Origin of the sequence: Parasphingorhabdus sp. (assembly GCF_039977335.1) — a bacterium.
Lineage (GTDB): Bacteria > Pseudomonadota > Alphaproteobacteria > Sphingomonadales > Sphingomonadaceae > Parasphingorhabdus.
Genome location: NZ_JBDWDI010000003.1, coordinates 1 through 228142, shown reverse-complemented (window position 1 = coordinate 228142; position 228142 = coordinate 1). Strand labels below are relative to the sequence as shown.

Genomic DNA, 228142 nt, shown 5'->3' with positions numbered 1-228142 from the left:
AAAAGGATGCAAAGATTACCGCCAAGCGACCACTGAAATTCTGGGCGCATGGCTGGGGCGTCGCGAGCTCCGTGCCGGGCGAAACAGCCTTTGACGTCATGGCGACAATTGCAGATTGGGGCTTGCCACTGTCGCCACTGGTCAAGCGGTTCGAGACGCTGGAGCAAATGCTCGATCACTATCGCCATATCGAAACGGAACGCGCCGATTTGCCTTATGATATTGACGGGGTGGTCTACAAGGTCGACCGGCTTGATTGGCAGCAACGGCTCGGTTTTGTTGCCAAAGCGCCGCGCTGGGCTTTGGCGCATAAATTTCCGGCGGAGCAGGCGCAGACGACGCTGGAAAGCATCGATATTCAAGTCGGGCGCACCGGCAAACTAACCCCCGTCGGGCGGCTTAAACCGGTGACAGTTGGCGGTGTAGTTGTTTCCAATGTGACGCTCCACAACCGTGATGAGATCGAACGGCTCGGGGTACGTCCCGGCGACCGCGTGCTGGTTCAGCGCGCCGGCGATGTGATACCGCAAGTGGCTGAAAATCTGACGCGCGATGAAGAGCGCGAACCCTATATTTTTCCCGACCATTGCCCGAAATGTAATAGCGAGGCCGTCGCGGAAGAGGGCGAAGTGGATGTCCGTTGCACCGGCGGCCTGATCTGCCCGGCGCAGCGTTTCCAACGGCTGGCCCATTTCGCTTCACGTCCCGCGCTAGATATTGATGGACTCGGTGAGAAGAGCATTGCAGAATTTATCGAGGCCGGTTTTCTTGAAAGCCCGGCAGATATATTCCGGCTGCATCAGCATCGTGATGCCATTCTGGCGCGGGATGGCTGGCAGGACAAGTCTGTGGATAATCTGTTGGCGGCTGTGGAAACGAAACGCGCCGCCAATGCCGCACGCATGTTGTTCGGTCTGGGCATTCGCCATATAGGCGCGGTTTCAGCACGTGATTTGATGAAGAAAGTGACGCGGCTGGAGGAAATCGGGGTGCTGGCGGAGGCCATTGAAGCAGAGCGTTCTGGCATCGAAAAGCTACCCGGTGAAGAGGAAAAGAAATACCGGCAGCGCATTGATGCCGCGGTTTCGGAGGTCATCGCAATTGATGGCGTGGGGGCCGCCGTGGGGCATTCGCTCGCCGATTTCTTCCATGAGCCACATAATCGGGAAGTTTGGAAAGACCTGCTGAAAGAAGTCAAGCCGCCCGATTATATCGTTGAAACCCGGGACAGCGCCGTGGCCGGCAAGACGGTTGTCTTCACAGGCAAGTTGGAGACGATGAGCCGCGATGAGGCCAAGGCACAAGCCGAAGCTTTAGGGGCTAAGGCTTCGGGTTCGGTCAGCGCAAAGACCGACTTGCTTGTCGCCGGACCTGGCGCCGGATCAAAAATGAAGAAAGCCGCCGAACTCGGTATCGAAGTGATCGACGAAGCGGCATGGGCGGATATTGTGAAAGCGGCGGGATAAGCCGAATATTACGGAGTTAGAAGTGGCTAAGAAACAGGGATTATTAAAGCAGCTCGCCAAAGATCTGGAGGCACCGCCCGAGGTGCGCCGCTTTGGCAGCGGTTGGTTGGCCGGCTTTTTTGCGGTCCTGATGGCGATTGCCGGTCTGGGCATGGTCATCGCACTACGCTTCCCCGAATGGTTTGCGACGCCGGAACTGCAAGCGGTCAAGGATTGGACGGGTTTTCGCGGGGTGGTGCACCTGCTTTTGTTGGGGTCTTACGCGCTGGCGTTGCTGAGCTTGCTATTGCGCCCGCGCAAGGCGTTGGGTTTTGTCGCGCTGGCAATTGGTATTACCGCAGCATTTCTTGGCGGTGCCAATGTGCAGCCGGAAGATACAAAAAGCTGGGGCATTTTCTTTGGTCTCGATTTCTTTGTTGTCAATTTGGTGGTCACCGGCCTGATGTTCGCGCCGCTCGAGCGAATATTACCGCATAAACGGGCACAGCGATTATTCCGGATCGAATGGCGGGAGGATCTGTTCTACTATCTGATCAGTTCTATGATGGTGCAGGCTTTGACCTTTCTGGCGCTGGCGCCGTCCAACGTCGTGGTCGCTAATACAAATAGCTGGGACGCGTTTCGCGCGATGGTCGCCTCCATCCCGTGGATTATGCAATTTGTGATCGTGTTGGTGCTGACCGATCTGGTGCAATATTTCTTCCACCGCACTTTCCATCGTTTTCCGTTTCTATGGGGCTTTCACGCGGTGCATCATTCGGCCAAGTCAATGGACTGGCTGGCCGGTGCGCGGATGCATTTTATCGAAATCATATTGCTGCGCGGAATAACCTCGCTGCCGATGATGACATTGGGTTTCAGTCCGTCCGTGCTCCAGGCCTACATCGCCTTCGTCTATATCTACTCTTCACTTTTGCACGCGAATATCAAAGGCGATTTCAACTGGCTTGGCCATTGGATCGCAACACCGCGTTTTCACCACTGGCATCATGGATTGGAGCGAGAAGCCTTTGATGTGAATTTCGCGATCCATTTTCCTTGGATTGATAAGCTATTTGGAACATTCTATCTGCCGCCATCCAAATGGCCGGAGGGATATGGCATACCGGAAGATGTGCCCAAGGGTTACATGAAGCAGTTCGCTTACCCGATAACGCGCAAAAAGCCGGAATATTAGGCGCAATTTGTAGCGAAGTTCTCTAAGAAATATTTAAGCAGAATGAATAGGGCGACTGACGATTTACCCCCGCACGTCAGTCGCCCTGGCCCCACCCGAACTGGTCGGCAGGTCCGTTAGCTGGGGATTAAAAAGGGCGACTGACGGAGTTTCCCCCATCCGTCAGCCACCCTGATCCCCACCCCAAACTCATTGCATCGCCTTATTCGCGGTTTCTTTGGCTGCGAGCTCTTTCACGCCATAACCGCCGGTCTTGTTCTCCGGGAACAGCGGCCAGGCTAGCTGCTGACCAAGAGTGGCCGGTGCAAGATTTTCAATTCCATAGCTTTTCGGATAGCGGCGCGTAATTTTTGCCGTTCCGAAAAGAATATCCCAGAAGAACAGGAGATTGCCGTAATTGCCTTTGTAATTTGTCGCGCCGTCTTCCATATGGCGTCCGTGATGGGCATGGTGGGTTGCGGGTGTCGAGATGGTTCTCTCCACCAGCCACATCACAGGTGAAAGCCATTTGATTTTGTACAGCGGTGCATCCCATGCGACGTCGCTATGCGCTCCAACAATGACTGCCATTTTTACGATGATGTATCCGACATAGACCCAGCCTAATCCCAGATAGATAAGTACGCCTGAGCACCAGATGCTCGGCATGAGTAGATAGTAAAACAGATTATTCCGGTAAACGAGGCGGACACTCATATATTTCGCATTATGATGCGCCCGATGAAGATTGTAGAGAAACGGAATTTGGTGCGACAGACGATGCATCCAATATTGGGTCATATCGTCAAAGATCAGAAACAGCCCGATAGCAACAAGGATCGGGATGCCAGTCAGTGCACCAGCCCATTGCGGTGCCGCTGCGCCCATAAGAAATTGCGCGGAAATAATTATCATTGGTTGTGTGAAAATCAGCAGTACGGCGGACCCGATAATCTCCACCATCGCGTCGTCAAAATTCTGTTCTGGCTTGGAAAATAGCTTCGTGCGAAAAAGCTCTAGCGCACCGAAAAGCGCGAAGATCGCTATTATCGCAAAAACTTCTGGCCGCATTATCAACCCTTTGACAGAAACATAACTTGCTCTGGTTTCATTTGTAACAGATAGCGGATTTTATAAATGCTAAGAGGTTTGCAATTGGGTGAATCGCGCCAAAATTCCAAGTCAACGTTCGCTGCCGCCGGGTTTGTCTCGGTGCTGCCGGATGATGTGCGTCGCCGCTTGTTGAGCCAAGGACGTGTCCGTCGATTTGCAAAGGGCGAACTCATCCTGCAACGCGGTGATACGGCTCGGGAATTTTGGTACATCGAAAGCGGCGTTGTGCAGATTGGTCGTTACTCGGCCGATGGAAAGCTGACCCTTTTCGCATTATTGGGCCCCGGCGAGAGTTTTGGCGAGCAGGGCTTTCTAGGTGAATTTCCCCGCATGGTGGATGCAATTGCCGGCAATGAAACGAGATTGATTGAGATAGGTGAGGCGGAATTGCTGGCGGCTATTGAGTCCGATTCTAGCGTTGCGCGTATCATGCTGAAAGCCATGGCTAATATGGTCCAGCAAGCCTTTGACCTTATTGATGCAGGACGAAATTTGTCCACGGTCGAGCGTGTTTCGCAGGCTTTGCTTCAACTGCGTAGCGAAGAAGACAGCGATGTCGCGATACCGGTGACACAGCAGGAATTGTCTGAACTGGTCGGGGTTTCTCGCATTTCGCTGGGTAAGGCTCTTGGGAAGTTGGAGACTGCCGGTGTTATAGAGCGCCGCTATGGAGGGATTATCGTGCAGGACTGGGACGCGCTTCTCGGTTCGTCGGATAGCTAGTTCTCTGGCTCCGTTTCCAGAAACCAGCGCATTACTCCGCCCTGAAAAGGGGTCCAGATACCCGTTCTGATGCCAGCCTGGCGCAGTACATCGCTCGTCCAGCTATTGCAGGTGTAGAAGGCGTTATAGTGCCCGCGAGATTTGTAAAACAGGTCATATTTTCCATAGCCTGATGATGGAATGGGCCCGCCAGCCTCGTCAAACGCAAACCGTGCTTTTATGGTCTCCACGATCTTGCGATATTCCGCCTCGCTGACTTTAATGCCGCGCCGATAATGGGGGTAAGCCTGTGGATAGTTCAGGTGATAAACATGCAGCAACACCTCATCGCTGCCAAATATTGCGCTGGCGGCATCGCTGAACCGCAGATCCTGCCATTGTTCCGTGTTGCGATAGACACCTTCATGGCCCCAGCCGACTAATATATGGCTGCCATAGACTGTTGGGTCTTTCAGATGCTCAGGGCGGATCAGGACACTCCAGTCAAAGACGTCACTGCGGATCGGCATGATGATGCCGGTATGTAGGCCATTGGTTTCTATGAATAATTCTATGCCATCATCTGAACTTTTCCAGAATTGATTGGCCGGCAAAATACTACCGAACAGAGCGGCTATCAAATATAGCATGACCACTGCCAGGAAGCCGGTGGCAATGCGTTTGGGCCATTTCATTCGATAAGTTGCCATTGAAACCTTTTCTGCTGTAGGATGCGACCATGTTGACAGCCCCCGACCCAGAATCCCATGTCTATGACAAGCCGCCAGCGCACGCAAATGCCGACTGGACAATAGACCAGAACTGGTCTGCTTATAGTGCAGAAGACCATGCCACTTGGGACACGCTTTTTGCGCGTCAGCGGGAGATGTTGCCGGGCCGCGCGGCGCAGGCATTTCTCGACGGGGTCGATATATTGCATCTTTCAAAGCCCGGTATTCCCGATTTTGAGGAACTCAACCGGATATTGATGGATGCGACTGGCTGGCAAGTTGTGGCAGTACCGGGACTGGTGCCTGACGACGTATTTTTCGATCATCTTGCCAATCGCCGCTTCGTGTCCGGGAATTTCATAAGGCGTCCGGATCAGCTCGATTATTTGCAAGAGCCAGATATTTTTCATGATGTTTTCGGCCATGTCCCGATGCTCGCCGATCAACGGTTTGCGGACTATATGGAAGCATATGGACGCGGCGGTTTAAGGGCATTGAAGTTCGGCACGCTGAAGCAATTGGCGCGGCTCTATTGGTATACAGTCGAATTTGGGCTCATTCAGGAACCCGAGGGCCTGCGTATCTATGGGGCAGGTATTGTCTCCAGCTTTGGCGAAAGCGTTTTTGCGCTGGATAGTGACAGCCCCAATCGCATCTTGTTCGATCTGGAACGGGTCTTGCGCACCGAGTATCGGATAGACGATTTTCAGCAAAATTACTTTGTCATTCCCAGCCTCGACGAGTTGCTGCGCGTCACAGTCGAAACCGATTTCAAACCGGTTTATGAGAAAATTGCTGATATGCCAGATATCGCCATCGCCGATATAGTTGAGGGTGACGAAGTGCTGACCCATGGCCAGCAGGATCACCCCAGTGCGCGGTCAGACAAAGCGGTCATCGTTTAATCGATCAACACTCGCCAAAATAATCTGATGCCAAAGGGGAACGGATAATCCTGTGGGTTTTTGCCGGGCCATATTCGCGGGCTTTGACCAGCGTTAGGCAAGGCCATTCATTCTCCACGCGACTATGATGTGGGCGAAAGCCTTCCCGGATATAGGCATGCAAAACATCTTGCCGTTGCGCTTTCAACAGTCCTGCCAGAATCAAAACCGTATTCGAGGCAGCGGCGGCGGCGATTTGAGGTGCCAGAGCAATCAGCGGACCAGCCAATATATTCGCAATGATCAAGTCATAAGGCGCGCGCTGGCCAATGGCGGGGTCGTCAAGACCATTGCTGGTTTCGAGCCTAATCGCGCGTTGTGCATCACCGATCGCAATAGCATTGGCCGCAGCATTTTCGGCGCTGACCTGAACAGCAATCGGATCAATATCGCTGGCTAGGATTTTGGCGCTTGGCCAGAGGTGGCGGGCCGCAAAAGCGAGCAGGCCGGTACCGGTACCGACATCGATGATATTATCATAGTGTTGGCCAAGCCGCTTCAACCGGTCCAGGCTTTCCAAGCAGCCCATGGTTGTTTCATGATGGCCGGTGCCAAAGGCCTGGCCGGCGTCAATACAGATATTCTGGACTGCTTTATCATCCAGCGGCTGACTGTTAGATGTGTGCACATAAAAACGGCCAGCACGCAGAGGTTCAAGACCTTGCTGGCTCATCGTTACCCAGTCTTCATCTTCCAGTTTTTCGATTGTCGGTTTGGTTCCGGACAGCTTGGCCGACGGCGACAATTCGGAGATGCTTTTTAGGAACGCAGCATCGAGCTTAGCATCACAGTAAACCTCAATCAGCCAATCATCTGGCGTTTCGGGATCTGCTTCACGCGTAACAATGGTCGGCACGCTGTCGGTTGAGCTCAGGAACAGATTGTCCTCCGCCAAGCTGTCTGCCTCTTCGCGCGTGCAGGGGAGGGTGACTTTCCAAGTGTCAGTCAAATTGAAACCTCGGTTTGAGAGGTTGCGCTCCTAGGCATTGGCCATCTCCAGCGCTTCATTTGCTTCCATCCAAGCCGCTTCATTCTGTTCAAGTTCGTCTTGCACAGTAGCCCGCAATTTCATCAATTCGGTCATTGTCAGATCCGTATAGTCTTGCTCCGCACTGGCCGGATCGAACATAGCCCGATCAATGCCGGATAATTTTTTGCCTAGCGTCTCGATTTTCTTTTCGGCGGTGCTGGCAGTTTTCCGCAGTTCTGATTGTTGCTTGCGCCGTTCAGCGGCCAAGCGACGTTCTTCTTTGCGGTTGCCGCCGCTGCCGCCGCCAGCAGCCGGTTTCGCCTCCTGATTTCGCCCGAGAACAAAATCGGTATAATCGTTGAGCGATCCGGAAAATTCTCCTGCCTTGCCGCTATCGACCATGACCAGACGGTCGGCGGTCAGCTCCAGCATATGGCGATCATGGCTAACCAGGATCACGGCACCCGTATATTCATTCAAAGCATGAACCAAGGCTTCGCGGGCATCGACGTCCAGATGGTTTGTTGGTTCATCAAGGATCAACAGATGCGGCGCATCGCGGGTGATCAAAGCAAGCGCTAGCCGCGCCCTTTCACCGCCGGAAAATTTGCCGACTTTCATCGTCGCCTTGTCGCCGGAAAAGCCGAACCGGCCCAATTGCGCGCGGACCGCGCCTGGCTTTGCGTCCTTCATCAGGCGCGTCATATGTTCCAGCGCCGTGTCGGTCGTATCCAATTCTTCCACCTGATACTGGGTGAAATAGCCAACGGTTAATTTGCCGGACTTGTTCATTGCACCCGCTTTGGGTGCCAACTGACTGGCCAGCAAGCGGGCGAGGGTGGTTTTTCCGTTGCCGTTCCGTCCTAACAAGGCGGTGCGATCATCTGGATCGAGGCGCAGGTTCAGACCGGATAAGATTATGTTATCACCATAGCCGACAGCAGCATCGTCGAGCGTGATCAGTGGCGGTTTTAATTCTGCCGGGCTAGGGAAGTGAAAACTCAGGGATGGGTCTTCAACGGCTGCTGCAATTGGCTCCATCCGGGACAGTGCTTTGACACGGCTTTGCGCCTGCTTCGCGCTATGGGCCTTTGCACCCCAACGATCAACAAAGGCTTGCAGTTTTTCCCGCTGGGCGACTTGCTTTTCCCGGGACGCGGCCATTTGTGCCTGACGCTCGGCGCGCTGTTTTTCAAACGCATCATAGCCGCCGGGATAGAGCGTGGTCTTTCCACCTTGCAGATGCAGGATATGATCGACCACATTATTGAGCAGATCCCGCTCATGGCTAATCACCAAAATTGTTGCTTGATAGCTGGTCAGGAAATTTTCCAGCCACAAAGTTGCTTCCAAGTCGAGGTGGTTTGACGGCTCATCAAGCAACAGCAATTCGGGCTGCGAAAATAACAGAGCCGCCAGCGCCACGCGCATCCGCCAGCCGCCGGAAAAACTGTCCATCGGTTGTTGCTGTGCCGTCTCATCAAAGCCCAGACCGATCAAGATTTTTGCCGCACGAGCAGGTGCGCTATGTGCTTCAATCATATTGAGGCGCTCGTGGATTTCGCCAATACGGTGGGGATCGTCGGCCGTTTCCGCTTCCGTCAATAGCGTGGCCCGTTCCGTGTCAGCAGCCAATACCGTCTCTAGCGGTGTTTCTGCGCCAGCCGGTGCTTCCTGCGCAATGTAACCCATGCGCGCGCCTTTGGGCATATCCACGCTGCCATCATCCGGTTCAAGCAGTCCAGCGACCACCTTCATCAAAGTGGACTTGCCGGCCCCGTTGCGGCCGATCATCCCCACGCGCGCGCCGGGGGGCAGGGCGGCAGTGGCCCCGTCCAGAATGACTGCGCCGCCGAGACGCACCGTAATATTGCTAAAATTAAGCATGGGCGCTCGTTAGCGGAGCTTTGAGGATTCGGCTAGTGAGAGTGAAATTGATGGGTTTCGGGCTGTCCTTTGCGCTTTCCAGTATTTGAGAAAGTTCGCCTCACAAAGAACGCGGAAACCCCTAAGCTGTCAACGGCCGTAAGCGCTAAAACCGCTCAATATATCTTATCTTGCGGATGGCGTTATCGTTGGAAGCTTCAACCACACAGTTTCGACCATCAGCTTTCGCTTCATACAGGGCATGATCGGCACGCCTCAACGCCATGGCGAAGCTTTCTTTGTCCGCCATAATAGCGATACCAAAGCTCGCTGTAACGTTGTTCTTTTCCCCCATTTCTGGGTGATCAATCATGCCTACTGACAATCTAAGATGCTGGGCGACGATCAAGCGATCTGCAGAACTCATTTCGTCTAATATCACCACAAACTCCTCACCACCAATGCGTGCCACTTTGCCGAGCTCGCCTGTAATTCGTTGTAAGATAGATGCTGCGCGTTTCAGAACTTCATCGCCCGTCTCATGACCGTAGCTATCATTCACTGATTTAAACTCATCTAGGTCGATGATAATAACTGCACGATCAGGCGCGCGTTCATTGGAGAGTTCCTTGATGATATACTGATCCAATCCGCGCCGGTTCATAAGCCCAGTCAGTGGATCAACAGTTGCCGCAAGTTGAAGCTTTTGAATGATGTCATATCCCACAACGATCAACATGACGACACCGCAAACCAAGCCGAGAAATGCACTGGAGGCGTGCAACAGCATAGCAAAAGCAGAACTCTGATAGTTTGCAGCCGTATGACCTGCGTCCAAAACACCGTAAACGAGATATGGGCGCAAGAAATATGTAGAGCATAATATTGCGATTGAGATGAACATGATGTTTTCTAGTGCACCGCTGCGCTTCTTCCAAAGCAAGGGCAATGCGCAAAAAAGTATTAGTCCTGCGGTAGCTGATGAAAAGACGGAACGCAGAATGATGTCGTTTTGTATGAAGCTGAACCAGAACAAAGGGACCAAGCCTGCGCCTACGATCCCGCCTATTCGCATCAATGGATAAGTGGATTTGTGACGGTCAAAAATACCTAGCACAACCGCTATACTGAAACACCAGAATAAGGCTTTGGAGATGACGTCCGAGATCACAGGGTCCAAAAACGAGCGACTGATGTCCATCAAAAACGCAGCAAGGCCGCTGAGATAGGCCAATGCCAGCCAGCCCGCCATGCGCTGTTTTCGATCACGTAAATAGATAACTGCGAATACACATGAAAACAGGCCCAATATTACAATCATTAGGCCGCGAAAGACGAGATCTGTTTCTATCATGTACCTCTTAGACGGGTAAAAGGTCTAACAGTTAAGGGCTGTTAGGTGCTCCGTTGAAACGATCGCCACATTGGCGTGTTGGTTTAACGGAGGTGTCTTAGCAGTCATTCGAGAGCCCTATGTCCAATCCTGCGCCAAAGGCGGACGTCCGAAAAATGCTAGTTTTGCGCCAGCCAGATCATATGATGCGCGCCGCGTTTGCCACGCGCACGCACCGGCGCTTCCTCCACCGCAAAGCCAACATCGGTTAATCTCCGTGTGAACTTTGCGTCCGGCGCTGAGGACCAGACGGCCAATATGCCGCCCGGACGCAGCGCCTTTTGGGCGGCTATTAAACCGGCGCTGTTATATAGTCTGTCGTTTGACGCATGGGTGATCCCTTCCGGACCATTGTCTACATCCAGCAGGATCGCATCATAAAACCCATGATTGTGAGAAATCAGGTCGAACACATCTGCGGTTTCGATGGTGACACGCGGATCAGACAGGCTGCCGTCAAATATCGCCGCCATCGGTCCCCGCGCCCATTTTACGACGGCGGGCACCAGTTCTGCCACGACGACTTCCGCCGTTGCACCCAATAAAGGTAATGCGGCGCGCAGGGTAAAGCCCATACCGAGCCCGCCGATCAATAGGCGCGCGGCCGTTCGGTCGGACAGACGTTCGCAGGGCAGGGTGGCGAGCGCTTCTTCCGAACCGCTGAGCCGGCTGTTCATCAGCTCGTTGCTACCCAGCATGATCGAAAATTCCTGACCGCGTTGGAAAAGCCGAAGTTCGCCTCCGCTATTTGGGATATTCGCTGTGTCTAACAATATGCGCGGTGTCACCGGACGAAGCTCGCGCCATTGGCATCGAGCACGGCGCCCGTCATCGACGGCGGCGCGTCGAGCGCGCAATATTTGGCCATGGAAGCAATTTCCTCTGGCTGGGCCACGCGGCCGAGCGGGATATCCTTGAGTAGCTTGTCGCCGCCCCGGCTTTCCAGATAATCCTCGGCCATTCCGGTCATGGTAAAGCCAGGGCAGATGGCAAAGGCCAAAATCTCTTCGCTGGCATAGGCGCGGGCGATGGTCTTGGTCATCGCGACCATTCCGCCTTTTGACGCGGCATAATGCCAGTGATCGGGGCTGTCGCCGCGATAGGCCGCGCGGCTGGCGACATTGACAATCCGTCCCGAAATCTCCCTTTCCTGAAAATGGCGTACAGCTAACCGGCAAAGCTGCGCCGAAGCGGTGAGATTGATTTGCATGGTGCGATTCCAGCTTTCCAGCCAGTCCGAATCGCTGCCCGCAATCGGATTGGGATCAAAGATACCGGCGTTGTTGATGAGAACATCAATGCGGCCATCCAGCCGGTCGAGGGCATCCTGCCATAATTGCGTGACTTCATCTGAGCTCGCAAAATCCGATTTCAGCAGGCCAGCCTCGCCAGATGTGCTGTGGCCCACCACCACAGCATCGTCGCGGTCAAAACTGTCCAATATCGCCTTGCCAATGCCGCGGCTGGCGCCGGTTACCAAAACATGTGTTTTTGCATCTGTCATGCTTTGCACGAATAGGGCCAGCGCAGCCAAAGGTCCAACAAGAGATGCTAAAAGGCTCATAATTTTGACAGTGCTTTTGCGATTTGCACAAGCGAAGCGCCAGTTTGCATCCAAAAACCGGACAGGTGGGGCATAAAAACCCCGCTATCCTGTTTGCATGCGGCCACGTTTTCGCTAAAGCACTGGTTCGTTTACAAAGACTCCAACATAGCTTGGGTCCGTGATCAGGGGACAAAAATTGGTTGAGCCATCAAACCGGCCGTTATCGCCGCATTTGGGAATTTATAAATGGGGGCCGGCGATGCTGGTCTCTATCCTTCACCGCGCTACAGGTGACGCCCTGGCTTTGCTCGGCGCACCGATATTGGTGTGGTGGTTGTACAGCATCTCCGCTGGACCAGAATCTTATGAGTTTTTCGTTGGTATCATGACGACCATTCCCGGCTTCATCGTGATGATCGGTATGACCTTTGCCCTGTTCGAACATACATATTCCGGCCTTCGGCACTTCGTGCTTGATGCCGGTGCAGGTTATGAACTCCAGACGAACAAACTCTGGTCGGCTGCTGTGCCAGTGCTGGCGCTGCTTTCGACCGCTGCGCTCTGGTTTTTCATCTCTTCAAAGCTGATTGGATAAAACGATGGGATCAGGAACAAATATCGGTAAGGTTCGCGGTCTTGGCTCTGCTCAGGAAGGCGCGCATCACTGGATCATTCAGCGGGTTACCGCCGTCGGTAATCTCGCGCTGATCGCATGGCTGCTCATCTCGTTGTTGAGATTGCCCAATTACGAACATGAACTGTTGATCGGCTGGCTGTCCTCGCCGCTGGTTGCGGTTCCGATGATGTTGATGCTGGTTAGTATCTTCTGGCACTTACGGCTTGGACTGCAGGTTTTGATTGAGGATTATGTCCCCGATCATGGCTTGAAATTCGGCCTCATCATCTTGCTTAACTTTTTCGCCATTGGTGGAGCAGCGCTAGGAATTTTCGCTGTCGCCAAGGTCGCCTTTACCGGAGTGGTCGCCTAATGACTGACACAGATTCAAAACCCGCTTACAAGATTATTGACCATACGTTCGACACGGTCGTCGTGGGTGCCGGTGGATCCGGTTTGCGCGCCACTATGGGTTCTGCTGAAGCCGGCCTGAAAACCGCTTGTATTACCAAGGTTTTCCCAACCCGTTCACATACCGTTGCGGCGCAGGGCGGCATTGCTGCATCACTGGGTAACAACACCCCGGATCATTGGTCTTGGCATATGTACGATACCGTAAAGGGTTCTGACTGGCTCGGTGACCAGGACGCGATTGAATATCTCGTTCGGGAAGCGCCGCAAGCGGTGTACGAACTGGAACATGCTGGTGTGCCTTTCTCACGCAATGAAGATGGCACTATCTACCAACGCCCTTTTGGCGGCCATATGCAGAATATGGGCGACGGTCCTCCGGTACAGCGTACATGTGCGGCGGCTGACCGAACTGGTCACGCGATGCTTCACGCGCTCTATCAGCAGAGCCTGAAATATGACGCCGATTTCTTCATTGAATATTTCGCGATCGACCTGATCATGGAAGATGGCGAGTGTCGCGGTGTGATCGCTATTTGCCTGGAAGATGGTTCTATCCATCGTTTCCGCGCACATGCGGTTGTTCTGGCGACCGGTGGTTCAGGCCGCTGCTACTATAGCGCAACCTCCGCGCACGCCTGTACAGGTGACGGCGGCGGCATGGCGCTGCGTGCCGGTTTGCCTCTGCAGGATATGGAATTTGTCCAGTTTCACCCGACCGGCATTTACGGGGCAGGCGTGCTAATTACCGAAGGCGCGCGCGGAGAGGGCGGATATCTAACCAACTCGGAAGGTGAGCGTTTCATGGAACGCTATGCACCAAGCGCAAAAGATCTCGCTTCTCGTGACGTGGTCTCCCGCTGCATGGCAACCGAAATTCGTGAAGGTCGCGGTGTCGGGCCAGAGAAAGATCATATCTATCTCCATCTCGATCATATCGCGCCTGATGTGCTGGCGGAACGCCTGCCGGGCATTACCGAAACCGGTAAGATTTTCGCTGGTGTTGATCTGACACGTCAGGCGCTGCCGGTGGTACCGACTGTGCATTACAATATGGGCGGCATACCTTGTAACTATCATGGTGAAGTGGTGAATCCAACCAAGGATGATCCTGATGCTGTGGTGCCGGGTCTGTATTCCGTTGGTGAGGCGGCCTGTGTGTCGGTTCATGGTGCGAACCGTTTGGGTTCCAACTCCCTGATCGATCTCGTGGTCTTTGGCCGTGCAACTGGTCTGCGTCTGAAAGAAAAACTGAAGCCCGGCACATCACATAGACCATTGCCGAAAAATTCTGCCGATCTGTCTCTGTCTCGCTTGGACCATTTCCGTTATGCTAAAGGTGGTACAACAACTGCTGCACTGCGTATGGAAATGCAGAAAACAATGCAGAAAAACTGTGCTGTGTTCCGCGATGATGAATTGCTGGCCGAAGGCGTTAAAGAAATGCGCGCGGTGAATAAGAAAATGGCCGACGTCAGCGTGACTGACCGTTCGCTCATCTGGAATACCGATCTCATCGAAACTCTGGAGCTTGATAACCTGATGGCGCAGGCTGTCGTGACGATGGAAAGCGCTGCAAACCGTAAGGAAAGTCGCGGTGCGCATATGCAGGAAGATTATGAAGACCGGAATGATAAGGAATGGATGAAGCATACGGTTGCGACATTTGATGGCTGGGGCGGCCCTGATAAGGCGCGCGGTACCGGCAAAGTCGATATCAACTATCGTCCGGTCCATGACTTTACGCTGACCGATGAAGCGGAATATGTGAAGCCGAAGAAGCGAGTTTATTAATTATATCAGGCTATTTATTCTGACTTTCTAAGATCATCTCTATCCATTTTATCGGAGGTTCCCCCGACCATGTCCAATGAAGAACAGATTGAGTATTGGAATGACAATGCCGGCGTGAAGTGGACGGAGCAGCAGGACGTCATGGATGTTTTGCTGGCGCCGGTAACGTCTCTGTTAATGGATGCAGCCGCGATTGCGCCGGGTGAGCGCGTTTTGGATATTGGTTGCGGTACCGGAGAAACCTCGTTGATTGCGATGGATGCTGGCGCTGATGTAACGGGCGTAGATGTGTCCGAACCTATGCTGGAACTGGCACGGTCACGGGCGAACGGTCGCGGGACACTCTTGTTGGCTGATGCTTCCGAATATCAGGCGGATGAAGGTTTCGATCTCATCATGTCGCGCTTTGGTGTGATGTTCTTTGAAGATCCGGTGGCTGCTTTCACCAATATCAAAGCCAATCTGAAGCCAGGTGGCCGGATGGTCTTTGCCTGTTGGCAGAGTCCGAAGGTCAATCTGTGGGTGATGGTTCCGATGGGCGCGATCAAGCCCCTATTGCCGGAAGCACCGGAAACAGACTCGCATGCACCTGGTCCTTTTGCTTTTGCCGAAGCGGAGCGGCTGAAAGGCATATTGACCGAGGCGGGTTTTGACGAGGTTTCGATGACACCTCATTCTGTTGAGATTTGCATGTCGCAATCGAGCGGCGTTGACGGTGCAGTCTATTTTTCATCACAAATCGGCCCGGCTTCACGCGCTCTGGGAGAGGTTGATGATGAACTGAAGGCCCGGCTTTTGGTTGCCTTGAAGGAGGCCTTAGAGCCTCATGATAATGATGGCCGGGTTGCTTTGCCCGGCGGCATTTGGATTGTGCGGGCGAGCTAAGCAACCGGCCTTCCGGTAACCATTCTCGAAACCGGCTTTTGTACCAGTAAGATCAGGTTATGGGCGGGCAGGGACTTTGCAACCCCGTTCCAGTCCAATGCCTTTCAGAAAACCGCGCCGAACAACACCAGCATAGACCGCCTTGTTATATTTACGCTCATCGCCCGCCGCGCCCGATACTTCGCGCACAATTCCCCGGAACGGGATCAATCCGCCCAACAATCCACCACCGACACGGCCCGCGGTTTCTTCGCGCTTTTCGGCTCTGGATTTATCGACTTTCTCGTTCACATCGGCCGCCAGCACGGCATTCAGCTCCTTGATTTCCTTGATGATCGCGGAGCAACGGCGCAAGCCGTTGAGAGAATAGGGATCATCCTGAATGGCAATAAGCTTGGCGGGAATTTTGGTTTTTTTAAGGCCAACATCTTTGGCTGGTGTGGTTGCTGCATCCCGCGCATGTTCTTCAGCTGTTTCATCCGGATCGGCTCTTTGTGCCTGTGCTGGGGTCAATAGGAAAAGCAGAGCTGCTGCTGACGTTGTCGCTAATTTTGCAATATGTTTCATCATTTTTCCCTGTTTGTCTTCAAGCCCGATAGCGCAAATTTTCCCGACCCAATTGATCAACGGACGTCACGCCCATCAGTTTCATGTCCCGTTCAATCTCAGCTTGCAACAAGCCGAGGCTGCGTTCAACCCCTGCCTGACCAGCGGCTGCCAGCGCATAGAGATAGAGCCGTCCGCCGGAACAGGCTTTGGCCCCGACACTGAGCGCTTTCAGAACATGGCTGCCACGGGTGATGCCGCCATCGCAAATGACATCTATCTTGTCGCCGACCGCATCGCAGATCTCGGCTAGTTGATCAAAAGGTGCCCGCGACCCGTCCAATTGCCGCCCGCCATGGTTTGAAACCATGATCGCGGTTGCGCCAATATCGACGGCGCGTTTGGCGTCCTCTACTGACATAATGCCCTTCAAGCAAAACTCGCCGCCCCAATCCTTGCGGATATCTTCGGCCATGCTCCAATCTAGCGATTGATCAAGCATGGTCGAGAAATATTCCGCCACCGATAAGGCAACATTTGTTCCTTCAGCTACATGGTCTTTTAGGTTCGAAAGCTCAAAATTCTCGCGAAACATATAATTGAGTGCCCAGGCCGGTTTGGTCGCGTAACTCAGAAAGCTAGCGGGTGTGATTTTGGGGGGGCTGGTGAATCCGGAACGCAAACAGCGTTCGCGATTGCCGCCGACGATAGTATCGACGGTTAAAGTAATCGCATCAAATTTCGCGGCCTTGCAACGCTCGACCATCGATTTGTTGAGACCCTTGTCCTTGTGGACATAGAGCTGGAACATTTTGGGCGTGCTGATGCTCTCGCCAATTTCTTCGATGCTGACTGTGGCCAGAGACGAGATACCGAAGAAAGTCCCGAATTTCTCGGCGGCCCGCGCGACGCCGCGTTCGCCTTGCCAGTGGAACAGGCGTTGCAAGGCGGTGGGGGAAAGGAACAGGGGCATAGCCATTTTCTGACCCATGACGGTTGTGCTCATGTCGATAGTCTCGACCCCGGCAAGGACATTGGGTACAAGGTCGCACGCTTCATAAGCGGCTGTGTTGCGGCGGCGTGTGACTTCATCGTCGGCGGCACCGTCAATATAGTCAAAGATCGGAAAAGGCAGTCGTTTTTTGGCCAGCGAACGGAAGTCGTTCACATTGTGGCAATCAATCAATGTGTTAATTCGTCGCACGTAAGCCTCGATTCGTCGCTCGGGTGGAAGAGCATGGGGTTTATGATTAGAGCAATGGCTGCGGCTTGCAATAGCTGCGGTCAGGTAAATACAGGGATTTAGAGGGAAAATTCACAATGACTGAAACCGCCGAAGATATTCAACCGCCGGAGCAACCGGTAAGACCGGAACGATCACCTGGCGCCAAATTCCTGTTGGTCCTGCTCACCGGCTTCCTGCTTGCGATCCCGCTATTCGCAAGCTGGCTGCTGATTTATGACCGTCAAACCCAAAGCGAACAAGCCGAACAATCCATCGTTACCGGTTGGGGTGGCAAGCAGGTATTTGCTGGACCTAAAATCGTCCTTCCTTACAAGGCGAAAGTTCAGGAATCAGTCGAGCAGGACGGCAAGACCGTTACTCGCACCAATGTTGTTACGCGCGAACTTTATATCTCGCCCGAAGTCATGACCTTTGATAGCGATATTCAAACTGAGGTCAAAAGCCGCTCCATCTATGAAGTTGTGATCTACAACACCAATGTGACAGGTTCTGCTTCCTTCAAATTGCCGGAGGATTTCAATCGGTCCGGTATCGATCCAGCGGATATTGATTTTGCCCGTGCTGAAATTCGTTTCGGCCTTTCCGATGCACGCGGACTTTCTGCGGACAACAAGTTGACCGTTGATGGTCAGCCTCTCGTCTTGCAACCCGGTAAAGGCCTTGGTGAAACCGGCAATACCGGTTTCTTTTCATGGCTCGATGCAACCGCGCTGGCCGACGGCGAAATGGCGGTTAAATTTGACGTCAAATTCCGCGGAACCGAAAGCCTGACAATGGTGCCGGATGCCGGGCAGACCAACTGGTCCGTCACATCCAAATGGCCACACCCCAGCTTTACTGGCGGCTTCCTGCCCGACAATGAAGTGACGGAGAAAGGTTTTACCGCGAAATATGGTATCTCCAATCTGGCGCTCGGCAGCTCGTTGACGTCTACGCAGGCTGGACAGCAGGTTTATCCGCAAAATACTAACCGGTCTTTCGATTCTTATGGCGGTGGCGGCGCGGAAAATGCGTCCAGCGTGACGGTGAATTTGATCCAGCCGGTTGATCTTTATGATCAGGTAAGCCGGGCGACCAAATATGGCTTCCTGTTCATCGGATTTACCTTTGTCGCGTTTCTATTGTTCGACCTGATTGGCGGCGTGCGTATCTCGTCTGTCCAATATATATTGGTTGGCGTGGCATTGGTGCTGTTCTTCATCCTGTTACTCGCCTTTGCCGAAATTATAGGCTTTGCCTTGGCCTACATTGCGGCTTCGGTGGCGACGATCGGATTGATCACGGCCTATGCTGCATCGGTGCTGTCCAGTTGGCGACGGGCATCGACAATCGGTGGACTACTGGCCGCGCTCTATGGCGTGATCTATATCCTGCTGAGCTTGGAGGCTTATTCCCTGCTTATCGGATCGTTGTTGATCTTTGCCGCTCTGGCCGGAGTGATGTTTGTCACCCGCCGGCTGGATTGGTCGCGTAGTTTGCAGAAGACGTCTGCAAACTAAGCAATTCGACTAGCGAACCGCGCCGCGTGCGAATGTATCGCATGCGGCCGGATCGCCAGTTTGCATTCCTTTTTTGAGCCACGCCATACGCTGTTCTGAGCTGCCATGGGTAAACATGCTTTCCACCGGACGTCGTCCTGATCCTCGCATCAATGTATCATCTCCAATGGCATGAGCGGCAGTCAGGCCTTCCTCAACATCGCCTGGTTCCATACGATTGGCATTCTGGGCTGCCCAAACGCCAGCGTAGCAATCTGCCTGTAATTCCATCCGGACCTGAAGCGCATTGCCCTCCGCCTTGCTGGCGCGGGCTTGTTGCTGACGAACCTGACTGGAAACGCCACTTAACGTTTGGATATGGTGGCCGACTTCATGTGCAATTACATAGGCTTTGGCGAAATCGCCCTTTGCGCCCATTTTTGTCTCCAGTTCATTGAAGAATGACGTATCAAGATAAATGCCTTGATCGGCGGGGCAATAGAAAGGTCCGGCGGCGGAACTGGCTGAGCCGCAGCCATTGGAACTGACGCCGCCTTGATAGAAGTTGATTGTTGTCGGCTGATATCGAGACCCATTGGCCTGGAACAATTTTGCCCATGTCTGCTCGGTAGAGGCCAGGACCTGACCAGCAAAGCGTTCTTCCTGCGTATCATATGCTACGGCGTCGCCAGAGCCTCCGGCTTGCGTTCCGCCTCCGCCCGTCAACATGCTCGCGCCGCCGCCGAAATACATGAAAGCTAGCGCCGCACCGCCAATGAGAAGGATTGTGCCGCAGCCCATTTTCCGTCCCAGCAACATCGGCAGGAAACTGAGCAACAAGCCCAGTCCGCCACCTCCACCGCCGCCACCAAAACCTCTGCGGCCGCCGCCACTCCCGTGGTCGCGGGCATTTTTGCTGGGATCCAGATCATCTAAACGCATGGCTTCTTCTCCTGTTGGTTCCAATTTGCCTGAATCGGACAAAAGCGCAAGGACCGCGCAATAGTTTTACAAAAAGCCGTTGCAGTCACTTGTGACTGTTTTAAGGTCGCCCAAAGGAGAAAATGGATGTTTCTAAAAGGCAAAACTGCGCTGGTTACGGGTTCCACCTCTGGCATTGGCGGCGGATATGCAAAGGCGCTGGCTGCCGAGGGGGCGGCTGTTATGATCAACGGGTTTGGCGATGAAGGCGAAATCGAAGCATTGCGGCAAGAACTGGAAAGCCTCAGTGGAACCAAAGCCGCCTATAGCAATGCCGATATGATGAAGCCCGAAGAAATCCGGCAAATGGCAGCGGACTGCGCTGATCAATTGGGTGCGGTTGATATTCTCGTCAACAATGCAGGCATCCAGCATGTCGCACCCGTCGATGAATTTCCCGAAGACAAGTGGTATGCGATTATGGAAATCATCTGCAACAGTGCTTTTCACACCACCAAAGCCGTTTTGCCAGGCATGAAGGAACGGGGATGGGGCCGGATAATCAATACCGGGTCGATGCATAGCAAGGTCGCGAGCCCTTATAAGTCGGCCTATAATGCGGCTAAACATGCGATTGCGGGCTTTAGTAAAACAGTGGCACTGGAAGTGGCGCAACAAGGGATCACGGTGAACACAATTTCCCCCGGCTATACTTGGACGCCGCTGATTGAAGGGCAAATCCCCGATACTATGGAGGTGAGGGGGCTTTCTCGCGAAGAGGTGATCAACGATGTCTTGCTAGCTGGGCAGCCGAGCAAGGAATTTGTCCAGATCGATCAAATTGCTGCCCTGGCTGTGTTTCTGTGCAAGGATGAAGCAAGTGCGATTACCGGCGCGAATATCTCGATTGATGGCGGCTGGACCGCACAATGATGAGAGTCATGGTCAGAACTGGTTTGGCGTTGGCCTTAGCAGTATCGCCACAAATGCTGATTGCAAAAGATACTCCGCATCCGGAATCGCGATGGCGTGATCTGGCGACGACGGCAGATCAGAAGCGATTGGATGATTGGAAGCAAGCTCTAAAGGTCGGTCGCGATGGCGCCGTACAGGGTGGGGAAGGCAACAAGCTAGCCTCACGAGATCCGTTGTTCGAAGAGGATGCGGCTCTACCAGACAGCATAATTCCAGCCGGACTTTATGCCTGTTCGGTTACAAAATTGGATGGCGATCCTACCGGCGGTTTGCCGTATATTGCTTATCCTGCATTTCGATGCAGAGTGACCGTTGACGGCGATCGTCGGCATTTCACCAAGTTAACAGGGTCACAGCGAACCATCGGCTGGCTTTACGAAGCGGGGACGCGCCACTCGATTTATCTCGGTTCGTTAATCTATGGGTATGAGAACGCATTGATCCCATACGGGAAGACAGCTGAACGGGATCAGGTATCGGTGGTCCAGCGGATCGGTCCAAACCACTGGCGCATGGTCTTTCCCTTTCCCTATTATGAATCTAAGGCCGACGTAATGGAACTCGTACCGATAGCCGAATAAAATTATACCTGACAAGCGGTTGCTTAGGGGTTAGGCTCCGGGCAATCACATAATAGCTCGGGGATAGTGATGCGTAGATTTTCAAAAGTCGCTTTGGCGGCTACCACTTCTGTTTTGTTTTGTACACAGGCGCAAGCCGATCCTTTAAAGGATGCCATAAAGGCGGACTTGCCATCCTTGATGGAAATTTACCGCGATCTACATGCTAATCCTGAGCTCAGTGGAGAAGAGGTGAAGACCGCAGCAAAGCTAGCTGCAGAAGCCAAGCGTCTTGGTTTTGATGTTACGGAAAAAGTGGGCGGCACTGGCGTTGTAGCCGTGATGAAAAATGGCGATGGTCCGACAGTAATGATCCGCGCGGATATGGACGGCCTTCCACTGGTAGAAAAAACCGGATTACCATTTGCTTCTAAAGTCATGGCGAAAACCCGCCAAGGCGTTGACACGGGCGTTATGCATGCCTGTGGTCACGACACCCATATGACTGGTTGGGTCGGCACGGCCCGGCAATTGTCCGCGCGCAAAGATGAATGGTCAGGGACATTGGTGATGATCCTGCAGCCGGCCGAAGAAACTGGCGAGGGCGCAAAGGCGATGTTGGAAGACGGTCTCTACACGCGTTTCCCGAAACCCGAATATGTACTGGCATTTCATGATGCCGCAGGCGCGCCAGCGGGCTTTATCGGTTATGCTCCGGGCTATGCTCTGGCCAATGTCGACAGCGTGGATATTGAAGTCAAAGGTGTTGGCGGCCATGGAGCCTATCCGCACACAACCAAAGACCCTATCGTGGTCGCCTCGCGTATTGTTGGCGCTCTGCAAACATTGGTCAGCCGAGAAATTGATCCGCAAGATCCTGCTGTGGTTACGGTTGGCAGTTTTCAGGCCGGCTTCAAACATAACATCATTCCTGACAAGGCGAACTTATTGCTGACGGTGCGCAGCTATTCGGACGAGACACGCGCGAAACTACTTGAGGGGATCAAGCGTATTGCAAAAGGCGAGGCAGTTACCGCTGGTCTTCCGGACGACAAAATGCCGGTCATTCGCGTTCGCGATGATGAGTTTACCCCTTCCACTTACAACAGCCCGGAATTTAGCATGGAAATGGCAAAGCTGTTTGAAACGCGCTTTGGCAAGGAGCGGGTTGTGCAATCGAAGCCAGTGATGGGCGGCGAGGATTTTAGCCGTTTTCGTCGTGCTGATGAATCGATTAAGAGCATGATATTCTGGGTTGGCGGCGTGCCGATGGATGAATATCAAGCCGCAAAAAAAACGGGTACAAAACTGCCATCTCTCCACAGTCCACTCTGGGCACCAGATGCCGAAAAAGTTGTCGCCACTGGTGCGGAAGCCCTTACGTCAGCGGCGCTTGAATTGATGAAGAAAGGGGGCTGAACCAGTGCTATCCGTGAAGGCAATCAACATGATTGGATTTGCGGGTGCTATGTTGATTGCCAATGCCTCTCCGGCGGAGAGGATCGAGGAGGTTGACGCATCCTATTTTGAGGGGCGCTGGGCCTTTGCGGAAGAGGCCTGCAATCTACCTACCAACTGGACACTGCTGGCTGGCGGAAATTTTGTTTCGGAAGATCTGACCGGAATTTGGCAATGGGATGCGGGGCAGCTTACATTTAACCTGACCGATTTTGCTGTCGATGAAGAAACCGGAGAGGCAGGTGGTCGTTTCCAGATGGAGGGACCTGTTTCCATATCCGGGCAAGATCAATTTACACTGAAGATTGAACCCGATGATTATATCATGAAGAGATGCGAATAGCTCAACTGTTTGCCAAAGTGACGCTTAACGGAATTGTTCTTTGGTTCAGTGAAGGATCATGACTACCTCTTTTGTCTTCCACCGGGAGGTGTAAGATCGATAGGGTTGCCTTTGCTACCAGGCCTACCGGATTTCGAAGCTCCAGAATTGGCAGTTACACCTGCATAAGAGCGCTTTCTAGAAGTTCCGGTGACTTCCCCAGCTGTGGACTGGTATTCACGTTCCTTTTCATCCGTATTCCCTGAATCTGATTCATCATCATCAGAGTAAGTTACGGGTTGTCCAAAAACAAACGGCTCTTCCTCATCGTCGCTGTCGGCATACCAAGAGTCTGCTGAAGCGGACTGATTACTGGGTTTGGGATCGGATGCTTTTTGAACAACGGGCTGGCTTGACTTGTCGTCGTCTACAGGAGCGATGAAATAAATCAGCACACCTGTGGAAACTACAAAAAGAACGGCTTGTTTGATCATTTGGAATATCCAATCGCAATGAATTAACGGGGATTTCTAGCGACTGTGGATTAAGATATGCTTACTTATAGCGCTTTTGGATCACACAAAAAATCCGTCGGAGCGGCAAGGCTCCGACGGATAGATTTTCCTCCCCAGGAAACTGTTTGTGAATCGACCTAAATTCGGATCAGATTTACATCTTGCTACCTATTAACGGACGTTAGAGCCAAGGAAATTTACAAAAATTTGTGTAAATATAGGCAGATTTTCGATTTTTCGTTGTAAATTTGTAAATTAATTTACATAGCCATAAATCATGGCAGATAGGAAATTTTTTGCGGGAGCATCGATCAAGCGTTTAAGACGCGGGGCTGGAATGACCCAGGTCGCATTAGCGGATGCCCTGGATATTTCGGCCAGCTACCTCAATCTGATCGAACGAAACCAGCGCCCTCTGAGTGCTCGATTGATGCTTTTACTTGCGGATCGATTTGATTTTGATCCGCGTCAGTTGGTTACTGATGAACCCGGTGGCGGATTGGATGGAATAAGCAGGCGTCTTGCGGACCCAATGTTTGATGACCTGTCAATTGATCGATCTGAACTGGACGATTGGTTAGCAATGGCACCAAACACGGTAGAAGCCTTTGTCAGGCTTTTCGATAATCGATCGCGGAACCAAGGCGCTGGTGATCAGGAAACGGTGGATTCCACTCAGCTTGTGCGGAAGGAAGTGGAGCGATGGCGGAACCATTTCGCAGATCTTGATGCAATGGCGGAAACTCTGGCAGATGAGCTGCGTTTGGGTGCTGGGGATCTTTATGGCGCAATCACCGAACGACTGCGGGTAAAACATCAACTCGCTGTCAGAATCCTTCCAGAGACGGTGATGCCAGATTTGTTGAGGCGCCTGGACTTGCACGCACGGCAGTTGCAGTTGTCGGAAATGCTGGATCCTGCCTCTCGTACCTTCCAGGCTGCAATTTTGCTCGCTGAGATAGAGGCTCGGTCGGAGATTGATGCGTTAATTTCGGGTGTTGATGTTCAAGATAACGCGGCAAAACGTCTCTATCACCGACATCTATCGAGCTATTTTGCAGCCGCTTTGATCATGCCTTATGCTCGCTTTCTAAAGGCATGCGAACAAACAGGTTATCAATTGCCGCTATTGCAAAGGCGCTTTGGTGCCAGTTTTGAGCAAGTTGCGCATCGTTTGACTACATTACAGCGCGTGGGCGCGCGTGGCTTGCCATTTTTCATGATAAGAATTGATCGGTCAGGCTTGGTCTCAAAACGCTTTGCTGGAGCCAGCAATGCATCGCTGGCTGAAAGCCTGCATCGCTGCCCATTGTGGTACGTCCATAGAGCGTTTGAACGACCATTGGAGGTACAGTCTCAATTGGTCGCATTGGAAGACGGATCAACTTGGTTTACTTTATCTCGCGCTGTCCAAGGCGTTGGCTCGGGAGCTGGCGGCTTTGCTGCAGAATTTGCAATCGGTCTGGGAATTTCTGCAGAGCTTGCATCGCCCTTGTTCGATGCCCGAGGTGTCGATCTATCTTCCGAAAATGCTGATCTCATTGGCCTAGGATGCCCAGCCTGTACACGGCCCCAATGTTCACAGCGATCAGCACCGCCTAAAAACAGGACATTGCAATTTGATGGACGAGAGATGGGACTAGCGCCCTACAGTTTTGTGGCGGACTAGCGTTTATCTGTCGGAAAATTGAACAATTTTTATGAAATCGTGGCGTTTTTCCTGAAATAAGTTGTAAAATTAACCGACAGCTTACTAATTTTGATTATCGCGAGCGGGCATAAACGAAAGTCTGCGCACTCGATGATTAGGTTGTTTAAACATTATATTCCATATCCGCTCCTTTTTCTGGGGCTTTTGGATCTATGTTTGCTTGTTTTTGCGGCAGAAATCAGCTGGATTTTTCGCGCTAGCCAAATCGGGATGGCCGCTGGTTCGATTTTTGATCGCCCCGCGCCGATTCTCAGTTTCGCACTCGCGTTGGAAGTCGCGCTGGTTGCTGTTGGTGTTTACGGAACGGAAGCTCTTCAATCGTTGAGATTTGCTGGCGCGCGGATATTGGTCGCCATCTCTCTCGGCGTCATTTTCTTGTCGATCATGGCTTTCATACTGCCTGGCATAACGCTTTGGCGATCCAACTCCTTATATGCGATGCTTCTTTCGATCTTCCTGCTGATGGCGGTGCGGATCATTTTGGGCAAGATATTGGACAGTAACGTTTTCAAGCGTCGACTGCTTATTCTTGGCGCTGGTCCTCGTGCAGAACGTATCGCCCAACTTTCGCGCAAGCCGGAAAGCGGTTTCATTGTCAGCGGCTTTGTAGATATGAACGAAGGTCCTGCGATAGTGGGCACTGCGGTCAAGCGGTCTGATATTTCGAATTTACCGCAGCATGTGATTGACTTGGAGGTCAGCGAAGTTGTTCTAGCGCTTGAAGAGCGTCGCAATTCCTTACCTGTTGCAGATCTATTGATTGTCAAAACGACCGGTGTCCACGTGAATGACATGTCGAGTTTTCTCGAGCGGGAAACAGGACGGGTAGATCTCGACAGCGTGAATCCCAGCTGGTTTATTTTTTCAGATGGCTTCTCGTCAGGACGGCGAATTTCGACAGCCTTTAAGCGGGGCTTTGATGTTTTTCTAAGTCTACTGCTGTTGCTATTCACAGGACCTATCATCCTGATTTTTGCAACTTTGATAATGTTGGAGAGCAGAGGCGGAGCCTTTTTCAAGCAGGAAAGGGTCGGGCTTTATGGACAAAAGTTCAACATCCTCAAATTGCGTTCAATGCGCGCAGATGCTGAAATCGCTGGCCAAGCTGTTTGGGCAAGCGAAAATGATCCGCGCATTACCAAGGTTGGAAATTTTATTCGCAAAGTCCGCATTGACGAACTGCCTCAAGCATGGAGTGTTTTGAAGGGCGAAATGAGCTTTGTTGGACCCCGTCCAGAGCGTCCACAATTTGTCGATAATCTGCAAACTAAAATGCCATATTATACGGAACGTCATATGGTGAAGCCGGGCATTACAGGTTGGGCGCAAATCAACTATCCCTATGGAGCTTCCATTGAAGATAGCCGCCATAAGTTAGAATATGATCTTTATTACGCGAAAAATTATACGCCGTTTCTCGACATATTGATCTTGCTGCAAACCATTCGGGTTGTCCTTTGGCCCGAGGGGGCACGCTGAGATGTTCGCAATGTTGACTGAGATCAGTATTTTTGGGCATGGTTTGGCGGCTGCACTATTTGCGGCGCTGACTATCTGGCAATTTCAACGCAACACGGATCGTAACAATACGCAAAGAACGCTTGTTGTGGCCCTTGCCTTAACAAGCTTCTGGGCTTTGAGCGTGGCAGTTGAAGGGGCATTCTCGCCAATCTCGAATTTCACCGAGTCTCTTAGAAATATGGGATGGCTGCTGTTCATGTTTGTCCTGTTGCGGAATGGTGAAGGGCGTGACGAACCAACTGCGGTAAAGGCTATCTACGTAGCATTGGCGCTGGTCTTGGTTAGCCAGATAGTGGTGGATTCCCTTATTCCGGTTTTTGTCGGCAGCCCCCGGCTCGTGAGCATGGCAGCCTACACAGCCCTGGTTCTGCGCATGCTATTTGCGGTTGGTGCTCTTGTGTTGGTACATAATCTCTATTCCATATCGGCCCGGGAAACGCGGTGGGGGCTCAGGCTCCCCATGGCATCTTTAGCGGCGATTTGGACTTATGACCTGAACCTCTTCACGATCACCTATTTAACGCAGCAATTCTCGGTGGAGCTTACTGCAATGCGCGGACCGGCAATGGCCTGTATCGCACCGATTTTGGCACTGGCCTCTATTCGCAATACCGAGTGGACGATCAAGCTATCCCGAAGCGTAGCGTTTCGATCTTTGTCGCTAGTGGCGATTGGCGGCTATCTTTTGATGATGGTCATTATCGCAGCGGCGCTTCAAATTATTGGCGGTGACTATGCCCGATTGGCTCAGATCAGCTTTTTGTTCGGAACGTCAGTCGCGGCTTTGGTGTTGCTGCCATCGGGGAAATTCCGTGCCTGGTTTAAAGTCAAAATGGCAAAAAACTTTTTCCAGCATCGTTATGATTATCGCGCTGAGTGGATAAGATTTACGGATACAATTGGGCGGCCGGGAAGCAACAGCGCGCCCTTTCATGAGCGGGTTGTAAAGGCGATCGCTGATATTACCGATTCTCCGGCAGGGATATTGCTTATGCCGGATGATTCCGGTCGTCTAACGCTGCAATCGCGGTGGAACTGGCAGACCATCCATGTGCCAGCGCGCGCTTGCACCTCGCGAACGGTGCCTTTCTTTGAGGAAACCGGGCATATTATCGAATTTGATGCTTTGCGTGCAGACGAAGTCGAAGAAATCGACCCTGGCGCAATTCCCGAATGGATGACCAATGACCCACAGACATGGGCAGCAGTTCCACTGGTGCATTTCGATCGGCTTGCCGGGATTGTTTTACTGGCGCGGCCCCGTGTGAACCGAACATTGGATTGGGAAGACCTGGATATGCTGCGCGTAGTGGGCCGGCAGGTGGCAAGCTATCTGTCAGAGGCGCGGAGCCAAGAATCCCTCTCAGAGGCGCAGCGCTTTGAAGAGTTTAATCGGCGGATGGCTTTCATCATGCACGATATCAAGAATCTCGTCAGCCAGCTAAGCCTGCTTGCGCGCAACGCAAAACGGCATGCCGATAATCCTGAATTTCAGACCGACATGATTGCAACCTTGCAGGATTCGGCAGATAAAATGAACGGTCTGTTGGAGCGCTTGTCCCAGCATAACAAGGCTAAGCCTGAAGAGCCCAAGCCTGTTAAAGTGGCAGCATTGCTTCAGTCCATCATTGAGAAGAAGCGGTTGCTGCACGCCATTGAAAGTACTCAGATTGAAGATCTGACCGCTATGGCAGATCCGGCGCGCGTGGATCAGATATTGGGGCATCTCATACAGAACGCGATTGATGCAAGCCCCGAAGGTCAGCCCATAATCCTGAACGCTCGCCGCCGCGACTTGAGTGTCGCCATTGAAGTATTGGATCGCGGGCAGGGCATGTCGAGCGAGTTTATTCGCAGCCAGCTCTTCAAGCCCTTTGCGTCGAGTAAGGACGGCGGTTTTGGAATTGGCGCATTTGAAGCGCGTTCATTGGCGATCGCAATGGGCGGGCGTTTGGAAGTTGAAAGTAAAGAGGGATCGGGCAGTCGCTTCACGTTGATATTGCCGCTTGCGAGCAAGCTGTCCGATGATGAACTAGCAGATGAAAGGGCCGCATAGCATGGCTGACAAGGGTAACAAACCGCTGGAAAAGCTGTTGATTGTCGAAGATGATCCGGGGCTGCAGAAGCAGTTAAAGTGGGCCTATGAAGACTTTGAGGTCATAATTGCCGGCGACCGAGAGACGGCGATTGATATGCTTCGTTCTGAGGAACCTGACGTGGTGACACTGGATCTGGGACTGCCGCCGGACCCCGATGGCACGACCGAAGGCTTCGCGACCATGGACGCCATATTGAGCCTGAAGCCTGACACGAAAATCATTGTCGCTTCCGGCCATGGTGAAAAAGATAGCGCATTACGTGCCATTGCCAGTGGAGCGTGGGATTTTTACCAGAAACCCGTTGATATTGACGAATTGGGTCTCATTGTTCGCCGTGCCTTTCACGTTCGCAAGCTGGAAGTGGAAAACTCAGCGCTTTCTGTGAAGCAGGATGGTAATCATCAGGTGCTCGGACAAATTATTACCGGCGCCCCTGAAATGCTTAAAGTCGCGCAGATGATTGAGCGGGTCGCCAATACCAATGCCTCTGTCATGCTGCTGGGAGCAAGTGGAACGGGCAAGGAGTTGCTGGCCAGAGGATTACATGATTCCAGTGACCGGAGAGAACAAGCTTTTGTTGCCATAAACTGTGCTGCTATCCCTGAAAATCTGCTGGAATCAGAGTTATTTGGTCATGAAAAAGGGGCCTTTACGGGCGCAATCAAGACGACCGAGGGCAAGATCGAGCAAGCCAATGGTGGAACATTGTTCCTCGATGAAGTGGGCGATATTCCGCTTCCGCTTCAGGTTAAATTACTTCGCTTCATTCAAGAGCGCGTTATTGAACGTATTGGCGGCCGAAAAGCAATTGCAGTGGACACCCGGATCGTTTGCGCCACGCATCAGAATCTTGACAAGATGATTGCGGATAACAGCTTTCGGGAAGATCTATATTATAGGCTTGCCGAGATTGTTATCAAAATACCGGCGCTGTCAGAGCGGTCTGGTGATGCCAGTCTATTGGCGCGTCATTTCCAGAAGAAATTTGCCGAAGAGATTAATCCTGCCGTTAAAGGCATCGCACCCGACGCGCTGGCCGCGCTGGAGGCTTGGAAATGGCCTGGAAATGTCAGGGAACTGGAAAACCGCATCAAGCGGGCTGTAATTATGGCCGACGGCAAGTTGATTGCCGCACAGGATTTGGATTTGGAAATCAGTGAGAATGATCCAGTCGACTTGTTAAACCTGAAGGCGGCAAGAGAGTCGGCAGATAGGGCCGCAATCATCCGCGCTATATCGCAAACGGATGGTAACATCTCCAATGCCGCCAAGCTCTTGGGTATCAGTCGGCCTACTCTGTATGATCTGTTGAAACAGTATAATTTGCAGCAGGCTAGCTAGGGTCATGCTGCCGCGGTTTTGGAATGTGCATAGGCACAAACTAAGGCTTTTGGCCTCTGCGGCGCTGCTGGCCGTTTCATTTGCTGGTCTATCGTCGGCAATTCAGGCCGCTAGCGAGCCGAACGAAACAGCACGGGAAGCCTTTGAAAAGGCGCAGGCATATCAATCCAGTGGCGATATCAGGTCAGCTCGCATCGAATTGTTAAACGCGATCAAGGCTGATCCGCAATGGATTGATGCGCGGGTATTACAGGCTGAAATTTTGTTGAAGCTGTTCGACGGCATTGGTGCGCAGGCGGAATTGGAGCGAGCGTTCGACTTAGGGCTCGATCCAACCCAAGTCCGTCATCTCTATGGTCATGCTTTTCAGCTTCAAGAGAATTGGAGCAAAGCCAAAGAACAGCTGTTTGCAGGTGATATACCAATCCAAAATCAAGCCTATGCAGCCCGGATAACCGGCCGATTGGCTTTGCAAACTGGCGATGATGCTTTGGCTACTCGGGCGTTCGATCATGCTATTGCATTGGACCCAAAGGATTCAGATCTTTGGGTTGATATTGCCCGCTTTCGGGCTGGTTCCGGGAATCAGGCCGGGGCGATTGCAGCGATTGATGAGGCAGTTGCGCTTGAACCCAATAACATTCGAGCGATCCAATATCGTGGAGAGCTTTTGCGGTTTCAATTCGGCCTTGGGGCAGCATTGCCATGGTTCGAGCGGGGATTGCAAATCGATCCCAATGATGTGTCATTGCTGACGGAATATGCCGCGACCTTAGGTGATATGGGGCGGATGACAGATATGTTGACCGTCGCACGAAAAATTATCTCGCTAGATGGTCGCAACGCGCGCGCTTTTTTCATGCAGTCGGTTTTGGCTGCACGGGCCGGCAAATATGATCTGGCGCGCATATTGATGCAGAAAACAGAGGGTGAACTTGATGATGTCCCGGCAGTTTTGCTGGTGCAAGCTATCATCGAGCATGGTCAAGCCAACTATAATGCCGCGATCGATAAATTTACGCGATTGGTCTCGATTCAACCCAATAATCGGCACGCGCAAAATTTGCTCGCTCGGTCATTATACCTCGCTGGCAATGCAAATGATGCGGTCCAAGCGCTAAACCAACAGGTCAATCGCAGCGGTGCAGATCCCTATGCGCTTTGGTTGACCGGCCGTGCCTTGGAGGCATTGGGCGACAGAGGTCGGGCGACTGGATTGCTTAATCGCGCTGCTCGCCATGAAGTCGGCCCGAAAACTGCTTTTGCGCCAAATGTTTCGATAGCCATTCTGCAGGCTGAGGCCAATCGGGCGCCCCGCAACGCCCGCGTGGTAATACCTTATATTCGCGCTCTGTATGACCGAGGAGATTTTGGCGAGGCTTTAGCAAGGGCCAAGCAACTGCAAGCCAGCAATCCCGGAGCCAGTGATGCACATATCTTGGTCGCCGACACGGCGATGGCCAGCAGAGATTATGATGAAGTTTTGGCAGCACTAGAAAAAGCTCGGGAAATTCATTTTTCTGAACCGGTTATGCTCCGTATGGTTGATGTACTTCGAGCACAGGGTGCAATGCAGCGGTCGGGAGAGATACTCGCACAATATTTAAGCTATAATCCTAACAATGTCGCCGGTTTGCGATGGATGGCCTATGAACATCTGGAAACTGAAAATTGGGAGGTCGCGAGGCGCATATTGGAAAGTCTCCGCCAGCGGATTGGTGATAATGATGCCCTGATCATGGCTGGATTGGCGCAAGCCTATACTGGATTGGGGCAGACGGAAAAGGCTATTAATGCTGGGCGTATTGCCTATCGCGTTCAGCCATCAAGTCCGGTTGTTAGCCATTTATATGGCCTTGCTCTTCTCGCCGATGGAGCTCGAAGCAAGGATGCCAAAGACTTGATCGAAAAAGCAGTGACAATTGTACCGGAAAACGCAAATTATCGTCGCAGCCTTGCGAAAGCAATTGCTGCCCTTGATCAAGATCGGACGTCGGGAAAGTCCTGAAGCCAGTTCAGGCGTTATTTTCGAGCAGCTCATCCAGCTTGATGTTCAGCCGCTTCATCTGGCGCTCTACCGGAGGCCAGACATTCTTGATGAAGTCGGCACGCTGCGCATCACGCAATTTGGTTTTTGCTCCGGCAGCTACAAACATGCCCACGCCGCGTTTTACCGTGACCAAGCCATCTTCCTGAAAGCCTTGATATGCTTTTGCCACCGTTAAAGGGTTGGCGCCTTGTTCCACCGCAAAGGCGCGGACAGAGGGTAGCATATCGCCTTCACTATATTCGCCATCAAGGATTGATTCGGAGATAATATCCCGCAATTTCAAATAAACTGGTTTGCTAGTAACATTCATACTGCTTCACTGCCATAATACAGCGATGCAGGCAAGTGATAAGTCTCATTTTTCTGCCATTTAATATCTTATGAAACCAACTAGCTTGATTGCTCGCTTTTCCATTTGGAAAGGATGGTCGTAAGTTCGGGGCGCGGACGCTCAGTAAGTTCGTCATCTGCCGTGCCTGCAAAAATGAAACCAGCAATGCGTTCAGGAGCCTTTCCAAACAAATTGCGGACATCGTCATTATAAGAGGGCCAACCCGTAATCCAGCCGCCGACAAAGCCGCGGGCATGGATCGCATGAATGATGTTCATACAAAATGCACCGCAACTAAGCTCTTGTTCCCAGAGCGGGATCTTGGTCGAGGATACAGGGGCGGAAAGTATGACGAGCAAAGCTGGTGCTTGGTTTGCCATCAACTGCAAGGCTTCCAGTTCCAAGCGTCCCGCATCGGGTTTCTCTACTTGATAGGCCTTGGTGAGTTCGGCTGCCAACATTTCACGCTGATGGCTATCCACCTGAATGACGCGCCAAGGAGCCAGCTTGCCATGGTCTGGTGTCCGAAGGGCGGTTGCAACAATATCTTCGATTTGTTGATCGTTGGGCCCCGGGTCGATCATATTGCGTGGTCGACCGGAACGGCGGGAGGGCAGGTAGCTGTTTAGGCTGGAAAGGTCATTGAACATCATTGTCATCTCGGGTTGGAGAAGTGCGATTGCAAGCCGCTTTTTGTTCACAAACTGGTCACAAGCGCAACAATATACTTCACACGCGACATTTTTTGACTAGGGTGCGGTTCAACTGAGCTGCGATAGACAGCTCGCACAACTATAAGGGAGGCCGATGTAATGGCTAGTGGGTATCAAGAATCTGGAGATGCAAGAGGTACCTTCCTCGGCCATCCCAAAGGGCTGTTTGTCCTATTTTTCGCCGAGATGTGGGAGCGTTTCTCCTACTACGGCATGCGGGCTTTGCTCATCTTCTATCTTGTCCAGCACTGGATGTTCTCTGACAGTGAAGCATCGGTAATCTATGGCGCATATACAGCCCTTGTTTATATCACTCCCGTTGTTGGTGGCTATCTTGCCGACCGATATTTGGGGCAACGTAAGGCGGTTGCCTTTGGAGCCTTGCTGCTGACCTTTGGCCATTTTCTGATGGCTTTTGAAGGAAGTGGAGGTCAAGACGACGCCGCACTCAATATTTTCTGGCTTGCATTGGCGTTTATCATTGTTGGCTCAGGCTTCCTGAAAGCGAATATCTCCGTGATCGTGGGGCAGCTTTATAGCCGCACTGATATCCGCCGGGATCCTGCTTATACCATATTCTATATGGGCATTAATCTTGGCGCTGCTCTAGGTGCCATTATCGCCGGTTGGCTGGGACAGACATATGGTTGGTCCTATGGTTTTGGAGCTGCTGGTATTGGCATGTTGCTTGGCCTGATCGTGTTTGTCTGGGGCAAACCGTTGTTGGTTGGTCGTGGCGAGTCTTCTGTTCCGGAGCGTCTTGAGAGCAAAGTGGGCGGGATTAAATTTGAATGGGTTCTCTATATATTGAGTTTTGCGACCGTCGGTTTGATCTGGTTCTTGATCCAATACCAGGCACTCGTGGGTTCGTTGCTTGGTATCGCGGGTGTGATTTTGGTGGCTTACGTGCTTTTTACAGCTGTAGTAAAATTAGCACCAGAAGATCGTGATCGCATTTTTGCTGCCATGTTCCTGATCTTTGGTTCCATCTTATTCTGGGCGCTTTTCGAGCAAGCAGGGTCTTCGCTCAATCTGTTTACGGACCGCAGTGTTGACAGAAATCTCTTCGGTATCGACGTGCCTGCATCGGTATTCCAGTCGATCAATGCAATCTACATTGTGCTTTTGGCGCCGGTCTTCGCAATTCTCTGGACGGCACTTGGACGACGCGGTCTGGAACCCTCCGCCCCAGCTAAATTCGGTCTGGGACTGATCCAGCTTGGTGCGGGCTTTCTGGTTCTGGTTGCGGGTGCTTTGGCAGCAGGAACCGGCAATCTCACGCCAGTTATTTTCATCTTCCTGATCTATCTGCTGCATACAACCGGAGAGCTTTGCCTTTCACCGGTCGGACTAAGCGCAATGAACCGGTTGGCACCGGCTCATATGGCTAGTCTGATAATGGGTACTTGGTTCTTTGCCTCAGCCACTGGCAACTTCGCGGCTGGCTTGATCGCTTCTGCTGTCGGTGCCGAAGGTGCAGGGCCTGATCGTGTGCTGGAAGTTTATTCCACAGTCGGTTGGGTTGCTGTTGGTGTTGGCGTTGGCGTGATTGTTATTTCGCCGCTCATTAAGAAGCTTATGCACCTTGATACATTGGCTGACGATACGATTGATGATGACCTAGAAGGTCAGCGCGAAATCGGTGAACCTGGTGCTGCCGGTATTCATCCGACGACGAAATCTTGAATGGATCAATTATAGCTTAGAGGTTGATTATGGAATGGAAGGGTTTGCTGGCAGTAGTTGCTGCCGGGGCGCTGGTTACGGGTTGTGCAGCCACGGCTGCTGAGACGGAAACAGCCAGTGCGTCGTCGGCGAGCAGTTCGAGCGAGAGTTCGGCCAAAATAGCTTTTCCTTCCACTTACAAAGCTTATGCGTCTGATAATATCGTCATCACAGGAGCGACGATATTTGACGGCGAGGGGCAGCGGATCGACAATGGTGTGATCTTCATGTCTGCTGGCAAGATTGTATCGGTCGGTGGACCGGAAACTGTGATACCCACAGACAGCACCATCATTGACGCCACTGGCAAATATGTGACGCCCGGTATTATCGATATCCATAGCCATTTGGGTGACTATCCTACGCCCAGTGTCGCTGCACATAGCGATGGCAATGAAGCGACCTCGCCGGTCACTCCAGAGGTTTGGGCAGAGCATAGTGTCTGGCCCCAAGATCCCGGTTTCTCTCGCGCTTTAGCCAATGGCGGGATCACTTCCCTGCAAATCCTTCCAGGGTCTGCCAATCTGTTTGGCGGCCGCGCGGTGACGCTTAAAAATGTCCCGGCCCGAACCGTACAGGCGATGAAGTTTCCCGGTGCGCCTTACGGCATGAAAATGGCCTGCGGCGAGAACCCGAAGCGGGTTTATGGCGGACGGAACCGGAAGCCTTCGACACGGATGGGTAGCCTGTCCCTGACGCGCCAGACCTGGATCAAGGCGCAGGATTATCGGAAGAAGCAACGCGGCGCGAAGCCGCCTAAGCGCGATCTGGCGATGGAAACGCTGACGGGTGTTCTGGACGGCGACATATTGGTGCATAATCATTGCTACCGCGCCGACGAACTCAATCAGATTATCGATATGTCCAAGGAATTCGGCTATAAAGTGACCGCATTTCACCATGCTGTTGAAAGCTATAAAATCGCCGATATTCTTGCAAAAGAGGAAATTTGTTCGGCGATCTGGGCGGACTGGTGGGGCTTTAAGATGGAAGCCTATGATGCGATCCCGGAAAATGCCGCCTTGTTGCAGCAAGCCGGGGCATGCGTTGTGATCCATTCCGATGATGAGAATCAGATCCAACGACTTAATCAGGAAGCCTCCAAGGCGCTGGCCGATGGCCGAGCCATGGGAATTGAGATTAGCGATGCGCAAGCCATTCAATGGATCACCTATAATCCTGCTAAAGCTATGGGCATTGCTGATAAGACAGGAAGTTTGAAGCCCGGCAAGATGGCTGATGTGGTCCTGTGGAATGACAACCCGCTCAGCGTCTATGCCCGTCCAGAGAAAGTCTGGATTGACGGCGCGATGCTATACGATGCGAATGATCCGGCCCGCAGACCGGTCAGTGACTTTGAGCTCGGCCAGCCGGGTGAGGGAGATGTGAAATGAAGCATTTAGCAACAATTCTCGTTTCGTCTCTCGCTCTCATGGCTTCTCCCGCCGCGGCCGAGACCGTCGCCATTACTGGTGGTAAGGTCGTTATTGGCGACGGCAGCGCGCCGATGGATGCTGGAACGGTGGTTATTAGTAATGGCCGTGTGGTCGCCGCTGGCACTAACGTAACTGTCCCAGCCAATGCACGCCGCATTGATGCGTCGGGCAAATGGGTGACACCTGGTATTTTCGCAGGTTTTAGTCGCATCGGTCTCGTTGAAGTGGGGGCCGTTCGCTCAACCAATGATACGCGCGCGGCTGACTCGGTTTTCTCGGCCGCACTTGACGTCCAATATGCGGTCAATCCATTTGCGGCCCCGGTGGCGGTAAATCGCGCGGCTGGCGTTACCCGTGCGGTCGTATCTCCCGGTACCTCCAATTCCATTTTTGGTGGCTATGGTGCGATTGTCGACTTGGGCAATGATAATGATCCGATCACTAAAGCGCGCGCTTTCCAATTTGTCGAACTGGGCGAAACCGGCCACAGCAGGGCAGGGGGAAGCCGTGCCGCGGCCCATATTTTGTTCCGGGCGATGTTGAATGAGGCACGCACCTATGCACGCAATCCGTCGCTATTTGATAGCGATCTGATGAAAGCGTCTGATGCCAAGGCCTTGCTGCCTGTGATCAATGGCAACATCCGGCTGCTGGTTCATGTTGAAAGCGCCAATGATATTTTGAAAGTTCTCGACCTGCGCAAAGACTTCCCATCGCTGAAGCTGGTGCTGGTCGGGGCCAATGAAGGGTGGCGTGTCGCCAATGAGATTGCGGCGGCGAAAGTACCGGTGCTCGCCTCTGCTCTCAGTGACTTGCCTTACAGTTTTGAAGACTTGTCGGCGACGCAATCCAATATTGGCCGTATGAAACGGGCCGGTGTTAACGTGGCCATCGGTATGATCAACGACCGTGATGCGCATCAGTTGCGCTATTCCATGCAATATGCTGGCAATCTGGTAGCGCTAAACAAGGTGCCGCGCGCAACCGGCCTAAGTTGGGACGAGGCATTTGCTGCGATAAGCTCTAAACCTGCGGAGATTATGGGCATGGGTTCGCAGCTCGGGTCGCTTAAGGCTGGCCGTAAAGGCGATGTGGTGATCTGGACGGGCGATCCGCTGGAGCTTTCGACACAGGTGGAAAGCGTTTTTATCGATGGAGTAGAGCAATCGCTTTCCAATCGTCAGGAACGTTTGCGGGAACGCTATCGTAATCCGACACCGGGCGCGTTGCCCAAGGCTTATGATCGGTAGAAGGGTTTTGTTTGAAGCTAATGGTTGACGCTGTCGCTTCTGTTTAAAGTTCACACGGTTCACAGGGTGTTTTCGCGGCTTCGCGCGAATAAACCGCAACACTCAAATGATCTCGAAAAAAGCAATGAGTGTTCCAAAGTTCACACAAATCACACGCGAGCCCGCATAAAATGCGTTCGCTCATTAGTCCGATAGATTATTCAAAATTTAGAAAGAACCGCGAGAAAAATATCACGGTTCCTCTCATGTAGGAAAGACGTTTCTCGACCGATTTAAAGCCGAACCATAGCCATCATCGCCTCGCCATAACGCGGACCAGACGTTCCACCAACCGGCGCTGCTTTTTCCAGCTCGTCAAGATCCGTATCGGTCAATGTGACGTCCACCGCCGCCATGCTGTCCTCCAGCGTCGCACGGCGTTTGGAACCCGGTATCGGGACAATGAAGTCACCCTGCGCCAACAGCCATGCCAGCGCGATTTGCGCAGGCGAGCAACCATGACGGCTTGCTACCTGTTTGACGACATCGACCATCTTGAGATTCTGGTCGAAATTCTCTTCCGAATAACGCGGGTCACGCAGGCGATAATCATCCGGATCCAAATCATCCCGGCTCGTAATCTGTCCGGTCAGGAAGCCGCGGCCCAAGGGGCTATAAGGCACAAAGCCAATGTTCAAATCCTGACAAAGTGGCAGGATTTCCTCCTCAATGCTGCGCTCCCATAGGGAATATTCCGATTGCAGCGCAGCGATTGGATGAACCGCATGGGCGCGCTTGATCGTGTCGGCTCCGGCTTCTGAAAGGCCGAGGTAGCGAACCTTGCCCTCTTCCACTAGCCGCGCCATCGCACCGACAGTATCTTCAATCGGCACATCGGGATCAACCCGGTGTTGGTAGAACAGGTCGATTACATCAATGCCCAATCGCTGAAGCGACGCATCACAGGCGCGGCGGACATTTTCGGGGGATGAATCGGTTCCAATCTTAGCCGGGTTTGTTAGGTCAAAACCAAATTTGGTGGTGATGATCAGGCGGTCGCGGCGCCCCTTGATTGCTTGGCCGAGCAGTTCTTCATTCTTATAGGGTCCGTAGACTTCGGCGGTGTCAAAGAACGTCACACCGAGTTCGATCGCGCGGTCCAGGGTTGCCAGGCTTTCGGTCATATCAGCCTGCCCATACATGCCGCTGCCAATGCCGAACATCGGCATACAGCCAAGGCCCAGGGCCGATACTTCGAGTTCCTTGCCGAGTTTGCGATACTTCATGGAATGGGTTCCTCTAACGCGTTTTCTGTTTGTCCAGATAGCCGAAAATCTCTCGTCTAATCTCCGGCGCGAAAATATAGAGCGCGATGATATTGGGGATGGCCATCAGGAAAAAGGCACTGTCGACCAGCTTAATGACTTGCCCCAATTCCAGCATCGCACCGATCGGCAGACATATAACATAGACAAACTTGTAAGACCAAATCGCCGCTTTGCTGTGTCCGAACAGATAGCACCAAGCTTGCTGGCCGTAAAAGCCCCAAGCGCAGAGCGTGGAAAACCCGAACAGAAAAACCGCGACTGCGAGCAGGTAGGGGAACCAGTCGGCGACCGTGGCGAAAGCGGCGGACGTGATTTCGATGCCTTCAACATCACCAACATAGGTGCCCGCAACAACCATCGCAATGGCGCCAAGGGAGCAGATCACCACCGTATCGATAAACGGTTCGAGCAGAGCGACGAGACCTTCGGATGCGGGTTCATCCGTGCGTGCCTGGGTATGGGCGATGACCGCAGAACCAATCCCAGCCTCGGATGAATAGACGGCCCGGCGCATACCGACGACAAAAGCACCAATGGCTCCGCCAGCGGCCGCTTCTCCGGTAAAGGCATCGGAAATAATCAAGCCAATGGCTGCGGGAACTTGGTCAAAATTGATCGCGAGTATGGCGAATACACCGCCGAGATAGACGAGGCCCATGGCCGGGACGACAGACGCGGTGACACGCGCAAGCCAACCCACGCCATTGATAACAACCAGCCCAACCAGAGCCGCCATGATGATCCCGTAGATCAGTGGTTCGGTGAAACCGGTGACATGGGCAACCTGTGCATAGCTCTGGTTGACCTGGATCAGGGGGATAGCTCCGAACAGCGCCAGAAACGCATAGATGCCGCCAATGATCAGGCCAACTTTGGCAAAACCTTTGGCCGCAAGCCCGTTTTTAAGCGTGTACATCGGTCCGCCGCGAACATCGCCATTGGGCTGAACCTCGCGATATTTGAGGCCGAGCGTCACTTCTGCACATTTCAGGGTCATCGCAACCCAGCCGATGATGAACATCCAGAAGGCCGCACCGGGACCGCCGGTGGATAGCGCGATCGCGACGCCAGCAATATTCCCAAGACCCACTGTGCCCGACAAGGCCGTTGTCAGCGCAGCAAAGGGTGACATGTTACCCGGTTGGTCAGGGCTGGTGAATTTGCCCCGCAGTGCCCGGAAACCCGCACCCATTCCGCGCAGATTGATGAAACCCAGATAGGCGGTAAAAAATACCATTGGGATCGCCAGCCAGAGCACGACCAGCTCAATATCAATGCCAAATATATGCGTTTTGTAGAAAACCAAGTCCGACAAACGGTCAATCAGGCCATTAAGAATATCGATCATTTTACGCGTGTGCCCCTGTTTCGGCTTTATACCATAGGGGGCAGACGCTAAGGCTTAACAAACCGCAATGCCAACCCTAATTTGGCGTACGCAGAAATTGGAGAACAAGTCGCGCTATGACGAAGAAATTTTTTGGGACGGACGGCATACGCGGACTGACCAACCAGCGCCCGATGACCGCCGAAATCGCGATGAAGGTCGGGCAGGCTGCGGGTCGGCATTTTCTGCGCGGGGAACATCGTCATCGGGTCGTAATCGGCAAAGATACGCGGCTTTCCGGCTATATGATGGAAAACGCTCTGGTCGCGGGCTTTACCAGTGTCGGTATGGATGTTGTGCAGGTTGGTCCGATGCCAACACCAGCGGTTGCGCTGCTAACACGGTCAATGCGGGCGGATCTCGGTGTTATGATTTCGGCCAGCCACAATCCCTATTATGACAATGGCATCAAATTATTCGGTCCCGATGGTTTCAAATTGTCTGATGAGGATGAATTGAAAATTGAAGGCTATCTGTCCGAAGATGCCAAATTGGCGCCGGCAGAGGATATTGGCCGGGCCAAACGTTTCGAGGATGCACGCGGGCGTTATATTCATGCGATCAAGATGTCGCTCCCCGATCATATCCGGCTCGACGGTCTAAAGATGGTGGTGGATTGCGCCAATGGTGCTGCCTATCAGGTGGCGCCATCGGCTTTCTGGGAATTGGGCGCGGAAGTCATCACCATTGGTGTTGATCCCGATGGTAAGAATATCAATCACAAATGCGGTTCCACCGATGTCGCGGCCCTACAGGAAAGCGTTGTGGCCAGCGGCGCGCATATCGGCATTGCGCTCGATGGTGATGCTGATCGCCTCATCGTTGTGGATGAGAAGGGTCAGATTGTTGATGGCGATCAGCTAATGGCCCTGATCGGTTCCAGCTGGAGCCGCAATGGCTTGCTTCGCGGCAATGGCATTGTTGCGACGGTGATGTCTAATTTGGGACTGGAACGCTTTCTGGCGTCCGAGAAATTGGATTTGGTGCGTTCCAAAGTGGGTGACCGCTACGTGCTCGAAGAGATGAAAAAGGGTGGTTACAATGTAGGCGGAGAACAATCCGGCCATATGATCCTGCTTGATCATGGAACAACTGGAGACGGTACCATCGCCGCCCTGCAGGTTTTGCGCGAATTGGTCGAAAGTGGAAAGCCTGCGAGCGAGCTTTTACATTTGTTCGATCCGGTCCCGCAATTGCTCAAAAATGTCCGTTATTCCAGCGGAGCTCCGTTGGATGACGAGAGCGTGAAGTCGGTCATTGCCGAAGCAGAGAAAGAATTGAACGGCACGGGCAGGCTCGTCATTCGCGCCTCAGGTACAGAACCACTGATCCGTGTGATGGCAGAAGGAGACAATAGCGATCAGGTCAATCAAGTTGTCGACCGCATCTGCGATGTGGTCGCAGAGGTTGCGTCCTGATGCTTGATATGCGCCCTGATTGTGAAAGCTGCGGCAAGGATTTGCCTGCTGAGGAAAATGGCGCGCATATCTGTTCGTTCGAATGTACCTTTTGCGATGACTGCAATAGGATGACGCATAAGGGAACATGCCCCAATTGCGGTGGTATCCTGCTTCCAAGGCCAACGCGGTCATTGGAATTGTTGAAGAAATTTCCCGCCTCAACTGAGCGGAAATATAAGGGATGACGGGTGTTTAGCGTGATATTTTTGGCGATCATCATCATGGTACTCTTCATCCCGATCGCGGTAGGGTTAGCCTTGTTCATCATCGTGCCAGACTGGTTTCAGAAAAACCGGACAGCGGTGATCATTGGTATCGGAATAGCCGATTTCCTCCTATTTGCCGCAGTCGTCTTGCTGCTATTCGCCGTATGAAGACAGGTTGCCCGCGCGTCCTGTCCATTGCTGGATCTGACAGCGGCGGCGGGGCAGGGATACAGGCCGATATTCGGACGATCACCAATCTCGGTGGTCACGCGATGACCGCGATAACTGCCGTGACTGCGCAAAATAGCGCGGGCGTTACCGCAGTTGAACTGATGACGCCCGATATGGTGCTGGCGCAAATCTGGGCGGTGATGGATGATTTTGATGCTGATGTGATTAAAATCGGGATGCTGGGATCGCCGGAAATTGCTCTGGCGGTTGCTGGTTTCTTGAAATCACTGCGCAATAAACCGGTGATCTTTGACCCAGTCATGGTGGCAACCAGTGGCGCTACACTGGCCGATGATCGCACGATCGCGGCATTTGAGAAGATCATTCCGCTGAGCAGCCTTGTCACGCCCAATCTTGACGAAATGGAGCGTCTCGGCGGGGAGGAAGCCATCTCCCGTTATGAGGTGCCGTTTCTGGTCAAAGGCGGCCATGGGGAGGATGAGACTTTGATTGATAGGCTGATCGGCGCCGATGGCGAGATCGAGAGCTGGGAAGGCAGCCGGATTGATACGCGTCATAGCCATGGAACCGGCTGCACCTTGTCCTCAGCCATCGCGACCTATCTGGCGCATGGAGATGAGCCAATCGCCGCGATTGGCAAAGCGCGCGATTATGTCAGAGCAAGTCTCGAGGCGGCACCGGGCTTTGGCACTGGACATGGCCCAATGGGCGTGCCCAAGATATGACGGCGAAATATATAGCCGGTGTTGATGAAGCGGGCAGGGGACCTCTTGCTGGACCGGTGGTTGCAGCAGCTGTGATTTTGCCGGATGGACATGATATCAAAGGGCTGGATGATAGTAAGAAGCTGACCGCGAAAAAGCGCGCCGTTCTTGAAGCTAAAATATTAGAAAAAACGATATATTACATATCATTATGTGATGAATCTGAGATTGATTCTATCAATATATTGCAAGCGACTATGCTGGCTATGACGCGTGCTGCTGACGGCTTGTCACAAAAGCCCGATCACATATTGGTCGACGGCAACCGCTTACCGAAATGGGACCATGATGCGGAGGCCGTAATCGGTGGCGATGCCATCCATCCCTGCATTTCAGCAGCCTCGATACTCGCCAAGGAACATCGTGACAGGATGATGATTGCGGCTGCGGAGCAATATCCCGAATATGGCTGGGAGCGGAACAAGGGTTATGGCACAGCGGAGCATATGGCGGCACTCAGGGAATATGGGCCTACGCCTTTGCACCGCAAAAGCTTTGCGCCTGTCGCTCAGTTTTCCTTGCTTTAAGCGGGCTGTTTGACCGCAGTCTTGGCCTTTTCTTGAACCCACTCGCCATTTTCATCCTTGGTATAGCGCGGTGCCCATTTGACATTCCACACCAGTCCCATTTTCTCCCACAGGCGAATGATGTTGGCGCACAGGTCAAATTCCCACCACACCACGCCGGAGGTGGCAGAGCGGGGATGCTGATGGTGGTTATTATGCCAGCCATCACCCATGGTCAGGATGTTGACGAGCAGGTTATTCTTGGCCGTGCCATGACCATGAAAGCGTTGTGATCCAAATAGATGGCAGATGCTGTTCACGCTCTGCAAGACGGTGAGCACCGCGAAAATCCGCAACAATCCGGCAATCAAGATCGTCCCGATAATCGCCTCTGGACCAGCAAAGGCCAAGGCCCAGAGTGTAGGGAAAACAATCGCTGAGACAAAATACCAGAACCAGCGCGTCCGATGCGCGAACATGACGATTTCGTCATCGACCAGACCTTTGCCATATATGCTGAGATCGGTTGTCGTCCGGTCAAACAGCCAGCCGACATGGCTATGATGGAATTTCATGAAGCCTTTTAGCGGTTTGCCATAGCCGTCAAAATGTGGGCTATGCGCATCGCCGACCTTGTCGGTCATCGCATGATGGCGGCGGTGATTGGCTGCCCAGTGCAGGGCAGAACCCTGCGCTGCAGATTGGGTCAATATCGCGATAAATATCCCCATCGGCTTGGATGTCTCAAAGGCGCGATGCGAGAAATAGCGGTGATAGCCCACAATACAGCCAACCATGGAAAGGAAATAGCCGACCAGAAAGGCGGACCATTCCACCCAGCCGGAACCATAGGCAAACATCCAATAGATGGCTGCGATAGAACCACCGATTTTGGTGGTGGAGAGAATGGCATGTTCCCGCAGCTTTGCGCGGGCCGCCTTGCCGCCATATTTTGCGCCAAAAGGCACGGTCACCGCGTCCTTTTCGGCCTGTAACAGCCCTTGTTCGCTGTCATTGGTTTTTGCTTTGAAGAGATCATTCTGGGAAGCTGGTTTTACAGTATCGCCCGTGTTTTTTGATTTGGTATCAACAGTCATTATGCGCCCCCGCATGATCAAATATAGGCATCAGTTCAAATAATGGGTCGATATAACCATATTTTGCGGAACCCGGCAAACAAGTTAACCACTGCGAAACCAAAATTTTCGGTTAGTCTTTGTGAAATACGATGATTTTATTTTTTTCACATTTGAGTTCGAGAGCGAGTCCTTTGGGACACACCACTAGGGATTGAGTCCGTGATACAGGCCAAGACTCCATATCTGGTGGCGGACTCGTTTCGTTCTCTTTTTCAATCTCTCGTTAACCATAAAGATACGGCTTTAACCTAGGTTAACGGCCTTGACCGATGGCTGCTGAGGACTCACCCTGAGCGCAACTTCAGTCAAAAAGGCGAAATATTCATGGGTATCATTGAGCGTATCGACACGCCCAAAACAAAAGCAAAGGCAAAGACGAGCAAGGCAAAAAAGCCAGCAGTCGACCTGCCGCTCAATCAGATTCTGAAGATGGATTGTGTGGAGGCGATGAAGTCTTTGCCGGATGAATCGGTTGATATGGTATTTGCTGATCCACCGTATAATCTGCAGCTGGGCGGTGATCTTTATCGGCCCGAGGGCGGGCAAGTGGATGCCGTTGATGACGCCTGGGACCAGTTTGATAGTTTTGCGATCTATGACGCCTTTACAAAGGCTTGGCTGAAAGAAGCACGGCGCATATTGAAGCCCAATGGTTCATTGTGGGTGATTGGCAGCTACCATAATATCTTCCGCGTTGGCGCTTCTCTGCAGGACTTGGGCTATTGGATCCTCAACGATATAATCTGGCGGAAGGCCAATCCGATGCCCAATTTCAAGGGCACGCGCTTTACCAACGCGCATGAAACGCTGATCTGGGCGTCGAAAAGCGAAAAAGCCAAATATACTTTCAACTATCGCGCGATGAAGAATCTCAATGACGAGCTGCAAATGCGCAGTGACTGGGTGATGCCGATTTGCGGCGGGCAGGAACGACTGAAACGCAATGGCGTGAAGGCCCATCCGACCCAGAAGCCAGAAGCTTTGCTGTACCGTGTGATGCTGGCAACGACCAATAAGGGCGATGTCGTGCTCGATCCGTTTTTTGGCACCGGAACCACTGGCGCGGTGGCAAAACGGTTGGGTCGCAACTGGATTGGCTGCGAAAAAGAAGATAACTATTGCGACGTAGCGGAAGAACGCATTGAAGCGGCGCTGCCACTGGATGAAAGTGAACTGAAAACCATGCAATCGCCTAAGGCCAAACCGCGGGTGGCTTTTGGCACATTGGTTGAAACCGGTTATCTGAAGCCAGGTACGGAATTGTGCAGCAAGAACCGCAAGTTCAAAGCGAAAGTACGGGCCGATGGTTCGCTGCTGTGGAACGGGCATGAAGGCTCTATCCATAAAATCGGTGCAACAGTGCAGGATGCGCCCAGCTGTAACGGCTGGACCTATTGGTATTATGACGATGGCAAAGAGTTGCGGCAGGTGGACAATCTGCGGCAAACCTATTTGCTGGCAACGGAGCCATAGGATCGTCTCATGGCGGATATTGGTTCGGATGCGAAAATCTACCTGAAACCCGTTGGGTTTCTCGATAGTCCGCAATATTTTGATGATCAAAATAAGCGTTTAAACAACAGCTTGCTATGGTTTTCTCAAGTTGAATATTCGATATTTGAGGAAGACAAAGCGCCGATCCGGAACCTGGTTCCGGTGGAGCTGTGGGACAAGATTGCCTCGCGATTGCCAGAGCCTCTGCAAGAGCGCGCTACAGCATTGTTTGCAAATCTGGCCAAGGCTCATGCACCGCTGCAATGCGGAGAGCGGGTGCTGCGCTTTGACCAGCCCCATGTGATGGGCATCCTCAACATGACGCCGGATAGTTTTTCCGATGGCGGTAAACATGATGGCGATCCACAAATAGCGGCAGATGCTGGTTTCGATATGGCGACCACAGGCGCATCGATCCTCGACATAGGTGGCGAGTCCACGCGGCCCGGTGCTGAAACCGTCTGGGAAGGCGACGAAATTAAGCGTGTTGTGCCGATCATCGAGAAACTCACTCAATGTGGCGCGGCGCTGTCCATCGACACGCGCAAGGCAGCGGTCATGGAAGCGGCGATTGCGGCAGGCGCGCATATTATCAATGATGTCTCAGCTCTACTGTACGACAAACGCTCACTGGAAGTCGCAGGCGTATCGGGCAGACCGGTGGTACTCATGCACGCCCCATCCAGCGGCAAGGACCCGCATAAGGGCGAGGGTTATGGAAATGTTGTCACCCACACGTTCGACTGGCTGGAACAGCGCATAGCCGATGTCGTGGAAGCCGGTTTTGAGCGCGAAAAGATCATCATCGATCCCGGCCTGGGCTTCGGCAAGTCGCTGTCCGACAATCTGGCCCTGATGAACAATATTGCCCTGTTCCACGCTCTTGGTCAGCCACTACTCATCGGCGCCAGCCGCAAACGGATGATCGGGGCGCTATCCAAGGAAGCGCCGGTGGACCAGCGTCTGGGCGGCTCCGTCGCCTTCGCGCACCATGCGATCCAGCACGGCGCACAGATCGTTCGGGTCCATGACGTTCCAGAAACCGTGCAGGCGGCGCAAGTTTGGCGCGGAATGCGCGATGCCGGGGTAACGGCGCGGGTTTAGTATTTTTCAGTGCGGCGATATCTGCAACGCGGAAATCGATCAAAATACCGGCCCATTACCAGCCCTCTGAGGCGTTTATATTCTCGTTGATCGCAACCGCATTAATCGGGATGATGACGCGGTTGGAGGATTTGATATCATTGCCGACTACGCTCGCATCCAACAGTTGAATGCCGGTGGCTGAGTGCATGGAGATCCATTTGCCCTGTACCGTAATCGCAACGGTCTCTTGCTCGACCGTCTTGGCTTCAATCGAACAGGTTGCGAGGCTTGTCGAAGAGATCAAGGTTGAGATAACATGGCGAGAAAGCAATGAAACAAGTCGGTCTTTGTACTGTTCCTGTGATAGACTGTCGATTTCACCGGCTGGTAGTTTTGTAAATGCTGCATCGGTGGGCGCCAATAATGTAAAGAGAGACTTTTCTTGCAAAACAATATCGAGACTGCTGGCTTTCAGCAGGGAATTTAAGATGTTGAACGATCCATCCGGCGCCCTGTGCTCTGTCATATGAGCGCGTTCTGGGTCCGGCGGATTCTTAAAAATTGTTCGGGATAAGATGGCCAGTGATTGATCCTGCGATTGGGGTGATCTCATAGCGTTCTATTGGTCTCCTAATTTTCGTATATTGAAAATTACGAGAGAAACCCGTTTGCGGATGCAAATTTTCTTTAATCGGGTGCTACAGAAGATCAAAGTGAATCAATTTTGTCTCAATAGCTCTTTGCGATCTATGAATCCTTTGGATGATCGCAACCATCCCGTTATGGCTTTTTCTCCATTCGTTTCATTTCCAGACCAACGGCCCAACGGCGCTGAAAACCTTTCCAATGATCCGATTGTTCGGCGTCAGCCATTTTCCCGTTCAGCTGCTCACCAAAGCCGATGGGCCAATTACTGTCATTGGAGTCTGCAGTTGGCACGTTCAGATAATCCGCCTTGGATGCATCACCTTTCAAGGTCATATCGAGAAAGGCCGTTACAAAATGTTGGTTGATGGCATTTAGCCGATCACTTCGCCAGACCGGCTCTTTCAGAAATTCTGCTGTTGTGAAATTACCGTCTGCTTCGAGATCAAAATCATTCCCAACAATATTATGCCGCGCTTCACGATAGACCAACATATAGCGATCCGATCCGGTCATATTCTCGAACAGCCACTTCACGCCCTCTTCATAATTGACCACATCATCCTGATTTCCAGCAATGACCAGAACCGGTTTATTGATCTTTCCAATACTATCTGCCGTCCATGCCCGGCTATCCGGTTGTCCGCCCCAGGGTGAAAATGTAACCAACGATTTGATCGGCAAGGGTTTCTCTAAGGCCTCTTCCATCACCGTTCTGGCGGTTGCGGGAATATTAGACATCGGATCATTTGCAAAATCATAGGGCGCACCCGCAGACGCAATGGCCCCATATCCACCCATGGAATAGCCGATCAGCCCCACATTTCCAGAATCAATTTGCGCTGCGTAAGTGTGTGATCCTGATTGTGCATCATCCAATATCTGGGTCAGAATTTGGCGTTGGTCGAGGGTTCTGTCCACAAGCACATTTCCAAAAGACAACAGGAATGACGTGACGCCATCTATAGGCATGTCCGCGTGATTGATCGAAGCGACGATATAGCCATGTGATGCAATTTGTTCTGCCAGATTGCTAAACTGCGTATCCCACCCACCAAAGCCGTGGGACATCAGGACGAGCGGATATTTCTGACCTGCAATGGCCTCAGCATCCGGCACTGCCACGCCCTGCGCGGAAATGGTTACCGGGTCTTTGCCCGGTGGCCGCATGACATGACTATATTGGGCTGTATCGCCATTTCCGGTTTTGGCAGGATACCAGAATCGAACCGACAGTTCCCGGTCCGTATCGGTCAAGTTCCCCGAAATCGCGCCCCAAGTTGTAATTTTGGTGCGATCTTCAAGTGCAAATTTTTTGACGCTTGTGCCGATGGCATATTCACCATGCCGCCCTAGTTCCGGTGCTTCACCCGTTTGTCCGGCATGGATGGTTGGCGAGGCAACATAAGCGGCTGCCCCAGCGCCGACCAGAGTGATTCCCAAAGCTATCGCTGCAATTTTTCTCTTTCTCAACGGGCATTCCTTCTAATTTTCAGGACCTCATAGCAAGAAAACAGGCCGGTGGTTTGGGTTACGGACGCTAGCGGACATGTGGGTGGCTGCTAATCCGCCAATTCCACCTGACGTACATCATAGCCGGCTTTATTCAGATCAGCGATCAATCCGTCCAGTTGCTCTTTGTCTTTTGCTTCGCACTCAATGTCGGTGATCAGGCCTTTGGCGGGCAGGTTGGTGAACACGCGCTGGTGATAGACTTCGATGATATTGACTTCATGCTCGGCAAATTGCTTCACGACATTATAGAGCGCACCGGGCTGATCGCGCAGATGCAGGCGCAGGCGGGCAAGGCGGCCGGAGCGGGCCAGATCGCGGAGCAGCACGTTGGCAAGCAGGCGCGTGTCGATATTACCGCCGCATAGGACGAGGCCGACTTTCTCACCGGCAAATTTTTCCTTATTGCCGAGCAGAGCGGCAAGGCCCGCAGCGCCAGCGCCCTCGACAACGGTTTTCTCTATCTGGAGTAGCAGGCTAACCGCGCCTTCCAGTTGCGCTTCGCCGACCAGCAGGATCTCATCGACGTATTTCTGGATGACAGCCGCTGTGAATTCCGATGGATTGCGCACGGCAATACCCTCGGCCAGCGTGTCGCCGCCAGCGGTCACGTCCTTGCCGTTTAACTTGCCGTACATGCTCGGATAAAGCGCTGCCTGTACGCCGGTCATCTTGATGTCAGGATTAATCGCACGAGCGGCCGTTGCCATGCCGGCAAATAGCCCGCCGCCGCCGATCGGGATGATCAGGCGGTTAAGATCAGGCACGGCTTCGAGCATCTCGATTGCCACGGTGCCCTGACCGGCAGCAACGCGCGGATCATCAAAGGCGTGGATATAAGTCAGGCCCCGTTGTGCAGCGAGTTCCATCGCATGCGAATAGGCTTCGTCATAATTGCCGCCCGCCATGACAATCTCTGCACCATGGCCACGCGTTTGTTCTACTTTGACCATGGGAGTGGTGGTCGGCATGACGATAGTCGCCGGGATGCTAAGGTTTCTGGCGTTATAAGCGAGCCCCTGTGCATGGTTCCCTGCCGAAGCCGCAATGACGCCAGCGGCGCGTTTGTCTTCGTCCATCAGGAGCAAGGCATTGAGCGCACCGCGTTCTTTATAAGCGGCGGTAAATTGCAAGTTTTCGAACTTCAGATAGACTTCCGCACCTGCCATCTCGGACAAGGTGATGCTTTTCAGCGTAGGTGTTTGCACGACCCGATCCCTTATGCGGGCATGGGCGGCTGTGACATCATCATAGTTGAACGTCGGGAGCGGTGCGGTGTTTTCTTCTGTCATAGTGCCAAGGCCCCTAACGCATCTGGTCAATCAGGGAAACAATGATTATGCGAGTAACCTATGGCAAAAATTGCATTTATCGGAATTGGCGTGATGGGCGGTCCCATGGCAGCGCATTTGACTCGTGCTGGACATGATCTGACAGTTTATAATCGTACCAAATCCAAAGCGGAGAAATGGGTCGCGGAGCATGGTGGAGCTTTTGCCCATAGCCCGGCCGAGGCGGCCAAAGATGCCCAGATTGTAATCAGCTGTGTCGGCAATGATGATGACCTGAGTTCGGTTACAATGGGCCGCGACGGTGCCTTTGGCGCGATGCAAAGTGGCAGCCTGTTCATAGATCATACAACGGTATCGGCACAGATTGCGCGGCAATTATCTGTCGAGGCGCAGGGGCGCGGCATCCATGTCGTGGATGCGCCAGTTTCTGGCGGACAGGCTGGAGCAGAAAATGGCAAACTGTCGATCATGTGCGGCGGCGGCAAAGAAGCTTTCGCAGCAGCAGAGATCATCATGAACGTCTATGCTGCGCGTATCGTGCATGTCGGCGGACCAGGAGCGGGGCAAACGACCAAGATGTGCAATCAAATAGCGATTGCCGGGGTTTTGGAGGGGCTGTCTGAAGCCTTGCGTTTTGCACAGGCGAGCAAGCTGGATCTCGACAAAGTATATGACGCGATCTCTGGTGGTGCGGCGCAAAGCTGGCAGATGGACAATCGTTGGGCCACGATGGCCAAAGATGAATTTGACTTTGGTTTTGCGGTCGACTGGATGCGTAAGGATCTCGGCCTGGCGCTGGAAGAAGCACGGACCAACGGATCGACCTTGCCAGTGGCGGCCTTAGTCGATCAATTTTATGCTGAGGTGCAGGTGGCCGGTGGTGGTCGGCATGATACCAGCTCGCTGGTGTCGCGATTGCCCAAAAGCAGGGCTTAAATTTGAGGTTTAGGGGATAGTAATGCGTATTTTTTCGATAGTGAAGGCCGGTACGGCTTTATGTGCAGGCGTTTTATTTGCGAGCTTACCAGCGCAGGCTGATAGCTTGATTGAAAATGTTAACGGCATGACCCTCAATGAAGAGGGCAAGGTCATACGTTTCGCCGCGATGGTGATTGACGATGACGGACGCGTAAAGGAATTGCTGGATCGCAAGGACAAGCGCCCAAAGGATCTTGATTTCCAATTTGATGGCAAGGGCAAAACCTTAATACCCGGCTTTGTTGATGCGCATGGCCATGTCATGGGATTGGGTTTCGCCGCGCTAACGCTCGACCTTTCGAGCACAAAGTCTCTCGCTGAAGCGCAGCAGGCACTGCGCGGATATGCTGAGAAATATCCCAATCGTCCGTGGATCATAGGGCGCGGATGGAATCAGGAGACATGGGGACTTGGCCGTTTCCCCACCGCCGCGGATATTGATGCGATTGTTCCAGGCCGTCCGGTCTTTCTGGAGCGTGTCGATGGGCATGCGGCCTGGGTTAATAGCGCTGGTATGAAAGCGGCTGGCATTACCGCCGCAACAAAAGCTCCATCCGGCGGTGCGATCGAGAAATCTGGCGGTAAGCCTACGGGTATTTTCGTTGATAAAGCGCAGAATCTATTTGCAAAGAGCATCCCGGCACCCCGGCCAATTGAAAATGATCTGGCGCTGATGAAAGCACAGGAAATATTACTATCCCAAGGTGTGACCACAATCGCCGACATGGGAACATCCATGCAGCATTGGCAGAGTTTCCGGCGGGCAGGAGATAAGGGGCAGCTAAAAGTTCGGATCATCTCTTATGCGGGTGAAATTGACAATATGATTGCTATCGGCGGGCCGGGGCCATCGCCTTGGCTTTACGAGGACCATCTCAAACTCGCGGGCGTAAAACTTTATATTGACGGGGCTCTGGGGTCGCGCGGTGCGTTGTTGAAGCAACCTTATGCCGACAAGCCGTCTGAGAAAGGTCTAGCATTGCTGACGTCGGCGCAGCTCAAAAATAAGATGAGCCGCGCGGCCATGGATGGTTTTCAGACCGCTGTTCATGCCATTGGCGATCAGGCGAATGAAGAATTATTGTCCGCCATTGAAGAATTACAATATACCTTCAAAGGTGACCGGCGTTGGCGGATAGAGCACGCGCAAATTGTTGATCCGGTTGATTTGCCCAGAATAGCCAAGACGGGAACGATTGCCTCGATGCAGCCTGTCCATCAAACTTCGGATCGGCTGATGGCAGAAGCGCGTTTGGGACCGGATCGTCTGGATGGTGCTTATGCTTGGCGCTCGATACTCGAATCGGGCGCAAAATTGGCCTTTGGTACCGATGTACCAGTCGAATCCTCTAACCCATTTCCTGGCCTGGCTGCTGCCATTACCCGAGAAGATGCAAATGGTCAGCCCTTTGGCGGTTGGCTGCCAGCCGAGAAGCTAACACGTGAACAGGCATGGCAAGCCTATACAGTTGATGCCGCTTATGCCGCTTTTGCGGAGGATAGAATTGGCAGTTTAACCAAGGGGAAACGCGCAGATTTCCTTATAATTAGCGACGATTTGATGTTAGCGACGCCGCAAGTGATCCGGAATATCACTGTCGAGCAGACTTGGGTTGGTGGACGGCCTGTTTATGTCACAGAAAAGCAATGATTATCAAAACACCGCGCTATTCAATTAGCTCATCTGTTTTTACGGTTTAATACTTGCCTTTGGCGCAATCCAAACGTAAGTAGAAATTGATAACGGATGCTAATAATAAAGAGTCGTGCAACGTTGTTATCCCTATCGGGGATGCAAACCGAGTTTTGGAATGCTTCCTTGATAAACGTAAATATTCTGATTGGAGTATATAATGAAGTTCACTAAATTGGCCGCTTCCGTAGCAGCCGTTTCCCTCATGACTGCCCCCGCAATGGCTCAGGCTGTTCAGAGCACAGCTCCAGTTGCAGAACGCATCGGCGCTACCGCTGATACCGAAGCACAGAAGCTTGAAGGTAGCACCGGCATCATCATCGGCGTTTTGGCTGCTGCAGCTGTGATCGCTGGCATCATCATCATTGCTGATGATGACGACGATGATCCAACAAGCCCCTGAGGCCTGACAAGATATTCTTAAAAAGCGGGGCGTTTTTCGTCCCGTTTTTTTTTATCCTTTTGATTCAGTTTCCGCAGCAAACCAGACTTTGGTGGTCGTGATTTTTACATCATGGTAAATTACCTTTTCATGTCGGATGACTGGAGGCATATTAGGGTTACTGATTCTTAAACAGATAACTTAAGGCTCTCATTTGTGACTGCACCGGTTCGCTTCCCCCGCTTTTTCGTAACAAACCCGAGTCCGTGCCCCTATCTGCCGGGTAAAAGCGAGCGGAAGGTTTTTACGGAGTTAAGCGGTCCGCATACCGATGAATTGAATGATGCCTTGGGTCGTATCGGATTTCGCCGTAGTCAAAATGTCGCTTACCGGCCCAGTTGTTTGGATTGTAAAGCCTGCGTTTCGGTCCGCGTGGTTGTGGATGAGTTCGCGCCCAATAGCACCCAACGCAAATTGCTCCGCCGCAATCAGGATCTCGTTGTGGAAGCTTGCGAACCGTGGGCAACCGAAGAGCAATTCTCTCTATTGCAAAAATATCTCTCTAAACGGCATCCCGGTGGCGGTATGACCGAGATGGATGAGATGGACTATTCCGACATGATCGAACAGTCACCGGTCAAAAGCTATGTCGTTGAGTATCGCGAACCTACCGTAGATGGTGTGAAAGGCCGTTTGGTCGGAGCCTGCTTGACCGATCAACAAGGTGACGGCTTGTCGATGATTTATAGTTTCTTTGATGCGGATCACCCCGACCGCGCTGGTCTTGGCAATTTCATTATCATGGATCATATTCTGCGTGCGCGCAAAGCGGGCTTGCCGTTTGTATATCTCGGCTATTGGGTCAACGGATCGAGCCGTATGGAGTATAAGGTCCGGTTCCAGCCGCTGGAACAGCTGGGGCCTGATGGATGGCGGCGTTTTGATCCAAAGGTTGATCTGAAAAAGTCCGTCTAATCAGACAGCTCCTTATTAAAACCTTTTGAGAGCATTATGTCTCAAACAAAAACCGCCGATCATCTCTGATCAGCGGTTTTTTTTAATTTCATCATTGGCCAATCAATCGCAATAGAGACAGCATTCTTGCTGGCAGCCTTTAACGGGTGCCGGAACGTGCCGCTTTGGTTTTGGCTTCCACACTCTTTTGGGAGCCGGTTTCCAGCGTTTCTTTGCTGGCTTGGCCTTGGTGTAGATAACTTCCTCATCGATATAGGTCGTTGTGGTTGTTGTAGTTACCGGCGCCGATTGGATAACAATCGTTGTAACCGTAGGTTGAGCCTGCTGATAATAATAAGCCGGATAATAATATCCACCCTGCCACCCGCTTGGGTAGCGTTGCTGCGTCCGGTATCGAGGTTGAGGCGCCCGTGAATATTGTTGCCGCTCCCGATAGTCCTGACCATATTTCTTCATTAGCTTCCGGCATCGATCGGTACCTTGATCAATAGCTGCGCCGGCCAATGCGCCAACGCCGCCGCCAATTAGGGATCCCCCAAGCCGGTTTCCGCGTCCGGCAATTCGGTTGCCAGCCAGTGCACCAATGGCACCGCCAACGACAGCTCCACCAATGCCACTACTTTTTTTGCAACGTTCCAGATAAGCCAATTCATCATCACGACCATCATAGCGCTCGGTGTAATAGCGAGGCGCATCATAGTCGGTACCAGCGCTTACCGGTCCTTCGATACTCCAATGCGGTCCGTCAGCATAGCTGGCGCCGACTTGTGACGCCTCGCCGTTCCCAATGAATGTACCGGAATATTGGCCTTCATAAGCCCTGCCTTCGGCATCGCGATATGTGCCCTGCCAGTCCCCTTGATAGCTGCCATCCTCTTGATAAGCACCGTTCCAATCGCCCTGATAGGTTGATGAACCACCATAGGCACCAGACGGTGTAGCGACAACCTGATCATCATTCATCAGGATGCTGGTGTCATAAGTTGCCTGACCGGCGCGATAGCCATCATTGTAGCCGTGATTATAGCGATCCCAGTTGAGGTCACTAACGCTGTCATAAACCACACCGCGGCGATCGGTTAGCACCGCATCATTATAATAACGTGACCAGCCATAGCCATGAGATGGCCGTCTGAGACCGTAATTGGCATAGTTGGAGATAAAGAAACTGGGCCGAATGAAGGTACGAGGCAAACGGAAACCACGATGCGGACGCTTATAGCCGCGTCGATCTCTCATACGTCCCATACGGACTTTGGCGCCATCGCGTAAATGCCGGCCGCCCAGCTGTGTGGCCATCTTTTTTGCGCCCTCCACGTCAGAGGCAAGCGCTGCCGGAGATGCGAAGGAGATGTCCACAGGTGTGGTGCTGTTGCTAGGCAACGATTCGATGGCTGCAGAAGCCGCTGCCGGCACCATGGCCATTGCACCAGCCAAGCCAGCAAATAAAAGGGTCTTCATGGTTAACAACTCCCTGTTCTGGACCACGCAATTGGCGCGCTCCACCGTATAATGGTTAACCAATAGTTACCATTTCTGCAGTTGTTTGGCCATTAGCAGCCTGTAAAATAGGGATGTTTTTGAAGACTGTCTCGAAATGGGGCAATATGGTTTATACGCTGTTAACCAAGGTTGTTAGAGACGGCTGCGATCAAATTTGTCATGCCGGTTTCGTCCTCTACCGAAAATCGGTCGGGCAGGGGGCTGTCGAGATCAAGCACAGCTATGACCTTGCCATCTTTGCAAACCGGTACGACAAGCTCGCTGCGACTGTCGGCATCGCAGGCGATATGACCGGGGAAACTATGGACGTCGGCGACTCTCTGCACCTGATTGGTGGCGGCTGCCGCTCCGCAAACACCTTTGCCCATCGCAATCCGGATACAGGCGCTTTTGCCCTGAAACGGACCGAGCACGAGTTCATCGCCCAATAGGCGGTAGAAACCGGCCCAATTGAGATCAGGTACATATTGCCAGATAAGGGCAGAGACATTGGCCATATTGGCGATGGCATCAGGCTCTCCGTCCGTCAGCGCGCGGGCGGCAGAGATCAAGTCCTGATATAATATGTCCGGTGACTGATCTTGAGAAATCGAGAAATCATGCATGGAAAATCCGCTATCAGCTTTTGGGAGGGGGGTTCAAGCCAATTCCCAAAGAAGAATAGGTTTAAGTATCTTTGCTTCGAATAGGTTCAAGCACTTTTGGTAGCGTTTTTTGGTTCAACCACGCGCGGACAGTCTCGGCAAAAAGCGCCGGGTCTTCGCCGCACCACCCATGCCCCATGCCCGGAACCCGCATGGAACGACAATTCTTCATGGCGCTTTGAAAGAAGGGCAGATCATCAAGGATCATGGGATGCTCTTTCGTACCTGCTAACAGTAAAGTCGGCGTTGCGATCTCCGAAATTTGCTTTCTCACATCAAACTCAACGGCCAGTTTTCCCACTTTGCGCATTGTTTTTGGAGTGGCGTTTGCCCGGCCTTCTGTATCGGATGCCAAACTATAGTCATCGAGCCCCATCATTTTGATCATCTTCTTGCGAAACCACCGAAACCTCATGAGTGGCGAAGAGAGGGTCGTTGCTAAAATCATCAACTTTGGATTAGGCATCGAACCCGCATGAACACCGCTAATCATCGCACGTTTTATAAGATCTGGATGCCGGATGAGCAGGTGTAAGCTTGCATATCCACCAAAGGAAAGGCCGATCAAATGTACTGGGCGATCTTCAAATAGCGTTCGGATCAGATCGGCGATATCGTCCGCTGCTTGCTCCAACGACGTAAGACAGCGATCGGCGCTTTTACCATGGCCTGGAAGATCCGGGATGATACTATGAAATTCCGGTAGCATGTCTGCGATGTCGAGCCACATCCGTCCGGTAAAACTGCCGCCGTGCAGAAAGACGATCGGTGGTCCGTCAGGATTGCCCCGTACTCTATGACGCAGTTTCATTTTTTGTCTCCCAAAAATTCAAGAACCGTGGAGTAAAACAGATCAGCATTTTCAATATGGATCATGTGCCCGCCCGGCATTGCCATTAACTGCGAATTGGGGATGCCTTGGAGTAACAAATTCGCCCCCTCATGGGTCGATTTGTTGCGTTCACCGATAATGATTAGTGTCGGGGCGTTGATGTCTGGAAAATGGCGACGGCTGTCATATTGCATGGCCGCGTCCAGACCAGCCTTAATGCCCTGTGCAGTCATTGATCCAATTTGGTCGCGAAGATGGTGCTTCACCTGCTCCGGTTCCGACAGGCCAGAAAGCCAGGCTAGCCGCTTCGGACTGATATGACTCATGATCGCTTTGGCAATCCGCGCTGTAAATATACTTATTGGCGACTGCAAAACCGTTGGTACTGCTTCAGCAAGCACCAAAGCGCGCACTTTTTCAGGATGACGGGTGGCCAGTTCCAAGGCGACCATGCCGCCGAGCGAATGGCCGACAAGAGCAAAGCGATTGGGCAAGAGCGGCTCTATGCTATCGGCATAGCGCTCTACCGTCGGGTTGGAAATGCACATGGATGTGCCGTGGCCGGGAAGGTCAGGCTTTATGCCGCCAATATCTGTCGGCCACGTGCTGCCAGAAAGGCCCGCACCGTGCAGCCAAACAATATCGTCGGCGTTTTGATTGCTGCTTTCGTCATCACCAGTGGTGACCATAGATTATCCGCTTTCGTCACTATGAACCCTGCTAGGATGTCCTTATGACGGTGCGGTTTCTATATGCATCAGCGGCTGGCAAGCCAAGTGGTATTTTATTCCACTCGACCCGTTTTCATAGCTTATGTCCGGACCGGCGGAGCAACCAGACGCGGATTGGCTTTGGTTGTATAGCCGTCAAAAAATTTCAGCTGTTCGCCGTTTCCAAGGTCACCACCGGAACAGTTGAGTAGTTTGTTGATGCAGTTCGCTGTCCACTTGTCCATGATCGTATCATCCCATGCACCAAACCAATCCGAGTGAAAGGTCGATCCCGGCGTATGAGGCATCATTCCGGCCATGCGATCTGACGAGAAATGCCATGTTTCAGTCATCGGATCCATATTCCCTGTGCGGTCCAGCGTATCGTCGGTTGTGTACCAAGCGCCTAAGGTAAATGTCGGAATAACATAGGGATGGGTATCAGGACATTTCGCATAGCCCCAGTTCCCGTAAGATGGTTGCGCCATATGAGAGCGATGGTCTGGGCTATCCAGATTGACACCATCCCAGCAAGGTGGTGCCGACAATAGCGCTCCCAATTGTGCTCCGGAAGGACAATTGACCGCTGCCTCGGGAATATTGGCATAGGTACCCGATTTTGCACCGTCACCTTGACAATTCAGGTGAAACTTCGAGCTTTTTGCTGGATCCTGCATATTATAGCCAAAGACATAGCGCAGCCCGCGGGGCAGGGCGATACATGCTTTCCCCATGCGTTGACATTCTGGATCATCGTCCGGGCGGCGCTTGTAATAGATGGAAACATAGTCGGGCATGACAACTTGGCCTTGGCCGTTCATCATTGACGGTATCCAATAAGCCGACCGGTTCAGCATGTTATTACAGGTGCTTTCGCCAGTGGTTCTCAAGGATTCATAAGTTGAGTTAGCATCCGCTTTGGTATTGCCGAAAAACGTATGCAGATGGGATTTTCCAGATTCACCAGGATAGACAATCGGATCGTCATAAGCATTGTGACTTGGCATGCAGAGAAAACGGAAAGCGCCCACTACGTCAGGAGCGGCGCTGACAGGCACATTGCCATGGCCCCAGGATGGCTGGAGATAGTCTGCAATATTAAAATTGCTGGGAATAGATGGCAAACCCTCCAGCGAGCCCGATGGGATTGGCGCAGGCGTAGGGGTTGGTGCTGGCGCTGGAGCTGGTGCAGGAGTTGGTGTCGGCGCCGGTGTCGGTGCGGGGGTTGGTGACGGCGTTGGGGTTGGTGCCGAGGTAGTAGAATTAGGCAACGTCACGCTGCTGTCGCTATTCCCACCCGAACCGGACTTACAGCCGGACAGGCTCACCAGAGCAATGGTAAGGACCAAAAACATGGGGTTTGGTTGCCGTGGGGCAAATATGCTTTTCGAATTTTTCATGATGGGGGTCATTACGCATGACCATTTAATCGGTGCTGTTGACCTATAGTTAACCGATATTAAGCATCAGATGTAACGCCCTGTAAATAGGCTGAATCTGAGAGCTTTGAGGTCGAACGGTAATCTGGAGCGTCGAGCGGTGGGGCGTCAATCAGTCCAAACTTGGCTTCCCGCGCATCTTCTTCACGCTGGATTTCCTCTTTTTGGAATCCACCCTGCGGGCTTTGGCTGCTCGGCTTGGACGAGTCTTTATACGATGGGCATCACGTTGATGCGATTCAACGAGCATGTCCTCAACCCGCTTGCGTGCTTCAGCGCGATTAGCTTCACGGGTGCGATGTTCGCGCACCGTGATAATCAATTCACCACCACTGGTCATTTTACGTCCGGCCAGTTCGCGTAATTTTCGAAACGCAAATGGGGGTAGGCCCAGAGCATATATATTAACGCGCATCTGTACAGCTGTCTCGACCTTGTTAACATTCTGGCCGCCGGGGCCAGATGCTGCGAGGAAGGTTTCGCTTATTGCGCTGTCAGGAATATCGAAGGCCATTGCCGGTTCTTAGTAGATTAGGAACGAGCGGCATAGAGCCTGTCCTGTTAAAGATATTAAACCAATCCTGCTCACATAAGTGAAGTGATTTGCATCGAATTCCATCAAAAAAGCATCCGAAAAGCTATTTTCGCGTTGTTTTGATGGAAAAAAGTTAATTTTTTTTCGAAGGATCTCAGAGTCCTGAAACGACTCATTTCTGCGGCTTACAGAGTCATAGCCCCTACTGCGACTCGTGCTTAATCCTAGATTAATCTAAAATTAACCTTTTACGTTCATCTGTCTTATGGTTAATAAATGATCGAGGGGCTTCGGGAGTGTACCCGTTGCTGGTGCGTAAATTAAGAAAAGGGGCTGCCCAATGCGTGTGCTGCTGATTGAAGATGAGCCAACAACTGCAAAAGCAATTGAGCTGATGCTGACGACCGAAGGCTTTAATGTATACACAACCGATTTGGGCGAAGAAGGCCTCGATCTGGGTAAGCTTTATGATTACGATATCATATGTCTCGACCTTAACCTGCCAGATATGCATGGTTATGATGTTTTGAAAAAACTGCGTGTCGCCAAAGTGCAGACACCTGTTCTCATTCTTTCCGGTATCAGCGAAATGGACAGCAAAGTGCGCTCCTTTGGTTTCGGTGCCGACGATTATGTGACCAAGCCTTTCCATCGCGAAGAGCTGGTTGCCCGTATTCACGCTGTTGTGCGCCGCTCCAAAGGCCATTCACAATCGGTTATCCGTACCGGCAAGCTTGCCGTGAACCTTGATGCCAAGACGGTTGAAGTCGACGGCAACCGTGTTCACCTGACCGGTAAAGAATATGCGATGCTTGAGCTGCTCTCCCTGCGTAAGGGCACGACGCTCACCAAGGAAATGTTCCTCAACCATCTCTATGGCGGGATGGATGAACCGGAACTCAAAATTATCGACGTGTTTATTTGTAAGTTGCGTAAAAAGCTGGCTCTGGCCTGCGGTGGCGAAAATTACATCGAAACTGTTTGGGGCCGCGGCTATGTTCTTCGCGATATGGAAGAAGAAGCCGGACATGAGGCTCAAGTCGCTTAAGACATTTCTGATCACTACCCAAAAAACAATCGGCGGGGCCCATCGGGTTCCGCCGTTTTTTGTTGTGGCAGATTATTGGGGGAGCGCTGTGTCTAGATACCAGCGCTGGTCGCCTTCCAGCGCCAAAGCTGTGAGCTTCTCGGTATAATAAGCGCCGGTATCAATGCCGATCCGATTACCTTTTTCGACCACATCATCATTGATCGTGTGACCATAGACGATAACTTTCTCATGGGGTTCTTTGACAGACAGGAATTCCTCTCTAATCCACCGCAAGTCCTTTGGTTTCTGCTCGTCCAGAGATACGCCCGGACGAATACCAGCGTGTACAAAAGCATAATCGCCAACAATAATCTGGTTCTCAAAAGCTTTGATAAATTCGATATGATGGGCCGGGATCAGGTCTGGTAAGCGCTCGGCTAGGCCCGCATTATCGAGATCCATATAATCCCGCATGGTGATTTCATAGCTCAGGATAGTTTCTTTGCCGCCGATGCGGTTGAAAAAGCGAGTTGCTTTTTCATCTCCTGTTGCGGCTTTCAAATAGACTTCTTCATGGTTGCCCATCAGGAAACGGACATCGCCCAGCTCTTTTTTAAGCTGAATGGCTGTTTCTATCACGCCCGAGCTGTCCGGGCCGCGATCGACCAAGTCCCCGAGAAAGATGATTTCGCTACTGAAATCGCCGCGCTTGGCATCGTCATCTATGATCTTCTCGATCAACTGTTGCAGTAAATCGTTACGGCCATGGATATCACCAATGGCATAGACACGCCGCCCATCGGGAATACAGGCGGTGTCCAAAGGGCGGGTTTCCGTTTTTTTGCTAAATAGGCGCTTCAACATCGTGCCGACGAACTTTATTCCATTTCGTAAAAATTCAAGAGGCAGACGCTATTTCAGCGCCCGCCTCTTTGTCCATATAGTATTTATACCTGAATGGGTAATTTAGGAAATTCGCTTTTCCTAACTTTCTACAATGAAGCTGAGGCCAGCACTGGCTTCGAGCCGCTTGGTCAGTTTTTTGCCCATCAAAGCACCGGGCGTCCAGATACCGCCGCCATGTTTATTGCCATCCTGCGCGATACAAAGCGCCGCTTCAGCAATCATCTTGGAGGTTGAGCCATAGCCCGGGTCTTTATCGCCCTTTACGCAGAGGCTGGCGGTTTCACCATCGGCGGTTTCACCAAGGAATATGACGTCATAATAGCCGTTTTCACGCTCTTCTTTGGTCGGGCCCTCACCGGGCTTGGGTGCATCGTCGCCGCCCAGTGGATTGGCTTTTGCCAGCATTTCGGCAGCCTGTTTGCCCATTTCGCCGGGGCTGGTGACGACCATTTCATCATATCTGAAGTCTTCACTATAGGGAAAGTCGAGCAGGAAGTTGGTGCGGTGCACGTTCTTGGTGTTGATTGGTGCCATGATAAAAGGTGCAACCCAGCTATCCAGTGCCTTGTCCTTTTTGGGGATCATCATATTTGGCTGATCCGGTCCTTCAAAACCAGGTGTCAGGCCGAAGCTGCTAGCGAGAATTTTTACGAGACCTGGGTTTTTGGCGATGGCCTTCATCGTTTCTTTCAAGCTGGCCGCGGTTCCGCCGGAAAATGTACCTTCCATAGCGCGGACGCGTCCTTTGACGCGTGTGGCTGGCTTCCCAAAACGCTTATCCATTTCCTTCTGCAGTGCCAAAACGCCGAGGTCGAAGGGGATGGAGTCAAAACCACAGGAAAAACAAATCTGTGCGCCTGATTTTTCGGCTGCTTCCTGATGCTCGTCAATCTTTTCACGCATCCAGCCTGGTTCGCCGCAAAGATCGACATAGTGAGTGCCGTTTTTAACACAGGCTGCGACTAGGCCGTCACCATAGAGTTGATAGGGCCCAACGGTTGTTAGGATAACAGTCGCGCGACTAGCCATTGCGTCGATGGAGGCGGCGTCATCAGAATCGGCAACAACTAATGGTGTATCTTTCGGCGCATCAATAAGGTCGCGCACCTCTTCCAATTTTTCCTGGGACCGGCCGGCCATCGCCCATTTGGGAGCATCACCGCCGACACCATATTGTTTCGCCATATAGTCGGCGACCAGACGGCCTGTATAGCCGGTTGATCCGTAGATAATGACATCAAATTCGCGTGCATCGGCCATAAAGCCTCTCCTGATTTTCAGTTTTATTTCGAAACGATCTTATGAATTAGAGCTTTGGCAGAGTCACGCCTCTTTGCCCCATATATTTACCCGCACGCTCAGCATAGCTGGTTTCGCAAGGCTCATTGCCTTTCAGGAACAGAAACTGGCAGGCGCCTTCATTGGCATAGATTTTTGCGGGCAGGGGCGTGGTGTTGGAAAATTCCAGTGTCACATGGCCTTCCCAGCCCGGTTCAAGCGGTGTCACATTCACGATAATACCGCATCTTGCATAGGTTGATTTACCGAGACAGATGACCAGCACATCGCGCGGGATACGGAAATATTCGACCGTTCGGGCGAGGGCAAAGCTATTGGGTGGAATGATGCAGCAATCGGTTTTTCGGTCGACAAGACTGTCCGCATCAAAATTCTTGGGGTCTACAACAGCGCTGTTAACATTGGTAAAAATCTTGAACTCGTCGGCTACCCGCGCGTCATAACCATAAGAGGAAAGGCCATAGCTGATGCAGCCATCGCGCTTCTGGCCCTCCACGAAGGGTTCTATCATTCCGCTATGATTGGCTTCTTGGCGGATCCATCTGTCGGAAAGTATGCTCATGTCTCTCTGTATCTCCAGGGATTCGGCTGTTGGCGTTTGATGCTTCATGCCAGCAAGCTTAGGGTCGCACAACATTCCAGTTGACCGGACCATCGATGCCGCTAACTCGCCGCATATCCGATGCTCGCCACATCACCCATGGCTTGGTCGCATAATCGGGTGGGAAGAAATTGCCCTCTAGCCAGAATGTCCGACTAATGCCGCTGCTGATACTATATTCTTCCTCAAATTCCTTTGAGACGATGATGACGGCAGGCTTCCCGCTATGCCCTTCAATCTGGTTGAGGAAAGTATTGAGTTCACTCAGCACTAAGGCTCGCCCTGGACGGTCCTTGCAGCCATTTTCATAGGCCAGTCGGACAGCGGGCGGCAGGATATTTTCTTCTCGCGGAACGGTGGTTACGAACATCGTCGCCTGATCGCTGGCGAGGCGGCACAAGCTATATTCATGCACGGCACCATAGCGGATGCCTGCATCGCGTGCGCCTTTAATGTTGATAGCAAAGCTAGGATCGCGATTTTCCGCTCCATTGGTTGCCCGAATGTAAGCGAAATCAACACCGGTTGCGCCCGCGACATGCCATGTGATTGGACCATGGCTTGCATCCACCGAAATACCCTGAACCGGGTATTGATCGCGTGGAGGGGCCCAGCCAACGGCAATATTGCGCAAGACAAAGGCGATGACCAGCAAGACAATGATGATCAGACCGAACCGCAGTACGGTATTTTTCCTGTTCTGTGTGGACACCCTATTTCCCTGACGCGCTACTCAACTGGACGATTGGTTGTCTGCACCGATGCGCAGAGAATCGCCTAATTCTTGATATGCAATACACAGATCAAAGTGAAGAGGCGACGGGCGGTTTTAAAATCGACTTCTATTTTCCCATCCAGCCGTTCGGTGAGCAGTTCGGCGCCATGATCGTGCACGCCGCGCCGTGCCATGTCGATTGTCTCAATTTCCTGAGCAGTGGCTTTGCGAATAGCCTGATAATAGCTGTCGCAAATCGCGAAATAATCACGGATCGGGCGACGAAACCGGCCCAGTGCGAGGATCAGGGTTTCGAGTGGTTCGCTATCTTCACGTGCTATTGAAATAACGAGTCTGCCTTCCTGCACGCTAAGATGGAGTTTATAGGGGCCAACATAACCATCTTCATGCTCTCGCAAGGGCTTAAAGTGATTTTCTTCGATTAGGTCGAAGATCGCAATACGCCGTTCCTGCTCAATATCGGCATTGCGCCACAAGATGGTCGCTTCGTCGAGTTCGACATTTATGATACGCGGATCAGACATTCTGGCTCTGTTGCCGCAGCACTGTGACGAGAACAAGTTTTTTTGCAGTGCGGCACAAAACAAAGGCAGTTTATCCACAAGACTGTCCCCATCACTGTCCCCGCCTGATTTGAAAATTTACGTCAACGCTCTTGCCCTGAATCACTTCAAGGTTGATGGTGCGCGCATGGCTGAGTTAGTTCGTTTTGATGCAGTAGAAGAAGAATCGCAGCGCCTGCCGCGCAATGTCGAGGCTGAGGCTACCTTTTTGGGCGCGCTCCTGATCGATAACCGTGTGGCCGAGGACGTGCAGATTAAGCTGCGCCCTGAGCATTTCTACGAACCGCTCCATGGCCGCATCTATGAACAAGCCTTGAAACTGCTTGATCGCAACATGGTGGTCACACCGGTCACGCTGAAACCGTATTTTGAAGCGGATGAAGCGATGAAAGTGCTGGGCGGGCCATCCTATCTCGCCAAACTAACCGGCGATGGAGCCGGGTTGATTGGCGCGCGTGATTTTGCGGATCAGATTTATGATCTGGCGTTGTTGCGGGAGCTCGTCAACGTCGGGCGGACCTTGGTCGACAACGCGCTGGATACTAGCGAGACGGTTGATCCGAAAACCCAGATTGAGGAAGCGGAATCTTCTCTGTATCGGGTCTCTGAAGGCGAAGCGCAGGAAGGCGGGGTTAAATCTTTCCTTGCAGCCTCCACCGAAGCGCTGAACAATGTCGAACGTGCATTTAACAGCGGCGGCAAGGTGTCGGGGATCACTACTGGTCTGACCGACCTCAACGCCAAAATGGGCGGCCTGCACCGGTCGGACTTGCTGATATTGGCGGGACGTCCTGGCATGGGTAAGACCTCGCTCGCCACCAATATCGCGTTCAACGCCGCCAATCGCTATCGCCGCGATGTTGCGGATGGGATTGAGCCGGAAGATTCGCTCGGTGCTAAGACTGCCTTTTTCAGTCTGGAAATGTCCGCCGATCAGTTGGCGACCAGAATCCTGTCCGAGCAAGCGGAGATTAGCTCTGAAAAACTCCGCATGGGCGCGATTAGCCGCGATGAAATGCACCGACTGGCATTGGCTTCTCGAGAGTTGCAGGATTTGCCACTCTTTATTGATGATACACCGGGCTTGACCATTGCCGCCCTGCGCACCCGCGCTCGGCGTTTGCAGCGACGCAGCGGCATCAACCTTATCGTGGTCGATTATCTCCAGCTGCTGCAAGGCTCTGGCCGCGCTAATGACAACCGCGTCAATGAGATTTCAGAGATTAGCCGGGGCCTCAAAACCCTTGCGAAGGAGCTTAATTGTCCTGTGGTCGCGCTGTCCCAGCTTTCCCGGCAAGTGGAAAGCCGTGAAGACAAACGCCCGCAACTTTCAGATTTGCGTGAATCCGGCTCGATCGAGCAGGACGCCGATATTGTGATGTTCATCTTTCGCGATGAATATTATCACCTTGCCGTGAAGCCCGATGATCCGGACGAAAATTCGACCGAGGAACAGAAAGCCAAATATTTAGCTTGGGAAACCGACCATCAGAGTAAAGTCGGGAAAGCCACTGTGATTGTCGCTAAAAACCGGCAAGGTTCCACCGGCAATATCCAGCTAAGCTTCCTGAGCGAGTTTACCAAATTCGGTGATTTGGCTTATGGTGATGGGCCAGACGAATATTAGGCAGAAAAAGCGTCTTTAAGCGCTTTTGCGTTTTCTACTTGTTTCATCTTCTACAGTTTTTGGTTGCACAACCGGTATCTCCGTTATCGGGCGAACGGAGTCACTCGATCGCAAATCAGTACACGCGTTCAGGTCTTCCGCGCGCCCATAGAGGAAACCCTGAACCTGATCACATCCTTCGAGGCGTAATTCCTCCACCTGATCCTGCCGTTCAACGCCTTCTGCAGTGGTCGTCATGCCTAGGTTTTTAGCGAGTCCGATTACGGAGCGGATAATCGCTTTGCAATCCTCACGAGAGTCGATTTCGCTCACAAAGCAACGATCGATCTTGATTTTGTCGAAAGGAAAACTGCGGAGATAATTCAAAGAACTATAGCCGGTACCAAAATCGTCTAGCGATATCCTGATACCAAGATCACGTAATTGATGCAGCAGGCGAATATTGTCTTCGCTATCCTGCATCAATACGCTCTCGGTGATTTCGAGTTCCAGTCGATCAGGATCTAAACCGCTTCGGGCCAGAGCATTGACGATTGTTGAAACCAGGCTTGGGCTGCGCATCTGCGATGGTGAAAGATTAACCGCAACCGTCAGATTATCATCCCAAGTAGCCGCATCGTCTATCGCTTTGCGGATTATCCATTCACCCAATTGTATGATCATCCCGGTTTCTTCTGCCACCGAAATAAAATCATCCGGCATTACCGTACCACGTGAAGGATGTTTCCAACGCAGCAAAGCTTCATAGCCGGTTTTTTTTAGCGTATTGATATCTACCAACGGTTGATAATGCAGGTGCATCTCATGAAGGCCCAATGAAGCGCGCAAATCTAGCTCCAGTGCGCGGCGCTTCTCAGCGGCAATATCCATGCCTTCTTCGAAAAGGGTAACCCGATTGCGGCCCGCGCGCTTGGCGGAGTAAAGCGCGAGGTCGGCATATTTCAAGAGCTTGTCGGGATCATCAATTTCCGGCTTCCAATGAGCGACACCGATACTGACGCCGGTGACGATATTATGGTCATCTATGATGAATGGAATGCCGACTTCTTGTACGATCAAATCCGCAATTTCTTCGGCTCTCAAAGCTTGTTCGCCTGTCATCAACAAAGCGAATTCATCGCCACCCATGCGGGCCAGCAGATCTCCCGGTTGCGCCAGAGTTTCTAGTCTTCTGGATATTTTCTGGAGCAGTTTGTCACCTATGGGGTGTCCCAGCGTATCGTTGATGGCCTTAAAATGATCCAGGTCGAAAAAGGCTAGGGCAATTTTGTCGCCCGCTTTGGCTCTGTGGATTGTTCGATTGAGCGTATCATTAAAAAGCCGCCGGTTGGGCAGGTCAGTCAGGCCATCAAAATGGGCCATATAGCTGACTTTTTCTTCGGCCGCCTTTTGTGCGGTGATGTCAGCAATAACACCGCGCATCGCGATATTTCCACTGCGTTTCGTAGAATCGGTCGCACGCGCACTGATTGTCCACCAACGTTTTTCTCCCCTGACGTTAATGGCAACGGGTATATCTCGAAAGGAGCGGGTTTTGGTAATTTCATTGGTGAGATGCCAACGGTCTTCCTTATCGTCCAGAAGAGCTATTAACTGACTGCCTTCAAGCTCTTCCCTTGGCCGACCGGCAGCTTCGGTGAAGCGATCACAAACATCGATCAAAAATCCCTCTCTATCGATCGAAAATAGCCAATTTGCAGATTGTTCCTCAAAATCATTCAACAAAAGCTTTACAGTTTCGGCTGATTGGCGGCTTTCCTGGCGCGTCAGCAGTTGATTGACGAAGCCATTAAAAATATCCACACCGTTTTTGTAGAGGACCATGGCAAACATGGTCAGCAGAATGAGTGCAGCATAGCTGTCTATCCCACCCCTTGCGATCAGACCGACCGACAGGCAGGCATAGATGACAAGAGTCCAAGATTGCGATGCTTCGGAAAGATGGCGATAGGTAAGAGTGCCGGCGCTCAATTGACCTGCGCCGATCACAGCTAGTAACCCAAATTGAGTGCCATGCGCCAGTGTTAACAGGCAGGCAATGGCGATACCCCAAAGGAAAGCATAGATTGCTGCATTCAAAGTCAGTTGTTTTTTCAGACGCAACGCTTTGCCGCGGGAAATTGTCGCTTTTTGCGTCTGAGTACCTAGGCGTAACCGTTGGGCTGAGGCACCCGCCAAGAACAAAGCCCAACATATCAAAGTAACACTGTGGAGTTGTTCAAAAAACAAAGCCGCGATAACAAAGGCCGCTACGGCATTCGACAGAATCGCGGTTTTTATCGATTTACCATGCTCCGCAAGCTGCTCTCTGGTAACAAGATCACGGTCGGACTGTTCCAGATAGCGCAAGTTATTTTTTTGATCGACAAAGCCCCACATCGTTTCGCCCTTAGCGACAATATGTTTATAAATTGTTATTTTACATGACTTTACGATGCACGGATTATATTTTTATTACCATAATATTAGATAGGCCCGTCGTGAATATTTCACTCCACAGGACGCGGGATCCGCTTACCTTTGGTTCGGCTGGTAAGATGGAAGTTTTGGCAACGGTCGCAGCGATAAGGTCTAAGCGCGAAATTTGCACGCCGGGCAGCTAGAAATGCGTCTTGTTCTGATCCATAGCGCTTTTTCTTAGCACAAATACTTGCCCTTGTGCGCACTTAGAGCTCTCCGGCTGGGCAATTTTCATATGGTTTAGAAAATGGGATCGTTGGCACCATTTTCGTCTTCATCGGCAGATGGCAGTGGTGTGACATCTTCATGGATTCCGCACTCGGTTTTGTCCCAACCACGCCAGCGGCCTGCTCGAGGATCCTCACCGGGTTTGACTTTGGAAGTGCAGGGCGCACAGCCGACCGAGAGATAGCCTTGCTCTTCTAACGGATGGCGGGGCAGATCATGTTCTTCAAAATAGGCTTCGAGATCATCTTTGACCCAATCGCCAAGCGGATTGATTTTCAAACGGCCATCTTCGACTTCGAAGCGCGGCAGGTTTTTGCGGGTGACTGATTGAAAAGCTTTGCGACCGGAAATCCAGCTGTTCAGGCCAGATTTGGCACGCGCCAAAGGTTCTACTTTGCGGATTTCGCAGCAACCATCCGGGTCAAAGGACCAGCGCAGTTCATTCCCGTCCTTGGCCGCGAGAACGACCGGATCCGGCTTCACAACATTTGCATTCTGGATACCCAATGTCCTGATCAACGTTTCGCGATATTCTAGCGTTTCGGGAAACATTTTTAGCGTATCGACAAAGGTCACCGGAATGGAAGGATCAGCCTTCGCGACCAGATCCAGCAAAACAGCGCTTTCTGTGCCAAAGGAGGAAACCACGGCCACGGTGCCGAGATTACCTTCCTCGAACAGAGCTTTCAGCATGGCTGACGCGTGGACGCCTTCAAAGCGTGCATTGAGCGCATCGGCGTCCGCCTGTGTAAAATCAGGGCGAGCGTCGATCATGTCGATTTTGCGTGCTGGTTCACCCATGACGGCGCTTCCAAATAGGCGTGCGGCCATCTGTGGTGCTCTGATAAACCTCTTCATAGAGTTCCAGCGCCTTGTCCATGACCCTCGCATCTATCGGCGCATCGGGCGCAAACGCGTCAAAGCCGCAGCGGCGCATATAGGCGATTTGATCAACCAGTACGTCGCCGCTGGCGCGCAATTCGCCTGTATAGCCGGCCTCGCGCAAAATCTGTGCCGCAGAATAGCCACGACCATCACCAAAGGCCGGGAAATCGACCTCGATCAACGCCAGTCGGTCGAGCAGCGGGAGCAGCAGCCGAGCATCTTCGCCAGCTTCTATCCGCACGGCTGTGGCATTGGATTGATCCAGAAACGCATCGAGCGAAACGGCTGGTTCTTCGTGGAGTTCATCATCGCGAAAACGGATTGCCTCAACCATAAATAGCCTCCTTAAACGCTGCCATGCCGACACGGCGATAGGTGTCTATAAACCGTTCATCCTCCTGCCGTTCTTTCAGATACAAGTCGGTCACGGTTTCAATCGCGTCGATCACGCCGTCTTCGCTAAAGCCAGGGCCGGTGATTTTGGCGAGACTGGTATCCTCGGCAGCGGAACCGCCTAACAGCAACTGGTAATTTTCTGTACCTTTCCGGTCGACACCCAAGATACCGATATGCCCGGCATGATGGTGTCCACAGGCATTGATGCAGCCCGAAATTTTCAGCTTCAGCTCGCCCAATTCGCGTTGACGACCGAGATCAGCAAAACGTTCGCTGATCTTCTGCGCCAGTGGGATCGATCGCGCATTGGCAAGACTGCAATAATCGAGACCCGGGCAGGCGATGCTGTCGGTGATCAAGTCAAGATTGGCGGGAGCGAGGCCGGCTTCATCTAGTTTCTGCCAAAGGGCATAGAGATCACTCTTCTTTACATGCGGCAGGACAATATTCTGGCTATGTGTGACGCGCATTTCGTCAAAGCTATATTGCTCGGCGAGGTCGGCCATCAGATCAATCTGCGCCGATGATGCATCTCCGGGAATACCGCTTTTTGGCTTCAGACTGATGATCGCAATTGAATAACCAGCTTGCTTATGCACCACGGTGTTCTGATCAACCCAGAGGTTGAAATCCGGATCAGACAGATCAAGTTCATCGCTGGCATCGACTTCAAACGCCGGGTCGGCAAAATATTCCGAAATCCGCGCGAGTTCTTCCACTGGAGGATTCAGACCCAGCGTCTTCATATGAGCGAATTCTTCTTCGACCTGTTTTGTATATTCTTCCTTACCCAGTTCATGGACGAGGATCTTGATCCGCGCTTTATACTTGTTATCGCGCCGCCCGTAGCGGTTATAGACGCGCAGGCAAGCTTCGGCATAGCTGATCAGTTCATCCGCAGGCACAAAGTCCCGGATTTCAGGGGCAATCATCGGCGTCCGACCCATGCCGCCACCGACAAAGAATTTCGCACCAAGCTCACCGTCTTTATGAACGAGTTGGATGCCGATATCATGCAAGCGCATCGCCGCACGATCTTCGTCACTAGCAATGACCGCTATCTTGAACTTACGCGGCAGGTATGAAAATTCCGGGTGGAAACTTGACCATTGGCGTAGGATTTCTGCCCAAGGCCGCGGATCGGCAATTTCGTCGGCAGCCGCACCGGCATATTGGTCGGAAGAAATATTGCGAATGCAATTTCCGCTAGTCTGGATGGCGTGCATCTCCACCGACGCAAGGTCAGCAAGGATATCTGGCGCGTCTTCAAGCTTGATCCAGTTGTACTGAATATTCTGACGCGTGGTGAAATGACCGTAATCCCGGTCATATTTGCGTGCGATATGGCCCAGCATCCGCATCTGTTTGCTATTGAGCGTCCCATAGGGAATGGCGACGCGAAGCATGTAGGCGTGCAACTGCAGATAGAGGCCATTCATCAAGCGCAGCGGTTTAAACTGATCCTCAGTCAGTTCACCGGCAAGGCGGCGTTCTACTTGATCGCGAAATTCCGCAACCCGTGTATCGACCATCTGCTGGTCATATTTGTCATATTGATACATGTTTATATCACCCAGTTCCCAGCTTCTGGATCAGCTGGCTTTAGTGTTAAATCCGGTCTTACTGTTGGCCCCAGCGCGCGGACACGATCCTTGATATGGGCAGGGCGAGGGCCGTCGTCAGTCATTTCGGCCTCAATCGCGTAGGGGACATTGACCCGGCGCGCGGCTTCTTCTTCGTGCAAGATTGTTTCGAAGCTCTCGCCAACGTCCACGGCGTCTTCAACATGGCGGGACCAGTCGCTTCCGGTCCACCAGGTCACATCGCCTGTTTTCAGGTCATTTCCAGTTAGTATCTTCAAAATTCCACTCCTGCCATTTGGGCATATTCAAGAAACTTGTCTTCCGCATTGCCATAGCGCGCCACTTCACCGACGACTAAAAGAGCCGGGCTTTTGACATTTTCGCGGCGTACGAGATCACCCAGATCCGCAAGCAACGTTTGAAGCGCACGGAAATCATTGCGTGTGCCGTTTTCCAAAACCGCTACTGGTAAGTCAGGCGCTGCGCCGTCAGCAATTAATTTTTCGACAATCGCTTCAGCATTGGCAACACCCATATAGATAACTAGCGTGCGGCCTTTCCCGGCCAGTCCAGACCAGTTTTGATCCGATAAACCCTTGCATTGCCCTGCAACAAATGAAACGGCACTGGAAGCATCTCGGTGGGTGAGGGGCATTTTTGCCTGCGCCGCACAACCGAGAGCTGCACTAATACCGGGAACGATTTCGACTTGAACACCGGCTTTGATGCAGTCACCCGCTTCTTCACCGCCGCGTCCGAAAATGAATGGATCGCCGCCTTTAAGCCGGACCACTTTATGGCCTTTCTTTGCTTCAGCAATAAGCAGGGCATTTATAGCATCCTGCGCCATGCTGTGGCTGGACCGCTGTTTGGCAACCGAAATTCGTTTGGTCGTTTCCGGCGCCATGGCCAATATGTCCGCGCTGACCAATCCGTCATGTACGATAATATCGGCTTCAGACAAAAGACGAGCAGCACGTAGCGTCAATAGCTCTGGATCACCGGGGCCAGCGCCGACCAGATAAACAATGCCATGGCCAGATGGCGAACGTACGGCGGAGTGTTCAGAATTTTCCATAGGCTGGATATGCGCCGTTAAGACGCCGTGATCAAAGCAGAAGTTTTTTCAGCGGCCTAAGATATACTATTCGCTGCCATATTGTACTTTTGACTAATCTTCATCTTTCAAGCCAATGCCTATCGATGCACGGGTTTGCTCTGCTTCCATCGAAACGACCGGATAGGCGCAATAATCCGCCGCATAAAAGGCGCTTGGGCGATGATTGCCAGACAGCCCAATGCCGCCAAAAGGGGCCTCAGAAGAGGCGCCAACCGTCATCTTGTTCCAGTTGACAATACCGGCACGGCTATTGGACCAGAATTGATCATATTGTGTCGCGCTACCACCAATGAGCGCTGCAGACAGACCGTATCGGGTGTTGTTCGCCTCCGCGATGGCTTCTTCCAGATCGCCAACGCGAATGACTTGCAATATTGGCCCGAATAATTCGATATCAGGACGCTCTTCCATATCGGTGACGTCAATAATCCCGGGGGTCAGGAAGGGGCGTTCTCCAATTGGTCTAGCCATGTGCTTGATTGGGCGGCCACCATGAGTCATCAGTGCAAGGAAGCTCTCGGTAAGGCCGTCTGCAACGTCATTATCAATGACTGGGCCCATGAACGGCGCGGGTTTGCTGAACGGTTCATCGATAATCAAGCGATCCGCTATTCGCTTCACTTCCTTGACCACGCGATCATAAAGCTCGTCTTTCACGATCAACCGGCTTGCGGCAGAGCAGCGCTGTCCAGCTGAAAGAAATGCAGATTGTACCACCAATACGGCGGCGCTGTGTATATCGTCAGTGTCCCATACAATGATTGGATTATTGCCACCCATTTCCAGCGCGAGAATTTTATCTGGTCGCGTTGCAAATTGTCGATTGAGGGCGACACCGGTTTGAGCCGATCCGGTGAATAAAACGCCATCAATATCTTCGTTGGCGGTCAGTTTTTTGCCGACTTCGGGGCCGCCTTGCAGGATATTCAGCACTCCATCAGGCAGACCCGCTTTGGCAAATGTATCGGCTAAAAATTGTCCAACGGCGGGCGTTTTCTCGGACGGTTTGAAAACGACAACATTGCCCGCGATCAAGGCTGGTACGATATGACCGTTCGGCAGATGGGCCGGGAAATTATAGGGGCCAAGCACGGCCAGTACGCCATGTGGTTTGTGTCGCATTGCCGCCCGCATATTGGGTTGGCTAGGCAATTGCCGTTGTGCGGTGCGTTCCGCATAAGCTCTCACCGAAATGTCGACTTTGTTTATGACCGCTTCCGCTTCGGTTCTCGATTCCCATATTGGTTTGCCGGTTTCGCGGGCAATCAATTCGGCCAGCTCTTCTGACTGGCTTCTGATCCGATTGGCATAGCGTCGAACCGCTTCGATCCGTTTGGTAAGCGGCAGGGCTGCCCAAGTGGGCCACGCTTCGCGCGCTTTGGCTACGGCAACATCCGCATCGCCGGCTTTTCCAGTCCACAAGGTGGCGCCCGTTGCTGGTTCTATTGAGATAAGTTGTGTCAAAATCAATCCGTTACGAAACTGTTCTAATCTGGTCTGGTTGAGTCTTTTGTCCGTTGCACCCTAACTAGCTGATACAGCTTAAAAATCCAGTAACCATCGCGCTATTTCTCACATTGCAGGCCTATATGATGAGTTACGTTTTGTTACAAACCCCTAAGTGCCTGACCCATAATTCTTATTTGCTCAACCTTTCTGGTTAACGGCTGCCAATCATCATCCGTTGCGATAGCCTCCCAGATTGTCTCGACTTCTTCAATATGCAGAGAGCAGGGCAAGTCGGATTGCCAATAATCATTCTTTGACGGCCTATTGCGTATTCGTTTAGCCATCTCATTTGCAAAGACTTTGAATTCGTCGGACTTGTAATTTTGGTCATCGGGGAGGGCGTCTTGGCCCCAATCGAAAAAGAATTGATCAATCGTCACTGATTTCAAATTTAACGCCTGTTCGGCCGCGACGACGAGCGGTTTGTCGATATCGAAACCCTCGGACTTAACCCCCAATCGCCAGCAGAAATGCTCTGTAAAAGCTTCACCGTAGGACCTTGGGAAACCCTCCAGCGTGGCAACTAATGGATCGCTATCGCAAATCAGCCGCAAGGCGCTGGCCAATTGGGCGAGGTTCCAATGTAAAGCCTCTGGTTGCCGGGCAAAGCAATAAAGTCCTTCATGGTCAAAATAGGCGGCAGTGAAACCGGGCTCCCAATAGGGCGTGAAACGCCACGGCCCATAGTCGAAGCTTTCGCCCGTGATGTTGATGTTATCCGTGTTGAGGACGCCATGAACAAATCCTGCGGTCATATAGCTAGCGGCCAATTGCGCGGCTTTGGTGGCGACATTATGAAACAGCTCAATAGCTGGATTGTCCGTCTTAGCACCACCATAGAAATGGGTCAGGCAATAGTCGACCAACCTATGCATCAAATCTTCATTTCGTTCCGCCGCGATTCTTTGAAATGTACCGAAACGGATATGGCTGTGGCTGAGTCTGGTCATAACGGCGGATCGGGTCGGAGAGGGTTCATCACCGCGTTCCAGTTCTTCTCCTGTTTCAACCAGCGAAAAGGTTTTGGATGTTTCAACGCCCAAGGCTTCCAGCATTTCAGTAGCCAGAATTTCGCGAACGCCGCCTTTCAAAGTCAACTTTCCGTCACCCGAGCGGCTCCAAGGCGTTGTGCCGGAACCCTTGGTTGCCAAATCCATCAGGCGGTTCTCATGATCACGCATTTGGGCAAAGAGAAACCCGCGACCATCACCGATATCTGGATTATAGTTGCGAAATTGATGGCCGTGATAGCGCAGGGCAAGCGGCGGGTTTAAATTATCCGGCAAAGGGTTAAAGCGGCCAAAATGATTGAGCCACTCTTCCTCGTTCAAATCTGACAAGCCGATTGTCTGATCCCAGCGATCATTGCGAAAGCGCAGGATGTGCTCGGGAAATAGTGCGGCACTGACAGGATCGCCAATCTTTTCACCTAGGTCGGTTATTTTGATATCAGCACGATAAGAAGACTTGGCGGGTTCAGCTTGCGGTATATATGGCATTTATCGATAGTGGGGATTAATCGAGTACGCGGCAAGTCAGAACCGGGGGATGAATTGCAAATATGACCGACGAGAAAATCTATCAGGACCAGTATTGGGAATCCGATGACGGCCTGAAGCTTCACTATCGCGACTATCCATCAGCAGGTTCCAAAACGCCGATAATCTGTGTGCCGGGCCTGACACGGAACATCCGTGATTTCGAGCATCTTGGACAATGGATGAATGGTGACCGGCGTATCGTCATGATCAACCTTCGCGGGCGCGGCGATAGCGAGTATGCGAAGGACAGTGCTACCTATAGTCCGAAATCCTATGTCGCGGATATCGTGAAACTGATGGATGAAATTGCTTTGCCCAACGCAATTTTCTTCGGAACATCGCTCGGCGGTATTGTAACAATGCTTATGGGATCGATGCACCCAGATCGGGTTGCTGGTGCATTGTTGAATGACATTGGTCCCGAAATCGATCAGCGCGGGCTGGACCGGATAGGAGAGTCTGTCGGCCAAGGACGCAGCTTTGACACTTGGGCCCATGCCGCGCGCGACCTAGCGGAAACTAGCGGTCATATATATCCCGACTACAACTTAAAGGAATGGATTGGCTTTGCCAAAAAACTCTATCGGATGAACAGTTCCGGTCGGATCAAGCTCGATTATGATATGAAAATATCAGAGCCGTTTGAGAGCAAGGGCGGCGGCAACGAAGCGATATGGAAGATGCTTGAATCTTTGAAAGACCTACCCACACTTATCTTACGTGGAGAATTATCTGACTTGTTCAGCGACGCCACCGCAAGAAAAATGATGGAAATATTGGAGCAGGGCGAGTTCGTGACGATTGCGCGGGTTGGGCATGCACCTAGTTTGGAGGAACCGAGATCGCTTGACGCGATTGCCGCATTGCTCCAACGAGTCGATTGATTTTTCCACATTTGAAAACCCAATATAACTAATGAAATCTTCCAAAATCCTGCATTTGCACAGTACATTTAACCTTGGCGGCAAAGAGGCTCGCGCTGTTCGGTTGATGAACCACTTCGGCGCGCAAGCGGAGCATACGATATTGTCGGCCGAGCCGGACAGCCTGTCTGCTCGCGATGCGATTGACGCTAAGATCAAGGTTCACTTTCCTAAAGACGCACCGGCGCTAGCCGGGAAGCCATCGCTGAAGCGTTATCGTGAGCTGATCGCCTATTTCCGGAAATTCGATTTGATCCTGTCTTATAACTGGGGATCGATGGATGGTGTGATGGCGAGAACATTATTTTCTCGTGTCGAAGGACTGCCGCCACTTATCCACCATGAGGATGGCTTTAATGAAGATGAGCGCAAGAAGCTAAGTTGGAAACGCAACATGTTCCGGACCTTTGCTCTTGGGGGCAGTCAGGCCTTGGTGGTCCCGTCGGAAAGGCTGGAAAACATTGCGACATCGGTTTGGAAGCAACCGGCTGAAAAAATTCATCGTATCCCTAATGGCATTGATCTCAAGCGGTTTGAAAAGAAACCACAGCGGGGGGCTCTGCCTGGTTTCAAGAAGGGCAAGGACGATATCGTTGTAGGCACAGTTGCTGGATTGCGTGCGGTTAAAAACCTGCCGCGATTGGTGCGGGCTTGTGCAAAAGCGGGCGATAATGTGCGGCTTGTGATTGTGGGTGAGGGGCCTGATAAAGACAAAATATTACAGGAGGCTGAGCGCTGCGGAATGGCGGATCGGTTGCTGATGCCTGGTTTCCTGGCAGAACCCTCTCGTTATGTCGGTCTTTTTGATATTTTTGCACTGTCGTCCGACAGCGAACAATTCCCGATATCTCTTATCGAAGCTATGGCAGCGGGATGTCCGGTAGCGGCTACCGATGTCGGAGATATCAAATCTATGGTATGCCAGGCTAATCAGGGGTTTATAAAGCCCGTGGAAGACGAGGCTGCGTTCGCCGAAGCGCTGACGACATTGGTTCAGCACGAGCAGTTGCGTCAGGATATTGGCGCGCAAAACCGAATGAAGGCGCAGGCAGAATATAATGAAAGCAAGATGTTGGCACGCTATGCGTTGCTATATGGTCATGCGCTGGGAAGACCAAAATTTGCTTAGGATTATACGATTTAAAATAGTTTCATTATTTGCGGATTTTTTCGCACAATTTGCCATGTGCCGTCTATAAGGCGCGCTTGGGGTATATAGGAGAGTATAGTGTTTAAAGGGGTCAAGCCTATCCAATATGGCGGTCGTGAAGTCTGGCCGTTGATTGAGGGTGGCAAAGGGGTTGCTGCAACCAATCATGCCAGTTCCGGCGCATGGGCTGCTGCGGGCGGTATTGGCACCGTTTCTGCGGTCAATGCGGATAGCTATGATGCCGACGGCAATGTCATTCCGCAGATTTATCACGGTAAGACCCGCGGCGCTCGCCATGAAGAGCTGGTCAAATATGCCATAGATGGCGCGGTGGCACAGGTGACCAGGGCGTTTGAAATGTCCAATGGCAAGGGTGCGATTAACATCAATGTGCTTTGGGAAATGGGCGGCGCGCAGCAAGTTTTGCACGGCGTTTTGGAACAGACCAAAGGCATGGTGGCTGGCGTAACTTGTGGCGCAGGTATGCCTTATAAACTCTCAGAAATTGCGCAACAATATGGCGTGAGTTACCTACCAATCATCAGTTCAGCACGTGCTTTTCGCGCATTGTGGAAGCGGGCCTATCATAAGGTCTCCGACCTGATGGCGGCTGTGGTCTATGAAGATCCGTGGCTGGCAGGCGGACATAATGGTCTCAGCAACGCAGAAGATCCTCGCAAACCAGAAGATCCCTATCCACGCGTCAAAGCCTTGCGCGAAACAATGCGCGGCGAAGGCATTGCCGATAGTGTGCCGATTATCATGGCTGGCGGTGTCTGGGCGTTGAAGGACTGGAATAATTGGATCGACAATGACGAACTGGGGCAGATCGCCTTTCAGTTCGGCACCCGTCCGCTTCTTACCAAAGAAAGCCCGATCCCGGATAGCTGGAAAAACGAGCTGATCAAGATCAAGGAAGGCGATGTGCTGCTGCACAAATTCTCACCTACCGGATTTTATTCCTCTGCGGTGCGTAACGAGTTTCTCCGTAGTCTGGAAGCGCGGTCGGAACGTCAGATTCCTTATTCAACCGAAAAAGCGGGCGAGCATACGCATCAGCTGGATGTCGGTGTGAAGGGCAAGAATTTCTGGGTGACGCGCAATGATCTGTTGCGGGCGCGGGAATGGGATGGTCTTGGTTTTACCATGGCGCTGAAGACACCCGATAACACGATTGTATTTGCTACGCCCGAAGAAGCCAAGATGATCCGTAAGGATCAGGCGGATTGCATGGGCTGTCTGTCTCATTGCGGTTTCTCCGCCTGGAAAGACCATGATAATTTCAGCACGGGCCGGCTCGCCGATCCACGCAGCTTTTGTATTCAGAAGTCTTTACAGGAAATTGTTCACGGATCGCCGGTTGAAGAGCATTTAATGTTTGCGGGTCATGGCGCCTATAATTTTGGCAAAGACCCGTTTTATTCCAATGGCTTTGTACCCACCGTCAAGCAATTGGTCGACCGCATCCTGACCGGGGAATAGACATGGTTTAGTGCCGTTAACTTTATTGTTACCCTTTTCCGTTTACACGTGGATACGCACAGGAGGGTAGGCATGGCGCTCAAGTCGACAAGATACCGCAAAGTGGAACCGGCAGCATTGAATAGGCGCGCTACGCCGCGTCATGAAGTCTATGTTTCCAGCGCATCTTTGAAACGTAACGGCAACATGTCGATCGCTGCAACGCTGCTCGATATCTCGATCTACGGATGTAAGTTCGAAGCGGACGCCGTCTTTAAAGAAGGCGAAAAAGTAACGGTGACTGTGGACCGTCACGAGCCCGTTAAGGCTACCCTGGTATGGCAGAAAACAAAACAGGCTGGCTGCCGTTTTGCCAATGCACTCGACACGGAAATGCTGCGGACTTTAACGCTGGCATCCTAAGGCGCTGAGACTGCCGGTCAATTTTCAAAGTTCACAAGGTTCACACGTGTCTTCCCATTGGTCGTGCGACCGTGCTGCCTGCTATCATGACACTTTAAAGTTCACACACATCACACCCAATTAGATCGCTGGTGGTGTGGCAATACAGACCGTCGGAGCCGCAGCGTAACAATCAGAAAGAAAAGATTTAAATTGTCAAAGAGCCAAGCGATCCTTTAGCATTTTGTGAGGGTTGTAGGAAAGGGCGAGGCTGATGGACATAAGATTGGATGATCTCACAGGAAAGCCGGTTCAAGCGCTGCTCGCCGATCATCTTTCCGGCATGCAAAATAATTCACCGCCAGGCAGTGTGTACGCGCTCGATCTGTCTGGTTTGAAAGCACCCAATGTATCGGTCTGGACTGCCTGGGATGGAGAGCATCTGATGGGTATCGGTGCGCTCAAAGAGCTATCTGAAGCTGAGGGTGAAATAAAGTCCATGCGCACCGACTCAAGGAACCTTCGGAAAGGCGTCGGTTTGTCAATTCTCAACCACATAATTGAGGAAGCAAAACAGCGCGGATATAGACGGTTGAGTCTCGAAACCGGGTCAGGCGAAGAGTTTGAACCGGCTCTTCGTCTTTATCGCAAACGTGGTTTTGAGAACGGTGCTGTTTTTGGTGGCTATTCTTCTAGTGAATTCAATCAGTTTCTACATTTGACTTTATAGCAAACGGAGGCGGAAACATGTGGGAACGGATCTGTTGGAGCATATTAGCTCTTATCCATTTGCTGCCCTCCATCGCCTTCTTCGTTCCGTCTCTGATTACGCGCCTGTATGGCGTTGCCGCTGACAATGTGAATTTTGCTTTGTTACAGCATCGCGCCGCTCTGTTTTGTGTTGTGGGCATAGCCTGTATATGGGCAGCCGTCGATCCAGGCACACGCAAATTGACCTTTGTTCTGACGGCATTTTCAATGATCAGTTTTCTAGTGATCTTTGGCATTTACGGCCAACCAAGTGCATTGCGATCGATCGCCTTTGTTGATTTAATTGGCCTTCCATTTCTGGCTTATGTCGGCTGGCGGGCCTTTTCCGCCAGCTAGAACAAGGCATTAGCCTCTGATACTAACGAAGATGGTTACGGAATTTCAGTTTGTTTGACAGGTCTTGCATTTCTGGCAATAGCCACGACATGTCATCGCCATCACTATCTCAACGCATCATCGGCCGCCTGTTCCGCACGGGGTCACCTACACTTCAAAGACATGTGGCCGATATGGTCGCCAGAGCCTCTGAAGAGATTACCTATAATCGACTGGTCGAAAATGGCTTCAAGCCAAAAGCGATCATCGATGTGGGTGCCTTTAAAGGCGACTGGACCCGGTTAGCGAGCCGGACATTCGGGCCTATGCCAATGCTGATGGTTGAAGCGCAACCGGCGTTGCGAGCCGGATTGGATGATGTGATCCGCGATCTGCCGCATGTTAAATGTGAGTCAGCAGTGCTGGGGGCAACAGCCGGGCAGGACGTAACATTTTATGAAATGGGCACGGGTTCATCTTTTCTGCCAGAAGCCAGCGATGCCCCGCGAAACGAACTGAAGTTAGAAACCCGCACGCTGGATGATGTTGTCGACGAGCATCTTGAACCGACCAGTGATGTTTTCCTGAAAATTGATGTGCAGGGCGCCGAACTGCAGGTCTTGCAGGGCGCGAGCAAGCTTTTGGAGCGCACGGGCCTCATCCAGCTTGAGACCGCAATGCTGCAATATAACGAAGGCGCACCGCTCTTGCCGGAAGTTGTAACGTTTATGGCCGATCGCGGGTTTTTCCCAACCGAGGTGTCCGGTTTCAGCCGTCCATGCAATCACCTGGTTCAAATTGATCTTCTGTTCGCGCGCGCTGGATCAGTGCTGCGACCAGAATTTTTCAATTTTTAGCAATCGGTTTTCGGAAGTGATTAATCCCGTAACCCGAGTCCCAACGTGCTAGTCGAGATCCCATGCCCGCTCGCCGTGGCTGGCGATATCCAGTCCATCGCGTTCGTCATCCTCATTGACCCGCATTGGCAGGATGAAGCTGATGCCATAGCCAAGGATTGCGGTAGCAATTGCTGACCATATGGCGACAACACCAACGCCGATGAGCTGGGCAACAAACTGGCTGCCAAAGGCCATATCATCTGCATAGCCAGTTCCGCCAAAACTCTCGCTGATAAACAAGGCAAGCAAAAGGGTCCCCAGCATCCCGCCAACACCGTGAACCGCGAAAACGTCAAGACTGTCATCAATTTTGAAGCCATTTTTGACTAGGCCGACGGCGAAGAAACAGACCAAACCGGCCACTGCGCCGATAATCAGGGATGCTCCAGGGCCGACAAAACCGGCTGCTGGCGTAATGGTTGCAAGGCCGGCAATAGCGCCAGTTGCGACACCTACAGCTGTTGATTTACCTACTTTGATTCGCTCGATCAATATCCAGACAAGCGCCGCCATGGAGGCAGCAACATGGGTGTTTATGATTGCGGAGGATGCGTCGTCGGTAGCGGTCAAAGCCGAGCCGCCGTTAAAGCCGAACCAGCCAACCCAAAGCAAACCAGCACCAGCAACGGTGAGGGCAGGGCTATGGGGCAGCATAAGTGTTTTTGGCCAGCCTATGCGTTTGCCCATCATGATAGCGACAACTAACGCCGATACACCGGCCGTTGTATGAACAACAATGCCGCCTGCGAAATCGAGGACACCAAGCCCAGAGAGCCAGCCGCCGCCCCAAACCCAATGGGTGACAGGGGCATACACAACAAGAAGCCAGAGGGAACAGAAGGCGACAACCCAACCAAAACGGGCACGATCAACCCAAGCTCCGACCATCAGGGCGGGGGTGATAACGGCAAAGGTCATCTGGAACATAGCAAAGGCAGATTCTGGGATGGAAGTTCCTTCCCGAACATTACCAAGATTACCGAACATCCAATTGATACCATTGCCCAAAATGCCATTGGTTACTTCACCAAAAGCGAGCGTGTAGCCGACCACGACCCAAAGAACGGAAGCAATGCCTCCTACTGCCATGCACTGCACGAGCACCGAGAGAAAATTCTTGGATCGGACCAGACCACCGTAAAACAAAGCAAGACCAGGAAGTGTCATCATGAGAACAAGTGCTGTCGCCGTCAGCACCCAAGCGGTGTCTCCGGTATTGGCTACATCTGCTGCAGGATCGATAATATCCTGCGCGGTCGCCGGAACCGATGCCAAGGTCGCAGCTATGCTACCGGCGAGAAATTTACTCAGATGTTTCATGAAGTCCCCTGAAAACAATATTTTGTTACGCATATCCGCCTTAGCGAATCATATTTCGGGAGTTTTCTAGTCGAGAGCGGGAGTGGACTCAACCGCGAAGGCTTGTTTGTTCTACAGTAAATACCATGCTGAAATATAAGGTCTAGAAACTTGAGCCGATAAACTCAGGCCCAGCCTTCCAGCACCTGATCCGGTGGCCGATGTCCGTCGGCCCATACGCGGATATTGGCGATAACTCGTTCGCCCGATGCCTCGCGGCCCTCAAAGGTGGCGCTACCCATATGGGGTAACAGCACGATATTTTTTAACTTCAGTAAGCGCTCGTCGACTGCGGGTTCATGTGTATAGACGTCAAGCCCTGCACCGCTGATCTTCTCTTGCTGGAGGGCCTCGATCATCGCATTTTCATCGATCAGATCGCCGCGTGCTGTGTTGATCAAATAAGTGGAGGGCTTCATCATCGCGATCCGGTCGGCATTGATCAACTCGTGCGTCTCCGGCGTATGAGGGCAATGGATAGAGATAATGTCACAAGTCTGGATCAGTTCGTCGAGGTCACTAACATAGCTGGCATTTAGTGATTCTTCGACCGCTGGCGGCAATGGACGGCGATTATGATAGACAATCGACAAACCGAAACCGGATGCGCGCCGGGCCACGGCCTGACCAATGCGGCCCATACCGATAATGCCAAGTTTTTTGCCGCCAATGCAATGGCCCAGCATGCCGGAAGGCTTCCACCCCTCCCATTGGCCAGAGCGCATCAATTTCTCGCCCTCTGCCAAGCGGCGAGGAACAGACAGTATCAGTGCCATGGTCATGTCAGCCGTATCTTCGGTGAAAACGCCAGGCGTGTTGGTGACCAATATCTTACGCGCGCGTGCTGCTGCGAGATCAATATGATCAACACCGGCGCCAAAGCTCGCGATCAGTTTCAAGCGATCTGGCGCTCCGGCAATCATTTCCGCATCGATATGGTCAGTCACTGTTGGAACCAACACATCGCAGTCCGCCATGGCGGCGATCAAGTCATCGCGCGTAAAGGCGCGGTCGTTTAAATTTGGAACAACATCGAACAATTCTCCCATCCGATCATGAATGGCATCAGCCAATTCGCGAGTGACAATAACACGAGGCTTTGCGGGACGGGTTTGTTCGGTTTCGATTGTATCGGCCATAGGGCGCTTGCTATGCCTGAAATTTACATGAGGTCAAGCAGGTGGCGCTTGATGCTCTATTGGCTTTGTGGCTATGGCTATTCGGTGCCGGGGGAATCAACGAATATTGAAGTATGCGTAAATCTATAGTCAAAAACATATCGGTTTCTTTTCTGCTGGCTCTAGGCTTTGCTTTTGCGTCGCCGGCAATGGCGCAGCAGGAGCCACCTTATTGGGCATCCATTGATGAGCCCGAGGCGCGGATGCGCACGGGGCCGAGCACTGAATATCCGACAATGTGGATATATAAACGGGAGCGTCTCCCGATTAAAATTCTCGCACGGTACAAAGCATGGCGTAAGGTCGAAGACCCAGATGGCGCTCAGGGATGGATGCACGCGCGTCTTTTAAGTGCGACACAGACTGCGGTTGTGCTGGGAGAAAAAGGGCAGGCGCAGCCCTTGCGCTCTAACCCGCAGGCTGATGCTAAGGTGATCTGGCGGGTGGAACCTGGTGTTGTAGGGAAAATCACGCAATGTGAGAACGGGTGGTGTCTATTCGACGTCACCGGACGGCGTGGTTTTGTTGATCAAGATATGATTTGGGGTGACGAACCGCTGAAATAGAAGGACGTCATCCGCTTCTGGAAATCCGCCCCGTTTCATGGCGCTAATAGTGGTTAACAATAACTGTCTCAAAATGAAACGTCTCGTGCAGTAACGGCACGATAAACATGCTTTCTCAGGCTAACACTGTGTCAATTTTGGTAAATTTGTCTAAATTTTGCGGCTGTGCATTTGCCTAGAAGGTTAAAATTGTTTTAATAACCCCTTGGGTCGAAGGTGAGAATCAGTCTCGCATAGTTACAGGGCGAAAGCCGAATGACATACGGATCCGATATATAACATTCTTTGGGTGTTGTTGATGGTTACAGCTCTTGCTGTTTCAAATTTGGTTTCGCGTGAATTTTTGGGGGCAAAAATGAATATCAGTAAAAAGATTTTAACGACATCGGCTATGGCGTTAGCCGCAGCGACATTATCCGCTACATCTGCATCAGCGGAAGTGCTTATTTTTAACGCGAGCAACTATACCGCTGGCAATAACAAGCATGGTCTCTGGACCAACAACACAAATAGTGGTGCAGATCGCTTTTATGCCTTTCAGGCCGGCACGATCTTCACCGTTGATACCGACACTGGTACAGGTTCGCTGACAGGCACTGCGATTAATGGTTCCAATAACGTTGCCAACATTAACTTGCGGTTAGGCGGCTTTCTGGAAACGACACTGGGCTCTGCTTTTACTTATAAGCAACAAGGTGGTCTGGCTTATGATCCGGTGACGGACATGCAGGACGTTGACTTTTTCACAACTGCAAGCGGGTCGATTGATATTGACGGCTATTCCTACATGCTGCGGGCCAACCCTTTTGCGGGCGGCCATGCTTTCCAATATGGATTGGGTGCCAACGCTAAAAACGGTGCGTTTGGCGGATCATCATGGTTGCTCGTCGAAGGTGCCAATGGTGAGCAACCTCGGCACTGGGACGTGAACTTCAATCTGGCTGCTGTGCCAGAGCCTGCAACATGGGCATTCATGATCTTTGGTTTTGGCGCTGTTGGCGGTGCTCTACGCCGCAAGAAGAACCGGCAGACGGTCAACTTCGCTTAACAACCATAGCTGACGCAAACAAAAAGGGGCGGGAAGCATTGCTTTCCCGCCCCTTTTTGTTTGGTTTGAATACGCGTTAGTCAGCTAGTTCAATGGCTACTGCTGTCGCCTCGCCGCCACCGATGCACAAGGCTGCGACGCCTTTTTTCAAGCCATGCTTTTTCAAGGCAGCAACCAGAGTGACCATGATACGTGCACCGCTGGCACCGATCGGATGGCCAAGTGCTGTCGCCCCGCCGTTTACGTTGAGCTTGTCACGCGTAATGCCGATATCCTGCATGGCAAACATGGCGACGCAGGCAAAGGCTTCGTTCACTTCCCACAAATCCACGTCCGCAACATCCCATCCGGATTTTTTCAAAACCTTCTGGATCGCTGAAACTGGGGCGGTGGTGAACTTGGCCGGAGCATGAGCGTGCGCAGCATGCGCGACAATATGCGCGACGGGTTTCAGGCCCTTGGCTTCAGCTACGCTAGCGCGTGCCAATACCATTGCCGCTGCGCCGTCGGATATTGATGATGCGTTGGCGGCCGTGATTGTGCCGTCTTTTGCGAAGGCAGGCCGCAATTGTGGAATTTTGTCGGGATTACCTTTTAGGGGTTGTTCATCCTTATCAATGGTAACGCTTCCTTTACGGGTCTTCACCTCGACGGCGACCACCTCGTCGTTAAAAGCATCGCCTTCGACGGCAGATTTGGCCCGAGCAAGCGATTCAATCGCATATTCATCCTGTGCTTCACGCGTCAGTTGATATTCGCCAGCGGTCTCTTCGGCAAAGCTACCCATGGCCCGGCCTTTTTCATAGGCATCTTCTAGGCCATCGAGAAACATGTGATCCATAGCCTGTGCATGACCCAATCGCGCACCGCCGCGCATCTTGGGAAGCAGATAGGGCGCGTTGGTCATGCTTTCCATACCGCCAGTGACGATGATGTCCACCGAACCGGCGGACAAAGCTTCTGCGCCCATGATGGCCGTCTGCATGCCAGATCCGCACATTTTGTTGACGGTGGTGGCTTCCACCGATTCCGGCAAGCCGCCGAGTATCGCGGCCTGACGGGCAGGAGCCTGGCCTTGGCCCGCGGACAGAACATTGCCCATATAGATGCGCTCGACATCCGCGCCGTCAATACCGGCCCGCTCAACCGCAGCGCGAACCGCAACTGCGCCCAAATCCGGTGCACTAACATCGCCCAATGCGCCTTGCATGCCGCCCATTGGCGTGCGGGCGTAGGATAAGATGACGACGGGATCGGTTTGAGACATGCGGGTTACCTTTCAAAGGATATTGACGCTGCATTGGCAGCATATTTCATTTGCTCTTCACATAGGCGCGGCATTTCGCTTTTTCAATCGCAGCATTGATCAACAGGCCGCGCCATGCCAATCGGTAGTTTCGCGATTTATCGGAGCCGTTAGTGCCAGTCTTTGTCTTTCCCATTGCAGGCGCCATAATCGGCATCATCATTGGCAGCTTCCTTGCGACCATTGTCATTCGCTGGCCACAAGGGCAATCGGCAATGACCGGCCGGTCACGCTGTGATCATTGTGAGCAAACCGTGCGGGCCATCGATCTGGTTCCGGTTTTCAGTTATATTCTGCGCGCCGGAAAATGCGCGCATTGCGGTGCTGACATAAAATCTGATCATCTTGTGATTGAATTGGGTGCCGGACTGATCGGAGGATTGGCCTTATTTGTCGATCCGGGATTGGGCGGAATGCTAGGCGCCATATTCGGGTGGCTTTTGCTGACCTCGGCTGCCCTGGATGCGCAGCACCATTGGCTGCCCGACCGACTTACATTATTATTGGCAGTCAGTGGATTGGCAGCTTCGTTCTTTGACAATGACCCTGATCTATTCAGTCGGTTGATCGGAGGAATTGTGGGTTTTGGTTCGCTCTTTCTCATTGGATGGGCATACCGCCAACTGCGCGGACGAGAGGGACTGGGCGGGGGTGATCCAAAGCTTTTAGGTGCCATTGGATGCTGGCTTGGTTGGTCTGCGTTGCCGCTGGTTATGCTGGGGGCTGGTTTAATAGGATTACTGGCGGTTGCGGCTATGCGCGTACGCGGGCAGGCGGTAACCGCGAAAAGCGCTCTACCATTGGGCAGTTTCATGGCGATTTCTGCGTTTCCATTGTGGATTATGCTGGCGACATTGGAAACAAGTCTGCTTTAGGCAAATAGACAGCATAAAGACGGTTGCCAGCACAAAACCACTCCGCTAACAGGGCGTCGATTTTGCAAAAGCCAGTCTACGGCTATGCTTGTCGGCCCCTGTGGTGGAATTGGTAGACGCGCTGCACTCAAAATGCAGTTCCGCAAGGAGTGCCCGTTCGAGTCGGGCCAGGGGCACCATTTTTGGTATTTTCGACACATCTGTTGCTTAGTTGCAACGCTTTGGGCGCTTTCCTCGCAATAATAATAGTTACGATACTGTAAAGCACGAGAAGCTGTGGACTATTGTCATCGTTTCTATCAATGCGGACAACAGTTGGAGGGTAGATCTGGTTCGCTAGATTTCCGCGCTAATAAAGTTTTCGGGAGTAAATAATGAAGATCACTAAGTTTTTGACCGCTACCGCCGTAGGTGGTTTGATTTCCGCCGTTCCTGCCTATGCTCAGGACGCCCAAGACGAAGAAACCATTGATGACAATGTCATCATCGTGACAGCGACTAAACGCGAACAAACGCTGCAACAGACCCCGATTTCGGTCTCTGTAACGACTGGCGAAACACTCCAAAATGCTCAAATTCGTGATGTTCTTGATCTACAAACGGTAACCCCGTCACTGCGCGTCAGCCAGCTGCAGACATCATCCGCGTCGACGTTCATCATTCGTGGCTTTGGTAATGGCGATAATAACTTCGGCATTGAGCCGTCAGTTGGCGTCTTTATTGACGGCGTTTTCCGTTCACGTTCCGCCGCCGCATTGAGCGATCTTCCCAATGTTCAGCGGATTGAGGTGCTGAACGGACCGCAATCCACGCTGTTCGGTAAGAATGCATCCGCAGGCGTTATCTCCGTGATCACGCGTGAACCACAATTTGAATTTGGCGGCGCGGTTGAGGCCAGCTACGGTAATTTCAATTCAGTTGTCCTTAAGGCTGATGTAACTGGTCCTATCACCGAAAGCATCGCATTTTCTGTCGATGGCAGTTACAACCGCCGTGACGGCTACTCCAACATCGTCAATCTTGATGAAGAGCAGAATGATCGCAACCGTTGGTCTGCGCGTGGACAGTTGTTGATTGAAGCAACACCAGATTTGCGTATTCGCGCAATTGCAGACTATTCTCGTATCGACGAGGTTTGCTGTCAGGTGGCTACGGTTGTTTCCGGGCCAGTTACCGGTGCGATTAATGCAGTTGGTGGTCAGCTAAACACTGACTTCTTTAGTGATGAGGCGTTCCTGAACTTTGTTCCGACCAACGAAGTCGACAATTATGGCGGTTCGATACAAGTTGATTGGGACACTGGCCCGATCTCAGTAACCTCGATCACTTCCTATCGCGAACTGAAAAACTTCTTCCTGTCTGATATTGATTATACCAGCGCTTCCCTTGCGACGGAAACGCGTGATCAGGATGTCGAAACCTTCACCCAGGAAATTCGGATTACTTCGGATTTTGACGGTCCGATTAACTTCTTGCTGGGCGGTTATTATTTCGACGAGTCAATCGCACAGAACAGCGCGATCCAGAACGGTAGCGATATCCGCGATGTTTTCGAAATTCTCGCTGGCGGTAACCCTGCCGATGTACTGGCTGGTCTGCCATCCGTGTTTAACGGAGTAGAGGCTGGTCTCGGCTTGCCGCAAGAGAGCATCTTCAACACGCCGCTGCTGACGTCTGAGCAGTTCAGCATGGACAACACATCGTGGTCGATTTTTGGTACGGTTGACTTTGAACCACTTGACGGGCTCGTGTTCACCGGCGGGTTCAACTATACCGACGACTCAAAGGACTTCGCGCTCGCTCAGCAGTCTTTCGATCCGCTCGGTCAGGTCAATCTGGTTGATGCCTTCATTGTAGGAGCAACCGCAGGTGCGGTCACGACACGTGACCAATTCCAGGCACTGCCGGCTGCGAACCAGGCTGCGTTGCTTGCGGCGGCCACCGATCCAACTGTGAATCCGTTGATCGGTCTGGCTGGGTTCCAGTTCCAACCACCATTCTTGACCATTCCAAACGCTGTCGAAGATGGCCGGACACGGGATGACAAGTTTACCTATCTGTTGCGCGCTTCATACGAAATCTCTCCGGAGGTGAACGTCTATGCGAGCTATGCGACCGGTTTTAAAGCGAGCTCAATCAACCTCTCGCGCGATAGTCGTCCATCGAATGATGACTTTACCGCAGGGGTCGGAGGATCAACATTCGCTGCTCCATCGTCGCCAATTCTCGATGCTGGTCTGGCGTTGCCAAACTTGGTCACTGGTTCGCGCTTTGCTGGACCAGAAGAAGCCGAAGTCTATGAAGTCGGTATCAAGGCGCAATGGCCAGGCATTGGCGTCAACCTTGCTCTGTTTGACCAGACGATTGAAGGCTTCCAAAGTTTTGCATTTACCGGAACCGGTTTTGCGTTGCGCAATGCGGGTGAGCAATCTGTCCGTGGTTTTGAGCTGGATGTTAACGTCCAGCCGACCGATGGATTGGTGTTTACATTCGCGGCAACCCACCTTGACCCGCTGTTTGATGATTTCCCAGGCAGTGTTCTTGGAGATCTCACCGGTGCACGTCCTGGCGGAATCCCGGCATGGAGTATTGCAACCTCGGCGACTTACACGCATGAGTTCGGCGCTTCGGGCAATCGTCTGATCACTCGCGTAGATTACAACCATGAGAGTAACACGGATATCAACAACGGACTGCCAGAGTTCAACACCAACGTTGGCAATACCGAGATATTCCGACGCGAAGTTAATCTCGTGAATGCTTCAATGACGCTTGCTCTTGACAACGGTCTTGAAGTTGGCATCTATGGTCGCAACCTTTTCGACGACCGGTACATTGCGACCGTATTCGATGGTGTTGCACAGTCTGGCACCGTTTCAGGATATCCAAGCGCACCGCGCACTTACGGCGGTGTCGTCCGCTTCAAGTTCTAAGGGAAGCTTATTTCCTCTTAAAATTGAGCCCCGCCGGGAAACTGGCGGGGCTTTTTTTGTGTTTAATTTCCCTCGATTCCAGCAACAAAGGTGCAAAAATGTAATGTGTTGGTGCATTTTTATCATTTCTGTCTGGACTTAATCGATCGATTAGTTGAAGATTAGACCGTCTGGGGGGATGAGCAAAAGCTACACTCTCCAGAAAAATGGTTCGGGATTGGGAGAGAATGATGCGTAAATCGTTACTATTAGCAGCCACAGCTATATCTGCAGCGGCTTCACCAGCATGGGCGCAAGTCGAGGATGACATTGACGATAACGTCATTATCGTGACCGCACAGCGCCAGGCACAAAGCCTTCAAGAAGTGCCAATTGCCGTTTCTGCATTCGATTCCAAAGCGTTGGAAGCGCAGCAGATTGAGAATGCCTCGGATCTGCAGCTAACGTTGCCCAACGTTTCTTTCACCAAAAGCAACTTTACCGCGTCGAGCTTTACCATCCGCGGCATTGGCGATCTTTGCGTTGGTGTGACTTGCGATTCAGCCACCGCCATTCATTTGAACGATGCCCCATTGTTCAATACGCGCTTGTTCGAAACAGAATATTTTGATCTGGAGCGGGTTGAGGTTCTGCGTGGACCGCAAGGCACTCTTTTCGGCCGTAACGCGACATCCGGTGTTGTTAACGTCGTAACAGCCAAGCCAGAGCTGGGTGAATTTAAGGGTTCAGTCGAAGGTCAAGTCGGGAACTTCGAATCCTATCAAGTCAAAGCTATGATCAACGTGCCGCTGGGAGAGACTCTAGCCTTCCGTGCAGCTGGTTTTTATCAGAGTCGCGATGGTTATACGAAAAATTTGTTCAATGACACGCGGATTGACGGTCGTGACATGTATGCTGTGAGAGGCTCTCTCAAATGGGAGCCAACGCCCGATACGACTGTCAACTTGATGGCCTATTATTTCCGCGAAGACGATGATCGCCTTCGTATTCAGAAGCAACTCTGTCAGCGCGACCCCACTGGTGTTTTGGGTTGTCTGAATAACCGTCTGGATTTCGACAAAAATAACACCAACGCAAATTTTACAGGGACACTGGGGTCTAGCGAGTTTTTTGCAATCACTTTTGCAGGAACACCGCTTGAAGCTCTCGCGCCAAGCTTAGGCCTAGGCAGTCTTTACGGTCCCGACGGACACGCAAATTTTGACGAACCTGATGATGTGCGGGAAGTTCGCACTGACTTCACTCCAGAATATTTCACTGATGAACTTCAGCTACAAGCGCACATTGAGCACGACTTTGGACCAATCCAAGTATCGGTGACCGGCCTGTATCAAGAAACATCGGTAGACTCGCGGCAAGATTACAATCTCTCAATTCTTGGGCGTGATACATATGTAACCGCATTGAACACAATTTCAGCGGTGCCAACTTTTGCTCCGGTCGCTGCGGCAATTATACCGAATGGACCTGCTGGGCAGCTGTGTACGTCTGATACGGACACGATTGGACTGGGCTCTTTCGGTGGTAATAGTATTTGTGCTGATACCCCGATTTCTCTTGATCGTTCCAACCAAGACAATACGAGTTGGTCGATTGAAGGGATTGTTTCCAGTGATTTGGATGGTCCTTTCAACTTTCTTCTTGGTGGGATTTATGCAGAGAATAACTTGGGGCAAAACAGCTATTATGTGAACGCCTTTGCCATCGATTATATTGCTGGCGTTCTAGGCGCAGGTAATGGCGGCTTTTTGGGAACACCTTATTTTCGCAATAACACGCGGGAGTTTGAACTCGAATCCTATGGCATTTTCGGAGAGGTCTATTTTGATATAAGCGACACGCTGAAATTCACTGGTGGTTTGCGTTATAACAACGATAAAAAATTCGTAGAAGCCCGCTCGACACTAGCAAGCTTCTTGGTACCTTTTGGGCAAACGACAGACGCATTTGAATCACCATTTGTCGGTGCATTTGATGCAGATCCGGGCACTCCGGGTAACCAGATTGTCCAGCAACGTAGTGTTGGATTTGATGAAATCACCGGTCGTGCTGTTGTCGATTGGCAGTTTACTGACGACAACTTGCTCTATTTTTCATATTCTCGCGGTTACAAATCGGGTGGTATCAACCCGCCCCTGCAACCGATTTTCGCAGTGCCTGAATCCTTCGGATCTGAGCAGATTGATGCCTTCGAGATTGGTTCGAAAAATACCTTTGCTGGCGGAACATTCCAGCTGAATGCAACGGCCTTCTACTACAAATACAAAGATCTGCAGTTAAGCAGGATTATCGCCCGCACGGCGGTCAATGATACAATTGACGCTGATATTTACGGCGCGGAAATTGAAGCGGTTCTTCGTCCGGATCCAGATTGGCTAATCAACTTGGGCTTCAGTTATCTGAAGACTAAAGTGACTGGCGACGAGTTCTTCAGCAATCCGCGGGATCCCGGTGGTGGGCGGGCCGATGCGGTTATCATTAAAGATATCACAAACGGCGCGAACTGTGCGGTGGTACCGGGAACAGCCGGCAATGCGGCCGGGGCTAACGCTTTCGTCAACGCAATCAACCCCGGACTAGGGTTGCAAGGGACAACTGCATTTCCCGCCGACGGTAACATTGCCTCCACGGGTGCATTTAGCATTTGTGGAGTTCTTGAAGCGCAGGCGGCTGCAATTGGCGCAGGCTTTGATGCCGCTGGCATTCAGGTGCTTAGCCCTGGCGTACAAGTCAATCTGAAGGGCAACGATCTGCCACAGGCACCGAATGTGAAAGTCTCTGCCGGTATCCAATATACACATAACTTTGACAGCGGTTGGACTTTGGTACCGCGTGTTGATCTAGCCTATACCGGCGATCAGACGGGCAGCATCTTCAACGGTAATGTGAATAAAATCGAAGGGTTTACCCAAGCTAATGCATCGTTGCAGCTGAATGGTACGGACGACAAGTGGTTCGCAAGGCTGTTTGTTCAAAATATTTTCGATAGCAACTCGATCACCGGTCAGTATCTTACCGATGCGTCTTCGGGGTTATTCACGAATATCTTTACGCTCGACCCACGTCGTTATGGCATTGCGGCGGGCATTAAGTTCTAAAGAGATCGTCACGTGGGAGAAAGAGCCCTGCCAGGAAACTGGCGGGGCTTTTTTGTTGGTGAGGTGAGGGTGGCGCGCGCTTATCCTGAGTTTGTCGAAGGATTCTGTGGGTATGGGTTAGCGCGGCTCGCGGGATCATTGGTGGCTGTTGCTGTTGTGTCCAGCCACCCTCCTTTGTAGTCGGGATTTTTTCGGGCAATCATCCGCCGGATGATTGCTCTTACCGAAAAAATGGTGCCGAATATCCGACTCGAACGGATGACCTACCGCTTACAAGGCGGTTGCTCTACCAGCTGAGCTAATTCGGCGCTGGTTTAGTGGCCTTAGCCAATAACGAGCGCTCTTTGCTTCAAAAAACGCCAAAGGTCCAGCCCTCTTTTTGCGCTATTTCATCTGTCAGCTTTGGCGGGTGCCACAGTCTTGCGTCCTGGCTGGCATTTTTCATCCAGGCTGCCGTGATCATGGCGTCTGTACTATGATCATCATAGCGTTTCAATTTGGTGGGCAGTGGCGTTCCCAAAGCTTTCAGCGCTGCCTCCAGTCCGTCGCGTTCGCGTATCTTGCTTTTTCCTTTGGGCCGGCCAGCGGCCAGAGCCGCAATGGTGGTGTAGATTTCGACAATCATTGGCCCGCTATCTGGTACAGGATCAAAGGGCCAAACGGGAATCGCCCCGTTTAATTGGTGAAGCATCCGCATACCCGTCAGGCTGGACTTTCCCACTTGCGCGGCACCAACCAGATTGAAGCAACTGGCGCTATTGGCTTGTCTGGTTTCGCGCTGATATTGCTCAACCACACGCAACCGCCCGGCACCACCGGTAAAAAGATCACCAACATGATCACGGCTGTGGCGGAAATGACGACTGGCTTGCGGATGTTCCAGAAAGGAGAGTGCATTTAAATAAGGATCGGCAGCGGAGACGCGATCAACCGTTTGCCATAACTCAACGGCATGAGATGGACTGTCACTCCATTCCGGAAAATAACTTCCTGTGTCTTGAAAGGGCAGAGACATGGATAGGTCAAAGCCGATCAGCATATCCTGCTTTCTCGCTGCTATCTGAAACAGCCAGTCACGCACATCCTCACGAGACCATCTTGGATCAGGAGAGTGAAGGGCAGGCGGTCCATCTGGCCCTATAGTAGCGACCGCTATACCATTGGGTCGCTCGGTCTTGGCGCCGGACCAATCAACGCAGGTGAAATGGGAGAAGCGACGCATGGCTATCCCTATCTCATTCTATGCCCATAAGAAAAGGGTCATAAAAAAAGGGTGAGCCCAACGGACCCACCCTTAATCTTTGCAAATTCAGTTAACCTATTTTTTGGCAGCTGGCTTCCGTGCAGCAGGCGCTTTTGGTTTGCTCGCACGCAAATCTTCCAGCGTTTTTGCAGCTGCATCACGACCACCCAAGCCGAAGGCCAAGGCCGCAGCAATACCGCCGCCGATAACCAGAGCACCGAAGGCCATGTTAATGATGGAGTCTGCTAGGCCCATATATTTCAGGCCCATGGCGACGAAAAGAACGATGGTCGCATATTTGACAATCTGTCCACCCATGCCGCCTTCTGATGCACCGCTGACAATTTTCGACAGGATGTTAGCAATCATGAAGCCAAGGCCAATGATTACGCCGCCAAAGATAACCTTGCCGCCGAGTGCCAATACTTCGTTGAGAATATTGGTGAGTTCAGGGAATTGCAGCATACGGGTTGCTGCGATCGCCGCGAACAACATGATGGCAATGATCACAACCTTTGAAACCACGGAGGAAACCGTCGTCTTCTCAGGCAGGATACCCAGCGCATTCACCGAACGATCAACGCCAAGGCCAGGGAGCACTTCCTCAATCAGGCCGCCTACCCAGCGTGCAATCATGTAAGCAATGCCAAGCAGGATGGCTGCGCCGATAACCAGCGGAATAGAGGTGAAGATCGTGTTGAGCAGCGACGTTGCAGGACCGGTAATGGATGACATATTCAGCGCATCCAGAGCCAATATAGCGATCGGAATAATGATCAAAACATAGACAATCGTGCCAATGGTCTTGCTGATTGTGCTGTTACCGGTAACTTCTTCCGCACCGGCTTTGTTGGCCCATTTGTCCAAATTCACGGTCATCATAGCCGTTTCAACGATTTGCTTCACAATATTCGCGACAATTGAGCCGACGAAGAAAATGATGCCAGCACCGATAATGTTAGGGATGAAGCCCATCACGTCATCAAGCAATGTTTGCAGCGGTTCAATCACGCTGTTCAATCCGAATGTAGAAAGCACAGCAATAAGGCCGAAGAGCCAGATGAGCAGCGATACGATTTTGCCTAGTGACATCCCGATGGATTCACCGGAACCGGTATCGCGTTGCAGGAAGCTGATATTATCAACAAGCTTTGCAAAGGCCCATTTGGCGCCTTTCGCTACGATCCAGGTTAATAGAAGGATTATAAGAGCGACGCCGATCTTTTCCCCCCATTCCATCATGAGCTCGGTGTCGAGCGCATAGTTTCCTATTCTCAATCCATCCATTTTGTTTCCCCTATTGTGAACAATTTCAATTACGCCAAAAGGTTAACACGTTCGCTGCGTGAGATATAGGGTGGAGTAGCTCAATAATGGATGGAATATGTAATCATATGTAACGAGAGTTAGGGCGCGATATCGATGACAGCGCGTCCAATGACAGCGCGCTGTTCCAGAACCTTCAAGGCATCCGTTGCATCGTTCAGTGCAAAGCTGTGTGAAATATGAGGGCACATGACGCCCTGTTCTGCCAAATCTCTGAGCATTTTTTTACTATTTGCCGCCAATTTCGGATCGCGCCGCGCGCTTTCACCTGCGCGCAAGCCGATCAGGCTATAGCCTTTTATCAGCGCGTGGTTGGCCGGAAAGGATGGAATATCGCCGCTGGCAAAGCCGACTATTAGATAGCGACCACCCCAACTAATCGATCGGGTCGCGGTTATTGCAAGCTGTCCACCGACGGGATCAAACACGACGTCAACACCTTTGCCGCCAGTGAGCGCTTTCACTTCGGCGGCAAGATCTGGATTGACTGGGTCCAGACTATGATCGGCCCCAGCCTGTTCGATCGCTTTACGTTTTTCGTCGCTGGACCCGGTTGCGATGACCATGGCGCCCTTATGTTTTGCAAGTTTGACTGCTGCCATGCCAACGCCGCCGCTGGCGCCGAGGATAAGGATGCTCTCACCCTCCAGCAAAACAGCTTTATCATTCAACGCATGCCAAGCAGTGATTGCTGCGCCATGCCAGCAAGCCCCTTCGGCAAAGGATAACGCTGCCGGCAATGGCCGGACAGCGTTGCTGGGCAAGACAATCTGTTCTGCGAAGCTATTTCCTTTGCTGCCGCCCATGACGCGATCGCCGGTCGAGAAAGTTGTCACATCCGGCGCAACATCTATCACCTCACCGGCGACCTCCAGTCCCGGAATGAAAGGAGGGTCTGGACGAAATTGATATTTGCCATAAGTCATGAGCAAGTCAGGAAAGTTAAGGCCAGCCGCCTTGACGGCTATCCGGACCTCGCCGGCTTGCAGGGGTTTTGCCTCCACCTCTTCTATCCGGATGGAGTCCGGTCCAGTTAGAGCGGTACAAACTGCTGCTCGATAGGTGCTGCTCATGAGCCATTGGCTTTCACAACGTCCCGCGTGAAAGCGGCGATATCAAAGCGATTATCTCGGGTGTCATAACCACGGCGCACGATGACCAAATCAAGTGATGGAATGATTACGAGATATTGTCCGCGATTACCAAAGGCGGCAAATGTATCCTTCGGGACGCCAGCGGTTTTGTTCATCAACCAGAATGTAGCACCATAGCCAAATTCCCGATCTGGCTGCGGCCCAGATGGTGTGCTTACATATTCGCGCCAATTTTCGGGGAGAAGGCGCTCACCGTTCCACATACCATTGTTGAGATAGAGTAATCCTAAACGACCAAGATCGCGGGCGGTGGTCCAGACCTGGCTAGACAGAATGGGGTGCTCTTGCCAATCTGTCTCAGCATAAGTTCGCGTCATGCCAATTTTCTGGAAAAACTCATAAGGCTCAAAACGGCCAGAACGCGCGGCATAGACGGCCAGTAATGTGTCATTATTAGCATAACGAAACCGGCTGCCTGGAGGATAGAGTAGCGGCCAGTTTACAGCTCTTTGGGTAACTGTAGCACCGCCCATGTAGATAGGATCAGTGCGGTTGCCCGCCGTATCGCTGATCAAACCACTCGACATACGCATTAAATTATCGAGCGTTATGGCCTGACGCGGGTCAAAAACGCTCATCCATTCAATGATTTTCGCCGGTGCATTAACGTCTGAAAAACCTTCCTGAACGCTATGCCCTATCAACGTGCCAGCGATGGATTTGGCAACTGACCATGTGCGTTGCGCTGTATGCTGGTTATGGCCATTTTTATAGTATTCGGTCAGTATCTTATCATCTTTAATGACCAGAACGGCGCTGGTTTTTCCGCCATATTTGCTGTTGTCAGACGCTGCCAATGCCACTTGCCGTAAAGGCTCGGTAATATCAGACTGTTTGATCGCTGCACCGCGATCACCCATTGGCCAAGGCAATTCATCATTAAAAGTCCGCAGTGTTGGCGACCCATCCAGTTTTATCCCGGTAAAACCAATGGCCATACCTGTGCATCCAGTCCGGGGATTCCAAATCGCCAAACGTGGTGGCATGGCGTCGCTATAGGTCACGCGAACTTGCCGTTTCACTTGATCAATGTCAGTCGTCAATGTGGGTACAATCTTGGCGATGCGATCATAAATGCCGGTTAGTTCATCCGCCTCGATATCGGCGAGTTTCTTGCCGCCATTCCATAAACCGGAACAGATGAATTGCGCTTTGTATCCAGCTGCCAGTGCCTTATCATATTGGCTTGGTTCTTTGGGACTTTGCGCGAGCGCGAGAGGTGATGCTGTTATCAAGGATAAGAATAGTCCAGCAGACAAACCAGGGCGGATGTTGAACATTTAATTCCTCCAATCGGCATTTAAATAAGCCATGACCGATGTGAGCGGCTGTATATGACCGGGAAATTTCTGCGTTCCAAATGTGATATCCGGCTCACAGGCAAAGCGGAACACATTGACATAACCGGAATTGGCAAAAGGTAATATCCATTCCGTACTTTCTAGGGACATGGACTGAGACGTGACTAGCTTATTGTCTTTGCTATATTCAGCAACTTCGGTCGCCGCGTAAACATGTTCATTGCAGTCGATCAGAATGCGCGAGCGCAAATCCCTGACTTTGCTTTCCGATGTCTCTTCATCCTGAGTCATGATGATCTGAGAAATGGAAACGGCGGTATATCCATCTTCCTGCTTGATACTCGCTTTGTCAGCGAAGAAAATATCACTGCGATAGTCAGGTGCCTTATCTTCGATGATCTCATCGACGAGATACCAGTCCGGTGCAGCGGCTTTGGTTTTTGCGCAGGATGGTCCAGCGACGAGCAATGATGCAGTCAGCACTATTGAAGTCAGCGGTTTTCTAATCACTTTTATCACGCCGCAACTTCTCCCAATAGTCCAGCCGTTCTCTGATCTTATGCTCAAAACCGCGATCGACTGGCTCATAAAATAGCGCTGGTTCCATTTCTTCCGGCCAATAATTGTCACCGGAAAAACCCTCATCACTTTCATGGTCATAGCTATAGCTGTCGCCATAGCCGATATCTTTCATGAGCTTGGTGGGCGCATTGAGGATATTCTGTGGCGGCACCAAGGAACCTGTTTGTTTGGCTGACTTCCAGGCTGATTTCTGGGCTTTGTAGGCAGCGTTTGATTTGGGGGCGGTGGCGCAATAGAGGCACGCTTGAACAATTGCCAGTTCACCTTCCGGACTGCCCAGAAAATCATAAGCGTCCTTGGCCGCCAAAGCTTGCACCAATGCTTGTGGATCGGCCAGTCCGATATCTTCACTGGCAAAGCGGACGATACGACGCAGGACGTAAAGCGGCTGTTCGCCTGCTACCAGCATTCGCGCAAGATAATAAAGCGCTGCCTGAGGATCTGAACCGCGCAGAGATTTATGCAGTGCAGATATCAGGTTATAATGACCCTCGCGGTCCTTGTCATAGACGGCCATGCGCCTGTGAAGGAGCTTCGCCAATGCAGCGGAATCAAGTGGTTCGTCGATATTGAGCGAAAACAGCGTTTCAGCCTGATTGAGCAGGAAGCGTCCATCGCCATCAGCACTAGCGATTAACGCTTCGCGCGCGCCGTCCGTCACCGGCAGAGCGCTCTCAGTCAACGCTTCGGCCTTGGTCAAGAGCTGGCCCAGTGCGGCGCTGTCTAATCTATTGAGGATCAACACCTGCGTCCGGCTAAGCAGAGCAGCATTGAGTTCAAAGGATGGATTTTCCGTAGTCGCGCCAACTAATATCACTGTGCCTTTCTCGACATAGGGCAGAAAGCTATCCTGTTGAGAGCGGTTAAAGCGATGAATTTCATCCACAAACAGCAAGGTTTGCTTGCCGGTTCGTTGCCTTTGTTCAGCCTCCGCAAAAACCTTTTTGAGGTCAGCTACCCCAGAAAATACCGCCGATATTGCTTTGAAATGCAGATCTGTCTCATTGGCCAGTAAGCGCGCTAAACTGGTCTTACCTGTACCTGGCGGTCCCCAGAATATGATCGAAGACAGCTTGCCCGCAACGATCATGCGCTTAAGCGCACCGTCTTCTCCTACCAGATGATCCTGACCGACTACGGCATCAAGATTGCGCGGCCTGAGCTGCTCGGCCAGCGGCGCATTAGCGGTAAGCTGATCCCTTTCTTGCGCTGCATCATTTATGGTGAAGAAATCGTCCATTGCCCTTTCACTATGGCATTTTCTATCTTGAAGGCCAGCATGTTCCTGCACTCCTGCCAAATTTTGTTGTCAGCAAAGCTCATGATATGATGCCGGCGGAGAATAGGGAGGAAAACATGTCTGAAACAGTCGAAAATGTAACGGGAAGCGATAGCAGGCCGTCGACGCCTTGGCATTTATGGGTGGTTGGCATTATCGCGACACTCTGGAATTCCGGCGGTGCGTTGGATTACACCATGACGCAAACGCGCAATACATCTTATATGAGCAGCTTTACTCAGGAACAATTGGATTACTTCTATGCGTTTCCTGCTTGGGCTGATGCGGCGTGGGCACTTGGTGTGTGGGGCGCTTTTATTGGTTCGCTGCTGCTATTACTTCGCAGTCGCTACGCGATCATCGCATTTGGTCTTTCTCTGCTTGGGCTGCTGGGTTCCTCGATTTACCAGATGACGACAGATATGCCGGCCAGCCTGAGCACACCGGGCATATGGATTTTTACCGTTGTCATTTGGCTGTCGATCATTTTGCTAATTTGGTACGCACGGATGATGACCACCAAGGGTGTTTTGCGTTAAACCTATCTAACGAATAATGGCTTGTTTGATAGGGCTTTGGCCAGATTCACGCTGTCGAATGAGGCGGATATAGGTTTCTGCTACCGTGTGGTTAATCTGATCCCAGCTAAATTCGTCGGCGCGCTTTTCGCCGGCTGCACCGTGCGCTTTGCGGATTGCGTCATTCTCGCAATAGAGCTGCAGAACATCAGCAAAATCGCGGATGGCGCCGGGCGTGACCAGTCGTCCTGATTCCTTGTCTTTGACCAGGCTTTGGCTTCCTGTCGCTTTGGCTGCGACCACGGGAAGGCCGCAGGCCATGGCTTCCAGTGTGACATTGCCAAAAGTTTCGGTAACAGAAGGATTAAACAGAATATCCATACTGGCGACACCGCGGCCAAGATCAGAACCTTGTTGAAAACCGGCAAAGACGGCATCCGGTATTCTATCTTCAAACCACTGTTGGGCAGGGCCTTCACCGATGACCAGAACCCTGTGCTTAACGCCGCGACGGCGCAGCTCATCGATCGTGTCGGCAAAGACATCAAGTCCCTTTTCCATCACCAATCGGCCCAGAAAGCCGATGACCAATTCATCGTCGGCAATGCTAAGTGACTGCCTCCATGCGAAGTCGCAGCGGGCTGGGTTGAAAATTTCCTTGTCGACGCCGCGAGACCATATCCCGACATCATAGTTCATTCGCTGTTCCCGTAGAACCTGTGCCATCGATTCCGATGGTGCGACCAGTGCATCACAGCGACGGTAAAGACGGCGCAATATCGCCTCGATTACCGGCTCCAAAAAAGCCAGGTTATAATAGCGAGGATAGGTTTCAAAGCGTGTATGTACCGACGCCAGCACTGGAACATCATGGCTGCGCGCCCAGCTGACCATCCGATGACCGACTCGGTCGGGACTTGAAATCTGGATGATGTTGGGATTGAAATCGGCGAGATCACGCTTGGCACCACCCGAAATATGGGTGGGAAAACGATATTCTCCACGTCCGGGGAAAGCAAAGGATGGTACACTGATCAAATCGCCCGTTGGTTCAAAAGCGGGTGTATCGGTGGTCGGTGAATAGACCCGCACGGCAGCGCCCTGGCGCAATAGATATTCGGCCAGCCGGTTTAACGCTTGATTGGCGCCATCGCGTACGAAATTATAATTGCCGCTATATAAGGCAATGCGAAGGTCACTTATTTCCATCTGCGCCTTCAAGCATAATAAAACGGAAATTGCCAATATGAACTTGGGTGGGTAGCTGTTGTAAATGATTGAAACAAAGCTTGATAGTCTGCTCATTGGTACACCCAAACCGTTTCGCGAAGATGGTGAAATGAGCGCCATCGGCAAGCACGCTGTCACTGAAGCCATTGAACTCGGGCTTTTTGGACTAGCCGGTAATCAGGTGGCTGACCCCTTACATCATGGCGGGCGTGATAAAGCGGTGCATCTCTATCCGATTGAGCATTATTCTTTTTGGAAAGACAAATATCCGGACGTGGATATTCTAGATCGTCCTGGGGCTTTTGGCGAAAATCTAAGCTGTCGCGGAATGACGGAAGACAAATTATGTCTTGGCGATATTTTCCGTCTTGGTGAGGCATTGATCGAATGTAGTCACGCAAGACAGCCTTGCTGGAAACTCAATCATCATTTTGGGCGCCCAGATGTTTTGAAAACTGTGATCAAAACAACCAAATCCGGTAGTTATTTCAGGGTGCTGGAACCGGGCAAGGTCCGTGCCGACGATATGATGATCCAACAAGAGCATAAGCACCCTGATTGGCCGCTAGACCGGCTGTTCGATATGATAATCGGCGGCAAGAATAAAGGGCAGGGCGCCGAACTACGCATGCTATCCGATATGCCTGCACTGGCAGAAACATGGCGCAAACGCGCCGCCCAGTTGGCTGACACTCAGTCTGCGTGATGGACGGGCGCGATATCCGGATCAGGCGGCAACAGGCGTAGCTTTGTAACGCGCCGATCATCGGCTTCCAATATTTCCAGCCGCCAACCGCTGGGATGCTCAAGCGTTTCACCCGTTTTCGGAATATGGCCAGCCAATACGAAAGATAGGCCGCCAATGGTGTGAACATCCTCGTCAATTTCCGCCAGGGCCGGATCAATTTCTTCCCCGACATCATCCAGCTCCGCGCGAGCATCAGCTTCCCAAATACCGTCGTCTAGTGCTTTCAGCATGGGGACTGGTTCGTCATCATGCTCATCCTCGATATCACCGACAATCTCTTCGACGATATCTTCAATGGTAACTAAGCCTTCTGTTCCGTTATATTCATCAAATATGATAGCCAAGTGAGTACGCGTGGATCGCATTTCTGCGAGCAAATCCAAAACGCCCATAGATTCCGGTACAAACCGAGGTTGACGCAGATATGGCGTGATATCTGTGGACGGCTCTCCACCCTTGGCGACCAGCGCAAATATATCCTTGATGTGAACCATACCGATGATCGTATCGAGATTGTCCCGAAAGACTGGGATACGGCTATGACCATGTTCCGAGAAGATCTCGACATATTCGCTGAACGGCGCGCTTTCTTCAATGGCAATGATGTCGGCGCGAGGAACTGCGATATCGTCTACACGATGATCACTGAAATGTAGGAGATTACGGAGCATTTCCAGTTCGACCGGAGAAATGTCCGGGTCGCTCTTGTTGTCGGTGTCTCCATCGCTTTCATGTTCATCAATAACTTCTTCGAGTTGCGCGCGTAGCGAGTTATCCTCCGCTTCCCCGAAAACCATAGCTTTCAGGCTGCGCCATATTCGCCCCGGTTCGTCATCCTCGTTACGAGATGCAGATCGACTACTGGTCCCGTTGCTATTGCTTATGTTATCGTCTGGCATGTTCTTGTTCTTGGTCTCTTGTTATATGTGTTGATCGAGATAGGGATTAGCAATGTTCAAATTTTGTAGTGCTTTGACTTCCAATGTCTCCATAATCAGAGCATCCGCTTCTGTTTCATGATCATAGCCCAGTAAATGCAAAATTCCATGAACCAGTAAGTGGGATGCATGCTCTTCCATGGCAATGGATTTTTCTTCCGCTTCGTCGGCGCAGACATCGTGAGCCATTATGATATCACCAAGAAGCACTTCACCATCATCGCTGTTTGATAAAGATTCCAATAGGTCTTGCGGTACCAAAGGAAAGGAAAGCACATTGGTGGGCTTGTCTTTGCCACGATAGGCGGCATTGAGTTGCTGTACTTCATCGTTGTTCGACAATTTTATACTAATTTCTAGCGCAAAATTCTGTACTGCAAGCTCACCATAAGACGATGCGGAAAGAGCAGCATGTGCTGCCTGTTCGCTTCGTTTCTGCCAGTCCTTACCATCTTGCCATTCTGGGCCGGTATTGAGTTCAATCTGCAGCATCTTTGCCTTCATAGGCTTCGACAATTTTACCCACTAGTGGATGGCGGACGACGTCGGCAGCGCCAAATTTCACGGTGCTAACACTGTCGACATTTTCCAGTTTTCGTACGGCATCGGCAAGGCCGGAGGTCGCCCCGCCAGGTAAATCGACTTGCTTGGGGTCTCCGCAAATGACCATCCGGCTGTTCATGCCGAAACGCGTGAGGAACATCTTCATCTGTGCTGTCGTCGTATTCTGTGCTTCGTCCAATATCACAAAGGCATCGGCCAAGGTGCGGCCACGCATGAATGCGATGGGGGCAATCTCAATTTCGCCGCTTTCAATCCGTCGTTCGACCTGTTCAGCAGGCAAAGTATCATAAAGCGCATCGTAAAGCGGGCGAAGGAAAGGATCGACTTTCTCCTTCATGTCACCAGGCAGGAAGCCTATTTTTTCGCCGGCTTCAACCGCAGGGCGCGACAGGATCAGGCGATCGACCGACCCGGTAATCAACTGCGATACGGCCTGCGCCACTGCGAGATAGGTTTTGCCGGTCCCGGCAGGGCCTAGCGCAAAAATCATGTCGTCGCGGGCCAGCTTTTCCATATAGTCGGCTTGACGGACAGAACGCGGGAAGATTGTTTTCTTGCGCGTCTTGATCATCACTTTTGGCGGGGCTGAAATATCGGTTTTGCCAGACTTTTGCGTATCTTTGGGTTTTGGCGTCTTCGATACGCGGGGGTCGGCAACCATACCAATAATCGCTTCCACGACGGCTGCGTCAATTTCCTGACCTTCTTCCAGGCGATTATAAATACCGGTTAGAACATCACGCGCTTGGGTTGCAGCTTCCTCTTCACCTTCAATTTTCAGCCTGGTGCCTCGGGCTGCGATATAGACTCCTAATCGATTTTCGATGGCAACGATATTGCGATCAAATTCACCAAAAAGCTCTCCCAATATCTGGGGGTCATCAAATTCTACGTCCAGCGTTACCAGCTTGATTTTGTCTTCAGCAATGCTTTTTTTGGCCATTAAGCAGCTTCTCTCTGGGTTATTTTGCCCTGCAGACTATTTGGCCCCGCGCTTGCTATTGTCACATCTACCATATCGCCAATCGCTAATTCAGGGGCAATGATATGGACAGATTGTAGCCATGGCGTTTTACCCACGAGCTGTCCCTCAAGTTTGCCGTTGCGTTCTAGCAATATATCGGTGCGGCGACCGAGGGCTTGTTTGTTAAAATCATGTTGTTGCTCATTCAGCAAGGCCTGCAACCGCTGCAGTCGTTCGTTCATAACTTCTGGAGCAATTTGATCATCCATCACAGCTGCAGGTGTTCCAGGCCGTGGTGAATATTTGAACGAATAAGCCTGCGCATAATTGGCTTCGCGCACGACGGCCAGTGTCTCTTCAAAATCAGCATCTGTCTCGCCGGGGAAGCCGACGATGAAATCACCAGAAATGGCAATATCCGGCCTGACTTCGCGCATCCGCGATAATATATTGAGATAACTTTCGGTTGTGTGCGAACGGTTCATCGCTTTTAATATCCGATCACTGCCCGACTGCACTGGAAGATGCAGATAGGGCATCAACGCCGGTATCTCGCCATGGGCGGCAATGAGCGCTTCGGTCATGTCATTGGGATGACTGGTTGTATATCTGATGCGCTCTAAGCCATTAATTCCATCCAATGCGCGGATCAGGCCGTCGAGACCTTGCATCTGACCTTTGTCATCTTCGCTGGTCCAGGCGTTTACATTCTGACCCAGCAGGGTGATTTCCTTGACACCGCCATCGACAAGCGCCTGCGCTTCTTTGATAAGATCACCCCAGGGGCGAGAGATTTCGGCCCCGCGCGTATAGGGGACAACACAATAGGTGCAGAATTTGTCACACCCTTCTTGCACCGTCAAAAAGGCGGTCGGACGGGCTTGTTTCTTGCGGGTTGGCAGGACGTCGAATTTCGATGCCGCAGGCATATCTGTATCAAGCGCTTTTTTACCGGTTTTAGCGCGTTCAATCAGCTCTGGAAGCCGGTGATAGGCTTGCGGGCCAACGACAATATCGACACTGGGCGCGCGGCGTGAAATTTCTTTGCCTTCTGCCTGTGCAACACAGCCAGCCACTGTAATCATTGGGCTTTTGCCGTCTTTGCCACGCAAACGCCCGATATCGGAATAAACTTTTTCGGCAGCTTTCTCGCGAATATGACAGGTGTTCAGTACCACCAAATCAGCATCCTCGCCATCGGCAGCACTCGACATGCCCTGATCAATGAGCATCTCGGACATGCGTTCACCATCATAGACATTCATTTGGCAGCCGAATGATTTAACGCGAAATTTCTTGGGATCGGATTTGTTCATAGCCGCTGCCTATACAACGGGCTCTCCGGACAGGGAAGCGGAAAGCGCCTTGGCAATCCGCCGCTCTGCCTCTGCACAAATGGTCTTGCGGTCGCCAAAATCAGCAGGGTCGAAAGGTTCAAGAAAATGTAAAGTTGTCGGGATGATACCCAAGCGCGCAAACAGCCGTTTGGCATTGTCGACAGCGGATTCCTCGCCAACCCAGGCAATATCCCGGCTGACTCTACCGAAACTCAACAACATGGGCTGCACCATGGTTGGTTTTGGCGGCGGTGCCATGGCTTGAAATAATGATGGCTTAAATGGCAGCAAACTGTGTCCGTCCGTGGTCGTGCCTTCAGGAAACACAGTTATCGGATATTTTTCTTCAATGGCTTCCCGGATGATGCCGATTTGATCGCCCACCTGCATTCGGTCGGTCCGGGATACAAAAATCGTCTTGTTGATGCGGCATAACCAGCCAATGATAGGCCAACTTGCGATACCGTCTTGCGCCACAAATGTGCAGCCTGTGACGCCCGCAATGACAGGAATATCAAACCAACTGACATGGTTGGCTACGTAAAACACATCTTGCTTGAGCCGATTGCCTTCGGTTTTGATAAGTGCGCCGCAATTGGTGGCAACTAACCACAGAAAAAACCGCGGCCATGGCGAGGGCAGGCGGAAAAGCCGCCATAGATAATGCATCGGCAAACAAGCCGCCAAGCTCAATAATATGCCTATTACGCGTAACCCGATAAGCAGTGCCCCGAACACTGAAATTGCAAGCTGGTCAGTGTCAGCTCTTTCGGTCAGAGGATACGCCATAAAGTTCCATGCGATGGTCGACCAATCGGTAACCCAGTTTCTCCGCAATCACCTTTTGCAAGGCTTCAAGCTCGGGATCCACAAATTCTATCACTTTGCCGGTTTCAACATCAATGAGATGGTCGTGATGGGCTTCGGGAACAGCTTCATAACGTGCGCGTCCATCACCAAAGTCATGGCGATCAAGGATGCCGGCTTCTTCAAACAGGCGAACGGTACGATAGACTGTGGCTATTGAAATGCGAGAATCAACCGCGGAAGCACGTTCGTGCAATGTTTCTACATCGGGATGATCCTCTGCGTCAGAAATGACGCGGGCAATAACCCGGCGCTGGTCGGTTATCCGAAGGCCTTTTTCGGCACATAGCTTTTCAAGATCAATTTTGTCCGGCATTCGTTCCATCCCAGTTGTTGGATGATACTCTATTATCGGCAGATAATAAAGCAAAGGGAAAACTGCGATATTATCCGCAATTTTCCCATCGGTTATATCTATCGAAAACTGTTATTTAGCGTTTCTTCTTTTTTTTGCCCAAGCCAATGGCTTTGGCCAGTTCTCTGCGCTGTTCGGCATAGTTGGGAGCGACCATAGGATAGTTGCTGGGTAGCCCCCATTTCACGCGATACTCATCCGGTGTCATGCCGTAATGGGTCATTAAATGCCGTTTCAGCATTTTTAACTTTTTCCCATCTTCCAAACAGACAACATAATCAGGTTTGATCGATGATTTGATGGGAACTGCAGGATCCGGACGGGCCAGTTCAGCAGCTTTTCCGGACAAGCCGGATAGCGCACCATGTACATTGTTGATGATGAGCGGCAAGTCGGAAACAGCAACGCTGTTGTTACTGACATGTGCGGCAACAATATCTGAAGTGAGAGCAATTAGCGTCTCATTCAGAGCAATATCTTCCTCTGTCATAAATACCTCTTCGTGCGACCAATTATATGGTTTTGAGCAATTTTTTGCTGCGCGGCTATTTGCATGAGAGGCCGGAATTATCAACGATCAAACTATATGATGTGTTGATTTTACGTTGCTTTAAGAATCAGAGCGATTTCTTATAGGTAATAGCATCAAACTTTTCTTTGTTAGCGCCTGTATAATAAGCAGGACGAAGTCCAATTTTCTGGAAACCGATTTTTTGATACATGCTTTGGGCTGGATTGTTTGATCGCACCTCCAAAAACATCGCGCTAGTTCCATTTTCAACTGCATCTGTGATGAGCCTATTCAGGATCGTCATCCCAATACCTTTATTTTGATATTGTGGATCGACGGCAATCATCAATAGTTCTTCTTCGCCAGCAATCTCTCTGCTGATAGCAAACCCACAAGGCTGCTTTTCTATGCTGGCGATCATTAAAAGCGTGCCCGGCAGGGACAACATCGACCGGCATTGGTGTTCGTTCCAAGACTCCCCGTAAGTGCTGGAAAATGCTGTGTGCATAATCCGCATGACGAGCTTGAGCTGGTCATACCCGCCATATGCTAGCTCAATTTCATTGCCTAGCGCTGCTGGGATAACGTCATTTCCAGAATTGGGGTTGAGTTCGGACATCGTCTAGACTTGATGGGCCGGTTGTGCATCGGGTGCACGACCATAAACAGGTGCGGCGTCCAGATATTCATAACTGTCGGTCAGTTGGATGGATTTACTCGCGTCGGGCAAGATAGTGGAATAAGTAATGTCGCTAGTTAAGCTGGCCAAAGATTGTGCCGCCGAGCCCGCAAAATGATCTGCCTTTGCATGGCGTAGCGCGACCTCGGGAGAGAGCGAAAGAAGGTCGTCGACAGCGCTGCCGTCAGCGGAAAAATTCTGAACAAAATATTCCCCATGACCGCCGATCATTACCACAAAGACGGGGGCGGGATGTTTCATTTCAGCTAAAGCCTGTGCAGCGACGAGATGCAGACACTGATATCCGGAAATTTCCGCATGCCAAGCCATGGCCAAAGCTTTTGCGGCAGACAGACCGATGCGAACGCCGGTAAAGCTTCCCGGTCCGCAATTCACCATGATCTGATCCGCACGTCCCTTGTCAGGTAATTGAGCGATCATCGGTACGAGCTTCTCTGCATGGCCGCGTCCAATTTCTTCATATGCGCTGGCTATGGCTTCTCCGTCTGAAAACAAGGCGACCGAGCATGCCGTCGTTGCAGTATCTATAGCGAGAATATGGTTGCCCATGGGTCTGGCGCTAGTCTTCAGATAATCGCGTTGAATTTATCGAAATCGGGGCGCGGACTGCGGTCAAAGATCGTCGAGGGGTCGCCATAACCAAGGGTTGAGATGAAATTCGATTTCACACTTGGTTGATCTTCAAAAAAAGCTTGGTCTACTGCATCATTGTCAAAACCTGACATTGGGCCAGTGTCCAGCCCGATTGCGCGAGCCGCGAGAATGAAATAACCTCCCTGTAGTGAGCTGTTACGCATCGCATGAATTTTGCGGCCATCAGCATCGCCGGCAAACCAGCTTTTTGCATCATCGTGCGGGAACAGCTCGGGAAGATGTTCGTGAAAATCCCGATCCATACCAATGATTACCGAGGCAGGGGCCTTCAGAATCTTGTCTTTGTTACCTGGGCTTGAACAGTCCGCAAGGCGTTGTTTGGATTCTTCACTATGACACCACACCATTCGCGCTGGCAGCATATTCGCACTGGTTGGCCCCATTTTCATAAGATCCCAGATGGTGTGAAGTTGTTCTGCCGTGACGGGTTTGTCATGATAGCCGTTATAAGTGCGCGCGGTCCGAAAAAGTTGATCTAGTGCGGCATCATCAAGTGGCTGATTCATAATGTCCCCGTTTTTTTTTGTTTCGGTTGATAGCTTGGTTATGCGGCTCTGACTTCAACAACTTCCGGCACATAATGTTTCAGCAAAGACTCAATGCCATGTTTCAAGGTTGCCGTTGATGATGGGCATCCAGCGCAAGCGCCCTGCATTTTCAGGAATACCACACCGCGATTGAAGCCGCGATAAACGATATCGCCGCCATCATTCGCCACGGCCGGGCGAACGCGGGTTTCGATCAATTCCTTGATCTGAGCGACAATATCGGCATCTTCCGGGTCATCATGTACTTCTTCTTCGGGCGGAATATGAATTTCACCGGCCGATCCGGGTTTGAACAGCGGCAAGCCAGCAGAGAAATGATCGAGCAATATACTCAGCACCTGCGGTTTAACATCGGTCCATTCTGATCCGGGGCCAGCAGTAACAGAAACAAAGTCCGAACCGAAAAAGACGCCGGTGACATCGCCCAGCGTAAACAACGCCTCTGCAAGGGGCGAAATTTCAGCATCTTCCGGTGAAGCGAAATCTCTGGTTCCGTCAGTCATGACGGTTTGACCCATCAAAAATTTGAGCGTGGACGGGTTAGGGGTTTTTTCGGTTTCTATCAGCATAGTGGATATGTGGGAGTATTTGTCCGGGCTATCAAGGTCAAATTGCATTGCTGCCATCAAAATATACAGTCTTATCGATAAGTTTTTTGCATGGCTCTGACCGGCTTTATTCACTGGCCAGTAAGATATGCCCTGCTTATAACTGCATACATGAACAAACACACCCGCGCATTTGGCCGCCTTGTTACGACATTCACCCTCCTTGCTTCACTGACGCTTCCGTCGCAGATCGCAGCGCAGGCACCGGAGAGCACAACCGAGGTTAGTGCTGAACAACCTTGGTTGTACAAAGGCAGTGACGTTCCAATCGACAAGAGTTGGACTTTTGGAGTGCTGGATAATGGTCTGCGCTATGCGGTAAAAAATAACGGTGTGCCGCCAGGGCAGGTATCGATCCGCGTCCGGATCGATGTTGGTTCTTTGATGGAGCAAGATCATGAGCAGGGGTTTGCTCATTTTATGGAGCATTTATCTTTTCGCGGATCAACATATGTACCGGATGGAGAGGCCAAACGCGTTTGGCAGCGTCTAGGTGCCACTTTTGGCAGCGATAGCAATGCGGAAACAACTCCGACACAGACCGTTTATAAACTGGATTTACCCAATGCTAATCCCACTAGTCTGGATGAGAGCATTAAGATTATTTCCGGAATGGTCAGCGCACCCGGCCTCAACACCATAGCGGTAAATGCCGAACGACCTGTTGTCATGGCGGAATTGCAAGAAAGACAGGGGCCTCAGACCAAAGTCCAGGATGCTACAAGGAAGCTATTTTTTGCTGGCCAACGGCTTGCAAGCCGGGCACCGATTGGCACGCCTGAAGCGCTAGCAGCGGCAACCCCGCAGATGTTACAATTGTTCCACCAGCGCTGGTATCGTCCTGAAAATACGGTGATTGTCATTGCTGGTGATGGAGAACCAGCCGAATTTGAAGCGTTGATTAAAAAGCATTTTTCAAGTTGGAAAGGTGCTGGAGAAGCTGGTGTCGCCCCCGATTTTGGCGATCCTGACGATAGTGGAGATAGCAGCCGACTTGTCATTGAGCCCACTTTGCCGCGATATATATCTATGGCCGTGGTGCGCCCTTGGGAGCAGGTCGATGATACTATCGCGTATAATCAGCAGTTATTGATTGATCTGTTAGCATTGCAAATGATCAACCGTCGCTTAGAGGCACGGGCCCGAGCAGGCGGAAGCTATCTGCAGGCCAATGTTAATCAGGAAGATGTTAGTCGTTCTGTGGACGGCACTTTCGTAAACATAGTCCCTTTAAGTGATGACTGGGCTGCAGCCCTTAAAGACGTGCGCGGCGTAATTGCTGACGCTACTACTCAGGCGCCATCCGAACAGGATATTGCCAGAGAGATAGCCGAATTTGATGCGGCTCTTGCTATAGGTGCGGAAGGCTATGCTACTGAAGCGGCTCGCAAGCAGGCCGATGATATTGTCAATGCAGTGGATATTCGCGAAACCGTTGCAACACCGCAAACGGCGCTAGATGTCTTCCGGGCAATGCGGAATCTCTACACACCCCAGCGATTGCTGGAGTCTACACAAAAATTGTTCGAGGGTACCGCGACGCGGGCTTTGCTCACATCGCCAACGGTTGTGGATGAAGGAAAGACAAAGCTTGCGGCGGCTTTGAATGAAAAAGTCAGCGCGGCCAGTAATGCGCGAGTGAAGCAAGCAAATCTAAATTTTGATGATCTTCCGCGTATCGGCCGGGCAGGCAAAGTCAATTCATCTGAGAAAATTTCCCGGTTTGAAATCGAGAAGCTCATTCTTTCCAACGGTGTACGCGTCTTGCTTTTCCCCAACAAAGCTGAGCGGAACAAAATAATGGTCAATGCGCGCTTTGGCAGAGGATATAGCGGGCTAGATTCTAGTGAAGAAAACTTGGCCTGGTCCGGTGGCATGGCGCTAATGGCGAGTGGCATCGGCAAGCTCGGACAAGAAGAAATGGACGCAATCACCACTGGAAGACGGATTGGTCTCGGTTTTGAAATTGATGATGATGCTTATGAAATCAAGGCTGATACCAGAGCAGCCGATCTTGAGGACCAGCTTCATCTTATCGCAGCGAAATTGCAACATCCACGTTGGGACAAGGCGCCGGTAATTCGTGGACGTGCTGCGTCATTGATCGGCTATGATAGCTTTGCGGCCTCTCCCCAAGCTGTTTTACAACGGGACCTGGAGTGGTTGGTGCGGGGTAAGGATCCTCGTTGGAAAACTCCTGACAAGGACGATTTTAATGCTCTCACGCCCAAGAATTTTAAGAAATTCTGGAAACCAATATTGGCGAGTGGGCCGATCGAGTTGATGCTATTTGGTGATTTTGATCGTGATAAAGCAGTCAAATCCATACTGAAAACTTTCGGTGCGTTGAGAAAGCGCAAGCTTGATGACATGCCAGATGATATTACATCGCCAATGTTTCCGAAGCATAAGGCCGCTCCAGAAATACTGGTGCACAAGGGTGACGAAGAACGCGCGGCTGCTTTGATTGCATGGCCTACCGGCGGTGGACTGGAAAATATTAGAGAAAGTAGAAGGCTGGAAGTTCTGGTTTCCATCTTTAATGATCGGATGTTTGAGATATTGAGGTCCCAGGAAGGAGCAAGCTATAGTCCGCAAGTGATCAATAGCTGGCCAGTAGCTTTTCAAACTGGTGGCTATATTAGCGCTTCCAGCCAATTGACGCCCGGTAATATTGATCGGTTTTACGGAGTCGCAGAACTGATCGCGAAAGACCTACGAGAAAAGCCGGTTAGTTCGGATGAGTTGAAACGGATTGTAGAACCGCTTCGGCAACTTATAGCGCGCGCTAGCAGCGGTAACAGTTTCTGGATGAGTCAGTTGGAAGGTGCGAGCTATAATCCAAAAAAGTTCACAGTCCTAAGAACATTACTGAGCGATTACACAGTAATCACACCGGAAGAAGTGCAGCAACTTGCTCAGAAATATCTAAAGGACTCGACTGAATGGAAGCTTTTGGTCTTGCCGGAAGGGAATAAGAAAGCCGCGATCAAAAGTGACACGGCTTCCTCTATGCATTCCCGATAATTCCCATTTAGATGGCGTCTATTATCGCCAATAGCTGATCATTGGTGGGGCGTTTCTTGAAGTCACCTGATACCGATTTGGCAGTGATCTTGCCGTCTTGGTCAACGACGATAACAGAAGCATAGGGAACGCCTACCGCTTTGCCTTCGGTATATTGCGGGTCGCGTATATCGAATGCGTCAATTGTCGCGGAACCTTCGTCGGACAACAATGTATAATCAAGCATCTGGTTTTTGGAAAAACGATCCTGGCCTTCGACACTGTCATAGCTCACTCCGTATAAACTGTAGCCGCGCTCTTTGACGTCGCTGACAATCGCGTTGATGCCCTTTAATTGCGTCTGGCAGAATGGGCACCACTCAACAGATCGGGTGAAGACAAAAATGGCCGGTCCGTCTTCCAATATGGCTTCGAGCGTCTTCTCACCGTTACCAGTTTGAAACTTTGCGTTTAGCGGTGCGGTGGCTCCGACAGCCAAGCCCGCATCTATCGTTGGTACTGCGGCAATTTCATCTGTTGCCAATGGTTCCGCAGTTTCAGCGATCTCGCTGTCATCTGCTGGCGGTCCAGCTTCGGTGCAGGCAGCAAATGTGAGGGCAGGGGCTACAGCAAATAGTGAGGCAATCCGTTTCAAAATGAATACTCCTGATAGTTTATCTGCGCTATTCGTAAGGCAATGCTGAAAGGTTACAAATAAAACTATTCTTGTGGCGGAAACCGATCAAAACCTGGCATTTCATGGGCAACTTTCTCCCATCCAATCTGTTCCGCAAGCTGTATGTTCATTTCCGGGATATAAGCATCGGGCATATCCAGGGTAGCTGTTTGCACATCCACCATACCGGGCAATATGTTTGCGTTTTTATAAGCGATTCCTGTTCCGCAATTGGCACAGAATAACCGCTCTGCACCGCCTTGACCGGCAATTGTCTTTAGTTCGCCTTCGGCTACGGAAAACTCATCCTGATCAAGCATAATCCACGCTACAGAGGCTGCTCCGCTGCTTTTCTGGCAATCGCGGCAGTGGCAGATAAATTGGTTGACTGGTTCACCAGAAATTTCAAATCGTACCGATCCGCAATAACATCCACCCTCAGCCATCTAACCCTCCTCACATCGAAATATGGTACTATTTATAGCACATATTTGGACAAATCCGTGTCTTTGGCAACATCTGATAATTGTTCGTCGACATAGGCGGCATCCACGGTGATGGTCTGTCCTTTGCGATCCTCAGCATCAAAGCTGATATCTTCCAAGAGTTTTTCCATTACTGTCTGCAATCGCCGCGCACCGATATTTTCCACTGTCTCATTCACATTGGCGGCAATTTGCGCCAGCTTTTCAATAGCGTCCTTTGTGATGTCTATAGTGACTTCCTCGGTGCCCAATAGAGCAATATATTGTTTGGGCAGATTGGCCTTAGTTTCGGTAAGAATTCGAACGAAATCCTCCTCCGTCAGCGCGCGCAGTTCTACGCGTATAGGGAGCCGCCCCTGCAGTTCCGGTAGCATATCGCTGGGTTTAGAGATTGAGAACGCACCGGACGCAATGAACAATATATGATCGGTCTTCATTGGGCCATATTTGGTCGCAACCGTCGTGCCCTCAATCAGCGGCAACAGATCACGTTGCACACCTTCCCGGCTAACCGAACCACCGCGAACATCGCTGACCGCGATTTTGTCAATTTCGTCCAGGAAGACAATGCCATTGGACTCGGCGTCAGTAATTGCAGCTCTCGCAATATCGTCATCATCTAGGCGCTTGTCGGATTCTTCTTCAATCAATTTATCCCATGCATCGGCAACACGCATTTTGCGGCGTTTCATGGCATTTTGACCGAATGCTTTACCCATCATGTCCGACAGGTTGATCATACCAACCTGACCAGACATACCGGGTATATCCATCGGCGCGTTGGGCGTATCTTCCACTTCGATTTCGATCTCAGTATCATTCATATGATCATCGACGACCCGCTGGCGAAAGCTCTCGCGTGTTGCTTCGCTAGCATTTTCGCCACATAGCACGTCAAGTAATCGCTTCATTGCGGCATCTGTTGCCGCTTCGCGTACCGCAGACCTGCGACGTTCGCGTTCGAGACGAACGGCTTCTTCGGCCAGATCACGAGCAATTTGTTCGACATCGCGGCCGACATAACCAACTTCGGTAAATTTGGTGGCTTCAATCTTGATAAACGGAGCGTCGGCAAGTTTGGCCAGGCGCCGCGATATCTCGGTCTTACCGCAACCGGTGGGTCCGATCATCAGGATATTTTTTGGTGTCACTTCTTCACGTAATTCAGCAGGTAATTTCTGGCGCCGCCAACGATTGCGCAATGCTACCGCAACGGCTCGTTTAGCGTCTTTTTGACCTACAATATGTTCATCCAGTGCCTTCACAATGGCCTTGGGGGTGAGATTATCTAGCATGTTTAACCTTTGATGGAGTCAAATTTATAAGGGTTGAAGTTATGGTTTCTGGCCAAAGTTCAAATTTTATGTGTCGCTATCCAGCTTTTCCACTGTGACTTGATCGTTGGTGTAAACACAAACGTCTGCAGCTATCGCCATCGCTTTTTTGGAGAGCGTCTCGGCGTCTTTTTCATAGTCGATCAGGGCTCTGGCGGCGGCGAGTGCAAAATTGCCACCTGATCCGATGGCGGCAATGCCTTGAGTAGGTTCGAGTACGTCACCATTGCCGGTAAGGATCAACGTAACTTCCTTGTCTGCAACAATCATCATGGCTTCCAGATTGCGCAGATATTTGTCGGTGCGCCAATCTTTAGCTAGTTCGACCGCCGAGCGCATCAGTTGGCCATTATGACGTTCCAGTTTTGCTTCTAAGCGTTCGAATAAGGTAAATGCATCGGCAGTAGCGCCTGCAAAACCACCAATTACGGAGCCGTCATGAAGTTGTCGGACCTTGCGCGCATTGGGTTTCATGACCGTCTGCCCCATGGAAACCTGGCCATCGCCGATTACGATAACTTTGCCATTTTTGCGGACGGATAGGATTGTGGTGCCATGCCATTGCTGCATGCCATGCTGCTGATTTTCTGTCATAAACCGGATATGGGAAATCTGGTTACCAAGTGCAACCGCTACCATTCAGCTTTGCATCATTACCTTCACTTCTTCGCCATTATACATGCGGACATTCATGGCTTTGATAGTGATTTTAGTGATCATCGCATTGAAGGCGGTCATATGGGGTGTTTGGAAATGCGCGCTAAGATCTTTTTCACTGCGTCAGCGTTCGCTCAGATGGAAGATGGTTGGATCTGAAATGTCTTAGGCAAAGCATTAATGCAAGTAGCCTTCTTCATTTTGCATTTTGGTGGCCATCACAACCGAACTTGGAACATTATCATCGATATCTTTTCCGGAAACTTTGATTCATCCCAGAATAAATTTCATCGTGGAGCTCTCTTATTTCCGTCTGCATCACTCAAGCAGTTCCGATCGCCTAAGGCAAAAAAAATGGCGACCGAAAGGCCGCCATTTTAAATTCGTTTAGCACCTAAATTCAGGGGCTTGTTGGATCGTCGTCGCTGCCGTCAGCTGCGATGACAATGCCGCCGATTACGGCTGCAGCAGCTAGAACAGCAATGATGATGCCCGATCCGCCTTGAAGTTTGCTTTCTTCGTCTGCAGATGCATCAGCACGAACAGGTTGAGAAACTTTAGAAACTGGCTGAGCAGCCTGTGCGAACACAGGGGTAGCAACCAGAGCTGAGGCTGCAACTGCAGCCATACCAATTTTACCGAAACGCATAATTTGCTCCTTCAGGGTTTTCGCATTTCACTCAATACGAAGGGCGCACTGCCATAACAATTGTTTGAAATCAACAACATTTAGACGCTTTGTTCCGATTCTCAGGCATTGTTGCAAAGATCACACAATCGCTTTTTTGGCCCATTTCGGTTCAATATTCAATGCGGACAGCAGATTTCATAACTGTGCCATCTTATGACAACTTCACCGAATGGCGATTTTGCAATAGATTTTATGGATAACAATTTGTTAACAGTTTCGCATGAAGCAGAAATTGACTAGAAATCTCGTGTTGCACAACGAAGGTGCCAAGCATCCATTTCGACTATCTTTGCCATTGGAGGTTTTTGCTGTAGCGCAGGATGAGTCAGCAACATTAGAAGCTGAAGCGCCTACAAAAAAGTGGCTGAATGAAGACACGAGCTTGTTTTTGCTAAGCTTTTCGGCCTTTTTTACGGCATTTTATTTGTTCATATTCTAAGCTCAGTCGCAGCCTGCTTAATCGCAGGCGAGATGCAGCTGCCAGCCTAGCCATGCTGCAACCACGCACATACCAGCGACGAGTAGCAATTGCTCCGTGGTCGATACGCCAACAATACTTAGTCCCAGAGCTGCCAAAGCCCCAAGCACCATGCATCCGGAATTTACAACGTTATTGGCGGCTATCGTTCGGGCTGTTTCGCTGATATCAACAGTTGTGGTTAGAAAGGCGTAAAGCGGCACCACGAACATACCTCCAAAAACTGCTACACCAGCCAGTGTTCCCAAGAGCGCCCAAGCTCCATCATGCATCATGAAAGTTTGAAAAGTATAGAGATCGCCGTTTTCTAATCCCTCCCAACCGCGTGCTATGAAAAACAATATCAAGACGAAAACACCCATTGCGATAACGCTGAAGGGTGCATAGCGAGCGGATACTTGGCTTTTTAACAACCGGTTTATCAGGATAGATCCGACCGCAATACCGATTGAAAAGACGCCGAGAAACAGGCTGGCTACGGCAGGTGTTGCTGTCAGAACATTCTCAACAAGTGGTGGAAATTGAATGATCAAAACCGAACCTATGGTCCAGAAAAAGCTAATAGATACAATTGCGAGAAATAGTGGGCGAATATGAAGTGTTGCCGAGATTAATTTGATGGACGAGCGGACAAAGTTGAAATCGATTTTTTCGACTTCTTTTTGTGGTGGTGCACTGGGAAGAAACTGAGCACCGATGCGTCCGATCAACGCCACAAAAAATACCGAAATAACAGCTAGTTCCACACCATTGCCATTTCTATCGATGATGATGCCGCCCAATATTGTTCCCGCTAATATGGCGATATAAGTTCCAGCCTCTACCAACCCAGTGCCGGCCAGTACTTCATCTTTTTCGAGATGCTGCGGCAAAATGGCATATTTAATCGGCCCAAAGAAGGTTGATTGTAGGCCAAGCAGAAATAGTGCTGTGAGCATGATCGGGATAGATTGTATCCAAAGCCCGACACCACCGATGATAGCGATCGCTATTTCCAGGGTTTTGACGAGCCGCGTTATCCGGGCCTTATCATAATTATCGGCGAGTTGGCCTGCCAGCGAGGAGAATAAAAAAAACGGTAGGATAAATATCCCCGAGGCTAGAGCGTTAAATTGAAAATCTTGCGCTGGGTCTTTGTAAATCCCGTAGGTGACCAATATCACCATAGAAAATTTGAACAGATTATCGTTAAAAGCGCCAAGCAGCTGAGTAACAAAAAGCGGCCAAAAACGTTTCTTGGACAGTAGTCTTAGGGCTGATGACATGCTGGAGATTTCCTGTTGTTGAACATTGTCAGACAGGGGGAATAGAAGGTCGCCACCCTAACGATGCTGATCGAATGCGCAAGGCGCTGGATGTTCTAAAATTTCATTAGTAATTTCATCACTAGTATCAGGATCGCAAGGATGGCATTTAACTTTGCGCGAAACCTCGTTATGGCTGCGAGCAATATGTTGAATCTTCCAAATATTTTGACCCTTTCGCGGATTTTTACAGTACCATTTCTGGTAGCGCTGTTGTGGTGGCCGAATTGGAAACTGGGCTATCTACTGGCAACCGGGCTTTATGCCTTGATGGCAATTACAGACTATTTTGATGGCTATCTTGCCCGTTCTCAAGGAACAGTCTCGAAACTGGGGATATTTCTTGACCCAATTGCCGACAAAATCATGGTGGCTTCCGTGATTTTGATTCTTTGTGCCAGCGGGAATATAGAGGGCTATAATGTTATCGCAGCGCTTATTATATTGCTGCGGGAGATAGCAGTATCGGGGTTGCGTGAGTTTCTTGCTGGTCTCCAGGTTAGTGTGCCCGTTTCTCAGCTTGCGAAATGGAAGACGACATTCCAGCTTATTTCGCTGGGTGCATTGATACTGGCTGGTGGCTTGCCGCAATTCGCGTTTATCGAGATAGTTGGTATCTGGACGCTCTGGGCTGCTGCAATATTAACGCTTATCACGGGTTGGGATTATCTTCGGGTCGGTCTCAAGCATATGGATTAGATGACTGCCATCATGTCGCATCAGCTAAAAATTGTTTATTTCGCATGGGTCAGGGAACGGCTTGGCCGCGATCAGGATAATATCGATTGTCCGGAAAATGTTGAGACGGTGGGCCAGCTTCTCGAATTTATTCGAAGCGAAGATGTCGCCTATGAGGACGTTTTTGCTGATATCGAAAAGCTTCGATTCGCTCTGGATCAAGACTTTGTTGGACTGGACGCAGCGATAGATACAGCCAAGGAACTAGCTATATTCCCGCCGGTTACAGGCGGATGATTTCCATAACGGTCCAAGAAAATGACTTTGATTCCGGCGGGGAAATCAACCGACTATCGGCTTTAGGTGGTGGTGCGATATCCAGTTTTGTTGGGCAGGTTAGAGGTGACGAGCAGTTGCAGGCCTTGGAACTGGAACATTATCCAGCGATGACAGAAAATGCCCTGCAGAAAATAGCAGATAAGGCATCACAGCAATGGGTGATGCATGGCATTACGATCATTCACAGGGTAGGGCGATTGCAAGTGGGTGAGCAAATTGTCCTGGTTTGCACTTGCTCTGACCATCGGCAGGCTGCGATCGCGGCCTGCTCCTACATTATGGACCAATTGAAAACGGTCGCTCCGTTCTGGAAAAAAGAAATATTTCAGGATGGTACCGAAAACTGGGTTAAAGAGCGGCAGTCTGATCTTGACGCAGCAAAAAGCTGGTAGAGCTAAGCGGCGTTATTTTTTACCCAGTTTTGGCTTTGCCGCATAATCTCTGCCAATAGCTTAAACTCTTCCCTGCGCGGGCTGTTTTTACGCCAAACAAGAGCGATATCCCGAAACGCACGATCAGATTTAATCGGGCGTGCGATAATGTCCGTATGCGCTAGAATTCCACTGTCGATCGACATTTTTGGCAATAATGTCAGGCCAAGTGAGTTGTCGACCATTTGAACCAGAGTGTGAAGCGAAGTGCCCATCATTTGGGCTGATGCCCTTAATTCCGGGCGATTGCAGGCGGCAAGTGCATGGTCTTTCAAGCAATGGCCGTCTTCGAGCAGCAACAAGCGGTTCTCGTCAATAAAAGCCGGATCTACTCGTTTGGGAGGGTCTCTGGGGTCATCTTTTGGAAAGGCGATGAAAATCTCGTCGCTAAACAAGACTTCCGATTCTACGTCTCCGCAAGGGAAGGGAAGAGCCAACAAGACACAATCTACTTTGCCATGGCTGAGCGAATCGCAAGCAGCATGGCTGGTTTCTTCCTTCAAATAGAGTTTAAGCTCTGGTCGTTCTTTGCGCAGGCGGGGCAGGAGTTTGGGCAAAAGAAAGGGCGCAATTGTAGGAATGACGCTCATTCGAACATCTCCAACCAGCGGTTGCCCAGCGGAGCGCGCCATATCAGAAAGCTCCTCTGCTTCCCGAAGAATACGGTGTGATTTTTCAACCATCTGTTTGCCAAGTTCCGTAAAACGCACAACACGACGGGTGCGCTCCACTAGCATTACGTCGAGCAACGTTTCCAGTTCTTTGATGCCCGCGGACAAGGTTGATTGGGTGACATAACAGGCTTCTGCAGCCCGTCCGAAATGACCATGTTCTTCTAGCGCCACTAGATATTGCAGCTGTTTGAGCGTCGGGAGATAGCTTGACATCATTTAGTCCTTCGATGAATGGGCCCGCGGTAATTTAATATGGTGATAAATGCGAGTGCAAAAAGGACTGTTTTAAATGAGTTGCAAGAAAGGACTGGAAATATCGCTTCCCCAGTCTTAGTTTGTAATTTGTAAAATCGCCGGAGAAAAATATGTTTCGGGACTTAGGTAAATATCTGGACTCCATAAAAGCGCGTGATCCCGCCCCACGTTCTCGCTGGGAAGTATTACTTTATCCTGGCGTTTTGGCTGTGGGACTACACCGTATCTCTCATTGGCTGTTCAAAGGAGAACTGTATTTCTTCGCGCGTTTTGTGAATCATTTTTCCCGCCTCTTTACAGCCATAGATATCCACCCTGGCGCTAAAATTGGCCGCCATTTGTTCATCGATCATGGTTTCTCAGTTATCGGTGAAACCGCTGAAATTGGCGATAATGTAACAATCTATCAATGCGTGACTCTTGGCGGAACCAATCCCGCCAATGGAGTGGGTGGTAAACGTCACCCGACGATTGAGGATGATGCTATTTTGGGGTCTGGCGCGCAGATATTAGGGCCGATTACAGTCGGTAAAAGATCGCGTATCGGGGCCAATGCCGTGGTAACGCAGGATGTGCCTGAAGGTGCAACGATGGTGGGCGTAAGAGCTCGGCCAACACTGGTTCAGGTGGAGCAGTATCAGGAAGAATTCACGCCTTATGGAACGCCTTGCAGTGAGGTTTTCGATCCTTCGACGCAGAAGTTGGAAATTTTGCAGTGTGAAATGGAGCAGCTTCAAAAACGCATCGCAGCCTACGCAGAGGGCCGCGACAAGGCGGATGACGACAAATCGGAAAGCAAACGAGATAGCGCCTGATGCGCTCTGAAAATTCCAACGTTTCAACTTTTCCCAATAAGAATGCGCCACCCGTTCAAGTAGGGTTCGAACGGAAAGAAATGGAACGTATCCTCAATCTCTACGGACGAATGGTTGCGGCTGGTCATTGGCGTGACTATGCCATGGACATGGGCAAGGATGCAGCCATTTTTGCAGCCTTTCGCCGGACATCGGAACGACCGCAAATGCGGATCGAGAAACGACCAGCCGATCGCAGCAAGCAAGGTATGTGGTCACTGCACGGAGAGCATGGACAGATATTGAAGCGCGGCCATGATCTGGCTGGGGTGCTTGCCCCGATGGAGCGTAAGTTGATGAAGCTGGTCTCAGATTAGACCGCTTTGCTCCCAGATATTTCATCGCGATAGCTTCGTAAAAAAACTGCAATAAAAAAGACGTTTTTCCGAAACGTATTTCTCATAGAGCCGTCATCAATCATTCAAGACATTGTTTGGGGATTCTATAGATATGAATTTTAAATCCACTCTTATCACGAGCGCAGCAATATTAGCGCTGCTACCTAATCAGGCTTTTGCAGCCCAAATTTCCAGCGAAGAAGCGGCAGCGCTTTTGGAGCGTCTCAATCAACTCGAGCAGGAAGTTGTTAGTTTGCGTGCGCAGCTTGGTAATGTCGAAACCGTGCAGCAGAAGCAAAGCGAGCAAGCCGCAGCGGTCGAGAAAGTTGCTCAGGCCAAAGAGAAAACCAGCATCAAGTTTAAAGGTGCGCCTGAAATCAAAACTGATGATGGTTGGAGCTTCAAGCCACGGGGCCGCATTCTCTACGATTTCAACAATCTTTCATCTGTGCCCTCCACAATAAGTGTTCCCGGGGAAGGCTTCTCCAACGAAGCACGCCGTGTTCGTTTGGGTGTACAGGGAAAAATTCCTGGTGGTTTTGGGTATAAGTTCGAGGCTGATTTTTTGGATGGTGTTGAAATAACTGACGCCTATCTGGACTATAAGACTGGTGGTCTGACGGTAACGGTTGGTCAGCATAACAATTTCCAGTCGTTGGAAGAAATATCCAGCAGTAACGATACCAGCTTTATCGAACGTTCGGCCTTTACCGATGCATTTGGTTTCAAGCGTAAAGTCGGTGTTTCCGCAGCTTACAAGACCGGTGATCTGCTGCTGCAGGGCGGTGTATTTACGGACAACATCGATGATTTGAGCGATGGTAACGATAGTATTGGTCTTGACGGTCGGGTTGTTTTTGCGCCGAAACTGGGTGATGCCCAGCTTCACCTTGGGGGTTCCGTCCACTGGACCGATCTTGGAGATACCATTGATTCTGTTCGTTATCGCCAACGGCCATTGATCCACAGCGTGGATACTCGCTTCATCAATACCGGCAATATTTCCGCTGATGAGCAACTGACCTATGGTCTGGAAGCAGCGGTGATTTCCGGTCGATTCCATGCGGCTGCCGAAACCCATTGGGCAAAGGTCAGCCGACCGGGATTGGCTAATCCCACTTTCTTTGGTGGTTCCATTGAAGCCGGTTTGTTTCTTACTGATGACAAGCGGGAATATAAGGGCGGTGTTTTCAAAGGCGTGAAAGTTAACAATCCTGTCGGTTCTGGCGGTTCCGGAGCATGGCAAGTGAATGTGCGCTATGACCGGCTTGACCTCACTGACGCTGGAATCATTGGAGGCACGCAGGACGGTTACATGGCATCACTGATTTGGACGCCGGTCGACTATGTCCGATTCCTCGTAAATTACGGCCATCTGTCTTATGGTAATGCTCTGGGGATCGTGACCGGAGCACCTGATGATTACTCAGTCGATGTTATCGGAGCGCGGGCGCAGATTGCTTTTTAGAAACGTCATATAGAGCAAATGGAAAAGGCCGGTTTTGACCGGCCTTTTTTGTGTCCATAATGTCAGCAAAGCTAGACTAAGCGGCTTCCGTGTCCAGAGCATAGCCAGCAGACCGTACGGTACGGATGATATCCGGGCGCTGGTTCGCGTTTAAAGCTTTGCGCAGGCGCCGGATATGCACGTCGACGGTCCGCAGTTCAATATCGCTATCTTGCCCCCATACGCTGTCGAGCAGACGTTCGCGCGAGAATACCCAGTTGGGATGTTCCAGAAAATGGCGCAATAGACGGAACTCTGTCGGACCCAGCGGTATTGTATCGCCATCCCGCTTCACCTTATGGCCAACGGTGTCCATTTCCAGATCGCCGAAAGCAAGTTTTTCGCCGGCAAGGGCAGGGCGAACGCGCCGCAATACCGCCTTCACCCGCGCTATTAGCTCGCGAGGGCTAAATGGCTTTGTGATATAGTCATCTGCTCCGGTTTCTAGTCCGCGAATTTTATCTTCTTCTTCACCACGGGCGGTGAGCATGATGATCGGAATATTGGCTGTTTCCGGCGAACGCCGCAGGCGCCGGCATACTTCAATTCCGGATAGGTTTTCGATCATCCAATCCAGCAAGATGACGTCAGGGCGGTTTTCTTTGACTAGCAGCAGTGCTTCCTCGCCATCTGCTGTATGAATAACATCATATTCTTCTTTTTTGAAATTCCAGGACAAGAGCTCCGCTAGTGCGGCATCATCCTCAACGAGTAAAAGCCTTGCGTTAGACATTATTCGTTATCTCCGCTTGGTTCCTCCAATAGATCCGTTGGATTTTCGCCGCGATCACGTTCCGGCATGGGTTCGCCCTTGGCAGCAAAATAGACCATTTCTGCCACGTTGGTTGCATGATCGCCAATCCGTTCCAAATTTTTGGCAATGAACAAAAGATGAGCAGCTTCACCAATATCCTTTGGATTTTCAATCATATAGGTGATCACAGACCGGAATATGCTGGTGTAGAAATCATCAACAATTTGATCCCGTTCGCTGACTTCCAATGCCAGATCAGCATCACGCCGTGCAAAGGCTTCCAGAGAATCACGCACCAACTGAGAGGCGATGTTCGACATTGATGGTAACAGGGAGGCTGGCCCCAGTTTATGGGTGCTTGCGATGACCGGGACGCGTTTCGCAATATTCTTGGCATAGTCGCCAATCCGCTCAACGACGCCCGATATTTTGAACGTAGCGATCAACTCGCGTAAATCGTCGGCCATTGGTGCACGCAGGGCAATGGTCTGGAATGTCAGATCATCAATGCGTTGTTCCAGGTCGTCGATTAATTTGTCTTCCGCTACGACTTCTTCGGCCAGTTTCAGATCATGCTTTTCAAGTGCACGCATCGCCTTTGAAATAGCCTGCTCGCTGCGGCCGCCAATTTCTGCAACCATGCCGCGCAGTTCATTAATGTCGGTGTCAAAGGCTTTGACGGTATGTTCTGTGCCGGTATTTGACATCTTTCGGGTTCCTTCCCCTTGTGATCAGCTTAACCGTAGCGTCCGGTAATATAATCCCGCGTTTTTTCTTCGGTGGGATTGGTGAATATGTCAGATGTTACGCCATATTCCACGAGCGTTCCCAAATGGAAAAAGGCGGTGCGTTGCGACACACGGGCAGCTTGCTGCATGTTATGAGTCACAATAACGATAGCATATTTTCCGCGTAGCTCGTGGATCAACTCTTCAATCTTTGCTGTCGCGATGGGATCAAGCGCCGAACAGGGCTCGTCCATCAGGATCACCTCAGGATCAACTGCGATAGCGCGGGCAATACATAATCTTTGTTGCTGTCCACCGGACAAAGCGGTTCCGCTGTCCTGCAGTCGATCTTGCACTTCACCCCAAAGGCCCGCCCGCTGGAGCGACGTTTCAACAATATTGTCGAGTTCATCCTTGTTGCTCGCTAACCCATGAATACGGGGGCCATAAGCGATATTGTCATAAATGGACTTGGGGAAAGGATTCGGTTTTTGAAAAACCATTCCGACACGGGCTCGCAACTGCACAACATCCATTTGCGGTGCGTAAATATCTTCGCCTTCCAGCGTAATATCACCAGTGACCTTAGCGATAGGGATGGTGTCATTCATCCTGTTCAAGCAGCGCAAAAAGGTCGACTTTCCGCAGCCGGAAGGACCGATAAAAGCGGTGACATTGTCCATTGTAACATCAATGGAAACATCTTTAATCGCCTGTTTCTCTCCATAGAAGACATCCACATTGCGGGTGGTCATTTTCAACGGTCCATCACCAGCAGAAATGGCAGGGGCTGTAGATTCTGTCATGGTCGGACTTTCAATGGAATTGGCGCTGTCTGATAATTGGGTCATATCATCTACCAGCGGGTTTCAAAACGATTACGCAGATATATCGCAAGAGCGTTCATTGTGAGAAGGAACAGGAGCAATACGATAATCGCGGCCGAGGTTTTTTCTACGAACCCACGATTGACTTCATCGGACCACAGGAAAATCTGTACCGGTAGAACGGTTGCAGGTTCAACGATGCCACTGGGCGGGGTGGCGATGAACGCACGCATACCGATCATCAGGAGAGGCGCGGTTTCGCCTAAGGCGCGCGCCATACCGATGATGGTGCCGGTCAGGATGCCGGGCAGGGCAAGCGGAAGGACGTGATGGAAGACAACCTGCATCTGGCTGGCACCGATACCTAATGCGGCCTCACGAATGGAGGGCGGGACGGCTTTGACAGCGTTCCGTCCTGATATCACGATCACTGGCATAGTCATAAGGGCCAAAGTTAGGCCTCCGACCAAGGCTGCAGATCGCGGTAAGCCAAAGAGGTTCAGGAACACTGCCAAGCCAAGCAAACCAAAGATGATCGATGGCACTGCTGCGAGGTTGTTAATCGAAACTTCGATCAGGTCAGTAAAGCGGTTCTTGGGCGCATATTCTTCGAGGTAAAGCGCGGAAAGCACGCCAATGGGAAAGGCTATGATCAATGTAATGAACATGGTGATGAGCGAGCCTTTCAGCGCGCCCCATATCCCGACTTGCATAGGGTCGGTTGCGTCAGAATTACTCAGAAAATTCCAGTTAAACCCAGTGCTGAGTTGGTCCTCAAGTTCCGCAACTCTTTCTTCTGCAGAAGCGCTACCATCACCTTTATAGGCAACATCAATTTCTGATTCCGCTGGTAAATAGAGCGTAGTCTTTGTTTCGACTATTTCCGGATCATTCAATATTTCGGCGCTAACTGCTTGCCAGCCGCCAGCAGAGAAAAGCTCCGTGCCTTGCTCACCATATTGAATTTCAACACTGGTGTTTACAATATCGCGAACACCCAATGTTCTCAGATTGGCTGCTGCGTTTGCGCCCTCAAACTGACTGGCTGACGCGCCTCCGGTCATTGCCGGAAAATCTATTTCAACGGGCAATTCGGTCTGCGTAAAACCGCGCAGACCATTGCCAACCATTACGATCAACAAGAAAGCGAGAAAACCAGCTGATAATATGATCGCACCCAGACCCAAGGCCTTAAACCGACGCTCCGCTGCGTAGCGCTTGCGGATGCGCTTTTGCATGGCGTCGCCCTGCCAATCGGTCGGATTGCGCTCTTCGGCAAAGGCGGTGGTGCTATTCATAAGCTTCCCGATATTTTTTGACGACCCTGAGCGCGATCAGATTGAGCAGCAGAGTAACGATGAACAATACCAACCCAAGAGCAAAGGCGGCGAGGGTTTTTGGACTGTCAAACTCCTGGTCACCGGTCAGCAACTGGACAATCTGGGTGGTAACAGTGGTCACGCTGGAAAACGGGTTGGCTGTCATATTCGCGGCAAGACCGGCGGCCATGACCACAATCATCGTTTCACCAATTGCGCGGCTGACGGCTAACAGGACGCCGCCGACGACGCCCGGTAGAGCGGCAGGGATTAAGACTTTCTTGATGGTTTCACTTTTGGTGGCACCCATGGCGAGTGACCCATCACGCATCGCGCTGGGCACGGCGGCAATACTGTCATCAGCCATGGAAGAAACAAACGGGATGATCATGATACCCATTACGACACCAGCCGCTAAGGCTGATTCCGAAGAAGCGCTAGAAATGCCAATCGAAACTGCAAAGTCCCGCAAGGCAGGCGCAACGGTCAAGGCCGCAAAATAGCCATAAACAACGGTGGGAACGCCCGCGAGAACCTCCAATATTGGTTTCATCCAAGCGCGGAAGCTGGGTGCCGCGTATTGGGTAAGATAAATCGCACTCATTAAACCCAGAGGTATGGCGACAATCATGGCGATTATTGCCCCGATAAACACGGTGCCCCAGAATAAAGGAATGGCGCCAAAGCCGGTTTCGCCGCGCGGTCCAGCAACAGCTTTCGGGTTCCATTCGGTTCCGAACAGGAAGTCTATCGGCGATACCATCGAAAAGAACCGCGCCGACTCAAAAATCAGCGATGCAAATATACCGACAGTGGTAATTGTAGCGATAAGCGACGCGAACAGCAGCGTCATCATCGTGATGCGCTCAATCTTCGTCCGTGCTCTCAGTTCCGGTTTCAAACGAAGCCAAGCAAAAACACCGCAAGCAAAGACCAATAAAACAGCCGCAACCATTCCGATTGTTCGGTAATAGGATATGGCGGTTTTGTAGGGCTCAACCATCGATGTGGAGAGTGGATTGAATGCCTGGACTTGCTGGCCCGATGCGATGGACCGCGCCTCAGCCAGTATGGCACCTCGCGCGAATGGATCCTGTGGAAGTTGCTCTGCAGCAGGGCTGGTTAAAGCTGCATCGGTAATCAGCGCCGGGCTAGCGATGTTCCAAATGATCAGAAATAAAAGGGCGGGGCCGATCGCCCAAAGGGCGACATACCAGCCGTGATAATTGGGGAGCGAATGTACCTCTCCCCTTTTTGTGCTGTTCGCCGCAAAGCGATTCGCTTTTACGCGGCCGAAAAACCAAGCAATGCCGCCAAGGACAATGATGAGCAGGAAGAGAATAGAGCCTGTCACGGTAAAATAACTGATCCTTGGTTAGGAATATGTATCGCGGAATGCGAACGCTTTAAAAAAACCATTCGCATTCCGCTAGAAGTTTATTTCAGTTCAGTACCGGTCAAGACTGGAAGATTTTTTACAGTGTCAGCCATTTGCGTACGAACGTCATCAGGCGATGCGATCAGGCCGGCTTTCACAAGATAGCCTTCCGACCCACCTGCGTTGACGAATTCCGTCAGATATTCCTGCAGGCCAGGGATAACGCCGACATGCTGTTTTTTGGCATAAATATAAAGTGGACGCGCACCCGGATATTCACCCGATGCAATTGCAGCATATTCAGGCTCAACATCGGAAACAGCGACGCCGCGAACGGAATCGGTGTTTTCTTCGAGGAAGCTATAGCCAAAAATTCCGAGGCTGTTTGGATTGGCTTTTAGCTTCTGGACAATCAAATTATCATTTTCACCGGCGTCGATATAGGCACCATCAGCACGGACATCGTGGCAGATTGCATCATATTCGTCTTCGTTCGTGTCTTTTAGCGCTTTGGTCGTAGCGTCGGTCTTGCAGCCCACTTCCATGATTAGTTCGGTGAGCGCGTCGCGTGTACCGGATGTCGATGGGGGACCATATACGCTGATGGCAAGATTGGGGAGCGAAGGATCAATATCTGACCAATTTTTTACTTCATTCTTTTTGCCATAAGGCCGTTCAGCAATCGCTTCGTAAATCTGCGTTGGCGTCAATTTAATGGATGGACCTTCATTTGCTTGGGCAATCGCGATGCCGTCGATGCCGATTTGGACTTCGATCACATCAGTGACGCCATTTTCTTTGCACATCTCAAATTCGGTAGCCTTCATGCGGCGAGACGCATTGGCAATATCAGGCGTGTTGGCGCCAACACCCGCACAGAAGAGTTTCATTCCGCCGCCAGTGCCGGTTGATTCTAGAATAGGGGAAGTGTTTGCACCGTCAGCGCTAAACTGTTCAGCAACCGCTTTTGCAAAAGGGAAAACAGTTGAAGAACCGACAATCCGAACTTCACTGCGCGTACCGCCTTGTCCGCCGGATGCTTGGTCCTGACATGCTGCCAAAGCCAGAGTGGATACCGCCAAAAGAGCGACTTTTTTAAACATTTGCTGTCCCCGTTTTCTATGGAGTGTTGAAAAATTGGCCAAGAATCGCATGAGATTTTCGACCGGTTGAACAGCGTTTAAAAGTCGGCAGTGTCCTATTGATTACATATTTGTGACAGTTATATTACATTCGAGGTGCCAGCATTGTCACTTGGTGATTTGATGACGGGCAAGAAGACTGCCACGGTTGTACCAACCCCTTGTTCACTGGCGACTTCCATTCTGCCGCCATGCCGCTCTGTAATATGCTTTACGATCGCAAGGCCCAGCCCGGTTCCGCCAATGGATTTGCTACGCCCCTTGTCGACGCGGTAAAAACGTTCTGTCAGCCGCGGGATATGTTCTGCCGCTATGCCTTCGCCTTGATCGGTGACAGACAAGCGCAGCATCGAGCCGTTTCGATTAGGTTTAACCGTAACCGATACAGGGCTGCCTCGCCGTCCATATTTATAAGCATTGCTGACCAGATTATGGAGCAATTGGGAAAGCTGCGCATAATCACCTTGGACCATTGGCAAGTTGTCTGGCAGCGAAACGATAAAATTGTCGTCCTTCTTGTTACGCCCATTCAGGAAAACCGCTTTCACTTCCGCTACTAGGTCGGCCAGATTAATCGGCTCGGAAGGTAGTTGGTATTTTTCTGCTTCGATGCGGGAAAGCGACATCAGGTCTTCAACCAATCGCTGCATGCGATCGGCTTCCTGATACATGATTGTCAGGAATCGAGCGCGTGTGTCTTCATCTTTGCCAGCTTCCGGATTTTCCAGTGTTTCGATAAAACCTTTTATGGCGGCAAGAGGCGTCCGCAGTTCATGGCTGGCATTGGCAACAAAATCAGTACGCATCCGTTCAGCGGCATAACGACTACTTTGGTCCGACAGTTGGACAAGTTTTAGTCCGTCATTCAGCGCATGAATGCGCAATTCCCAGCGTTGATCGGCGCTGCCGACTCCGACCAACAAAATCGGCTCTCCTGTATGTTCGGCATTGGGATTGGCAAGCCGGTCTGCGGCGGCAGGGTGGCGAATGGCTACCCGCACGTCTTCGCCGATGATGTGATTGCCGAGAAAATTCTTGGCTGCCGGGTTGGCTGCCGCCACCTTGGCATTACGAATGAGCAAAATCGGGTCGGTAATCGGATCTATAACATCCTGATAGGCCTCGGCTCTTCCTTGGTACAATATGCGTTTCTTCTGACGTTCCAGCGCGCTGAAATCAGGCTGCGGCGGTGCATGATCCTCCAACGCAATAATGGCCAGGGCGACAACACCAAAAGCCGACATGATGATGATTTTGGTCAATGCAGGGGATGTTTGGGCAGCAAGAACCGATCCTCCGATGATGAAGAGAATCGCAAAAATCAGCCGAAAAGGAGAAATTGTGTTCATATATGCCGTTGCGATGAAATTTGGTGGCTATGTTTAGGCGGGTTTGCGCAGAAACAGCAATGGCTATGTAAGAATTGTAGTTGGCTAAATCACTTTGGATGTTTCGGTTAGGTATCAGCCGTTAAGCATTTCAGCCGTTTTGTCCCGTTTATGGACGACGATTTGCAGGTGCGACTGTTTACTCGCATTTAATCGTTTTTCCCTTTAAGGGCGAAATTCAGAGGGAGCTTTAATGCCATGACGGACACTCCAAACCAGAATGACAGGCCTTCCGAATCCACCAGTGATTCTGAAAATGCCACTATCGTAACACGCCGCCGTGCGTTGATGATGGGCGCTGTCACAGCTTCTGCTGTTGTGAGCATCAAGCCAGCTTTGGCGCAGACCGCTGGATCCGTGCTGAATTGCGAAATTCCGGTGCCGGGAAACCACGCAGCGGGCGGCTATATCGGCCCCGACGGCAAAATAGTCTCGCCCGACACACCGGGCGCTTTTCCGCCAGCAGGCCGCAATTTTACCGGCGAAGAAGTGAAGCGTGCGATGAATGGCCGGTCGTTGCCAGGCACATCCTATGATCAGTCCAAAGCCTATGTGAACTATATTCGCCGGTTACAATCCGGGCAAAGTGGCTTTACCTGTTACGCATCCTTGCAAATGCCGCGTTAGGGTTTGTGCCGATTTTTCGGCTTCAAAGCCAATGCTTATTAACATATTCATGCTAACGGCTTTTTTCGAATGATTTGCCGTGATCAGGAATAGTGTAACCGCCCATGAGTCAGCTTTATCGCGCAGCAGCCCCTGACGGACTGATCCAGCACCCACTGGATAGCATGACTCTGGTCTTCCAGAGATCATCCGGGATTACGCATGTGATTGCCGATCCAGTGCCTGCGATATTTGAGGTGATGGCCGAGGAGGCGCTGACCGCTGACGATATCGCACAGAGACTCTCGGCAAGCTATGACTTGGAAAATAGTGGTGATGCCGCCGATATTGTGTTTGCAAGGCTGGTTGAGCTTTGCTCACTCGGTCTTGTGGAGCGAGTTTAGGGCAGGTGAAGGGGCTTCATCATCTTTACCTGACTGTCGGTCCGGCACGATTCCGGGTAGCGTCTACATGGCAGAAGCCGCTGGATCAGCTGGCCGTGCTATATAAGGATTATCCAGCATCGCCAGACGATTATGCAGATTTCACGGTTCGATTGGAGCCTGAAAAGCCGTGGCGGCGCTATATCCGGCCATCGGTTCATATTTCGGGCGACTATTGGCTCCCTGATGCCGCGCCCTTGCCGTTGGGCCAGAGCCTGTTAGCCGCAGAAATGGGCATGAACCTGCAAATGGCGCTGGGCTGGCGGCGGCATCTCTTGTTGCACGCCAGTAGCGTTGAAAAGGATGGTAAGGCGCTCCTGATGACCGGCTTGTCCGGTTCCGGGAAGTCCACGCTGTCCGCCATGCTCGCGGAAAAAGGCTGGCGGTTCATGGGTGATGAATTTGCCTTGCTCAATCCAGAAACGGGCATGGTGCATAGTTTTCCGCGGTTGATCAGCCTAAAAAATGAGGCGATTGCTGCTATGCAGGCGATTGTGCCCGACGGTCGTTTTGGGCCCTTGATGAAGGATACAACCAAGGGCGATATTCGCCATATCGTCCCCCCGCTGGATGCGGTGAACAGGATGGCGGACACCGCCAAACCTGCTTTGCTGCTGTTCCCACGCTTTGGATATGATCCTGTTTTACGGGATATGGGCAAGAGCGAGATTTTTGTGCGCCTGACCCAGGCATCGACCAACTATGTGGCTCTGGGCGAGACAGGCTTTCGGTCTTTGACCCGTTTTGTCGATACGGTTCCTACGAAAGCGATGGACTATCAATCGAGTGATCAGGCGGAAGAATTAATCGATGGCCTCTGGAGCCAGCTGCCATGATGCGTAATGCCCAACTACTGGTTGATGCGTTGCGCGAACCTGGGAGCTCCCGCTCGCTTGACGGGAGAGGATGGACGGAGCTCATCAGTATTGCCCGGGCAGAATCGCTCATCGGCAGTTTGGCCCATCGTTTGGACGGCATTGCTGTGCCAGAGCAGGTTAAACCCATTCTGAAAGATGCGATTCAAGCTACTGATTTGGCGCGATTACAGGCGCTTTGGGAGGCGGACTGCGCGGGGCGGGGCCTTGCATCACTAAATTGCAAGACGGTGCTGATGAAGGGCACAGCCTATGTCGCAGCGAACCTTGACGCAGGTATCGGGCGCAGCATTGGCGACCTTGATATCATGGTCGCGCGGGATCAGTTGCCCGCTACCGAAGAAGCATTGCTGGACGCGGGTTGGGAATGGGTAAAGCCAGACCCTTATGATGACCAATATTATCGCGATCATATGCATGAGCTGCCGCCGTTGATCCACCGGGAGCGGGATCGGATGATTGACGTGCATCATACGACTTTGCCGTTGACCGCTGGGCCAACGCCTAATGCGCAGGCGATGCTGGATGCATCGGTCAAGCTGGATTCCGGCCTTTATGTGATGGCACCTGCCGATATGTTGCTCCATTCGGTGGCTCATCTGTTTGCTGATGGTGATTTGGCGGGGGGATTGCGCAATCTGTGGGATATTGACCGGTTGGTCCGGCAATTTTCTGAAGCAGACGAACTATTCTGGACGGAATTAGGCGCTCGTGCCAAATTGCATCAATTGGTCCCACATCTGGCGCGCGCTCTACGATTGGCCGCTGGGCTATATGGTACGCCCGTTCATAAATATCACGCAGGCCGCACGAAATTGGCCGATTACCTTTATGTCCGCCGCCTGCTGGCGAGAGATGGGTGGGGGCGTGAAATCCGAAAGTTCACACGGCAAGCCTTCTATATCCGCTCTCATTGGCTCAGAATGCCGCCGCTGATGCTTGCCCGCCACTTGTGGACAAAGTGGCGCAAAGCGTGATGTTTAAGACTTCAGCTTGACCAGCGTGGGCACAAGCTCATCATAGTGATCAATAATCGCATCGGCACCCAGTTCTTCGACCGGTTGATGCAGAAAGCCGAAACTCACTGCGACATTGGGAATACCGGCATTCTGCGCGGCCTGAATGTCGAAAATGCTGTCGCCAACAAAAGCAGCGGGCGTTTGCTGCACTACACCGTCACAGCGCCGGATCATTTCGTCAATCGGATCGCGCTTGGGTTTGCTGCGTCCTTTGCCCATCGTATCGCCGCCAATAACGGTGACAAAGCGTTCAATCATTCCGACATTGGTCAGCAGTTTTACCGCCAGACTTTCGAATTTGTTTGTGACCACAGCCAGCTTTATATCCTGATCCTGCAAGACATCCATTGCGTCGATCAGTCCGGCAAAGGCCGGCGCATTATGACCCAAATTGGCCTCATAATGGTCGATCAAGATGGGCATCAGGCTTTTGACCAGATCCTTGTCACTGCCGCCGGACTGTTCCAGCGCCATTTCCAGCATATGCCGGGCTCCCATGCCGACCAGCGAACGGATAGACTGCTCATCCACTTGCGGGCGGCTGGCACTGACCAGCGCATGGTTAAGGGACGCGGCCAGTTCCATGCTGGTATCGAGCAACGTGCCGTCCAGATCAAAGCCAATGATATCGAAAGAAATTTCTGTCATAGTCCCTGCATAGAACCGATCTTGCTGGCATAAGCAACCGCATCATGGCATGGGGCGCAAATTCAGCGTGTAGAACGGGATATTCGGAGTTTTTTGCATGAGCGATCGTCCTTTAGCAGCCATCATATTAGCCGCCGGACAAGGCACGCGGATGAAATCGGAGACGCATAAGGTATTGCACCCGATTGCGGGCAAACCGATGCTCCATCATCTGCTCGATACAGTCGATTCCATCGGCGTCGAGCGAACGGTTGTCGTCGTTGGCGCGCGGCGTGAGCAAATCGAAGCGAGCGTTGAAGGGCGTAATGTCGCAATTGCCGTGCAGGACGATCAATTGGGCACCGGCCACGCGGTCGCGCAGGCCCATGATGCGCTTAAAGGCTTCGCTGGTGATGTGTTGATCCTTTACGGTGATGTTCCGATGGTTAGCGCGGCGACGATGCAGGAGATGATTTTTCGCCTGAATAACGGGTCAGACCCGCGCGCGGTTGTACTGGGTTTTCGTCCCGATGATGCCGGTGCTTATGGCCGGATCATCGCCGATGATCAGGGCGAAATCGAGAAAATGGTCGAGTTCAAAGATGCCAATGAGCAGGAACGAGCGGTCAATCTGTGCAACAGCGGGCTGATGGCGGCACGCTCGACGGATTTATTCATTTTGCTCGACCAGATCAGCAATGACAACGCAGCTGGCGAATATTATCTGCCGGACATTGTCATGTTGCCGGGTCAGCAAAGCGCCGTGATCGAAGTGGATAATCCGGCACAGGTTGCCGGCGTGAACAGCCGGTCGGAACTGGCTGCGGTCGAAAGCGAATGGCAAGAGCGTCGCAGGGCAAAGGCAATGGCGAATGGCGTCAGTCTGATTGCACCAGAAACTGTTTGGTTTTCGCATGATACAGAAATATCATCAGATGTTGTCATAGAGCCCAATGTCATTTTTGGGCCGGGTGTCACGATCGCCAGTGGCGCAAAAATATACGGCCACAGCCATATAGAGGGCGCGGCTATCGGTCCGAAAACCAATGTTGGTCCGTTCGCCCGATTGCGACCGGGTGCGGTGCTGGAAGAAGGTGCCAAGGTCGGTAATTTTGTTGAGATGAAAAAAGCGGTGTTGGGCAAGGGCGCAAAGGCCAATCATCTGACCTATCTGGGCGATGCCGAAGTGGGCGAGGGCGCCAATATCGGCGCGGGCACAATCACCTGCAATTATGACGGCTATTTCAAATACAAGACCAAGATCGGGAAGGGTGCGTTTATTGGATCGAATAGCGCGTTGGTGGCACCAGTGACGATTGGTGATGGTGCAATTGTGGGAGCAGGCGCTACGTTGACGAAAGATGTTCCTGAAGACGCGTTAGCGTTAGTGCGCGCCGAACAAGCTGGTAAGCAGGGCTGGGCGAAGAAATTTCGCGATGCGATGACCAGGAAGAAGGCTGGAAAATAGGGAGGTTGCTATAGTTGATATCGCTGTTTCCGATTTTATCGCGTCTTGGAATACATCCAATTTCGCGGCGTTGAATGATACTCCTTGGGATATTACGAAAAGAGCTGGTGAGCATATACTTGCGGCGATGGACCGCTTGGATTCCAACTATGTACGTTCCGGCGAAGCAGCTATCCATCGGTCAGCTGAGATAGAAGACAATGTTGTCCTGAAAGAGCCAATGATAATCGGACCTAATTGTCTGGTTGCAGCGGGTGCTTACCTGCGTGGCGGCGTGTTTCTAGAAAAAGATTGCATAGTCGGCCCCAATTCGGAGTTAAAAACAACCTTCATGTTCAGCGGGTCGAAGGTTGCGCATTTAAATTTTGTGGGCGATTCCATTATTGGAAGCGGCTCTAACATTGAGGCTGGAGCTATTATCGCCAATTATCGAAACGAAATGGAAGATAAGGCTATTCGTATCCGTTACCGTGATTCCATCTTGGAAACCGGAGTTGAAAAGTTTGGAGCATTGTTAGGAGACGGATGTCGGATCGGGGCGAATGCCGTGATCGCTCCTGGCGCTTTACTTGATCCCGGTCATATCACTCGCCGACTTGAATTGGTCGATCAATACCCTTTAAGCGCATAACTTCATTGACATGATATCATGATATGATATCGATATATCATGACTCGCATACTCGCTGATCTATCCGAAGAAGATGTCCAGTGGCTCGACGCGCAGGCGGTGCAGCAGGGGACGTCGCGGGCGCAATTGCTTCGCGATGCAGTGGCGGCGTTTCGGGCGGATGCTTCTAAACAAGGTATCGAGAAGTTTTTCGGTATCTGGCGTGATCGCCGCGAGGTTGCCGATCCGGTCGCTTGGCAACGGCGTGAACGTGCGTCCTGGACGCGGCCCTGGGATCCCGATTATTGGGATGTACGGAAGGAATTTCCGGACCTGTTCGATGCCGATGATGACCGTGAGGCCGAGCGTTATCGCCGGAAAGGTGGCTCGTGAACGAAGCGGTTTTCGATAGCAACATTCTGTTCGATGCGCTCAACGATGTTGGCCGCGCCAATGTCGAGTTGCAGCGCTATGACCGCCGCTATATCAGCCGCCTGACCTGGGTCGAGATACTGACCCGCGCGCTACCGGACGACGGAGACCGGGCTGAGGACTTCCTTTCCTATTTCAATATTATCGAGGTGAACGAGGAAATCGGTCGGCGGGCGGCTTTGCTGCGCAGTGACCGGCGGCGGCTTAAGGCTATGGACGCTGTCATTCTCGCCTCTGCCCAGCTTACCGGGCGCATCCTCATCACCCGTAATACGCGTGACTTTCCGGCGGAAATGCCGGGTATTCGCGTTCCCTATACTCTATAAGAAGAAAGCCTCAAGAATATGTGCGGAATTATCGGAATTGTTGGCAAGGACGCGGTCTCGGACCGCCTAGTCGATGGTCTCAAGCGGATGGAATATCGCGGCTATGATAGCGCCGGAGTATGCACGGTCCATGACGGCCAGCTGATACGCCGCCGCGCCGAGGGAAAGCTCAAAAATCTTGTCGAGGTGCTGAAGCAGGACGATGCGGCGGGGACGATCGGGATTGCCCATACCCGCTGGGCCACCCATGGTGCGCCGACGACCAACAACGCCCATCCGCATGCCACCAGCGAATTAGCGCTGGTCCACAATGGCATAATTGAGAATTTCAAACCGCTGCGGGAAGAACTGTCCGCGCGAGGGCGCAGTTTTGAGAGCGAGACCGATACAGAGGTGGTAGCACATCTCGTCAGTGAGCAGGTCGAGACCGGCAAGACTCCACAGGAAGCGGTGCAGGCCGTTCTCCCACAATTACGCGGGGCATTTGCTCTGGCGATTGCCTTCAAGTCTAATTCCGATCTGCTGATCGGCGCTCGGCTCGGTTCGCCGCTGGTCGTCGGCTATGGCGAGGGCGAGACCTATCTTGGCTCGGACGCGCTGGCGCTCGCACCGCTGACCCAGAAAATCGCTTATCTCGAAGAGGGTGACTGGGTAGTCGTCACCAGCGACGGCGCGCAGATTTTTGATAGCGCCAACCAACCGGTCGAGCGTGAGGTGACAACTTCCGGTGTGTCCGCAGCGACCATCGAAAAGGGCCAGTATCGCCATTACATGCAGAAGGAAATCTTCGAACAGCCAACGGTCGTGGCGCAAACCCTGCAAAGTTATATCCGGCCGCTGGAGCAGCAGGTTGCGTTGCCTCAAATGGATTTTGATCTCAAGGATATTAAACGGATTACCATCGTAGCCTGCGGGACCAGCTTTTATGCTGGAATGGTTGCAAAATATTGGTTTGAGACCTTTGCCCGCGTACCAGTCGATCTCGATGTCGCATCGGAATTTCGCTATCGTGATCCGGTTTTGGAACCTGGCGGCCTCGCGCTGTTTATCTCCCAGTCTGGTGAGACGGCAGATACGCTTGCCGCTCTGCGCCACAGCAAGGAGCAGGGCCAGAAAATCGCAGTGGTGGTCAATGTTCCGACTAGTTCTATGGCACGCGAAGCTGACCTTTTGTTGCCAACCCATGCCGGTCCGGAAATCGGCGTGGCGTCTACAAAAGCATTTTCCTGCCAGTTGGCCGTTCTGGCTGCGCTCGCTGCGCATCTTGCTGTGGTGAAGGGCAAAATGTCGCGTGATGAAGAGCATGAAGTCGTCGAGCATCTTACCGAAGCGCCTGCGGCATTGAATGCGGCGCTCGCCCATGATGAGGACATATCCGATATGGCCCATCTTATCGCGCCGGCTCGCGATGTGCTCTATTTGGGGCGTGGTCCGGATTACCCGTTGGCGCTGGAAGGGGCGCTTAAGCTAAAAGAAATCAGCTACATTCATGCCGAAGGCTACGCATCGGGTGAGATGAAGCACGGCCCCATCGCGTTGATTGATGAAGCCGTACCGGTGATCGTACTGGCGCCGTCTGGACCATTGTTCGAAAAAACGGTTAGCAATATGCAGGAAGTGATGGCGCGCGGCGGCAAGGTTGTACTGATTTCCGATGCAGCGGGTTTGGCTGAAGCAGGAGAGGGGTGTATGGCAACCATTGAAATGCCTAAGGTTCATCCTTTGATCGCGCCGCTAGTTTATGCTGTGCCCGTCCAGTTGCTCGCCTATCATGTGGCGGTCGCAAAAGGTACAGATGTCGATCAGCCTCGCAATCTCGCGAAATCGGTAACTGTGGAGTAGAATATGGCCACCAATCCCTCGCTCGTTACGGTTGAAACCGCGAGCGGCAAGTTTCAGCAAACTGTCCGTGTCGGCAAGCATGTCTTTCTTGCTGACGAACCCGTGTCATTCGGTGGAGAGGATAGCGGGCCATCCCCCTATGATCTACTACTCGCGGCATTGGGAACTTGTACTTCCATGACAATGAAAATGTACGCAGACCGCAAAGGCATTCCGCTGGAAGGCGTGCATATTGAACTGGAACATAGCCGCGAACATGTCGATGATTGCAGCACGTGTAGCAATGATGACAACCGGATTGATGTGATTGATCGCGCCATAACCATCACAGGGGATTTATCGGACGAGCAGCGCCAGAAGTTACTCGAAATTGCTGATAAATGCCCAGTCCACCGGACGCTGGAGAATCGGATTGATATTCATTCTACCGAGGTGCGATCGTGATCGAAGTCGCGGGTGGGTGCCATTGCGGCGCGGTTCGTTTCACCGCGAAAGCCGAAGGCCAGCCCGAGATGTTGGATTGCAACTGCTCGATTTGCGCGCGTACGGGCTTCTTGCACCTGTTCATCCCACATGATCAATTCAATCTGCTGAAAGGCCCAGATGATCTAACCAGCTATAAATTTGGCAGCGGGCAGGCGGATCATTTATTTTGCAAGCATTGCGGCGTCAAAAGTTTTTACCAGCCGCGATCACATCCGGGCAGCTGGAGTGTGAACTACAACTGTCTGGACGCGGGACATGCTCTGCAACCCAATATCACGAAATTTGACGGACAGAATTGGGAAGCCTCAAAAGCCAAGCTGTAAAAAAGAAAACGGCTCGCCGGTTTCCCAGCGAGCCGTCTTTTGTTTCTGACCGTTAGGTCGATTTACGCGAGGTCGAAGCGATCCGCGTTCATCACCTTGGTCCATGCCGCGACGAAGTCTTGGACAAACTTCTCTTCATGACCGCTTTCCGCATAAACTTCGGCGACGGCCCGGAGCTGTGAGTTGGAACCAAAGACCAAATCGGCGCGGGTTCCTGTCCAGCGCTGTTCACCGCTGTTCCGGTCTTTGCCGACAAACTCTTCTTCATCACTGCCGTCGACAGCTTCCCAGACGGTGCTCATATCGAGCATGTTAACGAAGAAGTCGTTGGTCAATTGGCCGGGACGATCGGTCAACACACCATGGGTGCTGTTACCGCTATTGGCACCAAGCGCGCGCAATCCACCAACCAGCACTGTCATTTCCGGCACACTGAGTTGCAGCAGTGACGCGCGGTCTAGCATCAGCTCTTCGGTCGGAACGCTGTGCTTGGCGGAGAGATAGTTCCGGAAGCCATCTGCTTTAGGCTCAAGTGGTTCAAAGCTCTCCGCATCGGTCATCTCGTCGGTTGCGTCACCGCGTCCGCTTGCGAACGGCACATCAATGTTGAAGCCAGCGTCTTTGGCTGCTTTCTCGACTGCTGCGGTGCCGCCCAGAACGATCAGGTCGGCAATGCTGACATTGTGATCGCCTTTGATTTCTTCCAGTTTGGAAACAACCTTGCCGAGTTCCGCAGGATCATTGGCTGCCCAATCTTTCTGAGGAGCCAAGCGAACATGGGCGCCATTAGCACCGCCGCGATGATCGGTATCGCGATAGGTGGAAGCCGAAGCCCAGGCCGCCTTGACCAGTTCGCTGACGGTTAGGCCGCTGTCCAATATGGCTGTTTTAAGGCTTGCAACGTCGCCATCGCTAATGCTCTGACCAGCTGGCACTGGATCCTGCCAGATCAGATCTTCTGCAGGGACCTCCGGGCCGTGGTAACGGGCTTTAGGGCCCATATCGCGGTGGCACAATTTGAACCATGCGCGGGCAAAGGCGTCATCCAGAGCGGCCTGGTCATTGCGGAAGCGTTCGGATATCTTGCGATATTCCGGATCAACTTTCAGCGCCATATCCGCTGTGGTCATCATGGTTGGAACCTTCTTGGAAGGATCAGCGGCATGCGGTGCCATGTCTTCTTCTTTCTGGTCGATTGGCTGCCATTGTTGTGCGCCGGCAGGGCTCTTTACCAACTCATATTCATAGTCGAGCAGCAAGCGGAAATAGTTTCCATTCCATTGGGTAGGCGTGGAAGACCAGGACCCTTCTAGGCCGGATGTAATAGCATCCCCGCCAACGCCCGAAGCATGGCTACTTAGCCAACCCAGACCTTGTGCGGTGATATCGCCGGCTTCTGGTTCAACGCCAACCAGGCCGGCATCGCCAGCACCATGGGCCTTACCAAAGGCATGGCCACCAGCGGTGAGAGCAACGGTTTCTTCGTCATTCATCGCCATCCGTTCAAAAGTCTCGCGCATATCCCTGGCGGACAGAGCGGGATCAGGATTGCCGCCGGGGCCTTCCGGATTAACGTAGATGAGACCCATCTGTATCGCTGCGAGCGGGTTTTCGAGCAACAGATCTTTGTCGGGATCAATACGAGTTTGGACGCCTTCATTGACCATCTTGTCCTCGTTACCCCAGTAGATGTCACGCTGAGGTTCAAATGTATCGGCACGACCGCCGCCAAAACCGAAGACCGGTCCGCCCATCGATTCGATGGCAACATTACCGGCCAGAATGAATAGATCAGCCCAGCTGATTTTCTCACCATATTTCTGTTTGATTGGCCAGAGTAGACGGCGTGCTTTGTCAAGATTGCCGTTATCGGGCCATGAATTCAGCGGCGCAAAGCGCTGCTGACCTTCGCCTGCACCGCCGCGGCCATCGGCGGTCCGATAGGTACCTGCCGCATGCCAAGCCATCCGGATGAAGAATGGACCATAATGACCATAGTCAGCAGGCCACCATGACTGGCTATCGGTCATCAGTGCGGTAAGGTCATTTTTCAGAGCTTGATAGTCGATTGAATTGAATGCCTCGACGTAGTTAAAATCATCGCCCATCGGATCAGGGGATGTTCCGCCTTGACTGAGAATGTTGAGTTGTAGTTGGTTTGGCCACCAATCCTGGTTCTGGCGTCCTAACAGGGCTCGTACACCGCCATCGAAGCCCATTGGGCAACCTTCGATTTTGGCTCCGGGTGTTTTCATGTCCATTTGAATCTCTCCTTTTGTTGTCTGGTTGTGCATATCTTTTGCTGATGACGGTTATAATACAGATTCGGTTGCCTGCTAAATCAATTAAAACATTTTGTTTGATTGCTTCAGTCGATAAATGGAGCGTCGGTCAATCTTGTCCCGCTCCGTTCCGCAACGATTGACCGTTATCCAGTTCATGCATATAAGCGGCAGCACTTGAAAGAGGCGGCCAATCGGGTCGCCTTTTCTGTTTTATCACAAAAGGATTCTAGCCATGACTATTACACCGCTTATGCCCGTATATCCCCGGTGTGGTTTTCGTCCTGTGCGAGGCGAGGGCGCTTGGCTGATTTCTGAAGATGGCAGCCGCGCGCTTGATTTTGCCACGGGTATCGCTGTAAATCTTTTGGGTCACGGTCATCCGCATCTGACCAAGGCGATACAGGAACAGGCTGCGACGCTGATGCATGTATCGAACCTCTATGGCAGCCCACAGGGCGAAAAACTTGCCCAAAGGATGGTCGATACAACTTTTGCTGACACAGTATTCTTTACCAATAGCGGCGCCGAGGCGGTTGAATGTGCAATCAAAGCGGCGCGGGTCTATCACCAATCGCAGGATAGTGATCGGTTTGAGATTATCACGTTCAAAAATGCTTTTCATGGCCGGACAATGGCAACGATTTCCGCTTCAAACCAAGAGAAGATGCACCATGGTTTCTCTCCGCTACTCAACGGATTCAAATATGTAGACTTTGATGATCTAGAGGGTGCAGAGGCTGCGATAGGCCCAAAGACTGCGGCATTTCTGGTAGAGCCTATTCAGGGCGAAGGCGGCATCCGTCCGGCATCCGAAGCCCTTATGAAAGGGCTTCGCGCCTTGGCCGATAAGCATGGCATATTGCTGATACTTGATGAAGTGCAATGCGGCGTTGCTCGGACCGGAGCGCTTTATGCGCACGAGCTGTACGGCATCACGCCCGATATCATGGCAAGCGCAAAGGGCATTGGCGGCGGTTTCCCATTTGGAGCCTGCCTGGCAACGGAAGACGCGGCACGGGGAATGGTCCCTGGTACGCATGGTTCCACCTATGGCGGTAACCCATTGGCGATGGCTGCCGGTAATGCAGTCTGGGATGTGGTTGCGAATGATGAATTTCTCGAGCATGTCCGCGATATTGGCGGAAAACTCCGCGCGGCCATTGAACAGTTTATCGGTAATTATCCCGCTCTGTTCACCGGTGTACGGGGGCATGGTTTGATGCTTGGCGTTACCATGACTCGTGAAACCCGTTCTTTTGTGGCGCATTTGCGTGACAATCATGGCCTGCTGACCGTTGCTGCAGGTGACAATACGTTGCGGATATTGCCGCCGCTCAACATTGATGAAAGCCATATCGCGACGTTCATCGAGAAATTGTCTGCGGGTGCGGCTGACTATCAGGCACCAGAATCATGACCCGGCATTTCCTAAACCTGGCCGACGCAGGCGGTGATGCGCTCGCGGCGATGATGAACGACGCGATTGACCGCAAGGAAGCGCGCAAAAGCTGGCCCAAGGGCAAAGCGGATGATGACGCGCCGCTTGGGGACCATGTTTTGGCGATGATCTTTGAGAAGAGCAGTACCAGAACCCGTGTGTCCTTTGATATCGCGATCCGCCAATTGGGCGGGACGAGCATCGTTATGGACAGCGGTTCTATGCAGCTCGGACGTGGTGAGACGGTGGCTGATACCGCGAAAGTCTTGTCACGTATGTGCGATGCCATCATGATCCGCACCGACGATCATGCAAAGATCGAAGAGCTGGCTGCGAATGCCACCGTGCCGGTAATCAACGGCCTGACCGATTTGTCGCATCCCTGTCAGATTGTGGCTGACCTGCTGACCTTGATCGAACATGGCAAGGCGTTACCTGGGCTCGAAGTTGCTTGGTTAGGTGACGGCAATAATGTCCTCAACAGCATAGTCGAGGCGGCAGGCCTGATGAAATTCAACGTGCGCATTGGCTGTCCGGAAGGTTATGATCCGGACCAGAGTTTCATAACGACGGCGAAGACAGCCGGGGCTAATGTTACCGTGCACCGCGATGCAGTGGAAGCGGTTGCTGGTGCTGATGTCATTGTCGCCGATACATGGGTTTCGATGGGACAGGCGCATGCCGATGCCAAAATGGATGCGATGATGCCGTTTCAGGTTAATGATGTGATCATGGAGCAGGCCAAATCCGATGCAGCCTTCCTGCACTGTCTCCCAGCCCACCGCGGCGAGGAGGTAATGCCCTCCGTCATTGACGGACCACAGTCGCTGGTTTGGGATGAAGCGGAAAACCGTATTCATGCTCAAAAATCGGTCTTGCGCTGGGCTTTTGGTCAAATCTGATGGCTGACAATTCTGATGTCCCAACGCTAATGGACAGAAACCTGTCCTTCTCGATTCCTGCGAAACACTGTCGGGGCAGGGCGGTTCGACTTGGTCCCGTGCTTGATGATATCTTGTCGGCGCATAATTATCCGTCACAGATAAAATCATTGCTGGTCGAGGCCGTTTGTCTGACATCCCTGCTTGGTGCGCTTCTCAAAGAGGAAGAGGCGCAGCTCACGTTGCAAGCACAGACCGAAAACGGCGTCGTTAGCTTGCTCGCCTGCGATTACAAGAATGGCGATGTCCGAGGTTATGTTCAATTTGACGCCGAACGTCTTGTAAACGAGCCACTGGAACCGAGCCTGATGGCTTTGTTCGGCAAGGGCTATCTGGCGATAACCTTTGATCACCCTGAGCCGCGCGGGCGATCGCAAGGTATCGTACCGCTGGAGGGAGGGAGTCTATCGGAAGCCGTGCAAAATTATTTCATGCAATCCGAGCAGATCCCAACGGTGATTCGAGTCGCATTGGAGATGGATGGCGATCAAACGGTAGCTGGTGGCTTGCTGGTGCAGCATCTCCCGGACGGTGAGGAAGGCAAAGAACGACTCCATGTCCGCATGAATCATCCCGAATGGGAACATGTCGCTATCATGGGTGGTAGCGTCCAGTCAGATGAGTTGGTTGATGCGGCGCTACCGCTAGAAGATTTGCTATGGCGCCTGTTCAGCGAGAGCGACGAAGTGAGGGTTTTGAGCGGTAAACCGCTCGTTAAGGGTTGCCGGTGTAATGAAGATCATATCCGGGACGTCATCGCACGATTCCCGAAAGAAGATAAGGAGGATATGGTCGACGAAGATGGAGCAATCTCGATAGATTGTGCATTTTGCAGCAAGAAGTTCACGATTTCGAGTGCCAGCTTAAACAACTGAGAATTATTAAGAATATCTCGAATTTCATCACATATTGTCGGAAACATACAATTAATCGCCGCAATTGGGCGCGATATTGGCCATAATCTTTTACTAACTAAACAATGTAGCGGATTTACCGTTTATCATTGGCAACAAAAGGGACCAGGGAATGAAGGGCATCACACTGATAAAGACTATCAGCGCGTCAGCTGCCGGATTGCTGGCATTTTCTGTCTCAGCACCGGCCCAGGCGCCTGAATTGGCGCTTCTGGATGGTCTGCAAAAGGGTGAGTGGACACTGAAGGCTCGCGGTTCTGCGGGACCAGGTAAAAAAGTCTGCCTGGGTGACCCCAGGATATTACTACAAATTCAGCATAGCGGAACCACCTGTTCGCGCTATGTTATTCAAGACACGCCCAATAGTGTCCGCGTCAGTTACAAATGTGGCAGTTCCGATCATGGTGTGACGACGATCAAGCGCGAATCCAGTGGTTTGGTGCAGATTCAGTCACAGGGTATTGAAAGTAACGCGCCGTTTTCTTTCAGCGTCGAAGGCCGACGCACCGGTGCTTGCTGATATTAGAGCATTGTAGGTTAGCATTTTTGATACGCCGGCCTCGTTAACGAAATATTTACCATATTTGAGCTAATACAAGAAAATCATGCTTCGGCATGACTTCCTCCCTTTTGGCTTGAACTAGAGCCTAACTGGGCCGCTCTTCTATGAAGTAGCGGCCCCATTTTTTATTCTTCCCATAAAGCTTGCGACGAAACTTGATTGTCGCGGCGAAGAGGATTAGCGGGGCGGGCATGTCTCAAGATCAAAAAAAGGCCATCGTCCTGCTGTCGGGCGGATTAGATTCCATGGTATCTGCCGCAATCGCGCGGGAGCAGGGCTATCAGATTGTCGCCCTGACGATCGATTATAACCAAAGGCATAAAATCGAATTACAGTCTGCCGTGCAGATCGCCGCGAAACTGGACGTAAGCGAGCACATAGTGCTGCCACTAGACCTCAGCCGGTTTGGCGGATCTGCATTGACCGATGATATTGATGTGCCCAAATCTGGGGTGAGCAATGATATTCCGGTGACCTATGTGCCTGCCCGCAACCTAATTTTTCTATCGTTAACTCTTGGATTGGCAGAAGCGCGCGATGCACGTGATATTTTCATCGGCGTGAATGCACTGGACTATTCCGGCTATCCAGATTGCCGCCCTGAATTTATCGAAGGTTTTGAGAGGCTCGCCGATCTTGCAACCAAAGCGGGCGATCAGGGCAGTGGGTTCGCCATACAAACGCCGCTGCAGTACATGACCAAAGCCGATATCGCCAAGGAAGCGCGACGGCTCGATATCGATCCTGCATTAAGCTGGTCTTGCTATGACCCGGCGGAAGGTAATTTGCATTGCGGTTTTTGCGACAGCTGCCGGCTGCGTCAAAAGGGCTTTGAAGAAGCGGGAATAGCGGACCCAACGCGCTATGCGCTTGTCCCATGAGCTATGCCGTCAAAGAAATGTTCCTGACTTTGCAGGGCGAAGGGGTACAGGCCGGGCGCCGAGCCGTATTCGCGCGATTTACCGGGTGTAACTTATGGTCTGGTCTGGAGAAAGATCGCGATACCGCTGTGTGCCAATTTTGCGATACAGATTTTGTCGGAATGGACGGGGAGGGCGGCGGACGTTTTAAAGATGCTTCGGCTTTCGCTGAAGCAGTTACTGCGCAATGGGGAGAAGGCGAAGACGCCCGCTTTGTTGTGCTCACCGGCGGTGAACCGATGCTGCAGGTGGATGACGTGCTAGTTGACGCGCTTCACGGAGCTGGTTTTGAAATTGCCATCGAATCCAATGGGACGATGCCTGTGCCGCGCTCCATTGATTGGATATGCATCAGCCCGAAAGCGGGTAGTGAAACGGTGCAGCGCTCAGGTGACGAACTGAAATTGGTATGGCCACAACCGAACAGTGACTGGGAAGCCATGCAGGATTGGGATTTTGCCAACCATTTGCTGCAACCGATGGATGCCCGACTGGATAAGGCCGCTAATGATGCCAATCTGGCCAAAGCAATCGATTTTGTGCAGGCCAACCCCAAATGGCGGCTATCCTTACAAACTCACAAAATTTTGGGCTTGGCTTAGAACCTATTCTTCAGAGTCTTCGTCGCTCTTTTCGTCAGCGCTTTCGCCTTCAGCTAGCTGATCGCCGGTTTCCTCTGCATCCACGTCGACCATGTCATCGCTGATCGTACCATCAATCACATCGACTTCATCCATCCGGGTTTCGGTGACAGTTTCCGCTTCCGGTGCCTCTGGATCGCCAGAACAAGCTGCCAATGAAATCATGGCAATCGCCATTGCTGAGGTTTTGATCAACTTTGTCATAATTCTTCCTAATCTTGTTTTGTCATCAGCATATCGTTTTATGCTTGTTTATCAATTGCGGCCAAGAAGCCCGGTGCAGTTTTCTTCAGCGCAACGTTAAAATCATCCAGTGTTGCGTCAATGCCCAGTTGTTTTAGACTGGTCACTGGATATTCGCTGATACCGCAAGGGACAATGCCAGCAAAATGGCTAAGATCAGGATCAATATTCACTGAAAAGCCGTGCATCGTTACCCATTTCCGAATGCGAATACCGATGGCGCCGATTTTTGCTTCCTGTCCCTGCGGCGTATCGCACCATATACCAACGCGGCCTTCGACAGCCCGGGCACTAACATCAAATTGGGCCAGCGCCTCAATCACCCAATCCTCCAGAGCATGGACGTAGTTACGGACGTCGGCCTGCCGCTTTTTCAGATTAAGCATGACATAGCCGACCCTCTGGCCGGGCCCATGATATGTGTGCCGTCCACCGCGGCCCGTTTTATAAACTGGGAAGTCCTGACTCAGCAGTTCGGCAGGATCGGCACTCGTTCCAGCGGTATAGAGAGGAGGATGTTCGAGTAACCAGATAAGTTCTGATTGCTCCCCAAGATGGATGGCCGCGTTGCGATGTTCCATTACCGATAAGGCATCGGGATAGGAAATTTGTTCGTTGCTGATACGCCATTCAATGTCGGACAAGTCGGTCATAAAATTTCCGTGCACAATTGGCGCACTGGTGGCAAGGGTGCGCGTAATGAAATTCAAACCTAAGGGTTAATCGGATGAAGCTCAATTATATGCAATGCTGGAACGGTGCGATGGCATTATTACGCGATCACAAAGAAGCTATTCTAGCAATAGCCGGTGTTTTTGTTTTTTTGCCGACACTATTAATGGCTCAGTTTGTTGGGCAGCCTGCGCTAGACGGCACAGAAGATTTAAACGCTATTACTGCCGCTTATTCGGCATTTTTTGGTGAGAATGCAGTGTCAATCATCTTGTCAAATCTGCTGATCAGTTTTGGCGGGTTCGTGATTTTTTTCACTATCGCGCCTTCACATAGCGGCACTGTGGCAGACGATTTGAGCAAAGCATTGCGGCTGTTTCTGATATTCTTGCTTGCCAATATTCTCACAGGATTGGCGACATTCGCTGGCTTTTTGCTGCTTGTCATCCCAGGACTATATGTAGCTTGTCGCTTGATATTGGTGCCGATCATAATCGCAGACCATTGCGAGAAAAACCCTCTGGAAGCAGTGAAAAAAAGCTGGGATCAAACAAAAGATAATGGCTTTTCTATCCTTTTACTGATTCTCATGATCGCGATTATCGGAGCGATCACGGTTGGCGTCATTCAGATGCTTATCGGTGTCATTACTGGTCTTGCTACAGCGGGGGCAGGTTGGCCCTTGATCGAAAATCTTGTGTCCGCCCTTGGTGGCACCGCTCTGCAAATCCTGTTCACGGTAGTCATTGGATCAATTTACTATCAGCTGACCGGCAAGGGAGCTGATGTAGGAGAGGTTTTTAGCTGATAATCGGTACGTGCGGTCCCGCATCCAAAGGTAGATGGCCGGTTAGGCGCGGGTCCGGATGCATATCAACTTCACGTTTGTAGGCGGCAAAACCCACACGTTTGTAGAAGCCAGATGCTCGTTGAGAATCGTTAGTGCAAGTGTGCAGCCAGACGCGTTCTACATCGTCTTTCCAGGCGTGCTTCAGGGTTTCGTTCATCAGTGCAAGGCCATAACCTTTGCCATTCATTTCCGGTACCAGTCCGAAATAAACTACTTCGCATTGTCTGGCATCGCTAAAATCCAGCTCCGCAAATCCCACTAAATCTTCACCGCGCTGAACGCTGACAATTTCGGTTTTGTCATCATGGAGAATCGCTTGCAATTCTTGGTCTGACATTAGCAGTCGGCCAAACCACAACCACTCATCTCCGATTTTGCGAAACAGCTTTCGATATTCGGTTAAATCCGGGCGATCCCATGTTGAAAATGTAAGGTCGGATTCATTGTTCGCTGGCGACGGTTTCCGCCTCATTTCAAAATAGGTGACGATAACAGCCAGGTTATCGTTTGGGATTTCAATTGTGGTCACGGGAATCTCAACTCCACTTAGCCTCCGGCGGCAGGCTCATCAAAATCGCATCGACATTGCCGCCAGTTTTTAGTCCAAAGGTCGTGCCCCGATCATAAACAAGATTAAACTCTGCATAGCGTCCGCGCCAGATCAGCTGTTGTTCTTTTTCATCGTCGGTCCATGGCAGGCCCATCCGCCGCCGTACCAGTTTCGGGAAAATATCCAGAAACGCGCGACCGACATCCTGCGTGAAAGCGAAATGCTTGTCAAAATCACCATCTGATTCGAGTTCCAGATGGTCATAAAATATCCCACCGACACCGCGATGAACTTGCCTGTGAGGGATATAGAAATAGTCATCGGCCCATTTTTTGTATTTCGCGTGATAATCGGGATTATGCGCCTGACAGGCTTTTTTCATCCGCGCGTGAAAATCGGACGTATCTTCTTCATAGGGAATAGGCGGGTTGAGGTCTGCGCCGCCACCAAACCAGCGTTTGGTAGTGGAGAGGAATCGCGTGTTCATATGAACCGCAGGCACATGAGGGTTTGCCATATGGGCGACGAGACTGATTCCCGTTGCAAAGAAATGCGGATTGTCTGCTGCACCGTGAATGGATTTGGCAAACTCTTCGCTAAATGTGCCATCGACAGTTGAGATGTTGACGCCGGCCTTTTCAAAAACCTTACCCTTGATAACACCGCGAACACCGCCGCCTCCCGGGCTTCCGTCTGGATTTTTGCGATCCCAAGGCAGAAAGTCGAAACATGCTTCACTGCCGGCTTCGGCCTCAATCGCCTCAAATTCAGAGCAGATATCGTTTCGCAGCTTTGCGAACCATGTCTGCGCTTGTAACTGCTGGTCATCCAGTGACTTGTCATTTTCTGGGATGGGGGGCTGTGCCGTCATGTGGAAAATTGTCCCGTCTGTTTGAGCGCTTCACTGAGCGCCATGCCTGCAGAAACGGCAAGGTTCAATGAACGCATGCCGTTTTTCATCTTAATAGTGATTCGTTCATCCGCACGTTGATTCACATCAATAGGAACACCTGCGCTTTCGGACCCAAATAACAATATGTCGTCAGGATGAAATGTGAATTTGTGATGGGCCGTTTCAGCCTTGCTGGTAAGCAGGACGAGCCTAGCCGATTGTGAATCGACAAAAGCGAGAAACGCATCCCAATCCACATGCCGGGTGAAATCGACATGGTCAAAATAGTCCATTCCTGCGCGCTTTAAGCTGCGATCGCTAAATGGGAAACCGCAAGGTTCGATGATATCAACAGGCACGTCTAAACATGCGCATGTCCTTAAAATCGTTCCTAAATTTCCGGCGATGTCGGGTTGATAAAGGGCTACTCTCATGACGAGTCTAGCATGGGGTTGTTTATAATGTGCGGTCAATCAAAAATTGACTGTTGGCAAACCATAGTCTTCGCGGCTATCAGGCGCCCAAATTGCTGCCGGTTGAAACTTATTGAGGGATCAGCTGTGATCTGGCAGACAGGGATAATAACAAACTTAAGGGCATGTTTGCATGGCTAGTGTTGATACCGCGGTTGAACCCAGTGATTCGGCTGTCTCTGAACCTGAAATTGGCGGCGTTCGGCGTCGTGACTTCATTAACATAGCAGCGGTGAGCTTTGGTGGCGTCGGCGTTGTCGCAACCGTCTTTCCTCTAGTGAACCAGATGAACCCCAGTGCAGATGTTTTGGCGCTGTCATCTATTGAAGTAGACATTTCAGCCATTGAATCAGGGCAGGCGATTAAGACCAGCTGGCGCAAACAACCGATATTTATCCGTAATTTGACCGCTCCAGAAATTGAAGCGGCCAATGATGTTGATCTTTCTGGATTACGTGACCCGGAATCATTGGCGGATCGTACGCAAGATGGAAAAGAGAACTGGCTCATAACACTGGGTGTTTGCACGCATTTGGGATGTGTACCGCTCGGTGCCGCGCAAGGTGAAGTCAAAGGCGAGTTTGGCGGCTATTTCTGCCCATGTCATGGTTCTCATTACGATACAGCGGGCCGGACTCGCAAAGGACCGGCGCCAACCAATTTGGAAGTTCCGGAATATAGTTTCCTAACAGATACCGTCGTGAAAATCGGCTAGGGGCAAGAAAAATGAGTTTTCCTTGGGCACAACAATATAAACCAACCACCGAATTCGGTCAGTGGATGGACGATCGTCTGCCAGTCGGCCGGATGATTTATAATAGTCTTGGTGCTGGTTATCCGACGCCGCGTAACCTGAACTACATGTGGAACTTCGGTTCGCTGGCAGGTGTTTTTCTAGTCGTACAGATTGTGACCGGTATCATTTTGGCGATGCACTATGCAGCCAATGCAGATATCGCATTTGATTCGGTCGAGCACATCATGCGCGACGTCAACAGCGGCTGGATGATCCGCTACGCTCACGCTAACGGCGCAAGCTTCTTCTTCATTGCTATCTATCTGCATATTGGCCGGGGTCTCTACTATGGCTCCTACAAAGCACCGCGTGAGATGATCTGGCTACTTGGCGTGGTTATTTATCTGCTCGCCATGGCCACTGCGTTCATGGGCTACGTTTTACCATGGGGTCAGATGAGTTTCTGGGGTGCCAAGGTGATTACCGGTCTGTTTGAGGCGATACCTTTAGTAGGTAAGCCGATTCAGGAACTGTTATTGGGCGGTTTTGCACCGGATAACGCAGCCTTGAACCGGTTCTTCTCACTCCACTATTTGCTTCCATTTGTGATTGCCGGTGTGATCATCATGCATATCTGGGCGCTGCACATTCCAGGATCGAGCAATCCAACCGGGGTCAATGTAAAAGGTAAGCAGGACACTGTGCCTTTCCATCCTTTTTATACTGCGAAAGATGGCTGGTTCATCGGACTCGCATTGATTTTCTTCACCGCGATGATGTTCTTCATGCCGAACGCTCTGGGTCATGCGGATAACTACATCCCGGCTAACCCACTGTCGACACCAGCGCATATTGTTCCGGAATGGTATTTCTGGCCATGGTACGCGATTTTGCGCGCTTTCACATTTGACTTCCTGTTCGTTCCAGCGAAATTGCTAGGCGTGCTAGCGATGTTCTCGGCCATCTTGGTCTGGTTCTTCCTACCATGGCTGGATCGCTCGCCAGTACGGTCAGGCGACTATCGTCCACGGTTTAAGAAATTCTTCTGGTTTGGTTTGATCCCTTGCATTGTCGTTCTCGGCATTTGCGGCGGCGCACCAGCGGAAGAACCATATGTGATGCTGAGCCAGCTAGCGAGTGCGTATTATTTCGCGCACTTCCTGATCATATTGCCGTTGCTTTCCCGGATCGAAAAACCGGAACCACTACCAAATTCGATCACCGAAGCGGTGACCGGCAAACCACTTGAACAAGCCAGCTAAGAAACAGGGATCTGAGTAATGGTAAGATTTTTCGGAATATTGATCGGTTTGTTCTTTGCTGGAATGCTGGTCTATTCATTTGGACGCGGCGCGGTGGAATATATTTCCAATCCGCCCGTGAAAGCCGTGGAATATCAATTTCATGAGAAGCCTAAAGACCTTTCGTTCGCGAGTGATGGACCTTTTGGTAAATTTGACAACCAACAGCTTCAGCGTGGTTTTCAAGTGTACAAAGAAGTTTGTGCCGCTTGTCATGGTATCCGCTTGGTGGCGTTCCGTAACCTCGCGGAGCTTGGCTATACCGAAGATGAAGTGAAGGCAATCGCGGCGAACTGGCCGATTGAAACACCATCAATTGATCCTGCAACCGGTGAAGCATCAACGCGCCCATCGATTCCAGCGGATAAGTTTCCTAAACCTTTTGCCAATGACGTTGCGGCGGGCGCGGCAAATAACAATGCAATTCCTCCAGATCTGTCTTTGATTACCAAAGCACGCCAAGGTGGTGCGCCTTATATCTATTCGCTGCTCACTGGATATAGTGATCCGCCAGCGGAGCTTCCAGAAGCCAATCGTCCGGGCACAGGATTGCACTATAACGCCTATTTCGCAAACCTGAATATTGCCATGGCACCGCCGATTACGGGTGATGATCAAGTTACTTATTCAGACGGAACAAAGTCCACCGTTTCGCAAATGGCGCAGGATGTTTCTGCATTCCTAATCTGGACAGCAGAGCCTTCGCTGGTCAAGCAGAAGCAGACGGGTTGGGCGGTACTGGCCTTCCTGTTGATCGCAACCATCCTGGCCTTCTTGTCTTACAAGACAATCTGGGCGGATGTGAAAGCTGAGAAGAAGAAAAAGGAAGCCTAGGCTTCTCTCAAATCGATTAGAAAGGACCCGCCAAATGGTGGGTCTTTTTTTGTTTAGCGACTGTTGTATCGCAGGCGAGACATCACCCCGCATCTCTATTTGGCCACGCCGGACCTATTAATGCGTCGGCTCGCCTGTGATTTCTGATGAAACAGGCTCCGTGGAGGGGGCATTAAGTTTGCCATTATCTGGACCATCAATGCTGGATGCGAGATACCATAGGGCAGCCCAGACAGCTGACACTAAGGCCACTATTAATGCAATTTGTCCAAATCGGCCTAAGCCAACTCTAAACTCAATCACCGCAAATTTCCCACCCCTGAGAATCCTAAAGTGGCCAGTTATAGTAAGATTTCTGGGGAAGTCTATTATTGGGGGACAAGATATGACCAAATTGGAGAAAAGTTGGCAAAACCAGGTTTACAATACAGTAAATATAACAGTTTAGACGACGGTATCGGATATCACTCAATAACTTGATCTCGTTAAAAGTAGCTCGCTGAAATCAGTCAGCAAGGACTCCTTGAACCGCTTTCTTCCAGCCCGCCAGACGCGTTTCGCGCAGCGATGCTTCGATAGCCGCACGGTTTTCGTCCAGCCCGGATATCATGACAGATGCCTCACGGAGTGACGCGTGGATGCCGCACCCCACTGAAGCCAGCATCGCTGCACCCAATGCCGTCGTTTCGAAAAACTCTGGCCGTTCAACTGGAATATCCAATATATCGGCTAAATCTTGCACGAGCCAGTCGTTGGCAACCATACCGCCATCAATGCGCAGGCTTTGCCAATCGGTCCCGTCAGCCAAAAACGCGGTTTTTAGGTCATGGCATTGATAGGACATGGCTTCCAATGCAGCCCTTATAATATGCGCTTTTGTCGTAGAGAAACTGAGGCCAGAAATTGCTGCTTTGGCATCGGCTTGCCAATACGGCGCGCCCAGACCGGACAGGGCAGGGACAAGATAAACACCGCCAGTATCATCAACCGATCGCGCCAAGTCTTCACTCTCGCCAGCAAATTTCAGTAAACCGATATCATCGCGCAACCATTGCATCAGGCTGCCAGCGACAAAGACAGAACCTTCCAATGCATAGGTACGCTTGCCGTCCAATTGATAAAGCACTGTGGAGAGCAGGCGATGTTCTGATCGCGGCGGAGTGTCTCCGCTGTTGGTCAGAATGAAAGCACCGGTGCCAAAGGTGGCCTTGGTTTGACCGACTTCCAAACAAGCCTGACCGATGGTAGCAGCCTGTTGATCTCCCGCAGACCCGGATATTGCTATCGGTGCACCGAATAATGCGGCTGATGTCTTGCCCAAATCACCAGCACAATCGACAATTTTCGGCAAAGCTTTTCTGGGGATATCAAAAAGTTCCAGCAATTCATCGTCCCAGTCCATCGCATCCAATGCCATCAACATGGTACGACTGGCGTTGCTTGCATCGGTAATATGCTGGCCGTCGGTAAGGCGAAAGATGAGATAGGAATCAATTGTCCCAAATGCCAGATTATCGCCGGCAGCAGAGACTTCTGGCCAGTTTTTCAGCATCCAGCCAATTTTGCTGCCGGAGAAATAGGGATCAAGCAACAAGCCAGTTTTGGTCTGAACCATAGGTTCCAGCCCTTTGGCTTTTAATTCGTCACAAATCGGGGCTGTCCGCCGATCCTGCCAGACAATCGCTTTGCTCAGTGGTTCGCCGGTGCGCTTGTCCCAGGCGACTATCGTTTCGCGCTGATTGGTTATGCCGATGGCTGCAATTTTTTCTGCACCGCCAGCTTGTTCGATCATTTTCTTGCAACAGCGTAGCGTTTTATCCCAGATTTCAGCCGCATCATGCTCGACCAGTCCCGGAGAAGGGTAATATTGCTGTAATTCTTCCTGCTGGGATCCGTGAAGCTTGCCGTCAGCACCGAACAACATTGCACGCGTTGATGTCGTGCCCTCGTCAATCACCAAAATTTGTTGTGCCGCCATCGAAACCCGCTCCTGTCATTTGATGGATACGCTAATTTATCGCCTTCAAAACGCAAGCAAAAGCCGGACGGTTATATCGCCTATTTTATTCAGTTTAAAATATATTGCACTGCAACATTGAACATCTGGTCAGAAGCTCTATGAGGCTGCCTATGTATGATCTGGCAATTATTGGTGGCGGTATAAACGGGGTCGGTATCGCACGGGATGCGGCGGGCAGGGGGCTGAAGGTCCTTTTGGTCGAGCGCGACGATCTCGCGGCGCATACGTCGTCCGCTAGTACGAAGCTGGTTCATGGCGGTCTGCGCTATCTGGAGCATTATGAATTTAGTCTGGTGCGCAAGGCACTGCAGGAACGCGAAGTTCTGCTGCGCAACGCGCCGCATATCATTTGGCCGATGCGGTTTGTGCTGCCGGTAGATGAAGGCATGCGTCCAGCTTGGTTCTTACGACTTGGCCTGTTTCTCTATGATCATCTTGGATCGCGGTCGCTATTACCGGGGACGAAGAGCCTCAACCTGCTGAAAGATTTTCGCGGGAAACCTCTGCAAAAGCGATTGAAAAAGGGTTTTGCCTATTCCGATTGCTGGGTTGAGGATGCCCGACTTGTGTCTCTAACCGCGCGCGATTCCAAGGAGCGTGGCGCCGATATTCGCATCCAGACGGAATGTGTTGGAATTGAGCGGAGTCCAAACGATTGGACGCTGCGGCTGAACGGGCACGATGGCGAAGCGACTGAACAAGCAAAAGTGCTGATCAATGCTGCAGGGCCTTGGGTTGATCCTGTGACAGCGCTCTATGATCAAAGCAGCAACGCCGCCAAATTGCGCCTGGTCAAAGGTAGCCATATTGTTGTCGCTCGCAAATTTGAAGGCGATCACAGCTATATTTTCCAGAATAAGGATGGTCGGATCATCTTCGCTATTCCCTATGAAGGCGACCACACCTTGATCGGGACAACCGATCAACCGTGGAGCTATGATGAAGGCCCAGCGAAGATTAGCGATGGCGAAATCGACTATCTTTGCGCGGCAGCGAGCGAATATTTTGTCGAACCTGTCACCCGTGACGATGTTCAGTGGACCTATTCCGGGGTGCGGCCATTATTTGATGATCACAGCCAATCTGCCTCAACCGTGACCCGTGATTATGTGTTCGACTATAATGATGACGGCGGCGCGCCAGTGCTGTCGGTCTTTGGCGGCAAGATTACCACTTACCGGGTGCTCGCTCGGCAGGCGATGAAGACCCTAAAGTCTGCTCTACATGTCGAGACGGATGACTGGACGAAAGATGCGGCTTTGCCCGGTGGAGATTTCCCCGCTGATGGTTTCGATGCTCTGGTCGCGCAATATGGCAAGCGCTGGGCGTTTATCGATAGTGAAGCAATGGTCAGGCTGGTGCGCGCTTATGGTACCGATGTGACCGAGATGTTGGGCGAGGCTACTGATCAGGCCGCCTTGGGCCGTCATTTTGGCGCTGGCCTGTATGAAATTGAGCTACGCTGGCTGATGGCCCATGAATTTGCGACCACGGCAGAAGATGTGCTGTGGCGTCGGTCCAAACTGGGATTGCATATGAATGAGGCCGAGAAAACTGCAGTAGCAGAATGGTTTGCCGAGCAAGGCATGAAAACAAAAGCATCTAGCACCGTTTCCTGATTGACGCGCCGCCATCACGATGGCAATAGCGGCGCTTGGAAATAGGCGGGTGTAGCTCAATGGTAGAGCAGAAGCCTTCCAAGCTTACGACGAGGGTTCGATTCCCTTCACCCGCTCCACTGTTAAAGTACATTCTTCTACATTTGCATCGCCATTGGCTAAAGCGAGTATCGAATTCAGGCGGCCGGTGACTTCAATTTTAACGCCTTTTTTCTTGTCAGACGGCCAGATAGTAATTTGATCAACCAAGCTGCGCAGCTTGGGAATGGCTTCAAGGCGCGCCTCATCACTGTTCGTTAGTGCCGCATTCAGTTTGGCGACTTCTTCGCGATAATCGGCAACGACCGTTGGATGTAGAGCAACGACCGGCAGGCTTTCCATATTCTTCAGTTCCATTGCCAAAGCGTCGCGTTCGCCGCGTGCCTTTGATAGAACATCTTTGATTTCGACAAAGTCTTCCGCGCCGTCCGCAATGGCTTCGACCAGACGTTCAACCTTCAATGCTGCCTTTTCATGTTGGCGCTTCAGTTTGGCACTTTCGCGCGCGATTTCCTTTGTGCGCCGTGCATAATCCAGATGATATTCCCGCACGTAGATTTCAACCAATTCAGGATCAAGCATATGCTCCTTCAGTCCGGACAGAACCCGCGCTTCAAACAAATCGTTCGTTATAGTCCGATTGTTAGAACAGGCTTCTTTTCCACCTTCCCGTGATATTCCGCAGCCCCAGCGCTTTCCTGAAATTACAATCCATCCGCCACCGCATACGCCGCAGTTTGCCAATCCGGACAAAAGTCGTTTGGGGCGCCGACATAGTTCGGCCTTTTGCCCTTTATAGCTTGCGCGGCGCTCCTGAACCCTTTTCCATAGATCATCATCGATTATGCGAAGTTCTGGAACGTCATTTGTGATCCAAGTGTCTTCGGCATTTGGCTGGATCAATGTGCGCCGGGTGCGCGGATCGGTCCGTTTGCTGGTTCTTTGATGTACCAGCTTTCCGATATATAACTGGTTCTGAAGCATGCCATTTTTGCGCTTGCGGTCGCCGTTTATGGTTGACTGTCGCCAGACGCCACCACGCGGCCCCGGCACCCCATCCTTGTTCAGGCCGTTGCAAATGGCGCGTGCGCTAACTCCCGATGCATATTCCCTGAATATCCGGCGAACGATATCAGCCTTGTCTTGGTCAATTTCCCGCAAGCCCCGGATCAGTTCGCCATTTTCGTCCAGCTTGTTCGCTTTGCGATAGCCATATGCTAGACCGGCTGGACTACGACCCTGCTTCACCGTTCCGCGTTGGCCGCGTTTGATCTTGGCGCCTAAATCCTTTCGAAATTTGGCGTCTTTCCAGCCCAAGAACATGCCGGTGATGTCGTTTACCTCGCCGTCCGACAATGTGAACAGACGGGTATTATGAAACTCCAGTTGTTCGCGGATCGAAAAAGCGTCTCCCTGATGCCGTGCAATGCGATCTGTCGCTTCGGCTAGCACTTGGTCGACACCGCCCGCTTCAACGCGCTGCAACAGGCTATTCAGGCCCGGACGGGCGTTTTCATCTATACCGGCGGCGCCGCTGATCGCGTAATCGGTAAAAACCTCTACGACTTCCCAGCCTTCGCGGTCACAGCGTTCCCGGCAAATCGCAATCTGATCTTCAATTGACCTGCTGTTTTGAAGCGTGCTGGAAAAGCGGGCATAGATTACGGTGCGAAGGGTCATGGATTGGGTTTTTCAATGAATGAAATGACGGAATATTTGGACAGCATTTCATCGTCGGGTTCTAAAATGTAAAGTGAGCCGATAAACGACCAGTCGTTTCCATCCCAAAACGATACGTCAAGATCGCCGTTTTCGTCCTTTAGCCAATAGTGGCCCTTTTCCTTGACGATTTCTTGACCTCGCATTGTTTTCCCTCTTTCTTCAGCCGCGCAATATCACGCGCTGCGTTCGCCCTTGCAAGCGCTTTTACAAAATCGACGATCTGAGGATCGGGGCGTTGCGGGCTTTGGGCCATGTCAATCGGCGACCTTCCAATGGTCGTTCAGCGTGTCCGCTATGTCCTGAAGGGCGGTTTCCGGTTCGTTCAGATGTTCGCTTGCGATCAGAACAGGGAAGCGCAGTGAACCGGTTGTCGCACCGTCCTTTTTGACAGGTGGCTTCTGGTAAGTGATTGCTGGACCTTCGTTGGTGTGTTCCACTTTGAAGCGAACATGCTTTTCTTTGCGGTCGGTCATGCCGCAAACTCAATTTTTGAGCGCTCTGTTTCTTCAATCTGGTGCAAATGAGCGACAAAGGTTGTCCAGATCACATCCCAAAAGTGGTTAGAAAGTGCTGTGTCGCGATAGCTTATAGGCAGATCGTATGGTTCGATGACTTTTGGTAGTTCGCTTAAATCGTAAAACCACCGATAAACGCCATCACTGTTCCGAAATTCCTGATCGTCAAATCCCTCTATCTCATCCCACATTTCGCGGGCATGATCTTTGTCGATTGATCGACACTTGCGGGCTTCTATGACTTCTCGCTTAAATTCAACGAGCGTGTCACTTAGATCAACTTCTCGCCACGGCTGCTTTGCCGCCTTGTTCATGAAATAGTGCTTATCCAGACCACAAAGAAATTGCGATAATGTTCTATTGCCGATTGCCGTCCAGCGATAGGCAAAGTCCCCATATTCGGTTTGCGCTGAAAATGACCCGGTAGCGTCATCTATCGTGAAGATTGACCGTTCTTTGAATGTGCGGACGTCGCCGTTCTCCAAGCACTTGAGATGTGATCTACCAGTAAGAACCTCAAATTGTCGGGGCGGTGTGATCTCGCGACACTTGCTATAATTCCCTATGAACATGGTCATAACCAATGCACCACGATAGTAAACCAGATCGCGACGCAGATCAGAGCGGCGGCGCCAAGGGCAACGGCCAATGGTTCTCGGCGGGCAAACAGGCGAATGCGGCGGGCGAACATGGGGACAGCGCCCTTTTGATTGCACTTCTGACAGCCGATGCCGTTGCAGTGTTTGCAGATTACATATCCGTCATGGTCGTTCACGCTGCCTCTCCCTGCTCCTGAAGTTCCAGTTCCCAATGGCCGTAGCGGTTCCATGCGCGCAGCCATTTGGCGGTGGCATATTCCGGCTTGTCCATATTTAGACGGGCGCTTGTCGCGCGGTCCCAGTCGGCCGGGAATTGGGATTTCACCGCGTCGCTTTGATCGGTCCAGAAACGGTTTGTTTCGGGCATAAGTTGTTTGGCTTCGGCAACGCACATCGCAATGTCAGCCTGTTTAATCAGCGGGTGCCTGAACATTTCGCGTGGTGCTTCGGTGTTGAAACCCGGCAAAAACCGTTTGGCAATTGCATCTTCCACGCGTTCTTCAATCTTTTTATAGTCCGGCAATAGGGACTTTAGCGGCCGGGTAACGTCGCCAAGGAAGGCTTCGGATGCGTCATGCAGCAAAGCCGCCCGTGCATGTTCCACCGGCACCAATCGCGCCACATGAAAGCAATGTTCCGCCACCGAATAGAAGCTACTGGACTGGCCAGCAAAGCGGCACACGCGGCCAAGGCCGTGCGCAATATCGTTTAGCGTGAAGTCGGAAGCTTCTGGTTCCAGAAAGTCAAACAGCGCACCAGACGCCAACATAATGCAAGTGTCAGCCATTAGACACCTGCCTTCAAATTGGAAACGGGTTTGCCTTTAGCGTCGGCGCCGCCCGGTGATCCTGCAACGGCTGGTTCCGCTTGCGTCCGGTGTTCGCCAGAAGCAATGCCGTGCAGCAACCTACGGCATGTATATTTGTAACCGCGTACCTCACGCGCAACCAATTTGCTTACATCCTGTTCAACCAGTTCAATGACCTTAGCGGCCCTAGACACGTCACTAGGATCAAATGGCACGCCCGCACGGTGCAATAGGTCCGCTGCATAAATTCTGTTTTCTTGTTCCGTCATTCCGAAAACTCTCCCTTGATCCATTTCTTGTCGCCGCCCGGTGTTATGATCAGCCAGCGGTTCTTTTCGTTTGTCCAAGCAATGACCGGGCAATGTGCCACGGTGAATTGATCGGGGTTCGTCAATGCGCTGGCGTCGGCTGGTCCCAGCTTGATTTCAACGTTGCGGAAGTAAGACCAGTTCGGCCTTTCCGCCTTCATGACTTCGTGCTGTTCTTCGGTATATTTGGAACCGGAAACCGGGGTTCCCTGCCAAGCTAAATGCTCCATTTGAGAGGGGGACAGGCGCGGCAAGTCATCTATTGCGCGGCCGTTCATGATAGTGCCGTCGCCAGCCAAGCGCGCAATTGCGGTGCGGCGATCAGCACGACGTTCATAAGGATCACAGACACGGCAAATAGCCGCGTCACATGTTCCACGATGATAGAATAGGTGTCGTCTTCAGCCGGTGGCGGCTGGTTCAGTCTGGCGATCCGACGATAATGATCTGTGTCTTCATAGTTTTTCGGTAACATAGCTTTTCCCACGCCGGATCATCCCGGCTATGGGAACTATATAATACGAAATGTATTACTAAGTCAATACAAAATGTATTAATTCTTCGACTTCATGTTTGACCGGGCTTCCAAATGGGAGCGGATACAGGAGCCAGCGAAGGAAAAATCGATTAGATCAGTCCCGCCATTACTATGCTGCTCTAAGCAATCTATCATCGCGGCTTTCAGCACTTGATCGTCAGGATGGTCGGCTATAGCAGCTTCCAATGTTTCAGAACCTTCAATCATATTCCGACGACAGGCATCTTGCAGCGTGTAATCTGTCGGGTATGTTTTTGGACAGATTTCTTTCCAGCTTTTTTCAACCAGAATTGGAATTTTGCTGACATCCCATTCACCCTGAGAAGTTGCTTTATCAGAGATATCAGTTTCAGTTGATGCTTCTTTCTCCATTTGCTTGCAGCCTGCAAGAAACAGAGAAGTGCAGGCCATAGCTATTGAAATTCGAATTGAAATCATCGCATGAACCTGCCGATACGCGGTTGATAACTACCTACAACATAAGCGATCACTTGAATTTGATCGTCGCCACTATGTTCAATATCGGGAATTCCAATTTCGATAGGGGTTTGGAATTCGGGTTTGGTTGATCGCGGAAGCAACCAAGTTCTTCCCTCGTCTCCACGTTCAAATTCTTTCACAGTCAATTCGTGCATTCCGTCACTCCTGACGCGTTCGACGATAACAAGATCGCCGTTCTCTGGTTCCATCTCGATATCAAAGATTGACACGCAATCCAAGATTGTACCGTCTGGAAAAACCTGATCCATAGAAAAGCCGTCAACCCTCAAACCAAACCGGCGCGCCTTAGGAAAAGGGGAGGGGCTAACTAGAATTTCAAACTGTTCCGCTTCTGGCCATTCTGAAGTTTCTGTCCAAACTCCAGCGGCGACACTACCAGTCACCTTGACCAATCTGTCATCATCATTTTTGTTCCCGCGAATATGGACATTATCTAAATCCAAAAGCCAACCCGTATTTACCCGGAAGGCGCGGGCATATTTCTTGGCAGCGTCAATGGTAACTGATCGCGTGCCATTCTCATGGTGAATATATGCAGATTTGTTCCAGCCAAATGCATCGGCTGCGCTAGATGCTGTTTCGTAGCCAGCTTCTTCGCGGGCCTGTTTCAGTCTTGCTGCTTTCGAGTCGCTCATAACGTGTTGATAGCTATCAAGATAATACAATAGGTATTGACGTACATAATACATAATGTATTATAAACGCATGTCACATCTAAAACCAATCTATGCCGTATGGAACCATAACGCTGAAGCGATGGCTGCTGATATTGGGCAGTCGGGCGGTACTGTGCGCCAGTGGCGTAATCGTGAGAGTATTCCATCAGACTATTGGCCTGCCATAATTGAAGCGGCCAGAAAGCTTGGAAAAACTGTCCACTGGAAGCAGTTTAGCCGTCCGTCCAGTCCTGTTCTTTGCGCGCTTTGTGAACGCCGGACCAATGACCCGGCAGTCAACGGCTGCACAGAAGTAGATTGCCCCCATAGCGAACAGGCGGTGGCATGACCGGTCTTGTTCAATTTCTTTCCGACTTGCGCAGTTTACCCCGCTGTGCAGGGTCGCACGCACGGCGGGACAATAATCCCTCCCAGTCCCGTCGTGCCTTAGTTTCTGTGTTTCCATATAGGCATAATGCCCAGTTTTCCGGGGATTTGCTATGGAAATGATGCCCGAGATTACCACCGAGAACGTAAAGGCACGGATCGCAGATACGCTGCGCATGTATGTTGGTCATGGAAAGCGTCTTTCGTTCGCCGATCTGGCCGAAGCAACGGGCGATGAAGAACGCAAGTTGCGTTCATATGTCGAAGCAGGCGGATCATTGATGCCTATCGACGTGATGCTTCGCGTTTTCTCTGTCTTGCCGCCTGAAGCCTTTGCACGGATTGCCCGTGTCATTGGGTTTAGCGCTGCACCGTTGGAAACCGCCGACATAGTCAATGTTCGCAAGGTGCTGTCGCAATCCGCGCGGCTGGTCGCGAACGGTAATGAATATCTGGAAGACGGTGTTTTGAAGCATACCGAAAAGGCGCAGTTCGCAACTGATGCGGCGGCGCTCATTCCACAACTGCAATCCATAGCGGAGGGAGGCACGACGCATTGATGCGCTTGCCGTTCGCTTAGGAACAACCGCCCGTCTGGGCCTCAAATGGAGAATGAAACATGGCTGAAGCCAATGTCAGCGAAGAACAATTGCGCCAGTATATCGAACGGATTGAACGGCTAGAAGAAGAAAAGAAGGGGATTTCAGACGATATCCGCGACGTTTATTCCGAAGCGAAAAGCACAGGATTTGACGCCAAAATCATGCGCCAGATCGTCCGGTTGCGCAAGATGGAAACCCATGACCGTCAGGAAATGGAAGCCATATTAAACGTGTATAAATCGGCGCTGGGGCTGGGCTGATGACCGGCTGGGAATGGTATGCGGGCCTTGAAGAAGACGTCGAATGCGAAGGCGTTTATAGCGTTGGAGGGTGTGAAACCCGTGATGCCGCGATTGCGGAAGCCCGCGAGCAATGGCCTGACAAGCCGATCATGGTGATCGAAGCACGCATGTCCACGGCTAAAAAACACTATGTCGATCCCGATATCATTCCTTTCACGCACACGCGCAACAAGGAATTGATGGGCGACGACGCGGCATAATGGGCGCGGCTGGCAACATAACCGGCAATCTGGGCCTTTACAGTAAATCCCAGCCTTATCGCGCCCGTGACCGGCGCGGCCGGTTCTGCGTCATCCGCCAGACACCCGAACAGCGTCTTATCATCAAAACAACAGCGGATATGCGCAAGCAACTGGGCTTGCCGCCGCTTGAAATATTGCAAGGAAAATCAAATGCAAGTTGAACTACGGCAGTTGAAAACTGCGATGAATATTGTCGAGGCTGCACGCGTAAAACGGCCAACTATTCCCATTCTCAGCACAGTAAAAGCGCGCTTGAACGGTGGATTGCGGCTGGAAACGAACGACCTTGACATGACGTGCGTTGCCACGTTGCCCGGTGAAGGCGGAAAGAACGAAGAATTCCTGATCTGTGATCCGAAACAAGTCATGTCGGCAATCGGCGCGGCTGGCGGCAAGCAAGTATCGTTGCAGATCAAAGGTCCGCCAAAGATACAGGGCAGGGGCATTGATCATTCGTTGCTGATCACGGCTGGCGAATTGCATATATGCCAGAACAATCGCATGGCGCCGACAGACTTCCCCGGTAACGGTGCGCAAGTCTCTGATGATCAGTTTCAAACTGACCTTTCTGGCGCCGTCATCGACCAGATATCCCGTGTCTTCCCCGCTATCTCGAAAGACGAATGTCGCTATTATCTGAACGGCGTCAACATGAAGAAGATGGATGACGATTGGACCTATCGCTTTGCAGCGACTGACGGCCACAGACTAATGGTGATCGACGTCCCGCTTCCCGGATCGAAGGGTGAGCTTCCCAGTGACGTGATCCTTCCGCGCCAATTCATTGCAGCGGTTAACAGGCATTTGAGCAAGTCGAAAGATGCAATAAAAATGAAACTGGGCGGTGGTTCCCAGCCAAACCGCGAGGCAACGACCGCACCTGTTAGTCGCTATGCGTCCCGCTGTTCGATAACGGGCAAGGTCGCTGATCTGGACGTCGAATTTCATGGCAAGCTGATCGACGACACCTATCCCGACTATAGCCGCGTCATTCCTACGGACGTACCGCGCAAGGTCACTGCTTCGATCCGGTCACTTCGTCAAGCCGTCCTATCTGTCGGCAGCGCATGTACAACTAGGTTCACGCCAGCGCTGTCATTGAACTTCACCGAAGGAAAGGTGACGCTGTCGAAGGCCATGGGCGATCTTGATGGCAAAGCGACCTTCGCGATTGAATGCGACCATAATTGTGACGGCATGATAGTTGGCTTTAATGGCAAGTATCTGCTGGAAGCGTTGAACAGCTTCAAGGGCGATGAAGTTGCGTTGGAAATGGAAGAACCGTCGGAAGACACAAACGGCCCTGATCAATTTTTGCAGGTTTCCGGTCCAACGCTGATCCGCGATCCGTCGGACACAGAATTTTTTGTCGTTCTAATGCCGATGCGGGTCTGAAATGACGGCGAAGAACCACCTTCAGGTATTGGGCAAAGACTTTGTTCCGGCCACGTTCTTGGTGAATGAAAGCTGGGTGCCGGAAAGCGTCGCGCGTGCGCAACAGTTATTCCCCAATCAGGGAATGCACCGTGCCGCCACGCTGTTGGCAGCATTGCACCCGCACGCCATAGAATATCTGGAAACAGCGCCCGTGTTGGCCTTGGCCGCATCCTTTGGTGGTAAGACCCAAAGCAAGGCGGATCGCGCCTATATCGCCATGAACTTCGGACCCATGATGGAGAACGGGTTAAAGCTGAAGAAGATCATGGAAAAGGCCCGTGTCGCCTATCCGTTGCGCGCCATATCCGCCAATGCCATTCGTCCGGGTGTTTGGAATATCCTGCAAGACATATCGCGGCTGGTTGATCCATCATCAATGGCGCAAAGCATACCAGATGATCCGGTTCGGCACACGAACTGGCTGGGCGATCTGCACAGCTTTTGGAATATGCTGAAATTTCGCGGTGATACCGGGGCAGACGCGGCGTTGCTTCGCTGGGCGATGTTTGCATTGGCGCGGCCGGGACGAACCCAAAACCAGCATGTAGGCCCGTCCGAAGTCGCTGACTATCTGGTTTGCAACAAAGATGAATTCAGCACCCGTTGGACGTGGGATCGCATAATCTCAGAAACACAGGCATGGCATGAAGCCCTTGCCAATGCCGACATAGATAAGATCAACGACGGAACCTATGACGCTGAAATCGATTACGGTCGGTTCCCGGACTTAGTGTCTATCGGCGGCTATGACTTTCATGCGCTGCGTTCACTTCGCGCCCTTGTGATTGAAGGCAAGGCGATGAAACACTGTGTCGCCAGCTTTTACCGCGATATCGAACGCGGCCGGTGCAATATCTATTCCGCACGCAAAGACGGAAAGCGCGTGGCGACCGTGGAATATATGTCGATCCCGACAATCCGTCCGGTCCAGATGAAAGGACCATGTAACAGCGGTGTTGATAGGAAATTGCATGATGCGGCAAGTCAGTTCGGCCGTGCGATGCGTTATCCAGACAAGGCACGCGGCCTTCCCAAGCATGTTCGCGACCAGATGCACGGCGGCGCGCTATGAAGTCACCATTTGCCAAGCCTGCCCGTCAGCCCAAGTGCGTAACAAGACCGGCCGGCGAAACTGTTTCACCATTTGATGCGCCCACGAAGAAGGGCAACAAATATGGCGCGAAGAAGACTGATTGCCAGCACGGGCACAAGCATGACAGCCGCAAAGAAGCGCGCCGGTGCAATGAACTGCACATGCTGCAACGCGGAAACGCAATCAGCGATCTTCAGAACCAGCCGCAATTTTGGTTCGTAATCGACGGCGAACAAGTCTTGCACGAAAACGGCCGCCGTGTCGGATATCGTGCGGACTTTCAATATAAAGAGAATGGCAAGACGGTCGTTGAAGACACCAAGGGCGGTTATAACGACAACGCTTGGCCGCTTCGCCGTGCAATATTCCGCGCGCTGTTCCCCGATATCGATTTCAGGGAATTGAAATGACGAACACACCACCCCCATTGCCCGCTGACTTTGCCGAAATGGCCGAGAATATGAACCGGGATCAACTGAAGGCGCATTACCACGCGAGTAGTTGGACGATAAGACGCTGGATAGGCGAAGCGGGCGTTGTAACCGTCCAGCGCGTCCCGTTTACCGAAGATGAAAAAGACATGGTCAAACGGCTGGCAAAAACGCGCACGACGAGACAGATTGCGACGCATCTTGGTCGTTCACCCGGCACGATAGTCAAATATTGCAAGCGCAATGGCATAGTGCCGAAACCTGCCAATCATACCGCGTTCAATAAACCAGCCATGAAGGTCGCCAAGCGATCAAAGCTGGACCTGATGATGAGCGACCTAGCAGGGCATGATCGCTGCGCTGTCTATCGCTGCACAGCCGATGGCAAGCCAAGCGCGAAAGGCAATATGATCATGTACGGCCGCGCCATTAAGTCGCGCGAACAAATTGAAGAAAAATGTCGGCGGAAAGGATTGATCGCATGAACATCCGCGCACCTTCCTGCTCGTCCGCCATTGAAGAAATCCGAAAGTGGGCGGAACATAATCAACTGGACTTCTATCACGACGTCCTGACAGGCATGGGCGCTGTCTACAGTTCCTGTCGCCGGTATCGGCTTCTGATCTGGCGCATATGGTCGCCACACAATCAATTTCTGTCCTTTGGCATGCTGAACCCGTCCACGGCCGGTCATGACAGCACTGATCCAACCGCTACTCGCTGCACCAAGCGCGGGATGAATATGCGCCAATGGGATGTTGGCGGCTGGCTGGGTTGGAACCTGTTCGCGTTTCGCGCCACGCATCCCAAGGTCATGAAGCGCCATATCGATCCGGTTGGCCGCCATAATGACGCAGCAATCCGGCTGGCTGTTCGCCTCAGTCGCCAGCATATCGCGGGTTGGGGAACCGACGGCGGTTTTGAATGCCGTGATCTGCATGTTTGCCGGATGCTGGCAGTAGACGGCGTAGAGCTCCATTGTCTGGGCCTCACCAAGCACGGCTTTCCCCGTCACCCGCTTTATGTCCCGTTTTCAATGGACCCGATGGTTTGGGAGTATGACTATGATTGATCCAAATCGAGGCACCGGGCGCACGACACGAAGTTTGAAAAGAGTACCAGACGGCGGTTATTTCATTCTTCGGTCAATGCGTATGGCGGATTACTGTCGTGGTATTCTTTTTCACTTGGGCCGCGACCCCAAATCAGTTCAATTCGTTCCGCTAACGCGCTCTGAAATCTCACTTCGCGGCCGGTCGGAAGCATTTGAAGTGGATCACCATTGTTATGACCCGCCGCATTCCCGTGTAGAAATGCAATCAATAGATTGGCTTCATGCTTTTGATGAAGGGCGCACGTCATGAGCCAAGAAACGCAAGCATGGGCAAAGGAACAGGACGTTGGGCACATTACCACCAAGGCTGTGCTGAACGAACTGTGTAACTGGGCTGATCCTGATGGTTATGTAAAGTTCCGTGCCAACAAGGATATAGCGGACGTGATCGGTGGTGATCCGCGCACAGTCCAACGCCATGTCGCGCGGTTGGAACATGACCTGAAGCTGATCAGGCGTGTAGAGCGGCACCGACCGGATGGCGGGCAGGGTGCAAATGCGTTTGAATTGGTTGGCTATGAGAAGCCCGATTATGCCGCCGCGAACAGGAAAAAGTCTTCAAAGCGCACCCGAAAATACCCCCATGACAATATGTCACCCCCCCCACGACAATCTGTCACCGGGGGGTGTCAATCTGACAGGGGAGGGGGTGACAATGGTGTCACCCGATTAGGAGACAAGATAACCCCTTTACCAGCTAAAGCTGGTGCACCCCCTTTGGAAGAAGATGATTTGGAAGAGGGGAAGGACGAACCGGTCAAACCGCACCGCCTGCCCGATGACTGGGAGCCGCTGCCGATAACCAGCTTGCCGGATAAAACCATATCGCTTGTCAGCCAATGGCCGCCCGGTGCCTATGAAGCTGTTTGCGAGACTTTCCGGCTGCACTGGCTGTCCGAAGAACGACCAATGGGGCGAAAGAAGAACTGGGAAGCGGCCCTGTGCAAGTGGCTGATCAGCGATCATCCCAAGGTCATGCGGGACGCAAAGCATGGTGTTAGCTTTGCCCGGTTGGCGCCCGCTGGTTCGTCTTCCGGCAACTCGGCTGGTCCAGCGCGCCGGTCGCAGCCGGTCAAGGCACAGGGCAGGGAAGACCCGCGATCATCAGCGATCAGGAAGAAGCTGCGCACTGCACTGGGCGCAGCGATCTATGACAAGTGGTTTGACCATAGCGCGCTGGTTGTGTCGCCACGCGGGGAATTGGAAATCATTTCAGCAAGTGAATTTGCGTCCGGCTGGATCAAGGAACGCTATGCGGATCGGCTGGCAGAACTGGCGCGGATGGTGATCGGTGGTGCGTTCACCGGGATTAAGTTTGAAATCGAGAAGGAAGAACAATGACTAATTCTAAAGCAATGCGAGATGTATGGAATGAGCGACGCCGACAGATAGCGTTCGAGGGTTTTACACTAGAGCATGATGACGTTCATACGAAGAAAGAATTGGCGCAAGCGGCTGCCTGTTATGCCATGGGAGATACCGGCGTAAAGTTGGAATTTAACAACGGAAAAAAACAAAAAGTATCGTTTTGGCCGTGGAACCATACTTGGTGGAAGCCGAAATCCTATCGCGAAAACCTCGTCCGTGCTGGCGCACTGATAGTTGCTGAAATCGAAAGACTAGACCGAAAGGCCAGCCAATGAACCTCAATCAGGCAGCGACGGAAGCTCAGAGTGTTAATCAGTTTTCAGAGAAAGCAAGCGCAGCGATTGGAATATGCATCGCCGCCGGGGTCGATCCATTTGAACAGGTGGTGATCGAAGGGGTTTGGTTAGCCCGATGGCAAGCCAAGATCATCGAAGCCGTTTGGGAAGCAGAATTACTCGAATTGTTGAAGGAAGGCCAATGAACGCTGTTAAGTTAGACGATCAACCGATCTGCAAATCCTGCCGGACCGTCCTTCGCCGCAATCCGAGGCGAAAAGAGGATATCTGTTCCAAGTGCAAGAGCGAACGCAAGGAACAGGAACAGGCAGAAAAATTGAAGCGCAGGCAGGAACAGAAGGGTATCTGGTCAAAGTCCTTGTCAGCGCCGCCGGAACCTAAGCTAAAGGGAAAGAAGAAGCGCGGGAAGAAGGCGTCGGCCGGATCGTCGAAAGGAAGCGTTCATCCATTGATCGTGCAGGCGGACATTCCCGCCGTCCAAGGCAAAAGATATGATCACAAGGTTGATAGCGTGCCCAATCCGCACGGTGAAGTTGTGGTGCGCGGAAAGCTGCGCCAGCATAAGGCCGTGCGCCGTGTTGCGCATTTCGAGACGCTCTATCGATCCAAGGTGTTTGATCACAATGTGTTCAAGGTGTTGGAATGGTATGACGAAAAGCAGTCTCTTGCGGCGTCTGGCCTGATCAAATGCGGGATCGACAATAGCGGTGGTGGCATCGGTACAGCACATCCACATATCACAACCAATCTAGCAGCAATGGAAGCACGATCCGATATCGACTGGGCACGGTCCTTTATTCCGCCCGATCTGTTGCCAGCCTTTGACGGTGTCATGGTTGATGGTGATACCTTCGAAGCGATAGGCCGCGGCGTCTATGCGTCGGTGTCTGTTGACCGTGCGCGACGCAAGGCTAGCAGCGCGTTCAAGATCGCGGCCAACTATCTGTTGGCTGGCATTGGTCCGCGTGTTGGCGTGCATGATATCGAATTGGAAAAAGCAGGTTGACAACGTACAGGGACATGGTACTGATCTGTCAGCGCTTAGGTCTGCGTCTGAAGCAGATGAAAGATGGCTAAGCGTCCTCCTTCATTCACCAATCCCAAAGGCAAGAAGCGTTCCGGCTGGTCCAAGAAAGGCCGCAAGAGCGCGCATGAACGTGGCTATGGCTGGGCATGGCGGAAGCTACGCGCGTTCATCCTACGCCGTGACAAGGGATTGTGTCAGCCATGCTTGCGCAATGGTGTTACGACACTGGCAAGAGAGGTTGACCATATCATCCCGAAGGAATGGGGTGGCAGTGATGACGAAGGCAATCTTCAGTCGATCTGTATTGACTGCCATAAGGCCAAGACAGCCGAAGAAGGCAACACTGGCAAGGCGATGGATCACAGGTTGGCCAGCAATCCAATGGCACACCCGCCTTGGCTTTGCCGTTCGGTGATACCAGTCACTATCGTTACCGGCCCGCCCGGTTCGGGTAAATCGAGCTACGTTAATGATCATGCAGGTGATAGTGACTGTGTGATCTGCTTTGATCAGATCGCGGCGAACTTATTCAAATCGGATGGACAACGCGTTCATCAGATGTTGTCCGGACCACAGGTCAAGGCTGTGCTTCAGGAGCGAAACAAGGCAATCGGAAGGCTGATGACCAGCGCCACAAACTATTCGAAGGCGTGGATCATAGTTAGTGACGCGCAGTCGGAGCGACGGCGCTGGTGGTCTGAAACACTTGGCGCTGATGTTGTTGTCATGCTGACACCGGCTAGCGTTTGTAAGGCAAGGATAACAAAGGACGAAGCGAACGGTGAGCGCCGCCCCGGCAACTCGGAAGCAATCGTCGATCAATGGTGGTGGAACTACACGCCATGGTCGGGTGATCAGGTCGTGAAGCCCCAGCGAAAGCACACCCGCAGAGCGAGAACCCACAGGTAGTAGGGGGGAGGTCAAATCCCTACCACCTGTGGGTTTCAAAACCGCGCGGTTAGTAGGATTTTTGCGCGGTCAAATTAAAATTGCGGGTCATAATAAAATTTCTGGGGAGGGGGTGCCCCTAATGGTTGGGGGTTTGATATGATCGAACCAAATAGGTGTTTAGATGAAGCGCGGACCTAAGCCACAGACACCAGCAACCAAGCAAAAACGCGGGACATTGCGCAAAGATCGGGATGGCGGAAAAGCCATTCAAATGATTGCCACAGACGATGCACCCGTAATGCCGGATTACCTTTTGCCAGCGGCGCAAGATGTTTGGCTTGAAGAAATTGGGCGGGTCATGGTTGCCGGTGTCACGGAATTCGATAGTTCATTGCTTGCTACATATTGCGCATTGGAAGCCAGTGCGCGTGCAGCCTTTCTGGCAAACGAGCCGCCGCCCGCTTCATACCTGACAGAACTTAGGCGTATGCGTGAACTGCTAGGCATAGCGGGTCCGCGTTCGCGGATCGGAGCGAAACAGGGTGGCGCGAAAACAGACAACCCGTTCGCGAACAAAGGCCGCCGCGCCGGATAGCGAATATGTCCGCATCGCGATTGATTACGCCAAGGCGGCGGTAAAAGATCGCTGGCGGAAAGATCATTGCGAACTTGTTAGGCTGACAGCCAAACGGTTCTTGAATGATTTGAAGAAGGCCAGACAAAAAAAGTGTAGTTACTATTTCAGCGAGTGGCATGCAGACGATGTATGCGGGTTCATTGAACTGCTCCCGCACGTGCAGGGATCGTGGGATGATCCGGCCATAACTTTAGAACCGGCACAGATTTTTATTCTGGTCAACGTTTTTGGATTTCGTCGCAAGTCTGATGATCGCCGCCGCTTCACCCGTGCCTATATCGAGGTTGCACGGAAGAACGGAAAATCAACCTTTACCGCCGGGGTGGCGCTGTACTGTTTGACTTGCGAAGGCGAACTTGGACCGGAGATTATCGTCGGAGCCACAACCGGAGCACAGGCGGACAAGGTTTTCAAACCGGCTAAGCTTATGGTGGATCGAACATCCCCGCTTCGCGAAGCCTTTGGTCTGAAGGCTTGGGCGAGATCGATAACATGCGCAGACAACGGGGGAACGGTTCAACCGATCAATTCCAATTCATCTACGCAAGATGGTTGGAACCCTTATGTTGGAATATTGGACGAGCTTCACGCGCATAAGGATCGCGGTCTATTTGACGTTATTAGGTCTGCATTTGGTGCGCGCAAACAGCCGCTAATGTGGATGATCACGACGGCGGGATATGATGTTCGCGGGGTTTGCTACGAACAGCGCACGTTACTTGAAAAGATACTGAAGGGCACCGTCGAGGCTGATCACTATTTCGGCATTGTCTTCACAATGGATGAAGGCGACGATCCCTTTGACGAGCGGACATGGGGAAAGGCCAATCCGCTATTGGGCGCGGCTGTCGATCCGGCTGAACTTCGCGGATATGCAATTGAGGCGAAGGCCAGCCCAGCATCCCTTGGCGAGTTTCTTACCAAGCGTCTGAATGTCTGGCTGAATGCGGCAAGCGCATGGCTGTCTGTCGATCAATGGAACAAGGCGGAAATATCTGATCTGGACTGGTCGGATTTCCAAGGATTGGAATGCACTATCGGTGCCGACCTTGCAGACAAGGACGATATCACAGCGTTGACGCTGATTGGTCAGTACGAAGACGAAAAGATTATAATCAAGCCGATATTTTTCATTCCGTCGGCTGCGCTATTGAGAGAAACGCAGAGCGATACAGGGCAATCGACTTATGGTGTCTGGGCTGGCCATAATGGCGGCCCAGCGCTTGAAGACGAAGTCGAAGGGCTTCCTGATCTGTTTGACGAAAATGACAAACCACTAGCCGAATTGTCAACAGAGTGGCGCGGCCATTTGGTGGTCACACCGGGTGATTTTGTTGATCACAATTCGGTTGAAATGTTTGTCCGTTGGCTGGTCGCAACGCAGTCGGTTCGGAAGATTACTTTTGATCAGTTCGCGGCCGCCCAGCAAATGGCGGTCAATTTGAATGAAGATTTGGGGACGCCTGACGATCCTATTGCGGTCGTGCTGCACAAGTCGGCTGCAAATGTCACGAACCCGGCGAAGGAATTGGAAGCGCGTGTTCGCGCTAAAGACCCTTCGGTTCACATTGGACATGACGGAAATCCTGTTCTGACTTGGATGGTATCGAATGCCGTGGTCACGCGCCACATCAACGGCACGATCATTCCGAAGAAGGAAAGTAAGGACAGCGCCAACAAAATAGACGGGGTGGACGCTATGATAAACGCAATCGCGCCGTTGGTGGCTGTTGAAGAAGAAGACGGCCATGCGGACGTCGAGCACACAGGTCTGTAATGGGACTTCGTTCGGCTTTCGCAAATTGGTTGCTGGCAGACAGCGCCATTTCATCCGGCACCGTTTCTGCTTCTAGCGGACTAACCGACGAAAGCAGTGAAACCTATTGGTCAATCACTGGCAAGAGTGGAAGCCGTGTAGCAGTAAACGAACAGAGTGCCTTGGGATTGCCAGCGGTTCTTCGCGCCTTGGAAGTTCTAACCGGCGTTTTCGCCATGACGCCGATGGTATACTACAAGCGGGTTGGAAATGGCAAAGAGCGTGTCGAGAAATCGCCGCTTTACAAGTTGTTCCATGACCGCCCAAACGACGTTCAGTCGCCGTTTCTGTTCAAAGAAGTCATGCTGGGTGACATGCTGTTGACCGGTGGTTTCGGTAGCTATGTGCACCGGGACGCAATGTTTCAGCCCAAATCGCTTTCACGATTAAACCCAAACGGAATAAATCAGGCGAAGCAATGGGATCGCACAGACGGCCTTGAAATATTTTATGACGCACAACTTCCTGATGGAAGTAACGGGCGCTTTACCCGCGCTGATATCTGGTTCGTTCCGGGATTTAGCCGCGACGGTTTAATGGGCATTAACCGCGTCAAGCTTCTGGATGATATGCTTGGTTCGGCGGTTGCCGCTGGAGAATATGCCCGCCATTTCTGGGAAAATAATGCCCAGCCTGCAACGTTGTTGAAGGCCAAGGGAAAAATGGACCCTGAAGTCAAAAACAAATTCAAGCTTGATTGGAAGGCGATGTTCGGCGGCACTCGAAAAGCGGGTGAAGTTGCTGTTCTTGATCAGGAAATGGAAGCCGAAACCCTTGGCGCTTCCAATCGTGATAGCCAGTTTGTCGAAGTTCGTTCGTTCAATGTTGTTGAAGTTGCGCGCGCTTTCGGTGTCCCGCCACATCTTGTTTATGAACTATCCAAAGCGACATTTTCAAACATCGAACAGCAAAGCCTTGAATTCATACTTTACTGCATGATGCCGCACTACGAACGGGTTTCCGGTGCGGCGACACATTACTTTGCTGAAGAAGGCCATTTTTACGAATTCATGCCGGATGCGTTGCTGAAAGGTGACGTGAAGACACGCTGGGAAGCTTACAAATCAGCCCGTGAAACGGGTGTCTTGAGCGCAGACGAAATTCGAAATCGCGAAAACATGAACGAAATTGGCGGCCCCGCCGGGTCGCAGCGCTGGCGCCCTGCCAACATGGCGGTTTCAGGTGAGCCAAACCCCACACAACCTGTTCAGCCAAAAGAGGAATGAACCGATGAATAACCGGATTTTGGCCGCGATCCGTTCGCAGCCATGGGCAATTATGCCTGAATACCTCGACGCTATTGAAGCAATTGCAATGCGGGCGATTGATCACCCGTCCTTGGCGCACGTCGAAGCTGATGGTCATGAACAGCGATACATTTCTGCTTTGGCACAAATGGGAAGCCCGTTGACCAGCACCAAAACTGTAATGTTCCGAAATGGTGTGGCTAGTATGCCAGTATTCGGGCCGCTGATACCCCGTGGTTCCGGGCCTAATGTCAGTGCGCCGTTGACCTCCTTAGATACGCTGGCAAAGGATTTTCGCGCCATTAGCGAGGTTCCTGAAGTCCACGCAATCTTGATGGTTTTCGACACGCCCGGTGGTCACGTAACGGACATTCGATCTTTCGCAGATATGATCGCAAGTTCGAAAATCCCCGTCCATGGACATATCACGGGAGACTGCGCCAGCGGTGGTTATTGGGTTGGTTCACAATGCAAGAAACTGACGATTGATCCGACCGGTCGCGCTGGTTCAATCGGTGTGATGGTTGGCGGTCGCCACCAAGAGGAAACCGACAGTGACGGTTGCCGCGACATAAACATCATAAGTTCGAACGCGCCGAACAAGCGTGTCGATATCACGACGGAAGAAGGTCAGGCCAATATTCGAGCGATGTTGGATGGCATTGAAGAAATCTTCCTAAAAGACGTTGCTCGTGGCCGAGGGGTTTCTGTTTCAACAGTGAAGCAAGATTTCGGCGCGGGCGGCATACTCACTGGAAGGCAAGCGAAAGAAGCAGGATTGGTGGATCAAGTCGAGGCAGGCGGCCTTGAAGCGGTCCTAAATCGGCTTTCCAAACCTGCCCGAACAGTAACGCCACGGCGGGCCGCTGCGGCGCTTTCTAACGAAGTTGCGCAACTACGCGCTGCTTCAAACCTCTAAACTAGGAGAACAGACTATGCGTATCACTGCGCTAAAAACATCGCTGGCGGCCGTTCTTGTCGCTATGGATGAAATCATCGAAGGCGCTGTTGTCGCTAACGCTGATGACGATACTGCCGAACCGGAACCCCGTGACCTCACGGCTGAAGAACAGACGTCTTTTGACGAACTGAAAGCCAAGGCTGAAGGGCTTCAAGCGCAAATCAAGCGTGAAGAAGAATTGTTGGCTATGAAATCTTCGGCCGCGATGCCTGTCACTGTTCCAAACGCCAATGGTGGCGGCAATCTTGCCCCTGCCACGGTCAAGGAAAAGCTGGAGCCGGGTGTCATGATGGGCCGGATCACTCAGTCCCTTGCTGCTTCCGAAATGGACCAGCGGGCCGCTGCCGATTTTGCCCAGAAAGCCTATGGCGATGAAACTGGCCAGATCGTTGCCAACATGGAGCAATCAACCAACACAAAGGGTGGTTTCCTTGTTGACACGGCATATAGTAGGGACTTCATTGACGTTCTTCGTCCACAGGTTGTTATTCGCAAACTTGGAGCGCGTTCTGTTCCAATGCCGGACGGAAATCTGACCACGCGTCGGAAAACCTCTAGCACGACAGCGGGCTATGTTGGTGAGCGTACACCAGCGCCAGCAACCGGCGTCGAAGTTGACACGATCAACATGACGGCGAAATATCTGCGCGCTCTTGTTCCAATCTCGAATTCGTTGATCCGCCGTGCAAGCATGGGCGTTGATGCTATGGTTCGTGACGATCTGGTCGAGAGTGTTTCGGTGAAGGAAGATCAACAGTTCCTTCGCGGCGTAGGTTCCGCGACCGCACCAACTGGTCTGCGTAATTTGATTGCAGCGGGTAATGTGGTTCCAGCTTCTGGAGCGGCAACGCTAGCTGTTGTTGATGCTGAACTGGCTTCTTTGCGTCTTCGTGTTCTGAACGGCAATATTCCGATGACCCAAGCCGGTTGGATCATGTCACCGCGCACCATGATTTTCCTTGAAACCTTGCGTGATGGCAATGGTAACAAGGTCTATCCAGAAATCGCAGAAGGCCGCTTGGGTATTTATCCAATTGGTGTCACGACTTCGGTTCCAGATAATCTTGGCGTGGGCACGGACGAAAGTGAAATCTATTTTGGTGATTTTGCTCAGTTCATGATCGGTGACACTTACAATGTCACGTTGGCTGCTTCCGACGTCGCCGCATATGATGACGGCGGAACAATGCGCGCGGCGTTCAGCAATGACGAAACAGTTATTCGCTTGATCGAAGAGCATGACACACAAGTCCGTTATGACACGGCCTTTGCTGTCCTGACTGGCGTTACTTGGGGATCATAATCTCATCCGAATAAACGGGGCGGTGTTTCTGCCCCGTTTATCCTCAATCCATCCAACACAATTGAAGGGAATTTCCCATGACTAAGCTTGTAGCGGTCAAGTTCTTGATGCCTCACACAGTCGGTTCGCTTTATAATGAAGGTGAAACGGCGGGTTTTGAAAAGGGCGTCGCTGATGATCTTGTTAAACGCAAGATCGCTGAACCTGCCAAAACCAAAAAAGCGAAGGAAGATGAACCGCCCGCCGATCCGGTGCGCGCTGAACTTGAAAAGTTGAACAAGGACAAATTGTTCGAACTGGCGAAAACCGAAGAAATCGAAGTTGATGAAGGTCTTAACAAAGGCCCGTTGATTGACGCGATTATCGCAGGCCGCGCCGCAAAATAACGACTTTCCAGTTCACCTGAAACGGTCGCCGTCCCTTAGCGGCGGCCGTACTTTTTCCAATCTGGCGATTACAGAAGGAATTCGAAAATGCCTGATAATTTTCAAGCCCCGGCTAGCGGCGTCGATTTCGCCAGTAAAGATATTGGCGGCGTCCAATTTGCGAAAAACCTGATCACCGATGAAGCAGGCGCGGACGCTGTTGGGCTTGTCACAGCAAATCCCGCCGCAAACACCATTTTGGGCCGCCTGAAGGCCGCTGTGGACGCTTTGTCCGGCAAAGCGACCGAAGCCAAGCAGGATGACGCCATTACCCAATTAGCGGCCATTGTGACAGCGCTGGGCGGGACACTCGCAGTTAATCAGGCTGACGGCGCAACAGCGACGCGGCAAGATAGCGCCATTGTCGAATTGACGGCGATAAAAACGGCCGTTGATGGTCTTGAAACATTGCTTGCTGACAATGCTACCGATACCGGGTTAGCGGCTATCGTTACGGCCCTTTCCGGCGCCGCGACTGACAGCAAGTTGGATGAACTGCTGACGGCAATGGGCACAATCGGGACACGCGCCTATGGGGCAAATGTTCCGGCGGTTAACTCGGTCGCCGCATCTTCGCGGACGGCCGCTGGTATCGTGGCCACCGAAGTTTTGGTCCATGCTTCCAAGCGTTGTTTCATCAAAGTTGGTGATAACACTGTCAATGCTACGGCGGCTGACATTCCGCTTGAAGATGGCGAAAAATTCCATCTGAAGATTACGTCCGGCCAATTTATCGCAGCCATTCGAGACACCGAAGACGGTGTATTAAACATTATCACGGTCGCCTAACATGCTGATTGTACCGGGGAGCGTTGGCCGGATCGGTCAACAAGGCACTGTTAAATCCGTTCCAGCGCCAATAGTTTCCCGCGAAATCTTCACGATACTTGGCGACAGCCTAGCCGCTGGTCGTGGTAATCTCGACAGTGAGCGAACCGTTGATGAACCAGTGCCGACAAATGCCCGTGTCTATGTCCAGAACAGTGGCAGGCCAGATTATCAGCAATTAACCGATGTTGCGGGACCGCTTTGGTTCCGTGAAAATGCCGGTCCCGGACGGGTCAGCCCCATGGAAAAGCTGCTAATCGATTACAACACGTTGACGGGCAAACCGACTGGACTGATACCCGCCGCATTTGGCGGATCATCCTTGGCGGTTGGATGGAACCCACAAACACCCGGACCTGATCTGATCGTCGCTAGGGATGCGCATAACGCAGCCATGGCGCTTTACAAAGCGGAAGACCCGAATTGCAGATGCGCTGGCGTTGCTATCTTGCTGACGTCTAATGCTGTGGCCACACAACCCGAGCGCGAGCTGTTATGGCCTCTCTTGATCGATTATGTCCGCGCAAATTTCAACTTTGTCGATAATACAACGCCAATTATTCTTTCGTCATCGGCCGCCGATGGCGCCAGCGGTACATCCAACCAGCGCCGCCTTGATTGTGAGTTTGCAGCATCCAAGCGCATATTGTGCGGTGTCGTTCAGCCATTTTTTCCAACCGCTAATCCTGATAACCTGCATCCTACACGCGCCGAAAACATCACCTATGGTGCAGATTTTGCTGCGCTGTTCCATGCGATGAACCAAGGCAGCATGTATATTCCAGCCATCACCAGCAATGCCAATCAGGGCGTTATTTTGGGGCAGGCTGCGAATATCAATATTGTCCATGAAGGGCTTTCCTATCCGTCGAGATATGGTGCTGTGGAAATAACTGGCGGCCCAGATGCAGCATTATTTGACGTTGGCGGAACGTTCGATGCGCCGTCGATTGTTGAAGTTGCCCCCGGCACGCTAACCGAACGGTTGCACGAAATGCAAATTCAAATCCGCGACAGCATCTGGACCTATGGGCCGATTTTCAATCTGGATATTGATGTCACTGCGCCGGTAGCCGCCGGGATCGCGTTCAATCAAAATTTCTCAATCATGAACCAAGCTGTTCCCAATTGGGGCGAGTATGACGTTGGAAGCGTACCCATAACCACCGGGCAAAATTTGTTGATCGCCTATCATGATTATGCACCGCGCAGGACAGGCTACACCATATCCGTTGACAGCAACTTGGCCGACTTCGTGGCCGCTACTGTCGCTGAACAACCGATAGAATTGTGGAATTGGAACAGCGCGATTGATACGACCGGCAACGTCTTTATCGATTGGAGCAGCCAGCGCGGCGACATCAGCTTTGTAAACCTCGGCATGACGGGGTTAAATCCGGTTCCTGTTTCGACCTCTTATGTGGACAGGTTCTTCAACAACACGCCAGCGAACAACGATACGTGGGATGTTGGTTCCGCTGTCGTGCCCGCTGGGGGGCGCACTGTTCTGGTTGTGGCTGGCGGCTTCCCCAATGCCGAGCCAACAGCAAATTCGGCAGGATTGACGCGCGTTTCGCTGGCGCGAGACGCTGGCGGAGACACTATCGCCGTGTTCGTCAGGGAGGCCGACGGTCCTATGGTGATTAACACCGGAACAACCGCCCGGCCCGCTGCACTGATTTTGAACCTTGCCCCTGCATCCTAGTCGAAGGGAACATGATGAACACCCCTTATGACGAAATCGCCAAAACCCCTATGGCGGGCGCGACAAAAGAACAGGCACATGATCTGCGCCGTGAAGGCGAATTGCTGATCAAAGCTGGTAACAATTATATTGACGGTGGGATGCGGCGGCTCGATCTGGCGCGTGAATTATTGGCGTGCCCGAAAACAGGTGAAGAACCTTGCGAATGTCCGCCGGACGAAGGCAATGAAGATGATCCGGGTCATGAACATCCTGATCACCCGGCGCCAGAAGGCACGTTTATCAAGCACCCGTTGCCAACCATAGCTTCGAATTTCGACACACAGCCGCTTTATGAGCCGCGTTCAGAAGCGCCCAAGAATTCCAGCGATGTTGTTGGCGCCTTTCGAATGAATGTGCCGTCATCGCATCTGCTGTTTGACGATCCTATTGTTTATCCGGGGCAACCGGGCAAGGCCCATTTGCACGAGTTTTTCGGCAACTTCGGTGCTGATGCCTTTTCAACCTATGAAAGCCTTCGCACAACCGGTGACAGCAATGCCATGAACCGGCTGAACCGTTCGTCCTATTGGTTACCAGCGCTGTTCTACGACGATCATCATGTTCTTCGCGGTGACTATGGCACGGTCTATTACAAGCAGCGCCCCTCCGATGATCCGATCATAGAACAATGGGGCGCCGAGCCTATTCAGATGCCAAACGGCTTGCGGTTCATAGTCGGTCACACAATGAACGGCGGGCCGGTTACCGGCAAACCCTATGTCAAAGCCAATGTTGGTGGCACATATCCCGACTTGGAAGCCTTGCTAGCCGAAGTACCACGCGATCAGATTACAGCGCTTTATTTTGCCGTTACCGGCCCGTCACTTTGGGATGGTGAAAATCTGGACAGCCCGGATCATCGGTCGCATGTCGGCAATCTTGAATTTGGGGCGCATACAGACTGGAAGCAAAAAGCTGTCGCACCAATCAATACGCTGATCCCGCAAATTACATTCATTCGCAAACATACGATTTTGCCCGAAGATGACATGTCGCAATTCCGCCTGTCCAGCGATGAAATGGCCGGGACACCGCGCGGTGGTTCGATGCATATGGATTTCTTTGAAGCATGGGATGAAGATGCGAAAAATGCGCTGATTTCCGGCGCGATCAATGATTTTCGTAACTGTTCCAATGGTGATTTTGGAAACGGCACTGGCATGAAGCACGATCATTGGAACAATAAAGCAGAGCCGCGTTTGGTTCCCATTCCAGAAAGAGGCTGACATGATTACGCATCTTTTGGTCACGGCGCTGTTATCCAGTGGCGGCACTCCCACGCCAACACCTACACCAACGCCCAGCGATCCTTATGCGGCGTTTCTGGGCATGGCCAAGGAACAGTTGCGCATTGGCGCTTCGAACGAACAAGACGTTTTGTTGACAGGCTATATTGGTGCGGCGGTCAAATATATTGAAAGGGAAACCAATCAGGTTTTACTAAATCGAAGCCTGAAGATCACCAAGGATTGCTGGCCAGAAAATGGCGTGTTGACGCTTAGAAAGCGTCCCGTCGTTTCTGTTGATACCGTACACTATTATGCTTCTGACGGCACCCGTACCTTGCTTGGCAGTACAGAATATCAAGTTTCTATCGGAGAGTTTCAGACACGCATTGTCCCGTCGCCAGAAAAAACGTGGCCGGAACTACAATCACGGCGGTTAGACGCTATCGAGATTGACGCAACATTTGGTTATGGCGCGGCTATTGCCGACTTGCCGGAAGATTTGAGGCATGTCATTTTGTTGTTGGTTGCGCATTGGGACGACAATCGCGGCGCGGTAGCTGTTGGAACCATTTCAAAAGAGCTTGAACTGTCGGTTGACGCGCTGCTCGAACATTTTCTTATTCCGTCTGTAGGCTAGGCAAATGCGGATCGGTAATATGCGGGAACGCGTCACATTGGAGCGCGAAACCCGCACACCAAATGGTCAAGGTGGCTGGACCAGAGGCTGGCAAGCAGTCGCAACAGTCTTTGCAGAAATTGAAGGCCAGTCCGGCAATGAAGCGATGAACGCATCCGTTGAACGCAGCGTCAACCGCTGGCGTGTCACCATACGTGAGATTGGCGCAACAGCGAAGGATCGCATCGTCTGGCACGAAATGGATGACATGAAGCTGGATATCGTTTCTGCCATGCCTGATCGGAAGAATAGGGGCTATCAGTTGCTGCTTTGTGAAAGCGGTACAACGCCGTGACGGCAAACCGGTCCTATCGCAAAGCCGTCCAATCGTTTCGGCGGCTTTTGAACAATGTTGATGATGTAACAAAAGAAGAAATTGCCGATGTTTTGGAAGACACTGGCCCGCGTCTTCGAAATCTGATCAAGCTTAGAACGCCGTTTCGCACTGGCGCGTTGTCACGGGGCATTAAGTACAAGGTTTTGCGCCGGGCATTGAACCTGAGTGTTGGCGTTATTGGATCGCCATCGGTGCGCGGCAAATTGTTTTACGGCTATATTTTGAACTACGGCCGCCGTGGCGGACTGCGCAAGGCCACGCGTCGGAAGAAAGATGGCACCACAAGCAACTACACAATCAGGGTCAAGGCGATCAAAGGCAGCGGATTTGTAACCGGTGCCGGTAAGCTCATTCGTCCTGAAATACAGCCCAAACTAACCGGTATCTGGGACAGAATATTACGGCGCGCAGATAGGGGAAGCTAATGTCCGAAGCCTTGAACGCCGCCGAAAAAGCGATCTACGAAGCTTTGCGGGATGGTGCGCCAGTTTGGCCAGTGTTCCAGCATGTCCCGCAAGACACGGCACTGCCGCTGAACATTATCGGCGATATGGATGAAAACAGCTTTGCCGTTAAGTCGGATGACGATGCCCGCATAAACCTACAGATTTTGACCGTCTATCAGGGCGAAGAACGCAAGTCGGTCACAGATGAACAAGCGCGGATTTATGCCACGCTAAACGAAGTGACGCTGTCCGAAGGCGGGTTCAACATCACCTGCTATCGAACCAGTTCACGCGCCGAATTGTTGGAAGACGGCGAAACCTACCTTGGAACTTCATTTTTCACCGTTCTGGCGCTTGCCGCCTGAACCCCCATAGGAGATATTAAAATGGGCAAGAGACTAAGCAATGACTATCGGCTGTGGATTGAAAGCTCCACGCCGGGAACATATAACGAAATCAAGGGACAACAGGATATGTCCCGCAACCGTGCATCAGCGTCAATTGAAACCAGCACCAAAGACAATTTCCCCTATGGCACCAGTGCCCAAGGGCTGAAAACACTGACGATTGATTGTGCTATCATCCCCGATCTGCCTGACGTTGATGGTTATACCCGGCTTGAAACACTGTCCAAGGGTAGCGATCCGGTGAACTTCCAAATCCGCAAAGGTGGTTCCAGCGGTGCCGATCCTGCTGACGTGGTGTTCCAAGCTTCCATGTATATCGGCAATTTTGACGACACATTCGGGCAGAATGACGTTGTTAAGGCGAACTTCCAGCTTAGCCTAGAAGCCGCGCCAACGGTTGACACGTTGTCATGAAGCAGAAGGAAAAAACCGCTGCTATCGTCGTTGGCGAAGGGGCGATGGCTTTCAAGAAGCTGTCGGCCGAAGAAGCCAACAAAACTTTGTCTGAAGCGACAGGATGTTCCGTTTCGGAATGCCTGTCGATCATTGGACAAAACGGCCAGAAAGGGCTTGTTGCAACGGTCGCTATCGCCCTGTGTGAAAATGCTGACAAGTTAGCCATGCCGGAAATGGCGCGGCTGATTGATGCCAATGCCCATAGCAAGGTCATGGCACAATTGCGGTCATTGATCCCGGCACCTTCGAACGAAGGCGAGAACGTCAATGACAGCGACGTCTGAACGCGGCGAAGTCGTTCTGACGCTGGCGGGTGAAGATTATGTTCTTCGCCCGAGCTATCAGGCGTGTTCGAAAATCGAAGAACTGACTGGCCAATCGCTGATGCAGTTGGCCATTCATGCTGATGGTCAAACCTTGCCGATGCAGGAAGCCGCGATTGTTGCGACAGAATTCATCCGTGCTTGGGGCCGGGAAACCGAAACCAAGTCGATCATGGGTGTCAAGCCGGAACGTGTCGGAGAACTGATGTTTGATGAAGGCATGATGAAGGTCATCCCGCGCTTAGCCATTTGCCTTGCCGGAGCGGTTACAGGCGGCACCAAGAAAGTCGATAGCGACGATGACGAGGACGACGACACGGGGGAGACATAGCCGGTGACGGGTTCGCCACCCGCCGCCGGTTAATGGGTATTTCCGCCAACCTGTTCCACTGGAAACCCGAAACGTTCTGGCGATCAACCCCGCATGAATATTGGGCCGCTTTCGAAATCTGGAAAGAAATGCACCCGCCCCAAAAAGAGGATGACGACTGATCATGCCCGATACCGACATTAAAAAATTACTGTTGGAAGTGGATGCATCAGTTGAAGGTTTGCGCAGTGAATTGCGCAAAGCTGATATTGATCTGGAGCGGTTGGAAAAGAACTTTGATCAACGTCTTTCCAACATTGAAAAGACGTTTGCCGATACCGGTAAAGGCGTCACGGGTATTGGCAAGAATGTCGATGAAGTTAACGGCAAAGTCAGTCGTTTCGCCGGTTCGATAAAGAAGGCGGCGGTCGCAATTGTCGCAGCGGGCGGTCTGCAAGTTCTCTCTGAGTTGGTGAAAAATGGGATTAAATATGCCGCTAGTCTAAACGACCAAGCGGCCGCATTGGGAGTGACAACGACAGCGTTGCAAGAATATCGGTTTGCCGCATCAGAAACAGGCGTTGAACAAAGGGATTTAGAAGCTGGACTTGCGGTTCTGAATAGAAATCTGGGAGAAGCAGCCGCCGGGTCAGAAAAACAAATCGAAAAATTCGATAATCTAGGCCTGTCAATTCGAGACGCTAATGGTGAAGTACGCAACGCGGCCGATTTGTTACCAGACATAGCGCGCGCGCTTGAAGGCGTTGAAAATCCAGCGGAGCGCGCAGCTCGTCTAATTTCGATCTTTGGAAAAAATGGTCAAAAACTCGACAGCCTTCTAAGCGGTGGTGCTAGCCGAGTAAACGAACTGCGTGATGCCGCGCACGATCTAGGGATCGTGTTGTCAGAAGATCAAATCCAAAATGCGGATGAAGTTGCGGATAAGCTGGATAAGGTGAAGTTGGTTCTACAGGCGAAAATCGCCGGGGTTGTGGCGGATAACACTGAAGAAATATTGGCACTTGCAAATGCGCTGGGCAATCTCGCCGAACGATCTATCCAAGCGCTTGATAAATGGCTCGAATTTCGCAGGGCTTTTGACGGTCAAAATCAACTAATTGCTCGTGCGGAACAATATCTCGACAATCGACAAGACCTTTCGCCCGACACGCGTGAACGGGCGAAGATATTGGCAAGGGAGAAAATCCTTGATCGGACTTCGTCAGGCAGCACCGAATATCTTGGTGGGCTGATAACTGTTCGCAACCCCGATCCAAGCCGTGTTCCTGGTATTCGACGATCAGGTAGTTCACAACCCCGAAGCGAAACGCGCCTGTCGTTACCAACCCCAGTAGCATCCTCACCAAATTTCAGTCTGGCAACGCCAGAAGGCCGGTCATCGGTTCGCCGCTTCCGTAAATCTGTCGATGCATTGAACAAACCAGCGGAAGAAGCTGCTCAAAAACTCGCTGAATGGAATGTCGAACTCGACAGACTTAGCGCTGATCTTGCCTTAGCCAATGCCCAAGTCACAGGCAGCTTGGCAGAACGCGCCGAAGCTGAAAAACAGCGGATAGATGCCGACCTCGCTAGCGATATATTGCGGATCAAAGCCGACAAGGAATTGACGAAGGCCCAGCAAGATCGGGTCATTGCCGTTCAGGAACAGATCGCATCGGCCAAAAAACAACTGGTTGATCAACGGCTGGACGAAGATTTGGCGGAAGAAAGACGCCGCGCGGATCGGTTGCTTTTGGATCAAAAACTTAACCAGTTGGACGATGAACTGCGCACGGCCGAAATTGAAGTCGACGCCACGCGGGATCGCCGCGCACGGTTAGTTCTGGAACGCCGGATATTGGCATTGCAGCAAGAGGAAGAAAAGGCGCGCCTTGAAGCGGCTATAGCGGCCGGCGAAATAAGAGACGCCACCCGCGCTCGTGCCAATCTGGAAAAGCGGCAGGCGATAGAACGTAGTGAAGTCGAGCGGGAAAATCTATCACCCGGCGCAGCCTATCTGGACGCCATACGTAAATCAGCCGGTGAATTGAATGATGATCTGGAACGCGTGGCGGTCGGCGGGCTTCAAAGCCTGAATGACGGTATTGCAGAAGCGATAGTAGGTGGCGACAGTTTGGGCAAAACCTTTTCCCGAATTGCCGATCAGATCATTTCCGATCTGCTACGCATTGCAATCCAGCAAGCGATTATCGAACCTCTAGCTACAGGCTTATTTGGCGGCGGCGCTGGATCATCCGGCGGCGGAATTGGTGGTTTCTTTCAAGGTCTGGCCGGTGGGCTTAGTAATTTATTCGGCAGTGGCAATAGCCGAGCCATTGGCGGTCCGGTAACGGCGGGTAGGCCGTATCTGGTTGGCGAGAAAGAGCCGGAGATATTCGTCCCCAATGCCAACGGCCGGATTTACAACCCAAGCCAGATTGGCGGCGGTGCCAGCGGCGGAATGTCGGTTTCGCTAACTGTGAACGCACCGGGCGCCACAGCGGAAACGGTCTCCATGATACGCCGTGAACTTGCCAATGCAGCGCCGCAAATTGTTGCGGCCGCGCGCAATGCAACGACCCGTGAACTATCAAGAAAAAGGCTGACTTGATGGCGATCATCCAACCCCCCGTTCCGATCCCGATGCGCCGCACCCAGTGGCGGCGTAAACGGGCGCAACAGAAAAACCGGTCCGGCTGGACGGGAACAAGTCAGATTGTGCGTTTGCCTCAAGCCAGCATTTGGACCGTGTCAGGCGAATTCCCGCCGATCATCAAAGAAGAAAATAGCCTTGAATGGCAGGCGTTTTTTGAAGCGGTTGACGGGATGGCAAACAGCTTTCCCGTCCTGATGTGTGAAAGCCAGCAAACCAGTGCGGCAAATGTGCAGGTGAACGGTGGCGGTCAAACCGGATCATCGGTCGCGTTAAAAGGTCTGACAGGGGCGATTGGATCAAAGTTTTTGCTGAAAGGCCAGAAGATATCGATCCCATTGCCGAACGATGATGTGCAACTGGAAGTATTGCAGCAAGACATAACGGTGTTGTCGGGCGGCGTTGGTACAGCCCTGTTTGCCGGTACGCTGCGTAAATCGCCCATAGATAGCGCCACAGTCGAGGTGCAGTGGCCTTATGCCCTGATGTCCATGACAAGCCCGGAAACCGGCTTTGATGTCAACACAGGCCAGAATTACGGCTTTGCATTTGAAGCCGAAGAGGCGTTTTGATCATGTCCGGTCCTGATAGCGCAGCATCAGCCGCACTGGGCGAGAGCGTTCTTTATCCTTGTTGGGTTGGGTTACTGGATTTCGACGGCGATCCTGTCGCTGTAACCACCGCCCCGTATGACGTGACCTTTTCAGGCACCGGTGATCCAGAACTGGACGGCGTAACATTCATGGCCGCGAACCCGGACATGATAGATGTTTCCGAAGTGCGCCACCAAGAACAGGGATCAGACACCGTCACCGCAACTCTGTCCGGCTTGGCTGGTATCGATACGGAATTGCTGAACATATTGGGCAATCCGCCCCTTTGGCGTGGCCGCACATCGGCGCTGTGGATCATGTTATATGACGTGAACCTGCAAAGGATCGGAAATGTCTGGCGCTATTACACGGGGACTATGGTTGCTGCGCCGATAAAAGGCGATCCGACCGAACAGGTCGTTGAAATCTTGATTGAAAGCTATCTCGCGAACCTCAGTGAAGCGTCCAATCGCACCTATCTGGATCAGGAAGATTTTGATCCCGGCGACAAATCAGCCGAAGCGGCAATAGCGATTGCCAATGGCAGTGAAGGTGCTGGCTTGCGGGATAGCGGTTATAGCTACGGCGTTGGCGGCATTGGTGGCGGTGGCCGGTTTAGTCCAAGGTTCAATTACAGCGCGCTATAGTGAAAAAATTGGAACGACTTCCTGAATGGGAAGAAAATCTGTTGGCGTGGATCACAGCCTGTTCGGGTGCGCGTCATCAATGGGGAAAACTCGACTGCCTATTGTTCGCCGGTGGAGCGATTAAAGCTGTCACCGGCTTTGATGCCGCGAGAGGACACCGGGGCAAGTATCGCACGGAATTGGGCGCCGCCCGCTATCTGAAGCGCATGGGGCATGATAGCCCGGAAGACTATCTGAACGCCCATTTTCCTGCCTGTCCGCCTGCATCTGCGCAGCGCGGCGATCTGGTTCTAGCCGACGATATGGCGGGCGTGTGCATGGGGTCATTTGCCTTGTTCATTGGCGAAGAAAACGACGTTGCCGGACTGGTTCGCGTGCCATTTTCCGAATGGCAGGCCGCATGGAAGATTGGGTGACGCATGGGCAAGTTTGCACGCAAAGTTCTGAAGGTTGCGGCCGTTGCCGTTCAATTCATTCCGGGCATTGGCCAACTGGCGGCCGCCGCGATTACAATCGGTCTGACTATTTTGGACCGTGCCTTGGCACCAAAAAACCCGCAAGTGCCACAGGCCCAGCGCGACAGGCTTTTTTCGACAATCGATCCCAGTGCGTTCCGCAAAACTGTTTTGGGCAGCACGGCCATGGCGACGGATATTCGCTATGAGGAGTGGAGCGGCACCAATCAGGAATATCTTGACCGCATCATCGCATGCGCCAGTCACAAGGTGCATGCCATTCGGCAAATATGGATCGAAGACAAGCTGGCATGGACGTCATCCGGCGGCGTTACATCAACCTATGCGGGATATTTGACGGTTCAAACCCGGCTTGAAGGCAATGCCGGAAACACAATTTCGATCAATGGCGGAAGCAAATGGGGAACAAGCCGCCGCTTAACCGGCTGTGCCTATGTGCATATGCGGTTCAAAACTACGGGCAACAGCAAGAAAGCGGAAAGCCCGTTCGCAGCAACAATTCCTCAGCGTCTAACCATTGTTGGTGATGGCGCCCTATTATATGACCCGCGTTTGGATAGTAGTGTTGGCGGTTCTGGTCCCCAGCGCGCTGATGATCAAAGCACTTGGGCGTGGACGTCCAACGCCGCCGGAAACAACGCCGCGCTTCACATCTTATTCTATCTTCTAGGATGGCGTATCAACGGCAAACTAGCCATCGGCCGAGGTGTTCCAAAGTCTCGGTTCCTAATGGCTGCGTTCATAGCGGCCGCCAATATGTGCGAGGAAAATGTTTCGCTAGCGGCGGGTGGTCAAGAGCCGCGATATCGGTCGGCTGGTGTAATCTCAGAAAATGACAATCCAGAACCAGTACTTGAAGCATTAGCATCATCCTGTGCAGGCACTTTACGCGATGCCAGCGGTTTTCTGGCACTCGATATATTGCATAATGATCTGGCCACCCCGGTCGCATCCTTCACCGATGATGACATATTGGATCAGTTTAACTGGCAAGCAACGCGCGGACTGGACGAAAGCTTTAATCTGGTGCGCGGTCGCCGGACGGACGCATCGAATAATGGCCTCTATCAACTTGTCGATTATCCAGCGGTGTCATTGCCATCTCCGGATGGTCTGGAACGGGCGCACACATTCGATCTTTCCATGGTGCAAAGCGCCAGCCAAGCCCAGCGATTAGCCAAACAGGAATTGCAGCGCGCCCAATATCAGGGGGTGTTTAGCGCTGAATATAAAATGACAGCGCTGCGTTGCCAAGTCGGCGACGTGATAGAGCAGACATTTTCAGCGCTTGGTTTCGTCAACAAGCTTTTTCGCGTGACCGAACAGGTCATATCCATGAACGGCCGGATCGCGATGACATTGCGCGAAGAAAATGCCGCGATCTATGCGTGGTCAGAGGAAGAAAGCGCAGCGGTCGAAGCGGCTGATCCAACCGTATATGACCCGCTTAACAGTCCATTGATCCAAGCGATTTTAACCGCGGAACAAACGGCCGACTGGTCAGCAATTAATGACGATAATGGCGGTAAACCCGACGATAATGCCGACGTCACGGCTTTTAACAACGCCTTGGGGTTTATCGGTGAAGGGGTTCTGGCGCGGTTGAACGCCGTCGATTGGTCATCCACCGTGAACGGCCGTCCGGCGGAGTTAACAGACGGCCGAATTTCGGCCGGTTTCAACAGTAGCGGCGAATTGCTCACAGCGATTTCCAATGGGATCGGATCGCTGTCGGTTGAAGATTTGCTTCGCACCGGATTGGCGGGCAATTCTCTATCCTATGATCCCAGCTTTGAGCGTGGCACGATACCGTCGAATATATTTCGTTACGATAATAATGCGTCGGGTTCTGTTTCAATTTCAATCGTACAGGACGCCAGCGCGCCCAAGGGCAATAGCAATCTGTTGCGCGTCGCTTTTAACAATTCGGCACAGCCAAGTCCCGGTTGCGGCATGTACCAATCACTACAATATGCTGGGGCTGGGCAGCCATCACGTTTAGGTCGGTACACCGAAGGATCGACAATCGCCTTTGTGTTGCTGGCAAAGATACCAGTCGGTAAGACTATCGAATTTACAAGTAATGCAACCGGTACGGGAGCGGGCGGCGCCGGGTGGCTTACTTCAAAAGCCGGAACCGGTAATTGGGAATGGTACATTTACGAGCGTCGCATAGGCGTTGGTGGAACATTGAGTTCAACCGGTTTTTTCTATGTTACCGCAACGCTAGGCGAGGGCGCTTTCCATTGGGATATTGCCAAATATGATCAGATCGAACTGTCTTCGACGATCATTCCAGCATTGGAGCATTTGAAAGACATATCGGGCAATCGCCTTGTCGATACCGATCTGGTTACACTGTTAGGCAATGCGGCCGGTTTTGTTGGTGAAGGATTGTTGGCGCGGCTGAATGCGGTTGATGCGCTACAACATATTTCTAATGCCGATGCGATCACAGGAAGTGACTTACTGGACAGTAACAACCTGTTTTTCAATGGTGATTTTTCGCTTGCCAACGTGACTACTAATCCAATCAGGCCGCGTGGTGTGCTAGCCGTATCGGGAACGACGGTTTTAACAAACCAACCGCGCTACAAGGACAATGATCATACCACGCAGATTTTGCGGGTTGGAGATGGCACGAATAGCAGCCTACGACAATATTTCCCCTTTTGGAGATGCAACCCAAAGTCACTTTACATAGCGCGATTTGAAGCCCGTGCGGACGTGGCCAGTTCAGCCGGACATTATGCGCGGTTTATGGAACTGGATAGTGAACCGGACCCGGCGGCAACGCATATGGGATATCCATCAAATCATGTGGACCCTAGAATAGCAGAGGCGACAATTGAGAGGTCTGTTGGTGGTTCGGGAAGTATAGAAAACACTCCCTTAACAGCCTCTTGGCAGACTTTCATCATTCAGATCAAGCCGAGGGACACCGCGCTTTACATGGGTCTTGAATTGTTGCGCTGGGGAACCGCAAATCCATTAGGCACTCCGTTTGAATGGCGCAATCTGCGCATTTCGGAGGTGACGCCGAGTACATTGGCGCAGTTAGATGCGGATCAGGATGGCAAGCTTAACACTGTTGAAATTAATGCGGACGTCACAGCTAATTCCGTTCCGTTTCACGGTCCAGCATCTAAATCTTTTCAATTTTCCGCCAATCACTTAGGCGTTTTGGATGGTATGCAATTACCAGCGACGTCAGGCATTTCGCGGTATAAGGGCGATGAAGATGTTAGCAGCACTGCCAATTTCGGAACCGTGTGGACGATTGAAAACCAAGGCGGCATAACGGGAGCAACCGTAACCGTAGCCAATGGCATTGTTACTATCCCATTGGGCGCGACAATACCGAAGTCTGGAGATATTCTTGTAAAATCGGCTCGCGACGGTTTTCCGTTGTTTACGACAATACCCGTTTCGCGCGATGATGCAGCCGCGCCGACGTCAGGCGGGGGTGTCGGCGGGACGTCAGCTAGCGACAATTCGCTAGGCAACGCAACTACAACAAGCTTCGTGGCCATTAGCGACGAACTGGAATTGCAGACAGGGGCGAATGGGGAAATTCAATGCGCTGGCGGTCTATCGATAATCGCTGCGGCGACCAATCCTGAAGGTACGTTTGGCGCTGCCTTGCAGTGGCGCATCGGAACTTCTTCGGGAAGCCTTGGAACCAATGGTGCGATCTTAAACGATAGCGCGCCCGCGGTTGTATTCTACGATGGAGAATTTAACAGCTACTTCGGTCAAAATGGATCGATATCGGCAAGCTCACTGTTCACCGGCTTGACCCCGAACACAACCTATTATGCCAGACTTTACGCGCGCCGCGATAGTGCGTCACCGCCCAAAATCATCGGCTTCGGTGGCAGCGTTTCTGCAACAGGATCATAGAAAGGACGATGATGGCAATTACCAACAATCAACAGGCGGTAGCTGTAATTTTGACGTTGATCGCGTCGATACCCGCTGAGCTGCAAGAGGAATATATAAAACAGGCCAGCAAGACCGCAACGCCCCAGATCGTCGGTATCAGCCAGTTTATCTATGCGTTTCGCGATTACGTTCCCAATGACGTGCTTGAAGCCGGAATGGAGCTTACCAGCTATGTCACAAACATGATGTGGTGGGGATTGCAGGAAGGTCACGGCCAAACCTGTATGTCCTTGATCCGTAAAGCGCTAGGCGAACCCGAACCCGATGAAGGTTGGCCGGATGCCGTGCCGCCGCTTCCCGCATGCGGCATTGAACTTCCTGCCGATGATACACCTGCTGAACTGGACATTGGTGAACCAGAGCTGCCCTGAATAAAGTTACCCGCCAAAGGTGAGTTGGCGGCCCCAATCACTCATCACAAACAGGAGAATGAAAAATGGAAATTGCAGAAATTGCTATCATAGCGGCCGTCATTATCGGCCTTGGTTATATCGTCGTCCGATCGATACGATCCAAAAGCAGTTCAGGTGGATCAAGCGGATCAGGCGGCGGAGGCGGCGGTGGTGGCCCCGGTTCTCACCAAGACCACAAATAAGAAGCCAACCAATCAAACTAGGAAAGCCCGCCAAGCGCGGGCTTTTTAATGCATAAAGGAAATTTAATGCCACACAAAATTGATGCCGCAACGGCCGGAACCGCCGGAGTAATGGCGACAACGCCAGCATGGCTTCCATCTGCACAAGACGCCGTTGGAATGGCAACACACCCGGTTTGGGGTGAATTGCTGGGCTTTATGGGCGTGGTCTGGCTTGTGCTTCAATGTGGCTGGTTCATTTTCGACAAATGGAGAAAATATCATGCCGAAGACGAATAAGAAGGCAGCCGTCGCATTGGTGGGCCTTATGGGTCTGCTTGGTGCTGGCTTTGCCATAAATGACGTCAGCAAATGGGAAGGATTTCGCAGTGTCGGCTATCTCGACATAGTGAACGTCCCCACAAAATGTTTTGGCGACACCACTGGCGTCACCGTGGGTAAGAAATACACGTTCGCCGAATGTGAAGAAAGCATTAGCGAAGAAGTGTTGAAGCACGCCACTGGCGTCATCAACTGCACACCCGGTCTTCGCGAAAACCCCTATCAATTCGCGGCCGCTACTTCGCTGGCCTATAATATCGGGATCAGGGGCTATTGCCGATCAACTGTCGCGCGCCGGTTCAATGCCGGTGACTGGCGCGGTGCATGTAATGCTTTCCTGATGTGGAACAGGGCAGGCGGCCGGGTCGTTCAAGGGCTGGTCAATCGCCGCCGGGATGAAAGGCGGCGCTGTCTGTCAGTTCCACCTCAATATTCAACCGCCATTAGCGCGTCATGACTATCGGCAAGATCAAAGCTTTCGGCCCTGTCGCATGGATATTTGCGAACTGGCAAATCGCCTTGGCCATAGCGGCCGCTCTCATCGTTTCCCATACGGCCGTTTATTTCGTCGGCCGTGACCATGGCGGTGACAGCGTTCGCGCGGATCAGTTGGAAGCCGAACGAAAAAAGGCGCGGATCGAAAAGAAATCAGAAGGGCTGGCGGCCGAGGAGCGCGGCCGGGACGCCGATAATATTCAATCTGGAAAGGAACGGACCGATGAAGATATCCGAAATTCCGGCGCGACTGGGCAGAAGCCTAGTGCTGCTGATGATGCTGTTACTTGTAGCAGGGTGCGGCGCACGGGTCAGCTTGACCAGTTTCCCGGTTGCCGAAGACGTGAAGACGGAACCGGAACCTAAAGTCTGGCCAGAAGTTTTCACCGACGCTGAACAGAAGGCGCTTTATGACAATCAACACGATGCTTGGGCGTTGAAAGGCTGGGCTAAGATCGGCCGCATTTGCCGCGATGCTGTCCGCAAGGGCGCGCTATACCCGGACAAATGGTGTCCCGATCCGCCGCCACCGAAGCCAGATTAAATAGTAATTTGCATGATATGCAAAAAAGGGGTGTCCTTCGGGGCACCTCTTTTTTTTGCCTATTGCAATGTTGGATTTGGCTTAATATTCACAGTCATGTGTCGGGGGACTGTAGCAGGGAGAACCGACTATGCACCGAATTGAACGAAGAGAACTTAGCGCCATTTTGACAGTGGCAATCAAACAGCTTCCCAAATCATCGCTAACCCGGTTGTCATCAAAGCTGCCGGTCGAGCGCGATGCCGCCACCAGAGCTATTTCTGAGGCTGTGTGTGACGAAATTGACAATGCTAGCACGATGGTGATCCGCGCCGATTTGGTTGATAATATCGGTAATTCTGGCCGTCCGGGTGTTTTTGGTGAAGACGAACCTGATCCAACGGCCCTTACAATCATTAAGCCCTATAAGCTGACTGGTTCCAACAGCGCCGGATAGTTGTTCTGCACCTTGCCCACTTCTTTCGATACCGGGATGAAATTTAATTCGCCTTCATAGGGCGCCATAAGACGCTTTGCCTGCTCCCATGGACCTGACAGCCATGATCCCGCCTGTTCGGGCGGTAGGATGGCTGCTTGACGATGATGCAGCCATTTGAAGCCCTCAGACGGCGCCGTGGTGATAATCGTGTAGCTATAGACGTCGAGATGCTTGTTATAGGTCCACAGGGCCGGAAATAGCATAGGTTCGCCCTTGGGATGCTCGACGCGATAGGGCTGCTTATCGCTGCCTTCCCGCTTCCACTCATAGAAGCCCGATACCATAACGACCGCGCGATTGGATTTGACCAACCCCTTGAAGCTTTGCTTTTGCTCCAGCGTTTCAGCCTTGGCATTGAATGACGGATATTTGCTGCTTAGCTCTTTTGCCCAATGCGGAACCAGCCACCATCGCATGGGCCGTAGCTCTCTTTTGCCGTCCTGTTCTGTACAGACATAATATTCCTGTGTCGGCGCGATGTTATAGCTTGGTTGCAGATTGCGCGGCGGCCCAGTGATATCGAGAATGTCTCTATATTCTGCCCAAGTCAGTTCTTCAGAAGCATATTTACGGCCGCACATTCAAATAACATGGGCTGATTAGCATCAAAAAGTCAAAACTGACGCTAAACTGCGGTGTTCAAGAATGTATGTTTGCGACCAATTCCCTTCACCCGCTCCAAGACCTTGTGAAAAACTTGTCTTTGTTTTGCGCCTTTTGAACTCCGCATAGTCAAATGATTAAGCGCTATGTTGCGTTAAAAGCCCCTGTTATCAATTTTCCGATACCCGTTAAATACCGTTAGCTGACACTGGTTAAGCGGTAGAATGATGTACTCGATCCAACTCGTACCATACTGAAATTCAAAGACAACATATCAACCACCTGATTTCGTAATCTCAATTACAGATACTTACTTCCATTTTTCGATCGATACTTTCCGGCTTTTGTCGTTTGCAGCTTTGACCGTTAGCAGCATTTCATCCAATTGAGACCGGGACAACGGATTGCCATTCACAACAACCATCTCAATTGAATCGGTAGCCCTGATGTCTAAGAGTGGGTTCTCTCTCAACAACACCATATTGGCTTTAAAGCCAGGGCGGATTTCGCCTGTCTTCCAACCCATCCATCGGGCGGGAACAGATGTTGCAGCAGCAAGAACCTGAGCAGTCGTCATGCCAGCATCGTTTAGGGATTGCATTTCCTCATGGACGGAAAACCCTGGTACCATGACAGACACATTTGTGTCTGTACCTACCAAGATCGGAACATCCTTTTTCAGCATTGCGTCAAGCATGATATGGAGGGCCGCCGAGTAGTTTTGGAAATACTCTACCTCTTCCTTGCGCCTTGCGTTGTCCCATTCATCACGAAACCGGTAGCGATTAACTTCTGGCAACCAGCCCAACGCGCGGTCTGCCAAAGTTGTGCCTTCGCTTATTCCCGGATTGACATATTGGAGTTGTGAAGCACTCAGCAATGAATCGAGATCTGTGACTTGCTCGGGTAGGCTGTCAATTAATGCCAGTGTAGAGGTCACATGAACATTTTTATCTTTGAGACGCTCGGCAATCTCATCGCTCCGCTCACGAACAAAATCCAGAAACCCGCCTGCGTTTTCGGCAGTATACCCAAATTCCTGTCGCAGCGGTTTCACAAATTCCTCGATATGTGCCACTTCCGTTTGATTCACTGCCCAAAAGTCATCGAGTTTTGCAAAATATGGGATATGTCCTACCAAGGGAAGAGATGTTTCTTTCATTGCCTCGTTGAGGGCTAGATAATCCTCACTATTCAAGAAACTGCTCGCTTTGATCGCATCATAACCTTCATTTTCAAGGGATTTGACTAGCTGCTGAAAGCCGTCTGGTGATGTGGCATTGCGCTTTCTCTGTGTCCATGCTCCAAACCAGCCTGTCAGCTTTCCAAAATTGGCGACTTGAGGGGATACAACAAAAATATCGGGTCCAACGCGGCCCTCTTCAATTTCCTTTTTCCAAACTAAATTCTCTTCACTTCCATTCATTTCCCGGATTTGTGTCACTCCATTTGCGACAAAGAGCATTAGATCGTTTTTGCTTTCCCATAGATGGGCATGGGAATCTGTGTAGCCAGGAACAAGAAACATACCGCGGCCATCAATCTGTGTGGCATTGGCCGACGGAATGGTTTCTGAACTGATCGATACGATATTTCCGTCACGAACGAGGACTGTTTGGTTCTCGCTAAAACTATCTGAAGTCGGAGCCAATACGCTGACATTGGTTATCGCAAGCACCTCGGGGCGCTCTGCAAAGGAGGGAGTGTCAGCGCGCTCGGTATGGCCGCCATACATGGCCGTGAGATGATAATCCGTATAAAAATAGAAAACCAAAGCCGATATAACCGTCAATGTAGCAAGACCGGCCGCCAAGCGCTTTAGATTGAAAAAACCTTTAATCGTCATTTACTATCTTCCTATTTTTCGAGCTTTGGTAAACGCCCATCTAGTCACTGTCTAATTGCACGAGTGCACTTAATTCTAGACACTGTCAAGATATATGCATATGGAGTTGTTATGAGCACAAACCCACACCTGCTATGAGCAGCAGCTACCATCACGGCAGTCTGGCCTCTGCATTGCTTGACGCAGCAGGAGAGGAACTATCAGCAACCGGAATCGAGGCATTCTCTCTGCGCTCCGTTGCAAAACGTGCAGGTGTTAGCCACGGCGCACCGGCACATCATTTCAAAGGCAAAAACGGGCTGCTAACGGCGCTTGCAGCAGCGGGATACAAAGAATTGGTCGATGTTCAGAACGAGCATCAAAAAACCGCAAAATCAGAAGAGCTAGCCCAGTTGGTTGCATCGGGCATCGGCTACATAGATTTTGCAATGAAGAACCCGGAACTCTTTCGACTTATGTTTGCATCAAGCAAACCGGACAGAAGTGATGACGATTTTTCCGCGGCTTCAAGGGCTGCCTTTGATAAGTTGGTGGGTGAAATCAGAAGCATTCTAGGCGCTGACCCTTATTCGGATCGTGCAGCCATGACGCAGGTCATGGCATCTTGGTCGATGGTTCACGGATTGGCGGAATTGGTGATATCTGGGCGTATGGAAATCCCATTTGGCTTTAGTCAACTGAATCAACAGGATCGCGAAGCGATATTTGAGGATATCTTAGTAAGAGCATTGAAGAGGAATTGATTGTCGCGCAACCGTTTTTTACCTAGAGCAGTCATCAGAAAATTTGTCAGATATCACGCTACATTGCCGCTTTCAGGCATGTGGACTAAAAACCATTTCTCTTCGCCCGCTCCATAGAAGGAGGCAACCAAAGCATGACCATCTATGGTTGGTCACCCAAAAAGTTCGTGGCGAAAAACCGATCTTAGGGCGTGTTTCTAAACAACGGCTCTACGGGCCAGGTTTTCATCATAAACAAGCCCGATGATCCGCTAGACATGCTTACTGACAACAGTTAGCCTGATTTCAAATCAGGAGGCCGTCCATGTATAATGTTGCGCTTACAGAATCTTTTTTTCCAGCGCAGGGTGGACCAGAGCCAGCGCCGATGACCATTGGTGATATGCTACGCCAATCGGCTCAGCGGGCGCCGGAGCAAGCGGCTCTTAAAGAACTGACTTATGAAGGTGCTATTGCTCGCACCTGGACCTATTCAGAACTGTTGGCTGATGCAGAACGTCTTGCTCGCGCGCTGGCCAGTCGCCATGCGGAGGGTGCCCGCGTTGCGGTATATGCGAATAACGTGCCGGAATGGGTGCTTTTGGAGCTGGCTTGCGGTCTTGCTGGCGTGACATTGGTGACGGTCAATCCGGCCTATCAGAAACGCGAGCTGAAATATGTTCTCGAACAATCACGTTCTGAAGCAATCTATTATGTCGCAGATTTCCGGGGAAACCCGATGCAGGAGATTGCAGACGCAGTGTGCGATGAGATCCCTGCCATCGCGCATCGCATATTGCTGACCGACCATGATGCGCTTTATGCAGGGGCGGAGAGCGGCGCCCTCCGTGAGCCCAAGCCAGAAGATCCCGTTCAACTGCAATATACGTCCGGGACAACAGGCTTTCCCAAAGGCGCGGTGCTGCATCACAACGGTCTTGTCCGCAACGGTGTCGACACGATGACCCGGGGCGGAATGGAGCAGGGTGATATTTTCATCCATACAATGCCGCTTTTCCATACGACGGGCTGCGCTATTCTTGTTCTGGGCGGGTTGGGGCGATGCGGAACAATGTTGCTCGCGCCCATGTTTGAGCCCGTAGTGATTGCGCAAGTGATTGAGAGTGAACGCGCGAAGTTCATTCTCGGCGTGCCGACCATGTTAGTTGCCTTGATCGACGAAATACGCCGATCGGGCCAGGATGTCTCGTCGACGCAGCGGATCATGTCTGGCGGCGCCATGGTCGCACCGCAACTTTGCCGCGATGCGAAGGATGTCTTCGGCGCGCCGATTCAGATTGTCTATGGTCAGACCGAAACATCGCCGGTGCTGACCCAGGCCTGGTACGAGGATTCGCATGAAGACCTGACCGAAACAATCGGCCAACCCGCCGCTCATACCGAGATTTCTATTCGCGATCCGCAAACCAATAATGTGTTACCAATTGGCGAGCAGGGTGAGATTTGCGCGCGCGCCTATAGCGTGATGCTCGGCTATAATGATAATCCTGAGGCTACTGCCGCGGCAATTGATGGAGAGGGGTGGCTGCATACCGGTGATCTTGGACGGATGGATGCGCGCGGCTATGTGAAGATTACCGGCCGCGTCAAAGAGATGATCATTCGCGGCGGTGAGAACCTATTTCCGGCAGAGATTGAGAACGCGATCCTGGAGCATGAAGCCATTGATGAAGTCGCTGTCGTCGGCATCCCGGACGAAAAATGGGGCGAGCAGGTCGCCTGTTTTTTCCGAAGCGGTTCTGATGAGACTTTGCGCGCAGATGATCTGAAAGCGTTCATCCGCGACCGCTTGTCGCCGCAAAAGACACCAGCCTATTGGATAAGCGTATCGGAATGGCCGCTAACAGGCTCGGGGAAAATTCAGAAGTTCAAACTGGCCGAGGCATTTGAAGCGGGTGAGTTTGAAGTATTGGCCTAAGGGTTTTCGCGATCTAGTTTCGGGCAAAGGGTAGAATTGTATTTGGGGCTGTTTTCAGGATAAGCCAGCCGGAACGCTAGCGTCTGCTATGGGCGCAAAAGCGGACGTTGAGTTGCTGCATATTATCTCAACTGATGTCGGACGCTGGACCAGAAATGACCGGGGCGATCAATCGTAAGCTGGCGAATGGAACCGTCGGTGTCCGACGCCAATTTCAGCGCCTTGAATAGTGTGCCAGGTTGCATCGATTTTCTAAAAGAGCTGCGACCAAACCTATGGCGTTATCAAAAATCTATACCCACCCGAACGTTTACATGGGGATTCTTATTGTCACTATTGTCGCGATCGCGGTTGATCGGAAGCGCTGTTTCCAATTCAAAATCAAGAGGCCCAACGCGTCCGCGAACGCCTGGTCCAGCGGAAATTAATGTTCCTTCGCTGCTGTTGCTGGATATGTCGTTGACATAACCCACGTCAGCAAACCCGTATATTTGCAGCCTTTTCAGCCAAGATAACCGTGATTTTATATTATATCGCAGCTCGGCTAGGCCATAAAAACCGTCGTCGCCCGATAATTCACTGAAATCATAGCCGCGCACACGATAGGCGCCGCCGATGCTTAGTTCCTGAGCGGCGAGCAGCGGACGATTAGCGATCTGGCCGCGAGCAGCAAGGTAGATACTAAGGCCTTTGGTTAACCCGGTTTTGAAATCGGCCCAATATTCGCCCTTGGTAAACACCCCATCGCCATCACGCCGTGACGCCAATGGATTGCCGAACCGGGTTGCACCGAAAATGTCAAACCCTTGGACGATGGCGGCCCCTGCACGGACCCTGCCGCCGGCAAATGGGATTTCGCCGCGAATGCCCAATGATACCGTGACCTGAGTATCTTCGCGGATCAGCGCGTTCAATTCGTCACGGTTGATCGACAAATAGGCGGCTTCTGTCTCTACCCACAGGCTACCGGACGTCGCCCGGACCAGAGGATAGCTCGCATAAAGCGCAAGATAGCGGCTTTCGCCCGAAATATCAGAACCGCCCGCGTTACCACCGGGCGCGGTGTCGCCCACGGAGCCGGCAATGCCAGCTCTCAGTCCATCTGTGCCAATTGCGGTCTCATAATAGCCGCTGACGGAGAGTATTTCTTCAGGTTCGATCGGATTGGTCCGTATCGCCACGCCAAGCGCATCAGCATCATGGATTGCCCCGCGCAAATCGCCTGAAAGCCGTGCTCTTACCGGCCCAAAGCTGTCACTTCCGTAATTATCGGCCTGTACGCGCACTCGGTCACCGCGTTCACGAACCGTGACTTGCAGGATATTCCGGCCATCTTCCTGCAGGAACTTGGTAGATCGTACCCGAATGTCGGGGATATCGTCAGCCAGCAATAAGCGGCGTTCAATCTCGGGCCGATGGGCAACTTTACCCTCAAGGGTAGACAGAATTTTTCGCAGGTGCTGATTGTCCGAGCCAATAATCCGCACCGCATCGATCATGCCTTCGATCAGCTTGATTTCCAGCACACCCAATTCCACAGACTGTTCTGGTATATAGGCGGAAGCGAAAATATAACCTTCTTCCCGTGCAATATCAGCAATTTGCTGGGTCAGTGAGGCGAGCTCCTCCTCGGTTGCTTCCTGACCGATAAAGCTTTCAACCACGGATGAAAAAACCGCAATGTTGAGCGCATTGGCTCCGACAACGCCGATTGCGCCAATCCGGAAATTTTCGGGACCATTGTTGACCAATTGTACCTGATTAGCCGTTTGGGGCGCTGGAACCACTATATCAGGGGATTCTGACGGTTGCCTAAGGGGGCGGGAGACCGAGCGTTCCGACACATCAGGCTCCGGGAATCCAGCTGTCCAAACGCCATCATCTAGCGCAGCAAACTGGCTGTCTTGCGCCATTGCAACTTGCTGCCCAAACGCAGGAACTGACAATGCCAACAGGCAGGAAGTAAATAGGATACGCAAAACAGTGATACCGATACTCTTGAAAATTTGGTCCGGTCACCGGCTTAAACCACTGGTGTTAAATGTTGGTTATCAAAGGCAAAAATTAACACGTTTTTAACTAGCTATGTTTTGCTTATCTTCAAAACCGGGGCCTAGATAGGCAAGTTCAATCTAGTGAAGAGTTACTGTTATGGCCCATCCGATTACCAAATCGCTCATTATTACGGCATTATTGTCGAGCAGCGCTGCCTATGCCGGCACACCTGGCTGGCAAGTCTCCGAGATTAGCGGAAATGTGACGGTAGCGCGCAAAGGGGTGATCAAAATTGCGCAGCGCCAGACCAAATTGGTGCCCGGCGATGTTATCAAAACCGGTCCAAAGGCGCGCGCTGTGTTGGCGCGGGGCGGCGAGTATCTGGTGGTATCACCGGCAAGTCATATCGAAATTGCGGAGCCAGCGAAAAGCGGCAAAGTCATGCAGATTATTGAATATCTCGGCAATGTACTGTTCCGTATCGATAAAAAGGAAACACCGCATTTCGGGGTCAAAACACCTTATATGGCTGCTGTTGTCAAAGGAACGACTTTTAGCGTCTCCGTAAGCGCCGAAGGATCTGCGGTGCAGGTAACGGAAGGTGCCGTGGAAGTGTCGACACTGGATGAGGGTGCATCGGAATTGATAACCCCTGGCGTGATCGGCATGATCAATGCCAATGATCCATTTAGTCTGGTGGTTATTGATGGCGAACGGCGGACGATTGAATCGCCGAACAAACCTGAGCCAGCCAACAAGGGCAATGTCACGACCGCATTGAAGAAGCCGGTATTGTCGCCAACCGCAGCCGGAGGGGATTTGGCATCATCCGACTTGTCGGGTGTGGTTGCTATATCGATTGGCGAAGAAGGCGTTGAACTGGCGGAACTGACTAACGGCCTAATCCGCGGTGACGTGAGCTATAACAGGTTCGCCTTGATTGAAAATGCCGAAGAATCCGTTGGTGCTGGCGAAGACGCAGTCGACAGTTTTGACAGCGAAGATGATACGGCAAGCGACCTCAGCGATTTTGACGATGATCGGGGCGATGACGACCAAGGTGACGAGGATCAAGGCGACGAAGATCAGGGTGACGATAACCAGGGTGATGAAGACCAGGGCGACGATGAACAAGGCGATGATGATCAGGGCGACGAGAACCAAGGCGACGATGGCCAGGGTGATGACGACCAGGGCGATGATGGCCAGGGTGACGAAGACCAGGGCGACGATGATCAGGGCGACGATGACCAGGGCGACAAAGACCAAGGCACCGAAGACCAGGGTGATGATGACCAAGGCGATGACAACCAAGACACCGATTCAGCCGATACAGTGGTGGATATCGATCTAATCAATCAACCGGATGACGATGACGATGGCAATAATGGCCACGGTAACGACGACGATGGTGATGATGACAGCAATCCTGGCAAAGGCTTCGGCAAGGGCAAGGGAAACGATGGCGATGACGATGACGATGGCAATAACGGTCACGGCAACGACGATGATGGCGATGATGACAGCAATCCCGGTAAAGGCTTCGGCAAAGGCAAAGATAAAAACAAAGACGATTGACCTTCGCTAGTCTGAAATGATTTGCACACCCTTGCTGACCTCAAGCAAATAATTGTTATTGAACGACTGTTCTCAGATTAACGCAAAATACAGGCATCTGCGGTAAATCATCCCCGGGATTGTTTTACGGAGATGTCTTGAAAGCCATTTTTGCCTCTTTCAGCGCCAATGCCTCGTGGCGCTTTCTTCTCGCATGGGTTTGTGCACTCCTGTGCGCGATCGCGTTGCCGCTCGTCGGCGTGGGCGGAGAAGTCGAACGGCAGTTCCAAAATATGCGCGCCGAATTGCTGGAGAAACCAGCATCCGGTGACATCGCTATTGTCGAAATTGATGCAAAATCGATCCAGTCGCTTGATCGCTGGCCTTGGCCGCGCACATATTATGCAGAGCTGGTTGAAAAATTATCGGCGGCTGGTGTCGCGCAAATTGCGTTTGATGTCGATTTCTCATCACATTCCACGGCCAAGCAGGATGGTATTTTTGCAGCGGCGCTGCAAAGTTCCGATGCAGCGATTATTTTGCCAACGTTCAAACAGGAACAAAGCGCGACAAAAAGCGGATATGTTGAGAGCTTGCCGTTAGAATCACTTCGTGCGCATGTCTTTCTTGCTTCGGTCAATGTCCATCCTGACAAAAATGGGCAGTTAAATGACTATAGCTATGGCACGATCACGGATAATATCGTGCGCCCATCGCTGGCCAGCATGATCGCTGAAACCTCCGGACATATTGATAAGAAATTTGCAATCGACCAATCGATCAATCCGACAACTATCCCGCGCTACAGCTTTGTGGATGTCTTGCAGTCTGAGCAGCCAGATCCCGGCCTTAAAGGCAAAAAAATACTAATTGGGGCAACCGCTATCGAGCTGGGTGATCGCTATCCGACTAGCCGTTACGGCATGGTACCTGGCGTTGTTATTCAAGCCATGGCAGCCGAGACACTTTTTCAAGGTACGAACATGGTCAGTATCGGGTATCTGCCATCATTGGCTGTGGCTGCAATATTTTTGCTGCTATGGTTCTGGCGCAGAAAAGCCCCCGAAAACAGGATTTTTCTGGCCGCTGTTTCGATTGGCATTGTTCTGTTCGTATCAGTTTTGACCGCTGAATATCTGGGCCTTTTCACTTTTTCCAATGTCCCTGCATTGTTTTTCCTCGGCATTTTCCTGCTGTTAGAGAAATTCCTGAAAACAGATTTTGCTTTGACCCGCAGTCAGTTTTCCAATGCCGATAGCGCTCTTCCCAACGAGGCCGCGCTGTTACAGTTTCTCGCCGATCGCGGAACTTGCAATATCGCGGCAGCGCGCCTGACCAATTTTCGCGAATTGCAGGCCGTGATTGACAAGGAAATGCGCGGTGATCTTTACAATAATCTAGCCGACCGGCTGAAATTTCTGGCTGAAGATCAGCGCATATTTCATCTTGATACAGATATGATCGGTTGGGTGCTCAAAGAGGATTATGCAAGCGACATAGCCGGGCATTTCGACACTGCTGTCGCGTTGTTTCATTCGCCGGTTATGGCGGGTGGGACAAAAATCAAATTAAACGCATCCTTTGGCGTCAGTAGGGAGTCGATTGATCAAGCGAAAATCGCAACGGAACAGGCCGTCGTCACAGGACGGCGATGGGCGTTGCACGATGAAGAAGTCGATCGAGCAATTGGTCAGAAGCAAAGCCTGCTTGTTGAATTGGAACAGGCAATTGCAAACGGAAATATCTGGACAGTATATCAGCCAAAATGGAATCTGCTGTCGAATAAACTTGATGGCGCGGAAGCGCTGGTGCGTTGGCACCATCCCGAAAGAGGAATGATCAGCCCGGAAATTTTCATTCCGATACTGGAGGGGGCCGGCAGGATTGATCAGCTAACACTCCATGTTCTGAAAAATGCACTGGACGACTTGTCGATTTGGAGCGCGCAGCAGTCGGGTTTAAGTTGCTCTATCAATATTTCTGCACATTTGCTCGGTGACGATAGCTTTATTGACAAAGCGATCGCAATGGTCGGTGCGGCAGATATTCAAAACGGACATGTTATATTTGAAGTGACCGAAACCGCTGCCTTGGCGGATTTGGAGACATCTATTCTGGCGCTTGAACGCATCCGTCAGGCCGGTATCAGCGTGTCGATTGACGATTATGGCACGGGCCAATCAACAATGAGCTATTTGCAACGGCTTCCGATTGATGAAATCAAAATTGATCAAAGCTTTGTCAAAACCATGATGAGCGACGATTCCAACCGTCTGTTGGTAAAATCAACCATTGAGCTGGCCAAGGGGCTGAACCTGAAGGTTGTAGCCGAAGGCATTGAAGAACAAACTTGTATGGATATGCTGCGCGAGCTTGACTGTGATGTCGGGCAGGGCTGGCATATTTCAAAACCTGTCTCATCTGAGATTTTTCTGAGGGCATGGTTGGGAACTAGTACGAGGGAAAGAGCTGCACGCGTCTGAGCGATTGGATTTCCAAATCATCAGATTATATGATTAGAAAGCTAGTGTCCGCTTTCGGGATAAAGCGGAACAAAAACCCGTAACACAATATTGCTGCCCGCTAGTGTGAAGTGAGTCCCAGCCTTGCTATTATAGACAGCAGAATCAAATTTACGCTATCATGCTGATAACCTTAAGAGACCTCTGTACCTGTTCAGTTAAAGCTCATCAAAGCTGAACCAGATTATACAGCTTCGACACAGAATTGACCTAAAAAGCTTGCGCAACTTTGTATAGGCGAGCGTCTTGTTCATATTCAAACGTGAGAAAGAACAGGGTAGGAAATATCACAGCCACAGGGCTGTAGGAAAGCGCCAAAAGCAGGCGCAGCATTTCATAATAGCTCAGACCTGAAACAGATCAGAGAAAGCATGCCCGCAAACACCGCAGAACGCTGTGGTGCTGGAAAACTCAATGTTTCGCGTCCCCGTCACTTCAGCAAACTGTCCATTAAATGAACGGTTTGCTGCAATTGATACAATTTGCGACACTTTTATCCTGTTCTGACAAATTTGCGGGACATATGACCCTTAGAAGGATGTTCATGGCGGTCAAAAAGATCGCCCCCTGAAATGAACAGACAAGGATGAATGCTATGAAGAAGACAATTTTAATTTCGAGTGCGGCAGCTCTTTTGATCGCAAGCGGGGTTGCCATTGCGGCTCCTGGCGGCGGCGGAAAAGGCATGATGCGGGCTGATGCCAATAACGACAATCAGATTACCCGCGCTGAAATGACCGCGGCGCTGGAACAACGTTGGACGAAAATGGACGTTAATCAGGACGGTCAAATTACCCAAGCAGATCGTGACGCTCGCAAGGCACAACGTTTTTCGGAGATGGACAGCAATGGTGACGGTGGTGTCTCACAGGCGGAGATGGAAGCGCACCGCGCTACCCGTAAAGCGGAACGCTTTGCACGCGCTGACGTGGATGGCAACGGTACATTAAGCCAGGAAGAAATGCAGGCCATGCGCGGTAAGCGCGGCGGCAAGGGCATGGGCAAACGTGGTGGTAAAGGAAAACGCGGCGGTATGATGAAGCGCGCGGATACCAATGGCGATCAAATTATCAGCAAGGCCGAATTCCAAACAGCTGCGATGGCACGGTTTGAAAAAGCCGATGCCAATGGCGATGGCATAGTAACCGCCGAAGAGCGGAAAGCAGCGCGCGAAGAGCGGCGCGGCCAACGGAATAAAAGAGGCGGTTAATCCCTGAACCACTCTTTTTGTGAACGGGTCACCGGCAATCTCCCTCCCGTAACAGCGCCGGTGATCCGTTCCTTTTCAACAAAGCTATGCTAGGTAAGCCTAATGTCAGGACAGACGCATATATTATTGGTCGATGACGAGGCCACTTTGCGTGAGCCCTTGGCTGAATATCTCGCGAAACAGGGCTTTCGTGTTCAGCAAGCAGGCGATGCAAGCCAAGCCCGTTCGGTGATGAACGCGTTTAACTTTGATATCATATTGCTGGATATCATGATGCCCGGCGAAGACGGCCTCAGTTTTTGCCGACATGTGCAGGAAAAGACCGAAACACCGGTTATTTTCATCAGTGCCAAAGGCGAAGAACTGGATCGTATTGTCGGCCTGGAACTCGGGGCTGATGACTATGTTACCAAGCCATTTAGCCCGCGAGAATTGGTCGCGAGGATCAAGGTCGTGTTGCGGCGGACCAATAATGGCAATGGCATAAGCCCCGGCAACGGTTCAATTTACCAGTTCTCCGGTTGGACGATTAAAACGGATCAGCGTAGCCTGATCGACAGCGAAGGCGTTGTCGTTCCACTGTCCAGCGGTGAATATCAGATGCTTCTCGCTTTACTCTCACGCGCCGGCCAAGTGCTCAACCGCGATCAGCTACTCGATATAACCCAGGGACGTGAAGCCCATGCTTTTGATCGCGCCGTGGACAATCAAATCAGCCGTTTGCGCCGGAAAATCGAAGCAGACCCAAAGAATCCTGAGATTATCAAAACCGTCTGGGGCGGTGGATATGTTCTGGCTGGGGACGTCAAAACGCTATGAAGCGATTGCTTCCCAAAAGCCTGATTGGTCAATTGTTGACATTGGTGGCGATCACCTTGGCGATTGCGCAAACCATCAACATTATATTGCTCTATCAAGGCGCTCAAAACCAGAAAACGATTGAAGCGTCCGCTGCGGCAGTTGCCAGGATAACCGGCGAAATCGAACGGATTAACGAGCGTGGTTTTCGTGAGCGCCGATATCGCCGTGACGGCAGTTTGCGCATCCGGCGGAACCGTCCAAATGTAACCACACAGAGTGCAATCGAGGCGGGACAAGAGCGACTGCCAAGCGTTGAAGATCGGGCTGCCCGTGCGTTTGACAATATGGGGGTGACATTACTGGCGTTAGAGATTGCGCGGGTCGATAGCCTCCCAACCAAGATGACAGATAGTGTCATTGGCATGGGCCGTGAACGCCAGAGAATGCGGTCGGTTGGCTATGGAAGAAAGCCGAACAAGATTAATGGTTTCATCATCATGTCAGCGCAAGTTGGCGAGGGGCGATGGCTGAACATCGCATCGGTCATTCGGGATCGTAATCCCAGGCTCATCCGGACATTGTTGCTTCAAACAGCGGTGATCTATTTGATATTGCTGATCCCGTTAATCTGGCTGGGCCGCTACATCTCGCGTCCTTTGAAGGCGCTGACCAATGGGGCAAAGAATTTCAAGCCCGGCGCTAGTGAACCAATTGAGGAAACCGGTCCGCCCGATACTAAACAGCTCATCGCCGCGTTTAACGATATGAACGGCCGCGTCGGAGCGATGCTCGATGAAAAAGACGTGATGCTGGGCGCAATCGGACATGATTTGCGGACGCCTCTGGCGGCGCTGCGTGTCCGTGTGGAAAGTGTCGAGGATGATGACGAACGCGAAAGAATGATCGCCGGTATCGACGACATGGACCGAACGCTCGACGATATATTGTCGCTAGCGCGGCTAGGGCGCTCGAAGGAAGCCGCGGAACAAACCGACATTAGCGCGTTGATCGAAACAGTGGCTGACGAGTTTACAGATATGGGAGAAGATGTTTCCTTCTCGCGCAGCGGTCGTATCACCGCCAATATCCGCGCGACGCTGATCCGCCGTGCGTTGCGCAACTTGATCGGCAATGCAGTGAAATATGGCAAGCAGGCGGTAATTGCTGTGGATAAATCCGACGATAAGCTGTTAATCCATGTTGATGATGCGGGGAAAGGTCTGCCGGATGATCAAATTGAAGCCATGTTTGAACCTTTTGCTCGCGCTGAAGCCTCTCGCAACCGAGCCACCGGTGGGTCTGGCCTGGGTCTGACCTTGGCCCGTGCCATTGCTCGCGATCATGGCGGTGATGTTTTGTTGAAAAACCGTGAGGAAGGCGGGTTACGGGCGACTTTGATCCTCAAGTAAGAGGGGTGAAAAGATATTGCTCTGAACTAAAATCTAACGAAACGCTCTTGGCTTTTAGGTAAGCTCCATCTGACATCTCTAAAAGAAGCGTCGTGATCTAATTCAATTATATAATTGAATTAGATCACGGCATTTTCATTAATTGGTTGGGCAATTCCAGAGATATGGATGCTAATTCCCGCTCGATACAATCTTTCGCCACAGTCGATAGCCCTTGTAGACTAGAAACAGGCAAAGGATCAGCAGTACCGATGCAATGATCAGCGCGGCGACTGGATTGGTGAATGCCAGGATTAACAAGCCGCCGGTTGCGATGTCTTCGCCGGTTGAAACCACCGCATTGCTAACCGGCTCCGGACTAGTGTTAACAATCGCTCGCGCGCCGGCCTTTGCGCCATGGCTCATGAGCGCCGCTCCGCCGCCGAGCAGGAAGATGATAACCTGCCATGCTGGATCGCTGGAATCCACAACCGCCAATGCCAACAGCGCTCCGCCTAGAGGACGGATAACTGTGTGGATCGTATCCCAAATGCTATCCAGCCATAATATCTTGTCGGCAAAAAATTCCGCCAAAGCGCCGAGTGCGCTAATGCCGAGCACCCATGGATTGGCTAATGCGTCGAGCATTTGCAAATTTTCGGGCAGGCTGATCCATTGCAATCGCATCGCCAGTCCCGTGACAAAGACAGTGAGATAGAGCCGCCAGCCCGACAAAAGACTGACACTGCCAGCCAAACCCAAGATTTCGATAATCCCCATAAGACTATGATTGCCACGAACTGCGTGGCTTGGCAAATCGCAGCATCGGTAATTGATCATGCGCAATCGCTTTACAATGATGATCCATGCTGTTCATATAACCATATGACAGATAATAATAATGAACCGAACAGCATTGATGCTCTCACCGGAAAGCCAATGCCAAAGCCCATTCCCGCCTCGACATTGGTAATTTTTCGCGATCAGCCTGGCAGCGCTGCGCCTGATCTGTTGATGGTGGAGCGTTCGGCAAAAATGGCGTTCGCTGCGGGGGCGGCTGTTTTTCCGGGTGGCCGGGTGGATGATGCTGACTATGATTTTGCCAAGTCGCTCGGTCATGATGATGTCGATGAATATGGCGCGCGGATTGCTGCGATCCGGGAGTCTATAGAAGAAACGGGCATTGCCGTAGCGGTGGAGGGCGACGTCGAAGCGCGGCGCGTGATCGAAGCTCGTGCGGCGCTGCACGAAGGGACAATATTGTCGGAAATATGCGGCCAGTTTGACTGGCAACTAAGCCTCGATAAGCTGGTGCCATTCACCCGCTGGTGCCCACCTTTTGCTGAGAAGCGGGTTTTCGATACGCGTTTCTATATGATTGACCATGACGATCACGCCGCAGAAGCAACGGTTGATGAAACCGAGAATTATAATCTCTTCTGGAGCAGCGCCCAAGGGGTGCTGGAAAAGGCCGATGCCGGAGACGTGAAAATCATTTTTCCAACTAAACGCAATCTGGAGCGGCTCGCACAATTTGGTTCCTTTACAGAAGCGGCGGAGCACAGCGCGCGTCACCCAGTAACGATGGTGTCGCCCACGATCGAAAAGCGCGATGACGGTGTGCATCTGTGCATACCGGAGGGGATAGGCTATCCAATCACGTCCGAACCCATGGACGCGGTGCAACGCGGCTTCAACAAATAGCGTTTCGATTAGTGCGGTAAAGGATTGGCGCGCCCGACAGGAGTCGAACCTGTGGCCTCAAGATTAGAAGTCTCGCGCTCTATCCAGCTGAGCTACGGGCGCGCGCCTTGGAAAATCCTACTTATTCGCAGTTTTCTGCGGCCTAGCGCGTAGACAGGATCGTGCCTATTGTCAACCATATGATCGCAATCGCTTAACGTCTGCGTTGGGCACAGACGGATCTGCAATCCAGCAGCACCTTAGTCGCAGCAGGTCGGCGGCTTCATTCTTTTGGCTTCGCGCCGGGTAAGGTCGTGGCCCGGCTGTTTGACGGCGGGTGTTTTACAGGGGGCAACGCACCTATAATCCCATCGGGCGTCGCAATTGCCCGCATGCGGACATAGGCTGGACGGGCCTGAATGCGCTTTTGCCATGCCTGGATGTTCGGGAACTGCGCTGAATCAACCAAATTCAACTTAAACGCTACGTTAAGCGGCCAATCCATCATGATATCGGCGGCTGAAAATTCGGGGCCGCCAAACCAAGGGTTTTCTTTCAGATAATCCTCGGAATATTGCACAACATTTTCGCTGTCGACCAACATCGATCGTTGTGTCGGTGGATTGACGCGCCATGCCCGATAGTCGCTGAACAAACGCGCGGCGAGCGATCCTTCTGCATAGTGCATCCACTTGATGTGGTGCGGATAAGCCCTACTGTTGATGGGCGGAACCAGTTTGCCCGGCGCGTGCCGTGAAAGAATCGTATCGATAATAGCACCGGACTCGACGATGATGTCATCGCCATAAACGACTGTTGGCGCCATCGGCATGCCATGGCCGAGCGCGCGAATCTGCATCATTGACGCCATCAGGTTGCCGCGAACATATTTGAGTTCATAGGGCAGGCCCAATTCCTCCATCAGCCAAATGATCCGCTCGGATCGGCGGCCTTCAAGATGATAGATTGTGATATCGGGCGCTCGTGTCGCAGCGGTCGTTTTTTCCTGTTTATCCGCAGACGTTGTTGCCTCGGCGGCAGGCTGGCTTGCAGCTAATCCAAATGCCAATAGGCTCGCGCTCAACGAACTAAGCATGACTCTTCTCCGCTCCAACCATCTTCATCCTCCCTTTATTATCTTCTGCATTTAAGCTTCTATTGAAAATATAGTCAATAACCTTGTCGGAACGGCTCGGATTGCCGCGAATATCAATGATCATCTTTGCCGGTGCGTCTTGCCAGACTTCGCTCTGCAAAACCCCGACCCCACTATTGACTTTATTTGCAATAAGGATGAAGTGATGTAGTGCGTCTTTTGTAGGCCGTTTGCGGGCTGTCGCTTTCGGGGTTTCGGCAATTCAGGGTAGGGGTAGATTTTATGTTCGATTTAACCGGTCATGTCGCTTTGGTGACGGGCGGCAATGGTGGTCTGGGCTTGGCGATGGCCAAAGGATTGGTCAAAGCGGGGGCTGCGGTTGCAATCTGGGGTCGTAATCCAGAAAAAAATGAAGCGGCCTTGCAAGAACTGCTTGATATGGGCGCCGATGCAGCGGTGTTTTCATGCGATGTCACTGATGCGGAACAAGTCAATGCCGCCTTTGCCGCCACGCTGGACCGCTTTCAGAAAGTGGACAGCTGTTTTGCCAATGCAGGCGGCGGGTCTTCGGGCATGTTTCATCAGACCAGCGAGGAAGCGTGGACGGCGGCTGTGGATATGAATCTTACCAGCGTGGTGAACACCTATAAGCCGGTCATCGCCCACCTTCTCGAACGTGGGCAAGGTGGCAAGCTGATCGTAACCTCGTCCGCTGCCGCCATAATGGGTATGCCGATGGGAACAGGTTACTCAACCACCAAAGCAGCTGTCACTGGTTTGACACGTGCTTTGGCAATTGAACTCGGGCAGGCAAATATTCAGGTCAATGCGATCCTGCCGGGATATATCGAAACAGATATGTCGCTAAACACACCGCAAATATTCCGGGATGCGTGCAAGCGCCGGTCTGCGTCCGGTAAGGTTGGGGAACTCGAAGACATGGAGGGGATCGCCGTCTATCTGGCGTCCCAGCAAAGCAACTTCATGACGGGTCAATCGCTGGTCATCGATGGCGGGCATTCGATCCACCCGCTTTAGCCTGTCAGTCGTTCCCGGCATTAGCCAAAGATATCAGGGCCTTCGTTTCAAAGGTTGTTGCCGCATATTATAGTCACTCTGAACGGCGTTTAAGGAACCCAAAATCATCGTCACGGTGATGTTCTCAATCTCTTCTCTGCTCATGTCGCTGTGCAGATAATAGGCCCCTGCGGTAGCCGGAAGACCAAAGGATATATCACTTGCTGCCCTGGCTGCATCCTTTGGAATATCAAAATTATTGGCCACAATATCGGCAATATAATCGACCGCATCATCGCGGCTATAGTCTGTTGGATCATGCCCGCCAGATACGCTGGGTTCGGTTTGCAGACGTTCGATGATCAGCCCGCGTTCCTCAATATACTTGAGATATTGATGGGTGATACCACGGACCAGGTCTTCAAAAGTCTTCGCTTTTTCTGCCTCCCGTACCTGCAATCGCCGCAAGCGCTTCAGCTCACGATTTAAGAGAGCGCGGAGCAATTCTGTAAGACTGTCAAAATAAGTGTAAACTAGCGATTTGCTAATTCCCGCTTCTTTACCAATTAATTCCATGCTCAGCACTGCCACACCATCGCGTGCAACAATCTCTGCAGTGTGATCGAGGATCAATGACTTGCGCTTTTCTGGACTCAGGCGCCGTCTTTTAAGGGGAGGCTGTTCGTTCATTGGCTTGCCGCTATCATATATTCCATTGCTATTGAACCGCGAAGGTTGCGTTAGATCGCCCGGTTTAATGTGTCGTTGGATCGATCCACATCATGTCGTCAATCGATTCTGATTTCGGTGCAGAGACATTCTCCTGAATTGAAATGACATTTCCGTCAGGATCATAAGCATAATATATTTTCCAGCCTTTGCTCAATTTCGCTGGACCAACCATTGTGATCCCCAATTTTGCCAGCCTGTCCCGCTCTGCATCCGCATCGGTTACTTCAAAGGCCGTCATGTTATAACCGATTTGATCCACTTTGGCAGGCTCCTCACGGACCGGGGTCGCCGGTTGGACAAATTCCCAGAATTCAAGCTCGAAATTGCGGAGGGCAAACCACGCGCTGCGAAGGGCAACGCCGTCGATAGCAACGATATTATCCATGTTTGGAAAGTTCGAATATTCACCGCGTCGCCTTGGCCCATAGCCGATAAATTTGGTGTAGAAGTCAGCTATCCGGTCGGCATCGGACGTTGCGCCACCAATGTGGGTTATCCACGCGCTGTCTTGGCGGCGGGGCTTGTCGACTGTCTCATTTTCAATAATCGTGCCGTCGGGATCTCGGCCATAAGCATAGGTGACGCCATAGCCGCCCAAATCGACCGGCGCATTGCGAGATACCATATCCAATCCCTTTTCTAGGAATTTGGGTAGGGCCGGATCCGTCACCGGGGATTGAAAACACACATGCGTATATCCGGGGCCGATAACTGGTTTGACATAAGCTGGTGTTTTCGCGTCCGGATTAAAATCGACCAGTTTGACGAAAACTGTCGGGGTCCTAATCAGCGCAACTTCGACATTTCCATATTGTTTGGAAGTCATTTCGGGATGATAGATTTCACTGGCGGACACCCGATAACGACTGATCAACTCAAACGGCACGGCTTGCTCATAAAAGGCGATAGTCTGGTCAATATCAGACACTGTCTTGCCAATGAACCGTACGCCCTTGATTCTGGTGTCGCCCAACGTTTCCGGACGGAAAAATGGGGTTTGAACTATCCGCGGCGGGCTGGCTTCGGTGGCTGCGGATTTGTTCGGTGCTGTTTGCATGCAAGATGTCAGGCCAAGGCTGATGGCCAAGCCTACGCAAAATCTAGCAATATTTGATCTGAACATGGGTCTTTTCCTCAATCAGCGCTGTAAACCAGCATCACATTGCCGGGTATCTGTCCGAATTTGTCATAGCCGCTGTTCACGATGAGCAGGCCGCCCGCGACGACAGGGCCAGCGGAATCTATCGAACCACCACGCGCGTTCACGCCATTTAGGGTTTCATATTCCCGGCGCGTATCGGTACTCCACAATATCTCACCGCCATCGGCACTATAGGCACGCAGGATACCATTAAGCGCACCAGCAAAAACAACGTCCGAGGTGATGGTTGGCGGCGCGGACAATGCGGTCATGCATTTATGCGCTTTTTCTTCGCAGACATTGGGCTCAAATTTGCTCCACAAAGCTTTGCCCGTTGCGGGGTCATATCCGTGCAGACCTTGGCGCGAGGGTCCCGTTGCAAACCGGTTGCCCGGTGTGTCCGCTATACCAACAAACAGTGTTTTGCTGTCGGTTGCCATGCCCCAATGCACGCCGCCATTAAAGCCGCCCATTCCGGCACGCGTTTCCCAAAGAATTTTACCCTTTGCGTCGGGATCCATCCCGTAGAGCATCCCTGATTTTTGTCCCGCTAGGATAATATCCTTGCCGTTGGCCAAGGTGGTCAGAATTGGCGGTGCACCAAAATCAAAGTCCGGGCCGTCTTCCTTTGGACAATTGACCTGCGATCCATTTCGCCCACATGCAGCGTTCCAGGCGTCGCCCGAAATAGTCTGCTGGACCCATTCAACCGCTCCACTGTCAAGCTTCAACGCAATGATAGCATCGCTCTTGTCGCTGGCCGGAGAGGAATAATTTTCACCGGTCCCAACATAGAGCAACCCGCGCTTGGCATCCACGGTTGGAGTTGACCAAACTGGTGCCCCAGATGGTCCGTAATTTTGTGCACCCGCTTTGTTCTTTGTTGTCTTTGAGGGTTCGGGAACCGTGTAAAAACGCCACACGGATTCACCTGATTTGGCATCCAAGGCCATCACACCACCGCGAAACGTGCAACATTCATAGTCGGGAAGATAGGCATTGATAATCTCAAGTGAAGACATCGGAACGTAGAGACGTCCCTGATGCAGCGTGATGGAACCTGTTATGGTTCCAACGGGATGATCCCGGACAGAGCGTGTCCAAATCAACTCTCCGCTTTTAGCATCAACAGCATAAACATTGGCATCGACATCGCCGAAATACAGCGTCTTCGCACGGCCATTTTTGTCGGTGGATATGGTCGGGGCGTTGCGGACTTCTGCCTTGGCTTCAAATGTCCACCAGACACAGCCGGTCTGACTATCCAGCGCGTAGAATAGTCCGCTCTGGCTTCCGGTAAAAATTGCTTCTTCGGTGACAGCTGGTTGGGAGCGGGCGCGGGCTGAACCGGGAAAACCAAAGGCCCATTTTAATTTTAGATTTGGCGCATCTGCAGCAGTGATGCCGGCATTGACAGCAGGCTGGAAACGAACATTGCGTTTGCTGTTACCCCAACGGTTCCAGATTGGTTTGGAGAGGCTCAGCTGGCCTTTGCACTGGTGCTTTTCTGCATTGGCCAATGCGCTCTCGCTGCTTGGACTTGCCAGATAGTCGGCAATGATCCGTATTTCGATCGGCGTCATCATCGATGCCTGTGCTTTCATGCTACCGGTAGAGAGCGACGCCCTGATCGATTCAACGCCATTTAACTGAATGGCTGCTTTTGTGGGTGCTTCTGTGTTGCCGCCGTCATGACATGCGGCGCAGTGCTTTTGATAAAGTCCTTCGCCGGGATTGCCTTCCACCTGCACTTGTTCTGAATCTTCGATCGCAGCTTCAGCATCTTTCTGCTGACAGCCAGACAGACCAATAGATGCCAGTGTCAGCGTTGCCGTTAATGACAAAAATAGACGCATTATATTTCCAGCATCCTCTGGTTCTGGAGCATCCTGTAAGAAAAGTTTGACAGGTGCAGCCTATTGTTGTTGACTATTAGTACAATAACGAGCCTTCGGTATAAAGCAATGGCTAAGACAGAGGCGAAGGAGAGGCAGTGGCATTTCTGAAGAGCATGACGGTGCTGATCAGCTCACTTATTTTGGCAAGCTGCATGTCCGTCAATCCCGCTACCGAAAATCCAACAGCGATGAATATCATTCAAACCGCTGATGCCCCCGATCCTGCAGTGGTCTTCGCCAATGCCAACGGTTCGGGCGATGTGAAGTATAAAGAAGGCTATTTCGGTTCTGGAGAAACGCGGCTGCACTATGTTGAGGCTGGCAAAGGTCCGCTGATCATTTTCTACCATGGATTCCCGTCTTTCTGGTATAGTTGGTTTGACCAGATGGAAGCGCTGAAAGGTCAGTACCGGGTTGTTGCCGTGGATGCTTTGGGTTCCGGTATGTCCGCCAAACCGCTAAATCTAGAGCCCTATAATATCGCCAATCTGGCGTCGCAACTGGATGCGTTTTCTCGGCATCTCGGCGGTGACGAGAAATATATATTGGTTGGTCATGATTGGGGTTCGGTGCTGGCAATGTCCTATGCGCAGGCCTATCCGGATCGCCTGCATAAAGTCGTAGGAATGAGTGCGCCTCCACTCAATCTATTCCTCAAATATGCGGCAGATAACAAAGAGCAACAGCGCCGAAACCAATATATGCAGCGTTTCCGGGTTACGACATTGGAAATGCTTAACGCTAGCAATGCAATCGAGACGGCACGGGTTTCGTCATATGGAAAACTTGCCGAGCGCGGTGATCTCTCGCATGAAGAATTTGAACTTTTCAAAACTGCCCTGTCGAGCAACGAAATGCTCTATGCCGCGATGAACTGGTATCGGGCTAATATTCCTCCATTTGAAGAGGTTTCAGATGCAGATCTCTGGCCCGGCCCCAAAGCCAAAATCACCATGCCTGGTCTGTTTATCTGGGGCGAAGAGGATCAGGTTTTTGTGCCTGAACTTATTGATAAAGTCGACAATGCCGGGACGGATATGCGAACGATCCGGTTAAAAGGGATTAATCACTGGACGTCCATGCAACAACCGGAGCGGGCGACCAAAGCGATTATCGATTTTTTGGGGGAATAACCAATGCAACAAATACCCGTAAAACTCTCTGGTAGCGTGCAACCCGTGCTGCGCGGCATGATGACTTTCGCTGTAGCTACATTGCTATCAGCCTGTGCGACGGCCCAAACAGAAACGGCCGCTACGCCAGATGTTCCAAAAACCGAAGCCGCACTTGTCGAACGCGCGCGGAATATCCATCAGCAGAGCCTCGTTCTCGATGCCCATGCGGATATTGCTCTGCCATCCACCTCCAAAACCTATTTGGGCGCGGATGGATTGTCCAAAGTTGATCCTGCGAAATTGAGGGCAGGGGGTGTTGACGCTGTCATTATGTCAGTCGCAGTGGGGCCAGGGCCCAGAACAACGGAGGGGCGTCTGTTGGCAAGAGCTGAGGCCAATGAGAAGCTGGCCGCGGTTTCAAACATGGTCCAGCAAGATCAAGATCTGGGTCTAGCAAAGTCAACATCTGATATCGAAAAGCTAAATGCCGAGGGAAAGACTGCCATCATATTGGGTTTCCAGAATGCAAGGTCTCTCAATGGCAATGTCGGTGCGCTCGATCAGTTTTACGCGGCCGGCGTTCGCGTATTTGGCTTGAACCATTTGGGGCACAATGATTTCTCGGACAGTTCGCGGCCATTATATATCGCCGAATCTCGGTCTTACGAAACCACGGAGGAGCATGGCGGCTTATCGCCTTTGGGGCGCGCAGCCATAGAGCGTATCAACGCGCTTGGCGGCGTTGTTGATGTTTCGCAAATGTCGAAGGCCGCTACGCTACAAGCGATAAAGCTGTCACGATCTCCGGTGATCGCCAGTCATTCCAATGTGCGCGAACTATCCAATGTCTCGCGCAACCTGTCGGACGAAGAGATAGACTTGATTGCGGAAACGGGCGGCGTGATTCATCTTGCGGCATTTGGTGCCTATCTTGTTGATCTGTCGGATCCAGAGCTACTGGCTTCTATTTTGAAAGTCCGCCGCGATGCCGGATTGCCTGACGCCTATTCCTATCCTTACGAACTCTATTGGGAAATAGCTGATCCAAAGAAACGCCAGTCGTTTCTGGTTGCGATGCGCGATGTAATTGGCACCGGTTCTGTTGATCGTTTGGTTGATCACATCGATTATATCGTGAACCGCGTGGGCATCGATCATGTCGGAATAGGCAGTGATTTTAATCATGGTGGCGGTGTCGCAGGTTTTGTGGATGCTAGTGAGGCATTGAATGTAACCACCTTGTTGGTCAAACGCGGCTATTCATCTGAAAAGATAAAGAAAATTTGGAGCGAAAATTTTCTCAGAGTGTTCCGCGCGACACAAAATATGGCCGATAAAGTCAATTGAGGATCGTCGCCGTCTGAAGCGGTATATCCAAATTTTCTGACCACATCCCTAATTTGATGGCTCGTCAATTGCTATTGACTAATGGTCTAATTACATTAACCCTTGCTCTCGGAGTGAATACCAAATTGCCCCAAAGAGGGCACTGGGATCAAATTTTCAAAGTTTGATATCCGGAATTTTAGGGAGGGGACCATCATGAATACATCACTATTGCGTCGCACAACTGCGCTTACCGCAGTCATTTTTTCTGCAACGGCAATGCCAAATATTGCTCAAGCCCAGGACGTTCAAGAAGCGGCTGATGACGAAAATATCATTGTCGTAACGGGTAGCTTCATTCGCGGTACACCAGAGGATGCTGCGCAACCCGTGGATGTTTTCTCCTCAGCAGATCTCGATACCGCAGGCGTTTCCTCCCCGCTCGAGTTTATCAAGGATCTGCCGCAAGTCGGCAGTGTATTGGGCGATACCAATCAATTTTCTACCACTGCTCAAGGCAATCAAGGTCTTGGTTCCATCAACCTGCGTGGTTTGGGGCCGCAGCGTACCTTGGTGCTGTTTAACGGCAGAAGAACATTTACAGCACCGGGCGCTGTCGGCGGCGGCTTTGGTGATACAAATGCTATTCCTCTTTTTGCGCTCGAACGCATTGAAATTCTGAAAGATGGTGCGGCGGCGACTTATGGTTCCGACGCTATCGCTGGCGTGGCCAACTTTATCACCAAAAAGGGCTTTGAAGGCGTCGAGATTAAAAGCGACTATGAATTCGTCAACGGCTCTGATGACAATTACACTGCATCCATATTGGTCGGGAAAACTTTTGGTGACGTAAACATCTTGGCCGGCTTCGGTTGGCAACATCGTTCCGAATTGCCAACGACGGAACGTGATTATGCATCTCAACCCTATGATGTAAATCCTGCTGCTTGGTCTGCTCTGGCGACGCCGGGTACATTTTCCGTGGTCGGTGCTGGTGGTGCTGTTCCAATTGCTCCAGGTGTCGCGCTGCAACCCGATAGAGGCTGCGCTGAACTTGGAGGCGTTCCAGATGGCGTACTTTGCCGGTTTAGTTTCGTTCCGTTTGATAATCTCGTCGAAGATACAGATCGCTATCAAGCCTATATTCAAGCGGATGTAGACTTGTCCGATACTTTCCGGTTCCGCGGTGAATTTACCTATGCGCAGACCGATCTTGACTTCATCCGTACTTCGCCTGGTTATCCGCCGCTACAGGGGCCCGGCGGAGCCCAACTGGGTGGCGGCTTCACTGTCTCACCCGACAACCCGGGCGTTGCACCTTTTGTGGCGCAAAACGGTTTGACTGGAACTCCTGCTGCCATTGGAATTTTCCTCTGGCGTCCTTTTGGTTGGTTGGGAAATCCACTCGACGAGACAAGAGGGTCGGGACGACAATTTGTTAACAGCAAATCCTATAGATTTTCCGGTACTTTCGAAAAGGATTTTTCAGAATCATTCCGGGGACAATTCTCGCTCACTATGATGAACTATGATCGTCGCGGCGGTTCGCCCGGCATTGTTGGTTCCAGATTGCAATCGGCCTTAAATGGTCTTGGCGGTCCAGATTGTACGGGCAATACGCCAGGTGCCCCTGGATGTTTGTGGTTCAATCCATTTTCCAATGCAGGACCGCGTAACCCAACGCTGGATCTCGATAACCCCTTCTATGTTCCTGGAGCGGAAAATAGCCAAGAGCTTGTTAACTGGCTTACCGAAGAAAATGGCAACGATCAAAGCGAGGACACAGTTGTCGCAGACTTGATTTTTTCTGGCGAATTGGGACTAGATTTTGGCGGCGGCGCGATCGGTTGGGCAGCTGGTGCGCAATATCGTAAAACTCGATTTAACAACAAGCCGCTTAATTCTTTCGGAAACCTGGATTTGAATCCCTGCCCAATCTTGGGACAGCAAGATTGTGATCCAGCGCTTCAGGGTGCCGGATCCTTTATTTTCCTCGGCGGTCAGAGAAACATTGATCTTACCCAGGATGTCAAAGCGATTTTTGCAGAGGTTGCCGTTCCAATTAGCGATACATTCGAAATCACCGCAGCAGCCCGTTTCGAGGATTATGGTGGTTCCATTGGCTCCACTTTTAATCCTAAAGGCTCCATACGTTGGGAGCCTACAGATTGGTTGGTACTTCGCGGGTCCGTTGGTACAACCTTCCGCGCACCTCTTGCATCCCAGGTATCCATCGCTGGAGTGACATCCCTCGCGGGGCTCGCAGCCGCAAGCGGTAACTTCAAGGCTGTCGATATTTTTGGCAATCCGAATGATCTCGGTCCAGAAACCGCCTTCACCTATAATGCTGGTGCCATTGTTAATTTCAGCGGTTTCAATTTCTCGGTGGACTATTGGAGTTTTGATTTCGAAGACGAAATCACCACGACCGACGGCCAAGCCATTGCCAGCAGTGTTGTTCCAGTCGCCGGTGGCCTTGCCAATTGTGCAAGTCCATTTGCCAGTTTGATTACATTTGATGGTGGCGCTTGTGTTCAAGGCACCACGACAGGTTTGAATATCTCTCGTGTCTTTACCCAATGGGTGAATGGTCCAAAAACCAAAACAACCGGATTGGATTTCGCGGCAAGCTACACAACTGAAATCGGAAACGGTGTTCTTTCAATAGGGGCGAATGCCAGCCATGTTTTGACTTATGACGTTGGTGATTTCAACCTCGACGGTAACTTTTTGCGTGCCGGGTTCAGTGCTGTTGGTCTAGCAAATCTCGACCGTAACCCCGGCACGATCGCACCTTGGAGAGGCAATGCTTATGTCAATTTTAACATCAGCGGATTTAATGCGCGCTATGGTGTGAAATATGTCGATGGTGTTCGTGACGAACGTTGCCCGGCTCTTCCCGATCCATGTGCGACCACAAGTTTTGGTCCCACAGATTTTGGCCGGAATATTTCCAGCTTCACGCAACATGACGTCCATTTGGCCTACGATCTGCCAATCAGTGCTTTTGATGCGCAGCTTCAATTCTCGGTTGAGAATTTCACCAATGCAGATGCACCATCCGCGCGCACACAACTGGGTTACAATCCGTTTACGGGTAACCCACTGGGACGGATCTGGCGGCTTGGCGCTAAAGTCGGTTTCTAACCTGTGGGGACAGGTTGGAAGGCGTACTAGTCAGGTTCATTCTCTCTCGATCCTGACTAGAAAATCAGGGGTAAGCAGCGCTGCTTACCCCTTTTTTTATGGGTTTGTCGCGATATAAAAGAGCACGGACCAACCTCCGCATTCGGGCTTCACCGCCCCTCTTTCCTACAATGTACCAGATAGGTTATCTTGAGCGTTTCTCTAACGCAAAGGAACATAAGCTATGACCGATCAACCTTCTCATGAAGATTTCACCGACATCCCTGATGCCGATGATCTTGCGCAGCCCCGGGAGCGCCATGATGGCTGGTCGCCGGATAGGCAGGTGGTGTTTCTCGAAGCTTTGGCGCGGACCGGCAATGTTAGGGCGGCGGCGCGCTATGCCGGGCTCTCGCGGGAGAGTGCCTATAAGCTCAGGCGCAGGCCTGATGCGCGGGCCTTTGCCCGGGCGTGGGATGCTGCGATCATCCATGCGCGCGATATTTTTCAGGATGAGCTGATGGACAAGGGTCTCAATGGCTGGCGTGAGGCGGTGTGGCATCAAGGGGAGGAAGTCGGCACGCGCGAACGCTGGAGCGCACCTTTGTTTCTGGCAGCGCTATCCCGGCTCGACAAGATGGCCGACGGGATTGATCTGGCGGGCAAGCCTGCACGGGTGGCAGCGGAGAAGTTTGATGATTTGTTAGAGGGCATTGGCAAAGGCGATGATTGTGCAGAGCTGGTAAACGAGATTGATGGGGCTGGCCGGACAGCCAGTTCGCCGCCACAACCATCC

Annotated in this window: 234 protein-coding genes and 4 tRNA genes (1 of these 238 cut by a window edge); 137 read left to right on the top strand and 101 right to left on the bottom strand. The window is 51.7% G+C overall.

What is annotated here, in order from left to right; translation table 11 throughout:
• On the top strand, positions 1-1466 hold the 3' portion of the coding sequence (gene ligA / locus ABJM21_RS06920) for an NAD-dependent DNA ligase LigA (protein WP_348302143.1). 697 nt of this gene lie to the left of the window's left edge; 1466 of the gene's 2163 nt are visible here — the last part of the coding sequence; the start codon falls outside the window, past its left edge; the stop codon is at positions 1464-1466.
• Positions 1467-1488: 22 nt separating this feature from the next.
• A complete protein-coding gene (locus ABJM21_RS06915) occupies positions 1489-2643 on the top strand; it encodes a sterol desaturase family protein (protein WP_348302144.1) in 1155 nt (384 codons plus the stop codon).
• 189 nt (positions 2644-2832) lie between these two features.
• Here ABJM21_RS06915 and ABJM21_RS06910 read toward each other — a convergent pair whose 3' ends face one another.
• Positions 2833-3693 carry a sterol desaturase family protein gene (locus ABJM21_RS06910; RefSeq protein WP_348302145.1) on the bottom strand — a complete coding sequence of 287 codons (861 nt, stop codon included), beginning with the start codon at positions 3691-3693 and terminating at the stop codon, positions 2833-2835.
• A 66-nt stretch (positions 3694-3759) separates the two neighbouring features.
• On the opposite strand from ABJM21_RS06910, the gene ABJM21_RS06905 reads away from it, so the two are divergent.
• Positions 3760-4458, top strand: coding sequence for a Crp/Fnr family transcriptional regulator (locus tag ABJM21_RS06905; protein ID WP_348302146.1), 699 nt, complete (start codon positions 3760-3762; stop codon positions 4456-4458).
• On the opposite strand, the gene ABJM21_RS06900 is transcribed toward ABJM21_RS06905, so the two are convergent.
• On the bottom strand, positions 4455-5132 hold the full coding sequence (locus ABJM21_RS06900) for a TIGR02117 family protein (protein ID WP_348382220.1): 678 nt from the start codon (positions 5130-5132) through the stop codon (positions 4455-4457). The genes ABJM21_RS06905 and ABJM21_RS06900 overlap by 4 nt on opposite strands.
• Positions 5133-5176: 44 nt before the next feature.
• Between ABJM21_RS06900 and phhA the strand changes: the two genes are divergently transcribed.
• Positions 5177-6073 (top strand): phenylalanine 4-monooxygenase, encoded by an 897-nt coding sequence (gene phhA, locus ABJM21_RS06895; protein ID WP_348302148.1) that lies wholly within the window; start codon positions 5177-5179, stop codon positions 6071-6073.
• A gap of 4 nt (positions 6074-6077) precedes the next feature.
• Here the strand turns inward: phhA and ABJM21_RS06890 are convergent, their stop codons facing one another.
• The 5 genes from ABJM21_RS06890 to ABJM21_RS06870 form a co-directional block, all read right to left on the bottom strand.
• Positions 6078-7061, bottom strand: coding sequence for a 50S ribosomal protein L11 methyltransferase (locus ABJM21_RS06890; RefSeq protein ID WP_348302149.1), 984 nt, complete (start codon positions 7059-7061; stop codon positions 6078-6080).
• A 30-nt stretch (positions 7062-7091) separates the two neighbouring features.
• The gene (locus tag ABJM21_RS06885) at positions 7092-8969 is read right to left on the bottom strand and encodes an ABC-F family ATP-binding cassette domain-containing protein (RefSeq protein WP_348302150.1); all 1878 of its coding nucleotides are present in this window, start codon (positions 8967-8969) and stop codon (positions 7092-7094) included.
• Between the two features lie 145 nt (positions 8970-9114).
• Positions 9115-10200 carry a GGDEF domain-containing protein gene (locus ABJM21_RS06880; RefSeq protein ID WP_348372982.1) on the bottom strand — a complete coding sequence of 362 codons (1086 nt, stop codon included), beginning with the start codon at positions 10198-10200 and terminating at the stop codon, positions 9115-9117.
• A 260-nt stretch (positions 10201-10460) separates the two neighbouring features.
• A complete protein-coding gene (locus ABJM21_RS06875) occupies positions 10461-11129 on the bottom strand; it encodes a hypothetical protein (protein ID WP_348302152.1) in 669 nt (222 codons plus the stop codon).
• A complete protein-coding gene (locus tag ABJM21_RS06870) occupies positions 11126-11845 on the bottom strand; it encodes an SDR family oxidoreductase (RefSeq protein WP_348302153.1) in 720 nt (239 codons plus the stop codon). Before ABJM21_RS06870 ends, ABJM21_RS06875 begins: the two co-directional genes overlap by 4 nt.
• 220 nt (positions 11846-12065) lie before the next feature.
• Here ABJM21_RS06870 and sdhC point away from each other — a divergent pair, with 220 nt between their 5' ends.
• From sdhC to ABJM21_RS06850, 4 genes are all read left to right on the top strand, one after another.
• Complete coding sequence (gene sdhC, locus ABJM21_RS06865) at positions 12066-12482, top strand: succinate dehydrogenase, cytochrome b556 subunit (protein WP_348302154.1); 417 nt, start codon at positions 12066-12068, stop codon at positions 12480-12482.
• 4 nt (positions 12483-12486) lie between these two features.
• Positions 12487-12876: a succinate dehydrogenase, hydrophobic membrane anchor protein gene (gene sdhD, locus ABJM21_RS06860; RefSeq protein WP_108809617.1), complete on the top strand. Its 390-nt coding sequence runs from the start codon at positions 12487-12489 to the stop codon at positions 12874-12876.
• Positions 12876-14708, top strand: a complete 1833-nt coding sequence (gene sdhA / locus ABJM21_RS06855) for a succinate dehydrogenase flavoprotein subunit (protein WP_348302155.1) — start codon at positions 12876-12878, stop codon at positions 14706-14708. The genes sdhD and sdhA overlap by 1 nt, the downstream gene beginning before the upstream one ends.
• Before the next feature lie 69 nt (positions 14709-14777).
• Positions 14778-15593 carry a methyltransferase domain-containing protein gene (locus ABJM21_RS06850; protein WP_348302156.1) on the top strand — a complete coding sequence of 272 codons (816 nt, stop codon included), beginning with the start codon at positions 14778-14780 and terminating at the stop codon, positions 15591-15593.
• Positions 15594-15650: 57 nt separating this feature from the next.
• Here ABJM21_RS06850 and ABJM21_RS06845 read toward each other — a convergent pair whose 3' ends face one another.
• Both ABJM21_RS06845 and ABJM21_RS06840 read right to left on the bottom strand, forming a co-directional pair.
• Positions 15651-16160 (bottom strand): hypothetical protein, encoded by a 510-nt coding sequence (locus ABJM21_RS06845; RefSeq protein ID WP_348302157.1) that lies wholly within the window; start codon positions 16158-16160, stop codon positions 15651-15653.
• A gap of 19 nt (positions 16161-16179) precedes the next feature.
• Positions 16180-17343, bottom strand: coding sequence for an alpha-hydroxy acid oxidase (locus ABJM21_RS06840; protein WP_348302158.1), 1164 nt, complete (start codon positions 17341-17343; stop codon positions 16180-16182).
• A gap of 116 nt (positions 17344-17459) precedes the next feature.
• Between ABJM21_RS06840 and creD the strand changes: the two genes are divergently transcribed.
• A complete protein-coding gene (gene creD / locus ABJM21_RS06835; RefSeq protein ID WP_348302159.1) occupies positions 17460-18884 on the top strand; it encodes a cell envelope integrity protein CreD in 1425 nt (474 codons plus the stop codon).
• Positions 18885-18893: 9 nt separating this feature from the next.
• Here creD and ABJM21_RS06830 read toward each other — a convergent pair whose 3' ends face one another.
• Positions 18894-19805 (bottom strand): neutral zinc metallopeptidase, encoded by a 912-nt coding sequence (locus tag ABJM21_RS06830; protein ID WP_348302160.1) that lies wholly within the window; start codon positions 19803-19805, stop codon positions 18894-18896.
• A gap of 126 nt (positions 19806-19931) precedes the next feature.
• Between ABJM21_RS06830 and ABJM21_RS06825 the strand changes: the two genes are divergently transcribed.
• The 4 genes from ABJM21_RS06825 to ABJM21_RS06810 all read left to right on the top strand — a co-directional run bounded on the left by ABJM21_RS06825 (position 19932) and on the right by ABJM21_RS06810 (position 23120).
• Complete coding sequence (locus ABJM21_RS06825) at positions 19932-20717, top strand: 3-hydroxybutyrate dehydrogenase (protein WP_348302161.1); 786 nt, start codon at positions 19932-19934, stop codon at positions 20715-20717.
• 53 nt (positions 20718-20770) lie between these two features.
• Positions 20771-21340 carry a DUF4893 domain-containing protein gene (locus ABJM21_RS06820; RefSeq protein WP_348302162.1) on the top strand — a complete coding sequence of 190 codons (570 nt, stop codon included), beginning with the start codon at positions 20771-20773 and terminating at the stop codon, positions 21338-21340.
• A gap of 69 nt (positions 21341-21409) precedes the next feature.
• Positions 21410-22738 (top strand): amidohydrolase, encoded by a 1329-nt coding sequence (locus ABJM21_RS06815; protein WP_348302163.1) that lies wholly within the window; start codon positions 21410-21412, stop codon positions 22736-22738.
• Between the two features lie 28 nt (positions 22739-22766).
• Positions 22767-23120 carry a hypothetical protein gene (locus ABJM21_RS06810; protein WP_348302164.1) on the top strand — a complete coding sequence of 118 codons (354 nt, stop codon included), beginning with the start codon at positions 22767-22769 and terminating at the stop codon, positions 23118-23120.
• 62 nt (positions 23121-23182) lie between these two features.
• On the opposite strand, the gene ABJM21_RS06805 is transcribed toward ABJM21_RS06810, so the two are convergent.
• Entirely contained in the window at positions 23183-23593 is a 411-nt protein-coding gene (locus tag ABJM21_RS06805; RefSeq protein ID WP_348302165.1) for a hypothetical protein, read from the bottom strand.
• A 298-nt stretch (positions 23594-23891) separates the two neighbouring features.
• Between ABJM21_RS06805 and ABJM21_RS06800 the strand changes: the two genes are divergently transcribed.
• The 5 genes from ABJM21_RS06800 (at position 23892) to ABJM21_RS06780 (ending at position 32294) form a co-directional block, all read left to right on the top strand.
• Positions 23892-25283: a short-chain fatty acyl-CoA regulator family protein gene (locus tag ABJM21_RS06800; RefSeq protein WP_348302166.1), complete on the top strand. Its 1392-nt coding sequence runs from the start codon at positions 23892-23894 to the stop codon at positions 25281-25283.
• Positions 25284-25415: 132 nt separating this feature from the next.
• Positions 25416-26804 carry a TIGR03013 family XrtA/PEP-CTERM system glycosyltransferase gene (locus tag ABJM21_RS06795; protein ID WP_348302167.1) on the top strand — a complete coding sequence of 463 codons (1389 nt, stop codon included), beginning with the start codon at positions 25416-25418 and terminating at the stop codon, positions 26802-26804.
• A 1-nt stretch (position 26805) separates the two neighbouring features.
• Positions 26806-28902, top strand: a complete 2097-nt coding sequence (prsK, locus tag ABJM21_RS06790) for an XrtA/PEP-CTERM system histidine kinase PrsK (RefSeq protein WP_348302168.1) — start codon at positions 26806-26808, stop codon at positions 28900-28902.
• 1 nt (position 28903) lies between these two features.
• Positions 28904-30286 (top strand): PEP-CTERM-box response regulator transcription factor, encoded by a 1383-nt coding sequence (gene prsR, locus ABJM21_RS06785; RefSeq protein WP_348302169.1) that lies wholly within the window; start codon positions 28904-28906, stop codon positions 30284-30286.
• Between the two features lie 4 nt (positions 30287-30290).
• On the top strand, positions 30291-32294 hold the full coding sequence (locus tag ABJM21_RS06780; RefSeq protein WP_348302170.1) for a tetratricopeptide repeat protein: 2004 nt from the start codon (positions 30291-30293) through the stop codon (positions 32292-32294).
• Positions 32295-32301: 7 nt separating this feature from the next.
• Here ABJM21_RS06780 and ABJM21_RS06775 read toward each other — a convergent pair whose 3' ends face one another.
• Together ABJM21_RS06775 and ABJM21_RS06770 are read right to left on the bottom strand one after the other, a co-directional pair.
• Complete coding sequence (locus ABJM21_RS06775) at positions 32302-32646, bottom strand: GntR family transcriptional regulator (RefSeq protein ID WP_348302171.1); 345 nt, start codon at positions 32644-32646, stop codon at positions 32302-32304.
• 80 nt (positions 32647-32726) lie between these two features.
• Positions 32727-33317, bottom strand: a complete 591-nt coding sequence (locus ABJM21_RS06770) for a nitroreductase (protein ID WP_348302379.1) — start codon at positions 33315-33317, stop codon at positions 32727-32729.
• Between the two features lie 162 nt (positions 33318-33479).
• Between ABJM21_RS06770 and ABJM21_RS06765 the strand changes: the two genes are divergently transcribed.
• The 3 genes from ABJM21_RS06765 to ABJM21_RS06755 are packed head-to-tail and all read left to right on the top strand — an operon-like array spanning position 33480 to position 37791.
• Positions 33480-35066, top strand: a complete 1587-nt coding sequence (locus ABJM21_RS06765) for a peptide MFS transporter (RefSeq protein ID WP_348302172.1) — start codon at positions 33480-33482, stop codon at positions 35064-35066.
• Positions 35067-35095: 29 nt separating this feature from the next.
• Complete coding sequence (locus ABJM21_RS06760; protein ID WP_348302173.1) at positions 35096-36499, top strand: amidohydrolase; 1404 nt, start codon at positions 35096-35098, stop codon at positions 36497-36499.
• Positions 36496-37791, top strand: coding sequence for an amidohydrolase family protein (locus ABJM21_RS06755; protein WP_348302174.1), 1296 nt, complete (start codon positions 36496-36498; stop codon positions 37789-37791). The genes ABJM21_RS06760 and ABJM21_RS06755 overlap by 4 nt, the downstream gene beginning before the upstream one ends.
• Positions 37792-38063: 272 nt before the next feature.
• Here the strand turns inward: ABJM21_RS06755 and ABJM21_RS06750 are convergent, their stop codons facing one another.
• Together ABJM21_RS06750 and ABJM21_RS06745 are read right to left on the bottom strand one after the other, a co-directional pair.
• Entirely contained in the window at positions 38064-39056 is a 993-nt protein-coding gene (locus ABJM21_RS06750; protein ID WP_348302175.1) for an aldo/keto reductase, read from the bottom strand.
• Positions 39057-39069: 13 nt separating this feature from the next.
• Complete coding sequence (locus ABJM21_RS06745) at positions 39070-40446, bottom strand: amino acid carrier protein (protein WP_348302176.1); 1377 nt, start codon at positions 40444-40446, stop codon at positions 39070-39072.
• A 116-nt stretch (positions 40447-40562) separates the two neighbouring features.
• Here ABJM21_RS06745 and glmM point away from each other — a divergent pair, with 116 nt between their 5' ends.
• Genes glmM through ABJM21_RS06720 form a run of 5 tightly spaced genes read left to right on the top strand, consistent with a single transcriptional unit; the run spans position 40563 to position 43634 of the window.
• Entirely contained in the window at positions 40563-41903 is a 1341-nt protein-coding gene (gene glmM, locus ABJM21_RS06740; protein ID WP_348302178.1) for a phosphoglucosamine mutase, read from the top strand.
• Positions 41903-42130 (top strand): DUF1272 domain-containing protein, encoded by a 228-nt coding sequence (locus ABJM21_RS06735; RefSeq protein WP_348302180.1) that lies wholly within the window; start codon positions 41903-41905, stop codon positions 42128-42130. The genes glmM and ABJM21_RS06735 overlap by 1 nt, the downstream gene beginning before the upstream one ends.
• A gap of 3 nt (positions 42131-42133) precedes the next feature.
• Complete coding sequence (locus ABJM21_RS06730; protein ID WP_348302181.1) at positions 42134-42319, top strand: hypothetical protein; 186 nt, start codon at positions 42134-42136, stop codon at positions 42317-42319.
• Positions 42316-43068, top strand: a complete 753-nt coding sequence (gene thiD, locus ABJM21_RS06725) for a bifunctional hydroxymethylpyrimidine kinase/phosphomethylpyrimidine kinase (RefSeq protein ID WP_348302182.1) — start codon at positions 42316-42318, stop codon at positions 43066-43068. Before ABJM21_RS06730 ends, thiD begins: the two co-directional genes overlap by 4 nt.
• Positions 43065-43634, top strand: a complete 570-nt coding sequence (locus ABJM21_RS06720; protein WP_348302183.1) for a ribonuclease HII — start codon at positions 43065-43067, stop codon at positions 43632-43634. Before thiD ends, ABJM21_RS06720 begins: the two co-directional genes overlap by 4 nt.
• On the opposite strand, the gene ABJM21_RS06715 is transcribed toward ABJM21_RS06720, so the two are convergent.
• The gene (locus tag ABJM21_RS06715) at positions 43631-44710 is read right to left on the bottom strand and encodes an acyl-CoA desaturase (RefSeq protein WP_348302184.1); all 1080 of its coding nucleotides are present in this window, start codon (positions 44708-44710) and stop codon (positions 43631-43633) included. The genes ABJM21_RS06720 and ABJM21_RS06715 overlap by 4 nt on opposite strands.
• 366 nt (positions 44711-45076) lie before the next feature.
• Between ABJM21_RS06715 and ABJM21_RS06710 the strand changes: the two genes are divergently transcribed.
• Positions 45077-46225, top strand: a complete 1149-nt coding sequence (locus tag ABJM21_RS06710) for a DNA methyltransferase (protein ID WP_348302185.1) — start codon at positions 45077-45079, stop codon at positions 46223-46225.
• Between the two features lie 9 nt (positions 46226-46234).
• The gene (gene folP / locus ABJM21_RS06705; RefSeq protein ID WP_348302186.1) at positions 46235-47350 is read left to right on the top strand and encodes a dihydropteroate synthase; all 1116 of its coding nucleotides are present in this window, start codon (positions 46235-46237) and stop codon (positions 47348-47350) included.
• Positions 47351-47405: 55 nt separating this feature from the next.
• Here folP and ABJM21_RS06700 read toward each other — a convergent pair whose 3' ends face one another.
• The 3 genes from ABJM21_RS06700 to ABJM21_RS06690 form a co-directional block, all read right to left on the bottom strand.
• Positions 47406-47858, bottom strand: coding sequence for a fasciclin domain-containing protein (locus tag ABJM21_RS06700; RefSeq protein ID WP_348302187.1), 453 nt, complete (start codon positions 47856-47858; stop codon positions 47406-47408).
• A gap of 254 nt (positions 47859-48112) precedes the next feature.
• Positions 48113-49450, bottom strand: coding sequence for a dienelactone hydrolase family protein (locus ABJM21_RS06695; protein WP_348302189.1), 1338 nt, complete (start codon positions 49448-49450; stop codon positions 48113-48115).
• Positions 49451-49539: 89 nt separating this feature from the next.
• Positions 49540-50781 carry a threonine ammonia-lyase gene (locus ABJM21_RS06690; protein WP_348302191.1) on the bottom strand — a complete coding sequence of 414 codons (1242 nt, stop codon included), beginning with the start codon at positions 50779-50781 and terminating at the stop codon, positions 49540-49542.
• 60 nt (positions 50782-50841) lie between these two features.
• Between ABJM21_RS06690 and ABJM21_RS06685 the strand changes: the two genes are divergently transcribed.
• From ABJM21_RS06685 to ABJM21_RS06670, 4 genes are all read left to right on the top strand, one after another.
• Positions 50842-51717 carry an NAD(P)-dependent oxidoreductase gene (locus ABJM21_RS06685; protein WP_348302192.1) on the top strand — a complete coding sequence of 292 codons (876 nt, stop codon included), beginning with the start codon at positions 50842-50844 and terminating at the stop codon, positions 51715-51717.
• Between the two features lie 22 nt (positions 51718-51739).
• Positions 51740-53410 carry an amidohydrolase gene (locus ABJM21_RS06680; RefSeq protein ID WP_348302194.1) on the top strand — a complete coding sequence of 557 codons (1671 nt, stop codon included), beginning with the start codon at positions 51740-51742 and terminating at the stop codon, positions 53408-53410.
• Between the two features lie 202 nt (positions 53411-53612).
• Positions 53613-53855: a hypothetical protein gene (locus tag ABJM21_RS06675; RefSeq protein ID WP_348302196.1), complete on the top strand. Its 243-nt coding sequence runs from the start codon at positions 53613-53615 to the stop codon at positions 53853-53855.
• A gap of 195 nt (positions 53856-54050) precedes the next feature.
• On the top strand, positions 54051-54809 hold the full coding sequence (locus ABJM21_RS06670; protein ID WP_348302197.1) for an arginyltransferase: 759 nt from the start codon (positions 54051-54053) through the stop codon (positions 54807-54809).
• Between the two features lie 102 nt (positions 54810-54911).
• On the opposite strand, the gene ABJM21_RS06665 is transcribed toward ABJM21_RS06670, so the two are convergent.
• The 6 genes from ABJM21_RS06665 to arfB all read right to left on the bottom strand — a co-directional run bounded on the left by ABJM21_RS06665 (position 54912) and on the right by arfB (position 60451).
• Complete coding sequence (locus tag ABJM21_RS06665; protein ID WP_348302198.1) at positions 54912-56270, bottom strand: RcnB family protein; 1359 nt, start codon at positions 56268-56270, stop codon at positions 54912-54914.
• Positions 56271-56431: 161 nt separating this feature from the next.
• Positions 56432-56917 (bottom strand): GAF domain-containing protein, encoded by a 486-nt coding sequence (locus tag ABJM21_RS06660; RefSeq protein ID WP_348302199.1) that lies wholly within the window; start codon positions 56915-56917, stop codon positions 56432-56434.
• A gap of 61 nt (positions 56918-56978) precedes the next feature.
• The gene (locus ABJM21_RS06655; RefSeq protein ID WP_348302200.1) at positions 56979-57767 is read right to left on the bottom strand and encodes an alpha/beta hydrolase; all 789 of its coding nucleotides are present in this window, start codon (positions 57765-57767) and stop codon (positions 56979-56981) included.
• The gene (locus tag ABJM21_RS06650) at positions 57764-58477 is read right to left on the bottom strand and encodes an alpha/beta hydrolase (protein WP_348302201.1); all 714 of its coding nucleotides are present in this window, start codon (positions 58475-58477) and stop codon (positions 57764-57766) included. The genes ABJM21_RS06655 and ABJM21_RS06650 overlap by 4 nt, the downstream gene beginning before the upstream one ends.
• Before the next feature lie 122 nt (positions 58478-58599).
• Positions 58600-59853: a DUF1996 domain-containing protein gene (locus tag ABJM21_RS06645; RefSeq protein WP_348302202.1), complete on the bottom strand. Its 1254-nt coding sequence runs from the start codon at positions 59851-59853 to the stop codon at positions 58600-58602.
• A gap of 196 nt (positions 59854-60049) precedes the next feature.
• The gene (gene arfB / locus ABJM21_RS06640; RefSeq protein ID WP_348302203.1) at positions 60050-60451 is read right to left on the bottom strand and encodes an alternative ribosome rescue aminoacyl-tRNA hydrolase ArfB; all 402 of its coding nucleotides are present in this window, start codon (positions 60449-60451) and stop codon (positions 60050-60052) included.
• A gap of 361 nt (positions 60452-60812) precedes the next feature.
• Here arfB and ABJM21_RS06635 point away from each other — a divergent pair, with 361 nt between their 5' ends.
• The gene (locus ABJM21_RS06635; RefSeq protein WP_348302204.1) at positions 60813-61520 is read left to right on the top strand and encodes a response regulator transcription factor; all 708 of its coding nucleotides are present in this window, start codon (positions 60813-60815) and stop codon (positions 61518-61520) included.
• Positions 61521-61592: 72 nt separating this feature from the next.
• Here the strand turns inward: ABJM21_RS06635 and ABJM21_RS06630 are convergent, their stop codons facing one another.
• From ABJM21_RS06630 to ABJM21_RS06610, 5 genes are all read right to left on the bottom strand, one after another.
• Entirely contained in the window at positions 61593-62324 is a 732-nt protein-coding gene (locus tag ABJM21_RS06630; protein WP_348302205.1) for a metallophosphoesterase family protein, read from the bottom strand.
• Between the two features lie 162 nt (positions 62325-62486).
• The gene (locus ABJM21_RS06625; protein WP_348302207.1) at positions 62487-63668 is read right to left on the bottom strand and encodes a saccharopine dehydrogenase NADP-binding domain-containing protein; all 1182 of its coding nucleotides are present in this window, start codon (positions 63666-63668) and stop codon (positions 62487-62489) included.
• 46 nt (positions 63669-63714) lie between these two features.
• Positions 63715-64269: a dCTP deaminase gene (dcd, locus tag ABJM21_RS06620; protein ID WP_348302208.1), complete on the bottom strand. Its 555-nt coding sequence runs from the start codon at positions 64267-64269 to the stop codon at positions 63715-63717.
• Positions 64270-64327: 58 nt separating this feature from the next.
• Positions 64328-65020, bottom strand: coding sequence for a GH25 family lysozyme (locus ABJM21_RS06615; protein WP_348302209.1), 693 nt, complete (start codon positions 65018-65020; stop codon positions 64328-64330).
• Positions 65021-65085: 65 nt separating this feature from the next.
• Positions 65086-65568, bottom strand: a complete 483-nt coding sequence (locus ABJM21_RS06610) for a UPF0262 family protein (RefSeq protein ID WP_348302210.1) — start codon at positions 65566-65568, stop codon at positions 65086-65088.
• Positions 65569-65734: 166 nt separating this feature from the next.
• On the opposite strand from ABJM21_RS06610, the gene ABJM21_RS06605 reads away from it, so the two are divergent.
• Positions 65735-67234 carry a replicative DNA helicase gene (locus tag ABJM21_RS06605; RefSeq protein ID WP_348302211.1) on the top strand — a complete coding sequence of 500 codons (1500 nt, stop codon included), beginning with the start codon at positions 65735-65737 and terminating at the stop codon, positions 67232-67234.
• A gap of 15 nt (positions 67235-67249) precedes the next feature.
• On the opposite strand, the gene ABJM21_RS06600 is transcribed toward ABJM21_RS06605, so the two are convergent.
• The 8 genes from ABJM21_RS06600 to ABJM21_RS06565 all read right to left on the bottom strand — a co-directional run bounded on the left by ABJM21_RS06600 (position 67250) and on the right by ABJM21_RS06565 (position 76914).
• A complete protein-coding gene (locus ABJM21_RS06600) occupies positions 67250-69613 on the bottom strand; it encodes an EAL domain-containing protein (RefSeq protein ID WP_348302212.1) in 2364 nt (787 codons plus the stop codon).
• A 321-nt stretch (positions 69614-69934) separates the two neighbouring features.
• A complete protein-coding gene (locus ABJM21_RS06595) occupies positions 69935-70723 on the bottom strand; it encodes a phosphoadenylyl-sulfate reductase (RefSeq protein ID WP_348302213.1) in 789 nt (262 codons plus the stop codon).
• A complete protein-coding gene (locus ABJM21_RS06590; protein ID WP_348302214.1) occupies positions 70716-71141 on the bottom strand; it encodes a DUF934 domain-containing protein in 426 nt (141 codons plus the stop codon). The genes ABJM21_RS06595 and ABJM21_RS06590 overlap by 8 nt, the downstream gene beginning before the upstream one ends.
• Entirely contained in the window at positions 71134-72765 is a 1632-nt protein-coding gene (locus ABJM21_RS06585; protein WP_348302215.1) for a nitrite/sulfite reductase, read from the bottom strand. The genes ABJM21_RS06590 and ABJM21_RS06585 overlap by 8 nt, the downstream gene beginning before the upstream one ends.
• Positions 72766-72767: 2 nt before the next feature.
• Complete coding sequence (locus tag ABJM21_RS06580) at positions 72768-73064, bottom strand: DUF2849 domain-containing protein (protein ID WP_348302216.1); 297 nt, start codon at positions 73062-73064, stop codon at positions 72768-72770.
• Positions 73061-73864 (bottom strand): uroporphyrinogen-III C-methyltransferase, encoded by an 804-nt coding sequence (gene cobA / locus ABJM21_RS06575; RefSeq protein ID WP_348302217.1) that lies wholly within the window; start codon positions 73862-73864, stop codon positions 73061-73063. Before cobA ends, ABJM21_RS06580 begins: the two co-directional genes overlap by 4 nt.
• 93 nt (positions 73865-73957) lie before the next feature.
• Positions 73958-75373 carry a succinylglutamate-semialdehyde dehydrogenase gene (astD, locus tag ABJM21_RS06570; RefSeq protein WP_348302380.1) on the bottom strand — a complete coding sequence of 472 codons (1416 nt, stop codon included), beginning with the start codon at positions 75371-75373 and terminating at the stop codon, positions 73958-73960.
• A gap of 140 nt (positions 75374-75513) precedes the next feature.
• Positions 75514-76914, bottom strand: coding sequence for a protein adenylyltransferase SelO family protein (locus ABJM21_RS06565; protein ID WP_348302218.1), 1401 nt, complete (start codon positions 76912-76914; stop codon positions 75514-75516).
• 62 nt (positions 76915-76976) lie between these two features.
• Here ABJM21_RS06565 and ABJM21_RS06560 point away from each other — a divergent pair, with 62 nt between their 5' ends.
• From ABJM21_RS06560 to ABJM21_RS06530, 7 genes are all read left to right on the top strand, one after another.
• Positions 76977-77840 (top strand): alpha/beta hydrolase, encoded by an 864-nt coding sequence (locus ABJM21_RS06560; RefSeq protein WP_348302220.1) that lies wholly within the window; start codon positions 76977-76979, stop codon positions 77838-77840.
• Positions 77841-77871: 31 nt separating this feature from the next.
• A complete protein-coding gene (locus ABJM21_RS06555) occupies positions 77872-79008 on the top strand; it encodes a glycosyltransferase family 4 protein (RefSeq protein ID WP_348302221.1) in 1137 nt (378 codons plus the stop codon).
• A gap of 99 nt (positions 79009-79107) precedes the next feature.
• Positions 79108-80511 (top strand): nitronate monooxygenase, encoded by a 1404-nt coding sequence (locus ABJM21_RS06550; protein WP_348302222.1) that lies wholly within the window; start codon positions 79108-79110, stop codon positions 80509-80511.
• Positions 80512-80583: 72 nt separating this feature from the next.
• A complete protein-coding gene (locus ABJM21_RS06545; RefSeq protein ID WP_348302223.1) occupies positions 80584-80913 on the top strand; it encodes a PilZ domain-containing protein in 330 nt (109 codons plus the stop codon).
• A 253-nt stretch (positions 80914-81166) separates the two neighbouring features.
• Positions 81167-81622, top strand: coding sequence for a GNAT family N-acetyltransferase (locus tag ABJM21_RS06540; RefSeq protein WP_348302224.1), 456 nt, complete (start codon positions 81167-81169; stop codon positions 81620-81622).
• Between the two features lie 17 nt (positions 81623-81639).
• Complete coding sequence (locus ABJM21_RS06535) at positions 81640-81999, top strand: hypothetical protein (protein ID WP_348302225.1); 360 nt, start codon at positions 81640-81642, stop codon at positions 81997-81999.
• A gap of 89 nt (positions 82000-82088) precedes the next feature.
• Complete coding sequence (locus ABJM21_RS06530; RefSeq protein WP_348302226.1) at positions 82089-82835, top strand: FkbM family methyltransferase; 747 nt, start codon at positions 82089-82091, stop codon at positions 82833-82835.
• Between the two features lie 48 nt (positions 82836-82883).
• On the opposite strand, the gene ABJM21_RS06525 is transcribed toward ABJM21_RS06530, so the two are convergent.
• Complete coding sequence (locus ABJM21_RS06525; RefSeq protein WP_348302227.1) at positions 82884-84197, bottom strand: ammonium transporter; 1314 nt, start codon at positions 84195-84197, stop codon at positions 82884-82886.
• A gap of 164 nt (positions 84198-84361) precedes the next feature.
• Positions 84362-85375, bottom strand: a complete 1014-nt coding sequence (locus ABJM21_RS06520) for a D-glycerate dehydrogenase (protein ID WP_348302228.1) — start codon at positions 85373-85375, stop codon at positions 84362-84364.
• Between the two features lie 113 nt (positions 85376-85488).
• Here ABJM21_RS06520 and ABJM21_RS06515 point away from each other — a divergent pair, with 113 nt between their 5' ends.
• Together ABJM21_RS06515 and ABJM21_RS06510 are read left to right on the top strand one after the other, a co-directional pair.
• Positions 85489-85980, top strand: a complete 492-nt coding sequence (locus tag ABJM21_RS06515) for an SH3 domain-containing protein (RefSeq protein ID WP_348302229.1) — start codon at positions 85489-85491, stop codon at positions 85978-85980.
• 355 nt (positions 85981-86335) lie between these two features.
• Positions 86336-87028 (top strand): PEPxxWA-CTERM sorting domain-containing protein, encoded by a 693-nt coding sequence (locus ABJM21_RS06510; RefSeq protein WP_348302230.1) that lies wholly within the window; start codon positions 86336-86338, stop codon positions 87026-87028.
• A gap of 76 nt (positions 87029-87104) precedes the next feature.
• Here ABJM21_RS06510 and ABJM21_RS06505 read toward each other — a convergent pair whose 3' ends face one another.
• Positions 87105-88295 (bottom strand): acetyl-CoA C-acyltransferase, encoded by a 1191-nt coding sequence (locus ABJM21_RS06505; RefSeq protein ID WP_348302231.1) that lies wholly within the window; start codon positions 88293-88295, stop codon positions 87105-87107.
• Positions 88296-88447: 152 nt separating this feature from the next.
• Between ABJM21_RS06505 and ABJM21_RS06500 the strand changes: the two genes are divergently transcribed.
• From ABJM21_RS06500 to ABJM21_RS06485, 4 genes are all read left to right on the top strand, one after another.
• On the top strand, positions 88448-89209 hold the full coding sequence (locus ABJM21_RS06500; protein ID WP_348302232.1) for an A24 family peptidase: 762 nt from the start codon (positions 88448-88450) through the stop codon (positions 89207-89209).
• A 94-nt stretch (positions 89210-89303) separates the two neighbouring features.
• Positions 89304-89388 (top strand) — tRNA-Leu (locus tag ABJM21_RS06495).
• A 195-nt stretch (positions 89389-89583) separates the two neighbouring features.
• A complete protein-coding gene (locus ABJM21_RS06490; RefSeq protein ID WP_348302233.1) occupies positions 89584-92142 on the top strand; it encodes a TonB-dependent receptor in 2559 nt (852 codons plus the stop codon).
• Positions 92143-92369: 227 nt separating this feature from the next.
• The gene (locus tag ABJM21_RS06485) at positions 92370-95240 is read left to right on the top strand and encodes a TonB-dependent receptor (protein ID WP_348302234.1); all 2871 of its coding nucleotides are present in this window, start codon (positions 92370-92372) and stop codon (positions 95238-95240) included.
• A gap of 232 nt (positions 95241-95472) precedes the next feature.
• On the opposite strand, the gene ABJM21_RS06480 is transcribed toward ABJM21_RS06485, so the two are convergent.
• From ABJM21_RS06480 to ABJM21_RS06450, 7 genes are all read right to left on the bottom strand, one after another.
• Positions 95473-95548, bottom strand: a tRNA-Thr gene (locus ABJM21_RS06480).
• Between the two features lie 41 nt (positions 95549-95589).
• Positions 95590-96462, bottom strand: a complete 873-nt coding sequence (locus ABJM21_RS06475) for a hypothetical protein (protein ID WP_348302235.1) — start codon at positions 96460-96462, stop codon at positions 95590-95592.
• 96 nt (positions 96463-96558) lie between these two features.
• The gene (locus ABJM21_RS06470) at positions 96559-97770 is read right to left on the bottom strand and encodes a mechanosensitive ion channel (RefSeq protein ID WP_348302236.1); all 1212 of its coding nucleotides are present in this window, start codon (positions 97768-97770) and stop codon (positions 96559-96561) included.
• A gap of 119 nt (positions 97771-97889) precedes the next feature.
• Positions 97890-98882, bottom strand: coding sequence for an NADPH:quinone oxidoreductase family protein (locus ABJM21_RS06465; RefSeq protein WP_348302237.1), 993 nt, complete (start codon positions 98880-98882; stop codon positions 97890-97892).
• The gene (locus ABJM21_RS06460) at positions 98879-100243 is read right to left on the bottom strand and encodes a serine hydrolase (protein WP_348302238.1); all 1365 of its coding nucleotides are present in this window, start codon (positions 100241-100243) and stop codon (positions 98879-98881) included. Before ABJM21_RS06460 ends, ABJM21_RS06465 begins: the two co-directional genes overlap by 4 nt.
• Positions 100244-100783, bottom strand: a complete 540-nt coding sequence (locus ABJM21_RS06455) for a surface-adhesin E family protein (RefSeq protein WP_348302240.1) — start codon at positions 100781-100783, stop codon at positions 100244-100246.
• A complete protein-coding gene (locus ABJM21_RS06450; RefSeq protein ID WP_348302241.1) occupies positions 100767-102086 on the bottom strand; it encodes a replication-associated recombination protein A in 1320 nt (439 codons plus the stop codon). Before ABJM21_RS06450 ends, ABJM21_RS06455 begins: the two co-directional genes overlap by 17 nt.
• A gap of 116 nt (positions 102087-102202) precedes the next feature.
• Here ABJM21_RS06450 and ABJM21_RS06445 point away from each other — a divergent pair, with 116 nt between their 5' ends.
• Positions 102203-102664: a hypothetical protein gene (locus tag ABJM21_RS06445; protein WP_348382218.1), complete on the top strand. Its 462-nt coding sequence runs from the start codon at positions 102203-102205 to the stop codon at positions 102662-102664.
• 6 nt (positions 102665-102670) lie between these two features.
• Here the strand turns inward: ABJM21_RS06445 and ABJM21_RS06440 are convergent, their stop codons facing one another.
• A complete protein-coding gene (locus ABJM21_RS06440) occupies positions 102671-103852 on the bottom strand; it encodes a glycosyltransferase family 1 protein (RefSeq protein WP_348302381.1) in 1182 nt (393 codons plus the stop codon).
• 64 nt (positions 103853-103916) lie between these two features.
• On the opposite strand from ABJM21_RS06440, the gene ABJM21_RS06435 reads away from it, so the two are divergent.
• Positions 103917-104579, top strand: a complete 663-nt coding sequence (locus tag ABJM21_RS06435) for an MOSC domain-containing protein (protein WP_348302243.1) — start codon at positions 103917-103919, stop codon at positions 104577-104579.
• Here the strand turns inward: ABJM21_RS06435 and ABJM21_RS06430 are convergent.
• The 11 genes from ABJM21_RS06430 to ABJM21_RS06380 all read right to left on the bottom strand — a co-directional run bounded on the left by ABJM21_RS06430 (position 104567) and on the right by ABJM21_RS06380 (position 112628).
• The gene (locus ABJM21_RS06430; RefSeq protein ID WP_348302244.1) at positions 104567-105520 is read right to left on the bottom strand and encodes a hemolysin family protein; all 954 of its coding nucleotides are present in this window, start codon (positions 105518-105520) and stop codon (positions 104567-104569) included. The two genes, ABJM21_RS06435 and ABJM21_RS06430, sit on opposite strands and share 13 nt — an antisense overlap.
• A gap of 21 nt (positions 105521-105541) precedes the next feature.
• Positions 105542-106051, bottom strand: coding sequence for an rRNA maturation RNase YbeY (gene ybeY / locus ABJM21_RS06425; RefSeq protein ID WP_348302245.1), 510 nt, complete (start codon positions 106049-106051; stop codon positions 105542-105544).
• On the bottom strand, positions 106038-107066 hold the full coding sequence (locus tag ABJM21_RS06420; RefSeq protein WP_348302246.1) for a PhoH family protein: 1029 nt from the start codon (positions 107064-107066) through the stop codon (positions 106038-106040). The genes ybeY and ABJM21_RS06420 overlap by 14 nt, the downstream gene beginning before the upstream one ends.
• On the bottom strand, positions 107066-108403 hold the full coding sequence (miaB, locus tag ABJM21_RS06415) for a tRNA (N6-isopentenyl adenosine(37)-C2)-methylthiotransferase MiaB (RefSeq protein ID WP_348302247.1): 1338 nt from the start codon (positions 108401-108403) through the stop codon (positions 107066-107068). Before miaB ends, ABJM21_RS06420 begins: the two co-directional genes overlap by 1 nt.
• A 9-nt stretch (positions 108404-108412) precedes the next feature.
• Positions 108413-109213 carry a lysophospholipid acyltransferase family protein gene (locus ABJM21_RS06410; protein WP_348302248.1) on the bottom strand — a complete coding sequence of 267 codons (801 nt, stop codon included), beginning with the start codon at positions 109211-109213 and terminating at the stop codon, positions 108413-108415.
• Positions 109185-109607 (bottom strand): Fur family transcriptional regulator, encoded by a 423-nt coding sequence (locus tag ABJM21_RS06405; protein ID WP_348302249.1) that lies wholly within the window; start codon positions 109605-109607, stop codon positions 109185-109187. The genes ABJM21_RS06410 and ABJM21_RS06405 overlap by 29 nt, the downstream gene beginning before the upstream one ends.
• 115 nt (positions 109608-109722) lie before the next feature.
• The gene (locus ABJM21_RS06400; protein WP_348302250.1) at positions 109723-110136 is read right to left on the bottom strand and encodes a MucR family transcriptional regulator; all 414 of its coding nucleotides are present in this window, start codon (positions 110134-110136) and stop codon (positions 109723-109725) included.
• 127 nt (positions 110137-110263) lie between these two features.
• Positions 110264-110776: a ribosomal protein S18-alanine N-acetyltransferase gene (gene rimI, locus ABJM21_RS06395; protein ID WP_348302251.1), complete on the bottom strand. Its 513-nt coding sequence runs from the start codon at positions 110774-110776 to the stop codon at positions 110264-110266.
• Positions 110777-110779: 3 nt separating this feature from the next.
• Positions 110780-111406, bottom strand: coding sequence for a tRNA (adenosine(37)-N6)-threonylcarbamoyltransferase complex dimerization subunit type 1 TsaB (tsaB, locus tag ABJM21_RS06390; RefSeq protein ID WP_348302252.1), 627 nt, complete (start codon positions 111404-111406; stop codon positions 110780-110782).
• Between the two features lie 17 nt (positions 111407-111423).
• Positions 111424-112017 (bottom strand): malonic semialdehyde reductase, encoded by a 594-nt coding sequence (locus ABJM21_RS06385; protein ID WP_348302253.1) that lies wholly within the window; start codon positions 112015-112017, stop codon positions 111424-111426.
• Between the two features lie 38 nt (positions 112018-112055).
• Positions 112056-112628 (bottom strand): NifU family protein, encoded by a 573-nt coding sequence (locus ABJM21_RS06380; protein WP_348302382.1) that lies wholly within the window; start codon positions 112626-112628, stop codon positions 112056-112058.
• 150 nt (positions 112629-112778) lie between these two features.
• Between ABJM21_RS06380 and ABJM21_RS06375 the strand changes: the two genes are divergently transcribed.
• Entirely contained in the window at positions 112779-115694 is a 2916-nt protein-coding gene (locus ABJM21_RS06375; RefSeq protein WP_348302255.1) for an insulinase family protein, read from the top strand.
• Between the two features lie 7 nt (positions 115695-115701).
• Here ABJM21_RS06375 and ABJM21_RS06370 read toward each other — a convergent pair whose 3' ends face one another.
• The 4 genes from ABJM21_RS06370 to hslV all read right to left on the bottom strand — a co-directional run bounded on the left by ABJM21_RS06370 (position 115702) and on the right by hslV (position 118738).
• The gene (locus tag ABJM21_RS06370) at positions 115702-116328 is read right to left on the bottom strand and encodes a peroxiredoxin family protein (protein WP_348302256.1); all 627 of its coding nucleotides are present in this window, start codon (positions 116326-116328) and stop codon (positions 115702-115704) included.
• A 65-nt stretch (positions 116329-116393) separates the two neighbouring features.
• Positions 116394-116795, bottom strand: coding sequence for a GFA family protein (locus ABJM21_RS06365; protein ID WP_348302257.1), 402 nt, complete (start codon positions 116793-116795; stop codon positions 116394-116396).
• A gap of 32 nt (positions 116796-116827) precedes the next feature.
• Positions 116828-118129 carry an ATP-dependent protease ATPase subunit HslU gene (gene hslU, locus ABJM21_RS06360; protein WP_348302258.1) on the bottom strand — a complete coding sequence of 434 codons (1302 nt, stop codon included), beginning with the start codon at positions 118127-118129 and terminating at the stop codon, positions 116828-116830.
• 66 nt (positions 118130-118195) lie between these two features.
• Positions 118196-118738: an ATP-dependent protease subunit HslV gene (gene hslV / locus ABJM21_RS06355; protein WP_348302259.1), complete on the bottom strand. Its 543-nt coding sequence runs from the start codon at positions 118736-118738 to the stop codon at positions 118196-118198.
• On the opposite strand from hslV, the gene ABJM21_RS06350 reads away from it, so the two are divergent.
• Positions 118724-118984, top strand: coding sequence for a hypothetical protein (locus tag ABJM21_RS06350; RefSeq protein ID WP_348302260.1), 261 nt, complete (start codon positions 118724-118726; stop codon positions 118982-118984). The two genes, hslV and ABJM21_RS06350, sit on opposite strands and share 15 nt — an antisense overlap.
• 241 nt (positions 118985-119225) lie before the next feature.
• On the opposite strand, the gene ABJM21_RS06345 is transcribed toward ABJM21_RS06350, so the two are convergent.
• Together ABJM21_RS06345 and ABJM21_RS06340 are read right to left on the bottom strand one after the other, a co-directional pair.
• Positions 119226-119474 (bottom strand): hypothetical protein, encoded by a 249-nt coding sequence (locus tag ABJM21_RS06345; RefSeq protein WP_348302261.1) that lies wholly within the window; start codon positions 119472-119474, stop codon positions 119226-119228.
• Between the two features lie 498 nt (positions 119475-119972).
• Positions 119973-121259 carry an MFS transporter gene (locus ABJM21_RS06340; RefSeq protein ID WP_348302262.1) on the bottom strand — a complete coding sequence of 429 codons (1287 nt, stop codon included), beginning with the start codon at positions 121257-121259 and terminating at the stop codon, positions 119973-119975.
• Positions 121260-121445: 186 nt separating this feature from the next.
• On the opposite strand from ABJM21_RS06340, the gene pgsA reads away from it, so the two are divergent.
• From pgsA to ABJM21_RS06325, 3 genes are read left to right on the top strand one after another with little or no spacing between them, the layout of a single operon-like run.
• Positions 121446-121997 carry a CDP-diacylglycerol--glycerol-3-phosphate 3-phosphatidyltransferase gene (gene pgsA, locus ABJM21_RS06335; RefSeq protein ID WP_348302383.1) on the top strand — a complete coding sequence of 184 codons (552 nt, stop codon included), beginning with the start codon at positions 121446-121448 and terminating at the stop codon, positions 121995-121997.
• Positions 121998-122273, top strand: coding sequence for a molybdopterin converting factor subunit 1 (gene moaD / locus ABJM21_RS06330; protein ID WP_348302263.1), 276 nt, complete (start codon positions 121998-122000; stop codon positions 122271-122273).
• Positions 122270-122707 carry a molybdenum cofactor biosynthesis protein MoaE gene (locus ABJM21_RS06325; RefSeq protein ID WP_348302264.1) on the top strand — a complete coding sequence of 146 codons (438 nt, stop codon included), beginning with the start codon at positions 122270-122272 and terminating at the stop codon, positions 122705-122707. The genes moaD and ABJM21_RS06325 overlap by 4 nt, the downstream gene beginning before the upstream one ends.
• A 2-nt stretch (positions 122708-122709) precedes the next feature.
• On the opposite strand, the gene ABJM21_RS06320 is transcribed toward ABJM21_RS06325, so the two are convergent.
• On the bottom strand, positions 122710-123633 hold the full coding sequence (locus ABJM21_RS06320; RefSeq protein WP_348302265.1) for a hydrogen peroxide-inducible genes activator: 924 nt from the start codon (positions 123631-123633) through the stop codon (positions 122710-122712).
• A gap of 152 nt (positions 123634-123785) precedes the next feature.
• Here ABJM21_RS06320 and epsC point away from each other — a divergent pair, with 152 nt between their 5' ends.
• The 3 genes from epsC to ABJM21_RS06305 all read left to right on the top strand — a co-directional run bounded on the left by epsC (position 123786) and on the right by ABJM21_RS06305 (position 126335).
• Positions 123786-124490, top strand: a complete 705-nt coding sequence (epsC, locus tag ABJM21_RS06315; RefSeq protein ID WP_348302266.1) for a serine O-acetyltransferase EpsC — start codon at positions 123786-123788, stop codon at positions 124488-124490.
• On the top strand, positions 124490-124846 hold the full coding sequence (locus tag ABJM21_RS06310; RefSeq protein ID WP_348302267.1) for a DUF2794 domain-containing protein: 357 nt from the start codon (positions 124490-124492) through the stop codon (positions 124844-124846). The genes epsC and ABJM21_RS06310 overlap by 1 nt, the downstream gene beginning before the upstream one ends.
• A 133-nt stretch (positions 124847-124979) precedes the next feature.
• Positions 124980-126335, top strand: a complete 1356-nt coding sequence (locus tag ABJM21_RS06305) for a porin (protein ID WP_348302268.1) — start codon at positions 124980-124982, stop codon at positions 126333-126335.
• Positions 126336-126411: 76 nt separating this feature from the next.
• Here ABJM21_RS06305 and phoB read toward each other — a convergent pair whose 3' ends face one another.
• From phoB to ABJM21_RS06270, 7 genes are all read right to left on the bottom strand, one after another.
• Positions 126412-127107 carry a phosphate regulon transcriptional regulator PhoB gene (gene phoB / locus ABJM21_RS06300; RefSeq protein WP_109357208.1) on the bottom strand — a complete coding sequence of 232 codons (696 nt, stop codon included), beginning with the start codon at positions 127105-127107 and terminating at the stop codon, positions 126412-126414.
• Positions 127107-127835, bottom strand: coding sequence for a phosphate signaling complex protein PhoU (phoU, locus tag ABJM21_RS06295; RefSeq protein WP_348302269.1), 729 nt, complete (start codon positions 127833-127835; stop codon positions 127107-127109). Before phoU ends, phoB begins: the two co-directional genes overlap by 1 nt.
• A gap of 29 nt (positions 127836-127864) precedes the next feature.
• Positions 127865-128662, bottom strand: a complete 798-nt coding sequence (pstB, locus tag ABJM21_RS06290) for a phosphate ABC transporter ATP-binding protein PstB (protein ID WP_348302384.1) — start codon at positions 128660-128662, stop codon at positions 127865-127867.
• A 50-nt stretch (positions 128663-128712) separates the two neighbouring features.
• Positions 128713-129981: a phosphate ABC transporter permease PstA gene (pstA, locus tag ABJM21_RS06285; RefSeq protein ID WP_348302270.1), complete on the bottom strand. Its 1269-nt coding sequence runs from the start codon at positions 129979-129981 to the stop codon at positions 128713-128715.
• Positions 129974-131356 carry a phosphate ABC transporter permease subunit PstC gene (gene pstC, locus ABJM21_RS06280; protein ID WP_348302271.1) on the bottom strand — a complete coding sequence of 461 codons (1383 nt, stop codon included), beginning with the start codon at positions 131354-131356 and terminating at the stop codon, positions 129974-129976. The genes pstA and pstC overlap by 8 nt, the downstream gene beginning before the upstream one ends.
• 83 nt (positions 131357-131439) lie before the next feature.
• Positions 131440-132483 (bottom strand): substrate-binding domain-containing protein, encoded by a 1044-nt coding sequence (locus tag ABJM21_RS06275; protein WP_348302272.1) that lies wholly within the window; start codon positions 132481-132483, stop codon positions 131440-131442.
• 119 nt (positions 132484-132602) lie between these two features.
• Entirely contained in the window at positions 132603-133871 is a 1269-nt protein-coding gene (locus ABJM21_RS06270) for an ATP-binding protein (protein WP_348302273.1), read from the bottom strand.
• Positions 133872-134108: 237 nt separating this feature from the next.
• On the opposite strand from ABJM21_RS06270, the gene ABJM21_RS06265 reads away from it, so the two are divergent.
• The 4 genes from ABJM21_RS06265 (at position 134109) to ABJM21_RS06250 (ending at position 136811) form a co-directional block, all read left to right on the top strand.
• Positions 134109-134537, top strand: coding sequence for a hypothetical protein (locus tag ABJM21_RS06265; protein ID WP_348302274.1), 429 nt, complete (start codon positions 134109-134111; stop codon positions 134535-134537).
• Positions 134538-134641: 104 nt separating this feature from the next.
• A complete protein-coding gene (locus ABJM21_RS06260) occupies positions 134642-134920 on the top strand; it encodes an HPr-rel-A system PqqD family peptide chaperone (protein WP_348302275.1) in 279 nt (92 codons plus the stop codon).
• Positions 134921-134925: 5 nt separating this feature from the next.
• Positions 134926-135795, top strand: coding sequence for an HprK-related kinase A (locus ABJM21_RS06255; RefSeq protein ID WP_348302276.1), 870 nt, complete (start codon positions 134926-134928; stop codon positions 135793-135795).
• On the top strand, positions 135795-136811 hold the full coding sequence (locus tag ABJM21_RS06250) for a nucleotidyltransferase family protein (protein ID WP_348302385.1): 1017 nt from the start codon (positions 135795-135797) through the stop codon (positions 136809-136811). Before ABJM21_RS06255 ends, ABJM21_RS06250 begins: the two co-directional genes overlap by 1 nt.
• A gap of 3 nt (positions 136812-136814) precedes the next feature.
• Here ABJM21_RS06250 and ABJM21_RS06245 read toward each other — a convergent pair whose 3' ends face one another.
• Positions 136815-137501, bottom strand: a complete 687-nt coding sequence (locus ABJM21_RS06245; RefSeq protein ID WP_348302277.1) for an HAD hydrolase-like protein — start codon at positions 137499-137501, stop codon at positions 136815-136817.
• A 97-nt stretch (positions 137502-137598) separates the two neighbouring features.
• Between ABJM21_RS06245 and glmU the strand changes: the two genes are divergently transcribed.
• The 7 genes from glmU (at position 137599) to ABJM21_RS06210 (ending at position 142967) form a co-directional block, all read left to right on the top strand.
• Complete coding sequence (gene glmU, locus ABJM21_RS06240) at positions 137599-138948, top strand: bifunctional UDP-N-acetylglucosamine diphosphorylase/glucosamine-1-phosphate N-acetyltransferase GlmU (protein WP_348302278.1); 1350 nt, start codon at positions 137599-137601, stop codon at positions 138946-138948.
• A 70-nt stretch (positions 138949-139018) separates the two neighbouring features.
• Positions 139019-139579, top strand: a complete 561-nt coding sequence (locus ABJM21_RS06235; protein WP_348302279.1) for a DapH/DapD/GlmU-related protein — start codon at positions 139019-139021, stop codon at positions 139577-139579.
• Positions 139580-139618: 39 nt separating this feature from the next.
• Positions 139619-139951: a CopG family transcriptional regulator gene (locus ABJM21_RS06230; RefSeq protein ID WP_348302280.1), complete on the top strand. Its 333-nt coding sequence runs from the start codon at positions 139619-139621 to the stop codon at positions 139949-139951.
• A complete protein-coding gene (locus ABJM21_RS06225; protein WP_348302281.1) occupies positions 139948-140316 on the top strand; it encodes a type II toxin-antitoxin system VapC family toxin in 369 nt (122 codons plus the stop codon). The genes ABJM21_RS06230 and ABJM21_RS06225 overlap by 4 nt, the downstream gene beginning before the upstream one ends.
• An 18-nt stretch (positions 140317-140334) precedes the next feature.
• Positions 140335-142158 carry a glutamine--fructose-6-phosphate transaminase (isomerizing) gene (glmS, locus tag ABJM21_RS06220; protein ID WP_348302282.1) on the top strand — a complete coding sequence of 608 codons (1824 nt, stop codon included), beginning with the start codon at positions 140335-140337 and terminating at the stop codon, positions 142156-142158.
• Positions 142159-142161: 3 nt separating this feature from the next.
• Complete coding sequence (locus ABJM21_RS06215) at positions 142162-142602, top strand: OsmC family protein (RefSeq protein ID WP_348302283.1); 441 nt, start codon at positions 142162-142164, stop codon at positions 142600-142602.
• Positions 142599-142967: a GFA family protein gene (locus ABJM21_RS06210; protein ID WP_348302284.1), complete on the top strand. Its 369-nt coding sequence runs from the start codon at positions 142599-142601 to the stop codon at positions 142965-142967. Before ABJM21_RS06215 ends, ABJM21_RS06210 begins: the two co-directional genes overlap by 4 nt.
• A 62-nt stretch (positions 142968-143029) precedes the next feature.
• Here ABJM21_RS06210 and katG read toward each other — a convergent pair whose 3' ends face one another.
• The gene (gene katG / locus ABJM21_RS06205) at positions 143030-145228 is read right to left on the bottom strand and encodes a catalase/peroxidase HPI (protein WP_348302285.1); all 2199 of its coding nucleotides are present in this window, start codon (positions 145226-145228) and stop codon (positions 143030-143032) included.
• 256 nt (positions 145229-145484) lie between these two features.
• Here katG and ABJM21_RS06200 point away from each other — a divergent pair, with 256 nt between their 5' ends.
• The 6 genes from ABJM21_RS06200 to queE all read left to right on the top strand — a co-directional run bounded on the left by ABJM21_RS06200 (position 145485) and on the right by queE (position 150629).
• The gene (locus tag ABJM21_RS06200) at positions 145485-146669 is read left to right on the top strand and encodes an aspartate aminotransferase family protein (RefSeq protein WP_348302286.1); all 1185 of its coding nucleotides are present in this window, start codon (positions 145485-145487) and stop codon (positions 146667-146669) included.
• Positions 146666-147592 (top strand): ornithine carbamoyltransferase, encoded by a 927-nt coding sequence (gene argF, locus ABJM21_RS06195; protein WP_348302287.1) that lies wholly within the window; start codon positions 146666-146668, stop codon positions 147590-147592. Before ABJM21_RS06200 ends, argF begins: the two co-directional genes overlap by 4 nt.
• Positions 147592-148506 carry an Hsp33 family molecular chaperone HslO gene (locus tag ABJM21_RS06190; protein ID WP_348302288.1) on the top strand — a complete coding sequence of 305 codons (915 nt, stop codon included), beginning with the start codon at positions 147592-147594 and terminating at the stop codon, positions 148504-148506. The genes argF and ABJM21_RS06190 overlap by 1 nt, the downstream gene beginning before the upstream one ends.
• A gap of 151 nt (positions 148507-148657) precedes the next feature.
• A complete protein-coding gene (locus tag ABJM21_RS06185) occupies positions 148658-149065 on the top strand; it encodes a hypothetical protein (protein ID WP_348302289.1) in 408 nt (135 codons plus the stop codon).
• Between the two features lie 233 nt (positions 149066-149298).
• Positions 149299-149988 carry a 7-cyano-7-deazaguanine synthase QueC gene (queC, locus tag ABJM21_RS06180; RefSeq protein WP_348302290.1) on the top strand — a complete coding sequence of 230 codons (690 nt, stop codon included), beginning with the start codon at positions 149299-149301 and terminating at the stop codon, positions 149986-149988.
• On the top strand, positions 149985-150629 hold the full coding sequence (gene queE / locus ABJM21_RS06175) for a 7-carboxy-7-deazaguanine synthase (protein ID WP_348302291.1): 645 nt from the start codon (positions 149985-149987) through the stop codon (positions 150627-150629). The genes queC and queE overlap by 4 nt, the downstream gene beginning before the upstream one ends.
• 3 nt (positions 150630-150632) lie before the next feature.
• Here the strand turns inward: queE and ABJM21_RS06170 are convergent, their stop codons facing one another.
• Complete coding sequence (locus ABJM21_RS06170) at positions 150633-150872, bottom strand: hypothetical protein (protein WP_348302292.1); 240 nt, start codon at positions 150870-150872, stop codon at positions 150633-150635.
• Between the two features lie 38 nt (positions 150873-150910).
• Entirely contained in the window at positions 150911-151564 is a 654-nt protein-coding gene (gene lipB / locus ABJM21_RS06165) for a lipoyl(octanoyl) transferase LipB (RefSeq protein WP_348302293.1), read from the bottom strand.
• 74 nt (positions 151565-151638) lie between these two features.
• Between lipB and ABJM21_RS06160 the strand changes: the two genes are divergently transcribed.
• Positions 151639-152391, top strand: a complete 753-nt coding sequence (locus ABJM21_RS06160; protein ID WP_348302294.1) for a hypothetical protein — start codon at positions 151639-151641, stop codon at positions 152389-152391.
• Here ABJM21_RS06160 and ABJM21_RS06155 read toward each other — a convergent pair.
• The 3 genes from ABJM21_RS06155 to ABJM21_RS06145 are packed head-to-tail and all read right to left on the bottom strand — an operon-like array spanning position 152384 to position 154309.
• Positions 152384-152962, bottom strand: coding sequence for a GNAT family N-acetyltransferase (locus tag ABJM21_RS06155; protein WP_348302295.1), 579 nt, complete (start codon positions 152960-152962; stop codon positions 152384-152386). The genes ABJM21_RS06160 and ABJM21_RS06155 overlap by 8 nt on opposite strands.
• A 7-nt stretch (positions 152963-152969) precedes the next feature.
• Positions 152970-153854, bottom strand: a complete 885-nt coding sequence (hemF, locus tag ABJM21_RS06150; RefSeq protein ID WP_348302296.1) for an oxygen-dependent coproporphyrinogen oxidase — start codon at positions 153852-153854, stop codon at positions 152970-152972.
• The gene (locus tag ABJM21_RS06145; protein WP_348302386.1) at positions 153851-154309 is read right to left on the bottom strand and encodes a tRNA (cytidine(34)-2'-O)-methyltransferase; all 459 of its coding nucleotides are present in this window, start codon (positions 154307-154309) and stop codon (positions 153851-153853) included. Before ABJM21_RS06145 ends, hemF begins: the two co-directional genes overlap by 4 nt.
• 172 nt (positions 154310-154481) lie before the next feature.
• On the opposite strand from ABJM21_RS06145, the gene petA reads away from it, so the two are divergent.
• From petA to ABJM21_RS06130, 3 genes are read left to right on the top strand one after another with little or no spacing between them, the layout of a single operon-like run.
• Complete coding sequence (petA, locus tag ABJM21_RS06140) at positions 154482-155063, top strand: ubiquinol-cytochrome c reductase iron-sulfur subunit (RefSeq protein ID WP_348302297.1); 582 nt, start codon at positions 154482-154484, stop codon at positions 155061-155063.
• Positions 155064-155074: 11 nt separating this feature from the next.
• The gene (locus ABJM21_RS06135) at positions 155075-156346 is read left to right on the top strand and encodes a cytochrome b/b6 (RefSeq protein ID WP_348302298.1); all 1272 of its coding nucleotides are present in this window, start codon (positions 155075-155077) and stop codon (positions 156344-156346) included.
• Positions 156347-156364: 18 nt separating this feature from the next.
• Positions 156365-157219, top strand: a complete 855-nt coding sequence (locus ABJM21_RS06130) for a cytochrome c1 (RefSeq protein WP_348302299.1) — start codon at positions 156365-156367, stop codon at positions 157217-157219.
• Between the two features lie 505 nt (positions 157220-157724).
• On the opposite strand, the gene glpK is transcribed toward ABJM21_RS06130, so the two are convergent.
• The gene (gene glpK, locus ABJM21_RS06125; protein ID WP_348302300.1) at positions 157725-159197 is read right to left on the bottom strand and encodes a glycerol kinase GlpK; all 1473 of its coding nucleotides are present in this window, start codon (positions 159195-159197) and stop codon (positions 157725-157727) included.
• A 152-nt stretch (positions 159198-159349) separates the two neighbouring features.
• On the opposite strand from glpK, the gene glpD reads away from it, so the two are divergent.
• Both glpD and ABJM21_RS06115 read left to right on the top strand, forming a co-directional pair.
• Positions 159350-160858 (top strand): glycerol-3-phosphate dehydrogenase, encoded by a 1509-nt coding sequence (gene glpD, locus ABJM21_RS06120; RefSeq protein WP_348302301.1) that lies wholly within the window; start codon positions 159350-159352, stop codon positions 160856-160858.
• 45 nt (positions 160859-160903) lie between these two features.
• Positions 160904-160977: transfer RNA gene (locus tag ABJM21_RS06115), tRNA-Gly, on the top strand.
• Here ABJM21_RS06115 and ABJM21_RS06110 read toward each other — a convergent pair.
• The 4 genes from ABJM21_RS06110 to ABJM21_RS06095 all read right to left on the bottom strand — a co-directional run bounded on the left by ABJM21_RS06110 (position 160943) and on the right by ABJM21_RS06095 (position 163712).
• Entirely contained in the window at positions 160943-162577 is a 1635-nt protein-coding gene (locus ABJM21_RS06110) for a recombinase family protein (RefSeq protein ID WP_348302302.1), read from the bottom strand. The genes ABJM21_RS06115 and ABJM21_RS06110 overlap by 35 nt on opposite strands.
• The gene (locus ABJM21_RS06105) at positions 162574-162762 is read right to left on the bottom strand and encodes a hypothetical protein (RefSeq protein WP_348302303.1); all 189 of its coding nucleotides are present in this window, start codon (positions 162760-162762) and stop codon (positions 162574-162576) included. The genes ABJM21_RS06110 and ABJM21_RS06105 overlap by 4 nt, the downstream gene beginning before the upstream one ends.
• Positions 162763-162873: 111 nt before the next feature.
• Complete coding sequence (locus ABJM21_RS06100; RefSeq protein WP_348302304.1) at positions 162874-163092, bottom strand: hypothetical protein; 219 nt, start codon at positions 163090-163092, stop codon at positions 162874-162876.
• Positions 163089-163712 (bottom strand): hypothetical protein, encoded by a 624-nt coding sequence (locus ABJM21_RS06095; protein WP_348302305.1) that lies wholly within the window; start codon positions 163710-163712, stop codon positions 163089-163091. Before ABJM21_RS06095 ends, ABJM21_RS06100 begins: the two co-directional genes overlap by 4 nt.
• Before the next feature lie 5 nt (positions 163713-163717).
• On the opposite strand from ABJM21_RS06095, the gene ABJM21_RS06090 reads away from it, so the two are divergent.
• Complete coding sequence (locus ABJM21_RS06090) at positions 163718-163930, top strand: hypothetical protein (RefSeq protein WP_348302306.1); 213 nt, start codon at positions 163718-163720, stop codon at positions 163928-163930.
• Here ABJM21_RS06090 and ABJM21_RS06085 read toward each other — a convergent pair.
• From ABJM21_RS06085 to ABJM21_RS06060, 6 genes are all read right to left on the bottom strand, one after another.
• Positions 163906-164520 carry a YfbR-like 5'-deoxynucleotidase gene (locus ABJM21_RS06085; RefSeq protein ID WP_348302307.1) on the bottom strand — a complete coding sequence of 205 codons (615 nt, stop codon included), beginning with the start codon at positions 164518-164520 and terminating at the stop codon, positions 163906-163908. The two genes, ABJM21_RS06090 and ABJM21_RS06085, sit on opposite strands and share 25 nt — an antisense overlap.
• Positions 164520-164810: a hypothetical protein gene (locus tag ABJM21_RS06080; RefSeq protein ID WP_348302308.1), complete on the bottom strand. Its 291-nt coding sequence runs from the start codon at positions 164808-164810 to the stop codon at positions 164520-164522. The genes ABJM21_RS06085 and ABJM21_RS06080 overlap by 1 nt, the downstream gene beginning before the upstream one ends.
• The gene (locus ABJM21_RS06075; RefSeq protein ID WP_348302309.1) at positions 164807-165127 is read right to left on the bottom strand and encodes a hypothetical protein; all 321 of its coding nucleotides are present in this window, start codon (positions 165125-165127) and stop codon (positions 164807-164809) included. Before ABJM21_RS06075 ends, ABJM21_RS06080 begins: the two co-directional genes overlap by 4 nt.
• Positions 165124-165324 carry a hypothetical protein gene (locus ABJM21_RS06070; RefSeq protein WP_348302310.1) on the bottom strand — a complete coding sequence of 67 codons (201 nt, stop codon included), beginning with the start codon at positions 165322-165324 and terminating at the stop codon, positions 165124-165126. Before ABJM21_RS06070 ends, ABJM21_RS06075 begins: the two co-directional genes overlap by 4 nt.
• Before the next feature lie 78 nt (positions 165325-165402).
• Complete coding sequence (locus ABJM21_RS06065) at positions 165403-165759, bottom strand: hypothetical protein (protein ID WP_348302311.1); 357 nt, start codon at positions 165757-165759, stop codon at positions 165403-165405.
• Between the two features lie 62 nt (positions 165760-165821).
• Entirely contained in the window at positions 165822-166577 is a 756-nt protein-coding gene (locus ABJM21_RS06060; RefSeq protein ID WP_348302312.1) for an XRE family transcriptional regulator, read from the bottom strand.
• 16 nt (positions 166578-166593) lie between these two features.
• On the opposite strand from ABJM21_RS06060, the gene ABJM21_RS06055 reads away from it, so the two are divergent.
• From ABJM21_RS06055 to ABJM21_RS05845, 43 genes are all read left to right on the top strand, one after another.
• Entirely contained in the window at positions 166594-166893 is a 300-nt protein-coding gene (locus ABJM21_RS06055) for a hypothetical protein (protein ID WP_348302313.1), read from the top strand.
• A 151-nt stretch (positions 166894-167044) separates the two neighbouring features.
• Entirely contained in the window at positions 167045-167491 is a 447-nt protein-coding gene (locus ABJM21_RS06050; protein WP_348302314.1) for a hypothetical protein, read from the top strand.
• Positions 167492-167550: 59 nt separating this feature from the next.
• Positions 167551-167793: a DUF2312 domain-containing protein gene (locus ABJM21_RS06045; protein WP_348302315.1), complete on the top strand. Its 243-nt coding sequence runs from the start codon at positions 167551-167553 to the stop codon at positions 167791-167793.
• Entirely contained in the window at positions 167793-168035 is a 243-nt protein-coding gene (locus ABJM21_RS06040; protein ID WP_348302316.1) for a hypothetical protein, read from the top strand. Before ABJM21_RS06045 ends, ABJM21_RS06040 begins: the two co-directional genes overlap by 1 nt.
• A complete protein-coding gene (locus ABJM21_RS06035; RefSeq protein ID WP_348302317.1) occupies positions 168035-168238 on the top strand; it encodes a hypothetical protein in 204 nt (67 codons plus the stop codon). The genes ABJM21_RS06040 and ABJM21_RS06035 overlap by 1 nt, the downstream gene beginning before the upstream one ends.
• A complete protein-coding gene (locus tag ABJM21_RS06030; RefSeq protein WP_348302318.1) occupies positions 168228-169472 on the top strand; it encodes a DNA polymerase III subunit beta in 1245 nt (414 codons plus the stop codon). The genes ABJM21_RS06035 and ABJM21_RS06030 overlap by 11 nt, the downstream gene beginning before the upstream one ends.
• 1 nt (position 169473) lies before the next feature.
• Positions 169474-170586, top strand: a complete 1113-nt coding sequence (locus ABJM21_RS06025) for a PcfJ domain-containing protein (protein WP_348302319.1) — start codon at positions 169474-169476, stop codon at positions 170584-170586.
• Complete coding sequence (locus ABJM21_RS06020) at positions 170583-171017, top strand: DUF1064 domain-containing protein (RefSeq protein ID WP_348302320.1); 435 nt, start codon at positions 170583-170585, stop codon at positions 171015-171017. The genes ABJM21_RS06025 and ABJM21_RS06020 overlap by 4 nt, the downstream gene beginning before the upstream one ends.
• Positions 171014-171523 (top strand): hypothetical protein, encoded by a 510-nt coding sequence (locus ABJM21_RS06015; protein WP_348302321.1) that lies wholly within the window; start codon positions 171014-171016, stop codon positions 171521-171523. Before ABJM21_RS06020 ends, ABJM21_RS06015 begins: the two co-directional genes overlap by 4 nt.
• Positions 171520-172110, top strand: a complete 591-nt coding sequence (locus tag ABJM21_RS06010; protein ID WP_348302322.1) for a DUF1643 domain-containing protein — start codon at positions 171520-171522, stop codon at positions 172108-172110. Before ABJM21_RS06015 ends, ABJM21_RS06010 begins: the two co-directional genes overlap by 4 nt.
• A gap of 288 nt (positions 172111-172398) precedes the next feature.
• Entirely contained in the window at positions 172399-173493 is a 1095-nt protein-coding gene (locus tag ABJM21_RS06005; protein WP_348302323.1) for a DnaA N-terminal domain-containing protein, read from the top strand.
• On the top strand, positions 173490-173795 hold the full coding sequence (locus tag ABJM21_RS06000; RefSeq protein WP_348302324.1) for a hypothetical protein: 306 nt from the start codon (positions 173490-173492) through the stop codon (positions 173793-173795). Before ABJM21_RS06005 ends, ABJM21_RS06000 begins: the two co-directional genes overlap by 4 nt.
• Complete coding sequence (locus ABJM21_RS05995) at positions 173792-174001, top strand: hypothetical protein (RefSeq protein WP_348302325.1); 210 nt, start codon at positions 173792-173794, stop codon at positions 173999-174001. Before ABJM21_RS06000 ends, ABJM21_RS05995 begins: the two co-directional genes overlap by 4 nt.
• Positions 173998-174822, top strand: coding sequence for a hypothetical protein (locus ABJM21_RS05990; protein ID WP_348302326.1), 825 nt, complete (start codon positions 173998-174000; stop codon positions 174820-174822). The genes ABJM21_RS05995 and ABJM21_RS05990 overlap by 4 nt, the downstream gene beginning before the upstream one ends.
• Positions 174823-174885: 63 nt before the next feature.
• A complete protein-coding gene (locus tag ABJM21_RS05985) occupies positions 174886-175752 on the top strand; it encodes an HNH endonuclease (protein ID WP_348302327.1) in 867 nt (288 codons plus the stop codon).
• 163 nt (positions 175753-175915) lie between these two features.
• A complete protein-coding gene (locus ABJM21_RS05980; protein ID WP_348302328.1) occupies positions 175916-176329 on the top strand; it encodes a hypothetical protein in 414 nt (137 codons plus the stop codon).
• Positions 176277-178148, top strand: a complete 1872-nt coding sequence (locus ABJM21_RS05975; protein WP_348302329.1) for a terminase TerL endonuclease subunit — start codon at positions 176277-176279, stop codon at positions 178146-178148. The genes ABJM21_RS05980 and ABJM21_RS05975 overlap by 53 nt, the downstream gene beginning before the upstream one ends.
• The gene (locus tag ABJM21_RS05970) at positions 178148-179413 is read left to right on the top strand and encodes a phage portal protein (RefSeq protein ID WP_348302330.1); all 1266 of its coding nucleotides are present in this window, start codon (positions 178148-178150) and stop codon (positions 179411-179413) included. Before ABJM21_RS05975 ends, ABJM21_RS05970 begins: the two co-directional genes overlap by 1 nt.
• A 4-nt stretch (positions 179414-179417) precedes the next feature.
• Positions 179418-180353 carry a S49 family peptidase gene (locus ABJM21_RS05965; protein WP_348302331.1) on the top strand — a complete coding sequence of 312 codons (936 nt, stop codon included), beginning with the start codon at positions 179418-179420 and terminating at the stop codon, positions 180351-180353.
• A 16-nt stretch (positions 180354-180369) separates the two neighbouring features.
• Positions 180370-181698 (top strand): phage major capsid protein, encoded by a 1329-nt coding sequence (locus ABJM21_RS05960; RefSeq protein WP_348302332.1) that lies wholly within the window; start codon positions 180370-180372, stop codon positions 181696-181698.
• 77 nt (positions 181699-181775) lie between these two features.
• A complete protein-coding gene (locus ABJM21_RS05955) occupies positions 181776-182084 on the top strand; it encodes a hypothetical protein (RefSeq protein WP_348302333.1) in 309 nt (102 codons plus the stop codon).
• Between the two features lie 87 nt (positions 182085-182171).
• Positions 182172-182912, top strand: coding sequence for a hypothetical protein (locus ABJM21_RS05950; protein WP_348302334.1), 741 nt, complete (start codon positions 182172-182174; stop codon positions 182910-182912).
• 1 nt (position 182913) lies between these two features.
• On the top strand, positions 182914-184656 hold the full coding sequence (locus ABJM21_RS05945) for a hypothetical protein (RefSeq protein WP_348302335.1): 1743 nt from the start codon (positions 182914-182916) through the stop codon (positions 184654-184656).
• A 14-nt stretch (positions 184657-184670) separates the two neighbouring features.
• Positions 184671-185924, top strand: coding sequence for a DUF1996 domain-containing protein (locus ABJM21_RS05940; protein WP_348382216.1), 1254 nt, complete (start codon positions 184671-184673; stop codon positions 185922-185924).
• Position 185925: 1 nt separating this feature from the next.
• Entirely contained in the window at positions 185926-186564 is a 639-nt protein-coding gene (locus ABJM21_RS05935) for a phage head-tail connector protein (protein ID WP_348302337.1), read from the top strand.
• 4 nt (positions 186565-186568) lie between these two features.
• A complete protein-coding gene (locus tag ABJM21_RS05930) occupies positions 186569-186898 on the top strand; it encodes a phage head closure protein (protein ID WP_348302338.1) in 330 nt (109 codons plus the stop codon).
• The gene (locus ABJM21_RS05925) at positions 186895-187365 is read left to right on the top strand and encodes an HK97 gp10 family phage protein (RefSeq protein ID WP_348302339.1); all 471 of its coding nucleotides are present in this window, start codon (positions 186895-186897) and stop codon (positions 187363-187365) included. Before ABJM21_RS05930 ends, ABJM21_RS05925 begins: the two co-directional genes overlap by 4 nt.
• On the top strand, positions 187365-187751 hold the full coding sequence (locus ABJM21_RS05920; RefSeq protein ID WP_348302340.1) for a hypothetical protein: 387 nt from the start codon (positions 187365-187367) through the stop codon (positions 187749-187751). Before ABJM21_RS05925 ends, ABJM21_RS05920 begins: the two co-directional genes overlap by 1 nt.
• Before the next feature lie 21 nt (positions 187752-187772).
• Complete coding sequence (locus ABJM21_RS05915; protein ID WP_348302341.1) at positions 187773-188207, top strand: hypothetical protein; 435 nt, start codon at positions 187773-187775, stop codon at positions 188205-188207.
• The gene (locus ABJM21_RS05910) at positions 188204-188533 is read left to right on the top strand and encodes a hypothetical protein (protein ID WP_348302342.1); all 330 of its coding nucleotides are present in this window, start codon (positions 188204-188206) and stop codon (positions 188531-188533) included. Before ABJM21_RS05915 ends, ABJM21_RS05910 begins: the two co-directional genes overlap by 4 nt.
• The gene (locus tag ABJM21_RS05905; protein ID WP_348302343.1) at positions 188517-188903 is read left to right on the top strand and encodes a hypothetical protein; all 387 of its coding nucleotides are present in this window, start codon (positions 188517-188519) and stop codon (positions 188901-188903) included. Before ABJM21_RS05910 ends, ABJM21_RS05905 begins: the two co-directional genes overlap by 17 nt.
• Before the next feature lie 163 nt (positions 188904-189066).
• The gene (locus tag ABJM21_RS05900; RefSeq protein WP_348302344.1) at positions 189067-191493 is read left to right on the top strand and encodes a phage tail tape measure C-terminal domain-containing protein; all 2427 of its coding nucleotides are present in this window, start codon (positions 189067-189069) and stop codon (positions 191491-191493) included.
• Positions 191493-192107 carry a hypothetical protein gene (locus tag ABJM21_RS05895; RefSeq protein ID WP_348302345.1) on the top strand — a complete coding sequence of 205 codons (615 nt, stop codon included), beginning with the start codon at positions 191493-191495 and terminating at the stop codon, positions 192105-192107. Before ABJM21_RS05900 ends, ABJM21_RS05895 begins: the two co-directional genes overlap by 1 nt.
• Before the next feature lie 2 nt (positions 192108-192109).
• Positions 192110-192775 carry a hypothetical protein gene (locus ABJM21_RS05890; protein ID WP_348302346.1) on the top strand — a complete coding sequence of 222 codons (666 nt, stop codon included), beginning with the start codon at positions 192110-192112 and terminating at the stop codon, positions 192773-192775.
• Positions 192775-193191 (top strand): hypothetical protein, encoded by a 417-nt coding sequence (locus ABJM21_RS05885; protein ID WP_348302347.1) that lies wholly within the window; start codon positions 192775-192777, stop codon positions 193189-193191. Before ABJM21_RS05890 ends, ABJM21_RS05885 begins: the two co-directional genes overlap by 1 nt.
• A 3-nt stretch (positions 193192-193194) precedes the next feature.
• A complete protein-coding gene (locus ABJM21_RS05880; protein WP_348302348.1) occupies positions 193195-197154 on the top strand; it encodes a hypothetical protein in 3960 nt (1319 codons plus the stop codon).
• Between the two features lie 11 nt (positions 197155-197165).
• A complete protein-coding gene (locus ABJM21_RS05875; protein ID WP_348419619.1) occupies positions 197166-197567 on the top strand; it encodes a hypothetical protein in 402 nt (133 codons plus the stop codon).
• A gap of 65 nt (positions 197568-197632) precedes the next feature.
• The gene (locus ABJM21_RS05870; RefSeq protein ID WP_348302350.1) at positions 197633-197791 is read left to right on the top strand and encodes a hypothetical protein; all 159 of its coding nucleotides are present in this window, start codon (positions 197633-197635) and stop codon (positions 197789-197791) included.
• Between the two features lie 66 nt (positions 197792-197857).
• The gene (locus tag ABJM21_RS05865) at positions 197858-198070 is read left to right on the top strand and encodes a hypothetical protein (protein WP_348302351.1); all 213 of its coding nucleotides are present in this window, start codon (positions 197858-197860) and stop codon (positions 198068-198070) included.
• Positions 198054-198569 (top strand): lysozyme, encoded by a 516-nt coding sequence (locus tag ABJM21_RS05860; protein WP_348302352.1) that lies wholly within the window; start codon positions 198054-198056, stop codon positions 198567-198569. Before ABJM21_RS05865 ends, ABJM21_RS05860 begins: the two co-directional genes overlap by 17 nt.
• Entirely contained in the window at positions 198566-198973 is a 408-nt protein-coding gene (locus tag ABJM21_RS05855; protein ID WP_348302353.1) for a hypothetical protein, read from the top strand. Before ABJM21_RS05860 ends, ABJM21_RS05855 begins: the two co-directional genes overlap by 4 nt.
• A complete protein-coding gene (locus ABJM21_RS05850) occupies positions 198951-199151 on the top strand; it encodes a hypothetical protein (protein ID WP_348302354.1) in 201 nt (66 codons plus the stop codon). Before ABJM21_RS05855 ends, ABJM21_RS05850 begins: the two co-directional genes overlap by 23 nt.
• 130 nt (positions 199152-199281) lie before the next feature.
• The gene (locus ABJM21_RS05845) at positions 199282-199587 is read left to right on the top strand and encodes a hypothetical protein (protein WP_348302355.1); all 306 of its coding nucleotides are present in this window, start codon (positions 199282-199284) and stop codon (positions 199585-199587) included.
• On the opposite strand, the gene ABJM21_RS05840 is transcribed toward ABJM21_RS05845, so the two are convergent.
• Together ABJM21_RS05840 and ABJM21_RS05835 are read right to left on the bottom strand one after the other, a co-directional pair.
• Positions 199554-200210 (bottom strand): SOS response-associated peptidase, encoded by a 657-nt coding sequence (locus ABJM21_RS05840; RefSeq protein WP_348302356.1) that lies wholly within the window; start codon positions 200208-200210, stop codon positions 199554-199556. The genes ABJM21_RS05845 and ABJM21_RS05840 overlap by 34 nt on opposite strands.
• A gap of 332 nt (positions 200211-200542) precedes the next feature.
• The gene (locus tag ABJM21_RS05835) at positions 200543-202006 is read right to left on the bottom strand and encodes an amidohydrolase family protein (RefSeq protein WP_348302357.1); all 1464 of its coding nucleotides are present in this window, start codon (positions 202004-202006) and stop codon (positions 200543-200545) included.
• 206 nt (positions 202007-202212) lie between these two features.
• Here ABJM21_RS05835 and ABJM21_RS05830 point away from each other — a divergent pair, with 206 nt between their 5' ends.
• Both ABJM21_RS05830 and ABJM21_RS05825 read left to right on the top strand, forming a co-directional pair.
• Positions 202213-202821, top strand: coding sequence for a TetR/AcrR family transcriptional regulator (locus tag ABJM21_RS05830; RefSeq protein WP_348302358.1), 609 nt, complete (start codon positions 202213-202215; stop codon positions 202819-202821).
• 304 nt (positions 202822-203125) lie between these two features.
• Positions 203126-204739, top strand: coding sequence for an AMP-binding protein (locus tag ABJM21_RS05825; protein WP_348302359.1), 1614 nt, complete (start codon positions 203126-203128; stop codon positions 204737-204739).
• A 284-nt stretch (positions 204740-205023) separates the two neighbouring features.
• Here the strand turns inward: ABJM21_RS05825 and ABJM21_RS05820 are convergent, their stop codons facing one another.
• Positions 205024-206652 carry a ShlB/FhaC/HecB family hemolysin secretion/activation protein gene (locus ABJM21_RS05820; protein WP_348302360.1) on the bottom strand — a complete coding sequence of 543 codons (1629 nt, stop codon included), beginning with the start codon at positions 206650-206652 and terminating at the stop codon, positions 205024-205026.
• Positions 206653-206890: 238 nt separating this feature from the next.
• Between ABJM21_RS05820 and ABJM21_RS05815 the strand changes: the two genes are divergently transcribed.
• From ABJM21_RS05815 to ABJM21_RS05795, 5 genes are all read left to right on the top strand, one after another.
• Positions 206891-208312, top strand: a complete 1422-nt coding sequence (locus ABJM21_RS05815; protein WP_348302361.1) for a FecR family protein — start codon at positions 206891-206893, stop codon at positions 208310-208312.
• Positions 208313-208449: 137 nt separating this feature from the next.
• On the top strand, positions 208450-210774 hold the full coding sequence (locus tag ABJM21_RS05810) for an EAL domain-containing protein (RefSeq protein ID WP_348302362.1): 2325 nt from the start codon (positions 208450-208452) through the stop codon (positions 210772-210774).
• A 634-nt stretch (positions 210775-211408) separates the two neighbouring features.
• A complete protein-coding gene (locus tag ABJM21_RS05805) occupies positions 211409-212023 on the top strand; it encodes a hypothetical protein (protein WP_348302363.1) in 615 nt (204 codons plus the stop codon).
• 102 nt (positions 212024-212125) lie between these two features.
• Entirely contained in the window at positions 212126-212842 is a 717-nt protein-coding gene (locus tag ABJM21_RS05800) for a response regulator (RefSeq protein WP_348302364.1), read from the top strand.
• The gene (locus tag ABJM21_RS05795; RefSeq protein WP_348302365.1) at positions 212839-214233 is read left to right on the top strand and encodes an ATP-binding protein; all 1395 of its coding nucleotides are present in this window, start codon (positions 212839-212841) and stop codon (positions 214231-214233) included. The genes ABJM21_RS05800 and ABJM21_RS05795 overlap by 4 nt, the downstream gene beginning before the upstream one ends.
• 171 nt (positions 214234-214404) lie before the next feature.
• Here ABJM21_RS05795 and ABJM21_RS05790 read toward each other — a convergent pair whose 3' ends face one another.
• Positions 214405-214992, bottom strand: coding sequence for a DUF4126 domain-containing protein (locus tag ABJM21_RS05790; protein WP_348302387.1), 588 nt, complete (start codon positions 214990-214992; stop codon positions 214405-214407).
• Between the two features lie 105 nt (positions 214993-215097).
• On the opposite strand from ABJM21_RS05790, the gene ABJM21_RS05785 reads away from it, so the two are divergent.
• Positions 215098-215916, top strand: coding sequence for an NUDIX domain-containing protein (locus ABJM21_RS05785; RefSeq protein WP_348302366.1), 819 nt, complete (start codon positions 215098-215100; stop codon positions 215914-215916).
• 25 nt (positions 215917-215941) lie between these two features.
• On the opposite strand, the gene ABJM21_RS05780 is transcribed toward ABJM21_RS05785, so the two are convergent.
• Both ABJM21_RS05780 and ABJM21_RS05775 read right to left on the bottom strand, forming a co-directional pair.
• A tRNA-Arg gene (locus ABJM21_RS05780) sits at positions 215942-216018 on the bottom strand.
• A 160-nt stretch (positions 216019-216178) separates the two neighbouring features.
• Positions 216179-216991, bottom strand: a complete 813-nt coding sequence (locus ABJM21_RS05775; protein WP_348302367.1) for a glutathione S-transferase — start codon at positions 216989-216991, stop codon at positions 216179-216181.
• 282 nt (positions 216992-217273) lie between these two features.
• Between ABJM21_RS05775 and ABJM21_RS05770 the strand changes: the two genes are divergently transcribed.
• Positions 217274-218029: an SDR family NAD(P)-dependent oxidoreductase gene (locus ABJM21_RS05770; protein ID WP_348302368.1), complete on the top strand. Its 756-nt coding sequence runs from the start codon at positions 217274-217276 to the stop codon at positions 218027-218029.
• A 33-nt stretch (positions 218030-218062) separates the two neighbouring features.
• Here ABJM21_RS05770 and ABJM21_RS05765 read toward each other — a convergent pair whose 3' ends face one another.
• From ABJM21_RS05765 to ABJM21_RS05755, 3 genes are all read right to left on the bottom strand, one after another.
• Positions 218063-218698, bottom strand: a complete 636-nt coding sequence (locus ABJM21_RS05765; protein WP_348302369.1) for a TetR/AcrR family transcriptional regulator — start codon at positions 218696-218698, stop codon at positions 218063-218065.
• Between the two features lie 64 nt (positions 218699-218762).
• Complete coding sequence (locus ABJM21_RS05760; protein WP_348302370.1) at positions 218763-219797, bottom strand: VOC family protein; 1035 nt, start codon at positions 219795-219797, stop codon at positions 218763-218765.
• A 77-nt stretch (positions 219798-219874) separates the two neighbouring features.
• Complete coding sequence (locus ABJM21_RS05755) at positions 219875-221737, bottom strand: PQQ-binding-like beta-propeller repeat protein (RefSeq protein ID WP_348302371.1); 1863 nt, start codon at positions 221735-221737, stop codon at positions 219875-219877.
• Positions 221738-221874: 137 nt separating this feature from the next.
• Here ABJM21_RS05755 and ABJM21_RS05750 point away from each other — a divergent pair, with 137 nt between their 5' ends.
• The 4 genes from ABJM21_RS05750 to ABJM21_RS05735 form a co-directional block, all read left to right on the top strand.
• Positions 221875-222912 (top strand): alpha/beta hydrolase, encoded by a 1038-nt coding sequence (locus tag ABJM21_RS05750; protein ID WP_348302372.1) that lies wholly within the window; start codon positions 221875-221877, stop codon positions 222910-222912.
• A gap of 3 nt (positions 222913-222915) precedes the next feature.
• Positions 222916-224241 carry a membrane dipeptidase gene (locus ABJM21_RS05745; RefSeq protein WP_348302373.1) on the top strand — a complete coding sequence of 442 codons (1326 nt, stop codon included), beginning with the start codon at positions 222916-222918 and terminating at the stop codon, positions 224239-224241.
• 195 nt (positions 224242-224436) lie between these two features.
• Positions 224437-227367 carry a TonB-dependent receptor gene (locus ABJM21_RS05740; protein WP_348302374.1) on the top strand — a complete coding sequence of 977 codons (2931 nt, stop codon included), beginning with the start codon at positions 224437-224439 and terminating at the stop codon, positions 227365-227367.
• A 223-nt stretch (positions 227368-227590) separates the two neighbouring features.
• Positions 227591-228142: hypothetical protein (locus ABJM21_RS05735; protein WP_348302375.1), on the top strand; the 552-nt coding region annotated here is incomplete at its 3' end.

What these genes read in the sequence shown, in the direction of transcription:
- ABJM21_RS06105 (WP_348302303.1), bottom strand. Translation starts at nt 162,762, where the DNA reads ATGCGAGGTCAAGAAATCGTCAAGGAAAAGGGCCACTATTGGCTAAAG.
- moaD (WP_348302263.1), top strand. Translation starts at nt 121,998, where the DNA reads ATGACTGCCATCATGTCGCATCAGCTAAAAATTGTTTATTTCGCATGG.
- ABJM21_RS06490 (WP_348302233.1), top strand. Translation starts at nt 89,584, where the DNA reads ATGAAGATCACTAAGTTTTTGACCGCTACCGCCGTAGGTGGTTTGATT.
- ABJM21_RS06505 (WP_348302231.1), bottom strand. Translation starts at nt 88,295, where the DNA reads ATGTCTCAAACCGATCCCGTCGTCATCTTATCCTACGCCCGCACGCCA.
- ABJM21_RS06085 (WP_348302307.1), bottom strand. Translation starts at nt 164,520, where the DNA reads ATGGCTGACACTTGCATTATGTTGGCGTCTGGTGCGCTGTTTGACTTT.
- ABJM21_RS06910 (WP_348302145.1), bottom strand. Translation starts at nt 3,693, where the DNA reads ATGCGGCCAGAAGTTTTTGCGATAATAGCGATCTTCGCGCTTTTCGGT.
- ABJM21_RS05795 (WP_348302365.1), top strand. Translation starts at nt 212,839, where the DNA reads ATGAAGCGATTGCTTCCCAAAAGCCTGATTGGTCAATTGTTGACATTG.
- ABJM21_RS06000 (WP_348302324.1), top strand. Translation starts at nt 173,490, where the DNA reads ATGACTAATTCTAAAGCAATGCGAGATGTATGGAATGAGCGACGCCGA.
- ABJM21_RS06260 (WP_348302275.1), top strand. Translation starts at nt 134,642, where the DNA reads ATGAGTCAGCTTTATCGCGCAGCAGCCCCTGACGGACTGATCCAGCAC.
- phhA (WP_348302148.1), top strand. Translation starts at nt 5,177, where the DNA reads ATGTTGACAGCCCCCGACCCAGAATCCCATGTCTATGACAAGCCGCCA.
- ABJM21_RS05875 (WP_348419619.1), top strand. Translation starts at nt 197,166, where the DNA reads ATGGCAATTACCAACAATCAACAGGCGGTAGCTGTAATTTTGACGTTG.
- ABJM21_RS06145 (WP_348302386.1), bottom strand. Translation starts at nt 154,309, where the DNA reads ATGAGAGTAGCCCTTTATCAACCCGACATCGCCGGAAATTTAGGAACG.
- thiD (WP_348302182.1), top strand. Translation starts at nt 42,316, where the DNA reads ATGAAGACAGGTTGCCCGCGCGTCCTGTCCATTGCTGGATCTGACAGC.
- ABJM21_RS06185 (WP_348302289.1), top strand. Translation starts at nt 148,658, where the DNA reads ATGAAGGGCATCACACTGATAAAGACTATCAGCGCGTCAGCTGCCGGA.
- ABJM21_RS05770 (WP_348302368.1), top strand. Translation starts at nt 217,274, where the DNA reads ATGTTCGATTTAACCGGTCATGTCGCTTTGGTGACGGGCGGCAATGGT.
- ABJM21_RS06900 (WP_348382220.1), bottom strand. Translation starts at nt 5,132, where the DNA reads ATGAAATGGCCCAAACGCATTGCCACCGGCTTCCTGGCAGTGGTCATG.
- ABJM21_RS06310 (WP_348302267.1), top strand. Translation starts at nt 124,490, where the DNA reads ATGCGCTCTGAAAATTCCAACGTTTCAACTTTTCCCAATAAGAATGCG.
- ABJM21_RS06710 (WP_348302185.1), top strand. Translation starts at nt 45,077, where the DNA reads ATGGGTATCATTGAGCGTATCGACACGCCCAAAACAAAAGCAAAGGCA.
- ABJM21_RS06380 (WP_348302382.1), bottom strand. Translation starts at nt 112,628, where the DNA reads ATGCTGATAGAAACCGAAAAAACCCCTAACCCGTCCACGCTCAAATTT.
- ABJM21_RS06845 (WP_348302157.1), bottom strand. Translation starts at nt 16,160, where the DNA reads ATGAAACATATTGCAAAATTAGCGACAACGTCAGCAGCAGCTCTGCTT.
- pgsA (WP_348302383.1), top strand. Translation starts at nt 121,446, where the DNA reads ATGTTGAATCTTCCAAATATTTTGACCCTTTCGCGGATTTTTACAGTA.
- ABJM21_RS06040 (WP_348302316.1), top strand. Translation starts at nt 167,793, where the DNA reads ATGACCGGCTGGGAATGGTATGCGGGCCTTGAAGAAGACGTCGAATGC.
- ABJM21_RS05855 (WP_348302353.1), top strand. Translation starts at nt 198,566, where the DNA reads ATGACTATCGGCAAGATCAAAGCTTTCGGCCCTGTCGCATGGATATTT.
- ABJM21_RS05905 (WP_348302343.1), top strand. Translation starts at nt 188,517, where the DNA reads ATGACAGCGACGTCTGAACGCGGCGAAGTCGTTCTGACGCTGGCGGGT.
- ABJM21_RS06010 (WP_348302322.1), top strand. Translation starts at nt 171,520, where the DNA reads ATGAACATCCGCGCACCTTCCTGCTCGTCCGCCATTGAAGAAATCCGA.
- ABJM21_RS06870 (WP_348302153.1), bottom strand. Translation starts at nt 11,845, where the DNA reads ATGACAGATGCAAAAACACATGTTTTGGTAACCGGCGCCAGCCGCGGC.
- ABJM21_RS06795 (WP_348302167.1), top strand. Translation starts at nt 25,416, where the DNA reads ATGATTAGGTTGTTTAAACATTATATTCCATATCCGCTCCTTTTTCTG.
- prsK (WP_348302168.1), top strand. Translation starts at nt 26,806, where the DNA reads ATGTTCGCAATGTTGACTGAGATCAGTATTTTTGGGCATGGTTTGGCG.
- ABJM21_RS06565 (WP_348302218.1), bottom strand. Translation starts at nt 76,914, where the DNA reads ATGCCATATATACCGCAAGCTGAACCCGCCAAGTCTTCTTATCGTGCT.
- pstB (WP_348302384.1), bottom strand. Translation starts at nt 128,662, where the DNA reads ATGACAGAATCTACAGCCCCTGCCATTTCTGCTGGTGATGGACCGTTG.
- ABJM21_RS06660 (WP_348302199.1), bottom strand. Translation starts at nt 56,917, where the DNA reads ATGCATGATTTCTCGATTTCTCAAGATCAGTCACCGGACATATTATAT.
- ABJM21_RS06400 (WP_348302250.1), bottom strand. Translation starts at nt 110,136, where the DNA reads ATGACAGAGGAAGATATTGCTCTGAATGAGACGCTAATTGCTCTCACT.
- ABJM21_RS06190 (WP_348302288.1), top strand. Translation starts at nt 147,592, where the DNA reads ATGGCTGACAATTCTGATGTCCCAACGCTAATGGACAGAAACCTGTCC.
- ABJM21_RS06100 (WP_348302304.1), bottom strand. Translation starts at nt 163,092, where the DNA reads ATGACCGACCGCAAAGAAAAGCATGTTCGCTTCAAAGTGGAACACACC.
- ABJM21_RS06015 (WP_348302321.1), top strand. Translation starts at nt 171,014, where the DNA reads ATGACGAACACACCACCCCCATTGCCCGCTGACTTTGCCGAAATGGCC.
- prsR (WP_348302169.1), top strand. Translation starts at nt 28,904, where the DNA reads ATGGCTGACAAGGGTAACAAACCGCTGGAAAAGCTGTTGATTGTCGAA.
- ABJM21_RS06765 (WP_348302172.1), top strand. Translation starts at nt 33,480, where the DNA reads ATGGCTAGTGGGTATCAAGAATCTGGAGATGCAAGAGGTACCTTCCTC.
- ABJM21_RS06525 (WP_348302227.1), bottom strand. Translation starts at nt 84,197, where the DNA reads ATGAAACATCTGAGTAAATTTCTCGCCGGTAGCATAGCTGCGACCTTG.
- creD (WP_348302159.1), top strand. Translation starts at nt 17,460, where the DNA reads ATGACTGAAACCGCCGAAGATATTCAACCGCCGGAGCAACCGGTAAGA.
- ABJM21_RS05990 (WP_348302326.1), top strand. Translation starts at nt 173,998, where the DNA reads ATGAACGCTGTTAAGTTAGACGATCAACCGATCTGCAAATCCTGCCGG.
- ABJM21_RS05920 (WP_348302340.1), top strand. Translation starts at nt 187,365, where the DNA reads ATGTCCGAAGCCTTGAACGCCGCCGAAAAAGCGATCTACGAAGCTTTG.
- ABJM21_RS06810 (WP_348302164.1), top strand. Translation starts at nt 22,767, where the DNA reads ATGATTGGATTTGCGGGTGCTATGTTGATTGCCAATGCCTCTCCGGCG.
- ABJM21_RS06170 (WP_348302292.1), bottom strand. Translation starts at nt 150,872, where the DNA reads ATGACAAAGTTGATCAAAACCTCAGCAATGGCGATTGCCATGATTTCA.
- ABJM21_RS06060 (WP_348302312.1), bottom strand. Translation starts at nt 166,577, where the DNA reads ATGTATTATGTACGTCAATACCTATTGTATTATCTTGATAGCTATCAA.
- ABJM21_RS06625 (WP_348302207.1), bottom strand. Translation starts at nt 63,668, where the DNA reads ATGGCCGATGCACGCGAATTTGATGTCATTATCTACGGATCAACCGGC.
- ABJM21_RS06905 (WP_348302146.1), top strand. Translation starts at nt 3,760, where the DNA reads ATGCTAAGAGGTTTGCAATTGGGTGAATCGCGCCAAAATTCCAAGTCA.
- ABJM21_RS06305 (WP_348302268.1), top strand. Translation starts at nt 124,980, where the DNA reads ATGAATTTTAAATCCACTCTTATCACGAGCGCAGCAATATTAGCGCTG.
- ABJM21_RS06520 (WP_348302228.1), bottom strand. Translation starts at nt 85,375, where the DNA reads ATGGCCGATACAATCGAAACCGAACAAACCCGTCCCGCAAAGCCTCGT.
- ABJM21_RS06805 (WP_348302165.1), bottom strand. Translation starts at nt 23,593, where the DNA reads ATGATCAAACAAGCCGTTCTTTTTGTAGTTTCCACAGGTGTGCTGATT.
- ABJM21_RS06080 (WP_348302308.1), bottom strand. Translation starts at nt 164,810, where the DNA reads ATGACGGAACAAGAAAACAGAATTTATGCAGCGGACCTATTGCACCGT.
- ABJM21_RS05970 (WP_348302330.1), top strand. Translation starts at nt 178,148, where the DNA reads ATGGGACTTCGTTCGGCTTTCGCAAATTGGTTGCTGGCAGACAGCGCC.
- ABJM21_RS05755 (WP_348302371.1), bottom strand. Translation starts at nt 221,737, where the DNA reads ATGCGTCTATTTTTGTCATTAACGGCAACGCTGACACTGGCATCTATT.
- ABJM21_RS05775 (WP_348302367.1), bottom strand. Translation starts at nt 216,991, where the DNA reads ATGCTTAGTTCGTTGAGCGCGAGCCTATTGGCATTTGGATTAGCTGCA.
- ABJM21_RS06110 (WP_348302302.1), bottom strand. Translation starts at nt 162,577, where the DNA reads ATGACCCTTCGCACCGTAATCTATGCCCGCTTTTCCAGCACGCTTCAA.
- ABJM21_RS06510 (WP_348302230.1), top strand. Translation starts at nt 86,336, where the DNA reads ATGAATATCAGTAAAAAGATTTTAACGACATCGGCTATGGCGTTAGCC.
- cobA (WP_348302217.1), bottom strand. Translation starts at nt 73,864, where the DNA reads ATGGAAAATTCTGAACACTCCGCCGTACGTTCGCCATCTGGCCATGGC.
- ABJM21_RS06880 (WP_348372982.1), bottom strand. Translation starts at nt 10,200, where the DNA reads ATGGCGGGCTGGCTGGCATTGGCCTATCTCAGCGGCCTTGCTGCGTTT.
- ABJM21_RS05740 (WP_348302374.1), top strand. Translation starts at nt 224,437, where the DNA reads ATGAATACATCACTATTGCGTCGCACAACTGCGCTTACCGCAGTCATT.
- ABJM21_RS06050 (WP_348302314.1), top strand. Translation starts at nt 167,045, where the DNA reads ATGGAAATGATGCCCGAGATTACCACCGAGAACGTAAAGGCACGGATC.
- ABJM21_RS06635 (WP_348302204.1), top strand. Translation starts at nt 60,813, where the DNA reads ATGCGTGTGCTGCTGATTGAAGATGAGCCAACAACTGCAAAAGCAATT.
- ABJM21_RS06460 (WP_348302238.1), bottom strand. Translation starts at nt 100,243, where the DNA reads ATGTTCAACATCCGCCCTGGTTTGTCTGCTGGACTATTCTTATCCTTG.
- ABJM21_RS06605 (WP_348302211.1), top strand. Translation starts at nt 65,735, where the DNA reads ATGGCTGAGTTAGTTCGTTTTGATGCAGTAGAAGAAGAATCGCAGCGC.
- ABJM21_RS05985 (WP_348302327.1), top strand. Translation starts at nt 174,886, where the DNA reads ATGGCTAAGCGTCCTCCTTCATTCACCAATCCCAAAGGCAAGAAGCGT.
- ABJM21_RS05900 (WP_348302344.1), top strand. Translation starts at nt 189,067, where the DNA reads ATGCCCGATACCGACATTAAAAAATTACTGTTGGAAGTGGATGCATCA.
- ABJM21_RS06665 (WP_348302198.1), bottom strand. Translation starts at nt 56,270, where the DNA reads ATGAAGACCCTTTTATTTGCTGGCTTGGCTGGTGCAATGGCCATGGTG.
- ABJM21_RS06020 (WP_348302320.1), top strand. Translation starts at nt 170,583, where the DNA reads ATGAAGTCACCATTTGCCAAGCCTGCCCGTCAGCCCAAGTGCGTAACA.
- ABJM21_RS06645 (WP_348302202.1), bottom strand. Translation starts at nt 59,853, where the DNA reads ATGTTTTTGGTCCTTACCATTGCTCTGGTGAGCCTGTCCGGCTGTAAG.
- ABJM21_RS05825 (WP_348302359.1), top strand. Translation starts at nt 203,126, where the DNA reads ATGTATAATGTTGCGCTTACAGAATCTTTTTTTCCAGCGCAGGGTGGA.
- ABJM21_RS06385 (WP_348302253.1), bottom strand. Translation starts at nt 112,017, where the DNA reads ATGAATCAGCCACTTGATGATGCCGCACTAGATCAACTTTTTCGGACC.
- miaB (WP_348302247.1), bottom strand. Translation starts at nt 108,403, where the DNA reads ATGAACAAATCCGATCCCAAGAAATTTCGCGTTAAATCATTCGGCTGC.
- ABJM21_RS05845 (WP_348302355.1), top strand. Translation starts at nt 199,282, where the DNA reads ATGCACCGAATTGAACGAAGAGAACTTAGCGCCATTTTGACAGTGGCA.
- ABJM21_RS06515 (WP_348302229.1), top strand. Translation starts at nt 85,489, where the DNA reads ATGCGTAAATCTATAGTCAAAAACATATCGGTTTCTTTTCTGCTGGCT.
- ABJM21_RS06270 (WP_348302273.1), bottom strand. Translation starts at nt 133,871, where the DNA reads ATGAACACAATTTCTCCTTTTCGGCTGATTTTTGCGATTCTCTTCATC.
- ABJM21_RS05915 (WP_348302341.1), top strand. Translation starts at nt 187,773, where the DNA reads ATGGGCAAGAGACTAAGCAATGACTATCGGCTGTGGATTGAAAGCTCC.
- lipB (WP_348302293.1), bottom strand. Translation starts at nt 151,564, where the DNA reads ATGACCGACTTGTCCGACATTGAATGGCGTATCAGCAACGAACAAATT.
- ABJM21_RS06200 (WP_348302286.1), top strand. Translation starts at nt 145,485, where the DNA reads ATGACTATTACACCGCTTATGCCCGTATATCCCCGGTGTGGTTTTCGT.
- ABJM21_RS06465 (WP_348302237.1), bottom strand. Translation starts at nt 98,882, where the DNA reads ATGAGCAGCACCTATCGAGCAGCAGTTTGTACCGCTCTAACTGGACCG.
- ABJM21_RS05745 (WP_348302373.1), top strand. Translation starts at nt 222,916, where the DNA reads ATGCAACAAATACCCGTAAAACTCTCTGGTAGCGTGCAACCCGTGCTG.
- ABJM21_RS06530 (WP_348302226.1), top strand. Translation starts at nt 82,089, where the DNA reads ATGTCATCGCCATCACTATCTCAACGCATCATCGGCCGCCTGTTCCGC.
- ABJM21_RS06595 (WP_348302213.1), bottom strand. Translation starts at nt 70,723, where the DNA reads ATGGGTGAACCAGCACGCAAAATCGACATGATCGACGCTCGCCCTGAT.
- ABJM21_RS06030 (WP_348302318.1), top strand. Translation starts at nt 168,228, where the DNA reads ATGCAAGTTGAACTACGGCAGTTGAAAACTGCGATGAATATTGTCGAG.
- ABJM21_RS05995 (WP_348302325.1), top strand. Translation starts at nt 173,792, where the DNA reads ATGAACCTCAATCAGGCAGCGACGGAAGCTCAGAGTGTTAATCAGTTT.
- rimI (WP_348302251.1), bottom strand. Translation starts at nt 110,776, where the DNA reads ATGTCCGAACTCAACCCCAATTCTGGAAATGACGTTATCCCAGCAGCG.
- ABJM21_RS06475 (WP_348302235.1), bottom strand. Translation starts at nt 96,462, where the DNA reads ATGCGTCGCTTCTCCCATTTCACCTGCGTTGATTGGTCCGGCGCCAAG.
- ABJM21_RS06675 (WP_348302196.1), top strand. Translation starts at nt 53,613, where the DNA reads ATGAAGTTCACTAAATTGGCCGCTTCCGTAGCAGCCGTTTCCCTCATG.
- ABJM21_RS06655 (WP_348302200.1), bottom strand. Translation starts at nt 57,767, where the DNA reads ATGAAACTGCGTCATAGAGTACGGGGCAATCCTGACGGACCACCGATC.
- sdhD (WP_108809617.1), top strand. Translation starts at nt 12,487, where the DNA reads ATGGGATCAGGAACAAATATCGGTAAGGTTCGCGGTCTTGGCTCTGCT.
- ABJM21_RS06555 (WP_348302221.1), top strand. Translation starts at nt 77,872, where the DNA reads ATGAAATCTTCCAAAATCCTGCATTTGCACAGTACATTTAACCTTGGC.
- ABJM21_RS06350 (WP_348302260.1), top strand. Translation starts at nt 118,724, where the DNA reads ATGCCATTGCTGCATGCCATGCTGCTGATTTTCTGTCATAAACCGGAT.
- ABJM21_RS05955 (WP_348302333.1), top strand. Translation starts at nt 181,776, where the DNA reads ATGACTAAGCTTGTAGCGGTCAAGTTCTTGATGCCTCACACAGTCGGT.
- ABJM21_RS06780 (WP_348302170.1), top strand. Translation starts at nt 30,291, where the DNA reads ATGCTGCCGCGGTTTTGGAATGTGCATAGGCACAAACTAAGGCTTTTG.
- sdhA (WP_348302155.1), top strand. Translation starts at nt 12,876, where the DNA reads ATGACTGACACAGATTCAAAACCCGCTTACAAGATTATTGACCATACG.
- ABJM21_RS06560 (WP_348302220.1), top strand. Translation starts at nt 76,977, where the DNA reads ATGACCGACGAGAAAATCTATCAGGACCAGTATTGGGAATCCGATGAC.
- ABJM21_RS05865 (WP_348302351.1), top strand. Translation starts at nt 197,858, where the DNA reads ATGCCACACAAAATTGATGCCGCAACGGCCGGAACCGCCGGAGTAATG.
- ABJM21_RS06775 (WP_348302171.1), bottom strand. Translation starts at nt 32,646, where the DNA reads ATGAATGTTACTAGCAAACCAGTTTATTTGAAATTGCGGGATATTATC.
- ABJM21_RS06245 (WP_348302277.1), bottom strand. Translation starts at nt 137,501, where the DNA reads ATGACAGAAATTTCTTTCGATATCATTGGCTTTGATCTGGACGGCACG.
- queC (WP_348302290.1), top strand. Translation starts at nt 149,299, where the DNA reads ATGTCTCAAGATCAAAAAAAGGCCATCGTCCTGCTGTCGGGCGGATTA.
- ABJM21_RS05830 (WP_348302358.1), top strand. Translation starts at nt 202,213, where the DNA reads ATGAGCAGCAGCTACCATCACGGCAGTCTGGCCTCTGCATTGCTTGAC.
- ABJM21_RS06375 (WP_348302255.1), top strand. Translation starts at nt 112,779, where the DNA reads ATGAACAAACACACCCGCGCATTTGGCCGCCTTGTTACGACATTCACC.
- ABJM21_RS05895 (WP_348302345.1), top strand. Translation starts at nt 191,493, where the DNA reads ATGGCGATCATCCAACCCCCCGTTCCGATCCCGATGCGCCGCACCCAG.
- ABJM21_RS06735 (WP_348302180.1), top strand. Translation starts at nt 41,903, where the DNA reads ATGCTTGATATGCGCCCTGATTGTGAAAGCTGCGGCAAGGATTTGCCT.
- ABJM21_RS06160 (WP_348302294.1), top strand. Translation starts at nt 151,639, where the DNA reads ATGAAGCTCAATTATATGCAATGCTGGAACGGTGCGATGGCATTATTA.
- ABJM21_RS06820 (WP_348302162.1), top strand. Translation starts at nt 20,771, where the DNA reads ATGCTGATTGCAAAAGATACTCCGCATCCGGAATCGCGATGGCGTGAT.
- ABJM21_RS06405 (WP_348302249.1), bottom strand. Translation starts at nt 109,607, where the DNA reads ATGCCGGACAAAATTGATCTTGAAAAGCTATGTGCCGAAAAAGGCCTT.
- glmS (WP_348302282.1), top strand. Translation starts at nt 140,335, where the DNA reads ATGTGCGGAATTATCGGAATTGTTGGCAAGGACGCGGTCTCGGACCGC.
- ABJM21_RS06445 (WP_348382218.1), top strand. Translation starts at nt 102,203, where the DNA reads ATGTCTGAAACAGTCGAAAATGTAACGGGAAGCGATAGCAGGCCGTCG.
- ABJM21_RS06265 (WP_348302274.1), top strand. Translation starts at nt 134,109, where the DNA reads ATGACGGACACTCCAAACCAGAATGACAGGCCTTCCGAATCCACCAGT.
- ABJM21_RS06095 (WP_348302305.1), bottom strand. Translation starts at nt 163,712, where the DNA reads ATGACCATGTTCATAGGGAATTATAGCAAGTGTCGCGAGATCACACCG.
- ABJM21_RS06135 (WP_348302298.1), top strand. Translation starts at nt 155,075, where the DNA reads ATGAGTTTTCCTTGGGCACAACAATATAAACCAACCACCGAATTCGGT.
- tsaB (WP_348302252.1), bottom strand. Translation starts at nt 111,406, where the DNA reads ATGGGCAACCATATTCTCGCTATAGATACTGCAACGACGGCATGCTCG.
- ABJM21_RS06545 (WP_348302223.1), top strand. Translation starts at nt 80,584, where the DNA reads ATGGCGCTCAAGTCGACAAGATACCGCAAAGTGGAACCGGCAGCATTG.
- ABJM21_RS06070 (WP_348302310.1), bottom strand. Translation starts at nt 165,324, where the DNA reads ATGTTACCGAAAAACTATGAAGACACAGATCATTATCGTCGGATCGCC.
- ABJM21_RS06770 (WP_348302379.1), bottom strand. Translation starts at nt 33,317, where the DNA reads ATGTTCAATGACCTTTCCAGCCTAAACAGCTACCTGCCCTCCCGCCGT.
- ABJM21_RS06755 (WP_348302174.1), top strand. Translation starts at nt 36,496, where the DNA reads ATGAAGCATTTAGCAACAATTCTCGTTTCGTCTCTCGCTCTCATGGCT.
- ABJM21_RS06130 (WP_348302299.1), top strand. Translation starts at nt 156,365, where the DNA reads ATGGTAAGATTTTTCGGAATATTGATCGGTTTGTTCTTTGCTGGAATG.
- ABJM21_RS06055 (WP_348302313.1), top strand. Translation starts at nt 166,594, where the DNA reads ATGTCACATCTAAAACCAATCTATGCCGTATGGAACCATAACGCTGAA.
- ABJM21_RS05790 (WP_348302387.1), bottom strand. Translation starts at nt 214,992, where the DNA reads ATGGGGATTATCGAAATCTTGGGTTTGGCTGGCAGTGTCAGTCTTTTG.
- ABJM21_RS06340 (WP_348302262.1), bottom strand. Translation starts at nt 121,259, where the DNA reads ATGTCATCAGCCCTAAGACTACTGTCCAAGAAACGTTTTTGGCCGCTT.
- ABJM21_RS06250 (WP_348302385.1), top strand. Translation starts at nt 135,795, where the DNA reads ATGCGTAATGCCCAACTACTGGTTGATGCGTTGCGCGAACCTGGGAGC.
- ABJM21_RS05880 (WP_348302348.1), top strand. Translation starts at nt 193,195, where the DNA reads ATGGGCAAGTTTGCACGCAAAGTTCTGAAGGTTGCGGCCGTTGCCGTT.
- ABJM21_RS05910 (WP_348302342.1), top strand. Translation starts at nt 188,204, where the DNA reads ATGAAGCAGAAGGAAAAAACCGCTGCTATCGTCGTTGGCGAAGGGGCG.
- ABJM21_RS06720 (WP_348302183.1), top strand. Translation starts at nt 43,065, where the DNA reads ATGACGGCGAAATATATAGCCGGTGTTGATGAAGCGGGCAGGGGACCT.
- folP (WP_348302186.1), top strand. Translation starts at nt 46,235, where the DNA reads ATGGCGGATATTGGTTCGGATGCGAAAATCTACCTGAAACCCGTTGGG.
- argF (WP_348302287.1), top strand. Translation starts at nt 146,666, where the DNA reads ATGACCCGGCATTTCCTAAACCTGGCCGACGCAGGCGGTGATGCGCTC.
- ABJM21_RS05860 (WP_348302352.1), top strand. Translation starts at nt 198,054, where the DNA reads ATGCCGAAGACGAATAAGAAGGCAGCCGTCGCATTGGTGGGCCTTATG.
- ABJM21_RS06230 (WP_348302280.1), top strand. Translation starts at nt 139,619, where the DNA reads ATGACTCGCATACTCGCTGATCTATCCGAAGAAGATGTCCAGTGGCTC.
- ABJM21_RS06470 (WP_348302236.1), bottom strand. Translation starts at nt 97,770, where the DNA reads ATGGATGGATTGAGAATAGGAAACTATGCGCTCGACACCGAGCTCATG.
- ABJM21_RS06090 (WP_348302306.1), top strand. Translation starts at nt 163,718, where the DNA reads ATGCACCACGATAGTAAACCAGATCGCGACGCAGATCAGAGCGGCGGC.
- ABJM21_RS05870 (WP_348302350.1), top strand. Translation starts at nt 197,633, where the DNA reads ATGGAAATTGCAGAAATTGCTATCATAGCGGCCGTCATTATCGGCCTT.
- ABJM21_RS06760 (WP_348302173.1), top strand. Translation starts at nt 35,096, where the DNA reads ATGGAATGGAAGGGTTTGCTGGCAGTAGTTGCTGCCGGGGCGCTGGTT.
- petA (WP_348302297.1), top strand. Translation starts at nt 154,482, where the DNA reads ATGGCTAGTGTTGATACCGCGGTTGAACCCAGTGATTCGGCTGTCTCT.
- ABJM21_RS06885 (WP_348302150.1), bottom strand. Translation starts at nt 8,969, where the DNA reads ATGCTTAATTTTAGCAATATTACGGTGCGTCTCGGCGGCGCAGTCATT.
- phoU (WP_348302269.1), bottom strand. Translation starts at nt 127,835, where the DNA reads ATGTCAAATACCGGCACAGAACATACCGTCAAAGCCTTTGACACCGAC.
- glpD (WP_348302301.1), top strand. Translation starts at nt 159,350, where the DNA reads ATGTATGATCTGGCAATTATTGGTGGCGGTATAAACGGGGTCGGTATC.
- ABJM21_RS06275 (WP_348302272.1), bottom strand. Translation starts at nt 132,483, where the DNA reads ATGTTTAAAAAAGTCGCTCTTTTGGCGGTATCCACTCTGGCTTTGGCA.
- ABJM21_RS05945 (WP_348302335.1), top strand. Translation starts at nt 182,914, where the DNA reads ATGCTGATTGTACCGGGGAGCGTTGGCCGGATCGGTCAACAAGGCACT.
- ABJM21_RS05950 (WP_348302334.1), top strand. Translation starts at nt 182,172, where the DNA reads ATGCCTGATAATTTTCAAGCCCCGGCTAGCGGCGTCGATTTCGCCAGT.
- ABJM21_RS06410 (WP_348302248.1), bottom strand. Translation starts at nt 109,213, where the DNA reads ATGGCGTATCCTCTGACCGAAAGAGCTGACACTGACCAGCTTGCAATT.
- ABJM21_RS05815 (WP_348302361.1), top strand. Translation starts at nt 206,891, where the DNA reads ATGGCCCATCCGATTACCAAATCGCTCATTATTACGGCATTATTGTCG.
- ABJM21_RS06025 (WP_348302319.1), top strand. Translation starts at nt 169,474, where the DNA reads ATGACGGCGAAGAACCACCTTCAGGTATTGGGCAAAGACTTTGTTCCG.
- arfB (WP_348302203.1), bottom strand. Translation starts at nt 60,451, where the DNA reads ATGGCCTTCGATATTCCTGACAGCGCAATAAGCGAAACCTTCCTCGCA.
- ABJM21_RS05765 (WP_348302369.1), bottom strand. Translation starts at nt 218,698, where the DNA reads ATGAACGAACAGCCTCCCCTTAAAAGACGGCGCCTGAGTCCAGAAAAG.
- ABJM21_RS06535 (WP_348302225.1), top strand. Translation starts at nt 81,640, where the DNA reads ATGTGGGAACGGATCTGTTGGAGCATATTAGCTCTTATCCATTTGCTG.
- ABJM21_RS06440 (WP_348302381.1), bottom strand. Translation starts at nt 103,852, where the DNA reads ATGGAAATAAGTGACCTTCGCATTGCCTTATATAGCGGCAATTATAAT.
- ABJM21_RS06610 (WP_348302210.1), bottom strand. Translation starts at nt 65,568, where the DNA reads ATGTCTGATCCGCGTATCATAAATGTCGAACTCGACGAAGCGACCATC.
- ABJM21_RS06750 (WP_348302175.1), bottom strand. Translation starts at nt 39,056, where the DNA reads ATGAAGTATCGCAAACTCGGCAAGGAACTCGAAGTATCGGCCCTGGGC.
- ABJM21_RS05840 (WP_348302356.1), bottom strand. Translation starts at nt 200,210, where the DNA reads ATGTGCGGCCGTAAATATGCTTCTGAAGAACTGACTTGGGCAGAATAT.
- ABJM21_RS06815 (WP_348302163.1), top strand. Translation starts at nt 21,410, where the DNA reads ATGCGTAGATTTTCAAAAGTCGCTTTGGCGGCTACCACTTCTGTTTTG.
- ABJM21_RS05800 (WP_348302364.1), top strand. Translation starts at nt 212,126, where the DNA reads ATGTCAGGACAGACGCATATATTATTGGTCGATGACGAGGCCACTTTG.
- epsC (WP_348302266.1), top strand. Translation starts at nt 123,786, where the DNA reads ATGTTTCGGGACTTAGGTAAATATCTGGACTCCATAAAAGCGCGTGAT.
- ABJM21_RS06540 (WP_348302224.1), top strand. Translation starts at nt 81,167, where the DNA reads ATGGACATAAGATTGGATGATCTCACAGGAAAGCCGGTTCAAGCGCTG.
- ABJM21_RS06680 (WP_348302194.1), top strand. Translation starts at nt 51,740, where the DNA reads ATGCGTATTTTTTCGATAGTGAAGGCCGGTACGGCTTTATGTGCAGGC.
- ABJM21_RS06045 (WP_348302315.1), top strand. Translation starts at nt 167,551, where the DNA reads ATGGCTGAAGCCAATGTCAGCGAAGAACAATTGCGCCAGTATATCGAA.
- ABJM21_RS06430 (WP_348302244.1), bottom strand. Translation starts at nt 105,520, where the DNA reads ATGCCAGACGATAACATAAGCAATAGCAACGGGACCAGTAGTCGATCT.
- pstA (WP_348302270.1), bottom strand. Translation starts at nt 129,981, where the DNA reads ATGAATAGCACCACCGCCTTTGCCGAAGAGCGCAATCCGACCGATTGG.
- ABJM21_RS06700 (WP_348302187.1), bottom strand. Translation starts at nt 47,858, where the DNA reads ATGACAGAGCACAGGGCGCCGGATGGATCGTTCAACATCTTAAATTCC.
- ABJM21_RS06800 (WP_348302166.1), top strand. Translation starts at nt 23,892, where the DNA reads ATGGCAGATAGGAAATTTTTTGCGGGAGCATCGATCAAGCGTTTAAGA.
- ABJM21_RS05760 (WP_348302370.1), bottom strand. Translation starts at nt 219,797, where the DNA reads ATGCAAACAGCACCGAACAAATCCGCAGCCACCGAAGCCAGCCCGCCG.
- ABJM21_RS05965 (WP_348302331.1), top strand. Translation starts at nt 179,418, where the DNA reads ATGAATAACCGGATTTTGGCCGCGATCCGTTCGCAGCCATGGGCAATT.
- ABJM21_RS05960 (WP_348302332.1), top strand. Translation starts at nt 180,370, where the DNA reads ATGCGTATCACTGCGCTAAAAACATCGCTGGCGGCCGTTCTTGTCGCT.
- hemF (WP_348302296.1), bottom strand. Translation starts at nt 153,854, where the DNA reads ATGACGGCACAGCCCCCCATCCCAGAAAATGACAAGTCACTGGATGAC.
- ABJM21_RS06715 (WP_348302184.1), bottom strand. Translation starts at nt 44,710, where the DNA reads ATGACTGTTGATACCAAATCAAAAAACACGGGCGATACTGTAAAACCA.
- ABJM21_RS06325 (WP_348302264.1), top strand. Translation starts at nt 122,270, where the DNA reads ATGATTTCCATAACGGTCCAAGAAAATGACTTTGATTCCGGCGGGGAA.
- ABJM21_RS05980 (WP_348302328.1), top strand. Translation starts at nt 175,916, where the DNA reads ATGAAGCGCGGACCTAAGCCACAGACACCAGCAACCAAGCAAAAACGC.
- glmM (WP_348302178.1), top strand. Translation starts at nt 40,563, where the DNA reads ATGACGAAGAAATTTTTTGGGACGGACGGCATACGCGGACTGACCAAC.
- dcd (WP_348302208.1), bottom strand. Translation starts at nt 64,269, where the DNA reads ATGAGCATACTTTCCGACAGATGGATCCGCCAAGAAGCCAATCATAGC.
- ABJM21_RS06450 (WP_348302241.1), bottom strand. Translation starts at nt 102,086, where the DNA reads ATGGACGATTTCTTCACCATAAATGATGCAGCGCAAGAAAGGGATCAG.
- ABJM21_RS06065 (WP_348302311.1), bottom strand. Translation starts at nt 165,759, where the DNA reads ATGGAGAAAGAAGCATCAACTGAAACTGATATCTCTGATAAAGCAACT.
- ABJM21_RS05940 (WP_348382216.1), top strand. Translation starts at nt 184,671, where the DNA reads ATGAACACCCCTTATGACGAAATCGCCAAAACCCCTATGGCGGGCGCG.
- ABJM21_RS06600 (WP_348302212.1), bottom strand. Translation starts at nt 69,613, where the DNA reads ATGTGGGGCTTTGTCGATCAAAAAAATAACTTGCGCTATCTGGAACAG.
- ABJM21_RS06830 (WP_348302160.1), bottom strand. Translation starts at nt 19,805, where the DNA reads ATGCGTTTAGATGATCTGGATCCCAGCAAAAATGCCCGCGACCACGGG.
- hslV (WP_348302259.1), bottom strand. Translation starts at nt 118,738, where the DNA reads ATGCAGCAATGGCATGGCACCACAATCCTATCCGTCCGCAAAAATGGC.
- ABJM21_RS06690 (WP_348302191.1), bottom strand. Translation starts at nt 50,781, where the DNA reads ATGACAGAAGAAAACACCGCACCGCTCCCGACGTTCAACTATGATGAT.
- ABJM21_RS06485 (WP_348302234.1), top strand. Translation starts at nt 92,370, where the DNA reads ATGATGCGTAAATCGTTACTATTAGCAGCCACAGCTATATCTGCAGCG.
- ABJM21_RS06075 (WP_348302309.1), bottom strand. Translation starts at nt 165,127, where the DNA reads ATGAACGGCCGCGCAATAGATGACTTGCCGCGCCTGTCCCCCTCTCAA.
- ABJM21_RS06005 (WP_348302323.1), top strand. Translation starts at nt 172,399, where the DNA reads ATGAGCCAAGAAACGCAAGCATGGGCAAAGGAACAGGACGTTGGGCAC.
- ABJM21_RS05785 (WP_348302366.1), top strand. Translation starts at nt 215,098, where the DNA reads ATGACAGATAATAATAATGAACCGAACAGCATTGATGCTCTCACCGGA.
- hslU (WP_348302258.1), bottom strand. Translation starts at nt 118,129, where the DNA reads ATGCTAGATAATCTCACCCCCAAGGCCATTGTGAAGGCACTGGATGAA.
- ABJM21_RS06435 (WP_348302243.1), top strand. Translation starts at nt 103,917, where the DNA reads ATGATTGAAACAAAGCTTGATAGTCTGCTCATTGGTACACCCAAACCG.
- ABJM21_RS06825 (WP_348302161.1), top strand. Translation starts at nt 19,932, where the DNA reads ATGTTTCTAAAAGGCAAAACTGCGCTGGTTACGGGTTCCACCTCTGGC.
- ABJM21_RS05935 (WP_348302337.1), top strand. Translation starts at nt 185,926, where the DNA reads ATGATTACGCATCTTTTGGTCACGGCGCTGTTATCCAGTGGCGGCACT.
- ABJM21_RS06365 (WP_348302257.1), bottom strand. Translation starts at nt 116,795, where the DNA reads ATGGCTGAGGGTGGATGTTATTGCGGATCGGTACGATTTGAAATTTCT.
- ABJM21_RS06035 (WP_348302317.1), top strand. Translation starts at nt 168,035, where the DNA reads ATGGGCGCGGCTGGCAACATAACCGGCAATCTGGGCCTTTACAGTAAA.
- ABJM21_RS05805 (WP_348302363.1), top strand. Translation starts at nt 211,409, where the DNA reads ATGAAGAAGACAATTTTAATTTCGAGTGCGGCAGCTCTTTTGATCGCA.
- ABJM21_RS06585 (WP_348302215.1), bottom strand. Translation starts at nt 72,765, where the DNA reads ATGTATCAATATGACAAATATGACCAGCAGATGGTCGATACACGGGTT.
- ABJM21_RS06345 (WP_348302261.1), bottom strand. Translation starts at nt 119,474, where the DNA reads ATGCGTTTCGGTAAAATTGGTATGGCTGCAGTTGCAGCCTCAGCTCTG.
- ABJM21_RS06420 (WP_348302246.1), bottom strand. Translation starts at nt 107,066, where the DNA reads ATGGCCAAAAAAAGCATTGCTGAAGACAAAATCAAGCTGGTAACGCTG.
- ABJM21_RS06215 (WP_348302283.1), top strand. Translation starts at nt 142,162, where the DNA reads ATGGCCACCAATCCCTCGCTCGTTACGGTTGAAACCGCGAGCGGCAAG.
- ABJM21_RS06320 (WP_348302265.1), bottom strand. Translation starts at nt 123,633, where the DNA reads ATGTCAAGCTATCTCCCGACGCTCAAACAGCTGCAATATCTAGTGGCG.
- ABJM21_RS06650 (WP_348302201.1), bottom strand. Translation starts at nt 58,477, where the DNA reads ATGGTCACCACTGGTGATGACGAAAGCAGCAATCAAAACGCCGACGAT.
- ABJM21_RS06745 (WP_348302176.1), bottom strand. Translation starts at nt 40,446, where the DNA reads ATGATCGATATTCTTAATGGCCTGATTGACCGTTTGTCGGACTTGGTT.
- ABJM21_RS06850 (WP_348302156.1), top strand. Translation starts at nt 14,778, where the DNA reads ATGTCCAATGAAGAACAGATTGAGTATTGGAATGACAATGCCGGCGTG.
- ABJM21_RS06685 (WP_348302192.1), top strand. Translation starts at nt 50,842, where the DNA reads ATGGCAAAAATTGCATTTATCGGAATTGGCGTGATGGGCGGTCCCATG.
- ABJM21_RS06590 (WP_348302214.1), bottom strand. Translation starts at nt 71,141, where the DNA reads ATGGTTGAGGCAATCCGTTTTCGCGATGATGAACTCCACGAAGAACCA.
- katG (WP_348302285.1), bottom strand. Translation starts at nt 145,228, where the DNA reads ATGGACATGAAAACACCCGGAGCCAAAATCGAAGGTTGCCCAATGGGC.
- ABJM21_RS05930 (WP_348302338.1), top strand. Translation starts at nt 186,569, where the DNA reads ATGCGGATCGGTAATATGCGGGAACGCGTCACATTGGAGCGCGAAACC.
- queE (WP_348302291.1), top strand. Translation starts at nt 149,985, where the DNA reads ATGAGCTATGCCGTCAAAGAAATGTTCCTGACTTTGCAGGGCGAAGGG.
- phoB (WP_109357208.1), bottom strand. Translation starts at nt 127,107, where the DNA reads ATGTCTAACGCAAGGCTTTTACTCGTTGAGGATGATGCCGCACTAGCG.
- ybeY (WP_348302245.1), bottom strand. Translation starts at nt 106,051, where the DNA reads ATGCTGCAGATTGAACTCAATACCGGCCCAGAATGGCAAGATGGTAAG.
- glpK (WP_348302300.1), bottom strand. Translation starts at nt 159,197, where the DNA reads ATGGCGGCACAACAAATTTTGGTGATTGACGAGGGCACGACATCAACG.
- ABJM21_RS05890 (WP_348302346.1), top strand. Translation starts at nt 192,110, where the DNA reads ATGTCCGGTCCTGATAGCGCAGCATCAGCCGCACTGGGCGAGAGCGTT.
- glmU (WP_348302278.1), top strand. Translation starts at nt 137,599, where the DNA reads ATGAGCGATCGTCCTTTAGCAGCCATCATATTAGCCGCCGGACAAGGC.
- ABJM21_RS05820 (WP_348302360.1), bottom strand. Translation starts at nt 206,652, where the DNA reads ATGGCGCAAGACAGCCAGTTTGCTGCGCTAGATGATGGCGTTTGGACA.